This window comes from Streptomyces hypolithicus, assembly GCF_052934925.1.
Genome location: NZ_CM128811.1, coordinates 3,517,905 through 3,745,082, shown reverse-complemented (window position 1 = coordinate 3,745,082; position 227,178 = coordinate 3,517,905). Strand labels below are relative to the sequence as shown.

General features: G+C 70.9%; 191 protein-coding genes, 4 tRNA genes, 11 pseudogenes and 1 riboswitch (2 of these 207 running past the window's edge). Of the genes and pseudogenes, 88 read left to right on the top strand and 118 right to left on the bottom strand.

All coding sequences use genetic code 11. The features are described 5' to 3' along the window. Nucleotides 1-129: the final stretch of a coenzyme F420-0:L-glutamate ligase gene (locus ACU6WZ_RS17710; protein WP_447029017.1), read on the top strand. Its footprint begins 1,242 nt before the window's first position; the window shows 129 of its 1,371 coding nt (coding positions 1,243-1,371); the start codon falls outside the window, past its left edge; its stop codon occupies nucleotides 127-129. A gap of 155 nt (nucleotides 130-284) precedes the next feature. Here the strand turns inward: ACU6WZ_RS17710 and ACU6WZ_RS17705 are convergent, their stop codons facing one another. The 3 genes from ACU6WZ_RS17705 to ACU6WZ_RS17695 form a co-directional block, all read right to left on the bottom strand. Continuing rightward, nucleotides 285-1,331 carry a DNA-3-methyladenine glycosylase family protein gene (locus ACU6WZ_RS17705; RefSeq protein WP_447029016.1) on the bottom strand — a complete coding sequence of 349 codons (1,047 nt, stop codon included), beginning with the start codon at nucleotides 1,329-1,331 and terminating at the stop codon, nucleotides 285-287. A 140-nt stretch (nucleotides 1,332-1,471) separates the two neighbouring features. Continuing rightward, nucleotides 1,472-2,554 carry a mannose-1-phosphate guanylyltransferase gene (gene manB / locus ACU6WZ_RS17700; RefSeq protein WP_447029015.1) on the bottom strand — a complete coding sequence of 361 codons (1,083 nt, stop codon included), beginning with the start codon at nucleotides 2,552-2,554 and terminating at the stop codon, nucleotides 1,472-1,474. A 130-nt stretch (nucleotides 2,555-2,684) separates the two neighbouring features. Next, nucleotides 2,685-4,040: a peptidoglycan recognition protein family protein gene (locus tag ACU6WZ_RS17695; RefSeq protein ID WP_447029014.1), complete on the bottom strand. Its 1,356-nt coding sequence runs from the start codon at nucleotides 4,038-4,040 to the stop codon at nucleotides 2,685-2,687. A 140-nt stretch (nucleotides 4,041-4,180) separates the two neighbouring features. Here ACU6WZ_RS17695 and ACU6WZ_RS17690 point away from each other — a divergent pair, with 140 nt between their 5' ends. From ACU6WZ_RS17690 to ACU6WZ_RS17675, 4 genes are all read left to right on the top strand, one after another. Beyond that, nucleotides 4,181-4,951, top strand: a complete 771-nt coding sequence (locus ACU6WZ_RS17690) for a TIGR03089 family protein (RefSeq protein ID WP_447029013.1) — start codon at nucleotides 4,181-4,183, stop codon at nucleotides 4,949-4,951. A 153-nt stretch (nucleotides 4,952-5,104) separates the two neighbouring features. Beyond that, nucleotides 5,105-6,457, top strand: coding sequence for an LCP family protein (locus tag ACU6WZ_RS17685; RefSeq protein WP_447029012.1), 1,353 nt, complete (start codon nucleotides 5,105-5,107; stop codon nucleotides 6,455-6,457). A gap of 217 nt (nucleotides 6,458-6,674) precedes the next feature. Then, nucleotides 6,675-8,480: an LCP family protein gene (locus ACU6WZ_RS17680; RefSeq protein ID WP_447029011.1), complete on the top strand. Its 1,806-nt coding sequence runs from the start codon at nucleotides 6,675-6,677 to the stop codon at nucleotides 8,478-8,480. A gap of 50 nt (nucleotides 8,481-8,530) precedes the next feature. Next, complete coding sequence (locus ACU6WZ_RS17675; protein ID WP_447029010.1) at nucleotides 8,531-10,159, top strand: LCP family protein; 1,629 nt, start codon at nucleotides 8,531-8,533, stop codon at nucleotides 10,157-10,159. A 51-nt stretch (nucleotides 10,160-10,210) separates the two neighbouring features. Here ACU6WZ_RS17675 and ACU6WZ_RS17670 read toward each other — a convergent pair whose 3' ends face one another. Continuing rightward, the gene (locus ACU6WZ_RS17670; protein WP_447029009.1) at nucleotides 10,211-11,227 is read right to left on the bottom strand and encodes a glycosyltransferase family 2 protein; all 1,017 of its coding nucleotides are present in this window, start codon (nucleotides 11,225-11,227) and stop codon (nucleotides 10,211-10,213) included. 132 nt (nucleotides 11,228-11,359) lie between these two features. Here ACU6WZ_RS17670 and ACU6WZ_RS17665 point away from each other — a divergent pair, with 132 nt between their 5' ends. Next, complete coding sequence (locus ACU6WZ_RS17665) at nucleotides 11,360-12,913, top strand: LCP family protein (protein WP_447034101.1); 1,554 nt, start codon at nucleotides 11,360-11,362, stop codon at nucleotides 12,911-12,913. 54 nt (nucleotides 12,914-12,967) lie between these two features. Here the strand turns inward: ACU6WZ_RS17665 and ACU6WZ_RS17660 are convergent, their stop codons facing one another. Then, on the bottom strand, nucleotides 12,968-13,516 hold the full coding sequence (locus tag ACU6WZ_RS17660; protein WP_447029008.1) for an acyl-CoA thioesterase: 549 nt from the start codon (nucleotides 13,514-13,516) through the stop codon (nucleotides 12,968-12,970). Between the two features lie 107 nt (nucleotides 13,517-13,623). Between ACU6WZ_RS17660 and ACU6WZ_RS17655 the strand changes: the two genes are divergently transcribed. Together ACU6WZ_RS17655 and ACU6WZ_RS17650 are read left to right on the top strand one after the other, a co-directional pair. Continuing rightward, entirely contained in the window at nucleotides 13,624-14,913 is a 1,290-nt protein-coding gene (locus ACU6WZ_RS17655) for an LCP family protein (RefSeq protein WP_447029007.1), read from the top strand. A 111-nt stretch (nucleotides 14,914-15,024) separates the two neighbouring features. Beyond that, nucleotides 15,025-15,609: a TerD family protein gene (locus ACU6WZ_RS17650; RefSeq protein WP_447029006.1), complete on the top strand. Its 585-nt coding sequence runs from the start codon at nucleotides 15,025-15,027 to the stop codon at nucleotides 15,607-15,609. A 65-nt stretch (nucleotides 15,610-15,674) separates the two neighbouring features. On the opposite strand, the gene ACU6WZ_RS17645 is transcribed toward ACU6WZ_RS17650, so the two are convergent. Continuing rightward, entirely contained in the window at nucleotides 15,675-16,847 is a 1,173-nt protein-coding gene (locus tag ACU6WZ_RS17645) for an acyl-CoA dehydrogenase family protein (RefSeq protein ID WP_447029005.1), read from the bottom strand. A 202-nt stretch (nucleotides 16,848-17,049) separates the two neighbouring features. On the opposite strand from ACU6WZ_RS17645, the gene ACU6WZ_RS17640 reads away from it, so the two are divergent. Next, the gene (locus ACU6WZ_RS17640; protein WP_447029004.1) at nucleotides 17,050-18,393 is read left to right on the top strand and encodes a UDP-glucose dehydrogenase family protein; all 1,344 of its coding nucleotides are present in this window, start codon (nucleotides 17,050-17,052) and stop codon (nucleotides 18,391-18,393) included. 325 nt (nucleotides 18,394-18,718) lie between these two features. Here ACU6WZ_RS17640 and ACU6WZ_RS17635 read toward each other — a convergent pair whose 3' ends face one another. The 3 genes from ACU6WZ_RS17635 to ACU6WZ_RS17625 are packed head-to-tail and all read right to left on the bottom strand — an operon-like array spanning nucleotide 18,719 to nucleotide 21,566. Continuing rightward, nucleotides 18,719-19,915 carry a dipeptidase gene (locus tag ACU6WZ_RS17635; protein WP_447029003.1) on the bottom strand — a complete coding sequence of 399 codons (1,197 nt, stop codon included), beginning with the start codon at nucleotides 19,913-19,915 and terminating at the stop codon, nucleotides 18,719-18,721. Further along, on the bottom strand, nucleotides 19,912-20,451 hold the full coding sequence (gene purE / locus ACU6WZ_RS17630; protein ID WP_447029002.1) for a 5-(carboxyamino)imidazole ribonucleotide mutase: 540 nt from the start codon (nucleotides 20,449-20,451) through the stop codon (nucleotides 19,912-19,914). Before purE ends, ACU6WZ_RS17635 begins: the two co-directional genes overlap by 4 nt. Beyond that, nucleotides 20,448-21,566: a 5-(carboxyamino)imidazole ribonucleotide synthase gene (locus ACU6WZ_RS17625; RefSeq protein WP_447034099.1), complete on the bottom strand. Its 1,119-nt coding sequence runs from the start codon at nucleotides 21,564-21,566 to the stop codon at nucleotides 20,448-20,450. Before ACU6WZ_RS17625 ends, purE begins: the two co-directional genes overlap by 4 nt. 194 nt (nucleotides 21,567-21,760) lie before the next feature. Here ACU6WZ_RS17625 and ACU6WZ_RS17620 point away from each other — a divergent pair, with 194 nt between their 5' ends. Continuing rightward, nucleotides 21,761-22,267 (top strand): GtrA family protein, encoded by a 507-nt coding sequence (locus ACU6WZ_RS17620; protein WP_447029001.1) that lies wholly within the window; start codon nucleotides 21,761-21,763, stop codon nucleotides 22,265-22,267. Here ACU6WZ_RS17620 and ACU6WZ_RS17615 read toward each other — a convergent pair. Both ACU6WZ_RS17615 and ACU6WZ_RS17610 read right to left on the bottom strand, forming a co-directional pair. Next, nucleotides 22,260-23,525, bottom strand: a complete 1,266-nt coding sequence (locus ACU6WZ_RS17615) for a sensor histidine kinase (protein ID WP_447029000.1) — start codon at nucleotides 23,523-23,525, stop codon at nucleotides 22,260-22,262. The genes ACU6WZ_RS17620 and ACU6WZ_RS17615 overlap by 8 nt on opposite strands. Nucleotides 23,526-23,540: 15 nt before the next feature. After that, nucleotides 23,541-24,218, bottom strand: coding sequence for a response regulator transcription factor (locus ACU6WZ_RS17610; protein ID WP_447028999.1), 678 nt, complete (start codon nucleotides 24,216-24,218; stop codon nucleotides 23,541-23,543). Nucleotides 24,219-24,641: 423 nt separating this feature from the next. Between ACU6WZ_RS17610 and ACU6WZ_RS17605 the strand changes: the two genes are divergently transcribed. Next, nucleotides 24,642-26,138 carry a peptide MFS transporter gene (locus tag ACU6WZ_RS17605; RefSeq protein ID WP_447028998.1) on the top strand — a complete coding sequence of 499 codons (1,497 nt, stop codon included), beginning with the start codon at nucleotides 24,642-24,644 and terminating at the stop codon, nucleotides 26,136-26,138. A 9-nt stretch (nucleotides 26,139-26,147) separates the two neighbouring features. Here ACU6WZ_RS17605 and ACU6WZ_RS17600 read toward each other — a convergent pair. The 3 genes and pseudogenes from ACU6WZ_RS17600 to ACU6WZ_RS17590 form a co-directional block, all read right to left on the bottom strand. Beyond that, a pseudogene (locus ACU6WZ_RS17600) lies at nucleotides 26,148-26,399 on the bottom strand (type II toxin-antitoxin system HicA family toxin); the annotation flags it as partial. A gap of 56 nt (nucleotides 26,400-26,455) precedes the next feature. Then, nucleotides 26,456-26,671 (bottom strand): type II toxin-antitoxin system HicB family antitoxin, encoded by a 216-nt coding sequence (locus ACU6WZ_RS17595; RefSeq protein WP_447028997.1) that lies wholly within the window; start codon nucleotides 26,669-26,671, stop codon nucleotides 26,456-26,458. 116 nt (nucleotides 26,672-26,787) lie between these two features. Then, nucleotides 26,788-27,579, bottom strand: coding sequence for a 2-keto-4-pentenoate hydratase (locus ACU6WZ_RS17590; protein ID WP_447028996.1), 792 nt, complete (start codon nucleotides 27,577-27,579; stop codon nucleotides 26,788-26,790). Nucleotides 27,580-27,796: 217 nt separating this feature from the next. Between ACU6WZ_RS17590 and ACU6WZ_RS29290 the strand changes: the two genes are divergently transcribed. Then, nucleotides 27,797-28,357, top strand: coding sequence for an NsdA family TPR-like regulatory protein (locus ACU6WZ_RS29290; protein ID WP_514132731.1), 561 nt, complete (start codon nucleotides 27,797-27,799; stop codon nucleotides 28,355-28,357). A 226-nt stretch (nucleotides 28,358-28,583) separates the two neighbouring features. Here the strand turns inward: ACU6WZ_RS29290 and ACU6WZ_RS17580 are convergent, their stop codons facing one another. Together ACU6WZ_RS17580 and ACU6WZ_RS17575 are read right to left on the bottom strand one after the other, a co-directional pair. Beyond that, nucleotides 28,584-29,078 carry an ATP-binding protein gene (locus ACU6WZ_RS17580; RefSeq protein ID WP_447028994.1) on the bottom strand — a complete coding sequence of 165 codons (495 nt, stop codon included), beginning with the start codon at nucleotides 29,076-29,078 and terminating at the stop codon, nucleotides 28,584-28,586. Between the two features lie 196 nt (nucleotides 29,079-29,274). Then, nucleotides 29,275-29,643 carry an STAS domain-containing protein gene (locus tag ACU6WZ_RS17575; protein WP_447034098.1) on the bottom strand — a complete coding sequence of 123 codons (369 nt, stop codon included), beginning with the start codon at nucleotides 29,641-29,643 and terminating at the stop codon, nucleotides 29,275-29,277. A 251-nt stretch (nucleotides 29,644-29,894) separates the two neighbouring features. Here ACU6WZ_RS17575 and ACU6WZ_RS17570 point away from each other — a divergent pair, with 251 nt between their 5' ends. Continuing rightward, entirely contained in the window at nucleotides 29,895-30,830 is a 936-nt protein-coding gene (locus ACU6WZ_RS17570; RefSeq protein WP_447034096.1) for an RNA polymerase sigma factor SigF, read from the top strand. Nucleotides 30,831-30,928: 98 nt separating this feature from the next. On the opposite strand, the gene hutI is transcribed toward ACU6WZ_RS17570, so the two are convergent. From hutI to hutU, 4 genes are all read right to left on the bottom strand, one after another. Beyond that, complete coding sequence (hutI, locus tag ACU6WZ_RS17565) at nucleotides 30,929-32,113, bottom strand: imidazolonepropionase (RefSeq protein WP_447028993.1); 1,185 nt, start codon at nucleotides 32,111-32,113, stop codon at nucleotides 30,929-30,931. A gap of 214 nt (nucleotides 32,114-32,327) precedes the next feature. After that, nucleotides 32,328-33,662, bottom strand: a complete 1,335-nt coding sequence (locus tag ACU6WZ_RS17560; RefSeq protein WP_447028992.1) for a formimidoylglutamate deiminase — start codon at nucleotides 33,660-33,662, stop codon at nucleotides 32,328-32,330. Next, a complete protein-coding gene (locus ACU6WZ_RS17555; RefSeq protein WP_447028991.1) occupies nucleotides 33,653-34,927 on the bottom strand; it encodes an allantoate amidohydrolase in 1,275 nt (424 codons plus the stop codon). Before ACU6WZ_RS17555 ends, ACU6WZ_RS17560 begins: the two co-directional genes overlap by 10 nt. Then, complete coding sequence (hutU, locus tag ACU6WZ_RS17550; protein ID WP_447028990.1) at nucleotides 34,924-36,582, bottom strand: urocanate hydratase; 1,659 nt, start codon at nucleotides 36,580-36,582, stop codon at nucleotides 34,924-34,926. The genes ACU6WZ_RS17555 and hutU overlap by 4 nt, the downstream gene beginning before the upstream one ends. A gap of 115 nt (nucleotides 36,583-36,697) precedes the next feature. Between hutU and ACU6WZ_RS17545 the strand changes: the two genes are divergently transcribed. The 7 genes from ACU6WZ_RS17545 to ACU6WZ_RS17515 all read left to right on the top strand — a co-directional run bounded on the left by ACU6WZ_RS17545 (nucleotide 36,698) and on the right by ACU6WZ_RS17515 (nucleotide 42,317). Then, a complete protein-coding gene (locus tag ACU6WZ_RS17545) occupies nucleotides 36,698-38,041 on the top strand; it encodes a type III PLP-dependent enzyme domain-containing protein (RefSeq protein WP_447028989.1) in 1,344 nt (447 codons plus the stop codon). A 37-nt stretch (nucleotides 38,042-38,078) separates the two neighbouring features. Further along, nucleotides 38,079-38,552 carry an SRPBCC family protein gene (locus ACU6WZ_RS17540; protein WP_447028988.1) on the top strand — a complete coding sequence of 158 codons (474 nt, stop codon included), beginning with the start codon at nucleotides 38,079-38,081 and terminating at the stop codon, nucleotides 38,550-38,552. Nucleotides 38,553-38,692: 140 nt separating this feature from the next. Continuing rightward, nucleotides 38,693-40,057 carry an APC family permease gene (locus tag ACU6WZ_RS17535; protein ID WP_447028987.1) on the top strand — a complete coding sequence of 455 codons (1,365 nt, stop codon included), beginning with the start codon at nucleotides 38,693-38,695 and terminating at the stop codon, nucleotides 40,055-40,057. A gap of 140 nt (nucleotides 40,058-40,197) precedes the next feature. Further along, nucleotides 40,198-40,641, top strand: a complete 444-nt coding sequence (locus ACU6WZ_RS17530) for a hypothetical protein (RefSeq protein ID WP_447028986.1) — start codon at nucleotides 40,198-40,200, stop codon at nucleotides 40,639-40,641. Then, a complete protein-coding gene (locus ACU6WZ_RS17525) occupies nucleotides 40,638-41,399 on the top strand; it encodes a transcriptional regulator (protein ID WP_447028985.1) in 762 nt (253 codons plus the stop codon). The genes ACU6WZ_RS17530 and ACU6WZ_RS17525 overlap by 4 nt, the downstream gene beginning before the upstream one ends. A gap of 37 nt (nucleotides 41,400-41,436) precedes the next feature. After that, nucleotides 41,437-41,865 carry a roadblock/LC7 domain-containing protein gene (locus ACU6WZ_RS17520; protein ID WP_447028984.1) on the top strand — a complete coding sequence of 143 codons (429 nt, stop codon included), beginning with the start codon at nucleotides 41,437-41,439 and terminating at the stop codon, nucleotides 41,863-41,865. A 77-nt stretch (nucleotides 41,866-41,942) separates the two neighbouring features. Continuing rightward, a complete protein-coding gene (locus tag ACU6WZ_RS17515) occupies nucleotides 41,943-42,317 on the top strand; it encodes a hypothetical protein (protein ID WP_447028983.1) in 375 nt (124 codons plus the stop codon). Nucleotides 42,318-42,371: 54 nt separating this feature from the next. Here ACU6WZ_RS17515 and ACU6WZ_RS17510 read toward each other — a convergent pair whose 3' ends face one another. Both ACU6WZ_RS17510 and ACU6WZ_RS17505 read right to left on the bottom strand, forming a co-directional pair. After that, complete coding sequence (locus ACU6WZ_RS17510; RefSeq protein WP_447028982.1) at nucleotides 42,372-43,208, bottom strand: MurR/RpiR family transcriptional regulator; 837 nt, start codon at nucleotides 43,206-43,208, stop codon at nucleotides 42,372-42,374. A gap of 215 nt (nucleotides 43,209-43,423) precedes the next feature. Further along, entirely contained in the window at nucleotides 43,424-43,648 is a 225-nt protein-coding gene (locus ACU6WZ_RS17505) for a hypothetical protein (protein WP_447028981.1), read from the bottom strand. A gap of 26 nt (nucleotides 43,649-43,674) precedes the next feature. Between ACU6WZ_RS17505 and ACU6WZ_RS17500 the strand changes: the two genes are divergently transcribed. After that, a complete protein-coding gene (locus ACU6WZ_RS17500) occupies nucleotides 43,675-43,857 on the top strand; it encodes a hypothetical protein (RefSeq protein ID WP_447028980.1) in 183 nt (60 codons plus the stop codon). A gap of 20 nt (nucleotides 43,858-43,877) precedes the next feature. Here ACU6WZ_RS17500 and ACU6WZ_RS17495 read toward each other — a convergent pair. Then, a pseudogene (locus ACU6WZ_RS17495) lies at nucleotides 43,878-44,389 on the bottom strand (NF041680 family putative transposase); the annotation flags it as partial. 269 nt (nucleotides 44,390-44,658) lie between these two features. Here ACU6WZ_RS17495 and ACU6WZ_RS17490 point away from each other — a divergent pair. Then, a complete protein-coding gene (locus ACU6WZ_RS17490) occupies nucleotides 44,659-45,393 on the top strand; it encodes a dienelactone hydrolase family protein (protein ID WP_447028979.1) in 735 nt (244 codons plus the stop codon). 118 nt (nucleotides 45,394-45,511) lie between these two features. Here the strand turns inward: ACU6WZ_RS17490 and ACU6WZ_RS17485 are convergent, their stop codons facing one another. Beyond that, a complete protein-coding gene (locus ACU6WZ_RS17485) occupies nucleotides 45,512-45,745 on the bottom strand; it encodes a hypothetical protein (RefSeq protein ID WP_447028978.1) in 234 nt (77 codons plus the stop codon). 197 nt (nucleotides 45,746-45,942) lie between these two features. On the opposite strand from ACU6WZ_RS17485, the gene ACU6WZ_RS17480 reads away from it, so the two are divergent. Further along, on the top strand, nucleotides 45,943-46,359 hold the full coding sequence (locus ACU6WZ_RS17480) for a hypothetical protein (RefSeq protein ID WP_447028977.1): 417 nt from the start codon (nucleotides 45,943-45,945) through the stop codon (nucleotides 46,357-46,359). Nucleotides 46,360-47,019: 660 nt separating this feature from the next. Here ACU6WZ_RS17480 and ACU6WZ_RS17475 read toward each other — a convergent pair. Continuing rightward, nucleotides 47,020-47,556, bottom strand: a complete 537-nt coding sequence (locus ACU6WZ_RS17475; protein ID WP_447028976.1) for an ATP-binding protein — start codon at nucleotides 47,554-47,556, stop codon at nucleotides 47,020-47,022. 325 nt (nucleotides 47,557-47,881) lie between these two features. On the opposite strand from ACU6WZ_RS17475, the gene ACU6WZ_RS17470 reads away from it, so the two are divergent. The 3 genes and pseudogenes from ACU6WZ_RS17470 to ACU6WZ_RS17460 form a co-directional block, all read left to right on the top strand. Next, nucleotides 47,882-48,601 (top strand): IS5 family transposase, encoded by a 720-nt coding sequence (locus ACU6WZ_RS17470; protein ID WP_447028975.1) that lies wholly within the window; start codon nucleotides 47,882-47,884, stop codon nucleotides 48,599-48,601. 458 nt (nucleotides 48,602-49,059) lie between these two features. Next, nucleotides 49,060-50,841, top strand: coding sequence for a reverse transcriptase/maturase family protein (locus ACU6WZ_RS17465; protein WP_447028974.1), 1,782 nt, complete (start codon nucleotides 49,060-49,062; stop codon nucleotides 50,839-50,841). Nucleotides 50,842-50,948: 107 nt separating this feature from the next. Continuing rightward, nucleotides 50,949-51,140, top strand: a pseudogene (locus ACU6WZ_RS17460) (hypothetical protein); the annotation flags it as partial. A 329-nt stretch (nucleotides 51,141-51,469) separates the two neighbouring features. Here the strand turns inward: ACU6WZ_RS17460 and ACU6WZ_RS17455 are convergent. Continuing rightward, the gene (locus ACU6WZ_RS17455; protein ID WP_447028973.1) at nucleotides 51,470-52,867 is read right to left on the bottom strand and encodes a cystathionine beta-synthase; all 1,398 of its coding nucleotides are present in this window, start codon (nucleotides 52,865-52,867) and stop codon (nucleotides 51,470-51,472) included. A 166-nt stretch (nucleotides 52,868-53,033) separates the two neighbouring features. Here ACU6WZ_RS17455 and ACU6WZ_RS17450 point away from each other — a divergent pair, with 166 nt between their 5' ends. The 3 genes from ACU6WZ_RS17450 to ACU6WZ_RS17440 all read left to right on the top strand — a co-directional run bounded on the left by ACU6WZ_RS17450 (nucleotide 53,034) and on the right by ACU6WZ_RS17440 (nucleotide 56,743). After that, entirely contained in the window at nucleotides 53,034-54,035 is a 1,002-nt protein-coding gene (locus ACU6WZ_RS17450; RefSeq protein WP_447034095.1) for an SGNH/GDSL hydrolase family protein, read from the top strand. Nucleotides 54,036-54,352: 317 nt separating this feature from the next. After that, complete coding sequence (locus tag ACU6WZ_RS17445; RefSeq protein ID WP_447028972.1) at nucleotides 54,353-55,573, top strand: acetyl-CoA C-acetyltransferase; 1,221 nt, start codon at nucleotides 54,353-54,355, stop codon at nucleotides 55,571-55,573. A gap of 279 nt (nucleotides 55,574-55,852) precedes the next feature. Next, on the top strand, nucleotides 55,853-56,743 hold the full coding sequence (locus ACU6WZ_RS17440) for a hypothetical protein (RefSeq protein WP_447034093.1): 891 nt from the start codon (nucleotides 55,853-55,855) through the stop codon (nucleotides 56,741-56,743). 26 nt (nucleotides 56,744-56,769) lie between these two features. Here the strand turns inward: ACU6WZ_RS17440 and ACU6WZ_RS17435 are convergent, their stop codons facing one another. Then, nucleotides 56,770-57,105: a hypothetical protein gene (locus ACU6WZ_RS17435; protein ID WP_447028971.1), complete on the bottom strand. Its 336-nt coding sequence runs from the start codon at nucleotides 57,103-57,105 to the stop codon at nucleotides 56,770-56,772. Nucleotides 57,106-57,205: 100 nt separating this feature from the next. Between ACU6WZ_RS17435 and ACU6WZ_RS17430 the strand changes: the two genes are divergently transcribed. Continuing rightward, nucleotides 57,206-57,436 (top strand): DUF4287 domain-containing protein, encoded by a 231-nt coding sequence (locus ACU6WZ_RS17430; protein ID WP_447028970.1) that lies wholly within the window; start codon nucleotides 57,206-57,208, stop codon nucleotides 57,434-57,436. Nucleotides 57,437-57,567: 131 nt separating this feature from the next. Here the strand turns inward: ACU6WZ_RS17430 and ACU6WZ_RS17425 are convergent, their stop codons facing one another. Further along, nucleotides 57,568-58,437 carry a Bax inhibitor-1/YccA family protein gene (locus tag ACU6WZ_RS17425; protein WP_447028969.1) on the bottom strand — a complete coding sequence of 290 codons (870 nt, stop codon included), beginning with the start codon at nucleotides 58,435-58,437 and terminating at the stop codon, nucleotides 57,568-57,570. Between the two features lie 296 nt (nucleotides 58,438-58,733). On the opposite strand from ACU6WZ_RS17425, the gene ACU6WZ_RS17420 reads away from it, so the two are divergent. Then, entirely contained in the window at nucleotides 58,734-63,317 is a 4,584-nt protein-coding gene (locus ACU6WZ_RS17420; RefSeq protein WP_447028968.1) for a HAMP domain-containing protein, read from the top strand. 72 nt (nucleotides 63,318-63,389) lie between these two features. Then, nucleotides 63,390-65,825: a SpoIIE family protein phosphatase gene (locus ACU6WZ_RS17415; protein ID WP_447028967.1), complete on the top strand. Its 2,436-nt coding sequence runs from the start codon at nucleotides 63,390-63,392 to the stop codon at nucleotides 65,823-65,825. Nucleotides 65,826-65,888: 63 nt separating this feature from the next. Here the strand turns inward: ACU6WZ_RS17415 and ACU6WZ_RS17410 are convergent. Beyond that, nucleotides 65,889-65,973: transfer RNA gene (locus ACU6WZ_RS17410), tRNA-Leu, on the bottom strand. Between the two features lie 417 nt (nucleotides 65,974-66,390). Between ACU6WZ_RS17410 and ACU6WZ_RS17405 the strand changes: the two genes are divergently transcribed. Next, nucleotides 66,391-67,158 (top strand): ABC transporter ATP-binding protein, encoded by a 768-nt coding sequence (locus tag ACU6WZ_RS17405; protein ID WP_447028966.1) that lies wholly within the window; start codon nucleotides 66,391-66,393, stop codon nucleotides 67,156-67,158. 76 nt (nucleotides 67,159-67,234) lie between these two features. Beyond that, complete coding sequence (locus ACU6WZ_RS17400; RefSeq protein WP_447028965.1) at nucleotides 67,235-69,775, top strand: ABC transporter permease; 2,541 nt, start codon at nucleotides 67,235-67,237, stop codon at nucleotides 69,773-69,775. A 230-nt stretch (nucleotides 69,776-70,005) separates the two neighbouring features. Here ACU6WZ_RS17400 and ACU6WZ_RS17395 read toward each other — a convergent pair whose 3' ends face one another. After that, nucleotides 70,006-71,406: an NAD(P)/FAD-dependent oxidoreductase gene (locus tag ACU6WZ_RS17395; RefSeq protein WP_447028964.1), complete on the bottom strand. Its 1,401-nt coding sequence runs from the start codon at nucleotides 71,404-71,406 to the stop codon at nucleotides 70,006-70,008. A gap of 452 nt (nucleotides 71,407-71,858) precedes the next feature. Between ACU6WZ_RS17395 and ACU6WZ_RS17390 the strand changes: the two genes are divergently transcribed. Both ACU6WZ_RS17390 and ACU6WZ_RS17385 read left to right on the top strand, forming a co-directional pair. Next, nucleotides 71,859-72,131 carry a type II toxin-antitoxin system Phd/YefM family antitoxin gene (locus tag ACU6WZ_RS17390; protein WP_447028963.1) on the top strand — a complete coding sequence of 91 codons (273 nt, stop codon included), beginning with the start codon at nucleotides 71,859-71,861 and terminating at the stop codon, nucleotides 72,129-72,131. Next, a complete protein-coding gene (locus tag ACU6WZ_RS17385; RefSeq protein ID WP_447028962.1) occupies nucleotides 72,128-72,397 on the top strand; it encodes a type II toxin-antitoxin system RelE family toxin in 270 nt (89 codons plus the stop codon). Before ACU6WZ_RS17390 ends, ACU6WZ_RS17385 begins: the two co-directional genes overlap by 4 nt. Nucleotides 72,398-72,448: 51 nt before the next feature. Here ACU6WZ_RS17385 and ACU6WZ_RS17380 read toward each other — a convergent pair whose 3' ends face one another. From ACU6WZ_RS17380 to ACU6WZ_RS17340, 9 genes are all read right to left on the bottom strand, one after another. Next, the gene (locus ACU6WZ_RS17380; RefSeq protein WP_447028961.1) at nucleotides 72,449-73,441 is read right to left on the bottom strand and encodes a Ppx/GppA phosphatase family protein; all 993 of its coding nucleotides are present in this window, start codon (nucleotides 73,439-73,441) and stop codon (nucleotides 72,449-72,451) included. Beyond that, nucleotides 73,438-74,007 carry a DUF501 domain-containing protein gene (locus ACU6WZ_RS17375; RefSeq protein WP_447028960.1) on the bottom strand — a complete coding sequence of 190 codons (570 nt, stop codon included), beginning with the start codon at nucleotides 74,005-74,007 and terminating at the stop codon, nucleotides 73,438-73,440. The genes ACU6WZ_RS17380 and ACU6WZ_RS17375 overlap by 4 nt, the downstream gene beginning before the upstream one ends. 96 nt (nucleotides 74,008-74,103) lie before the next feature. Further along, entirely contained in the window at nucleotides 74,104-74,580 is a 477-nt protein-coding gene (locus ACU6WZ_RS17370) for an FtsB family cell division protein (RefSeq protein ID WP_447028959.1), read from the bottom strand. Between the two features lie 93 nt (nucleotides 74,581-74,673). Next, complete coding sequence (gene eno / locus ACU6WZ_RS17365; RefSeq protein WP_447028958.1) at nucleotides 74,674-75,960, bottom strand: phosphopyruvate hydratase; 1,287 nt, start codon at nucleotides 75,958-75,960, stop codon at nucleotides 74,674-74,676. A 279-nt stretch (nucleotides 75,961-76,239) separates the two neighbouring features. After that, on the bottom strand, nucleotides 76,240-76,980 hold the full coding sequence (locus ACU6WZ_RS17360) for a transglycosylase family protein (protein ID WP_447028957.1): 741 nt from the start codon (nucleotides 76,978-76,980) through the stop codon (nucleotides 76,240-76,242). Nucleotides 76,981-76,983: 3 nt separating this feature from the next. Beyond that, nucleotides 76,984-77,155, bottom strand: a riboswitch (cyclic di-AMP (ydaO/yuaA leader). Between the two features lie 267 nt (nucleotides 77,156-77,422). Continuing rightward, complete coding sequence (locus ACU6WZ_RS17355; protein WP_447028956.1) at nucleotides 77,423-78,403, bottom strand: transglycosylase family protein; 981 nt, start codon at nucleotides 78,401-78,403, stop codon at nucleotides 77,423-77,425. Between the two features lie 113 nt (nucleotides 78,404-78,516). Further along, nucleotides 78,517-79,782, bottom strand: a complete 1,266-nt coding sequence (locus ACU6WZ_RS17350; RefSeq protein ID WP_447028955.1) for a cytochrome P450 family protein — start codon at nucleotides 79,780-79,782, stop codon at nucleotides 78,517-78,519. Between the two features lie 93 nt (nucleotides 79,783-79,875). Beyond that, complete coding sequence (locus ACU6WZ_RS17345) at nucleotides 79,876-80,895, bottom strand: nucleoside triphosphate pyrophosphohydrolase (RefSeq protein WP_447028954.1); 1,020 nt, start codon at nucleotides 80,893-80,895, stop codon at nucleotides 79,876-79,878. A gap of 54 nt (nucleotides 80,896-80,949) precedes the next feature. After that, the gene (locus tag ACU6WZ_RS17340) at nucleotides 80,950-81,612 is read right to left on the bottom strand and encodes a SurA N-terminal domain-containing protein (protein WP_447028953.1); all 663 of its coding nucleotides are present in this window, start codon (nucleotides 81,610-81,612) and stop codon (nucleotides 80,950-80,952) included. 683 nt (nucleotides 81,613-82,295) lie between these two features. Between ACU6WZ_RS17340 and ACU6WZ_RS17335 the strand changes: the two genes are divergently transcribed. Continuing rightward, on the top strand, nucleotides 82,296-83,195 hold the full coding sequence (locus ACU6WZ_RS17335) for a class I SAM-dependent methyltransferase (protein WP_447028952.1): 900 nt from the start codon (nucleotides 82,296-82,298) through the stop codon (nucleotides 83,193-83,195). A gap of 3 nt (nucleotides 83,196-83,198) precedes the next feature. Here ACU6WZ_RS17335 and ACU6WZ_RS17330 read toward each other — a convergent pair whose 3' ends face one another. The 5 genes from ACU6WZ_RS17330 to mfd form a co-directional block, all read right to left on the bottom strand. Beyond that, a complete protein-coding gene (locus tag ACU6WZ_RS17330) occupies nucleotides 83,199-84,713 on the bottom strand; it encodes a serine/threonine-protein kinase (RefSeq protein ID WP_447028951.1) in 1,515 nt (504 codons plus the stop codon). Next, nucleotides 84,710-85,255, bottom strand: coding sequence for a hypothetical protein (locus tag ACU6WZ_RS17325; RefSeq protein ID WP_447028950.1), 546 nt, complete (start codon nucleotides 85,253-85,255; stop codon nucleotides 84,710-84,712). Before ACU6WZ_RS17325 ends, ACU6WZ_RS17330 begins: the two co-directional genes overlap by 4 nt. 119 nt (nucleotides 85,256-85,374) lie before the next feature. After that, nucleotides 85,375-87,477: an N-6 DNA methylase gene (locus ACU6WZ_RS17320; RefSeq protein WP_447028949.1), complete on the bottom strand. Its 2,103-nt coding sequence runs from the start codon at nucleotides 87,475-87,477 to the stop codon at nucleotides 85,375-85,377. Between the two features lie 221 nt (nucleotides 87,478-87,698). Beyond that, nucleotides 87,699-88,472 carry an HNH endonuclease family protein gene (locus tag ACU6WZ_RS17315; protein WP_447028948.1) on the bottom strand — a complete coding sequence of 258 codons (774 nt, stop codon included), beginning with the start codon at nucleotides 88,470-88,472 and terminating at the stop codon, nucleotides 87,699-87,701. A gap of 83 nt (nucleotides 88,473-88,555) precedes the next feature. Further along, nucleotides 88,556-92,086, bottom strand: a complete 3,531-nt coding sequence (gene mfd / locus ACU6WZ_RS17310; protein ID WP_447028947.1) for a transcription-repair coupling factor — start codon at nucleotides 92,084-92,086, stop codon at nucleotides 88,556-88,558. Nucleotides 92,087-92,232: 146 nt separating this feature from the next. Here mfd and ACU6WZ_RS17305 point away from each other — a divergent pair, with 146 nt between their 5' ends. Both ACU6WZ_RS17305 and ACU6WZ_RS17300 read left to right on the top strand, forming a co-directional pair. Continuing rightward, entirely contained in the window at nucleotides 92,233-92,487 is a 255-nt protein-coding gene (locus ACU6WZ_RS17305) for a type II toxin-antitoxin system Phd/YefM family antitoxin (protein ID WP_447028946.1), read from the top strand. After that, complete coding sequence (locus ACU6WZ_RS17300; protein WP_447028945.1) at nucleotides 92,484-92,735, top strand: type II toxin-antitoxin system RelE family toxin; 252 nt, start codon at nucleotides 92,484-92,486, stop codon at nucleotides 92,733-92,735. The genes ACU6WZ_RS17305 and ACU6WZ_RS17300 overlap by 4 nt, the downstream gene beginning before the upstream one ends. A 242-nt stretch (nucleotides 92,736-92,977) precedes the next feature. On the opposite strand, the gene ACU6WZ_RS17295 is transcribed toward ACU6WZ_RS17300, so the two are convergent. The 3 genes from ACU6WZ_RS17295 to ACU6WZ_RS17285 form a co-directional block, all read right to left on the bottom strand. After that, a complete protein-coding gene (locus ACU6WZ_RS17295) occupies nucleotides 92,978-95,551 on the bottom strand; it encodes an ABC transporter permease (protein WP_447028944.1) in 2,574 nt (857 codons plus the stop codon). Continuing rightward, a complete protein-coding gene (locus ACU6WZ_RS17290) occupies nucleotides 95,548-96,366 on the bottom strand; it encodes an ABC transporter ATP-binding protein (RefSeq protein WP_447028943.1) in 819 nt (272 codons plus the stop codon). Before ACU6WZ_RS17290 ends, ACU6WZ_RS17295 begins: the two co-directional genes overlap by 4 nt. 387 nt (nucleotides 96,367-96,753) lie before the next feature. Next, on the bottom strand, nucleotides 96,754-97,917 hold the full coding sequence (locus ACU6WZ_RS17285; RefSeq protein WP_185302568.1) for an IS701 family transposase: 1,164 nt from the start codon (nucleotides 97,915-97,917) through the stop codon (nucleotides 96,754-96,756). A gap of 223 nt (nucleotides 97,918-98,140) precedes the next feature. On the opposite strand from ACU6WZ_RS17285, the gene ACU6WZ_RS17280 reads away from it, so the two are divergent. Further along, the gene (locus tag ACU6WZ_RS17280; protein ID WP_447028942.1) at nucleotides 98,141-99,433 is read left to right on the top strand and encodes an IS4 family transposase; all 1,293 of its coding nucleotides are present in this window, start codon (nucleotides 98,141-98,143) and stop codon (nucleotides 99,431-99,433) included. A gap of 28 nt (nucleotides 99,434-99,461) precedes the next feature. Here the strand turns inward: ACU6WZ_RS17280 and ACU6WZ_RS17275 are convergent. Then, nucleotides 99,462-100,412: pseudogene (locus ACU6WZ_RS17275) on the bottom strand (ISAzo13 family transposase); the annotation flags it as partial. 79 nt (nucleotides 100,413-100,491) lie between these two features. Between ACU6WZ_RS17275 and ACU6WZ_RS17270 the strand changes: the two are divergent. Continuing rightward, the gene (locus ACU6WZ_RS17270; RefSeq protein WP_447028941.1) at nucleotides 100,492-101,100 is read left to right on the top strand and encodes a DUF4383 domain-containing protein; all 609 of its coding nucleotides are present in this window, start codon (nucleotides 100,492-100,494) and stop codon (nucleotides 101,098-101,100) included. 114 nt (nucleotides 101,101-101,214) lie between these two features. Here ACU6WZ_RS17270 and ACU6WZ_RS17265 read toward each other — a convergent pair whose 3' ends face one another. The 3 genes from ACU6WZ_RS17265 to ACU6WZ_RS17255 form a co-directional block, all read right to left on the bottom strand. Beyond that, complete coding sequence (locus tag ACU6WZ_RS17265) at nucleotides 101,215-101,727, bottom strand: SRPBCC family protein (protein WP_283519823.1); 513 nt, start codon at nucleotides 101,725-101,727, stop codon at nucleotides 101,215-101,217. Between the two features lie 148 nt (nucleotides 101,728-101,875). After that, entirely contained in the window at nucleotides 101,876-102,436 is a 561-nt protein-coding gene (locus tag ACU6WZ_RS17260) for a GNAT family N-acetyltransferase (protein ID WP_447028940.1), read from the bottom strand. 55 nt (nucleotides 102,437-102,491) lie between these two features. Next, nucleotides 102,492-103,124 (bottom strand): flavodoxin family protein, encoded by a 633-nt coding sequence (locus ACU6WZ_RS17255; protein WP_447028939.1) that lies wholly within the window; start codon nucleotides 103,122-103,124, stop codon nucleotides 102,492-102,494. Nucleotides 103,125-103,290: 166 nt separating this feature from the next. On the opposite strand from ACU6WZ_RS17255, the gene ACU6WZ_RS17250 reads away from it, so the two are divergent. Continuing rightward, the gene (locus ACU6WZ_RS17250; protein WP_447028938.1) at nucleotides 103,291-103,635 is read left to right on the top strand and encodes a MerR family transcriptional regulator; all 345 of its coding nucleotides are present in this window, start codon (nucleotides 103,291-103,293) and stop codon (nucleotides 103,633-103,635) included. 28 nt (nucleotides 103,636-103,663) lie between these two features. Here the strand turns inward: ACU6WZ_RS17250 and ACU6WZ_RS17245 are convergent. After that, nucleotides 103,664-103,933, bottom strand: a pseudogene (locus ACU6WZ_RS17245) (aldo/keto reductase); the annotation flags it as partial. Nucleotides 103,934-104,180: 247 nt separating this feature from the next. Next, nucleotides 104,181-105,530 (bottom strand): IS4 family transposase, encoded by a 1,350-nt coding sequence (locus ACU6WZ_RS17240; RefSeq protein ID WP_447028937.1) that lies wholly within the window; start codon nucleotides 105,528-105,530, stop codon nucleotides 104,181-104,183. Nucleotides 105,531-105,711: 181 nt separating this feature from the next. Here ACU6WZ_RS17240 and ACU6WZ_RS17235 point away from each other — a divergent pair, with 181 nt between their 5' ends. Further along, the gene (locus tag ACU6WZ_RS17235; RefSeq protein ID WP_514132730.1) at nucleotides 105,712-107,508 is read left to right on the top strand and encodes an MDR family MFS transporter; all 1,797 of its coding nucleotides are present in this window, start codon (nucleotides 105,712-105,714) and stop codon (nucleotides 107,506-107,508) included. Nucleotides 107,509-107,558: 50 nt separating this feature from the next. On the opposite strand, the gene ACU6WZ_RS17230 is transcribed toward ACU6WZ_RS17235, so the two are convergent. The 3 genes from ACU6WZ_RS17230 to ACU6WZ_RS17220 all read right to left on the bottom strand — a co-directional run bounded on the left by ACU6WZ_RS17230 (nucleotide 107,559) and on the right by ACU6WZ_RS17220 (nucleotide 112,208). Next, nucleotides 107,559-108,452 carry a cellulose-binding protein gene (locus ACU6WZ_RS17230; protein ID WP_447028936.1) on the bottom strand — a complete coding sequence of 298 codons (894 nt, stop codon included), beginning with the start codon at nucleotides 108,450-108,452 and terminating at the stop codon, nucleotides 107,559-107,561. Between the two features lie 215 nt (nucleotides 108,453-108,667). After that, the gene (locus ACU6WZ_RS17225) at nucleotides 108,668-111,223 is read right to left on the bottom strand and encodes an SUKH-4 family immunity protein (protein WP_447028935.1); all 2,556 of its coding nucleotides are present in this window, start codon (nucleotides 111,221-111,223) and stop codon (nucleotides 108,668-108,670) included. A gap of 7 nt (nucleotides 111,224-111,230) precedes the next feature. After that, entirely contained in the window at nucleotides 111,231-112,208 is a 978-nt protein-coding gene (locus tag ACU6WZ_RS17220; RefSeq protein ID WP_447028934.1) for an SMI1/KNR4 family protein, read from the bottom strand. A 240-nt stretch (nucleotides 112,209-112,448) separates the two neighbouring features. Between ACU6WZ_RS17220 and ACU6WZ_RS17215 the strand changes: the two genes are divergently transcribed. Both ACU6WZ_RS17215 and ACU6WZ_RS17210 read left to right on the top strand, forming a co-directional pair. Further along, on the top strand, nucleotides 112,449-113,018 hold the full coding sequence (locus ACU6WZ_RS17215) for a YwqJ-related putative deaminase (RefSeq protein ID WP_447028933.1): 570 nt from the start codon (nucleotides 112,449-112,451) through the stop codon (nucleotides 113,016-113,018). Nucleotides 113,019-113,028: 10 nt separating this feature from the next. Beyond that, nucleotides 113,029-113,598, top strand: coding sequence for an SUKH-3 domain-containing protein (locus ACU6WZ_RS17210; RefSeq protein ID WP_447028932.1), 570 nt, complete (start codon nucleotides 113,029-113,031; stop codon nucleotides 113,596-113,598). Between the two features lie 78 nt (nucleotides 113,599-113,676). Here the strand turns inward: ACU6WZ_RS17210 and ACU6WZ_RS17205 are convergent, their stop codons facing one another. Further along, a complete protein-coding gene (locus ACU6WZ_RS17205; RefSeq protein WP_447028931.1) occupies nucleotides 113,677-115,020 on the bottom strand; it encodes a sensor histidine kinase in 1,344 nt (447 codons plus the stop codon). A 154-nt stretch (nucleotides 115,021-115,174) separates the two neighbouring features. On the opposite strand from ACU6WZ_RS17205, the gene ACU6WZ_RS17200 reads away from it, so the two are divergent. From ACU6WZ_RS17200 to ACU6WZ_RS17175, 6 genes are all read left to right on the top strand, one after another. Then, a tRNA-Gln gene (locus ACU6WZ_RS17200) sits at nucleotides 115,175-115,246 on the top strand. 108 nt (nucleotides 115,247-115,354) lie between these two features. Next, nucleotides 115,355-116,803 (top strand): bifunctional UDP-N-acetylglucosamine diphosphorylase/glucosamine-1-phosphate N-acetyltransferase GlmU, encoded by a 1,449-nt coding sequence (gene glmU / locus ACU6WZ_RS17195; RefSeq protein ID WP_447028930.1) that lies wholly within the window; start codon nucleotides 115,355-115,357, stop codon nucleotides 116,801-116,803. 122 nt (nucleotides 116,804-116,925) lie between these two features. Then, nucleotides 116,926-117,903, top strand: a complete 978-nt coding sequence (locus tag ACU6WZ_RS17190; protein ID WP_447028929.1) for a ribose-phosphate diphosphokinase — start codon at nucleotides 116,926-116,928, stop codon at nucleotides 117,901-117,903. A gap of 214 nt (nucleotides 117,904-118,117) precedes the next feature. Next, the gene (locus tag ACU6WZ_RS17185) at nucleotides 118,118-118,705 is read left to right on the top strand and encodes a 50S ribosomal protein L25/general stress protein Ctc (RefSeq protein ID WP_447028928.1); all 588 of its coding nucleotides are present in this window, start codon (nucleotides 118,118-118,120) and stop codon (nucleotides 118,703-118,705) included. Nucleotides 118,706-118,806: 101 nt separating this feature from the next. Further along, a complete protein-coding gene (gene pth, locus ACU6WZ_RS17180) occupies nucleotides 118,807-119,415 on the top strand; it encodes an aminoacyl-tRNA hydrolase (RefSeq protein ID WP_447028927.1) in 609 nt (202 codons plus the stop codon). Between the two features lie 147 nt (nucleotides 119,416-119,562). After that, nucleotides 119,563-120,030, top strand: a complete 468-nt coding sequence (locus ACU6WZ_RS17175) for a hypothetical protein (RefSeq protein ID WP_447028926.1) — start codon at nucleotides 119,563-119,565, stop codon at nucleotides 120,028-120,030. A 179-nt stretch (nucleotides 120,031-120,209) separates the two neighbouring features. Here the strand turns inward: ACU6WZ_RS17175 and ppc are convergent, their stop codons facing one another. After that, nucleotides 120,210-122,939 (bottom strand): phosphoenolpyruvate carboxylase, encoded by a 2,730-nt coding sequence (gene ppc / locus ACU6WZ_RS17170; protein WP_447028925.1) that lies wholly within the window; start codon nucleotides 122,937-122,939, stop codon nucleotides 120,210-120,212. Between the two features lie 198 nt (nucleotides 122,940-123,137). Here ppc and ACU6WZ_RS17165 point away from each other — a divergent pair, with 198 nt between their 5' ends. From ACU6WZ_RS17165 to ACU6WZ_RS17150, 4 genes are all read left to right on the top strand, one after another. Beyond that, the gene (locus ACU6WZ_RS17165) at nucleotides 123,138-124,124 is read left to right on the top strand and encodes an acyl-CoA desaturase (protein ID WP_447028924.1); all 987 of its coding nucleotides are present in this window, start codon (nucleotides 123,138-123,140) and stop codon (nucleotides 124,122-124,124) included. Next, the gene (locus ACU6WZ_RS17160; RefSeq protein WP_447028923.1) at nucleotides 124,121-124,810 is read left to right on the top strand and encodes a TetR family transcriptional regulator; all 690 of its coding nucleotides are present in this window, start codon (nucleotides 124,121-124,123) and stop codon (nucleotides 124,808-124,810) included. Before ACU6WZ_RS17165 ends, ACU6WZ_RS17160 begins: the two co-directional genes overlap by 4 nt. A 139-nt stretch (nucleotides 124,811-124,949) precedes the next feature. After that, nucleotides 124,950-125,297, top strand: a complete 348-nt coding sequence (locus tag ACU6WZ_RS17155) for a hypothetical protein (protein WP_447028922.1) — start codon at nucleotides 124,950-124,952, stop codon at nucleotides 125,295-125,297. Continuing rightward, nucleotides 125,294-125,554, top strand: coding sequence for a hypothetical protein (locus ACU6WZ_RS17150; RefSeq protein ID WP_447028921.1), 261 nt, complete (start codon nucleotides 125,294-125,296; stop codon nucleotides 125,552-125,554). The genes ACU6WZ_RS17155 and ACU6WZ_RS17150 overlap by 4 nt, the downstream gene beginning before the upstream one ends. Nucleotides 125,555-125,599: 45 nt before the next feature. Here the strand turns inward: ACU6WZ_RS17150 and ACU6WZ_RS17145 are convergent, their stop codons facing one another. From ACU6WZ_RS17145 to ACU6WZ_RS17120, 6 genes and pseudogenes are all read right to left on the bottom strand, one after another. Beyond that, on the bottom strand, nucleotides 125,600-126,655 hold the full coding sequence (locus ACU6WZ_RS17145; RefSeq protein ID WP_447028920.1) for a serine hydrolase domain-containing protein: 1,056 nt from the start codon (nucleotides 126,653-126,655) through the stop codon (nucleotides 125,600-125,602). Further along, a pseudogene (locus ACU6WZ_RS17140) lies at nucleotides 126,652-127,601 on the bottom strand (DUF6895 family protein). Before ACU6WZ_RS17140 ends, ACU6WZ_RS17145 begins: the two are co-directional and overlap by 4 nt. After that, entirely contained in the window at nucleotides 127,598-128,584 is a 987-nt protein-coding gene (locus ACU6WZ_RS17135) for a DUF6895 family protein (protein WP_447028919.1), read from the bottom strand. The pseudogene ACU6WZ_RS17140 and the gene ACU6WZ_RS17135 overlap by 4 nt, the downstream one beginning before the upstream one ends. Continuing rightward, nucleotides 128,581-129,288, bottom strand: a complete 708-nt coding sequence (locus tag ACU6WZ_RS17130; protein WP_447028918.1) for a hypothetical protein — start codon at nucleotides 129,286-129,288, stop codon at nucleotides 128,581-128,583. The genes ACU6WZ_RS17135 and ACU6WZ_RS17130 overlap by 4 nt, the downstream gene beginning before the upstream one ends. A 10-nt stretch (nucleotides 129,289-129,298) precedes the next feature. Next, entirely contained in the window at nucleotides 129,299-129,484 is a 186-nt protein-coding gene (locus tag ACU6WZ_RS17125) for a hypothetical protein (protein WP_447028917.1), read from the bottom strand. Between the two features lie 526 nt (nucleotides 129,485-130,010). Continuing rightward, nucleotides 130,011-130,793: pseudogene (locus tag ACU6WZ_RS17120) on the bottom strand (trans-aconitate 2-methyltransferase); the annotation flags it as partial. Between the two features lie 103 nt (nucleotides 130,794-130,896). Between ACU6WZ_RS17120 and tamR the strand changes: the two are divergent. Further along, on the top strand, nucleotides 130,897-131,394 hold the full coding sequence (gene tamR, locus ACU6WZ_RS17115; RefSeq protein ID WP_447028916.1) for a MarR family transcriptional regulator TamR: 498 nt from the start codon (nucleotides 130,897-130,899) through the stop codon (nucleotides 131,392-131,394). 84 nt (nucleotides 131,395-131,478) lie between these two features. Here the strand turns inward: tamR and ACU6WZ_RS17110 are convergent, their stop codons facing one another. The 4 genes from ACU6WZ_RS17110 to galT all read right to left on the bottom strand — a co-directional run bounded on the left by ACU6WZ_RS17110 (nucleotide 131,479) and on the right by galT (nucleotide 135,930). Continuing rightward, nucleotides 131,479-132,300 (bottom strand): LuxR C-terminal-related transcriptional regulator, encoded by an 822-nt coding sequence (locus ACU6WZ_RS17110; protein WP_447028915.1) that lies wholly within the window; start codon nucleotides 132,298-132,300, stop codon nucleotides 131,479-131,481. Nucleotides 132,301-132,764: 464 nt separating this feature from the next. After that, entirely contained in the window at nucleotides 132,765-133,910 is a 1,146-nt protein-coding gene (gene galK, locus ACU6WZ_RS17105) for a galactokinase (RefSeq protein ID WP_447028914.1), read from the bottom strand. Beyond that, nucleotides 133,907-134,875, bottom strand: a complete 969-nt coding sequence (gene galE / locus ACU6WZ_RS17100; RefSeq protein ID WP_447028913.1) for a UDP-glucose 4-epimerase GalE — start codon at nucleotides 134,873-134,875, stop codon at nucleotides 133,907-133,909. Before galE ends, galK begins: the two co-directional genes overlap by 4 nt. After that, nucleotides 134,872-135,930, bottom strand: a complete 1,059-nt coding sequence (gene galT / locus ACU6WZ_RS17095) for a galactose-1-phosphate uridylyltransferase (RefSeq protein WP_447028912.1) — start codon at nucleotides 135,928-135,930, stop codon at nucleotides 134,872-134,874. Before galT ends, galE begins: the two co-directional genes overlap by 4 nt. Before the next feature lie 213 nt (nucleotides 135,931-136,143). Here galT and ACU6WZ_RS17090 point away from each other — a divergent pair. After that, nucleotides 136,144-136,398: pseudogene (locus tag ACU6WZ_RS17090) on the top strand (hypothetical protein); the annotation flags it as partial. Here ACU6WZ_RS17090 and ACU6WZ_RS17085 read toward each other — a convergent pair. The 10 genes from ACU6WZ_RS17085 to rsmI all read right to left on the bottom strand — a co-directional run bounded on the left by ACU6WZ_RS17085 (nucleotide 136,383) and on the right by rsmI (nucleotide 148,870). Continuing rightward, a complete protein-coding gene (locus ACU6WZ_RS17085; RefSeq protein WP_447028911.1) occupies nucleotides 136,383-137,108 on the bottom strand; it encodes a response regulator transcription factor in 726 nt (241 codons plus the stop codon). The pseudogene ACU6WZ_RS17090 and the gene ACU6WZ_RS17085 sit on opposite strands and share 16 nt — an antisense overlap. Nucleotides 137,109-137,372: 264 nt before the next feature. Then, nucleotides 137,373-139,166, bottom strand: coding sequence for an outer membrane protein assembly factor BamB family protein (locus tag ACU6WZ_RS17080; protein WP_447028910.1), 1,794 nt, complete (start codon nucleotides 139,164-139,166; stop codon nucleotides 137,373-137,375). 82 nt (nucleotides 139,167-139,248) lie between these two features. Next, on the bottom strand, nucleotides 139,249-141,093 hold the full coding sequence (locus tag ACU6WZ_RS17075) for an outer membrane protein assembly factor BamB family protein (RefSeq protein ID WP_447028909.1): 1,845 nt from the start codon (nucleotides 141,091-141,093) through the stop codon (nucleotides 139,249-139,251). Between the two features lie 239 nt (nucleotides 141,094-141,332). Then, nucleotides 141,333-143,132, bottom strand: coding sequence for an ABC-F family ATP-binding cassette domain-containing protein (locus ACU6WZ_RS17070; protein WP_447028908.1), 1,800 nt, complete (start codon nucleotides 143,130-143,132; stop codon nucleotides 141,333-141,335). A 111-nt stretch (nucleotides 143,133-143,243) separates the two neighbouring features. Then, complete coding sequence (locus ACU6WZ_RS17065) at nucleotides 143,244-144,152, bottom strand: 4-(cytidine 5'-diphospho)-2-C-methyl-D-erythritol kinase (RefSeq protein WP_447028907.1); 909 nt, start codon at nucleotides 144,150-144,152, stop codon at nucleotides 143,244-143,246. Continuing rightward, nucleotides 144,149-145,045, bottom strand: coding sequence for a 16S rRNA (adenine(1518)-N(6)/adenine(1519)-N(6))-dimethyltransferase RsmA (gene rsmA / locus ACU6WZ_RS17060; RefSeq protein ID WP_447034090.1), 897 nt, complete (start codon nucleotides 145,043-145,045; stop codon nucleotides 144,149-144,151). The genes ACU6WZ_RS17065 and rsmA overlap by 4 nt, the downstream gene beginning before the upstream one ends. 107 nt (nucleotides 145,046-145,152) lie before the next feature. Further along, a complete protein-coding gene (locus ACU6WZ_RS17055) occupies nucleotides 145,153-146,364 on the bottom strand; it encodes a resuscitation-promoting factor (protein WP_447028906.1) in 1,212 nt (403 codons plus the stop codon). Nucleotides 146,365-146,576: 212 nt separating this feature from the next. After that, complete coding sequence (locus ACU6WZ_RS17050; RefSeq protein ID WP_447028905.1) at nucleotides 146,577-147,446, bottom strand: TatD family hydrolase; 870 nt, start codon at nucleotides 147,444-147,446, stop codon at nucleotides 146,577-146,579. 33 nt (nucleotides 147,447-147,479) lie between these two features. Next, nucleotides 147,480-147,914: a hypothetical protein gene (locus tag ACU6WZ_RS17045; RefSeq protein ID WP_447028904.1), complete on the bottom strand. Its 435-nt coding sequence runs from the start codon at nucleotides 147,912-147,914 to the stop codon at nucleotides 147,480-147,482. Nucleotides 147,915-147,979: 65 nt separating this feature from the next. After that, nucleotides 147,980-148,870, bottom strand: a complete 891-nt coding sequence (gene rsmI / locus ACU6WZ_RS17040; RefSeq protein ID WP_447028903.1) for a 16S rRNA (cytidine(1402)-2'-O)-methyltransferase — start codon at nucleotides 148,868-148,870, stop codon at nucleotides 147,980-147,982. Nucleotides 148,871-148,931: 61 nt separating this feature from the next. Here rsmI and ACU6WZ_RS17035 point away from each other — a divergent pair, with 61 nt between their 5' ends. Both ACU6WZ_RS17035 and ACU6WZ_RS17030 read left to right on the top strand, forming a co-directional pair. Then, complete coding sequence (locus tag ACU6WZ_RS17035) at nucleotides 148,932-150,653, top strand: dolichyl-phosphate-mannose--protein mannosyltransferase (protein WP_447028902.1); 1,722 nt, start codon at nucleotides 148,932-148,934, stop codon at nucleotides 150,651-150,653. 156 nt (nucleotides 150,654-150,809) lie between these two features. Next, on the top strand, nucleotides 150,810-152,432 hold the full coding sequence (locus ACU6WZ_RS17030) for a penicillin-binding transpeptidase domain-containing protein (protein ID WP_447028901.1): 1,623 nt from the start codon (nucleotides 150,810-150,812) through the stop codon (nucleotides 152,430-152,432). A gap of 29 nt (nucleotides 152,433-152,461) precedes the next feature. Here the strand turns inward: ACU6WZ_RS17030 and ACU6WZ_RS17025 are convergent, their stop codons facing one another. From ACU6WZ_RS17025 to ACU6WZ_RS17010, 4 genes are all read right to left on the bottom strand, one after another. Then, nucleotides 152,462-153,619 (bottom strand): serine hydrolase domain-containing protein, encoded by a 1,158-nt coding sequence (locus ACU6WZ_RS17025; protein ID WP_447034088.1) that lies wholly within the window; start codon nucleotides 153,617-153,619, stop codon nucleotides 152,462-152,464. A 95-nt stretch (nucleotides 153,620-153,714) separates the two neighbouring features. Beyond that, complete coding sequence (locus ACU6WZ_RS17020; RefSeq protein WP_447028900.1) at nucleotides 153,715-154,533, bottom strand: energy-coupling factor ABC transporter ATP-binding protein; 819 nt, start codon at nucleotides 154,531-154,533, stop codon at nucleotides 153,715-153,717. Beyond that, nucleotides 154,521-155,282: a cobalt ECF transporter T component CbiQ gene (cbiQ, locus tag ACU6WZ_RS17015; protein ID WP_447028899.1), complete on the bottom strand. Its 762-nt coding sequence runs from the start codon at nucleotides 155,280-155,282 to the stop codon at nucleotides 154,521-154,523. The genes ACU6WZ_RS17020 and cbiQ overlap by 13 nt, the downstream gene beginning before the upstream one ends. Nucleotide 155,283: 1 nt before the next feature. Continuing rightward, nucleotides 155,284-156,366 (bottom strand): energy-coupling factor ABC transporter permease, encoded by a 1,083-nt coding sequence (locus ACU6WZ_RS17010; protein WP_447028898.1) that lies wholly within the window; start codon nucleotides 156,364-156,366, stop codon nucleotides 155,284-155,286. 154 nt (nucleotides 156,367-156,520) lie between these two features. Between ACU6WZ_RS17010 and ACU6WZ_RS17005 the strand changes: the two genes are divergently transcribed. Next, complete coding sequence (locus tag ACU6WZ_RS17005; protein ID WP_447028897.1) at nucleotides 156,521-156,958, top strand: SsgA family sporulation/cell division regulator; 438 nt, start codon at nucleotides 156,521-156,523, stop codon at nucleotides 156,956-156,958. Here the strand turns inward: ACU6WZ_RS17005 and ACU6WZ_RS17000 are convergent. After that, nucleotides 156,955-159,156, bottom strand: coding sequence for an MMPL family transporter (locus ACU6WZ_RS17000; protein WP_447028896.1), 2,202 nt, complete (start codon nucleotides 159,154-159,156; stop codon nucleotides 156,955-156,957). The two genes, ACU6WZ_RS17005 and ACU6WZ_RS17000, sit on opposite strands and share 4 nt — an antisense overlap. Before the next feature lie 125 nt (nucleotides 159,157-159,281). Further along, nucleotides 159,282-159,857: a TetR/AcrR family transcriptional regulator gene (locus ACU6WZ_RS16995; protein WP_447028895.1), complete on the bottom strand. Its 576-nt coding sequence runs from the start codon at nucleotides 159,855-159,857 to the stop codon at nucleotides 159,282-159,284. A 410-nt stretch (nucleotides 159,858-160,267) separates the two neighbouring features. On the opposite strand from ACU6WZ_RS16995, the gene ACU6WZ_RS16990 reads away from it, so the two are divergent. Beyond that, complete coding sequence (locus ACU6WZ_RS16990; protein WP_447034086.1) at nucleotides 160,268-163,636, top strand: S41 family peptidase; 3,369 nt, start codon at nucleotides 160,268-160,270, stop codon at nucleotides 163,634-163,636. A gap of 245 nt (nucleotides 163,637-163,881) precedes the next feature. Here the strand turns inward: ACU6WZ_RS16990 and ACU6WZ_RS16985 are convergent, their stop codons facing one another. The 4 genes from ACU6WZ_RS16985 to ACU6WZ_RS16970 all read right to left on the bottom strand — a co-directional run bounded on the left by ACU6WZ_RS16985 (nucleotide 163,882) and on the right by ACU6WZ_RS16970 (nucleotide 167,638). After that, the gene (locus ACU6WZ_RS16985) at nucleotides 163,882-164,085 is read right to left on the bottom strand and encodes a hypothetical protein (RefSeq protein ID WP_447028894.1); all 204 of its coding nucleotides are present in this window, start codon (nucleotides 164,083-164,085) and stop codon (nucleotides 163,882-163,884) included. Nucleotides 164,086-164,202: 117 nt separating this feature from the next. After that, a complete protein-coding gene (locus tag ACU6WZ_RS16980; protein WP_447028893.1) occupies nucleotides 164,203-165,138 on the bottom strand; it encodes an SDR family oxidoreductase in 936 nt (311 codons plus the stop codon). Further along, nucleotides 165,135-166,079 carry an alpha/beta fold hydrolase gene (locus tag ACU6WZ_RS16975; protein ID WP_447028892.1) on the bottom strand — a complete coding sequence of 315 codons (945 nt, stop codon included), beginning with the start codon at nucleotides 166,077-166,079 and terminating at the stop codon, nucleotides 165,135-165,137. The genes ACU6WZ_RS16980 and ACU6WZ_RS16975 overlap by 4 nt, the downstream gene beginning before the upstream one ends. After that, nucleotides 166,076-167,638 carry a flavin-containing monooxygenase gene (locus tag ACU6WZ_RS16970; RefSeq protein ID WP_447028891.1) on the bottom strand — a complete coding sequence of 521 codons (1,563 nt, stop codon included), beginning with the start codon at nucleotides 167,636-167,638 and terminating at the stop codon, nucleotides 166,076-166,078. Before ACU6WZ_RS16970 ends, ACU6WZ_RS16975 begins: the two co-directional genes overlap by 4 nt. Before the next feature lie 241 nt (nucleotides 167,639-167,879). On the opposite strand from ACU6WZ_RS16970, the gene ACU6WZ_RS16965 reads away from it, so the two are divergent. Further along, the gene (locus tag ACU6WZ_RS16965; RefSeq protein WP_447034085.1) at nucleotides 167,880-168,623 is read left to right on the top strand and encodes a MerR family transcriptional regulator; all 744 of its coding nucleotides are present in this window, start codon (nucleotides 167,880-167,882) and stop codon (nucleotides 168,621-168,623) included. A gap of 40 nt (nucleotides 168,624-168,663) precedes the next feature. Here the strand turns inward: ACU6WZ_RS16965 and ACU6WZ_RS16960 are convergent, their stop codons facing one another. Further along, on the bottom strand, nucleotides 168,664-169,461 hold the full coding sequence (locus ACU6WZ_RS16960; protein ID WP_447028890.1) for an exodeoxyribonuclease III: 798 nt from the start codon (nucleotides 169,459-169,461) through the stop codon (nucleotides 168,664-168,666). An 83-nt stretch (nucleotides 169,462-169,544) separates the two neighbouring features. Here ACU6WZ_RS16960 and ACU6WZ_RS16955 point away from each other — a divergent pair, with 83 nt between their 5' ends. Further along, complete coding sequence (locus ACU6WZ_RS16955; protein WP_447028889.1) at nucleotides 169,545-170,051, top strand: GNAT family N-acetyltransferase; 507 nt, start codon at nucleotides 169,545-169,547, stop codon at nucleotides 170,049-170,051. A 28-nt stretch (nucleotides 170,052-170,079) separates the two neighbouring features. Here ACU6WZ_RS16955 and ACU6WZ_RS16950 read toward each other — a convergent pair. The 8 genes and pseudogenes from ACU6WZ_RS16950 to galU form a co-directional block, all read right to left on the bottom strand. Next, nucleotides 170,080-170,262, bottom strand: a pseudogene (locus ACU6WZ_RS16950) (tryptophan synthase subunit alpha); the annotation flags it as partial. Nucleotides 170,263-170,448: 186 nt separating this feature from the next. Continuing rightward, nucleotides 170,449-170,522 (bottom strand) — tRNA-Ala (locus tag ACU6WZ_RS16945). A 71-nt stretch (nucleotides 170,523-170,593) separates the two neighbouring features. Further along, nucleotides 170,594-171,769, bottom strand: coding sequence for a divisome protein SepX/GlpR (gene sepX, locus ACU6WZ_RS16940; RefSeq protein ID WP_447028888.1), 1,176 nt, complete (start codon nucleotides 171,767-171,769; stop codon nucleotides 170,594-170,596). A gap of 176 nt (nucleotides 171,770-171,945) precedes the next feature. After that, the gene (locus ACU6WZ_RS16935) at nucleotides 171,946-172,569 is read right to left on the bottom strand and encodes a GNAT family N-acetyltransferase (RefSeq protein WP_447034083.1); all 624 of its coding nucleotides are present in this window, start codon (nucleotides 172,567-172,569) and stop codon (nucleotides 171,946-171,948) included. Next, entirely contained in the window at nucleotides 172,566-173,177 is a 612-nt protein-coding gene (locus tag ACU6WZ_RS16930) for a MogA/MoaB family molybdenum cofactor biosynthesis protein (RefSeq protein ID WP_447028887.1), read from the bottom strand. Before ACU6WZ_RS16930 ends, ACU6WZ_RS16935 begins: the two co-directional genes overlap by 4 nt. Next, on the bottom strand, nucleotides 173,174-173,653 hold the full coding sequence (moaC, locus tag ACU6WZ_RS16925) for a cyclic pyranopterin monophosphate synthase MoaC (protein WP_447028886.1): 480 nt from the start codon (nucleotides 173,651-173,653) through the stop codon (nucleotides 173,174-173,176). The genes ACU6WZ_RS16930 and moaC overlap by 4 nt, the downstream gene beginning before the upstream one ends. Nucleotides 173,654-173,723: 70 nt before the next feature. Next, the gene (gene glp / locus ACU6WZ_RS16920) at nucleotides 173,724-175,025 is read right to left on the bottom strand and encodes a molybdotransferase-like divisome protein Glp (RefSeq protein ID WP_447028885.1); all 1,302 of its coding nucleotides are present in this window, start codon (nucleotides 175,023-175,025) and stop codon (nucleotides 173,724-173,726) included. A 5-nt stretch (nucleotides 175,026-175,030) separates the two neighbouring features. Further along, nucleotides 175,031-175,930, bottom strand: a complete 900-nt coding sequence (gene galU, locus ACU6WZ_RS16915; protein WP_447028884.1) for a UTP--glucose-1-phosphate uridylyltransferase GalU — start codon at nucleotides 175,928-175,930, stop codon at nucleotides 175,031-175,033. Nucleotides 175,931-176,015: 85 nt separating this feature from the next. Here galU and ACU6WZ_RS16910 point away from each other — a divergent pair, with 85 nt between their 5' ends. Continuing rightward, nucleotides 176,016-176,618 (top strand): 5-formyltetrahydrofolate cyclo-ligase, encoded by a 603-nt coding sequence (locus tag ACU6WZ_RS16910; RefSeq protein ID WP_447028883.1) that lies wholly within the window; start codon nucleotides 176,016-176,018, stop codon nucleotides 176,616-176,618. Nucleotides 176,619-176,635: 17 nt separating this feature from the next. On the opposite strand, the gene ACU6WZ_RS16905 is transcribed toward ACU6WZ_RS16910, so the two are convergent. Further along, complete coding sequence (locus ACU6WZ_RS16905; protein WP_447028882.1) at nucleotides 176,636-179,437, bottom strand: penicillin acylase family protein; 2,802 nt, start codon at nucleotides 179,435-179,437, stop codon at nucleotides 176,636-176,638. A gap of 201 nt (nucleotides 179,438-179,638) precedes the next feature. Here ACU6WZ_RS16905 and ACU6WZ_RS16900 point away from each other — a divergent pair, with 201 nt between their 5' ends. The 6 genes from ACU6WZ_RS16900 (at nucleotide 179,639) to mscL (ending at nucleotide 185,529) form a co-directional block, all read left to right on the top strand. Next, nucleotides 179,639-181,144, top strand: coding sequence for a potassium/proton antiporter (locus tag ACU6WZ_RS16900; RefSeq protein WP_447034081.1), 1,506 nt, complete (start codon nucleotides 179,639-179,641; stop codon nucleotides 181,142-181,144). Between the two features lie 254 nt (nucleotides 181,145-181,398). Next, nucleotides 181,399-182,667 carry an MFS transporter gene (locus tag ACU6WZ_RS16895; protein WP_447028881.1) on the top strand — a complete coding sequence of 423 codons (1,269 nt, stop codon included), beginning with the start codon at nucleotides 181,399-181,401 and terminating at the stop codon, nucleotides 182,665-182,667. Nucleotides 182,668-182,925: 258 nt separating this feature from the next. Beyond that, nucleotides 182,926-183,267: an FmdB family zinc ribbon protein gene (locus ACU6WZ_RS16890; protein ID WP_447028880.1), complete on the top strand. Its 342-nt coding sequence runs from the start codon at nucleotides 182,926-182,928 to the stop codon at nucleotides 183,265-183,267. 89 nt (nucleotides 183,268-183,356) lie between these two features. Beyond that, a complete protein-coding gene (locus ACU6WZ_RS16885) occupies nucleotides 183,357-184,190 on the top strand; it encodes an S-methyl-5'-thioadenosine phosphorylase (RefSeq protein WP_447028879.1) in 834 nt (277 codons plus the stop codon). A 193-nt stretch (nucleotides 184,191-184,383) separates the two neighbouring features. After that, nucleotides 184,384-184,914, top strand: a complete 531-nt coding sequence (locus ACU6WZ_RS16880; RefSeq protein WP_447028878.1) for a hypothetical protein — start codon at nucleotides 184,384-184,386, stop codon at nucleotides 184,912-184,914. Between the two features lie 90 nt (nucleotides 184,915-185,004). Further along, nucleotides 185,005-185,529: a large conductance mechanosensitive channel protein MscL gene (gene mscL / locus ACU6WZ_RS16875; RefSeq protein WP_447028877.1), complete on the top strand. Its 525-nt coding sequence runs from the start codon at nucleotides 185,005-185,007 to the stop codon at nucleotides 185,527-185,529. A gap of 7 nt (nucleotides 185,530-185,536) precedes the next feature. Here the strand turns inward: mscL and ACU6WZ_RS16870 are convergent, their stop codons facing one another. After that, nucleotides 185,537-185,764 (bottom strand): hypothetical protein, encoded by a 228-nt coding sequence (locus tag ACU6WZ_RS16870; protein WP_447028876.1) that lies wholly within the window; start codon nucleotides 185,762-185,764, stop codon nucleotides 185,537-185,539. Between the two features lie 82 nt (nucleotides 185,765-185,846). Here ACU6WZ_RS16870 and ACU6WZ_RS16865 point away from each other — a divergent pair, with 82 nt between their 5' ends. Beyond that, the gene (locus ACU6WZ_RS16865; RefSeq protein WP_447028875.1) at nucleotides 185,847-186,944 is read left to right on the top strand and encodes a P1 family peptidase; all 1,098 of its coding nucleotides are present in this window, start codon (nucleotides 185,847-185,849) and stop codon (nucleotides 186,942-186,944) included. Between the two features lie 309 nt (nucleotides 186,945-187,253). Continuing rightward, nucleotides 187,254-187,994, top strand: a complete 741-nt coding sequence (locus ACU6WZ_RS16860; protein WP_447028874.1) for a DUF6227 family protein — start codon at nucleotides 187,254-187,256, stop codon at nucleotides 187,992-187,994. A 340-nt stretch (nucleotides 187,995-188,334) separates the two neighbouring features. On the opposite strand, the gene ACU6WZ_RS16855 is transcribed toward ACU6WZ_RS16860, so the two are convergent. Then, the gene (locus tag ACU6WZ_RS16855; RefSeq protein WP_447028873.1) at nucleotides 188,335-189,867 is read right to left on the bottom strand and encodes an MFS transporter; all 1,533 of its coding nucleotides are present in this window, start codon (nucleotides 189,865-189,867) and stop codon (nucleotides 188,335-188,337) included. A 63-nt stretch (nucleotides 189,868-189,930) separates the two neighbouring features. On the opposite strand from ACU6WZ_RS16855, the gene ACU6WZ_RS16850 reads away from it, so the two are divergent. Beyond that, nucleotides 189,931-190,911 carry a helix-turn-helix transcriptional regulator gene (locus ACU6WZ_RS16850; RefSeq protein WP_447028872.1) on the top strand — a complete coding sequence of 327 codons (981 nt, stop codon included), beginning with the start codon at nucleotides 189,931-189,933 and terminating at the stop codon, nucleotides 190,909-190,911. Nucleotides 190,912-191,026: 115 nt separating this feature from the next. Here ACU6WZ_RS16850 and ACU6WZ_RS16845 read toward each other — a convergent pair whose 3' ends face one another. The 3 genes from ACU6WZ_RS16845 to ACU6WZ_RS16835 form a co-directional block, all read right to left on the bottom strand. Beyond that, nucleotides 191,027-192,046: a sigma-70 family RNA polymerase sigma factor gene (locus ACU6WZ_RS16845; RefSeq protein ID WP_447028871.1), complete on the bottom strand. Its 1,020-nt coding sequence runs from the start codon at nucleotides 192,044-192,046 to the stop codon at nucleotides 191,027-191,029. Nucleotides 192,047-192,827: 781 nt separating this feature from the next. Further along, nucleotides 192,828-194,378 carry an MFS transporter gene (locus ACU6WZ_RS16840; protein WP_447028870.1) on the bottom strand — a complete coding sequence of 517 codons (1,551 nt, stop codon included), beginning with the start codon at nucleotides 194,376-194,378 and terminating at the stop codon, nucleotides 192,828-192,830. A gap of 65 nt (nucleotides 194,379-194,443) precedes the next feature. Continuing rightward, complete coding sequence (locus tag ACU6WZ_RS16835; RefSeq protein ID WP_447028869.1) at nucleotides 194,444-195,112, bottom strand: TetR/AcrR family transcriptional regulator; 669 nt, start codon at nucleotides 195,110-195,112, stop codon at nucleotides 194,444-194,446. Nucleotides 195,113-195,400: 288 nt separating this feature from the next. On the opposite strand from ACU6WZ_RS16835, the gene ACU6WZ_RS16830 reads away from it, so the two are divergent. Continuing rightward, complete coding sequence (locus tag ACU6WZ_RS16830) at nucleotides 195,401-196,741, top strand: M6 family metalloprotease domain-containing protein (RefSeq protein WP_447028868.1); 1,341 nt, start codon at nucleotides 195,401-195,403, stop codon at nucleotides 196,739-196,741. Here the strand turns inward: ACU6WZ_RS16830 and ACU6WZ_RS16825 are convergent. From ACU6WZ_RS16825 to ACU6WZ_RS16810, 4 genes and pseudogenes are all read right to left on the bottom strand, one after another. Further along, nucleotides 196,728-198,497 carry a class I adenylate-forming enzyme family protein gene (locus tag ACU6WZ_RS16825; RefSeq protein WP_447028867.1) on the bottom strand — a complete coding sequence of 590 codons (1,770 nt, stop codon included), beginning with the start codon at nucleotides 198,495-198,497 and terminating at the stop codon, nucleotides 196,728-196,730. The two genes, ACU6WZ_RS16830 and ACU6WZ_RS16825, sit on opposite strands and share 14 nt — an antisense overlap. Before the next feature lie 127 nt (nucleotides 198,498-198,624). Next, nucleotides 198,625-199,665: an IclR family transcriptional regulator domain-containing protein gene (locus ACU6WZ_RS16820; RefSeq protein WP_447028866.1), complete on the bottom strand. Its 1,041-nt coding sequence runs from the start codon at nucleotides 199,663-199,665 to the stop codon at nucleotides 198,625-198,627. Then, nucleotides 199,572-200,150 carry an IclR family transcriptional regulator domain-containing protein gene (locus ACU6WZ_RS16815; RefSeq protein WP_447034079.1) on the bottom strand — a complete coding sequence of 193 codons (579 nt, stop codon included), beginning with the start codon at nucleotides 200,148-200,150 and terminating at the stop codon, nucleotides 199,572-199,574. Before ACU6WZ_RS16815 ends, ACU6WZ_RS16820 begins: the two co-directional genes overlap by 94 nt. A 3-nt stretch (nucleotides 200,151-200,153) precedes the next feature. Then, a pseudogene (locus ACU6WZ_RS16810) lies at nucleotides 200,154-200,399 on the bottom strand (IS1380 family transposase); the annotation flags it as partial. Nucleotides 200,400-200,636: 237 nt separating this feature from the next. On the opposite strand from ACU6WZ_RS16810, the gene ACU6WZ_RS16805 reads away from it, so the two are divergent. The 3 genes from ACU6WZ_RS16805 (at nucleotide 200,637) to ACU6WZ_RS16795 (ending at nucleotide 202,088) form a co-directional block, all read left to right on the top strand. Further along, a tRNA-Arg gene (locus tag ACU6WZ_RS16805) sits at nucleotides 200,637-200,709 on the top strand. Between the two features lie 723 nt (nucleotides 200,710-201,432). Further along, on the top strand, nucleotides 201,433-201,657 hold the full coding sequence (locus ACU6WZ_RS16800; protein WP_447028865.1) for a ribbon-helix-helix protein, CopG family: 225 nt from the start codon (nucleotides 201,433-201,435) through the stop codon (nucleotides 201,655-201,657). Beyond that, nucleotides 201,654-202,088, top strand: a complete 435-nt coding sequence (locus ACU6WZ_RS16795) for a type II toxin-antitoxin system VapC family toxin (protein WP_447028864.1) — start codon at nucleotides 201,654-201,656, stop codon at nucleotides 202,086-202,088. Before ACU6WZ_RS16800 ends, ACU6WZ_RS16795 begins: the two co-directional genes overlap by 4 nt. Before the next feature lie 181 nt (nucleotides 202,089-202,269). On the opposite strand, the gene ACU6WZ_RS16790 is transcribed toward ACU6WZ_RS16795, so the two are convergent. From ACU6WZ_RS16790 to ACU6WZ_RS16755, 8 genes are all read right to left on the bottom strand, one after another. Next, the gene (locus tag ACU6WZ_RS16790; RefSeq protein ID WP_447034078.1) at nucleotides 202,270-202,620 is read right to left on the bottom strand and encodes a GH12 family glycosyl hydrolase domain-containing protein; all 351 of its coding nucleotides are present in this window, start codon (nucleotides 202,618-202,620) and stop codon (nucleotides 202,270-202,272) included. Then, nucleotides 202,566-203,339 (bottom strand): helix-turn-helix domain-containing protein, encoded by a 774-nt coding sequence (locus tag ACU6WZ_RS16785; protein WP_447028863.1) that lies wholly within the window; start codon nucleotides 203,337-203,339, stop codon nucleotides 202,566-202,568. Before ACU6WZ_RS16785 ends, ACU6WZ_RS16790 begins: the two co-directional genes overlap by 55 nt. Nucleotides 203,340-203,439: 100 nt before the next feature. After that, a complete protein-coding gene (locus ACU6WZ_RS16780) occupies nucleotides 203,440-204,075 on the bottom strand; it encodes an HAD family hydrolase (RefSeq protein ID WP_447028862.1) in 636 nt (211 codons plus the stop codon). An 84-nt stretch (nucleotides 204,076-204,159) separates the two neighbouring features. Next, nucleotides 204,160-204,447, bottom strand: coding sequence for a hypothetical protein (locus ACU6WZ_RS16775; protein ID WP_447028861.1), 288 nt, complete (start codon nucleotides 204,445-204,447; stop codon nucleotides 204,160-204,162). A gap of 745 nt (nucleotides 204,448-205,192) precedes the next feature. Continuing rightward, nucleotides 205,193-206,548, bottom strand: a complete 1,356-nt coding sequence (locus ACU6WZ_RS16770) for a hypothetical protein (protein ID WP_447028860.1) — start codon at nucleotides 206,546-206,548, stop codon at nucleotides 205,193-205,195. A 75-nt stretch (nucleotides 206,549-206,623) separates the two neighbouring features. Further along, nucleotides 206,624-208,039, bottom strand: coding sequence for a sensor histidine kinase (locus ACU6WZ_RS16765; RefSeq protein WP_447028859.1), 1,416 nt, complete (start codon nucleotides 208,037-208,039; stop codon nucleotides 206,624-206,626). A 31-nt stretch (nucleotides 208,040-208,070) separates the two neighbouring features. Beyond that, nucleotides 208,071-208,748 (bottom strand): response regulator transcription factor, encoded by a 678-nt coding sequence (locus ACU6WZ_RS16760; RefSeq protein WP_447028858.1) that lies wholly within the window; start codon nucleotides 208,746-208,748, stop codon nucleotides 208,071-208,073. Between the two features lie 114 nt (nucleotides 208,749-208,862). Then, nucleotides 208,863-209,834 carry an adhesin gene (locus tag ACU6WZ_RS16755; RefSeq protein WP_447028857.1) on the bottom strand — a complete coding sequence of 324 codons (972 nt, stop codon included), beginning with the start codon at nucleotides 209,832-209,834 and terminating at the stop codon, nucleotides 208,863-208,865. 221 nt (nucleotides 209,835-210,055) lie between these two features. Here ACU6WZ_RS16755 and ACU6WZ_RS16750 point away from each other — a divergent pair. Beyond that, a pseudogene (locus ACU6WZ_RS16750) lies at nucleotides 210,056-210,196 on the top strand (MerR family transcriptional regulator); the annotation flags it as partial. A 60-nt stretch (nucleotides 210,197-210,256) separates the two neighbouring features. Here the strand turns inward: ACU6WZ_RS16750 and ACU6WZ_RS16745 are convergent. Continuing rightward, complete coding sequence (locus ACU6WZ_RS16745) at nucleotides 210,257-210,595, bottom strand: trypco2 family protein (RefSeq protein ID WP_447028856.1); 339 nt, start codon at nucleotides 210,593-210,595, stop codon at nucleotides 210,257-210,259. A 165-nt stretch (nucleotides 210,596-210,760) separates the two neighbouring features. Here ACU6WZ_RS16745 and ACU6WZ_RS16740 point away from each other — a divergent pair, with 165 nt between their 5' ends. From ACU6WZ_RS16740 to ACU6WZ_RS16715, 6 genes are all read left to right on the top strand, one after another. Next, entirely contained in the window at nucleotides 210,761-212,473 is a 1,713-nt protein-coding gene (locus ACU6WZ_RS16740) for a S1 family peptidase (protein WP_447028855.1), read from the top strand. Further along, entirely contained in the window at nucleotides 212,470-214,884 is a 2,415-nt protein-coding gene (locus tag ACU6WZ_RS16735) for a serine/threonine-protein kinase (RefSeq protein WP_447028854.1), read from the top strand. Before ACU6WZ_RS16740 ends, ACU6WZ_RS16735 begins: the two co-directional genes overlap by 4 nt. Next, nucleotides 214,788-216,278, top strand: coding sequence for a vWA domain-containing protein (locus ACU6WZ_RS16730; RefSeq protein WP_447028853.1), 1,491 nt, complete (start codon nucleotides 214,788-214,790; stop codon nucleotides 216,276-216,278). The genes ACU6WZ_RS16735 and ACU6WZ_RS16730 overlap by 97 nt, the downstream gene beginning before the upstream one ends. Further along, complete coding sequence (locus ACU6WZ_RS16725; protein WP_447028852.1) at nucleotides 216,275-217,312, top strand: GlnX family signal transduction membrane protein; 1,038 nt, start codon at nucleotides 216,275-216,277, stop codon at nucleotides 217,310-217,312. The genes ACU6WZ_RS16730 and ACU6WZ_RS16725 overlap by 4 nt, the downstream gene beginning before the upstream one ends. Continuing rightward, nucleotides 217,309-218,628, top strand: a complete 1,320-nt coding sequence (locus ACU6WZ_RS16720) for an extracellular solute-binding protein (protein ID WP_447028851.1) — start codon at nucleotides 217,309-217,311, stop codon at nucleotides 218,626-218,628. Before ACU6WZ_RS16725 ends, ACU6WZ_RS16720 begins: the two co-directional genes overlap by 4 nt. 159 nt (nucleotides 218,629-218,787) lie before the next feature. Next, nucleotides 218,788-219,741 (top strand): IS481 family transposase, encoded by a 954-nt coding sequence (locus ACU6WZ_RS16715; RefSeq protein ID WP_447028850.1) that lies wholly within the window; start codon nucleotides 218,788-218,790, stop codon nucleotides 219,739-219,741. Nucleotides 219,742-220,061: 320 nt separating this feature from the next. Here ACU6WZ_RS16715 and ACU6WZ_RS16710 read toward each other — a convergent pair whose 3' ends face one another. Next, entirely contained in the window at nucleotides 220,062-220,898 is an 837-nt protein-coding gene (locus ACU6WZ_RS16710; RefSeq protein WP_447028849.1) for a hypothetical protein, read from the bottom strand. Nucleotides 220,899-221,083: 185 nt separating this feature from the next. Between ACU6WZ_RS16710 and ACU6WZ_RS16705 the strand changes: the two genes are divergently transcribed. Beyond that, complete coding sequence (locus ACU6WZ_RS16705) at nucleotides 221,084-221,269, top strand: hypothetical protein (protein WP_447028848.1); 186 nt, start codon at nucleotides 221,084-221,086, stop codon at nucleotides 221,267-221,269. A 45-nt stretch (nucleotides 221,270-221,314) separates the two neighbouring features. Here the strand turns inward: ACU6WZ_RS16705 and ACU6WZ_RS16700 are convergent, their stop codons facing one another. After that, a complete protein-coding gene (locus ACU6WZ_RS16700; protein WP_447028847.1) occupies nucleotides 221,315-222,658 on the bottom strand; it encodes an IS4 family transposase in 1,344 nt (447 codons plus the stop codon). A gap of 393 nt (nucleotides 222,659-223,051) precedes the next feature. On the opposite strand from ACU6WZ_RS16700, the gene ACU6WZ_RS16695 reads away from it, so the two are divergent. The 3 genes in view from ACU6WZ_RS16695 to ACU6WZ_RS16685 are tightly spaced (at most 6 nt apart) and all read left to right on the top strand, a layout consistent with a single transcriptional unit that may run on beyond the window. Further along, nucleotides 223,052-225,361 carry a cache domain-containing protein gene (locus ACU6WZ_RS16695; RefSeq protein WP_447028846.1) on the top strand — a complete coding sequence of 770 codons (2,310 nt, stop codon included), beginning with the start codon at nucleotides 223,052-223,054 and terminating at the stop codon, nucleotides 225,359-225,361. 6 nt (nucleotides 225,362-225,367) lie between these two features. Continuing rightward, nucleotides 225,368-227,089, top strand: coding sequence for a poly-gamma-glutamate synthase PgsB (gene pgsB / locus ACU6WZ_RS16690; protein ID WP_447028845.1), 1,722 nt, complete (start codon nucleotides 225,368-225,370; stop codon nucleotides 227,087-227,089). Further along, nucleotides 227,086-227,178 carry the 5' end (the start) of a poly-gamma-glutamate biosynthesis protein PgsC/CapC gene (locus tag ACU6WZ_RS16685; protein WP_447028844.1) on the top strand. Its footprint extends 390 nt past the window's final position, so 93 of the gene's 483 nt are visible here — the first part of the coding sequence; it begins with the start codon at nucleotides 227,086-227,088; the stop codon falls past the right edge of the window. The genes pgsB and ACU6WZ_RS16685 overlap by 4 nt, the downstream gene beginning before the upstream one ends.

The window sequence follows — 227,178 nt, the reverse complement described above, 5'->3', positions numbered from 1 at the left end:
GTGGTGCGGGATGTCCTGGGGCTACCGGAGGGCTGGGACCCGATGGGCGCGGTCGCGGTGGGCCATGCGGCGGCCCCGCCGAGGGAGCGGGCGGCTCGGGATTCCGCGGCGTTCATCGAGGTGCGCTGAGACCGGGGCTCCGCCCCGGACCCCGGTCCTCAAACGCCGGACGGGCTGAGGATGCCGGGGTGCCCCGGCGTCCAACCGCAGAGCAGCGCTTCGCTGCAGAGGCCGGGCGGGCTGAAGATGACCGGACGGTGTGGCGGGAAAGGTGGCGTCGGCGGTCAGATTCGGGCGATGTCGCGGGGGGTCATGCGGGGAGCCCTGCGGGGTGGGGTGTGGCCCGAGAGGAGGATGAGGCGGGCCGCTCGGTGGCGTTGGCCGACGTACGGGGCCAGGAGTTCCAGCATCGCCTCGTCGTCCGCGTTCCGGTTGCCCGCCAGGGCGTGGCCGACCGTGCCGGGCAGGTGGAGGTCGCCCACCGTTACCGCGTCGGGGTCACCGTTGCTGCGCTGCAGGGTCTCCGCCGCCGTCCATGGGCCGATGCCGGGGATCAGTTGCAGGCGGGCGGCGGCGTCTGTGGGAGCCATGGCCACCGCCTCCTCCAGCCGCCGGGCCACCCGGACCGCCCGCAGGATCGTCGCGGAACGTTTGCTGTCGACGCCCGCCTTGTGCCACTCCCAGGAGGGGATCATCGCCCAGGTACGCGGGGACGGCACGATGTGCAGGGGTACGGGAGCGGGCCCCGGCGCCGGTTCGCCGTACTGACGGAGCAGCAGGTGCCAGGCGCGGTAGGCCTCGACCGTCGTGACCTTCTGCTCCAGGATCGAGGGGATCAGCGACTCCAGGACCAGGCCGGTGCGGCCCAGCCGCAGGCCGGGGCGGCGGCGCCAGGCCTGGGCGACGACACGGTGGCGGGGAACGAAGGCGGAGGGGTCGTCGAACGCCCCGAGGAGGGCGGGCAGTCGGTCCAGCAGCCAGTCGGCCCCCTCCCCCCAGGCCGCCGCCTCCACCACCGCGGTACGTGCGACCACCCGCAGGGTGCCGGGACCTTCCGGGGTGAGGCAGGTCCGCCAGAAGGAGCCGTCGGGCGTGGCGCGGAACGTCGGGTCGCCGGGCCCGCGCCGCAGCGGTCCGAGAACCAGGGCGAGATCGAGAGGCCCCGGAGGCGTCCAGGTCCGGGTATGGGTACGGGTGGAGGCGGGGGCGGACGAGGGGGCGCGGGTGCGCGCGGGCTCTTCGCGCGGTGCCGGGACGGCCGCGGGGTTCGCCCCTGCGGCTCCGGGCACCGGGGTGCGCGGCGCTGGGCGGGGGGCGAAGCGGCCTGACACGGGCGGGGTCCTCGAATCCGGGGCGGGGGTTCGGGCGTACGGCTCGGGCGTACGGCTCGGCTCGAGGGTACGGCCGCACCGGAGCGGATGGCGAGGAGCCGGGCGGGAGCCCGGTCACGGGCGGGAGCCGCCGGGTGCACTCACTGGTCGGAGGAGAAGCGCACTGCCGCGTCCGGCAGCTCCGCCCCGCACCACACCCGTACGCCGTCCCGCAGCTCGTTGTCCGCGCCCACCACCGCGCCGTCGCCGACGACCACGCCGGACAGCACCGTACGGGCGCCGACCTGCGCGCCCTCGCCGATCAGCGAGTCGTTGATCATCGCGCCCGCACCGATCACCGCACCGGACAGGACGGCGCTGCCGTCTATGCGGGCGCCCTCGCCGACGACCGCGCCTTCGGCCACCACCGTGCCGCCGGTCAGCTTCGCGTCGGGGGCGACCCGCGCGCCCGGCAGGACCAGCCGGTCGCCGCAGCGGCCCGGCACCGCCGGGGACGGGGCGCGGCCGAGCACCAGGTCGGCGGAGCCGCGGACGAAGGCCTGCGGGGTGCCGAGGTCCAGCCAGTACGTCGAGTCGACCATGCCCTGGAGGTGCGCTCCGCGGGCGAGCAGGTCGGGGAAGGTCTCGCGCTCGACGGAGACCGGCCGGCCCGCCGGGATGGTGTCGATGACCGAGCGGCGGAAGACGTACGCCCCCGCGTTGATCTGGTCGGTGACGATCTCCTCGGGCGTCTGCGGCTTTTCGAGGAAGGCCGTGACGCGGCCCGTGGAGTCGGTCGGCACCAGGCCGAAGGCTCGGGGGTCCTCCACCCGGGTCAGGTGCAGCGAGACGTCCGCGCCCGACGACCGGTGGGTGGAGACGAGGGCCTCGATGTCGAGGCCGGTGAGTATGTCGCCGTTGAATATGAGCACCGGCTCGTCGGGCCCGGACCGGAGCCGCGAGGCGACGTTGCGGATCGCTCCGCCGGTGCCGAGCGGCTCGTCCTCGGTGACGTACTCCAGGTGCAGACCGAGCTCGGAGCCGTCGCCGAAGTACGGCTCGAAGACTTCGGCGAGGTATGACGTCGCGAGGACGACGTGTTCGACCCCGGCCGCCCGGGCGCGTGCCAGCTGGTGGGTGAGGAAGGGCACGCCCGCCGCGGGGACCATCGGCTTGGGCGTGTGCACGGTGAGGGGACGCAGCCTGGTGCCCTTGCCTCCGACCAGGAGGATCGCTTCAGTCACCTTGTCGTCTCTGCTTCCTGCTGGGGCCGGCCGGGTACGGGCAGGCCAGTGTATGCAGACCGTGCGATGCGGACGGTTCGCGCAGAGCGTTCCGTGCGTTCCGTGCGTTCCGTGCCTCCCGGTCGGCCCGTCAGCGGCCCTGGAGGCGGGCCGCGGTGTCGCGGGTGGTGCCGAGCTGGTTGTAGAGGCGTGCCCCCGGGCACTCGGTGGCGAACCCGTCCCGGTGCCCGGAGATGACGTTGAGCGTGACGTTGGCGCCCTTGCCGTAGCGGCCGCCGCCGCCGGACGTGAGGACCGTCTTGGCGCTCGGGTTGGCTCCGTGCAGCCCGAGCTTCCAGGCGGTGAGTTTGGCGACCGCGGTCACCGCGGCGGCGGGCGGACTGGTCGAGGAGAAGGTTCCGAGGACGGCGATGCCCGTGCTGTTGCTGTTGAAACCGAGAGTGTGCGCCCCCATGACGGGCTTCGCCACACCCCCGGCCCGTCCTTCGTAGATCCTTCCGCACTTGTCGATGGCGAAGTTGTAGCCGAAGTCGCGCCAGCCGCTGCTCTTGACGTGGTAGCGGTAAATACTGCGCAGGACGGAGGGCGCCTGCGAACAGGTGTAGTTGTTGCCGGTCGCGCTGTGGTGCACGAAGGCCGCCTTGACGCGCTTGGTGTAGACGAAGTTGCGTTCGCGGAGCCGCTCGTCGGCGCCCCAGCCCCTGCGCGTGACGATGCCGGGGCGCGGTCCGATGTACGGCTTCGCACCCAGGAAGTCCGTCTCGGCCTCCGTCTCTTCGCGGGTCAGCGCCGGGATCTCGGTGGCGCCGAGCGGGACCAGGTCGGCGTTGACCGCCGAAGTCGCCGCGTCCTCCGCGGTCATGACTCCGCCCCCGTTGCCCCGGGGCTCCTCGTCGGGGGCCTCCGCCCCGCCGGGCGGGGGTTCGTCGCCGGGGTCGACCAGTTCGAGGCGCAGGCCCGCGGGGAGGGGCCGGGGGCCGGCGGCGGCGCGGGGGGTGGCCTCCGGAAGGACCCGTACCTCCACCCCGTCGCTGGCGCCGACCCACAGCGGGGCTGTCGAGCCGCGGACGGTCGCCGCGTCGCGTTCGGCCGTCCCGGTGTCGGGTGCGTGCTGGTGGTTGTGGGTCTCGATGTCCTGCCACCCGGACCAGGCCGCCGTGTCCCTGCTCCGGGTACGGACCCGGACCGACCCGTGGAGCTCGGTGCCGGGGTCGTCCCAGACCACCCCGACCAGCGAGAACGGCCGGGCCTCGCGCTGTGCGAGGCCTTGGGCGGCGGCGCCGCCCGGCGCCCGGTCGGACCCGGGCGCGAGGGGGCCCAGTGGCAGCGACTGGGTGGAGCCGGGTGGAGCCGTACTGGTGGAGGCGGCGGACGCACCGGACACCCCTGAGGCAGTTGGGGCGGCGATGGCGGCAGAGGCGGCGGTGGGCAGGACCAGAGCGGCGGTGCACGCGACGCCGATCGCGGAAGCAAGGAATGCACGCATAGTGCAGATCTTGGTCATAGTCAGACAAATCTGTCCATCTGTGATGTGACGATGCGTCGGCCGAACCGGTGTACGCCCGCCCCGCCCACACCCCGGCCGGCCCTGCCCCCCGCGGGCGGGTGCGGCGTACCCTTGCGCGGGTGAACGCCACCGATCGCACCCCCGCCGACCTGCTGCGATCCGCGCTCGCCGCGGACCCGGCCCACCCCCTGGTCACCTTCTACGACGACGCCACCGGCGAACGCGTGGAACTGTCCGTCGCCACCTTCGCCAATTGGGTGGCCAAGACCGCCAATCTGCTCCAGGGCGACCTGGCCGCCGGCCCCGGCGACCGCCTCGCGCTGCTGCTGCCCGCGCACTGGCAGACCGCCGTATGGCTGATCGCCTGCTCCTCCGTCGGGGTGGTCGCCGACATCGGCGGCGACCCGGCCGACGCCGATCTGGTGGTCGCCGGGCCCGAACCCGACGTCCTCGAAGCGGCGCGCGCCTGCGGCGGAGAGCGCGTGGCGCTCGCCCTGCGCCCGCTGGGCGGTCGCTTCCCGCAGCCGCCCGCCGGGTTCATGGACTACGCCGTGGAGGTACCGGGGCAGGGCGACCGTTTCGCTCCGTATACCCCCGTCGACCCGGACGCGGTGGCGCTCGGCGTGGACGGCGGACAGCTCACCGCCGCGCAGCTGGTCGACCGGGCCCGGTCGGACGCCGACGCCCTGGGGCTCGGCTCCGGGGCGCGGCTGCTGTCGGGGCTGGCGTACGACACCTGGGAGGGGCTGTCCTCGGGACTGTTCGCGCCGCTGGCGGCGGGCGGGTCCGTGGTGCTGTGCCGAAACCTGGGCGGGCTCTCCGAGGACGGCCTGGCCCAGCGGATCGAGAGCGAACGGGTCACCAACACAGCGGTACGACAAGCGCGCTGAGGGCACCCGTCCGGCCCACCCGCTGACGAGTCCCCCGGCCCGCGGTACCGGCGGCGGTACATGATCGGGCGGTACGTACCGCACAACCCTGGGCGAGGTTCGGCCGTCTACCCCTGCGACCGGCGGCCCCGTGCGCCGCCGACTCCGCGAAGGATGGACGCAGACGTGACCGACAGCGCTGGCACGCCCTCCGGACCGGACACACCGGGCGGCGAGGACGCCAAGAACGCCAAGGCCGCAGGCGAGGAAACCCCGGCCGCCGACACCGCCGACACCGGCGGCAACAGCGACACCGACAGCACCGGCAGCACCGCCGCCACCGACGGCAAGGGCGCCACCGACGCCACAGACGAGGTGGCCGCAGCCGACCGTCGGCGGCGCTGGCTCCGCTGGACCGCTCTCGGCGCTTCCTTCGTCCTCCTCGTCGCGGCCGGCGTCGGCTGGTGGCTGTACAAGCGGCTCGACGGCAACATCACCACGGACACCACCGCCGCCGCCGAGCTGGAGGCGTACGAGAAGGAACGCCCCACCCCCATCGCGGTCGACGCCCAGAACATCCTGCTCATCGGGTCGGACACCCGCTCCGGCAAGGGCAACGCCAAGTACGGTCGGGACAAGGGCACTCAGCGCTCCGACACGACGATCCTGCTGCACCTGGCCGCGGACCGGAAGAGCGCGACGGCCGTCTCCCTCCCCCGCGACCTGATGGTGGACATCCCGAGCTGTCTGGGACGCGACGGCAAGCGCACGCGGAAGCAGTTCACGCAGTTCAACTCGGCGTACGAGCTGGGCGGTACGGCGTGCACGATCCGCACCGTCGAGGGGCTCACCGGCATCCGCCTAAACCACCACATGGTCGTCGACTTCGCGGGCTTCAAGGGAATGGTCGACGCGGTGAACGGCGTCGAGATCTGCCTGGAGGAGCCGGTCGACGACAAGCAGGCAAAGCTCAAACTGGACGCGGGCCTGCAGAAGCTCAACGGCGAGCAGGCACTGGGGTACGTACGGGCCCGCAAGTCCATCGGCGACGGCAGTGACACCGAACGCATGGAGCGCCAGCAGCAGTTCCTCGGCGCGCTGGTCAACAAGGTGCAGAGCAACGGCGTGCTGCTCAACCCCACCCGCCTCTACCCCGTGCTGGACGCGGCGACGAAGTCGCTGACCACCGACCCCGGCCTCGACTCGCTCAAGGACCTCTACAACCTGGTACGCGGGATGCGCAACGTACCCACCGATCAGGTGCAGTTTCTGACCGTGCCCCGTCAGCCGTACAGCGACGACCCGAATCGCGACGAGCTCGTCGAGCCGGCGGCGGGCAAGCTGTTCAAGCAGCTGCGGGAGGACGCGCCCGTCTCGGTCGTTCCCGCGGATTCCGCCGACAAGCAGAAACCCGATGGGAAGACCGACGGGAAGGCCGACGGGAAGCCGGACGACACCGGCCCGTCGAGTCCGACTCCGGCACCGACTTTCACCGGCAGCAACGCCGCTCCGGACAGGTGCGAGTAAAGCCCCGGCCAAGGGGGCGTTCCGGCGAGAAGGATTGGGGCGTATTGCCCAGTTGTATGGGGGGTGGAATTTGTCACGGATGTCGACCGCGCTGAACTGGGCGGATAGTGTGACGCGATCCGGTGCTTCCGGCCTCGAGGTCGCACTGCTGGGAAGAAGGACAGGGCGCCTGAGGGGAGAGCGCCTTGTGTGGCACCGACGGAGGACTCACGCAACCGTGGATGCGCAAAGCCGTAGGCGGGCGGACGAAATCGACCCCGCGGACCAGTGGGTACTCAACCCGGACACTGGCCATTACGAATTGCGACTGGACCATTCCTCCGTGCAATCACCCGTGGCCGAGCCCCCTGCCGCCACACCGAGAACAAGCACCCGCGGCGCCACCCGCCAGGGCACAACAGCCGCCCCCCGCCGCGATGTTCCCGGCCAGCGCAGCCGACGCTCCACGAACGCGTCCGGCGGGTCGGGCCGGTCGGGCGGATCGGGCCGTGCCGGTGGATCAGGCCGCGCCGGCGGATCGGGCGGAGCACGCGGCGGCGGGAGCGCCACGCAGGCCGGCCGCCGCAAGCGCAAGCCGCAGAAGTCCGGCAAGAAGAAGGCGCTGATCTGGACAGGCGGCGTCATGGCCTTCGCCCTCGTCAGCGGTTCGGTCGGCGCGTACTACCTCTACCAGCGCCTCAACGGCAACATCGACCAGATCGACGTGGGGGACGCGGGTGGCAAGGGCGGCGGGAAGGACGGGCCGCTCAACATCCTGATCATCGGCACCGACAAGCGTTCCGGCGAGGGCAACGAGTCCTACGGAGACAAGACCAACCTCACCGGGCATGCCGACACGACCTTCCTCTTCCACGTTTCCAAGGACCGCACCAACGCCACCGCGGTGAGCATCCCCCGCGACCTGGTCACCGACATCCCGGATTGCCCCACCAAGCAGCCCGACGGTTCGATGAAGATCATCCCAGGGACTCCCGGCAAGAAGTTCAACGAGAGCTTCGGCGTGGCGGGCCGCGACCCGGGCTGCACCATGCGCACGGTCAAGGCGATCACCGGCGAATCGATCCACCACTTCATGATGGCCGACTTCAACGCCATCAAGACGCTGACCACGGCGATCGGCGGGGTGGACGTCTGCCTGACGGAGCCCATCAAGGACGAGAAATACTCCAAACTCGACCTGCCGGCCGGTGACAACAACGTCCAGGGCGAGGAGGCGCTCGCCTTCGTACGCAACCGGCACGGCCTCGGCAACGAGAGCGACCTGGACCGGATCGGCCAGCAGCAGCAGTTCGTGGCGTCGATGATCCGCAAGATCAAGGAAGACACCCTGGGCAACCCGAAGAAGATGTTCTCCCTCGCGGAGGCGATGACGAACGCGCTCACGGTGGACAGCGAAATAGGCGGCATCCCCGAACTGACCGGCCTCGCCAAGGAACTCGGCCAGATCAACATCAAGAACATCAGCTTCCTGACGGTGCCGGTGATCGACAACCCCAATGAGACGGTCAAGGCCACGGTCGTCCTCGATCCCGTCAAGGCACCGAAGGTCTTCAGCGCGCTACAGAACGACGTCTCCTTCACCGACGTGAAGCAGAAGGAATCGGCCGCCAAGAAGAAGCAGGCCGCCCTCCTCAAGGGAGAGCGGGCCGAAGCCTCCGAGGTGCGGGTGGACGTCTACAACGGAAGCGACACCGTCGGCGCCGCCCAGATGACGCTCAGCTGGCTGCAGAATCAGCAGGGCGTGCTCAAGTCCTCGAACAAGAGCAACGCACCTGAGAAACTCGCCAGGACGACGTTGAAGTACGCTCCGAACCAGGCCGATCAGGCCCGCAAGCTTGCGGATCTCATGGGTCTGCCCGCTGCGGCGCTCAAGCCGGGCGGCGAGGACGCCGATGGGCTGGAGCCGATGGCCCTGACTCTGGGCGCGGACTTCAAGGGCGCGGGGGTGCCCATCGCCGGTCCGGTGAAGCCGCCCGAGGACGTCAAGAAGGTTGAAGCGGACAAACAGGTGTGCGCCAAATGAGGCCGGGTACCCGGCTCGTGCAGCACACCTGAACAACAGGGGGGCCAGGGGTGGGGCAGAGCGGCGTGCGCGAGGAGGGGACGCGGCAGGGCGTCCAGGAGACCTGCGATCGGAGCGGGCAGGACAGCGGTGGCGCCGACGGGCCGGGCCCGGATGCGCCCCCCGGCGACACCCCTGCGGGCAGACGCGGGAAGCGGCGAATACTGCGCTGGGGCGCCGCCGTACTGTCGCTGCTCATACTTGGCACGGCCGGCGCCGGATACCTCTACTACCAGCACCTGAACGACAACATCACCAGTGATCCGCTGAACCTCGGCAGACGGCAGATGCTCGACCACAAGGCGAACGCCGCCGGCCAGACCCCGCTCAATATCCTGCTGATCGGCTCCGACGCCCGTAACACCGACGAGAACAAGGCGCTCGGCGGCGCCAAGGAAACCTTCGACGGGCCTCCGCTGGCCGATGTGCAGATGCTGCTGCACGTTTCGGCGGACCGCAGCAACATGTCGGTGATCAGCATGCCGCGCGACACCATGCTGAAGCTCCCGGACTGCACAGACCCCGAGACCGGGGAAATGTACAAGGCCAAGGAACTCGGGCAGACCAACCAGTCGTTGAGCCGTGGCGGCCCCGGCTGCACGGTGGCGACCTGGTACGCGCTGACCGGCATCACCATCGACCACTTCATGATGGTCGACTTCGGCGGGGTCGTGGACATGGCCGATGCCATAGGCGGTGTGCCGGTGTGCGTCACCGACAGCGTCCACTCCCGCAACGACCAGGGCGAGGGCTCCGGGCTGAAGCTCAGGAAGGGCACCCACTCGATCAAGGGTGAGCAGGCCCTGCAATGGCTGCGCACCCGCTACGGCTTCATGGACGGCTCGGACCTCGGCCGTACGCGCGCCCAGCACATGTACATGAACTCGATGGTCCGTGAGCTGCGCAAGAGCACCAAGCTCACCGACCCGAACAAACTGCTGGCGCTCGCGGCGGCCGCGACGGGCGCCCTCGTCGTCGACGACGGCCTGAACACGGTGATGAAGCTCTACGATTTGGCCGAGGTGCTGAAGCAGGTCCCGACCGAGCGCATCACGATGACCACGATGCCCAACTTCTACTCCACGCGCTTCTCGGGCCGCGTGGAGCCGGAGCCCGAGGACGCGGAGCAGCTGTTCCGGATGGTGCGCGAGGACATACCGCTCGACGGGAAGGCGTCCAGCCGGAAGGCTCCCGCACAGTCCGGGGAATCCACCGATCCTGCGGCGCCGGACACCGAGATCGCGGTGACCGTCAGCAACGCCACCTACACACCAGAGTCGGGAACTGCCCCCGGGCGGGCCACCGAGATCAGCGGTGTGTTGTCCGAGGCGGGCTTCAACCGGGCCACGGCGGGCGCGCGGACCGACCCGCAGCGGCGGACGGTCGTGAACTACCCGAGCGCAGAGCTGGAGGGCGACGCGCAGGCCGTCGCCAAGTCCCTGGGCATCGCGTTCTCCTCGGTGAGGCAGTCGGCCGGGGCCACGGGCGTCGAGGTGGTCGTGGGCGCGGACTGGCGCAAGGGCGCGACGTACCCGAAGAAGGCCGCCGACAACAAGGCGCCCAAGTCGGCGAAACCCTTGAACGGCGCGGACAGCTCGGCGTGCATGAAGGTGCAGCCGGGCTTCACCTGGTCCGACTGACGTGTGGTCCGACTGACGTGCGCCGGGGCGCCCGTGGGGCGCCCCGGCGGGTCAGACGGTGGTCGGCCGCACGGCCGGGCGGCGGCTCGCGATGACCTTCTTCGCCAGCGCACGGGGGCTGGTCAGGAAGCCGAAGCCCCAGGACATGTGCATGGTCGCCAGCGCCAGCGGGATCTGCGCCCGTGCCTTCAGGGACAGGCCCTTGCCGGCCGGTATCGAGCCCGCCACTATCGCGGCCAGATAGCCGCCGGGGACGACGAAACCCCACGGCGTGAGGGCCGCACCCACCACGATCCCGGCGGCCATCGCGCAGACGGCGACCGGCGGCGCGAGGTAGCGCAGGTTGATCGAGCCGGAGTGGTAACGGGCGACGACGTGCCGCCAGCGGCCGTAGTCCTTGTACTGCTTGGCGAGCGCCTTCACCGACGGACGCGGCCGGTACTGGACGCGCAGCTCGGGCGAGAACCAGATCAGGCCGCCCGCCTCTCGGATGCGGAAGTTCAGCTCCCAGTCCTGGGCGCGGATGAACTCCTCGTTGTAGCCGCCCTGCGCTTGAAGGGCCTCGCGGCGGAAGACACCCAGGTAGACGGTCTCCGCGGCGGCGGCCTCGCCACCCGTGTGGAACGCCGCGTTACCGACGCCGATCTTCGAGGTCATCGCGGCCGCGACCGCGTCCTCCCAGGCGTTCTCGCCCTCGGCGTGCATGATGCCGCCGACGTTCTGCGCGCCGGTCTCCTCCAGGAGGCGTACGGCGGTCGCGATGTAGTTCGGCGACAGCATCCCGTGACCGTCGACGCGCACCACGACGGGGTGCCGGGAGGCCTTGATCGCGGCGTTGAGTGCCGCGGGAGTACGCCCGGTGGGGTTGGGGACGGTGCGGATACGAGGGTCCTCACGTACCAGCTCGGCGGCGATCTCCTCGGTCCGGTCCGAGGACGGGCCGATGGCGATCACCACCTCCATCTCGCCGTCGTACTCCTGCTCCAGGATGTGGCGAACCGAGTTGCGCAGATGCCGCTCCTCGTTGAGGACCGGCATGATCACGGAGACTGCGGGTGTGGCGTTCATCGGGGGTCACGTTACCGCGAATGGGGGACACGCTGGCGCGGCGGCCGGGTCGCTGACCGGGGCTGAAGATCGTATGGGATTACGTTGCTCACGGTCCCCCCACTTGCCCCCGCGGAGGTGTCCCACGTGCATATGTCGCCCCGCCAGCCTCGCTCGTCCCAGCCGTCCCAGCCGTCCCAGCCGTCCCACCCGTCCCAGCCGTCCCACCCGCCCCACGCGTCCAGACCGCAGCCGGGCCGCAGCGGGAGGAACGGGAGGAAGCAGGCCCGGCACCGACGGACACGGACGCGGGAGACGCCCGCGCGGGGATGGGCGATGCGCTTGGCGACCACGCTCTCGGTGCTGGTGCTGTGCGCCGGGGGGATCGGGCACGCCGTGGTGACCGGCATGGAGACGGGGATCGAGCGGGTCGACGCGTTCCGGGACATGAAGAACCGGCCCGAGGGCGGCCGCGGGACGAACATCCTGCTCGTCGGCACCGACCGCCGCAGCAAGATCACCGAGGTCGAGAAGGCGAAGTACCGACTGGGTGGCGCGCCCTGCAACTGCACCGACACGATCATGGTCGTGCACATCTCCGGGGACAAGGAGCGCGCGAGCATCGTGAGCCTGCCGCGCGACAGCTACGCCGAGGTGCCCGAGCACACCGACCAGTCCACGGGCGACCACCACAACGCGCACCCGGCGAAGATCAACGCGGCGTACACCGAGGGCGGACCCCAGCTCACCGTCCGTACCGTCGAGCACATGACCGGGGTGAAGATCGACCACTATCTGGAGGTCGACTTCACCAGCTTCATGAAGACCGTGGACGTGGTCGGCGGTGTCGACATCTGCACCGTACGCCCGCTCAAGGACAGCTACACCGGCCTCGACCTGCCCGTCGGCACCCACCATCTGAGCGGCGGCCAGGCCCTCCAGTACGTCCGCTCCCGGCACATCGACGGGGCCGCGGACTTCGGCCGCATGCAGCGCCAGCAGCGCTTCCTCGCCGCCTTCATCGACAAGGCGACCGCGAGCGGCGTGCTGCTGAACCCGGTGAGGCTGCGGGACGTGTCGTCCACGCTGCTCGGTTCGGTCCGCGCGGACGACGGTTTCGGTACGCAGGAGATGCTCGACCTGGGCCAGGCGATGCGCGGTTTCACACCGGCGTCGTCGGAGTTCACGTCCGTACCGCTCGGAGGGTTCCGCGCCGTCAAGGGCGTCGGCTCGACCGTGAAGTGGCACGAGACGAAGTCCAAGCAGCTCTTCGACTCGCTGCGCCAGGACCGGCCGCTCGCCCCGCACAGCCCGAAGAAGCCGAAGGCGGTGCCGGTGGACGTGGCGCCGCAGCAGATCCGCGTGCAGGTCTACAACGGGACGCGCACGCCCGGCCTCGGCAAGCGCCTCGACGCCGGCCTGCGCGCCACCGGCTTCAGCACCACCCGCTCCCCGCTCAACGGCCCGAAACTCGACGTGCGGCACACGCTGGTGACGTTCGACCCGCGCTGGGACCGCTCGGCGAAGTCGCTGCGGGCAGCGCTGCCGGGGTCCGAGCTGCGGGCGGCGAAGGGGCAGGGAGCGGTACTGAAGGTGACAGCGGGGGCGGACTTCGAGAAGGTGCGGGCGGTGCGGGCGGTGCGGGCGGACGATCCGTACCAGGGCGAGTCCGGGGCGGTCACCGGCGACCAGGTGGTCTGCCCGTAGGGCTCCCGCCCCTGCTTCTGCTCCTGCCCTGCCCCTGAATGCCCTTCCAGAGCGTCAGTCGTCCAGGCCCTCGGCTGCGCGCTTGTCCCGCAGCTCCTTGATCGCGCGGCGCCTCGCCAGCCGGTGCGTGCGCCGGATCTGGGCCTCCTGGTAGCGGCGCCGGTCGCGCTCCGTCTCCGGAACCACCGGCGGCACGCGGCGCGGCTTGCCGTCGGCGTCGACGGCGGCGAAGACGAGGTACGCGCTGCCGACCTGGGTGGCCGGGGTCGACTCGTTCCACCGCTCGGCGAGCACCCGTACGCCGACCTCCATGGAGGACCGGCCCGTCCAGTTGACCTGGGCCTTCACATGGACGAGATCGCCCACCCTGACCGGCTCCAGGAAGACCATCTCGTCCATGGAGGCCGTGACCGCGGGCCCGCCCGAGTGCCGGCCCGCGACGGCGCCCGCCGCGTCGTCCACCAGTTTCATGATCACGCCGCCGTGCACCGTGCCGAGGAGATTGGTGTCGCTGCCGGTCATGATGTGGCTGAGCGTGGTGCGGGATGCGGCGGTGGGCTTGCCCGGAATGTCTTCTTCCGAGCTCTGGGCCTGAACTGTCATACCGTCCACCTTATGCGGGGGCACTTTGCATCAGCTCTGCAACAGCCCTGCCCCGATTTCCCACCCACCCTGTAAGCCGCGCACCTGTTGGCTGCACACTGGTCCGCATGAACGACTGGCCCGACGGGTGGACCAACGACCGCGACCGGCACGGGCGCGGCAGCGACAGCGCGCAGCCCGAGGGCGCGCGCGTCATGCGGCATGTGCAGCGCGGCCAGGTCCCGCCCCCCGCCGCCCCTGTCCCCGCGCCCGCCCCGCCGCGCGGCCCGGCCGTACCGCCGCAGTCGCCGGGGTACGACGACGGGTACGGCCAGGGCGGCCACGGCGGTGACGGCTACAACACGGGCCAGGTCTACGGCGGCGGCTCGGCCCCGCCCGGCGGCGGCCGGCCGCCCCGGACACCGCGCGGCGGTGCGGCGCCGGACTGGAGACGCCGTATCAAGGTCGGATCGCTGACCCTGGTGTTCGTGCTGCTCGCCGTCTCCATAGGCACGTACTTCTGGGCGGACTCCAAACTCAAGCGCGAGGTCGACCTCGCGAAGGTCATCGACCGGCCGGAGGCGGGTGACGGCACGAACTACCTGATCGTGGGCTCCGACAGCCGCGCCGGCATGTCCTCCGACGACAAGAAGAGGCTGCGCACCGGGTCCGCCGGGGGCAAGCGCACCGACTCGATGATGATCCTGCACGACGGCTCGAACGGCCCGACGCTGATCTCGCTGCCCCGCGACTCCGAAGTGGAGATCCCGTCGTTCGTCGGCTCCGAGTCCGGCAAGACGTTCCCGGCCCAGGGCCGGCGCGTGAAGCTGAACGCGGCCTACGCCGAGGACGGCCCGGAGCTCCTGGTCCGTACCGTCGAGCACAACACGAAGCTGCACATCGACCACTACGTCGAGATCGGCTTCGCCGGCTTCGCCAACATCGTGGACGCCATCGGCGGCGTCGAGATGGACATCCCGAAGGCGTTCAAGGACAAGAAGTCCGGCGCCGACTTCCAGGCCGGCAAGCAGACCCTGAACGGCGAGCAGTCCCTGGCCTTCGTCCGCACCCGCTACGCCTTCGCGGGCAGCGACCTGGACCGTACGAAGAACCAGCAGAAGTTCCTGGCGGCCCTGGCGAGCCAGACGGCGACCCCCGGCACGGTCCTGAACCCGTTCAAGCTCTACCCGACGATGGGCGCCGGCCTGGACACGCTCGTCGTCGACAAGGACATGAGCGTGTGGTCGCTGGGCCGGATGTTCCTCGCGATGAAGGGCGTCACAGGCGGCGAGGGCACCTCGATGAACATGCCGGTCTCGGGCAGCAACGGCGGCAACCTGGTCTGGGACAAGGCGAAGGTCGCCCAGCTGGTCGAGCAGCTCAAGAACGACGAGAAGGTCACCGTCAAGGGTGACTAGGGGGTGCGGCGACACTGAATCGCGGGGCTTGGAGCGGGGCGACGGGAACACACGGCGCAGCCCAATCGTCCACACTTCAGAGGTCACAGCCGCACCACCAGAAGGACACACATGATCACGCTCAAGAAGGAAGACGGCCCGGCGGATCTGGGTGGGGTGACCCATCTGTCCATCGGGGTGTCCTGGGACGCGACGGTCGGGGCCAGCGGCGGCCTGATGGGCAAGCTCCGCCAGAAGGTCGGCACGGACCTCGACCTGATCGCCGTCGCCATGCAGGGCGCGGACCCCGTGCGGCTGGCCGGACTCGACTCCCTGGACCCGCTGGGCAATGGCTCGCTGGTGCACAGCGGCGACAACCAGACCGGGAAGGGTGACGGGGACGACGAGACGGTGACCGTGGAGTTCTCCCGGGTGCCGCCCAACATCACGTCCATCGTGTTCGTCGCCGCCGCGTACAAGAAGCGCAGCGCGTTCCAGAACGCCCGGAACATCAGCTTCAAGGTGTACGACGCGACGGGCGGTACCGCCCAGCAGGTCGCCGACATCTGGCCGAGCCTGCTCACCGACGACAACGGCTGCGCCGTGGCCAAGGCGATCCGGGATGGCGCGGGCTGGAAGCTCCAGGTGATCAACGAGGTCGGGAAGATCAAGCAGGGCGACGAGCGCGACCTGATGCGCTTCGCCGTCAGCAAGTAGCGCGGACAGCACCATGCCGGGTACGCCCCGAGGGCCGTACCCGGCATGGGCGTCTCGCAGGTCGGTTACGGCAGGTTGCGGGCCATGACGATCCGCTGGACCTGGTTCGTTCCCTCATAGATTTGTGTGATCTTCGCGTCGCGCATCATGCGCTCCACCGGGTAGTCGCGCGTGTAGCCGTAGCCGCCGAGGAGCTGGACCGCGTCCGTGGTGATCTCCATGGCGGCGTCGGAGGCGTAGCACTTGGCCGCGGCGCCGAAGAAGGTCAGGTCCTCGTGGGCACCGCCGGCGGAGACGCGCTCGGACCTGGCGGCGGCCGCGTACGTCAGCTGGCGAGCGGCCTCCAGCTTCATGGCCATGTCGGCGAGCATGAACTGGACGCCCTGGAACTCGGCGATCGCCTTGCCGAACTGCTTGCGCTCCTGGACGTACCCCTTGGCGTAGTCGAGCGCGCCCTGGGCGATGCCGAGCGCCTGGGCCGCGATCGTGATGCGGGTGTGGTCCAGGGTCTTCATCGCGGTGGCGAAGCCGGTGCCCTCCTCGCCGATCATGCGGTCGGCGGGGATGCGGACGTTGTCGAGGTAGACCTCGCGGGTCGGCGAGCCCTTGATGCCGAGCTTCTTCTCGGGCGCGCCGAATGAGACGCCCTCGTCGGACTTCTCGACGACGAAGGCGCTGATCCCCTTGGAGCGCTTCGTCGGGTCGGTGACCGCCATGACGGTGTAGTACTCGCTGACGCCCGCGTTGGTGATCCAGCGCTTCACACCGTTGAGGACCCAGAAGTCGCCGTCGCGGACGGCCTTGGTCTTCATGCCGGCGGCGTCCGAGCCGGCGTCCGGCTCGGAGAGGGCGTACGAGAACATGCCTTCGCCCTTGGCGAGCGGGGTCATGTACTTCTTCTTCAGCTCTTCGCTGCCGGACAGGATGACCGGCAGCGAACCGAGCTTGTTGACCGCGGGGATCAGCGAGGAGGAGGCGCAGACGCGGGCGACCTCTTCGATCACGATGACGGTCGCCAGGGCGTCGGCGCCCGCGCCGCCGTACGCCTCGGGGACGTGGATGGCCGCGAGGTCGGCGCCGACCAGGGCGTCCAGCGCCTCCTGCGGGAAGCGCGCCTCCTCGTCGACCGCTGCGGCGTGCGGCGCGATCTTCGCCTCGGCGAGCGAGCGCACCGCGTCCCGGAGCATGTCGTGCTCTTCGGACAGGCGGTACAGGTCGAAATCAGGCGAACCTGCCAAGGTCTCTCACTCCCCAAAGATGCTAACTACCGTTAAGTAACTCAATTTTAGTGGGCCGGGCGCACATAGGGATACGTGAGCTTGCCGACAAGGGCGTGCAGCGGGAAAGGTCCCCGCTCACGGGCGCGACTATGCTCGGTCGGCGAATGTCTGCCCGTACCTTCTGTCCGTACCTTCCGTCCGTACGTCCCTGGAGCTCCGCATGGCCCTCAAGATCACAGTGATCGGCACCGGATACCTCGGCGCCACCCACGCCGCGGCCATGGCTGAGCTGGGGTTCGAAGTCCTCGGCCTGGATGTCGTCCCCGAGAAGATCGACATGCTGTCGGCCGGCAAGGTCCCGATGTACGAGCCGGGGCTGGAGGATCTGCTGCGGCGGCACGTCGCCGGGATCGAGGGGTCGACCGGGCGGCTGCGCTTCACCACGTCGTGGGAGGAGATCGGGGCGTTCGGCGATGTGCACTTCGTGTGCGTCAACACCCCGCAGAAGCACGGCGAGTACGCGTGCGACATGAGTTACGTCGACTCCGCCTTCGCCTCGCTCGCACCGCGGCTGACCAGGCCCGCGCTCGTCGTCGGCAAGTCGACCGTCCCGGTCGGCAGCGCGGCCCGGCTCTCCGCGCTGCTCGCGGAGCTGGCGCCGGCGGGGACGGACGTGGAGCTCGCGTGGAACCCGGAGTTCCTGCGCGAGGGGTACGCCGTCCAGGACACCCTGCACCCCGACCGGATCGTGGTGGGCGTGGAGAGCGCCGGCGCGGAGAAGCTGCTGCGCGAGGTGTACGCCGGGCCGGTCGGGGAGGGGTCGCCGTTCGTCGTGACGGACTTCCCGACGGCGGAGCTGGTCAAGACCGCCGCGAACTCCTTCCTCGCCACGAAGATCTCCTTCATCAACGCCATGGCCGAGGTGTGCGAGGCGGCGGACGGTGACGTCGTGAAGCTGGCCGAGGCGATCGGCTACGACGAGCGGATCGGGAAGAAGTTCCTGCGGGCGGGGATCGGATTCGGCGGCGGGTGCCTGCCGAAGGACATCCGGGCGTTCATGGCGCGCGCCGGTGAACTGGGCGCGGACCAGGCGCTGACGTTCCTGCGCGAGGTCGACTCCATCAACATGCGCCGCCGGGGCCACATGGTCGAGCTGACGCGCGAGGCGCTGGGCGGTGGGGGCTTTCTGGGGAAGCGGGTCGCGGTGCTGGGTGCGACGTTCAAGCCGGACTCGGACGACGTACGGGACTCGCCGGCGCTCAACGTCGCCGGGCAGATCCACCTGCAGGGCGGCCAGGTCACGGTCTACGACCCCAAGGGCATCGAGAACGCGCGCCAGATCTTCCCCACGCTCGGATACGCCGACACGGCGCTGGAGGCGGTACGGGGCGCGGACGTCGTCCTGCACCTGACGGAGTGGCGAGAGTTCCGCGAGCTGGACCCGGCGGAACTGGGCGCGGTCGCCGCGCAGCGGCTGATCCTGGACGGGCGGAACGCGCTGGACGCGGAGGTGTGGCGCGGGGCGGGATGGACGTACCGGGCGATGGGGCGGCCGCGGGCATAGGGGCGGGTGCGGGCATAGGGGCGGGTGCGGGCATAGGGGCGGCCGCGGGCATAGGGGCGGCCGCGGGCATAGGGGCGGGTGCGGGCATAGGGGCGGGTGCGGGCGGATTCACGGCCCTGGCCGGCACCGCCGTGGTGTGGGGCGTGGCCCCGGCTGCCGGCGGGGGCGTGCCCTGCGGGGCCTTTCCCCGCCCCGCCCCTTCCCGAACTGGGGCCAGCCCCAGACCCCGGACGCCCTCCGGGCGTGTCCTCAGTCGCCGGACGGGCTGGATATTCCAGCCCGTCCGGCGACTGAGGACCGGGGTCCGGGGCGGAGCCCCGGTGCGCTAGGCGTCCAGCTCCGCCAGGGTCGCGTTCGACGGGACCCTGCAGGGGGTGAGGTCCGCCGCAACCGATTCCGCGTCCCGCAGCGCCCGCACCGCGTTGTGCCACGTCAGCTTCGCCACGTCCGCCGCGGACCACGACCGCCGCAGCAGCTCCGCGATCAGGTTCGGGTAGCAGGCCACGTCCTCCAGGCCGGCCGGGGTGAACGCCGTGCCGTCGTAGTCGCCGCCGATGCCGATGTGGTCGATGCCCGCGACCTCGCGCATGTGGTCGAGGTGGTCGGCGACCGTCGCCGCCGTCGCGACCGGGCGCGGGTTCGCGTCCTCGAAGGCGCGGTGGATTTTCATCGCCTCGGGCGTCGTCTCCAGGTGGTGGAGGCCGTGCGCGCGCATGTTGTCGTCGGCGCGCCGCGTCCAGTCGACCGCCTCGGGCAGCACGAACTTCGGCACGAACGTCGCCATCGCCACTCCCCCGTTGCCGGGCAGCAGCGCCAGTACGTCGTCCGGGATGTTGCGCGGGTGGTCGCAGACGGCTCGGGCCGAGGAGTGGGAGAAGATCACCGGCGCCACCGTGGTGGAGAGTGCCGCCCGCATCGTGGTGGCCGCCACATGGGAGAGGTCCACGAGCATGCCGACGCGGTTCATTTCCCGTACGACCTCGTGCCCGAAGGGCGACAGGCCGCCGACGCCCGGCTCGTCCGTCGCCGAATCCGCCCACGCGATGTTGTCGTTGTGGGTCAGGGTCATGTAGCGCACGCCGAGCGTGTGCAGCGCGCGCAGGGTGGCGAGGGAGTTGTTGATGGAGTGGCCGCCCTCGGCGCCCATGAGGGAGGCGATACGGCCCTCGGCCCGCGCCGCCTCCATGTCATCCGCCGTCAGCGCGCGAGCCAGGTCGTCCGGGTAGCGGGCGATGAGCTGGCCGACCACGTCGATCTGCTCCAGCGTCGCGCTGACCGCGTCCTCGCCGGCCATGTCGGAGCGTACGTACACCGACCAGAACTGCGCGCCGACGCCGCCCGCCCGCAGCCGCGGGATGTCGGTGTGCAGGTGCGCCTGCTGGTCGGTGGCGATGTCGCGGCGCGCGATGTCGTAGCGGACCTGTTCGCGCAGCGCCCACGGGAGGTCGTTGTGGCCGTCGACGACCGGGTGGGCCGCCAGCAGGTCGCGTGCCTGGGCCAGGAGGGCCTCGGGGGGCGTCATGTGCCGAAACCGAACGCGTCCGCGCCCTGCGTCTTCGCGCGCAGCCGCTTGCCCTTCTCCGTCGCCTGGTCGTTCAGCTCCTGCTGGAACTCCCGGATGCGGGAGCGCAGTTCGCTGTCGTGGGCGGCGAGGATACGGGCCGCCAGCAAGCCCGCGTTGCGTGCGCCCGCCACCGACACCGTGGCGACCGGCACGCCGGCCGGCATCTGCACGATGGACAGGAGCGAGTCCATGCCGTCGAGGTACTTCAGCGGCACCGGTACGCCGATGACCGGCAGCGGCGTCACCGAGGCGAGCATGCCGGGCAGGTGGGCCGCGCCGCCCGCGCCCGCGATGATCACCTTGAGGCCGCGGCCGTCCGCCTCCTCGCCGTACGCGATCATCTCGCGCGGCATCCGGTGCGCCGACACGACGTCGACCTCGTAGGGGATCGCGAACTCGTCGAGGGCCTTGGCCGCGGCCTCCATAACGGGCCAGTCGGAGTCGGAGCCCATCACGATGCCCACTACAGGGGCGGCCACAGGGGGGTTCGTCATTCGGTGATCGTTCCTCGCAGGTAGCCGGCGGCGTGACGGGCGCGCTCCAGCGCGTCGTCGAGGTCGTCGCCGTAGGTGTTGACGTGGCCGACCTTGCGGCCGGGCTTCACGTCCTTTCCGTACATGTGGATCTTCAGCTGCGGATCGCGTGCCATGCAGTGCAGGTACGCCGCGTACATGTCGGGGTAGTCGCCGCCGAGTACGTTCGCCATGACCGTCCACTTCGCGCGCGGGCGGGGGTCACCGAGCGGCAGGTCCAGGATCGCCCTGACGTGGTTGGCGAACTGCGAGGTGATCGCGCCGTCCTGCGTCCAGTGCCCGGAGTTGTGCGGGCGCATCGCGAGCTCGTTGATCAGGATGCGGCCGTCGGTCGTCTCGAAGAGCTCCACGGCGAGGTGGCCCACGACGCCGAGCTCCTTCGCGATGCGCAGCGCCAGCTCCTGTGCCTGGCCGGCCAGCTCGTCCGTGAGGCCGGGGGCGGGCGCGATCACGGTGTCGCACACGCCGTCGACCTGCTGCGACTCGACGACGGGGTAGGCGACGGCCTGGCCGTGCGGGGAGCGGACGATGTTCGCCGCCAGTTCGCGTACGAAGTCGACCTTCTCCTCGGCGAGGACCGGGACGCCGGCCCGGAAGGGCTCCTCGGCGTCCTTCTCGCCGCGTACGAACCAGACGCCCTTGCCGTCGTATCCGCCGCGCACGGTCTTGAGGATCACCGGGAAGCCGCCGGTCTCGGCTGCGAACGCCGCCGCGTCCGCCGGGTCGCTCACGATGCGGTGGCGCGGGCAGGGCGCTCCGATCTCCATGAGCTTCGCTCGCATCACGCCCTTGTCCTGGGCGTGCACCAGTGCGTCGGGCCCCGGGCGTACGGGGATGCCGTCCGCTTCCAGGGCCCGCAGGTGCTCGGTGGGGACGTGCTCGTGATCGAAGGTGATCACGTCGCAGCCGCGCGCGAAGGCGCGCAGCGTGTCCAGGTCGCGGTAGTCGCCGATGACGACGTCGCTGACGACCTGGGCCGCCGAGTCCTGAGGGGTGTCACTGAGGAGCTTGAATCTGATGCCGAGGGGGATGCCCGCCTCGTGGGTCATACGGGCGAGCTGACCGCCACCGACCATGCCGACTACGGGGAACGTCACACGTCCAGGGTATCCGCCGGGCGGTGCGCGGCTGTCCGCGTGCGGACCGTCACCGGCCCGCTACCCCTGGTGGGAGGGGGCGTCCGGGCGGGGGCGTGCACTGGTTAGCATGGCGGGGTCGAGACCGGGACGGTCGTCGGCGACATCGGACGGAACGGGGCTGAGCGATCACCATGAGTGGACGAGGCAGCAGTCCCCTGCACACGCGTCGTGTGCGCACGCGTCTTCAGCACATAGGGCGCGAGTTCGTGAAGTTCGGTGCGGTCGGCGGGGTGGGGCTCCTGGTCGACCTGGGTGTCTTCAATCTGCTGCGCCACCTCACGGACATCCCGGTGGTCCGGGCGAGCATCGTGGCCACGGTCGTCGCGATCGGCTGCAACTACCTGGGCTTTCGCTACTTCACCTACCGGGAGCGCGACAAGCGGCGCAGGACCCGGGAGCTCACGCTGTTCCTGCTGTTCAGCGTGATCGGCCTGGTGATCCAGAGCGGTGTGCTGTACGCGGCGACGTACGGCTTCGGCTGGGACAGTCCGCTGCAGAGCAACATCTTCAAGTTCATCGGCATCGGCATCGCGACCGTCTTCCGGTTCTGGTCGTACCGGACCTGGGTGTTCCAGAAGCTGCCGGCGCCGCCGGGTGCGGTGCGGGCGGCGGAGCCGCTGCCCGACCGGGTCACCTGACCGTCGGCCGGGGGTCGTTCTTGGGGTGGGCCACCCGGCTGAGGAAGAGCGCGAACACCGGCGGCTGCTGCTGGAGCATTTCGAGGCGCCCACCGTCCGCCTCGGCGAGGTCGCGCGCGACGGCCAGCCCGATTCCGGTCGAGTTGCGTCCGCTGATGGACCGCTCAAAGATCCGGGCGCCCAGCTCGGCGGGGACGCCGGGGCCCTCGTCGGTCACCTCGATGACGGCCTGGTTGCCGGTGACGCGGGTGCGCAGGGCGACCGTACCGCCGCCGTGCATCAGGGAGTTCTCGATCAGTGCGGCGAGCACCTGGGCGACCGCGCCGGGTGTGCCGACGGCGCGCATACCGTGCTTGCCGGACTGCACGATGGCCCGGCTGGCGCTGCGGTAGGCGGGGCGCCACTCCTCGATCTGCTGCTTGACGACCTCGTCGAGGTCGAAGGTGACGGCGGAGCCCGTGCGCGGGTCGCGGGCGTTGGTGAGCAGCCGCTGCACCACGTCGGTGAGCCGCTCGACCTGCGTCAGCGCGATGGATGCCTCTTCCTTGACGGTGTCCAGGTCGTCGGTGAGGGTGATCTCCTCCAGCCGCATGGACAGCGCAGTCAGCGGCGTACGGAGCTGGTGGGAGGCGTCGGCTGCGAGCCTGCGCTCGGCGGTGAGCATCCGGCCGATCCGCTCGGCGCTGGAGTCGAGCACGTCCGCGACGCGGTCCAGCTCGGGCACGCCATACCGCTTGTGGCGGGGGCGGGGGTCGCCCGAGCCGAGGCGTTCCGCGGTTTCGGCGAGGTCGGTGAGGGGGGAGGCGAGCCGGTTGGCCTGGCGTACGGCGAGCAGTACGGCGGCGACGACGGCGAGCAGCGCGACCGCACCGATGATCATCAGGCTGCGGCCGACCTCGCCGGTGACGGTGGAGCGGGACTGCTGGACGAGGACGGTCTCGCCTGACTCCCCGGTCGCGGTGCCCTCGATGACGCTGCCTTCGGGGCGCTCGCCGATCTCGACGGAGTCGCGTCCTGGCATGTCGATACGGGCGTACCGGTCGGCGTCGACCTGTTCGGCCAGGACATCGGGGTTGACCAGCTCGTCACCGAGGAGACGGCTCTCCACGGCGCTGACGAGGCGGACGGCTTCGGAGTCGACGCTTTCCTGGGCGCTGTTGCTGATGGTGCGGGTCTCGACGAGGACGAGGGAGACCCCGAAGACGGCGATGACGACGAGCACCACGGCGAGGGTGGAGTTGATCAGGCGGCGGCGCATGGCTGTGTGTGTACGTCAGCTCTTCTCGAAGCGGAAGCCGACGCCCCGCACGGTGGCGATGTAGCGGGGATTGGCGGCGTCGTCGCCCAGCTTCTTGCGCAGCCACGAGATGTGCATGTCGAGCGTCTTGGTCGACGACCACCAGGTGGTGTCCCAGACCTCGCGCATCAGCTGGTCGCGGGTGACGACCCGGCCGGCGTCCCGCACGAGGACCCGCAGCAGGTCGAACTCCTTGGCGGTGAGCTGGAGTTCCTCCTCGCCCATCCAGGCGCGGTGCGATTCGACGTCGATCCGTACACCGTGGGTGGCGGGTGCGGGGACGGACTCACTGGAGCCGCGGCGCAGGAGGGCGCGTACGCGGGCGAGGAGTTCGGCGAGGCGGAACGGCTTGGTGACGTAGTCGTCGGCGCCGGCGTCGAGGCCGACGACCGTGTCGACCTCGTCGGCGCGGGCGGTCAGCACCAGGATCGGAATGGCGTGGCCCCCGCCGCGCAGTCGGCGAGCGACTTCCAGGCCGTCCATGCCGGGCAGGCCGAGGTCGAGCACGACGAGGTCGATGCCGCCCTGGAGGCCGGCGTCGAGCGCGGCCGGGCCGTCCTCGCGCACCTCGACCTCGTAACCCTCCCTGCGCAGGGCGCGGGCCAGCGGCTCGGAGATGGATGCGTCGTCCTCGGCGAGCAGTACACGGGTCATGGGGTGATGGTAGTCCGCAGTGGGTAGGGGCCGGGGGTCGATCGCGCGGTGGTTGCCACGGCCTGCGGCTGTGGGATGCGATCCTGGTCTTGACCTTTGAACCAGCTCGCTGGTTCCATCCCGGCCTGTGATCCATCTCTCAAGCCCTTCCATATAGGGCGCTGTCGTGTCGTATGGTGGCGAGACATCTTTAAGCATGACTCCGGGTCCTTTGGCCGCCCATACCTGCCAAAGGTCTCTTTTCTGTGCCGGGTTGGTCCTGCCAGCCTGACCGGTGATGACCTATGGGCCGGGCCCTCGCGCGATGCCGCGCGAAGGGCGTGGATCCCGGTGCGGAGCACTCCGTGCCGGTGCCGACCTCCCCCCACCGGGCGCGTACCCCGCTCACGAGGCGAGCCGCGTCCCGAGCCAGCAAGGATCGACATGGCGTCCAGCCTGACCAAGGACACCCCCGGGGCCCCCTCGGGAGAGAAGACCTTCTTCGGCCACCCCCGCGGACTGGCCACTCTCTTCATGACCGAGATGTGGGAGCGCTTCAGCTTCTACGGCATGAAGGCGCTTCTCCCGCTCTACCTGGTCGCGCCCAACGGGCTGCACATGAACGTGGCCACCGCCACAGCGGTCTTCTCGATCTACATGGCGATGGTCTACCTGCTCGCCATGCCCGGCGGCTGGTTCGCCGACCGCTTCTGGGGCCCGCGCAAGACGGTCACCATCGGCGCGCTGGTGATCATGGCCGGCCACCTCACGCTCGCCATTCCCGGCGAGGGCGTCTTCTTCGCCGGCCTGGCCCTGGTGGCCATCGGTTCCGGTCTGCTGAAGGCCAACATCTCCACGATGGTCGGTCACCTCTACGACGGCCCGGCCGACCCGCGCCGTGACGGCGGCTTCACCATCTTCTACGTCGGCATCAACCTGGGCGCCTTCGCCGCGCCGCTGGCCATCGGCACCGTCGGCGAGACCGTCAACTGGCACCTGGGCTTCGCCCTGGCCGCGCTCGGCATGGCCCTGGGTCTGGCCCAGTTCCTGCTCGGCAGCCGCCACCTGAGCCGGCACAGCGACGTAGTCCCGGAGCCGCTGCCCAAGGCCGACCGCGCGCCGCTCCTCCGCAAGGCCATGATCTGGCTGATCGTCGCCGTCGTCTTCTACGGCGTCACGATCGCCACCGGCGTCTACACCCTGAACTGGGCGCTGGTCCCGATCACCCTGGCCGGCCTGATCATCCCCACCTGGGTACTGCTGCGCATCAAGCGCGACAAGTCCCTGGACCAGGTCGAGCAGTCCAGGATGAGCGCGTACATCTGGTTCTTCGTGGCCGCCGCCATCTTCTGGATGATCTACGACCAGGGCGCGTCCACGATGGCGCTGTTCGGCGAGTCCTCGACCGACACCACGTTCCTCGGCTTCGACTTCCCGGTCTCCTGGTACCAGTCGGTCAACCCGATCCTGATCATGGCGCTGGCCCCGGTCATCGCCTGGATGTGGCTGGCGCTCAACCGCCGCGGCAAGGAGCCGAGCACGGCCGTGAAGTTCGCGTCCGGTCTGGTCCTGATCGGTGTCTCGTTCTTCGTCTTCCTGATCCCGATCAGCATCGCCGGCCAGGGCGACGGCGCCAAGGCCGCCGCGTACTGGATGGTCGCGATCTACTTCTTCCAGACCCTTGGTGAGCTGTGCGTGTCCCCGGTGGGGCTGTCGGTCACCACGAAGATGGCGCCGGAGAAGTACGCCTCCCAGATGCTGGGCGTCTGGTTCCTGGCCGTCACCGCCGGCGACTGCTTCACCAGCCTCCTGTCCATCGCGGGCTTCGATCTCAACAAGAGCGGCATCGTCGCCGCCGAGGCCGCGCTCGCCTGCCTGGCGGGCGTCGCGATCTTCATGTACCGCAAGAAGGTCAAGGGGCTCATGGGCAGCGTCAACTGACCTGACACGTCACACAGCCGAAGGCCGGTCCCGGCATGCTCTCGCGTGCCGGGACCGGCCTTCCGCTTTCGACTCGATCGGCGGGCGACCGGGCGACTTGAGGAGCTGCTCAAGCTCCTCAACGGACCAGTCAGCCTGTCGCGGGATCGAGCGGAGAGTTCCTGGCGCGAGGGATGTGTGGAGCGGGACGAGTGCGGTGCGGCCGTCTGAATGCCGGTACTTCGCATGGCTGCCACGGGTAGTCACGTGAGCGAACCCGGCCCGTCCGAGAGCCTAGGAAACCGCGCTGCCGGACAGCCCGTGGGGAACAGCCGGGCTCATGCGACCCGTACCTCGATGGGTGCGGTGATCACGCTGGTGACCTCGGGGGCCGCTGCGTCCTCGAAGTAGAGCTCAAGTGCTTCTCGCAAGTTGTCCAAAGCCTCCTCGATGGTCTCGCCCTGGCTGGTGACCTCGACCTGGAGACAGCGGGCCACGTACCACTCACCCTCGTGCGTGATCGCCCCCGTGAGATGCAAAGCGTGCTGGGTCATACAGCGAGCCTGGCACGCTCGGCCATCACACCTGAATCCTGAGAGTCCCGGTCGGCTGCGACGAAGGATGCGGCATCAGCCCTGTCGGTGCGATACCGCCGCCCTCGGCCGCGGGGTCAGGCGACGCGGAGCTCCACCGGGGGCAGATGCGGCGAGTGAGCCCGCACTGTCGATGCCGCTTCCAGGGGGAGGCTGGCGTGCACCGCCCCGGCCAGGACCAGGTCCCCGGCCGCCAGGCCGGCACCGAAGTGAGCCAGCCGGTGCGCGAGCCAGACCAGCGCACGGAACGGGTCTCCGAGCACCGCCCGGCCTTCACCCGTAGCCACGGCCGCGCCGTCCACGCTCACCACCAGCGCCTCAGCGGCCAGGTCCACGTCCGGGTCGAACGGGACCATGGGGCCGGCGACGATCCGTGCGCAGGACGCGTTGTCCGCGATGCTGTCCGCCACGGTGATCTGCCAGCCGGTGAACCGGGTGTCGATCACTTCCAGGGCGAGGAACACTCCGGCCACGGCGCTCCTGGCGGCTTCCAGGTCAACGTCCGGGCCCGCCAGGTCGCCTCCGAGCCGGAAGGCGATCTCCGCCTCCACCCGCGGCTGCATGAGTTCGCTCCGGACCAGGCTGCTACCGCTGGGCAGCATCATGTTGTCCAGGAGAACACCAGAATCCGGCTCGTCGACCCCCGTCTGCTCCTGCATGGCCTTGGAAGTCACACCCGCCTTGTGGCCGATGACGCGGGCCCCGCCTGCGATCCGCCGCGCAACCGCCGCCGCCTGGACCCGGTAGGCGTCCTCAAGGGCCAGTCCGGGCCGGCGCCCGGTCAGTGAAGCCACCGGAACACGGTCGCGCTCTGCGGCCAGCAGGACCGTTGCCTCGTCGTTGATCCACTGAACTCGCCGCTCATCCAAGGAGATCCCTCCCAAGGGGCATCCGTGTGCTTATCGGAGAAGGGCGCAGGAGTAGATCCGGAGCGGGGCGCCCGCCCGCAGACCACGGGTCCGGGCCTCAGCTCTGCCGAGCGCCCAGGACGTCCTGGCCTGATGAAGAGTCAACCCGCGGCGCGCTTACGGCGGTACGGTGGCGGGCAGGCCAAGCGGTATATCGCGTATATACGGGCAGGTGCTCATGACCACGCGCACGCCGAACCAGCTACTCCGTGACCTCGTCGCCGAGTCCGGCCTCACCTACGAAGCCTTAGCCAAAGCCGTACGGGCGGTCGCCGCCGAATGCGGCGCCGCCTTGCAGACCAACAAGAGCGCTGTTGAGCACTGGATCGCCGGAGCGACGCCCAGGGGTGACACCGGCGGCTACCTTGCCGTCGCCCTGTCCCGGCGCCTGGGCCGACTCCTGAACCCCGCCGATCTCGGCCTCCCCGCCACCGCGGGAGAAGCGGACAATGACACCATCGGGCTGTCCCTCGGGGACGACCCGCTGGATGCGCTGCTGCCGATGTGGAGGTACGAATTGGACCGCCGCCGAGCGCTGGACGACGTTTACGAACAACGACGGCAGGGCGGTGGCGCTCGGAACCCGGCGCAGGGCGTAGTGCCGGTAGGTCACCCGCACCCAGGAGAGGGTCAGGGTGTGCGGGCCGGTCCACCCCAGTCCCGCGCACGCCACCACGGGCCCGTCGAAGAGGGTCGGGTTGGCCTGGACCGCCTTGTCCCACACACGGTCTCTTGCTGATTCGTCCTCGGGTGACAGCGGCGGCGCTTCAGCCTCCGTCAGGTGGAGCTGGTGCACGTCGAAGAGGTCAATACCCACGGGGGCAGCGTCTCGGTCACCGGCTCATCGTAGAGCCCGTTGCGATCCTGAAGCAGACTGCCTGGATCTCCTCCCAAGGCCCACCGCGAGTTCGCCGACGGCCTGGCCGCCACCAGCGCCCACACAGGGAGTGACGGCTCACCGCGCGTTACGCGGGGGCTGCGAGCTCCGCCCAGACCGTTTTGCCGGGGTTGCCCTCGTCGCGGCGTTCGACTCCCCAGTCGAGGCAGAGGCGTTGGACGATGAACATGCCGTGGCCGCCGGGGCGCCCGGCGCGGTGCGGGGTGCGGGGGGCCGGCTGGCCGGCGCCGCGGTCGATGACTTCGAGGCGCAGGACCTTGCCGTCGCACGTCACGCGCAGCTCTTCCGGCCCTTCGGCGTGCAGGCAGGCGTTGGTGACCAGCTCGGAGACGACCAGGAGTACGTCCTCGGCGGCTGCCCTGCGGTCGGCGGTCGACGCGGGGAGCCAGCCCCAGTCGTACAGCGCCTGGCGGGTGAAGTCGCGGGCCAGCGGCACGATGCCGCTGGCACTACCCAGCGCCAAGGAGCGCCCCTGGCCGGGGGCGGACCCGGCCGAGACCGAGCCGTGGCCCGCCGCCTCGGGGCCGAGGTCGCCCGACGGAGGCTGCCGGGTGGTGCTCATCAGCGCTTCACCTCACCGATTTGCCGAATCGTCGAATTCGTCACTGCAAGGACGACGGGGGCGGTCGGGCCCCCTGGGACTACAGGGTCAGAGCTCTCCTGCCCGGCCGAACGGTGAGAACACCCACCCTTTCGGTACGGACGTGTGACGCGGGCAACCAGCAGCCGGTCAAGAGGAGGCGCCGAGGGGGCGTACGTCACTCTTCCATGGCCGCTGTGAGCGACTCATGGACGGTGAAGACGGCGTCGGCTCCGGTGATCTCGAAGACTCTCGCCACCACGGGCTGCATTCCTGCCAGGTGAACGCCTCCACCGGCGGCCTCGGCCTTCAGCCGCGCGCCGAGCAGCACGTTGAGCCCGGTGGAGTCGCAGAAGGCCAGTTCCGAGCAGTCCACGACCAGACGCGCCCGTCCCGCCTGGAGAGCCTTCTCCAGCGGCTCACGCAGCAGCTCGGCGGTGTGGTGATCGAGCTCACCCGCCGGCGTGACAATCTCGCTCCGGCCCTCGGTCCGAACCGACACCCGGAGTCGACCCCGGTTCGCGCTGCCAACCGTCCCGCGCTCCATGCCCGTCTCGTCTCTCTTCGCAGTCGTCACTGTCCTTGACGTGCCAGAACACTACGCCTTCCGTGCGCCGATCGGTAGCCGAAGACCCGCCCAATAGCAGACGAATTGGACATACGGGACTTGCAACACGCTGCCCGGAGCGGGTAGGCCTAGTGGGGGCACAACCAACACGACCGGCTTTGGAGGCGCCGCACACCGCACGCAGAGGTATCGGCATCGGCAGCCATATGCCGAGAACGATGGAGGAGACCATGTCACCCCGGCTCGACGAACCGCGAACGCGCACCGCGCAGCAGGCCGCGCAGAAGACCGTGCAGCAGGCCGCGCAGCAGGCCGCGCCGTCGACAACCCCGCCCGAGCAGATCGAGACCGGACCCGAGGGCCTCGAAGGGCTCCCGGAGATCCCGCCGTACGACGAGGTGGGGGCGCTGGATGCCAGGGCCCTGTCCAAGACGCTCTTCGGGCGCCTCGAAACCCTCGAAGAGGGGACGCACGAGCACGCGTACGTACGCAACACACTCGTCGAACTGAACCTGGCTCTGGTCAAGTTCGCCGCCTCCCGGTTCCGCTCCCGCAGCGAACCCATGGAGGACATCATCCAGGTCGGCACGATCGGCCTGATCAAGGCCATCGACCGCTTCGAGCTCAGCAGAGGCGTCGAGTTCCCGACCTTCGCGATGCCGACCATCGTCGGCGAGGTCAAGCGCTTCTTCCGCGACACGTCGTGGTCGGTCCGCGTCCCGCGGCGCCTGCAGGAACTGCGCCTCGACCTTGCCAAGGCCGGTGACGAGCTCGCTCAGCAGCTCGACCGCGCCCCCACGGTGAGTGAGCTCGCCAAGCGCCTCGACCTCACCAAAGAAGAGGTCGTCGAGGGCATGGCCGCGAGCAACGCGTACACCGCGAGCTCGCTGGACGCCCAGCCCGAGGAGGACGACTCCGAGGGTTCGCTCACCGACCGGATCGGCTACGAGGACCACGGGCTCGAAGGCATCGAGTACGTCGAGTCCCTGAAGCCGCTGATCGCCGAACTCCCCTCCAGGGACCGGCAGATCCTGTCGCTGCGGTTCGTCGCCAACATGACGCAGTCGGAGATCGGCGAAGAGCTCGGCATCTCGCAGATGCACGTGTCGCGGCTGCTTTCGCGCACGCTGAACAAGCTGCGCAAGGGCCTGACGCTGGAGGAATAGCAGACCCAGGCTGCGAAGGCGCCGCGAAGGTGCTGTGAAGGTCGAGCGAGGGTCTGCCCCAGGCGCTATCCGGGGCAGGCCCTCCTCTCGCGTGTTCCCTACCCGGCGCGCCGCGTCGTACGCACTCCGCCTCGCCAGACCTCGGTGACGAGCGGGACACCGGGGCGGTAGGCCAGGTGGACGTGGCTCGGCGCGTCGAGGAGCGCCAGGTCGGCGCGGGCGCCGGGGACGATACGGCCGACGTCGCTGCGGCGCAGGGCGGCGGCGCCGCCCGCGGTGGCCGACCAGAGGGCCTCGTCGGGGGTCATGCCCATGTCGCGGACCGCGAGGGCGATGCAGAAGGGCATCGAACTGGTGAAGGACGAGCCCGGGTTGCAGTCGGTGGAGAGCGCGACGGTGGCGCCCGCGTCGAGCAGGCGGCGGGCGTCCGGCCAGGCGGCGCGGGTGGAGAACTCGGCGCCGGGGAGCAGGGTGGCGACGGTCGCGCTGTTGGCCAGGGCGTCGATGTCGGCGTCGGTGAGGTGCGTGCAGTGGTCGGCACTGGCCGCGTCGAGTTCGACGGCGAGCTGAACGCCGGGGCCGTGGCCGAGCTGGTTGGCGTGGACGCGGGGGTGCAGGCCCTTGGCCCGGCCGGCGGTGAGGATCGCGCGGGCCTGGTCGCCGTCGAAGGCGCCCTTCTCGCAGAACACGTCGATCCAACGGGCGTACGGGGCGCACGCGTCGAGCATCTCGCCGGTGACGAGTGCGACGTACGCCGCCGGGTCGTCCGCGTAGTCGGGCGAGACGATGTGCGCGCCCAGGTAGGTGACCTCGTCGGTGTGCTCGGCGGCGATGCGCAGGGCGCGGGCCTCGTCGGCGGTGGTCAGGCCATAACCGGACTTCGTTTCCTGGGTGGTGGTGCCCTGACGGAGGGCTTCGGCGAGGTACCTGGCGACATTGGCGCCGAGTTCGGCGTCGGTGGCGGCGCGGGTGGCGGCGACGGTGGTGCGGATGCCGCCGGCGGAGTAGGCACGGCCCGACATGCGGGCGTTGAACTCCTGGGTGCGGTCGCCGGCGAAGACGAGGTGGGAGTGGGAGTCGACGAAGCCGGGGATGACGGCGCGGTTCTGAGCGTCGTACGTGGAGTCGGCCTGGGGGGCGGCGGTGGCTTTGCCCGCCCAGGCGATGCGGTCGCCCTCGATCACGACGGCGGCGTCCTGGATCAGGCCGAGTCGGCCGCCCTGGCCTTGGGTGGGGTCGTTGGTGACGAGGGTGGCGATGTTGGTGACGAGGGTGGTGCGCACGGGGTCCTCTCCGAGGGGGTGGGGGTGCGGCGGACGCGGGTGCGGGGCGGGTGCCGCTGCGCGGGGCTGTTCCCCTACCCGCCCCTTCCCGAACCGGGGCTCCGCCCCGGACCCCGCTCCTCAAACGCCGGAGAGGCTGAGTAGTGCCGCGAGCGGCAAGGCCCGGGTCGGAGCCCGCGCGAGGCGGTCATAGGGAGTGCCTCTCAAACACGACCTAGCCGTGCACCGCCATGATCGCGGCGGTCAGTGCCCCGGCCACATCGGGGATGGACGTGTGTGCGCCGTCGCGCACGATGTGACGACCCGCCACGATCGTGTGGCGCACGTCCGCCGCCGACGCCGCGAACACCGCCGTCTCCGCGCCGAACCGCGGCAGCGCACCGGCCGTGCGGACTGAGTCCAGGGCGATCGTCGTCAGGTCGGCGAGCGCCCCGCGCTCGATCGTGCCGGCGTCGGGCCACCCCAGGGCCGCGTGCCCGTCCGCCGACGCGGCGCGGAGCAGGGCCGCCGCCGTCCAGTGACCGCGCGTACGGGAGCGGAGGCGTTCGTTCAGTTCCATCGCGCGGGCCTCCTCCAGCAGATCGATCACCGCGTGGCTGTCGCTGCCGAGGGAGAGCGTGGAGCCGGCTCGCTGGAGGCGGGTCGCCGGGCCGATGCCGTCGGCCAGGTCTCGCTCCGTCGTGGGGCACATGCAGGTGCCGGTGGACGTGCCGCCGAGGAGGGCGATGTCCTCGTCGGTGAGGTGGGTGCTGTGGACGCCCGTGGTGCGCGGCCCGAGTACCCCGTGGTCCGCGAGGAGCCCGGTGGGGGTGCGGCCGTGGGCGGCCAGGCACGCCTCGTTCTCGGCGGTCTGCTCCGAGAGGTGGACGTGCAGCGGCGCCTCCCGGGCCTGGGCCCAGGCCGCGACCGTCGCCAGCTCGCCGGCCGGGACGGCCCGTACCGAATGGATCGCCGCGCCGATCCGGGCGTGGTCGCTCTCCCCCAGCAGCGACGCCCGCTCCGCCCAGGCCTCGGCCGTGCCGTCCGAGAACCGCTGCTGGTGGCGGTTGGGCGGGGTGCCGAAGCCGGCGGAGAGGTACGCCGTGTCGAGGAGGGTGATGCGGATGCCCGCGTCCGCCGCGGCGGCGATGAGGGCCTCCCCCATGGCGTTGGGGTCGGCGTAGGCGGCGCCGCCCGGCGCGTGGTGGAGGTAGTGGAACTCGCCGACGGTCGTGATCCCGGCCAGGGCCATCTCGGCGTACACCGCGCGGGCCAGGTCGAAGTACGTGTCGGGGGTGAGGCGGGAGGCGACGCCGTACATCACCTCTCGCCAGGTCCAGAAGGTCCCGGAGCCGACCTGCACCGTGGAGCGCAGGGCCCGGTGGAAGGCGTGCGAGTGGGCGTTCGCCAGGCCCGGGAGGGTCAGACCACGCAGGACGGTGGCGCCGGGCGGCGGGGCCGGGACGTCCCGGCGGACGGCCGTGATCCGGCCGTCCGACACGTCCAGTGCGACACCCGGCTCGACAAAAGTGTCGAGCCAGGCGTGCTCCAGCCAGTAGGTCACGTGCACGCGAGCCCCTCCAGTACGTCGGCGAGTGCGATGACCCCCGCGACGCAGTCGTCCTCGGCCGCGTACTCGGCCGGGGAGTGCGAGACGCCCGTGGGGTTCCGTACGAACAGCATGGCGGTGGGAACCGAAGCGGACAAAATACCCGCGTCGTGTCCCGCGCCCGTGCCGAGGACCGGGATCTCGCCGTGGAGCAGCTTCGCGAGTTCGTCGCGCAGGGCGTGCTCGAACTCCACCACGGGGGTGAAGGACTCCCGGGTGACGCGCAGGTCGATGCCGGCGCGGTCTGCCTCCTCGCGCGCCGCCTCCTCGATGCCGGCGACGACGCGGTCCAGAGTGTCCTGGTCGGCGGCCCGGGAGTCGAGCCAGCCGCGGACCAGGGAGGGGATCGCGTTGACGCCGTTCGGCTCCACGGAGATCTTCCCGAAGGTGGCGACCGCCCCGGCGAGCTGCGCCTCGCGGCGGGCCGCGAGAACGGTTTCGGCGTACGTCAGCATCGGGTCGCGGCGGTCCGCGAGGCGGGTGGTGCCGGCGTGGTTGGCCTCGCCGTGGAAGTCGAACCGCCAGCGGCCGTGCGGCCAGATGGCGGACGCGATGCCGATGGGGTCGTCGGAGAGGTCGAGGGCGCGGCCCTGCTCCACGTGCAGTTCGATGAAGGCCCCGATACGGGACAGGCGCTCCGGGTCCGGGCCGATGGCGGCCGGGTCGTAGCCGGCCGACTCCATGGCCCGGGGCAGGGTGACGCCGTCCGCGTCGCGGAGGCGGTGGGCGGCCTCGGGGGTGAGCTGTCCGGCTGCCAGGCGGGAGCCGACGCAGGCCAGGCCGAAACGAGCTCCCTCCTCGTCGCCGAAGTTGGTGATGGCCAGCGGTTTGGTGAACTCCACTCCCCTGCGGCGGAGTTCATCGAGAGCGGCGAAGGACGACACGACGCCGAGCGGGCCGTCGAAGGCGCCGCCGTCGGGGACCGAGTCCAGGTGCGAGCCGGTGACGACGGCCCCGCCGGCCAGCGGGTCGCCGTGCCACGCCCACTGGTTGCCGTTGCGGTCGACCTCGTAGGTCAGGCCGCGCGATTCGGCCTGGGCCTTGAACCAGCTGCGGCAGTCGGCGTCGGCGGCCGTCCAGGCGTGGCGGCGGTAACCCCCCGAGTCGGGGTGGCGGCCGATGGGGCGCAGGTCCGCCCACATCTCGTGGAAGCTGGCGGACGTCGGGGCGCCGGGGGTGTGGGGAGCATGGCCCGGGTCGGGGCGGGGGCCGCCGTCGGGGGTCATTCGCTCTCCCGCATCGGGATACGTACGCCCTGGGACTCGGCCGTGTTCTCCGCGATGTCGTAGCCCGCGTCGACGTGCCGGATGACGCCCATGCCCGGGTCGTTCGTCAGTACGCGGCGGATCTTCTCGCCCGCGAGCTTCGTGCCGTCCGCCACCGAGACCTGGCCCGCGTGGATCGAGCGGCCCATACCGACGCCGCCGCCGTGGTGGATGGAGACCCAGGACGCGCCCGAGGCCACGTTGACCATGGCGTTGAGCAGCGGCCAGTCGGCGATCGCGTCGGAGCCGTCGAGCATGGCCTCCGTCTCGCGGTACGGGGAGGCGACCGAGCCGCAGTCGAGGTGGTCGCGGCCGATGGCGAGCGGCGCGGCGAGGGTGCCGTTCGCGACCATGTCGTTGAACAGGGCGCCCGCCTTGTCGCGCTCGCCCTGGCCGAGCCAGCAGATACGGGCCGGCAGGCCCTGGAAGTGGACGCGCTCGCCGGCCATCTTGATCCAGCGGTGCAGCGATTCGTTCTCGGGGAAGAGGTCGAGCAGCGCCTTGTCCGTCTTGTGGATGTCGGAGGCCTCGCCGGAGAGCGCCGCCCAGCGGAACGGGCCCTTGCCCTCGCAGAACAGCGGCCGGATGTAGGCGGGTACGAAGCCGGGGAAGTCGAAGGCGCGCCCGTAGCCCGCGAGCTGGGCCTCGCCGCGGATGGAGTTGCCGTAGTCGAAGACCTCGGCGCCGGCGTCCATGAAGCCGACCATCGCTTCGACGTGCCTGGCCATGGACTCGCGGGCGCGCAGCGTGAAGTCGGCCGGCTTCTCGGCCGCGTACGACGCCATGTCGTCGAAGTCGACGCCGATGGGCAGGTACGCGAGCGGGTCGTGCGCGCTGGTCTGGTCGGTCACGATGTCGATCGGCGCGCTCTCGGCGAGCATGCGGGGCAGCAGTTCGGCGGCGTTGCCGAGCAGGCCGATGGAGAGCGGCCTGCGGGCGTCGCGGGCCTCGACGGCGAGCTGGAGCGCGTGCTCCACGCTGTTGGCCTTCACGTCGAGATAGCGGTGCTCGATGCGGCGCTCGATGGCGCGCGGGTCGGCGTCGACGCAGATCGCCACACCGTCGTTCATGGTCACGGCGAGCGGCTGGGCGCCGCCCATGCCTCCGAGTCCGGCGGTGAGGGTGATCGTCCCGGCGAGGGTGCCGCCGAACCTCTTGGCGGCGACGGCGGCGAAGGTCTCGTACGTCCCCTGGAGGATGCCCTGGGTGCCGATGTAGATCCACGACCCGGCGGTCATCTGGCCGTACATGGTCAGGCCGAGCGCCTCCAGGCGGCGGAACTCCTCCCAGTTCGCCCAGTCGCCGACCAGATTGGAGTTGGCGATGAGCACGCGCGGCGCCCACTCGTGAGTCTGCATGACACCGACCGGCCGCCCGGACTGGACGAGCATCGTCTCGTCCTGCTTCAGCGTCTTCAGGGTGCGCACCATCGCGTCGAACGAGCGCCAGTCCCGCGCGGCCTTGCCCGTACCGCCATAGACGACGAGCTTGTCGGGGTGCTCGGCGACCTCGGGGTCGAGGTTGTTCTGAAGCATGCGCAGGGCGGCCTCCTGCTGCCATCCCAGGGCGCTCAGCTCCGTACCGCGCGGTGCCCGTACGGGGCGGGGTCCTGACATGGGGTGCCTCCTCGCGAGTGACCTTTGACTATTCACATCCTTGCCCGCTGAATAGAACTAGTCAATACGCCGGGCCGCCTGCGCGCCGCCCGGAGCGGATGGTTGGCTGGAAGACATGCCTTCGCAGACCAGCGCCCCCGACGCCCCCGAACGCCGCGACCTGGCCGTACGCGCCGCAGTCGAGCAGGCCGTCGTCGGCCCCGACACCCCGGTGGCCGGGCTGCTCGACCTCGCCGGCGTTCGCGCGTCCGCCGCCGCCCTGCGCGCCGCCTTCGACGCGGTCGTCCCGGCCGGCACCCCGGTCCTGCACGCCTTCGCCGTCAAGGCGACCCCGCTGGTCCCGGTTCTGCGACTGCTGTACGAGGCCGGGGGCATCGGCGCCGAGGTGGCGAGCCCCGGCGAGCTGGCCCTGGCCCGCGCCGCCGGCGTACCCCCGCAGCACACCGTCCTCGACTCCCCCGCCAAAACCACCGCCGAGCTGCGCGAAGCCCTCGCCCTGGGCATCGCGCTCAACGCCGACAACCCCCAGGAGCTGGCCCGCATCGACGCCCTGGTGGGGTCGGGGCCTGTCGCGTCCCCGGTCGGGCTGCGCCTCAATCCGCAGATCGGCGGCGGCTCCATCGGCGCGCTCTCCACCGCCACCGCCACCTCCAAGTTCGGGGTGGCGCTGCGCGATCCCGGCGTCCGCGCCTGGGTCGTCCGCAGCTGCCTCGACCGCCCGTGGCTGACCCGCCTGCACACCCATTCCGGTTCCCAGGGCCTCGCGCTCGACCTGATGGCCGAGGGGGTGACGGTGGCGTACGAACTCGCCGAGGAGATCAACGCGGCGGCCGGTCGCCACCAGATCGACACCGTCGACATCGGCGGCGGCCTGCCCGTCAACTTCGCCTCCGACGACGAAACACCGACGTACGCCGACTACGCCCGCCTCCTCAAGGAGAAGGTGCCCGGCCTGCTCGACGGGCGCTACGGCCTGGTCACCGAGTTCGGCCGCTCCCTGCTCGCCAAGCACGGCACGGTCCTCGCCCGCGTCGAGTACGCGAAGACCTCGGGGGCCCGCCCCATCGCCGTCACCCACGCCGGCGTCCAGATCGCCACCCGCACCGTGTACGACCCGCAGTCCTGGCCGCTGCGCATCGCCGCGTACGACGCCAAGGGCCTGCCCAAAGCCGGTCCCGACGTCGGCCAGGACGTGGCGGGCCCGGCCTGCTTCGCGGGCGACCTGCTGGCGCAGAACCGGCCGCTGCCGCTCCTGGAGCAGGGCGACTGGGTCGCGGCGCTGGACACCGGCGCGTACTACATGACCGCGCACTACGCCTACAACAGCCTCGCCAGGCCCGCCGTCCACGGCTGGACCACCGGGCCGGACGGCGTGCGTTTCAGGGCCGTAAGGACCGCGCAGACGGTCGAGGAGATCGTCACCGAATCGGGCGGAGCCCACCGGGACACGCTGCTGTGAGGGCGGGCCTGCCCGGCCGCCCTGCTTCCATGGGGCCATGGCACCCAGAAGCGTCGTCGTCCGCCGCAGGATCGAAGCAACCCCGGAGCTCGTCTGGCCGGCTCTCACCGATCTGCGGGAGATGCCGCACGTGCTGAGCGGCGTGTCGAAGGTCGAGGTGCTGGCCCCCGCCGACGGCAGGTTCGGCGTAGGCACCCGCTGGCGCGAGACGCGCCGGATGATGGGCACGCAGGCCACCGAGGAGATGCGGGTGACGGCCTGCGAGGCCCCGCTGCGGTACGTCGTCGAGGCGCAGTCGCGGGGCACGCACTACGTCTCGGAGTTCGTACTGGCCGCCGCCGGGCCCGCCGCCACCGACGTGACGATGACGTTCTCGGCCGCCCCGCCGGACAGCGGCGTGGGCGGGCTGCTGGCGAAGGTCTTCACAGGCGTCGGCGCGAAAGCGGTGGGTAAGGCGGTCGCCAAGGACCTGGCGGACGTGGCCGCGCACGTGGAGGCGCGACACGGCTGAACCGCTGAACCGCTGATCCACAGATCCGCAGATCCGCTGCTCCCCTGATCCGCGCGCCGGCCGCATCGGCACGGCGTCGGCGCGCATCACCCGCACGGCCCCGGGCAGAACCAAGCCAGTCAACCCCGGGGGAGGCTCCCTTGTCCGTATCCGACACCACGCCCGACGCGTCGCCACCACCCGTCGACGAGACACCGCTCAAGCGCGCTCTCGGCCCGAAACTGCTGATCCTCTTCGTGATCGGCGACATCCTGGGCACCGGCATCTACGCCACCACAGGAAAGGTGGCGGGGAAGGTCGGCGGCGCGTTGTGGCTGCCGTTCGCGATCGGTTTCGTCGTGGCGATACTGACGGCCGCTTCGTACGTCGAACTCGTCGGCAAGTATCCGAAGGCCGCCGGCGCCGCGCTCTACACCCAGAAGGCCTTCAAGGTCCCGTTCCTCACCTTCATCATCGCGTTCATGGTGATGTGCTCGGGCCTGTCGTCCGCGAGCGCCGCCGCGCGCGCCTTCAGCGGCGACTACCTGGCGGAGTTCACGGACGCCGTGCCGCCGACGCTCGTCGCGATCCTGTTCATCGTCGTCCTCGCCGCGCTCAATCTGCGCGGTGTCTCGGAGTCCGTGAAGACGAACGTCGTGCTGACGGTCGTCGAGCTGACCGGCCTCGCGATCATCCTCGCGATCGGTGCGTACGCCGTGTTCACGGGCGAGGAGGATCCCTCGCGGCTCGGCGAGTTCCAGGCGACCGGCACCGGTTACGCCCTGCTGACCAGCGTCCTCGGCGCCACCGCGCTCGGCTTCTTCGCCTTCGTCGGGTTCGAGGACTCGGTCAACATGGCCGAGGAGACGAAGGACCCGCAGCTCGCCTTCCCGAAAGCCATCTTCATCGGCGTCGCGGTCACCGGCACCATCTACGTGCTGGTCGCGCTGATCTCCTCGCTGCTCGTCGAGTACACGACGCTGGAGAAGTCCAGCGGCCCGCTCCTTGAGGTGGTGAAGGCGGGCGGCATCGACTTCCCGCCCAAACTCTTCGCCCTGATCGCGCTGTTCGCGGTGACCAACTCCGCGCTGATCAACATCATGATGGCCTCACGTCTGTGCTACGGCATGGCCAACGAACGCATCCTGCCCCGTGCCATGGGTCGCGTACTGGCCAAGCGGCGCACGCCCGTCGTGGGCATCGTCTTCGTGTCGCTGCTGGCGATCGGCCTGGTTTCGACGGGCGAGATCGAGGGCCTGGGCGACACGACGGCGTTCCTGCTGCTCTGCGTCTTCGCCGTGGTCAACATCGCGGTGCTGGTCCTGCGCAAGGACCGGGTCGAGCACCGCCACTTCCGTACGCCCACGGTCTTGCCGGTGCTCGGCGCGATCACCGCGCTGATCCTCGCCAGCCCGCTCGCGGAGCGGTCGGCTGACGTCTACATCCGAGCAGGCGTGCTACTTGCGATCGGAATCGGTCTTTGGGCGATCAATAAAGTAGTTATGAAGGCACAAAACGAAAGCTAGCTGTCATGTACCCCTGGAAAATGCCAGAAGGCAGTGCCAGGACTCCTCCCTTTACGTAATCTCCTCGTCACTGCCCGGGGCAGACACATCCCGCCCCGGGCAACAGACATCCGCGTACCGCGCCGGAAGGGGGGTTCCGCATGCCCGGAATCGACGAGTGCCTGCTCGCCGCGATGACCCTGCCCGGCGCTCTGGGGGCCGCCCTGGTCGACTGGACCAGCGGGCTCGCGCTCGGCACGGTGGGGGCGTCGCCGAACGGTGACCACGAGGCGACCGCGGCGGAGACCGCGGAGCTGGCGCGGATGGCGGCCGAGCAGCAGGCCTTCGCCGGTCCGGGGGCGGGCGTCGATTCCGGGGCCGGCTCCGGCTCCGGCTCCGAGCCCGGCTCCGCCCCAGCCCGCAAGGGACCGGCCGTAGAGGACGTGATCATCACCGCCCCCAGCGGCTACCACCTGCTGCGCTTCGTCGAGACGACCTTCGACAGCAGCGTCTTCCTGCACCTGTGGCTCGACCGCGAGGAAGGCAACCTGGCCCTCGCCCGGCTGCGCCTGGCGAGCCTCGCCGAACGGCTGGTCCTGGGATGAGCCCAGCCATATCCCCGATGCTCGTCCGCCTGGCGGCCGAGCGGGCCACCGGCGCCCTGCTGCGCGACCACGGCACGCTCTATCTCGTGGACGGGCAGGTCGTCCACGCCGAGTCCCCCGCGGCACCCGGCATCGACGTCCTGCTCACCTCCACCGGGCGGCTGCCCGCCGAGGAGTGGCAGGAGGCCGTCGACCGGGCGGGTCCCCAGGGCCGGGTGGGTCGCTTCCTCGTCGACAGCGGCCGCCTAGCCGACGGCGAACTGGAGCTCTGCCACCTGGGCGCGCTCTACGACGCCGCCTTCTTCGCCCTCGCCCCCGGCAGCGGCCCCACCAGGTTCCGCTACGGGGTGGCCCACTGGATCGGCCCCGTACGCCCCGTATCGGCCGCCGCCGTGGAGCGCGAGTCCCGGCGGCGCAGACACCTGCTGGACAGCCTCTGGCCGTACCCGGAGACCGACACCGCGCCCGTGGTACGCCGCAGGGCCGCGTCGGGGCAGCCGGTCACCGCCCGGCAGCGGGCCGTCCTCGACCTCGCGGACGGCGACCGTACGCCCGCGGACATCGCGCGGGCGCTGGGCCGGCCGGCGTTCCACACGCTGATGGACGTACGCAGGCTCGCGGCGGCGGGCACGGTCGCGACACCCCGCGAAGTGCCGCCGCCCACGCCGCCGGTGCCCGCCTGGGTCGCGCGGGTCGGCGACGACCCGGACACCGCCCTGTTGCGCCGGCTTCGCGATGCCCTGGAGGCAAGTCTGTGATTCCCCGGTCCATCCGCGCGGCCCCCAGCGCCGCGTCATGAGGCTGCGCGCCCTGATACAACGCGCCGAAAGGAGAAGGCTGATGGCGCCACAACCCGAAGTGCTCGACGAGTTGCGGCAGTTGAAGGCCCGGGTGCCGCAGCTGACCGGCGCCCTCGTGGCCAGCGTGGACGGCCTCGTACTGGCCCACGACACCCCGACCGTGGAGGCCGAGGGGATGGCCGCGCTCACCGCGGCGGCGCTCGGCGTCGCGATGCGGCTGACGGAGTCGGCCGGCGGGGGCGGCTTCCGTGAGCTGCTGGTCCGGGGCGACGGCGGTTATGTGGCGACGTACGCCGCGGGATCCTCCGCCGCGCTCACCCTCCTTGCCGAGCCACGCGTGAACGTGGGCCGGCTGCACCTGGAAGCGCGCAGGGCCGGCGCCCGCATCGGCGAACTGGTCGACGGCCCCCGGGAGAACGCGTGACCACACCGAAACGCACCACGGCAAGCAGATCCGCATCCAGCAGGAACACCACCGGACGAAAAGGAAGTGCGACGCTCATGGCCAACACCGAAACCGCGCTCAAGGAAGCGATGACCAGCATCGAGGGCACCCTCGGCGTCGCCCTCGTCGACTACACCAGCGGCATGGCCCTCGGCACCCTCGGCGGCGGCAAGGACCTCGACCTGGCGGTCGCGGCGGCGGGCAACACCGACGTGGTGCGCGCCAAGGTACGCACCATGGAACACCTCGGCCTCAAGGACGACATCGAGGACATCCTGATCACCCTCGGCGGCCAGTACCACCTGATCCGGCTCCTCAAGGGCCGGGGCACCAACGGCCTGTTCCTCTACCTCGCACTGGACAAGGCGCGGGCCAACCTCGCGATGGCCCGCCACCAGCTCAGGCGGATCGAGGCCGAACTCGAAGTGTGACGGCCGGTGCTCAGCCCGCTCCCCGCTCCCGGCAGTGGCGGTGCGCGGCGCGGCCTACTCGACGAACAGGCCGCGCGCCGCCGCCTTCGCGTCGAACTCCTCCAGCCGCGCCTGCGCGTCCGGCAGCCCGTCGCACATCGCCTCCAGCAGCACCCGCCCCAGCAGCATCGGCGCGCACGCCGTGTCGAAGGCGAGCCCGGTGCCGACGGCGGCCGGGATCAGCAGATCGCTGTGCCCGGCCACCGGCGCGAAGGCGGAGTCGGCGACCGTCACCACGGTCAGGCCCTGCTCCCGCGCGTACGCCAGCGTGTCCACGACCTCGCGCGGGTGCCGAGGCAGCGCGAAACACAGCAGCGCGCTCGCTCCCGCGCGGCGGGCCGCGTCGATCCGGTCGGCGAGCATCGTGCCGCCCTCGTCGAGCAGCCGTACGTCCGGATGCACCTTGGCTGCGAAGTACGCGAAGCCGCGCGCCTGCGAGGAGGCGGCACGCAGACCGAGCACCGGCAGCGGGCGGGAGGCGGCGAGCACCCGGCCCGCCTCCTCGACGGGACGCGGGTTCGCGAGCAGCTCGGCGAGGTGGCGGAGGTTCTCAATCTCGGCGTGCACGGCCTGCTGGTACTCGTTGAGCTCGCCCCCACCCCGCGAAGCCTCGGCGGGCACGGCCTCGCGCAGGTGCTTGCGCAGCGCCGGATAACCGTCGAAGCCCAGCGCGACGGCGAACCGCGTCACGGACGGCTGACTGACCCCGGCCAGCTCGGCAAGCTCCACACTCGACAGAAACGGCACGTCGGCGGCCCCCCGCACCATGCAGTGCGCGATCCGCCGCTGGGTCGGCGTGAGCCGGTGCCCGTCGAAGAGCTGCTGCAACCGCGCGGCCGGGCTCTCGCTCATGCCATTCCCCTCAGACGCACCTATTCACTCACCCACAATTCCGCATGACCATATGCAGCCAAGCCCCACCCGCACCACCCGGTACCGGCTGAGGGCCGTCGCACCCGGGCACCCTGCTCGGCGGCGCCCTTCCCTGGCTGCTCGGAGTCGGCCCCGACCTCGGCGCCGGGCTGAGCGAAGCCACCTCCGAGCTGGTGCTGCCCCCTTCCGTCCCGCTACTGCTGGGCGCAGCGGTCGAAATCGCCTTCGTGACGTACGTCTTGACCGCTCTGCCCGAGCCGCCCCGGCCGGCGGCCACCCTGCGCGACGTACTCCGAGCCATCCCGGTCACCGTCGGGGGCGGACTGCGTCTGGGTGGCCGCGACACGCTGGTCCGCCGGGTATTCCTCAGCGCAGGGGCCGCCGGCAGCGCCCTGGCCGCGATCGAACGCACTGCTCACGCCGGGACGTGCTGTGGCCCTCACCGGTGGCCGAGGACGCCTTCGCGCCCTGGATGGCCCAAGCCCAGCAATCCGCCCAGCACCTTCATGACAGGGCCGAAGACACCGAAGCCCTGCGACGGTGGGCCACGGCGACAATCAACGAGTGCCGGCAGCAACTCAAACTGAAGCTGGACACCGCGCCGGTCAACGACCTCTTGAGAGGCTGAGACTGACGCTTGTTCTTTATCTACCAAGATCTTCCAGGTCTGCCGATGGCCTTGCGGGTCTCGGGGCGTTTGAGGGTTTTGCCGACGTCGTAGCGGGGTGCCCGGTGTTCTTGGCGCCGGGTGGGCGTCCGGGGCCGGTGCCTGTGGGTTTGGGAACACGGGTCGGGCAGGCGAGGTGAGCTCGGATGTTCCTGAACCCCCGGCGGACCCGGGCCGGGGTGAGCCGGCCGGAGGTAGCGGGCTTCTCCCACGGGCGGCGGAGGTCCTCGGCGAGGGGACGGGCGAGCCGGAGCTGGGTGTGGGCGACGATCAGGAGCCAGGTCCAGCGGTCCGCGGCCTCGGGCGTGCGAAGTTTCGGGGTGGTCCAGCCGAGGGTCTGTTTCGCGAAGCGGAAGGTGTGCTCCAGATCGAAGCGGCGTAGAAACGCCTGCCAGCAACGGTCCACATCGCCCGGGGCGGCACCGGTCTTCGAAGACCACAACCACACCGGCGGAGCATCCCGTTCCTTCGACAGATGCTCGACCTTCAGCCGGGATCCGAGGTGCTGACCGAGATCATTCTCGCGAACAGCACTGTGGACTTGGGGGCTGGCATCGATCCTGTCCGGTGGGCTACGTTGTGCGGCGATGACTACCGGGACGGCATTGCGCCACACACGAATTGGTGACCCGGCGCTCCTCTGAGCGCCGTACGGGCCGGTGCTGGCCCGCTGTTGGATCGAGGATCTGGCGCTGCTGCGCGGGCTCCACCTCCTGTCGTGTTGATCACAGTTCGACACGTCAACCACGAACAGGAGAACTCATGCCCACCAAGACGCTGCACATTGCCACCGCGGACGGCCAGGCCGACGCTTTCGCCGCCTTCCCCGACGGTGGTGAGCGGCACCCAGGGGTGCTGATGTACGCGGACGGCTTCGGCATCCGGCCCGTGCTGCGGGAGATGGCCCGCGAACTGGCCGGGCACGGGTACTACGTGCTCGTCCCCAACCTCTTCTACCGGCACGGCCCGGCACCGGTGATCGAACTTCCCGAGCACATCGGAGAAGAGGTCCGGCCCGCGGTCTTCGCCCAGCTGATGCCCTTGATCGAGGCGCACACCGCCGAACGTGTCCTGAGCGACGCCGACGCCTACCTCAGGTTCCTCACCACGCAGCCCGAGGTCGGCGCCGGCCCGGTCGCGGTGACCGGCTACTGCATAGGCGCCCTCCTGGCGATGCGCACCGCCGCGGCCCACCCCGGCCAGGTGGCCGCCGTCGCCGGATTCCACGGCCCCGTGGGCGCCGACGGGCCCGGCAGCCTCGCCAAGCTAACCGCCCAGGTCCACCTCGGCCACGCCGAAGGCGACCTGACACCCGAGGCCCTCGGCGAGCTCAACCAGGCCCTGGACGCCGCGGGGGTCGTCTACACCTCCGAGATCTACCCCGGCACCATCCACGGCTTCACCATGTCCGACACCGACGCCTTCAACCCCGCCGCGCTGCAGCACCACTGGGACCGCCTGCTGTCCCTCCTCGACCGCACCCTGGCCAACAGCTGAGGCTCCGGCTCGGAAACCAAACCCGAGGTACATGGCTCCGGAGTCCTGCCGTGGCAACGGTCTCTCCTCCCTAAAGACGGAGTGGGGGGCCGGCCGCGAAGCGGCAAGCCCCCACTGGTCAGGCGTCGGTGTAGTCGGCGATGACGTCGAGCGTGGACTCGACAGAGTTGGGCTGGGTGTTCAGGTGCTTGATCCACCGGCCCCTGGGCTGAAGGGCAGCGTGCGGGGCAACTGTCCCGGTGATGAAACGGCGGATCTCGGTGAGCTTGCCGCGGATGATCGCGACCTCGTATGCCTGGAGCTCGGCGGGGTCGGGGCAGAACTTGTAGCCGTCTGGTCGCGTCCAGATCAATGGCGGCCAGCCGTGTTCGGTGATGACGTCCCGCAGGCAGGCCAGGCCTGAGCGGGTTTGATGGGGTGACAGTTCGCTGGATCTGACCGCTTACGTGGTCTGCGACTTGAGCCCGCCGTGCTGGGGTCCGCGCCAGAGCGGGAAAGGGGGGATAGCCCCACTGCCACGGCCGCGCCCGATCCGTAGCGTTGCCGGGTATGGAAGCCCGCGACGCTGAGCTGAAGAAGGAACTCGACGCCACCTTGCACGCCCGCAAGGAGCTGGGTGAGGACTACGAGTCCGCGCTCGTCGAATCGTTCCTGGAGAAGGTCGAGCAGCGGCTCGACGGTACGGTCGACCGCCGCGTACGGCGACAGCTGGCCGAGCGGCAGACGGCGGTCGCCAGGGGCGGCACCGCGGCGCCGCACAGTACGTCGCACTTCGGCGAACGGTTCGGGTTCGGCGCGGTCTCGCTGGTCCTCGCCATCCCGCTCTCGGCCATCGGCGCCGCCAACGCCGGCATCGCGGGCCTCGTCGTCGCCTGGCTCGGCATCGTGGGCGTCAACGCTGTGCACGCGGCGCGCGGCCGGCCGTGGCTGCGCAAGTCCCGCGAGCGGTCCGGCTGGGAGGACTAGCCATGCGGGCGGGTGCGGGGGCCGAGCCGGTGTACGTCCTGCTCGGAGAGCAGCAGCCGGGGTGCTGTGCGGCGCAGGCCCGCGAGGAGTGCGGAGGCGGTGCGGTGATGCGCGTGACCGGATCGCGGTTCTCCGCGACCCGGTCACGGTCGGCCGCGACGGGAGCGACTATCGCGCGGTTTCGCCCTCAGTCCCGGCCACGGCGCCGGTCCCGGCTTCTACTTCGGCGAAGACTTCCTCGGCGTCGGTGACCGTGATCGCCCGGTCGAACCAGTGGTCGAGAATGTCGAGGTCGGCACAGCCGGTGATCCGGTCCCAGACCCCCCCGGTGACGGGAATGCCGCGGCCCGCCAGCAGCCGCAGAATCGACTCCGCCCTGCTCTTGGCCTTGCCCTCGGCTTCGCCTTCGCCTTGCCCTCCAGGCAGGTCTCCTCGATGAGGGTGCCGCGGCCGGGGAAGTAGGTGCCTACGCCCATCAGGTTCCTCCAGATGTCTCTCGCCGGGGTTTCCCCCAGGCCGATCTCCAGCAGTTCCGAGTAGTACGCGACGGACTCAAGGTCCGCTGTTCCCAGGGCACGCGCCGGTCCCTCCGGCGCTCCGCGCGTCCGGCCCGAGGATCGCAGTCCCGCCCGGCCTGAAGGCCGGGATTCCCTGCGAGGATCAGGGATGCCCGGACGCTACGGTCGGCCGGAGGCCGGGGTCCGGCCCTCGGCGTACGACAACCCGACCGGGTGACCGTCGGGCGGCCCGGCCGGCGAGGGCGGACGCGGGCGGACGCGGGCACGGTACGAGGGCGATCTCCGCCCACACCGTCTTGCAGGGGGCAGGCGCCGGGATTACGCCCCAACGGTCCGTGAGCGCGTCGACCAGGAGGAGCCCGCGGCCGGACTCGTCGTCCGTACCCGGAGGCTGGGCAACTGGCATGCGGTCACCGCGCGTATCCGTGACTTCGATACGGAGCGTGTCCTCGGTCGCGGTGAGCGCCAGCCGGAAATCCCGGCCCGCCACGCGTCCATGACAGGCGGCGTTCGTGGCCAGCTCGGCGACGACCTGGGCGGCGTCCTCCATGGGCAGCCCCCAGGAACGGAGTTGCTCGGTCGCGAGCAGCCGGGCGAGCCGGGCGCCCCGGCGAGTGGAGGAGAGCTGGCCGGCGAACTGGCGCGTTCCGGCGCGAGGCTGGGTGATTTCTTGTTTCACATCACTCAGCGTGGCCGGATATGTCTACGCCGAATAGCGACGGTGCATGTACGGACGGTCACTGCCCAGCGGTGGTAGGGGCCTGTCCAGCCGGTACGGGCCAGGGAAAGGCCGTGGCGTACGCGTCGAAGGGCTGACCCGAAACACCGAGCCACCGCGCCGACAGCCTGAGAGGCTGTCGGGTGGCCGGTTGTGAGCGGGGCGTGACCGGTCACTCCGGTCGTCAGGCATGACGAAGGCCCCGGAATGATCACGCGGTGTGTATACGTGCGACAACTCCGGGGCCGTCAGCGGCTCATGCTATCCGTCCAGTCTCACCGATGCGATGTGGGCCATCGTCAAACCCCTGCTTCCTGTACCTGACCAGCGAAAAGGCGGTGGGATACGCAGGTACGGGGACCGGCTGGTGCTGGACTCGATCTTCTACGTGCTGCGGTCCGGCTGCCAGTGGCGGATGCTCCCGCACGACTTGATGCCCTGGGATGCCGCGCACCGCTGGTTCGCCAAGTGGCGTCGGGACGGCACCTGGGACCGCATCCACGACGAGCTCCGCCGCCAGGTCCGGATCGGGGCCGGGCGCGATCCCGAGCCGTCGGCCGCCGTGATCGACGCCCAGTCGATCAAGACCAGCGAGGGCGGCGAAGCCCGCGGGTTCGATGCGGGCAAGCGAACGACAGGGCGCAAGAGGCACGTGATCGTGGACACGATGGGCCTGCTGCTCGTCGTCGCGGTCACCTCCGCGTCCGTGCAGGACCGGGCGGGAGGCCGCATCGTCCTGGACCGCCTCGCGAAGGCGTTCCGCACCAACAGCCTGGTCTGGGCCGATGGCGGATACGCCAACTCCGTTGATTCCACACTGCTTTCATGGGCCCGGGACGCGTTGGGCATCGTGGTCGAGATCGTGAAGCGGACCGACGACGTCAAGGGCTTCAAGGTCCTGCCCCGCCGCTGGGTCGTAGAGCGAAGTTTGTGCGCCACGAGGCGCTCTGTTTGTATCCCCGGTTCAACCGGGAGGAACTCGGAAGGAGGTTTCTGGGCCGAATGACTTACCTGGATCCGAAAGGTGAAGGGGACAACAGCATGTCAGAAAACCAGTGACCGGGCTCAGTTGTCAGAGACGGTGTGCTGGGCGGCCCGCGCGATATGGCGAAGACTGGATTGTTTGAAGCCCAATCTCCAGAAGATGCAAGTTCCCATCCGCCGGAAAGACGGCTGAAACCGGCGCCGCGCTCTGCCCTGGGTTCGATACTTGCCCGGTGCACTTCCGGAGCACGGAGCGATGCCCAGCGAGGGCATTCAAGGAGATGAATGGGACGCCTAAGTCGCGCTAGAACGTACAGACAGAGACGAACGTGGGATCGCCTACGGGACGCGAGTCCTACGGCGACGGAGGCCCCGTAGTAGTCGCCGGAGTAACGACCGGCCAAGGAGGACGGGAAAGCCGTCCGCATTGGGCGAAGGGGGCCAGGTGATTCGGACACCGAGACTCGGGAGGTATGCGAAATGCAGAGCGCCGAAACGGTGCTGGGTGTCCTGCGTGAGCGCGGCCGGCGTGGCCTGCCGTGTGACGAACTGTATCGACAGATGTTCAACCCGCAGTTGTATCTACTGGCTTACGGGCGCATCTACGCCAACCACGGTGCGATGACACCCGGAGTCACGAAGGAAACAGTGGATGGCATGTCCCAGCGGAAGATCGGACGCATCACTGATGCAATGCGCCACGAGCGTTACCGATTCCGTCCAGTGCGACGCGTAAATATTCCCAAGAAGAATGGGAAAATGCGGCCACTGGGATTGCCGACGTGGTCGGACAAACTTGTCGGCGAAGTCGTACGCCTCCTGCTGGAAGCGTATTACGAGCCGACGTTCTCCGGCCACTCCCACGGGTTCCGGCCCCGGAAGGGATGCCACACTGCCTTGCGCGAGGTGGCTCACACCTGGACCGGAACCTCTTGGTTTGTCGAGGGTGATATCGCCGACTGCTTCGGAAGTCTGGACCATGAGGTCCTGCTCTCGATTCTTGGGGAGAAGATCCGAGACAACCGGTTCCTGCGGCTGGTGCGGAACATGCTGACGGCCGGATACGTAGAGGACTGGAGGTGGGGAGCCACGCTCTCCGGAGCACCGCAAGGCGGAGTGACCTCCCCGGTTCTGTCCAACATCTACCTGCACCAGTTGGACGAGTTCGTTGAGAGAGTTCTGGTTCCGGAACACACCCGAGGAGAGCGCCGGGCTCGTAACCCGCAATATCTCGCGGTGGCCAATCTGTTGGCGAAAGCACGCCGACGCGGTGATCGGGTCGAGGCCCGCCGACTGCGTCAGCAGATGCACAGCCTGCCAAGCGCCGATCCTGACGATTCGGCATTCAGGCGGCTGCGCTATGTGCGCTACGCAGACGACCACCTGCTCGGGTTCACCGGACCGAAGGCCGAGGCCGAGGAAATCAAACAGCGACTGGCGACGTTCCTGCGTGAAGAACTCAAGCTGGAACTCTCCCAGGAAAAGACGCTGATTACCCATGCCCGCACCCAGGCGGCACGGTTCCTCGGCTACGAGATCACAACCCAGCAGAACAGCAGCAAAATCACCCGCGGCCGCCGTGTGGTCAACGGACAGATTGCGCTACGTGTCCCGCTGGATGTGATCAAGGCCAAATGTTCCCCCTACCTTGCTCACGGAAAACCCGCGAAGCAACCGGCTCTGATGAACAGCGACGACCACGCAATTGTCGCTACCTTCGGAACCGTCTACCGGGGAATTGTCCAGTACTACCTGTTGGCCGGTGATGTATACCGACTGCATCGTCTGCAATGGGTCATGGAGACCTCCATGCTCAAAACCCTTGCTGGCAAGCACCGTTCAACGGTGTCGAAGATGGCAGCGAAACACAAGACCATCTTGGAGACACCGAACGGGCCGCGTGTTGCTTTCGAGGCCCGCATCGAACGAGAGAACAGGAAACCACTGGTTGCACGGTTCGGTGGCATTCCACTCCAACGTCAGCGGACGGCGGAACTCGCCGATCGTGAGCCGGTCCGAGTGGACTATCCGCAGAGGGAGCTCATCGCGAGACTTCTGGCGGATACGTGCGAGATCTGTGGAAGTAAGGGCAATGTGCAAGTGCACCATGTCCGAGCGCTCGCCGACCTCGCACATGCCGGATGGCAGCCCTCTGACTGGGCGCGCGTCATGCTTCAACGGCGTCGCAAAACGGTTGTGGCTTGCGACACTTGCCATGACCGAATCCATGCAGAACGGCCTGTCAAACCACTCACGCAGTAATCACTGGAGAGCCGGATGACAGGGAAACCGTCATGTCCGGTTCGGCGGGAGGCCGCGCGGAAAAGGACCCGTCTCGACGGGCACCTCGTTGCGCGGCCCACCCATCCGGCTGGCTGGTCCGAAACCGCCGGCTGGCCCGGGACTACGAACGACTGACCGCAACCTCCGAGGCCATGATCAAGGTGGCGATGATCCGCCTGATGCTCGTCCGCCTCGCCGGGCAGTCCTCCCGGTGGAGCCACGAACCCCACCGCAAGACCGCCCGAGCCAAGACCGCCGAGGACCTCATCGCAGCGTAATCAACCGGCCACCCGACAGCCTGAGCCCCTGCCCCGTTGATCCGGGGGCAGGGGCTCAGGCTGTCGGGGCCGCCTTGGAGCCGTCGAAAAGATTCCGCGAGGACCGCCGCACCCCCGGTTGCCCGGGGGGCGGGACGACGGCGGTCCTCGCGAGGGGCGCGGGCCGGGTCAGGACCGGCCTCGCGTCCAGGCGTCCATGGAGGTCCGGGAGCCGCTCCGGTTGTCCGTGACGCCGACAACAACCACAGTGGCGGACGCGTGTTAAGCCGGTGCTGCGTGAACGTGTCGCGCTCGTACCACTTTCGCGAAGGCGCGGCTTGGACCTCCCGTTACTGCGCCGGCTTCGCCAGGAAAGCCAGCAGGTCCTGACGGCTCACCACGCCCGTCGGCTTGCCCTCGACCAGCACGATGGCCGCGTCGTGCTGGCCCTTGCTGCCCAGCACCGCCATCAGGTCCTCGACCGGCTCCCCGGAGCCGACCTGCGGCAGCGGCGCGCTCATGTGCTTGTCCAGCGCGTCGCCGAGCTGGGCGCGCTGCGCGAACAGGGCGTCCAGCAGCTCGCGTTCGACGACCGAGCCGATGACTTCGGCGGCCATGACGTCCGGGTGGCCAGCGCCCGGCTTCACGATGGGCATCTGCGAGACGCCGTACTCGCGCAACACCTCGATGGCCTCGCCGACGGTCTCCTCCGGGTGCATGTGCACCAGGTGGGGGATGACGCCGCCTTCCTTGTACTTCAGTACGTCGGCGACCCGCGATGTCTTCTCGCCCTCGTCGAGGAAGCCGTACGAGGCCAGCCATTCGTCGTTGAAGATCTTCGAGAGGTAGCCCCGCCCGCTGTCCGGCAGCAGTACGACCACCACGTCGTCCGGGCCGAGCCGCTCCGCAACGCGCAGCGCGGCGACGACCGCCATGCCGCAGGAGCCGCCGACCAGCAGGCCCTCCTCCTTGGCGAGGCGGCGGGTCATCTGGAACGAGTCCTTGTCGGAGACGGCGACGATCTCGTCCGTGACGGTCGCGTCGTACGCCGAAGGCCAGAAGTCCTCACCGACGCCCTCGACGAGGTACGGCCGTCCCGAGCCGCCCGAGTACACCGAGCCCTCCGGGTCCGCGCCGATGATCTGCACCTTGCCGTCGCTGACCTCCTTGAGGTAGCGGCCGGTTCCGGAGATCGTGCCGCCCGTGCCCACGCCCGCGACGAAGTGGGTGATCTTCCCGTCCGTCTGCGTCCACAGCTCGGGGCCGGTGGTCTCGTAGTGCGAACGCGGGTTGTTCGGGTTGCTGTACTGGTCGGGCTTCCAGGCGCCCGGCGTCTCGGTGACCAGGCGGTCGGAGACGTTGTAGTACGAGTCGGGGTGCTCGGGGTCGACGGCCGTGGGGCAGACGACGACCTCGGCGCCGTACGCCCGCATCACATTGATCTTGTCCGTGGACACCTTGTCCGGGCAGACGAAGATGCACTTGTAGCCCTTCTGCTGCGCCACGATGGCCAGGCCGACTCCGGTGTTGCCGGACGTCGGCTCGACGATGGTGCCGCCGGGCTTGAGAGCGCCGCTCTCCTCCGCCGCCTCGATCATGCGCAGGGCGATCCGGTCCTTCACGGATCCGCCTGGGTTGAAGTATTCGACCTTGGCCAGGACTGTCGCCTGGATGCCGGCCGTCACGCTGCCCAGCCTCACAAGCGGGGTGTTGCCGACGAGGGTGATCATCGAGTCGTGAAATTGCACGGTGCGCTCCGGGGTCTCCGTGATGGTGCGACCCAGCGTAAAGGGCCCGGCGACGGTGCGTTCACCTCTGGGGGAGATTGAACAGAGCCCACTACCGGGCAGTAAGCACATGAGAAGGAGCGCCTGAGGCTTCGAGGAGGTGGCTGCGACTGTGTCGAGAGCAAGGGTGGCACGGCGGATCGCCGCGGGCGCGGCGTACGGAGGCGGTGGCATCGGCCTGGTCGGTGCGGCGACGGTGGGGATCTTCCTGGCCGAGGTGCAGCTGGCGAAGCGGTCGGTGGGCGGCGGGGGCGGGGCGCCGGTGCCGCCACCGGCGGACGGGCTGTACGGCATGCCGCTGGCGGGGCTTGCGATGGAGCCCCCGCTGCGGCTCGGCATGCTCGGCGATTCCACGGCGGCCGGGCAGGGCGTACGCCGGGCGGGGCAGACGCCCGGGGCGCTGCTCGCGTCGGGGCTGGCGGCGGTGGCGGAGCGGCCGGTGGCGCTGCGCAATGTGGCGCAGCCGGGGGCGCGGTCGGACGACCTGGAGCGGCAGGTCACCGCGCTGCTGGTGGACCGGGCGGGGCTGCCCGACGTATGCGTGATCATGATCGGTGCGAACGACGTGACGCACCGGATGCCGGCCACCCAGTCGGTGCGGTGCCTCGCTTCCGCGGTACGGCGCCTGCGGACGGCCGGGGCGGAGGTGGTGGTCGGGACCTGCCCCGACCTGGGCACGCTCGAACCGGTCTACCAGCCGCTGCGGTGGCTGGCCCGGCGGGTCTCGCGGCAGCTCGCGGCGGCGCAGACGATCGGCACGGTGGAGCAGGGCGGGCGCACGGTGTCGCTGGGCGACCTGCTGGGGCCGGAGTTCCTGGCGAACCCCAGGGAGCTGTTCGGGCCGGACAACTACCACCCGTCGGCGGAGGGGTACGCGACGGCGGCGATGGCGGTGCTGCCGACGCTGTGTGCGGCGCTGGGTCTGTGGCCGGAGTCGGACCGGCTGGACGCTTCGCGCGACGAGGGGATGCTGCCGGTCGCGAAGGCGGCGGCGGAGGCGGCGTCCGCGGCCGGCACGGAGGTGTCCGGGGCGCGGGCGCCGTGGGCCCTGCTCAAGCACCGTCGCCGGCGGCGGCTGCCGACGCCGGCGGAGGAGCCGGCGGTGCATCCGGAGGTGCGGCGGGCTTGAGGGGACCCGGGGGCTCCACCTGGGACCCCGGCCCGCCGCACGGATCCCCCGCCCGGGACCCCGACCCTTCGCCCCGGACCCCGGACCCCGATCGGCGTCTCGATCGCGGACCCCGGCCCTTCGCCCCGGACCCCGATCGCCGTCTCGATCGCCGGACGGGCTGGAGAATTCAGCCCCTCCGGCCGGCTGCGTGCGGGCCGGGTGGCTGAGCGGGCGCTTAGAAAAGAGGGGCGCATCACATCGCGTCCTGGGTGACCCCGGCCTTACGTACGGGTAACTTCCCAGTCAGCCCTGCCTCCCAGTCTCATGGAGCCGTCATGCCTGAAGCCGTGATCGTTTCCACCGCCCGCTCCCCCATCGGTCGCGCCTTCAAGGGCTCGCTCAAGGATCTGCGGCCCGACGACCTGACCGCCACCATCGTGCAGGCCGCCCTCGCCAAGGTTCCCGAGCTCGACCCCCGCGACATCGACGACCTGATGCTCGGCTGCGGTCTGCCCGGCGGGGAGCAGGGGCACAACCTGGGGCGCATCGTCGCCGTACAGATGGGGATGGACCACCTGCCGGGCTGCACCGTCACCCGGTACTGCTCCTCTTCCCTCCAGACCTCCCGCATGGCGCTGCACGCCATCAAGGCCGGTGAGGGCGACGTCTTCATCTCCGCCGGGGTCGAGATGGTCTCCCGCCAGGTCAAGGGCAGCTCGGACGGGATGCCCGACACGCACAACCCGCTGTTCGCGGACGCGGAGGCCCGTACCGCCGAAGTCGCTGCGAGCGAGGGCGCCGACTGGCACGACCCGCGTGCGGACGGGCTCGTCCCCGACGCGTACATCGCGATGGGGCAGACCGCCGAGAACCTGGCCCGCCTCAAGGGCATCAGCCGCGCCGAGATGGACGAGTTCGGCGTACGGTCGCAGAACCTCGCGGAGCAGGCCGTCAAGAACGGTTTCTGGGAGCGCGAGATCACCCCCGTGACGACCCCCGACGGGACCGTCGTGTCGCGGGACGACGGCCCCCGCGCCGGCGTCACCCTGGAGGGCGTGCAGGGCCTCAAGCCGGTCTTCCGCACCGACGGCCGCGTCACCGCCGGAAACTGCTGCGCGCTCAACGACGGCGCCGCCGCCCTCGTCATCATGAGCGACACCAAGGCGCGCGAGCTGGGCCTGACGCCGCTGGCGCGGATCGTGTCGACCGGTGTCTCCGGCCTGTCGCCCGAGATCATGGGGTACGGCCCGGTGGAGGCCAGCAAGCAGGCGCTCCAGCGCGCCGGGCTGAGCATCGGCGACATCGACCTCGCCGAGATCAACGAGGCCTTCGCCGCCCAGGTCATCCCGTCCTACCAGGACCTCGGCCTGGACCTGGACAAGCTGAACGTCAACGGTGGCGCCATCGCCGTCGGGCACCCCTTCGGCATGACCGGCGCGCGCATCACCGGCACGCTGATCAACAGCCTCCAGTTCCACGACAAGCAGTTCGGCCTGGAGACGATGTGCGTCGGCGGCGGCCAGGGCATGGCGATGGTCGTGGAGCGCCTGAGCTGACCCTGCGCGCTGACCCTGCGCGCTCCCCCGGCCACGCCCCGCTGCGAAGGGTCCGTGCGCCCCCGTCGCGCCCAGTTCGTGACCCAATCTCCCCCAGGATGTGATGTATCTCCTGGGGGAGAGCCATATCCGCAGGTCAGCGCCGGTTACCTACCCAACGCCGGGCCCAAAGACCTGTCCGGTTCGTGACGTAATGCACTGACAGATGGCGCAGGCTCAGGACAAGCTGATGTAGGAAGTCGGGGGATCGATGAAACCGGGAGTAAGTCAGTGAGCGCCATGTCTCTTGCCCTGTTGCTGACCACGGCCGTGGGCGCCGCTGCCCTGCACGCAGTCCACGGACTCCGCAAGCAGGTCACGGCCCTGCGTGCCGAGCTGACGGCAGCGGCCGCTACCGGCCGCCCCGGAGCCGCCGTCCCCCAGCAGACCCGTGCCGCCGACGCGGACGGGATACGGACCGCGGTGGCCGAAGCGCTCGCCGAGGAGCGGGAGCGCGAGCTGGCCGAGGCGCGCGCCTTCTGGGCGGCGCAGGAGGCCCGTGACGCGGCCGACGCCCCTTCGCTGCTGGGCGGCCTGCCCGGCCTGAGCGACGAGGGACCGGCGTTCTTCGTGCCGCGCCAGGCCGACTTCGCGGGCCTTGAGTCGTTCGATGCGTACGACGCGCTCGACGCGCTCGACAACGCCGAAGCGTTCGAGGGGGCCCTGGAGGGCCTGGACTCGCTCGATTCCGTCGGCCGCGGCGACTCACTCGGCTGCGCGGAGGAGTCGGCGCCGGCCGACATGTTCCCCGAGGACTCCCCCGAGCTGGCCGCCGCCCGTCGCCGCCACCCCTCGCACCCCGACTTCGTACCGGTGCAGACACCGGTCGTCACGGACCACGAGCGCACCGTGACCCGCCTCGAAGAGCTCGCGGCGTCCCGTACCGCGCTCACCGACGTGCGCCCGGGGCCGCTCGGCACCCTCGACGTGTACGTCTTCACCGACGGTACGACGCTGTGCATGACCCCCGGCCACCGCGAGACCGCCGAACGCCTCGCCGCGTCCCTGCGCGACGGCCTGGCACCGGTCCTGCTGGGCGGCTCGGGCATCTCGGGCGCGTACGCCCTGACGTTCGCCTGCGGCGAGGACAGCGTCTACATTCTCGCGGACCGCGTCATCGCGTCGGTCTGACCGTCGCGCCGCACCCCTGAAACGCGCTAGAGCTGCGCCCGCCCCGCGGCGGCGTTCACCAGACGCACGGCCTCGTCCCGCCCGGTCGCGGCGGACGGGGCCGCTTCCTGTGGGCCTGCGAGCGCGAGCGCCAAATCATGTCCCGCTACGCAGAGTTGATTGGCGACCACGAACACGCCCGCGTCCGGCATGACCCGCGGTTCGGCCCCTGGCTCCTCGACGCGCTGCGCGCGCAGGGCCAACTCCCTGGCCAGCGCGAGCCCTTCGGCGGCCGCGCCGCGTTGCAGGCGGCTCTGCGGGGCGGCGCGCAGCCGGTCGGCGAATCGGTCCACGGCGGCCGTAAGGGGCGTTGTATCGAGCACGCCGCGACCCTACGCGCCCTCCCGGCACTGTTGCCAACACGCGAACACTCAGGCACGGTGACGTGAAGGAGCACTCGCGCGAAGCGTCCGGAGGCGCCGAATGTCCCAAGTCTTCTCCGAAGAGACCCACCGAAATCTGCTCTCCCGCATCCCTCAATGCACCGGTCGTGAAATCTCCGACTGGCTCCGCGCCGTGGACGACGGGCCCGCCCTCTTCCGCTTCGACGAGAAGGTGAGCTGGCTCAGGACCGAACACAACCTCGCCTACGGGCACGCGAAGGCGATCATCCACGAGCACGACCTGAGGCGCGCCGCCCGGCGCCTGCTGTAGAGGAGGTGCCGCCCCGCCCGCAAGAGCGGGCCTGGCCACGCTCCCGACACGCGGAAGGGCCCGCCCGGCGGATGGCCGGACGGGCCCTTCGCCGCGTCAGCGCGCGGCTGCGCGACCAGGAGCCTAGGCCACTAGTCGTTCCCGCTGAGGATGGAGACCAGCCTCAGCATCTCGAGGTAGATCCACACCAGAGTCATGGTGAGGCCGAAGGCGGCCATCCAGGACTCCTCGCGCGGAGCGCCGTAGGCGACACCGTCCTCGACCTGCTTGAAGTCCAGGGCGAGGAAGAGCGAACCGAGCAGGACGCCGACGAGACCGAAGATGATGCCCATGGTGCCGCTGCGGAAGCCGAGGCCGTCCCCGCCGCCGAAGACCATGAACAGCAGGTTCACGGCGGTGAGCACCATGAAGCTGATCGCGGCGATCATCAGGTAGCGCGTGAAGCGCTGGGTGACGCGGATGATCCGGGTCTTGTACAGGAAGAGCATGGTGACGAAGACCGCCATCGTGCCCAGCACCGCCTGCATGGGGGCACCCGACGACACCTTGGTGTCCACGAAATTACTGAGGGCGCCGAGGAAGATGCCTTCGAAGGCCGCGTACGCCAGGATCAGCGCGGGGACGGGCTTCTGCTTGAAGGACTGGACCAGGGCGAGCACCAGGGCCACGAGAGCGGCGCCGATGGCCAGGCCGAGGCCGACGTTCATCACCCAGGCGACGGTGGCGCCGGCGACCACGAGGCCGAGCGTGATGCCCGTCCGCGCGACGACGTCGTCCATCGTCATCACATTGCCGCGTGCGGGCGCCTGCGGGGCGCCGTACTGCGTGTCCTGCTGGGCGTACGGGTTGGTCGCGTACGGGTTCGGGGCGCCCTGGGCGTACGGGTTGCCCTGCGTCGTACCGACGGCGGGGCCCCCGGCCTGCGGCGCCGCGTTGAAGCCCGCGGTGCCGTTGTCGCGGCTGAAGCCCCGTCGCGAGAAGACCGGGTTGCTGCTCCTCATCTCACTCCTCCATGGCCACCCTGCGCGGCCTTGCGTCAAGGGTAATGGGAAAGCAAAAGGAACACCCTAGTGCCAGGGGAGGATCTTTCCTCGACCTTGACGCCGACGGTACGCCAAGGACCGGCCCCGCGGCTCACGCTCGCGCGAGGGTTCCGGCTCGTGCTCAGGGTCACAATTCGCGCCTTCCCGGCGTGGCGCTCCCTGAGCTAACCTTTGTCGAATTTGCCGTAAGGCAATGGTTCAGGGTTTCAAGAGGCTTCGCGCCTCGGTTTCACTTGATCGGAACGAGGATGGACATGACCGGCACAAGCGTCGAGAACTCGCGCCCCGCCACGCGCGGCAGGGGTTCGCGAGGCGTCGGCAAGGTCGGCGAGCCGGAGCTGCGCCAGCTGCTGGCGGGGCTGACGGCGGTCCGTGACGGTGATTTCGGCACCCGGCTGCCGGACGAGGCCGACGGCCTGCTCGGAGAGATCGCCACCGTCTTCAACGGCATGGTCGACCAGCTCTCACTGTTCACCTCCGAGGTGACCCGGGTGGCCCGCGAAGTGGGTACGGAAGGGACGCTGGGCGGCCAGGCGGAGGTGCCCGGCGTATCCGGCACCTGGGCGGATCTCACCGACTCGGTGAACGCGATGGCGGGGAACCTCACCACCCAGGTCCGTGACATCGCCCAGGTGGCCACGGCCGTGGCCAAGGGCGACCTGTCGCAGCAGATCGACGTGGACGCGCGCGGCGAGATCCTGGAGCTGAAGAACACCGTCAACACGATGGTCGACCAGCTGTCGTCGTTCGCCGCCGAGGTCACCAGGGTGGCGCGCGAGGTCGGGAGCGAGGGCCGGCTCGGCGGCCAGGCGGAGGTGCCGGGCGTCGGCGGGGTATGGCGGGACCTGACCGACTCGGTCAACTTCATGGCCGGCAACCTCACCGACCAGGTGCGCAACATCGCCCAGGTCACCACCGCGGTCGCCAAGGGCGACCTCTCCCAGAAGATCACTGTGGACGCCCGCGGCGAGATCCTCGAACTCAAGAACACCATCAACACGATGGTCGACCAGCTCTCCTCCTTCGCCGACGAAGTCACCCGCATGGCGCGCGATGTGGGCACCGAGGGACGGCTGGGCGGTCAGGCCGACGTCAAGGGCGTCTCCGGTACCTGGCGGGACCTGACCGACTCGGTCAACTTCATGGCCGGCAACCTCACCGCGCAGGTCCGGTCGATCGCCCAGGTGGCCACCGCGGTCGCCAAGGGCGACCTCTCGCAGAAGATCACCGTGGACGCCCGCGGCGAGATCCTCGAACTCAAGAACACCATCAACACGATGGTCGACCAGCTCTCCTCCTTCGCCGACGAAGTCACCCGGGTGGCCCGGGAAGTCGGTACCGAGGGGCGGCTCGGCGGTCAGGCCGACGTCAAGGGCGTCTCCGGTACGTGGAAGGACCTCACCGAGTCCGTCAACGTCATGGGCGACAACCTCACGGCGCAGGTGCGCTCCATCGCCCAGGTCACCACCGCCGTGGCGCAGGGCGACCTCTCCCAGAAGATCCGGGTGGACGCGCGCGGGGAGATCCTGGAGCTGAAGGAGACCATCAACACGATGGTCGACCAGCTCTCCGCGTTCGCCGACGAGGTCACCCGCGTGGCCCGCGAAGTGGGCACCGAGGGCAACCTGGGAGGCCAGGCGACCGTACGCGGCGTCTCGGGCACCTGGAAGGACCTCACCGACAACGTGAACGTCATGGCCTCCAACCTGACGGGGCAGGTCCGGTCGATCGCCCAGGTGGCCACCGCCGTCGCCAAGGGCGACCTGTCGCAGAAGATCACCGTCGAGGCCGAGGGCGAAGTGGCCGCGCTCGCCGGCGTGATCAACACCATGGTCGACACCCTCTCCGCCTTCGCGGACGAGGTCACCCGCGTGGCCCGGGAAGTCGGTACGGAAGGGCGCCTCGGCGGCCAGGCCCGCGTCCCGAACGTCGCCGGCACGTGGAAGGACCTGACCGACAACGTCAACTCGATGGCGAACAACCTGACCGGGCAGGTCCGCAACATCGCCCAGGTCACCACGGCCGTCGCCAACGGTGATCTCTCCAAGAAGATCGACGTGGACGCCCGCGGGGAGATCCTCGAACTCAAGACCACCATCAACACGATGGTCGCCCAGCTCTCCTCGTTCGCCGCCGAGGTCACCCGCGTGGCCCGGGAGGTCGGCAGCGAGGGCCGGCTCGGGGGCCAGGCCGAGGTCGAAGGTGTCTCGGGCACCTGGAAGCGGCTCACGGAGAACGTCAATGAGCTGGCCGGCAACCTGACCCGGCAGGTCCGGGCGATCGCCGAGGTCACCAGCGCGGTGGCGGAGGGCGACCTGACCCGGTCCATCACGGTGGACGCGTCCGGCGAGGTCGCCGAGCTCAAGGACAACATCAACTCGATGGTGGAGTCCCTGCGTGAGACGACCAGGACCAACCAGGACCAGGACTGGCTGAAGTCGAACCTGGCCAAGATTTCCGGTCTGATGCAGGGCCATCGCGACCTGTCGGTGGTGGCCGAACTCATCATGGACGAGCTGACTCCTCTGGTGTCCGCCCAGTACGGCGCCTTCTACCTCACCGATGAAAGTGACCGGGGCACGGAGCTGCGGCCGATCGGCTTCTACGGCCGCCCCGCCGGCAGCGCGGAAGCCGCTCGTTTCCAGCTCGGCGAGTCACTGGTGGGCCAGGCCGCGCGCAGCCGCCGGACCATCGCCGCCGACGGGGTGCCGGGCGACTACGTCACGCTGTCCTCCGGGCTCGGCCAGAGCGCGCCGGGCAGTCTGATGGTGCTCCCCATCGTGGTCGAGGACCAGGTGCTCGGCGTCATCGAGCTGGCCTCGTTCACCAGCTTCACGCAGGTCCATCAGGACTTCCTCGGGCAGCTCATGGAAACGGTGGGCGTCAACGTCAACACCATCGTCGCCAACGCCCGTACCGACGAACTGCTCGGCGAGTCCCAGCGACTGGCCGCCGAACTCCAGGCCCGCTCGGAGGAACTCCAGGTCCAGCAGGAGGAGCTGCAGAAGTCGAACGCGGAACTGGAGGAGAAGGCCGCACTGCTGGCCTCCCAGAACCGCGACATCGAGACGAAGAACCTGGAGATCGAGCAGGCCAGGCAGGAGCTGGAGGACCGCGCCCAGCAGCTGTCCCTCGCCTCGAAGTACAAGTCGGAGTTCCTCGCCAACATGAGCCATGAGCTGCGCACGCCGCTCAACAGCCTGCTCATCCTCGCCCAGCTGCTGGCGCAGAACCCCAGCCGTAACCTCACACCGAAGCAGGTGGAGTACGCGGGGATCATCCACTCGGCCGGGTCCGACCTGCTTCAGCTGATCAACGACATCCTCGACCTGTCGAAGGTCGAAGCGGGCAAGATGGACATCAACCCGGAGAGGGTCTCGCTGCGCAGGCTCCTGGACTACGTCGAGGCCACGTTCCGGCCGATGACCACCCAGAAGAGCCTGGACTTCAGCATCAGCACGGCTCCCGGTGTGACCGTCGACCTGCTCACCGACGACTCACGGCTGCGCCAGGTGCTGCGCAACCTGCTGTCGAACGCCGTCAAGTTCACCGAACGCGGCAGTGTCGAGCTGCGGATCGAACCGGCGACCGAGAACGAGCTGCCCGAGACGGCGCGCAGGGCCGGGCCCGCGGTGGCCTTCCGCGTCAAGGACACCGGGATCGGCATCGCCAAGGAGCAGCTGGAATCCGTGTTCGGGGCCTTCCAGCAGGCGGACGGCACCACGAGCCGCAAGTACGGAGGCACCGGGCTCGGCCTGTCCATCAGCCGGGAGATCGCCTACTTGCTCGGCGGCTCCGTGACCGCCGAAAGCATCCCCGGCCAGGGCAGCACCTTCACCCTGTACCTGCCGGTGACGCGCCCCGGTTACGAGGAGTTCGCCGCGGACGCCCAGAGCGCGGAGCCCGGTGGAGCGCGGCTCGAGTCCGCCGAAACCGCCGCCCGCCGGGCACCGGCCGCGGTCCCGGCGCTGCCGCAGCAGAAGCGACGGCTGCTGGTGATCGAGGAGCGCAACCGGGGGCTGCTGTCCCTGGTCGCCGAGAGCGCGGTGGCCGACCTCGCCGGAAGCCGGGACCTGGCCGATCCGCGCGACGCCGTGGAGGTCGTCAACGCCGTCGGAGCGCGCGGCGCCGCCGCCGCTCTCGCAGCGGAGCCCTGCCACTGTGTCGTACTCGACCTGGACATGCCCGACGGTGAGGCGCTGAACTTCCTCGACGCCATGGACGGTGACGCGGGCCTGCACACGGTGCCCGTGCTGGCGCACAACAACCGGCGCATGAACCCGGCCGACGAGCAGGCACTGCAGGCCCGCGCCGACTCCAAACCGCTGGAACTGCTCTCCAGCCTGGACGAGCTGCGCGAACGCATCGCCCTGCACCTGTCCGCCGAGCAGCCGGGCGACGTACTGCCGCTGGTACGGCCGGAGGAAGCCAGACAGCCCGCTCCGCGGCGCCCCGACCTCGCGCTGGCGGGCCGTACGGTGCTGGTCGTCGACGACGACGCCCGTAACCTCTACGCCCTCAGCGGCATCCTGGAACTGCACGGCATCCACGTCCTGCACGCCGAGAACGGCCTGCGGAGCGTCGAGACGCTGGCCGCGCACCCCGAGATCGACCTGATCCTCATGGACGTGATGATGCCGGAGATGGACGGCTACACGGCCACGTCGGAGATCCGGCGCATGCAGGCCCACGCGGAGCTGCCCATCATCGCCGTCACAGCCAAGGCGATGCCGGGAGACCGGGAGAAGAGTCTCGACTCCGGAGCCAGCGACTACGTGGCCAAACCGGTGGACGCCGACGACCTCATGGCCCGCATCGGACGCTGGCTGAACGTGTGACCGGCAGCCGCCGCCACCGGCCTCGTCCAGCGCGTCCGCGCACCGCCCGTCCCGCGAAGGAGCAGCACCACCGTGCACAGCACTCAGCAGTCCGATGAGCCCGTGCCGCCCGTGCGGGGCGTGCGGGGCGACGGGCCGCTGAGCGCTGCCGCCAGGCAGGACGACCGCCCGACCGCGATCGGCCGGCTGGCCGCCACCGTGGAACGGCTGCGCCGGGAAGTCAGGGCGGCCCACGCCGCCGCCGACGGCCGCGCACTGATCGAGCTGGCCAAGGGGGTCCTGGTCGAGCGACTGCACTGCGGTCCCGCCGAGGCGGGCAGCCAGCTCGACCTGCTGGCCGAACAGACCGGCCTGTCCACCCTGGAGCTGGCGGCCGACATCATCAATCAGGCGGCCCAGGACCGCCTCGCCGAAGTGGCCGTGGGCTTCCTCGGCCACGCCGGAAGCCCCGGCGAGGAGGCGGGCGACCGGGCCACCCCTGCCGTCGCGGCGCGGCTGCGCACCGCCGAGAGCGGGGCGCTGGCCGCGGACGACACGCAGTCGGTGGCCGAATCCCTCCTGCAGCACGCACTCGCACCGCTGGGCGCGACCGGCGTCGCCATCTGGGCCGCGGGCCACGACGCCTCGCTCACTCTCGCGGGCAACGCCGGTTTCACCGCCGAGGAGGCCGCCCGCTGGCGCTACGTGCCGCCCGGCGTGGCGACCCTCGCCCGGCGCGCGCTGACCGAACGCCGAACGGTGTGGGTACGGGCGCTCTCCGAGGCCGGTGTTCCCTCCCTGGGCAGCCGGCAGCCGGTGGACGGCGGCCGGGCGGCGGTGCCCGCGGGCACCGGTGGCCGGATTCTGGGCGTACTGGAGATCAGCTGGCCGCACGCTCTCGCGCCCCAGCCCGCCCGTATCCAGCGCCAGATCGAAGCGCTGGCGGAACTCTGCGCCCACACCCTGGAAACCCGCCCGGCACAGAGCTTCGAGGCCGCTTTCGCCGCACCGGGGCAGGACGTCTCGGAACTGACCGACCTGGCTGAGGCGCTGCACGATCCGGCGCTGGTCCTGCTCCCGCACCTGGACGCCGACGGCAGCCTCACCGACTTCCGGATCCACCACACCAACCGGCACTTCAACGATCCGGCCGGCCGCCCGCACCATGCCATCAACGGCGCCTTGGTTCTGGAGGCGTACCCCATGGCGGCCGGCGACGGCGGTCTGTTCGAGAGAGTCGAGCGGGTCTACGCCACCGGTGAACCGTTTCGCACCGACCGCATGAAGCTGACCGCGCTGGTCGATCAGGTACCGCTCGCGGCTGTGGCCGACATCAGCATCAGCCGTCACGGAGGCAGCGTCCTGCTGCTGTGGCGGATGGAGGACGAGGCGGCCCGCCTCGCCAACCTCTTGCAGCACGCCCAGCGCCTCGGGCGGATCGGCGGGTTCGAGGAGAACACGGCGACCGCCGAAGTGACTTGGAACGGGCAGCTGTTCGCGCTGCACGGCCTTCCCCCCACCGCCGCCCCCATTCCCCTGGAGAAGCTGCCCGCGCACGCCCATCCCGACGACGCGGTCGCCATCGGACGTTTCCTGCGCTCGCTGTTCCACAACCGGCGCGCCGCTTCGACGGCCTTCCGGCTCCAGCGTCCCGACGGCATCACCCGGCAGGTCCGCGTCGTCGCCGAACCGGTGCTCGACGCCGACCAGCGGCTGCTCGCGGTCAGGGGTGCCTTCCAGGACATCTCCGCGCAGCACTGGACCGAGGTCGCGCTGGCCGCCACGCGCGACCAACTCGCGCACACCGTGGCGGAGTCGGCCGAGCACAACCGGCTGGCCCTGCAACTCCAGCACGCCATCATGCCGCCCGCACAAGCACCGCTCGACGCTCTGGGACTGCGGGTGGCCGTGCGCTACCGGCCGGCGGAGACCGATCATCTCGTCGGCGGGGACTGGTACGACGCCGTCGTCCTGCCCTCCAAGCAGATCCTGCTGTGCGTCGGAGACATCGCCGGCCACGGCATAGAAGCGGCCACCAGCATGATCGTGCTCCGCAACGCGCTGCGCGGCCTGGCTGTCACCGGCGCCGGGCCCGCGCAGCTGCTGACGTGGCTCAACTTCGTGACCCACCACCTCACCGAGCAGGTCACCGCCACCGCCGTCTGCGGCATCTACGACCCCGAGAGCCGCACCCTGCGCTGGGCCCGCGCGGGCCATCTGCCGCCCGTGCTGGTACGCGGCCGGAAAGCCACCCTGCTGCCCTCGATCGGCGGCATCCTTCTCGGCGCGGTCGCGGAGGCCGAGTACGAGGAGGGGGAAGTGCAGCTCACGGGGGAGGACACGCTGCTCATGTACACCGACGGGCTCGTCGAACGCAAGGACCACCCGCTGGAGGAGTCGCTGCGGAACCTCACCACCACCGCGGAGGCCGCCACCACGACCCTGGACCAGAGACTGGACCGCCTGCTCACCCACAGCAAGGCGGACACGGACGACGACACCTGCATCATCGGCGTCCAGGTGATGTAGGGCCGGCTCGGGTCACGTTCAGGGCACGCGCGGGCCGGCGGAACCCGCCGCCGTACCTGCCGCTGGTGCCCGGAGCCGGACTTGAACCGGCACGCCCCGAGGGGCAGCGAGGTTTAAGCTCGCCGTGTCTGCATTCCACCATCCGGGCAAGGTGCGCGGCTCCACAATTCGCGGGTCAGAGCCTATCTGGACGCCTCCCCCGAACAGCTGAACACTTGAGCGATGTTGTCTTATTTTATGGGCGCCTGAGGGTGCGTCAGGCCATGCGAGGGGCCGTCGGCACATGCCGGGCACCGTCGGCGGGCGTGGACGGCTGCTTACGAAAATGACGGAAACTCGACTGCCTGTGCACTGTCCGTGCACCTCCCCGGCCTCTTTGCCGGCCACCTTGGCCGCCGCCGTCGGGGCGTCTCAGGGGCGGCGTCATCCCCAAGGAGGACCCGCCGGACACCCCGGTGCGACTCAAGAGGGCCTCGTGAACGGGCACGAGGGCTGATCCCCGGGCCCGGATCGGAAGCGACGATGGTGGAGTCCGTATGAACGTCCCCGACAGGAGTGCCCTCTCGTGACCACCACCACCGCCCACCGCGCCACCGCGGTGGCAGCACGCGCCACGGAACTGTCCAAGGTCTACGGACAGGGGGAGACCCAGGTGGTCGCCCTGGACCGGGTCACCGTGGACTTCCGGCAGGGTGAGTTCACCGCGATCATGGGCCCGTCGGGCTCCGGCAAGTCGACGCTGATGCACTGCGTCGCGGGCCTCGACTCCTTCAGCTCCGGCTCCGTGCGGATCGGCGAGACCGAGCTGGGCACCCTCAAGGACAAGCAGCTCACCCAGCTGCGCCGGGACAAGATCGGTTTCATATTCCAGGCGTTCAACCTGCTGCCGACGCTCACCGCCGCCGAGAACATCACGCTGCCCATGGACATCGCGGGCCGCAAGCCCGACAAGGCGTGGCTGGACCAGGTCATCGCCATGGTCGGCCTGTCCGACCGGCTGCGCCACCGCCCCGCCGAGCTCTCCGGCGGCCAGCAGCAGCGGGTGGCCGTGGCCCGCGCCCTGGCGAGCCGGCCGGAGATCGTCTTCGGTGACGAGCCGACCGGAAACCTGGACTCCCGGTCGGGCGCCGAGGTGCTGGGCTTCCTGCGGAACTCGGTGCGCGAACTGGGGCAGACCGTTGTCATGGTGACCCACGACCCGGCGGCGGCGTCGTACGCGGACCGGGTGATCTTCCTCGCGGACGGCCGGATCGTCGACGAGATGACCGGCCCGACCGCGGACGGCGTGCTGGACCGCATGAAGGAGTTCGACTCCAAGGGCCGCACCAGCTGACCGGCCCATATCAGCCCGTATCAGCCGTACGTCACCCTTCCTCGGCCGAACCCCCACTCCAGGACTGACTCAGACCATGCTCCGTACCGCCCTGCGCAATGTGCTGGCGCACAAAGCCAGGCTGCTGATGACCGTGCTCGCCGTAATGCTCGGCGTGGCCTTCGTCTCCGGCACCCTGGTCTTCACCGACACCCTCTCTTCCGCCTACAGCAACCAGTCGGCGAAGAGCTACAAGAACGTCTCCGTGGCCGTCAACACCTACCCGGACGGCGAAGCCGCCGGCGACGGCGGTTCCAAGGAACAGGGCATCGATGCCCGGACCCTGGAGAAGATCCGGGGGCTTGACGGTGTCGCCTCCGCGACCGGCCGCGTGTCCGGTTTCGCCGGTGTCGCGGACCCCGACGGCAAGCTCATCGGCAACGGCTGGTCCAACACCGGTGCGAACTTCGAGCCCGGCAAGGACGGCAGGGACGCCGCGTACACCTTCACCGACGGCACGGGCCCGGCGAAGGCCGGCGAGATCGCCCTCGACCGGGCCACCGCCGACAAGGGTGAGTACGAGACCGGCGACACCGTGCGGGTCGCGACCAACGGGCCGGTGAAGGAGTACACCCTCTCCGGCGTCTTCACCACCGAGGACGGCCAGGTCAACGCCGGCGGCTCGCTGGTGCTCTTCGACACCCCCGTCGCCCAGCAGCTCTACCTGACGCCGGGCCGGTTCGTCGACGTCAACATCGCGGCCGCCCCGGGCACCTCCGAGCAGCGGCTGCTCGACGAGGTCCGGCCGCTGCTGCCCAAGGGCGCCGACGCGAAGACCGGCGAGCAGCTCGCCGACGAGCAGGCCGAGATGATCGAGCAGGGCATGAGCGCCCTCAACCAGGTGCTGCTGAGCTTCGCCGCGATAGCGCTCTTCGTCGGCATCTTCCTGATCTCCAACACCTTCACCATGCTGGTCGCCCAGCGCACCAAGGAACTGGCGCTGATGCGCGCCGTCGGCGCCTCCCGCCGTCAGGTCAAGCGCTCGGTGCTGCTCGAAGCCATGGTCGTCGGCGCGCTCGCGTCGGTGGTCGGATTCGCGCTGGGCCTGGGGCTCGCGACCGGGCTGCGCTCCGCGATGTCCATGTTCGGCGCGAAGATGCCGGCCGGTTCGCTGATCGTCTCGCCGACCGCCGCCGCCGCCGCGTTCGCGGTCGGCGTGCTGGTCACGATGCTCGCCGCCTGGCTGCCCGCACGGCGGGCCGCGAAGATCCCGCCGGTGGCGGCGATGAGCAGCGTGCACGCCGTGGCGACCACGAAGTCGCTGGTCGTACGGAACTCCATCGGCGGCGTCGTGACGCTGCTGGGCGCGGCGGGCATCCTCGGCGGCGCGGCCGTCGGCAAGGACGGCCGGATGCTGATCGGCGCCGGTGCGTTCTTCGCGCTGATCGGCGTCATTGTGCTGATCCCGCTGCTGTCGCGGCCGGTGATCGCCCTGGTACGCCCCCTGATCAGCAAGCTCTTCGGGGTGTCGGGCACGCTGGCCGGCCAGAACGCGGTGCGCAATCCGCGGCGTACCGGAGCCACCGCGTCCGCGCTGGCGATCGGCCTGACGCTGGTCACCGGCCTTTCGGTGCTCGGCGTGACCATGGGCCGGGCCGTGGACAGGATGACCACGGACAACGTCAAGGCCGACTACATGTTCTCGATGGCGGGCGGCGGCTCGCTGGACAAGTCGGCGCTCAGCGCGCTGGAGAAGGCGCCGGGCGTGTCCGCGGTCTCCCCACAGACCGCTGCCGACTTCCAGCTGGGCGGCGACTACTCCTCGGCGTCCGGGGTCACCCCCGGCGACATCGAGCGGGTCATCAACGTCGAGCGGGTCTCCGGTTCGCTGGACTCGCTCGCCGAGGGCCGGATCGCGGTCGACGAGGCGACCGCGAAGAGCCGCGGCTACAAGGTCGGCGACAGCGTCCCGGTGGAGTTCGCCGACGGCAAGAAGTCGAAGGTGACGGTCGGGGCGACGTACAAGGGCAACGAGTTCCTCTCGCCGGTCCTCATCGACCAGAAGACGGTGGTCGCGCACGAGGCCAAGCCGTACATCCGGGAGATCTGGGTGAAGACGGACGGCGGCGCGAGCGCGGCGAACGAGAAGGCGCTGGTGGACGCGCTGGGGCAGAACCCGGCGATCAGCGCGCTGGACCAGCAGGACATCCGCAACCAGTTCGGTGGCATGATCAACACGATGCTGAACATCATGTACGGCCTGCTGGGCATGGCCCTGCTGATCGCGGTGCTCGGTGTCATCAACACCCTGGCGATGTCCGTCTTCGAGCGCCAGCAGGAGATCGGCATGCTGCGGGCCATCGGCTTGGACCGGGGCAAGGTCAAGACGATGATCCGGCTGGAGGCGGTGGTCATCTCGCTCTTCGGCGCGGTGATCGGCGTCGGACTCGGCACGTTCCTCGGCTGGGCCATCGGGCAGACGGTCAAGGACCAGGTGCCGGGTTACGCCCTGGTCCTGCCGTGGGACCGGATCGGCCTCTTCCTGCTGCTGGCCGCGGTGGTGGGCGTACTGGCCGCGATGTGGCCGGCGCGCAGCGCGGCGAAGCTGAACATGCTGGCGGCGATCAAGGCGGAGTAACGGGGCGGCGGCATACGCACCCCCACGGCCCGGCCCCCACCGAACCACTCGGCGGGGGCCGGGCCTTCCGCTTAGTGCTTCGGTGGCCCGGCCCGCCGGCCTTCCGTGGCCTTCCGTACCGCGCTGCGGTACGCCGAAGGGGCCGCCCGCACCACGGATGGCGGGCGGCCCCTTCGGGCTGCGCTGTGCTTCCGGTTACCGCTTCACAGCGGCCCGCAGGGCGTCCCGTGTCAGGACGCCTTGGCCTTCTCGCCCTCGGCGGGAACGCTCGCGGACGCCTTGGCGGCCGCGAGCGGCGCCGGCTTGGCGGCCTCGTAGAACTCCTCGCGCGGAGTCTCCATGGCGCCGAGCGAGACGACCTCGCGCTTGAGGAACATCGCGAGCGTCCAGTCGGCGACGACGCGGATCTTGCGGTTCCAGGTGGGCACGGCCAGACCGTGGTAACCACGGTGCATGTACCAGGCGAGGCGGCCCTTGAGCTTGATCTTCACCTTGCCCATGACGATCATCGCGACGCCCTTGTGCAGACCGAGACCCGCGACCGCGCCCTTGTTGGCGTGGCTGTACTCCGACTGCGGGAAGCCGCGCATCCCGGAGATGACGTTGTCGCCGAGGACCTTGGCCTGGCGCAGCGCGTGCTGGGCGTTCGGCGGGCACCAGGCGTTCTCGACGCCGGCCTTGCGGGCGGCGGCGTCCGGCACCTGGGCGTTGTCGCCCGCGGCCCAGATGTAGTCCGAGCCCTGCACCTGGAGCGTCGTCTGCGTGTCCACGTGACCGCGCGGGCCGAGCGGCAGGCCGTAACGGGCGAGCGCCGGGTTCGGCTTCACGCCGGCCGTCCACACGATCGTGCTGGAGTCGACCGCGAGGCCGTTGTTCAGCACCACGTGGCCGTCCACGCAGGAGTCCATGCCGGTCTTGAGGTAGACCTCGATGCCCCGGCTCTCCAGGTGCTCGCGGCCCCACTTGCCGAGCTCGGGCCCGACCTCGGGGAGGATCTTGTCGGCCACGTCGACCAGCAGGAAGCGCATGTCCTCGCGCTTGACGCTGGAGTAGTACTTGGCCGCGTCGCGGGCCATGTCCTCGACCTCGCCGATGGTCTCGGCGCCGGCGAAGCCGCCACCCACGAAGACGAACGTGAGCGCCTTGCGGCGGACGTCCTCGTCGGTCGTGGAGTCGGCCTTGTCGAGCTGCTCAAGGACGTGGTTGCGCAGGCCGATGGCCTCCTCGACGCCCTTCATACCGATGCCCTGTTCGGCCAGGCCGGGGATCGGGAAGGTGCGGGAGACCGCGCCGAGCGCGACGACCAGGTAGTCGAAGGGCAGCTCGTACGCCTCGCCGACCAGCGGCGAGATCGTGGCGACCTTGCGGTCCTGATCGATGGTCGTGACCCGACCGGTGAGCACCTCGGCCTTGGGCAGGACGCGTCGCAGCGGTACGACGACGTGCCTCGGCGAGATGCTGCCGGCGGCGGCTTCGGGGAGGAAGGGCTGGTACGTCATGTACGAGCGCGGGTCGACGACCGTGACGGTCGCTTCCGCGTAACGCATCTTCTTGAGAATGCGTCGAGCTGCGTACAGGCCTACGTACCCACCGCCTACTACGAGGATCCTGGGACGCTCCGTGGTGCTCATGCCATCGAGTATCCACCCGTCCAGGGGGGTGGCTCGTGAGCCCCTTCACAAGCTCTTCGGCACCTTCTGCTACACTCCGCCGCCCACGTGATCGAGGTCATGACGTCGCGGGGGAACCACGGTGTGCGGCGGGACGTTGGAAACCCCTCGTGAGCTGCTGGCACAGGCGGTTTCGGGGGGTGTACCACTGGCCGGTCCGGCCCCGACGCAAGGCGCCGGGGCCGGTCCGAAATGGGAGCGCCTGAGGCGAGTTGGCCACCCTGAATGGCCCCGGACCCCCGGCAGAGCACCGATCGGCGGCCCAGCAGGCCCTATTCCTTGTGAAGAACTTCACGAAGTTCGTTCGCGGCGTCCGGGCGAGGGCTCGCCTCAGGCGATGCCGCCGAGGATCGCCTCCAAAGCGTCACTCACTTCCCCGAGCACGTGTACACAGCCGTGCGTACACTTCCCTTATGGCTGAGAGCACTGTGACTGTACGGGAAGCCCGCGCACACCTGGCGGACCACATCAATCGTGCCGAGGAGGGCACGCCTACGGTGATCACCCGCAACGGCCAGCCCGTCGCGGCCGTGGTGCCGATCGCGGACTTCGACGCGCTGGAGCAGGCAGCCGACGTGCTGCTGGCCCGAGAGGCGGAAGCGGTTTTGGCCCAGGGCGGCCCGACGGTGACTATGGCCGGGCTGCTGGCAGATTTGTTCGCCGAGCGCACCGAAGACGTAGCGTGAAGTACGCCTTCCGGTTCACCACAGCGGCACAGCGGCAGCTTCGAGCCATCGACCGGCCCGCCGCCATGCGCATCCTTGCCGCGCTGACCGCGCTCGGCGACGATCCGTACCGCGAGGACGCCGACACGAAGAAGCTCACCGGCCCATCGGGCCTCTATCGGCTCCGGGTCGGCAACTACCGGGTCGCCTACCAGGTCGAAGACGGCGAGCTCCTCATCCTCGTCGTCAAGGTGGGCGACCGGCGCGACGTCTGCCGCAACATCTGAGACCAGGCGGCCCGGAGCGCGCGGCTCCGGGCCGCCTCCACAGCCGGAGGGTCACTCCTCGTCGAGTGCGGCATGCCAAGCGATTCCGTCCAGAATGTCGTGCTCGCTCACCACGACTTCCCGGGCCCCGGTCCGCTCCATGATCTCCAGGAGTACGAGCCCGCCCGGCCCGATCACGTCCACCCGGCCTGGGTGCATCACGGGGATCGCGGCCCGCTCGGCATGCGTCGCCACCAGCAGGCCGCCGACGATCTCCTCGACCCGCTCGCGGGAGATCCGTGAGTGGTGGATCGCCGCCGAGTCGTACGCGTCGAGGCCCAGCGCGATCGCGGCCACGGTCGTCACCGAACCCGCCAGCCCGACCAGGGTGTGCGCCGCGCGCAGCGGCACCGTCTCCTCGGCCAGGTCGAGCGCGGCCCGGATGTCGGCCCGTATGGCGGCGATCTGGCCTGTCGTGGGCGGGTCGGAGACGACGCCGTCCCGCACCAGGTGGCGCTCGGTCATCCGTACACAGCCGATGTCGACGGAGCGGGAGGCGTGCACCCGGTCCTCGCCCACGACGAACTCGGTGGAGCCGCCGCCGATGTCCACGACGAGGTAGGGGCCCGTCAGGTCGTCGCGGCCCGACAGCTCCCGTGTGGCACCGGTGAAGGAGAGCTCGGCCTCCTGCTCGCCGGTGATCACCTCGGGCTGGACGCCCAGGATGCCGAGGACTCCGCGGACGAACTCGTCCCGGTTCTCGGCGTCGCGGGACGCAGAGGTGGCGACGAACCTGATCTTCTCGGCGCCGTGCGCCTTGATGACGTCGGCGTACTCCCGGCAGGCGGCGAAGGTACGTTCCAACGCCTCGGGGGCGAGGCGGCCGGTGCGGTCCACGCCCTGGCCGAGGCGGACGATCTGCATCCGCCGGTCGAGCTCGACGAGTTCGCCGGCGGCCGCTCCCTCGCCCGAGGCGCTGTCGGAGGCGCCGTCGGGCACCGTCGCGTCCGCGACGAGCAGCCGGATGGAGTTCGTACCGCAGTCGACGGCGGCGACGCGGGTCACTTGGCGTCCTCCTGAGCGGTCACGGTCTGGCCGGTCTGGCCGGCCCGGTCGGCGCACGGCGTCACGCACGCGCCCTTCGCCCACCACTCGGGCAGCAACGCGATCACCTCGTCACCGAACGGGTTCACGCCTGGACCGGCCACCAATGCGTGCCCGACCAGGACATGCAGGCACTTCACCCGGTCCGGCATGCCGCCCGCGCTGGGGAAGCCCTGGAGGACCTCGATCGCGTCGCGGCGCCCGATGTAGTCCTCGTGGGCGGCGCGGTAGGCGGCGGCCAGCTCCGGGTCCTCGGCGAGACGGTCCTGCATCTGCTTCATCAGGCCGGAGCCTTCGAGGGTGCCGATCGCGGAGGCGGCGCGCGGGCAGGTGAGGTAGTACAGCGTCGGGAACGGTGTGCCGTCCTCCAGCCGCGGGGCCGTCTCGACCACGTCCGGCTGCCCGCACGGGCAACGGTGCGCGATGGCGCGCAGCCCACGCGGCGGGCGGCCCAGCTGGAGCTTGAACGCGGCGATGTCCACCTCGGTGGGCTCGGTGCGCGGGGTGGTCGGGGGTGCGGCGTCCATGCGTGCGTACGTGCCTTCGTGTTCGTCGGGTGCGTCGGGTGCGTCGGGTGCGTCGGGTGCGTGGGGGCGGTGGGTGGCTGCGAACAGCGTGTGTGGCTACTGCTGCCTGCGGTCGGCCTGGTCCACGCCGTCCCACAGGTTGGTGTACCAGGGGCGGTCCGCGTCCCCCAGGTCGTCGCGGCGCCGCTCGCGGGCCTCGGGGTCGAAGACGATGAAGCCCGTCTCCCCCGGCCGCACCAGGTGCAGGTGCTCGCGGGCCAGCCGCTCGACGTACGCGTCGTCCTTGAGCCGGGCCTTCTCGTCACGGAGCTCTTCGACGCGCCGGCCGGCCTCCTGCATCCGCCGCTGCTCGTCGGCGATCTCGCCGCGCTGCGACACGTACTGCCGCATCGGGTAGGCAAGCGCCACGATCAGCGAGCACAGGACCAGGACGAGGAGCGCGGCCCGGCCGGTGAGCCGGGAGCGACGGGCCTGACGGCGGGTCTGGGAACGGTAGACGCGGGCGGCGGTCTGCTCGCCGAGCAGCCTGAGCCTGGTCGCTGTGGAGAACCGATCCCGGTCCTTCGCGGCCATGTCCCCGCCTCCCCTTCACGCGCATACGTCCCCGCACACGGTACGGGACCGAGTGCGGGGACGTACGTACGACTGGCTGTGGTGCGGGTGCCGTTAGGCCTTGAAGCGCGGGAACGCGCTGCGGCCCGCGTACACGGCCGCGTCGTCGAGGATCTCCTCGATGCGCAGCAGCTGGTTGTACTTGGCGACGCGCTCGGAGCGGGCCGGGGCGCCGGTCTTGATCTGGCCGCAGTTGGTGGCGACGGCGAGGTCGGCGATGGTGACGTCCTCGGTCTCGCCGGAGCGGTGCGACATCATGCACTTGAAGCCGTTGCGCTGGGCCAGCTCGACGGCGTCCAGGGTCTCGGTCAGCGAACCGATCTGGTTGACCTTGACGAGCAGCGAGTTGGCGGCGCCTTCCTCGATGCCGCGGGCCAGGCGCTCCGGGTTGGTGACGAAGAGGTCGTCGCCGACGATCTGGACCTTGCTGCCCAGCTTGTCGGTGAGGATCTTCCAGCCGGCCCAGTCGTCCTCGAAGAGCGGGTCCTCGATGGAGACGAGCGGGTACGCCGCCACGAGCTCCTCGTAGTACTCCGTCATCTCGGCGGCCGAGCGGGACTTGCCCTCGAACTCGTAGCTGCCGTCCTTGTAGAACTCGGACGCGGCGACGTCGAGCGCGAGCGCGATCTGCTCGCCCGGGACGTAACCGGCCTGCTTGATGGCCTCAAGGATGAGGTCGAGCGCGGCGCGGTTGGAGTCCAGGTTCGGGGCGAAGCCGCCCTCGTCGCCGAGGCCGGTGGACAGGCCCTTGGTCTTCAGGACGGACTTGAGGGTGTGGTAGACCTCCGTGCCCCAGCGCAGGGCCTCGGAGAACGACTCGGCGCCGATCGGCGCGATCATGAACTCCTGGATGTCGACGTTGGAGTCGGCGTGCGACCCACCGTTGAGGATGTTCATCATCGGCACGGGCAGCAGGTGCGCGTTCGGGCCACCCAGGTAGCGGAACAGCGGCAGGTCGCAGGCCTCGGAGGCGGCGTGCGCGACGGCCAGGGAGACGCCGAGGATGGCGTTGGCGCCAAGGGATGCCTTGTTCTCGGTGGCGTCCAGGTCGAACATCGCCTGGTCGATCAGGCGCTGCTCGGTGGCGTCGTAACCGACGAGCTCCGGGCCGATCTGCTCGATGACGGCGAGGACGGCCTTCTCGACACCCTTGCCGTGGTAGCGGCTGGGGTCACCGTCGCGAAGCTCAATGGCCTCGAACGCTCCGGTGGAGGCACCGGAGGGGACAGCAGCACGACCGGTGCTGCCGTCGTCGAGGCCGACCTCGACCTCGACCGTGGGGTTGCCTCGGGAGTCCAGGATTTCCCGGGCTACGACGACGTCGATGGACGGCACGAGCATCTCCTTCTGGGATGTGACGCTAGGGGTGCAGGGTCGCTTTGGCCTTGCGGCAAGAGCCTATCCGGCTTGCGGGCTGCGGCCTGCCGTTCGCTCGCCCGCTGGGACGGGAACGCGCCCGAATACCCGTAATAGGGGATGAACTCTTGGCGGCGCGGCACCGTGCCCGGTCCAAGGACTGGGCGGTAACGGCACCGGGGCGGTAACGCCGAAACCCCGGCCCGGCGCGTTCGGGGGGGAAGGCGCGCCGTGCCGGGGTGCTCGGGGTTCCGGGTCAGCCGATCAGCTGAGGTGCAGCTGCTGGCCCGGGTAGATGACATCGGCGTCGCTGACGATGTCCTTGTTCAGCTCGAAGACCTTCTCCCAGCCGCCCTTGACCTTCTCGGCCTTGGCGATCTTGCCGAGGGTGTCGCCGGACTTCACCTTGTACTCGCCGTCGCCCTTCTCGAAGCTCTTCGGCGCGGCGGGCTGAGCCGTCTCGGCCTTCGGCTGCGCCTTGGGCTGGGCCTCGGGCTGGGCCTCGGGCTCGGAACGGACCTCGCTGCGCGAGGCGGGCTGCTCGGTCTCGCGCGGGGCGGCGGGCTGCTGCTGCGCCGGCTGGGACTTCTGCTCGGAGGAGCCGGAGGTGTCGACACCCGGGTCGACACCGTCGTTGGTCAGGCCGCCTTCACCGGCGCAGGCCCAGGCGCCCGGGCCCTGCATGTCGAGAAGCTTCTCGGCGGTGGCGATCTGCTGCGACTTCGACGCCTTGTCGGCGGTCTGGGCGTACTGCGTGCCACCGGCCGCGGCCCAGCTGGAGGCCGAGAACTGCAGGCCACCGTAGTAGCCGTTGCCGGTGTTGATGGACCAGTTGCCGCCGGACTCGCACTGGGCGACGGCGTCCCAGGTCGAGACGGAGGCTGCGGAAGCGGTCGACGCACCCATCAGCGGGGCGACGACAGCGGCGCCGGTGACGCCGGCGAGCGCGGCGATTCGAGTGGCCTTGGACGGGCGACGGTGCTTGGCCTTGCCGGAAAACAGCATGCGACATCTCCTCACCGACGCCTACGAGGTGAGCTGTCGGGTTCGGGCCAATGAGTTGCCCGGCCGCGCGACCTAGCGCGCGGCTTAACCCCAAGCCGGTTCCGTTCCGTCTCTCGACGGGCCGGGCCCGGCACTTACCTGGGTCCCCCGCTCCTGCCTACGGCGCTTTACGCGTCGGTTCCCCCCGACCGACGGCAGGATTCGGCGTGACGGTCGACGGGGCCCGCGGTGGCGAGCGGTCAGACCGTAGACACAAGAGGTTCCGAAGTTCAAAGAAGGACATGGGGGGCCAACCACCCTTCCTTGCCCCCCTCCGACCCTCATCGACGCAGGTCAGAGGGGGCACAAACGGACCATCCGGGCCAGACACGCCAGTTGAGGCGAAGAGACCCTTGTCTCACTTGCCCCAACCGGGACATTACGGCCCGAAAAACCCCCGATTTCAGCCCAGATCGAGGCTCTGGCCAGGGATGATGAGGTCCGGATCGGACCCAAGGGCCTTGTCGTTGGCCTCGTAGAGCGCCGGCCACCCGCCGGGGACCTCGTGCGCGTCGGCGATGGCCCAGAGGTTGTCGCCGGCGCGGACGGTGTACGCGGCGTTCTCGACGCCCGGAGCGGCTCCGGTGCCGGAGCCGTCACGTGTCGAAGCGTCACCTCGCGAGGCATGGCGCCCCGATTCGCGCTTTTCGCCCGATTCGCCGATTACGTCGCCCGAGCCTTCCGGGGCCTCTTCACCCCGGTGCTTGCCCTTGGAGGAGGCGTCCTGGTCGGCCGGAGCCTCGGAGTCCTCAGCTTCGGCGGCGGGGGCGTCGTCGGACGCGGAGGGCTGGGCCGGTGGCGCGGAGCGGGCGGGCTCGGCGGGCTCTTCCGACGCGTCGCGCTTCGGGGGCTCGTCGCCGTTCTTCTCGGTGCTTTCGGTCCCGTCGGTGCTGTCGGTGCCGTCGCTCTTCTTGGTCTTGCCGTCGGCAGGGGCGTCCGGCGCCTCCGGGGCCCACGTCTCGCCGGGAGACGGGGTGGCGGCCGAGCCGCCTGCGGGGGCAGCCTTGTCACTGTCCGTCAGGCCGGTGATGAGCGCGCAGCTCGGCCACGCCTGCGGCCCCTGCGCGGCCAGTATCTTCTCGGCGATCTTGACCTGCTGCGAGCGGCTGGCGAGGTCGGCGCGCGGAGCGTAGGCCGTACCGCCGTAGCTCGACCAGGTCTCCTGCGAGATCTGGAGTCCGCCGTAGAAGCCGTTGTCGAGGTCGGCGCTCCACATGCCGCCGCTCTCACAATCGGCGACCCGGTCCCAGGTCGTGACCTCGGCAGCGTTCGCGCCGGTCGCGCCGAGCAGCGGAATGGCGATGGCCGATCCCGCGACTCCCGCCGCGACGACGAGGGCTGGGGCCTGACGGGGTCGGCGGTGTCTACCGTTCCCGGAGCGCATGCGGTGGCCTTTCGAGTGACGGCTGAGGTTGACGGTGAACGTAGCCGTACTCGAACGTCTGTCACAAGTCGATGGAGCAGAGATCACGTGAAGGTCTCAAATGTGACGCGTCGTCACTCGCTGTGGTGCGTGAACTCCACCGGCAGCGTGCGCAGTCCGCGCATGATGAGGCCCCCACGCCACCGCAAATCGTCCGGTTCCACCGCAAGCCGCAGATCCGGCAGACGCCGCAGCAGCGTCGCGATCGCCGTCTGCCCTTCCAGTCGGGCGAGGGGGGCGCCGAGGCAGTAGTGGATGCCGTGGCCGTACCCGAGGTGCGGGTTGTCGCGTCGTGAGAGGTCCAGCGTGTCCGGGTCGTCGAAGCGGTCGGGGTCGCGGTCGGCGGCGGCGAGTACGACGAGTACCGGGTCGCCGGCGGCGATGTCCTGCCCGCCGAGGGTGAGTGGCTCGGTGGCGTACCGCCACGTGGCGAGCTCCACCGGGCCGTCGTACCGCAGGAGTTCCTCGACCCCGGTGGCGAGGAGGCCGGTGTCGCCCGCGGAGAGGGCGCGCTGCAGACGGTCGCGTTCACGCGGGTTGCGCAGGAGGGCGTAGACCCCGTTGCCGATGAGGTTGACAGTCGTCTCGAACCCGGCGAAGAGAAGGATGAAGGCCATGGCGGCGGCCTCGTTCTCGGTCAGATGCTCGCCGTGGTCGCTGGCGCGGATCAGGCCCGAGATGAGGTCGTCGCCCGGGGCCTCGCGCTTGCGGTGGATGAGTTCGGCGAGGTAGTCGCGCATCTTCTTGACCGAGCGGGCGACACCGCCACGGGGACCGCTGCCCTGTCCCGGCTTCATGTGTCGCATCATCATTCCCGCCCAGTCGCGGAAGTCGTCCTGGTCCTCGCGGGGCACGCCGAGAAGGTCGCAGATCGCGTAGATGGGGAGTGGGAACGCGAAGTCGTGGATGAGGTCTGCGGTTCCCTTCTCCGCGAACGCGTCGATGAGCCGGTCGGTCAGCTCCTGCACGCGCGGCGCGAACGCGGCCACCGTGCGCGGCGTGAACGCCTTGGAGACCAGGCGCCGCAACCGGGTGTGGTCCGGCGGGTCGATGTTCAGCAGATGCGTCATCAGGTCGGCCTTACGCTCGCCCGGGATGCCCGTTCTGCCCTTGGCGTGCGCCGATCCGGCGTGGTGGGCCGGGTCCTTGGACAGCCGGAGGTCGGCGAGCGCCTGCCGGGCATCGGCGTACCGGGTCACCAGCCACGCGTCGACCCCGCTGGGGAGGGTGGTGCGGTGCACGGGGGCGTGCTCGCGCAACCAGGCGTACGCCGGATAGGGGTCGGTGGCGAACTCCCAGGTGAACAGGTCTGGAGCGGGGGGTACGGGCTGGTCCGGCATGCCCCCGACAGTAGCCGCCGCGCGTTTCTCAGGCCGCGTGAGTGCCTGTCCGGTGATCGAGGAGCGGGCCCCGGCGGCGGGGCGGGGCGCCGGTCACCGGGGCGTTGTCTCCGCCGCCGCTGCCGCCTCCGCCGTCAGGATCGCGTCGCGGTACGCGCGGGCCGCGGCGCGCAGGGCCGCCTCCGGGTCGACACCGGCCGCCTCCGCCCGTACCGCCAGGGCCAGGAGTTCGTAGCCGGCGCCTTCGCCCGTCGGGAGCGTGACGTCCAGGTCCGCGCTCCGTACGCGTGAGGACAGCTTCGCGGCGAGCGCGAGGCCGGGCTGGCCGAGGGGGACGCCGTCCGTGACCGAGTCGCGCTGCTTCTCGACCGCTTTCGTACGCAGCCAGTGCGCCTTGACCTCCTCCGGCGTCTCGGCCGTCTCGTCGCCGAAGACGTGCGGGTGGCGGTGAATGAGCTTGTCGACGATCGTGCCCGCCACGTCGTCGATGGAGAACGGGGCTTCGGCGTCCTCCTGCGCGATGCGCGCGTGGAAGACGACCTGGAGCAGTACGTCGCCGAGTTCCTCCCGTAGCTCGTCGCGGTCGCCGTCCTCGATCGCCTCGACGAGTTCGTACGCCTCCTCGATGCCGTACTTCGCGAGGCCCTTGTGGGTCTGCTGCGAGGACCACGGGCACGCGAGGCGAATGCGGTCCATGACCTGGATCAGGTCGAGCAGGCGGGCGCCCGGCAGGTCGTACGAGCCCGGGAGCAGCTCCAGGTCCGGCATCTGGACCCTGCCGGACCCGGCCAGCCGGGCGAGGCCGTCGGTCAGGGCCTGGTCGCCCGCACCGGAGCCGGCCTCACCCGCAGGGATGACGACGATGGTGCGGTCCCCCGCGCACGCGTCGACCAGCTGCTGCGCGGTCGGCGCCGCGTGCTCGACGGCGACGCCGGCCTCGCGCAGGTACGGCAGCTGCGGGTGCTCCGCGTCGGCGCACAGCACCAGGTCGGCGGTGCGCAGCGTCTGCCAGGCGGGCCAGGACAGCAGGCCGGGGGCCACGCGGTGGCTGGCGGTGAGGAGGACGATGCGGCCGGGGGTGGCGGGGGTGGGTGCGGGAGTTTCGCTGGTCACCCTTCGAAAGTACCCCGGCCGTCCGACAACCGGTCGGGCCGGGGCGGGGTGCGCCTACGCGCCCTCGGGGGCGGCCGGGGCCTCCGGGGTGTCCTCCTTGGTGACCTGGGTGATCCACGGGGCCTTGTAGTCGCCGAGCTGCATCTTCTGGTCGTCCCAGGTGCCGTAGCGCGGGTTGACGTCGATGTTCAGCGACTTGGACGCGGCGACGAACGCCTCATTCACCTTCTGCTGGCCCTCGGGTGAGTTCGTCGCCCCGATCGCGGCGGCGAGCTTGCCGACGAGCACGTCCCGGCGGAGCGCGGCGTCGATCTGGTCGGGGGCCACCCCGCGCTGCTGGAGGTACATCGCGGCGAGCTGCTTCTCGCCGCCCGCCTGCCGGGCCGCCTCCGCCCGCGCGGCCTGGACCTCCTTGCGGCTCGCCGTGGCGCCCGCGTCGTCGGCGGCGCGCTGCACGATCCGGTCGACGACGAGGTCGTACAGCTTGGCGCGGCCGAGCTGACCGGTCGCGCCGATCATCTGGGCCGCCTGCGGGGAGGCCTGCTGGGCCTCACGCACGTCCTCGACCTGCGCCTGGAGGGCGGAGACCTCGATACGGCCGCCGCCCACGACGGCCGCGGCTCCTGGATGTGCCTCGTTGCCGCACGCGGCGAGGAACGGCGCCGCGGCCAGCAGGGCGGCGGAGAGGGAGAACGCGGTGCGACGGCGGCGGTGCAAAGGGTGCCTCCCGGCGGTGATCGTGCGGTAATGGCTACGAAAGTGCGACGAACGACCTTGCGATGATGGATGTTACGGCCTGGTGCGCGATAGGGGGCGGATCAGCCCGCGGCGTCGGAAGCGGTGCATCGCAAGGCGGCGGAGCGTCCTCATAGCGGAGCTATCAGGGCGTTTCGCCAGCGCGGCGAGGTGCCGTAGCCGGCGTCGCGGGCCCGTCCCCTATCGCGCACCAGGCCGTTAGGCAGTCGGACTGGTCCGGGCCACTGATTCGCCCAACGATTCGTGCGGGTTCGGGGATGCGCGGTCTCTTGGGGGCGGTGGGGTCGGCGGCGGGCCGGAGGTTCGGGGTCGGTGCCGTGCCGGGGCGTCTCCTCGGGTGCCGAACGTTCGGCGGGGTTGCTCTGTGCGGCCACTCTGCGTTCGACACCCTGCGGGGAGCGCCCCGACACGTCCCCTCCCGGCACCTCGGGAAGCTGGGCGGGGTGCTCCGAAGCGCCGCCACTGTGTTCGAAACCCTGCGGGGAGCGCCCCGGCACCTCGGGGAGTTGGAAGTGTGCTCCGAAGCGGCGGGGCGGGAGCTGCATGAGGATTTCATCTGCCGCACATGTCGTCGTTGTCTGAGCGGCATGAGTTACCGCTTACGGTCGGCTACCCACAGGACCGAGGCCAGAGGCGAAATCCGCATGCCATCTCTGCTGCGCAACCGGCTGACGAGGTGGGCTCTGCGCCCCGTCGCCGCGCTCGTCGACCAGCGCATCTCACGTCACGCGCAAGGGCTGAGAAACGAGATCGAGGAACTCCGGCGTCGGCAGTACGGGCTCAGTCTGTTGCTCGATCGGACCGGGCGTGGTCAGCACCGGATGCCGACGCCGGAACAGATCGACGCGCTCGTGCGGCAGGTCGGGCATGTGACGGGCACCGATGACCACGCGCGCCGCAACGTGACCGTCGCCTATCGCAATGTGGTGGCGCTGGAGGCGCTCGGCGTCGGGCGGATGGCCGGCGGTACGTCCAATGTGTGCGGCAAGCTCGCGACCGTTCCGCTGCTGGCGCGGCCGGAGGGCACGGATCTCGACGTACTGGAGATCGGCACGCTGCACGGGCTGTTCGCGGCCGCGCTGATGCGGATGCTGCACCGCCGCGGTGTCGAGGCGGCGCTGACGATCGTCGATCCGCTGGCGGGCTCGCAGCTCCAGCCCGGCACCTCCGACCACGAGGAGCCGACGGGGACGCCGGTGCGCGAGGACGTCGTACGGGCGAACCTGGCGCTCGGTGGGCGACCGGGTGCCGAGGCGCGTATCCGGCAGGGGTTCTCGGGGGACCCGGAGGTGCGGGCCGAGGTCTCCGACCGTACGTACGGCGTGATCGTGGTCGACGGCGATCATTCGTTCGAGGGGGTGCTCGCCGACCTGGAGTGGGTGGAGTCGATCGCCGCGCCCGGCGGGGTCGTCGTGCTCGACGATTTCGGGGACAAGCGGTGGCCCGGTGTGAAGGACGCGCTGGACAAGCACCTGGCGCGCGGTGACAGCCGGCTGACGATGGTGGGGCGGGTCGCCACGTCCGCGTTCCTGCGCGCCCGCTGACCGTCAGGCGCCGCGCATGCGTTGGTGGCGGTCGAGGGCTCGGCGCACCTCGGTCGGCAGGGGGTGGTAGGGGCCGTACGCGCGCTCGGCGTCGTAGAGCAGGCCCTGCAACTGGGCGTGCGCGGCGCCGTGGTCGCCCATCGCGAGCAGCAGGTTCGCTGTGCGGTGGCGGATGTCGAAGGCATGGGCGGTGGCCTCGGTGGCGTACTGGTTCTCGTAGTACGGGAGCAGGGCGCGGTACTCGGCGAGCGCGGCGGCCGGCTCGCCGAGTTGCTCCAGGCACTGCGCCGCGTCGTACCGGAACTGCAGGGCCTGCGGGTCGGCCAGACCGGACTCGGCGGCCCGGTCGTCGGCGAGGCGGCGCAGCTCGGGCAGGGCGCGGCGGTACTGCCCGTCGTCGAGGAGCGTCGCCGCGTACTGCTTGCGCAGGATGCGGACGACCGGGGAGCGCTCGCCGTGCTGGGCGGCGGCGGCCGGGAGGATGCCGCCGAGGATGTCGACGGCCTGGGTGATGCGGCCCTCGCCGAGGAGCTGTTTGACCTCGTCGACGGCGCCCGCCACGTCCGGTTGCGCGTCGGTGGGGGTGGGCTGCGCTGTGGGTGGGGTCGTGGCGCGGTCGGGCCAGGGGGCGTGCGGGCGCAGGAAAGGGCGGGTCGGGTCGAGGGGGCCCGACGGCACACCGCGCGTGGGCAGCATCGGGGCCAGGGCTTCGTACACCTCCTGCGCCGAAGACGGGCGGTGCTGCGGGTCCTTGGCGAGCAGGCGCAGGACGAGCGCTTCGAGGGGTTCGGGGACGTCCTGGCGGAGCTGGCGGACGGGCAGTGGGGGCTCGTAGAGGTGGCGGTGGAGGACGCCGAGGACGGTCGATCCGGCGAACGGCACGTTGCCGCTGAGCAGTTCGTGCAGGAGGACGCCGAGGGCGTAGAGGTCGGTGTACGGGCCGACGGCGCCGCCCATCGCCTGCTCGGGGGCCATGTAGGCGGGGCTGCCGATGGGGGTCCCGGTGTGGGTGAGGCGGGTGGTGTCGGTGTCGAGCACCGAGGCGACGCCGAGGTCGAGGACGGTGATGGTGCCCTCGGGTCGCACCATGACGTTGCGGGGCTTGAGGTCGCGGTGGACGATCGGCACCGCGTGCACGGCGGACAGCACGGCGCACAGCTGGGCGGCCACGGACACCGCCCACGGCCAGGGATAGGGGTCGTGTTCGGCGAGGTGGTCGGCGAGGTCGGCGCCCTTGACGTACTGCATGACGAGGTACAGGTCGTCGTCGTCGCTGCCGGCGTCGTGGACCGTGACGAGGCCCGGGTGGTCGACCTGCGCGGTGACGCGGCACTCGCGCACGAAGCGGCGGCGCATGTCCTCAGCGGCGGTGGCCGCGGCCATCTTGTCGGGGCGGAGCAGCTTGACGGCGACGCGGCGGTCTAGGCGCTGGTCGTACGCCGTCCACACCTGGCCCATGCCGCCTTGGCCGATGACGGTGGACATTTCGTAACGCCCGGCGATGATGCGCCCGTTCACCTTGCCTGACCGTCCTGCTGGTCCTTGCGCAGGAGGTCACTGAGCTCGTCGAGTTCGGCGCGGACCTGGTCGATGCGATGGGGCGGCTGCTGGGGCTGGTGTTGGGGTTGCGGCACGGGGGTGGTGGCGTATGGGTTCGGGTAGCCGTACTGCGGTTGGTGGGTGGGCTGTTGGTTCTGCTGGACGTACGGGCCATAGGGGGTGCGGCCCGTCGCGGTGAGCTGCGCGTAGTACCTGATGTCGAAGACCAGGTAGTACCCCGCGCTGGACGCGCCGAGGAGCAGGACGAAGGCCATGGCGATGTCGGTCCGGACGTCGGTGTCCGGGAGTTCACCGACGACGGCGAAGGCCGCGATGACCACAGGGAGGCTCACCCACGCCGCCGCCCAGTCGAACCACCGCCCGCGCAGGATGGCGATCCGGAACAGCGGGAGGCACGACAGCAGTCCGCAGCTGAAGACGGAGCACAGGGCGAACAGCACCCGCATGGTGATGACGGCGCCGTCGTTGCGGACGGGCGGCGTGCTGCCGGAGCCGTGCATGGCTGCTCCTGAAGACCTGGTGGCGGTGTAGGTGAGGACGCTCGTACGGTATGTGCTTCGAGCGTATACACCGACACCGACAACGGCCCCCGGGTTGTACCCATCCGATGTGGTGCGCCTCACTCCGGTCGTACGGAGCCGTCCGTCAGGCCGTCGTACAGCCCCTGCACGAGCTGCTCGCCGAGCCGGCCCGCCAGCCGCAGGGCCTCCTCGAAGTCGGCCAGGGCGCGGAAGCGCTGACCGTACCGGCGCTGATCGGCGAGGGGCAGCCTGGGCAGCTGGAGGCGGCGCACGTCGAGCCGGGTGGAGGTGGTGGCGTAGCTGCTGGCCTGCCGGTTGTTGGCCGTGCCGCGCAGGAACCCGGCGAGGAACCAGGCGTCGACGGCGTCCGGGTCGGGGCGCAGTAGCTGAAGGCTGCGGCCCAGCGCGGCTCCCGCGGTGTCCCCGTCGACGACGCGGACCACCGAGCCACCACCGAGCACGGGAACGACGACATCACCCGCCTCGACGAGCACCGGGTCCTCCGTGGGGCCCCCAGGAAGGAAGCCCGAAGGGGCCGTTCCCGCGAGCACGTCCTGTTCGGTCAGGACTCGTTCACCGGAACCGGCTCCGGCGCCTCCCGAGCGCAGTACCAGGGCGCCTGCCCGGGCGAGTTCGCCGACGGTGGTGGTGTGCCGGCGGGGGGCCGCCGCGGGCTCCGCTGGGGAGGGTGTGAGTGCGACGGTCCGCGTGAGCGAGTCGGCCAGTCGCTGCCGTACGCCGTCGAGTTCGGCGGCGCCACCGCCGGCCGCGGGGGGTGGCAGGTGCCGTGCGGGGGCGAGGTCCACGTCGTCGTCGAGCAGCTCGATGACGGACACCGCCCGGCTCACACCGGGGCGTTCCTCGACCGTGCCGTGACGGTCGAAGGTCTGCCAGGTGTCGAGGACAGCGGTGTGCAGGGCCTGCCAGTCGAGTTTGTCGCGGCCCGCCGCGGAGAGGTCGCCCGTGTCGACGAGAAGCAGTTCGGGTGAGGGCTGCGCCCCTGCGGCGGGCTTGCGCAGCACCCACAGGTGGAGCGGGATGCCGTACGGGGGCGCCGCGCCGGCGGGCAGCGCGACCACCGCGCGCAGGGCGCCGCGGCGCAGCAGGTCGGCGCGGATGCGGCGGCCCGAGCGGCGGGACGCGGCGGCGGGCGGCATGAGCAGCACGGCGGTGCCGCCGTCGCGCAGGCGGGCCAGCGCGTGCTGGACCCAGGCGAGTTCGGATTCCGTACGGGCCGGGAAGCCGTACTCCCAGCGGTGGTCGTACGCCAGCTCGTCGTGGCCCCAGTTGCGTTCGTTGAACGGCGGGTGGCACAGCACGGCGTCGACGGCGAGACGGCCGAAGGCGTCGGCGCGCAGGGTGTCGCCGGCGCAGACGCGGACTTCGGGGGCCCCCGCTTGGGTGCCGCCGCCCTCGCCGTGCAGGGCGAGGCGCAGCGCGGTGAGGGCGGCCAGGCCGGGGTCGGTCTCCTGCCCGTGCAGGGCCCGCCCCTCGACTCGGCCTTCCGCCCGGGCCTTCGCCCGCCCGCCGCCGGCGCCGACTGTCTCCGCGACGGCGCGCAGCAGGGCGCCGGTGCCGCAGGCCGGGTCGAGGACGGTGCGGGGGTTGCCGGTGAGGGCGGCCATCAGGGCGGCGGGGCCGGGTGGGGTGAGCGGGTACTGGCGCGGGTTGGCGTCGAGATGGCGGCCGAGCAGGAACTCGTACGTCTGGTGGGCGCCGAGCTCGGCCGCGAGGTCGGCGGCGGAGCGCAGCAGGGGGACGGAGGGGGTCAGCTCGGGTGTGCCCGGGGTGTGAACGGCCCGGTGCGGGCCGAAGCGCGGGGTGAGGACTGCCTCCAGCGCGGGCGGCAGCATGAGGGCGAGCTTCTCGTCGGAGACCGCGGCCAACTGGAGCCAGGCCGTGGGTCGCTCGCGTACGAGCAGCAGGGCGCAGCCCGCGTGGATCAGGGCGTGGACGGGGCCCGCGGGGTGTCCGGCGAGCTGCTGCCAGACGCGTTCGCGCAGCGGGACCTCGGCGATCTTCCCCTGGCCGCGCAGCCACTCCTCGATTTCGGCTAGGGCGAAGGAGGGGCTGGTCTCGGTGCCTCCGACCGGCTTGGGGAAGCCGGTGTGCCTGCGGCGCCAGTTGCTGACGGCGGCGCGTCCGACGCCGGCGAGCCGGGCGATTCCGGCGGCGGTCACCTCTGTTGCCTTGTCCGACACCGGGCCGGCTCCCCTCGTACACCTGCGCCTGCTGTGGCCACCGAGCATACCCATGCATGCAAGAGAGACCCCTTCACAAGGTGAATCGTAACACCGACACTAATGCTGTTGACTCGGTTCACAGGCTCTCGCAGGGCAGGCTAGGGGTGCCCACCGCACCGACCAACCGACTTTCCGACGATCCGCCTGCCTGAACCACCAGCGGCTGAGTCACCAGCGGCTCAGCCGCCGCACTGATCCAGCATCGTCCGCTTGTCCGGCGCCGTCACAGCCAGTTCGTACTTGACGGCGACCTGGGCGAAACGCACCGCGTAGGCGCACCGGATCTGCTTGTTCGGCGGCAGCCACGACGCCGGCGCTGAATCCTGCTTAACCGAGTTGGTGCGGCCGTCGACGGGCAGCAGATTCAGCGCATCGTTCGCGAACTGCTCGCGCTTGCCCTCCGGCCAGCGCGAGGCGCCCATCTGCCAGGCGTACGACATCGGCACCATGTGGTCGATCTGCACCTCCATGGCGTCCTGCTTGCGCCACTCTATGGTCCGGCCCGTGTACGGGTCGTGCAGGGTCATAGCGACGACCACGCAGTCGGAGCCGGCTCGGAAGCGGAGGTTCTGACCATCACGACGAATGAGATCGTTGCGCGTGTCACACCCGTTCCGCGCCAGCGGCACTCCGTCGGCCGTGTCCATCCAGGCGTAGCCGAACTTGTCCCGGTCGTACCCGGTCCTGGGACCCCGGCCCTTCGTGGCAAGCTCCCCGATGAGCCCCCGCGCCTCGGCCCGGTCGGCGTCCGCTGCGACGGGCGCCAGGCCGGGCTTCGTTCCGTCCGGGTTCTGCAGCGGCCCGGCCGCCCGCCCGTCGGACGCGGCGGGCCCGGAGCCCGAAGCGGAACCACTGCCTTCGACTGCCTCGCACCCGGTGACCGCGAACGTCACCACGGCGAGCGCGACGCCGAGCGCCGTGGCGGGGCGGCCTGTTCTGAGCGTACGTATCAAGGCGGTCCGTCCTGGGAAGCGTATTGGCGACCAAAATGAGCGTTCCCCAGACTCCCACGAAGCACAACCATGGCCCAGCGCCGTCACGACCCCAGGATCGTCGTCAGGAACTCGCCCGTCCACGCCAGCAGTTCGCGGCCCACCACCGGCTTGCCGCCGATCGTGCCCGTGGTGGGGCGCGGGACCAGGATCTGGCGGGTGGCCGGCTTCATGACCGTACGCGGGTAGAGACGCTTGAGGCGCAGCTCCTGCGATTCGCGCAACTCCACCGGGCCAAACCGGACGTTGGGGCCCGCGAGCGTGATGTCCGCGACGCCGCAGGCGCGCGCCAGCATCCGCAGGCCGGCGACCAGCAGCAGGTTCTCCACCGGCTCGGGCAGCTTGCCGTAACGGTCGGTGAGCTCCTCGCGCACCGCCCTGATGTCGTCCTCGGAGTTCGCCGACGCGATCGCCCGGTACGCCTGCAGACGCAGCCGCTCACCCGGCGCGTAGTCGTGCGGAACGTGGGCGTCCACCGGGAGTTCGATCTTGACCTCCAGCGGCGGCTCCTCCTCGACCCCGCCGTCCACGGCCGCCCGGTAGTCCGCGACCGCCTCGCCGACCATCCGGATGTAGAGGTCGAAGCCCACACCCGCGATGTGGCCGGACTGTTCGCCGCCCAGCAGGTTGCCGGCGCCGCGGATTTCGAGGTCCTTCATTGCGACGTACATGCCCGCGCCCATCTCGGTGTGCTGGGCGATCGTCGCGAGCCGCTCGTGGGCGGTCTCGGTGAGCGGCTTCTCCGGCGGGTAGAGGAAGTAGGCGTAACCGCGGTCGCGGCCACGGCCCACCCGGCCGCGCAGCTGATGGAGCTGCGAGAGACCGAAGTTGTCGCCGCGCTCGACGATCAGGGTGTTGGCGTTGGAGATGTCGATGCCCGACTCGACGATCGTCGTGGACACCAGCACGTCGAACTTCCTCTCCCAGAAGTCGACCACCACCTGCTCCAGGGCGCCCTCCGACATCTGCCCGTGCGCCGTCGCGATGCGCGCCTCCGGGACGATCTCACGCAGTTTCGCCGCCGCCCGGTCGATCGACTCGACACGGTTGTGGATGTAGAAGACCTGGCCCTCGCGGAGCAGTTCGCGGCGGACGGCGGCGCCGATCTGCTTCTGCTCGTACGGGCCGACGAAGGTCAGCACCGGGTGGCGCTCCTCCGGCGGCGTGGTGATCGTCGACATCTCGCGGATGCCGGTAACGGCCATTTCGAGCGTACGGGGGATGGGGGTCGCGGACATCGTCAGGACATCGACGTTGGCGCGGAGCTTCTTCAGCTGCTCCTTGTGCTCCACGCCGAAGCGCTGCTCCTCGTCGACGATGACCAGGCCCAGGTCCTTGAACTTCGTCTCGGAGGAGAACAGCCGGTGGGTGCCGATGACGATGTCGACCGACCCCTCCCGCAGCCCTTCGAGGGTCGCCTTCGCCTCGGTGTCGCTCTGGAAGCGGCTGAGCGCCTTCACGACCACCGGGAACTGCGCGTACCGCTCGGAGAACGTCCCGAAGTGCTGCTGTACGAGCAGAGTCGTCGGCACCAGGACCGCGACCTGCTTGCCGTCCTGCACCGCCTTGAAGGCCGCGCGGACCGCGATCTCCGTCTTGCCGTAGCCGACGTCGCCGCAGACCAGGCGGTCCATGGGGATCGACTTCTCCATGTCCTCCTTCACCTCGGCGATGGTCGACAGCTGGTCGGGCGTCTCGACGTACGGGAAGGCGTCCTCCAGCTCGCGCTGCCACGGCGTGTCGGGGCCGAAGGTGTGGCCGGGGGCCGCCATGCGCGCCGAGTAGAGCTTGATCAGGTCGGCGGCGATCTCCTTGACCGCCTTCTTCGCGCGCGCCTTCGTCTTCGTCCAGTCGGCGCCGCCGAGCCGGTGCAGGGTCGGGGCCTCGCCGCCGACGTACTTGGTGACCTGTTCCAGCTGGTCGGTGGGGATGTAGAGGCGGTCGCCCGGCTGGCCGCGCTTGGCGGGGGCGTACTCGACGAGCAGGTACTCGCGGGTCGCGCCCTGGACGGTGCGCTGGATCATCTCGACGTACCGGCCGACGCCGTGCTGTTCGTGCACGATGAAGTCGCCGGCCTGGAGGGTGAGCGGGTCGACGGACTTGCGGCGGCGGGCCGGCATCCGGCCCAGCTCCTTGCTGGCGGTGCGCTGCCCGGTCAGGTCGGTCTCGGTGAGCACGGCCAGCCGGAGTCCGGGGTCGACGAAGCCGAAGTCGATCGAGCCGCAGGCGACATGGACGACGGACGGGGCGACGGTGGTCAGGTCCGGCTCCAGGCGGGCCGCGATGCCCTCACCGCCGAGGACCTCGACGGTACGGGCGGCCGGGCCGTGGCCCTCGGTGACGTAGACCGTGCGCCAGCCGTCCGCGAGCCAGCCCTTGGTGTCGGCCAGCGCCCGCGCGGTGTCGCCGCGGTACGCCTCCGGGGCGTGCATGCCGAGCTTGAGGGTGTCCGGCGACAGCTCCTCGTCCGCCGCGAACGGCGCCACCGACCACCACATCATGTCCAGCTCGCGGGCCCGTTCCCGGACCTCCGCGATGCCCCGCAGCGAGGCCGCGCCCACGTCGATCGGGGCTTCCCCGCCGCCCGCCGTGGCCGCCCAGGACGCCTGGAGGAACTCGTGCGATGTGGCCACCAGGTCCGCCGCCCTGGTCCGTACCCGCTCGGGGTCGCAGACCAGCGCCATGGACCCCTCGGGCAGTACGTCGATGAGCAGCTCCATCTCGTCCACGAGGACCGGAGCGAGGGACTCCATGCCCTCCACCGCGATGCCCTCGGCGAGCTTGCCGAGCAGCTCGCCCAGCTCCGGGTGGGCCTCGGCGAGGGCCGCCGCCCGCCGGCGCACCTCGTCGGTCAGCAGCAACTCGCGGCACGGCGGCGCCCACAGGCCGTGCTCGGCGACCTCCAGGGAACGCTGGTCGGCGACCTTGAAGTAACGGATCTCCTCGACGTCGTCGCCCCAGAACTCCACCCGCAGCGGGTGCTCCTCGGTCGGCGGGAACACGTCGAGGATCCCGCCGCGCACGGCGAACTCGCCACGCTTCTCCACCAGCTCGACCCGGGAGTACGCCGCTGCCGCCAGCGCCGCCGTGGTGTCGCCGAGATCCGCGCTCTGCCCGGTGCGCAGGGCCACGGGCTCCAGGTCGCCGAGGCCCTTGACCTGCGGCTGGAGCACCGACCGTACGGGCGCCACGAGGACGCTCACCGGGCCCGCGGACGGGTCGTCGGCGCGGGGGTGCGCCAGGCGGCGCAGGACCGCGAGGCGACGGCCCATGGTGTCGCTGCGGGGCGACAGCCGTTCGTGGGGCAGCGTCTCCCAGGACGGGTACTCCGCGATCCGGTCCTCCGGCAGCAGCGTCCGCAGCGCGGCGGCGAGGTCCTCGGCCTCGCGGCCGGTCGCGGTGACGGCCAGCACGGTACGGCCGGTCTCACGGGCCAGCGCGGCCACCGCGAAGGGGCGCGCGGCGGGCGGGCCGACCAGGTCGACGTGCATGCGGTTGCCGTCGGTGGCGGCCGTCACCGCTTCGGCGAGCGCGGGGTCTCGTACTACGGCATCCAGCAGACCGTGCAGGCTCATGAAGGGGTTCCATCCGGGTAACGAGGGGACAACGCGCAGGGCCCGACACGTCTCACGGGCCGGGGGCTCCCTAGCCTACGACCCGCCGCTGACAACGCCCCGCGATCCGCGCCCACACAACCGGCGTGAAGTGTACAGTTCGTTGCATGAATGACATGCTGCCCATCACCGAAGCCCGCGCCCGCTTCGGCTCGCTGGTCCGCCGGACGTCGCACGCCCGCGAGCGCATCATGATCACCGATCATGGTCAGCCTGCGGCCGTGCTGATAAACCCGCAGGAGTTGGCCGACCTGGAGGACGCTCTGGCTCTCGCGGAGTACCGCGCGGAACAGGCCGCTGGGACATTCGTCGGCGTCCCGCACGAAGAAGTCCGTGCCCGCCTGGGCCTGGGGCGTGAGTGAGCTACGAGGTCATCTGGCGGCTCGGGGCAACAGATGCCGCCACCCGCTATCTCAAGGACGATCCCGACGGCCTGCGGCAGGTCTTCGACGCGGTTGACCTGCTGGCCGACGACCCAAGGCCGACAGGCTCCGCCGCTTACGGATCGCCAGATCTGCGCCGTATGCACGTGGGCCGCTACCGCATCCTGTACGAGATCACAGAGTCCACCGTCACGATTGTGGTGATGAATGTTGGCCGGATCGTCTGAGAGCGGTGAACCGCCGGAAGCCGCCCCCACTGAGCCTGCCCCCAAGGGTGATCAGCCTCAGCCCAAGGTCCAGCGGACAGATCGTGGTTCGCTCCGAGGAAAGATCCATTTCGCCGACGACTTTGACGAAATGCCCGACGGCTGGGACGAAATCTTCGGCACGAACGAATGAAGAGCCCGGCCTCGAGGTGCTCGAAGAACACCGCGAGGCCAGGCCCGTCACCGCACCGCTCTCGCCGCCCCTACTCGGTGGCGATCGCGTTCAGTACGTTCATCCGCCCCGCCCGGAAGGCCGGGATCAGCGCCGCGAACAGCCCCACGAAGGCCGAACCCACGAAGACCGTGAGGATCGTCGTCCACGGGATCTCCAGCACGCCCAGCCCCTCCAGGGCAAGCAGCTTCTGCGCCGAGGTGCCCCAGCCCATGCCGAGCCCGAGGCCGAGCAGGGCGCCGAAGAGGGCGATGACCACCGACTCCAGGCGGATCATGCGGCGCAGCTGGCGGCGGGAGAGGCCGATGGCCCGCATCAGGCCGATCTCCCTGGTCCGCTCGACCACCGACAGGGCGAGGGTGTTCACCACACCGAGCACCGCGACGATGATGGCGAGCGCCAGCAGACCGTAGACGATGTTCAGCAGCTGGCCGACCTGGTCCTTCAGGTCCTGCTTGAAGTCGGTCTGGTTCTGCACCGTGTACGTCGGGTACGTGGCCAGCGCCTTCTTCAGACCGGCGTACGCGGCCGTCTCCTTGCCCTCCACCGCAGTCGCGAACATGATCGTGTTCAGCGGCATCCGGTCGGCCGGCAGGTACTGGGCGGCGGTCGTGATGTTGGTGTACATCGCGCCCTTGTCGACGTTCGTGTCGTCCGAGGTGATCGCCGCGATCCTCAGCTTGGCGCTCTCGCCGCCCGTGAAGGCGACCGTCATCTCGTCGCCGACCTTGATGGCGTGCCGCTCCGCGTAGTCGGTGCCCACCGACATGGCGTTCTTGCCGTACGCCGCTGACAGCTCACCGGCGACCGTCTCGCGCCGCAGGTCGTCGGCGTACGTCGGGTCGGCGGCGGCCAGCTCCTCGGTCTCCTTCCTGCCGTCGGGAGAGGTCAGCTCCGCTTTGATCATCTTGAAGCTGGTGACGTGGTCGATGTCGGGAGCCGCACGCAGCACCTTCTCGGCGGCGGGAACGATCGGCTGCTGCTGGTTGGCGGCCTGCACGATGAAGTCCGCGCCGACCGACTTGTCGAGCTCCTGGGTGGCCGACGCGACCATCGAGGACCCGACCACTGACAGGCAGGCGACCAGCGCGAGGCCGATCATCAGTGCCGCGCCGGTCGCCCCGGTACGCCTCGGGTTGCGCAGCGCGTTGCGCTCGGCCATCCGGCCGACGGGGCCGAACATCCGCAGTAGGACCACGCTGATCGCCCGCACCACACCGCCGGCGAGCAGCGGGCCGACGACGATGAAGCCGAGCAGGGTGAGGAGGACCCCGCCGCCGAGGAGCATCGAGCCTTCGCGCGCCTTGTCGGCCTGCGTCGTCAGATAGAGCAGCGCGCCGCCGGAGCCGGTGAGCACGAGGCCGAGTACGGTCCGCAGCCGGCCGGACCTGCCGTCCGAGGGGGTCCCGGACTCGCGCAGGGCGGCCATCGGGGAGACCGCGCCGGCCCGGCGGGCCGGCACGTACGCGGCGAAGACGGTGACGACGATGCCGAGCGCGAGCCCGATCGCCGGCGTCGTCCAGGCGACGGTCAGGTCGTCGGTGGACAGCTTCATGCCGGTGGCGCCCATGAGTTTCATCAGGCCGACGGCGAGGCCGACACCGGCGCCGACGCCCAGGATCGAGCCGACGATGCCCAGGAGCAGTGCCTCCACCAGTACGGACCGGTTGATCTGCTGCCGGCTGGAGCCGATGGCCCGCATCAGGCCGATCTCACGGGTGCGCTGGGTGACCAGCATCGAGAAGGTGTTGACGATGAGGAAGATGCCGACGAGGAAGGCGATTCCGGCGAAGCCGAGCATCGCGTACTTCATGACGTCGAGGAAGGATCCGACGTCCTCGCGGCCGGCGTCCGCAGACTCCTTGGCGGTCTGGAAGGTGTACGGACCGCTCAGGGCCGAGACATCGCGCTTCAACTGTTCGTCGCTGACGCCGTCTTCGGCGGTGACCGCGAGGTGTGTGAAGGTGTCCGGCCTGCCCACCAGCTTCTGCTGTGCGGTCGCGGTGTCGAAGTACACGACGGTGGCGCCCGGGTTGGTCACCTTGAAGGAGGCGATCCCGGAGATCTTGGCGTTGATGTCACCGGTGACGGCGATGGTGCGCAGGTCGTCGCCGAGCTTCAGGCCGTGCTTGTCGGCGGTGTCGGCGTCGATCATCACCTCGGTGGGGCCGCGCGGGGCGTGACCGGAGGTGATCTCCATCGACTTGAGGTCGCCCTGGGTCCAGCCGGCGGCGATGGTCGGGGCGCCGCTGGTGGAGCCCATGTTCTTGTCGGCGCTGTTGACGACGGTGACGGACAGGCTGATGACGGAGCCCTCGACGGACTTCACGCCGTCCGCCTGCTCCACCTGCTGGACGGCGGATGCGGGAAGGGACTCCGGGCGGCCGGTCGCCGGCATCTCGTCTTCGCCCTCGGCCGACTTCGGGGTGACGGTGAGATCGGCCGATGTGGAGGCGAAGAGCTTGTCGAAGGTGGTGTTCATGGTGTCGGTGAAGACGAGCGTGCCGCACACGAACGCCACCGACAGGAGGACGGCGACGGCGGAGAGCGCCATGCGCCCCTTGTGCGCGAGGAAGTTGCGCATCGAGTTTCTGACGACGGTCATGACGTCCGCCCGCGTGCGTCGAAGTCGGGGGTCTGGGGGCGTCCCCCAGAAAAACTCCGCATCCGGTCCAGGACGGTTTCGGCGGTCGGCTTGAGCATCTCGTCGACGATCTTCCCGTCCGCGAGATACAGCACCCGGTCCGCGTACGAGGCGGCGACCGGGTCGTGCGTGACCATCACCATGGTCTGCCCCAGCTCGTCGACGGACTTGCGCAGGAAGGTCAGCACCTCGGCGCCCGCCCGGGAGTCGAGGTTCCCGGTCGGCTCGTCACCGAAGATGATCTCGGGCTGCGCGGCAAGGGCACGCGCCACGGCAACCCGCTGCTGCTGGCCGCCGGACAACTGCGTCGGCCGGTGCTTCAGCCGGTCCGCGAGCCCGACCGTCTCCACCACCCGGTTCAGCCACGCCGCGTCGGGTTTGCGGCCCGCGATGTCCATCGGCAGCGTGATGTTCTCCAGGGCGTTGAGCGTGGGCAGCAGGTTGAACGCCTGGAAGATGAAGCCGATCCGGTCCCTGCGCAGCTGCGTGAGCTTCTTGTCCTTGAGCTTGGTGATCTCGGTTTCGTCGAGGTGGATCTCGCCCGAGGTCACCGTGTCGAGGCCGGCGAGGCAGTGCATCAGCGTGGACTTGCCGGACCCGGACGGGCCCATGATCGCGGTGAACTGCCCCCGGTTGATGTCCACATCGACGTGGTCGAGCGCGACGACCCGGGTCTCCCCCGCTCCGTACGCCTTGACGACCTGCCGCGCCCTCGCGGCAACGGCCGTACGCCCTCCAGTGCCCCTGTGCCTGGGAATGGTCATAGCCGTTGTCACGGTCGGTCTCCTATGTCTGGCACCAATGTCCGCCACCACGTAAGTGCGGCGAATCAGGTGATCGGTTCGAGTCTGGCGGCCGGAGACCCCCCGCACACTGGTGCGCGTCTCCGTATCGCCCTGGGGCTGGCCCCACCCCCGTGGAAGCCGGCCCGCTGTAGGACCAACGTAAGGAACGGGCCCCGCCCTTCACGTCCTCCACCGGGACGAACGCCCCCTGGCCAGAAGTAAGGACAAGCCCCTAATACTGCAACCGCATGTGTGGGTTTTGGCCTCGGCGTTGGTAGTGACAGCGGCGGGCTCGGGCCTGGCTGCGGCGTCGGAAGTGTGACCAGCGGAGACGGTGCTCGTTGTCGTGGCAGCGGGGCGTGATGACGACGTGCCCGATCATCCGGCGGATCTCCGGGACGCTGAGGGGTATGAGGTCTTGCTCGTCGTCTCGGCTGCCCCTTTTGTGGCTTCTGCGGCACGGGTGGCGGTCAGGTAGGCGAGGGCGGCCATCGCGAGGGTGATGTGCCGGTACCAGGCCCGGTAGAGACGAACTTGGTAGTGGTCCAGGCCGCATTCGCCCTTGGCGATCTGGAAGCATTCCTCCACCTGCCACCGTGCGCCAGCGGTTCTGACCAGGTCTTTCAGCCGGGAGGTGGCGGGGCCGTAGCAGACGTAGTAGGCGATCTCGGCGGGGTCGCTGATGCTGCGGCGGGCCAGGACCCAGTGCCCGAAGCCGTCCTGCCACTGCGGGCGGACAGCGATCCGGGCCCAGTCGTAGAACCGCTGACCGTGCGCGCCCGCTCCGGCGGAGATCCGCTTCCATCTCTGCCGGGGCACTGCGGTGATCAGGTCGCGCACCTCGGCGACCGCACCATCGGTGGTGGTCACGATGTCGTTGACCTTGGTGGCCAGTACATAGGCGACGTGCCGTTCCTCCAGCCAGGCCCGCATGTGTTTGACCTGGCCGTATGCCTCATCCGCAGTGACCCAGGCGAAGGGGACACGGGCGTCGATCACGCGTTGCAGCATCCACTTGAAATGCTCGATCTTCGTGGCGAAGGGCACCTCGTCACCGATCCCGGCCTGCCTGCACCGCTCGCGGTCATCGGTCCAGGAGGCGGGGACATACAGTTCCCGGTCGATCAGCGCCCGGCCTTTCACGGAGGCGTAGGCCAGGAACGTGCCGATCTGACAATTTTCCGTGCGGCCGGCCGTTCCGGAGTACTGCCGCTGGACACCGGCCGACTTGACGCCCTTCTTCAGGAAGCCGGTGTCGTCCCCGATCAGCACCGCGTCCTTGGCGCCGATCGTCTCGACGACGAAGTCACGCACGTCGTCACGGACGGCATTCTCGTCCCAGTCGGCGAAGTTCAGCAGCCGCTGGAAACCGTCGGGGCGACGCTGGCCAGCCTGCTCGGCCAGCGTCCACCCGTTTTTCTTCTCCAGCGGTGCGAGCAACGTACTCAGGTAGTCCAGCGCCCGCTCACGCGGCTCCGACCTGCCGAAACGGCCCGCAAAGCGAGCATGAAGATCGGCTATCCCCTCGGACCAGTTCTCGATCTGCGCGACCGTCAGCGATTCATCACACAGTCAGTCCAACGACCAAGACGGCGCCCTGTCACGCCACATGCGGTTGCAGTACTAAGGGGTCTCCACCCAATGCCGTTGCTTGTGACCTGCAGGTAGTTCGTCGTGACGTTGCGGTGGTGTGGTCGTTGGACTCGGTATGCATCCCTGGGTGGGGTTATCCGATCAGGTGCGGTTGGGGGCGGTGACCCGGTGGGTGACCCCGGAGCTCGTCGCGGAGACGCTGGCTGAGTGCGGGGTGAGGGACAAGAAGCCCGGCGCGTTGCCTGCCGGGTTCATGGTCTATTTCACCCTGGCTCCGGCGTTGTTCCAGCAGGACTCCTACGACGACGTGGCCGAGCATCTGGTGGGCGGCGTACCGGAGTTGAGCTGGAGTATCCCGAACAAGTCCTCGTTCGCCCGGGCCCGGCGGCGTCTGGGACCCAAGGTCCTGGAGGCCGTGTTCCGCAAGCTGGCCGGACCGCTGGCCCCCGCAGATCTGGAGGGCTCCTTCTACCAGGGAATGCGCCTGGCCGCGGTGGACGGCTTCGTGCTGGACGCCCCGGAGACCGAGGCGAACCGGCGACAGCTCGGCGGCATGAAGGATGCCCGCGGGCAGAACGCGGGATTTCCCCAGGTGCGGGTGGTGACACTGACCGAGACCGGCACCCATGCCCAGATCGACGCGGCGGTGGACGGGTTCTGCACCGGGGAGCCGGCGTTGGCGGTCAGGCTCGCCCCGTCGGCCGCCGGAATGCTGGTGATCATGGACAGGGGTTTCCCCGGGGTGGCCCTGTGGCGGGCCTATACCGACGCGGGGGCCCACCTGCTGATCCGTGCGCGCTCTGTCGTGGCCGCCCGGCCCATCGAACACCTCCCGGACGGGACCTACCTGGCGCGGATGAATCTGGCCGGGCAGAAACGGGCAGCACCGGGGCATGTCGTGGTGCGCGTGATCGAGTACCGCGTCGACGGCGGCGAGGTGATCCGACTGCTGACCGACCTGCTCGACCCCGAGCAGTATCCGGCAGCCGAACTCGCTGGCCTGTACCGGGAAAGATGGGAAGCAGAATCTTCATACCGGCAGGTCAAGACGTTCCAGTGCGGTCCGCAGCAGGTCCTGCGCTCCGCCGACCCGGACCTGGCGCGCCAGGAGGCGTGGGCCCACCTGGTCGTCCACCACTGCCTGACCCGGATCATCATGGAACTGGCCGACGGGGAGGGCCTCGACCCGGACCGCATCTCGTTCCTGAAGGTCCTCAAACACGTGCGCCGCAGCGTGACCGCCCGGACCGCCACCACGGCCAGGAAGACCAGAGCGTTCATGAACATGCTGGCGGCCAAGGTACGACGCAAACTCGACAGCGGCCCCCGGCGCCCACGCGTCGCCGACCGGCTGCTGAAACGACCGGACTCGAAGTACTCATACCGCACCAAAGGCCAGCTGCTCGGCCCCACCCACAGAGCACCGGCCCGAACCATCACCCTGCACCCAGCGATACTTCAGTAGCTCAAGCAACGGCATTGCCTGGGGAGTACGTGCCGGGCGGCAGGTGGCACACACTGATGTGCAGGCCGGTCTCGGTGGCCAGGGCGGCGAGGTTCGCTTTCCATGCCTTGGCCCGGGAACTGTTGGAGCCGCCGCCGTCGGCGGTGATCAACAGGCGGCGTGCGTTCGGGTAGGCGGCGCGGCCCTCCTCCTTCCACCAGCGGCGCAGGGCGGCCACCGCGAACGCGGCGGTGTCATGGTCGGTGCCCACCACTACGTAGCCGGTGTTGCGTCCGACGTCGTAGATGCCGTAGGGGATCGCGGTGCCGGCCGCCTGGGAGGGGAAGTCGTGATCGAGGACCTTCACGGGCCTGCCGGGCGGGGCCCATTCCCGCCCTCCTTGCGCGAGCAGCCCGATCTGTTCCTTCTTCTTCGTGTCCACACTGATCACGGGGTCGCCGGCGTCGAGGAACTGGCGCACCTTGTCGTTGAGGTGGTGGAACTGGGCATCGCGGTCCCGGTGACCGCTGCCGGCCAGGACCTTGGCGTTGCTCCGCAGGCTGAAACCCGCCTCCTTCAACAATGCGGCGATCACGTCCCGACCCGCCGCGCGTCCCTGGGCTGCGAGCTCGGTGGCCAAATGCCGCAGCGACTTCGTGGTCCAGGTCAACGGCCCTATCGGGTCACCTTGCGTGCTGTCCTCGACCAACGCCAGCAGTGCGGCTCGGAGCCCCGGGTCCTTCGCCGCCAGCGCGGGACGCCCCGCACCTCGCCGACGTACCCGGCCATCGGGCCCGGCATCGTCCTCCAACTCGACAAGGCCCCGACTGACGCACCCCGTGGAGACCCCCGCGGCCCTGGCGACAGCCGCGATCCCTCCATGTCCGAGTTGCCGCGCTTCCGCCGCATACAGCAGACGGCACTGCCGCTCGTTGAGATGCGGAGTCACCGCCTCGAACTTCGCCCGCAACGGACTGATCAACTCATCGAAACGGCCCATATCACATCAACGAACCCAACTCCCGGAAGCAACCCGTAAATTCGCGACGCCCCCTACTCCCTATCGCCGGAGGCCGAACATGGCTGCAAGCCATTCTCTACGGGCGCAGGTAGGACGCGGCCCGCGCGTTCATCTCGACGAACATCTCCCCGTTGATCATCACCTCAGCCGCGTCTACCGCTGGGGCGCCGGCCTGATGGGGTTGTTCTTGCTGGCCTTCGGGGTCCTTGGCCTGATCGACCGCATCGGCTTCTTCAGCACCGGAGGCGACACCGTCGCGGGACTGAACACCAACGGCGCCCTCAGCGTGCTGTCCGTCGTCATCGGAGGAGCGCTTCTCGCGGGCGCGTTCGTCGGGGGCAACACCGCGTCGACGGTGAACATGGTGCTCGGGTCGGCCTTCACCCTCAGCGGGTTTGCCAACCTCGCCCTGCTGGAGACGGATTACAACTTCCTGGCCTTCCGCATGCAGAACGTCCTGTTCAGCTTCGTACTCGGCCTACTGCTGATGACCTTCGGCATGTACGGCAGAGTCACTGGCAGCCTCCCGCACGACAACCCGTACTGGCTGGCGCGGCACACCGGACCGGATGACGCCGTCCATAACCGGAAGGCGCTGTCCGGCCCGACCGCCCCGGAGCAGCCGGCACGGTCGGGGAGTCCGCAGAGCGTGCGGCCCGGCCAGTGACCCTCCGCGGCGACTCGCGTCACCTGCCCGGGGAGCCGGGCAGGTGACGTACGCACGGGAGGGCCAACCGCCCGCCCTAGCCCGGCGCGGGCCGGGGCTCCGGAGGGCCCTGCCTCAGGGCGTTACGGCCGGAGCTTCGAGCGCCGCTTTGAGATTGCTCAGGGTTTTGCGGATGTTTCCGCCCTGGAAGTGGGCGAAGGTCTGTCCGCCCGTCGCGATCTTGTCGAAGGTGTTGGCCACGAAGTCGGGCCACGACCGCCGGTCGTCGGTCCAGGTCTCCGTCACCTTGACACCCTCGCCGGCCGGCTCGAACCGGTACTCCCAGGTGGCGATGGGGCCCCGCAGCCGCGGCTGCTTCAGACCGATGGCGTGGACCCGGAACCGGAACAGCTCGCCTTCGTCGGCCGCGGTCACCGTGCAGCGAGTGGTCCATCGGATGGATCCCCGCTTGTTGTGGCCGTCGAAGACCATGCCGACGTGCGCCGGACGCTGTTCACCGATCAGGGTGGCGCCGAGATTCTCCGGGCTCCAGCGGCCCATGAGATTCGGGCTGGAGACATGTTCGTAGACCCTTGAGGGGCCCGCCTGGATGATGATGCTGTCGGAAACAGTGAATGTGCGAGCCATGGAACTCCGATCCTCGGCCCATGACGTCCCCGGCCCACGCGACCCAGCGCCTACCCCTGCCGCCGGCCCCGGACGCTGCTCGACGTGCCGCCGGCCCGCGAGGCGCTGTCTGCTCCCGGGGCCGGGTGACCCACATCGCGTGAGGAACTCACGAGGCGGGTCTGCCCGCCCGCCAGTCCGGCGCGAGCACCGACCAGATCTCCTCGTCGTGCCGCTTCCCGCGGTACAGATAGCTCTCCCGCAGCACGCCGTCCTTCGTCATCCCGAGCCGTCGGGCCACGGCGATGCTGGGCTCGTTCGCCGACGAGACCCACCACTCCACGCGGTGGATGCCCCGCTCCTCGACGGCCCAGTCGATGATCACGCGAGCCGCCCGGGTCACCAGCCCTCTGCCCACCGCGACCGGCTCCAGCCAGCACCCCGCCTCCGCGGCGCCCTGCTCGACGTCCATCTTCCGGAAGAGGACCGCGCCGACCAGCCTGCCGTCCGCCCGGATGCCGTAGAGCCGCCCGGCGTCGGATGCGGCCTTCTCCGCGTACGCCTGGAGGAACGCGCCGCTCGACCCCAGGTCCGTCACGATGTCGGGGAGCGCGTTGTGCTGCCCGATGAACTCGCGGCCCCGATCCACGTGGGCGAGGAACTCCTCGGCCTGCCACGGTTCGAGCGGGCGCAGTTCGGCGCCGTCGTCGCCCAGGGATATCGCGTACAACTTCATCCTCCACGGTCGGGCCCAGCGCGCGTGGCGATCTTCTCACGCGTGTCGGCTACCGCTTTCCGTCCTCATCCTCCCGGGGAAAGCGGGCGAGCGGGGCCTCACTCTGAAAGAACGTCTTGGCGCGGATCGTCGCCCGCTCGTCGTCCCGCACCTGCCCCGGGCGGGAGCCGTTGCCCAACAGCACCCCGCCGAACCGCATCCGCAGATACGCCGCCGAGTGGCTGAGGGTGGTCACCAGCGCGTCGGCGACGACCTCGTCGCGGTCCGACATGACCGTCACTCCCCACAGGGTCCGGCCCGCCATGCGCTCCTTGAAGTCCAGGCCGGGCACCCCGAGCCAGCCCGACCAGTAGTCGAGGTAGCGCTTGGTCTGCGCGGACAGGGTGTACCAGTACAAGGGGGAGGCGATGACGATGTCGGTGGCCTCCAGGGTGGCCTGGCGCAGCGCTTCCTCGTTCTCCCCGACGGGCCAGGTGTCGGTCTCGTGGCGGCCGTCCTGGAAGTCGGGCAACGGCACTTGGCTCAGGTCCACCCAGCGCTGTGGGACTTCGGCGGGCAACTGCTGGGCGGCGGCGCGTGCAAGGGCCTCGGTGTTGCCTTCGGGGCGGGAGCTGCCGAGGACGAAGAGGAAGGAGCGGCCGGTCGCCGCCCCACCATTGTGTTCAACACCCTTGGTGGTCATGCTTCACTCCTGCGGTAAGAAATTGCGCGGGACGGGTTGAAGTGGACGAAACCCCGCATGTGACCGGACCCGGGGACACCCTGACCGGTCACGGAATGCCTGTCCACGGGGTGACGTTAAGGCTTCACATCAGTGGCAAGGTCAAGCTCGGACGGGGTGGGGTCGCATGCTGATCGGAGAGTTGTCCCGGCGTACCGGAGTCAGCGCGCGGTTGTTGCGCTACTACGAGGCTCAGGGACTGCTGGAGGCCAGGCGTGGCACGAACGGCTATCGCGACTACGACGAGGACGCGGTACTCGCCGTACGGCAGGTTCGTGCCCTGCTGCATGCGGGCCTATCGACCGAGGTGATCCGTTCGGTGCTGCCGTGCGCCCGGGGCGAGCAGCCGGAGTTCGACTGGTGCGCGGAGCTGCGGGACGTCCTGGACCGGGAGTTGGCCGTCACGGACGATCACATCGACACCCTCCGGCGCAACCGCAGCGCTCTCGCCGGCTACCTGGCGCAGCCCTGAGCCGCCGGATCCCGAACGGCCCCCGGTCTCATCCGGCGTCCAGCAGGGCCCGCTCCTGCGCGTCCAGCGTGAGTTCCGCGGCGGCCGCCGCGTCGCGGATCGTCGACGGCCGGCTCGAACCCGGAATGGGGATGGAGACGGGCGACCCGGCCAGGTGCCAGGCGAGAGCGATCCGCTGCGGCCCGACCCCGCGGCGTTCGGCGATCGCGTCGAACGCCTTGCCCAGGCTGCCGGTGTTTCCGATGCCGCCGAGCGGGCTCCAGGGCAGGAACGCCAGCCGCAGCTCCTCGCAGAGCCGCCGACGACACCGCTCAGCAGGGCGTACGGGATCCCTGAGCCCGTCTTCTCCGCCAGTACGGCTGCCTGCGTCACGGGCTCCGGCCCGGGCTGTGGAGGCTTGCGTACCGGAACCGGGCGTGTCAGAGGAGCCGGAAGCGCGAGGGAGCCCACGGGCTCGACTCGTCCGGCGGCGGCGAAGCCCCAGTCGAGGAGTGAGCGCGCGTTCTCGTACACCTCGTACCCCCCGCCCAATGCCGTTGCTTGAGCTACTGAAGTATCGCTGGGTGCAGGGTGATGGTTCGGGCCGGTGCTCTGTGGGTGGGGCCGAGCAGCTGGCCTTTGGTGCGGTATGAGTACTTCGAGTCCGGTCGTTTCAGCAGCCGGTCGGCGACGCGTGGGCGCCGGGGGCCGCTGTCGAGTTTGCGTCGTACCTTGGCCGCCAGCATGTTCATGAACGCTCTGGTCTTCCTGGCCGTGGTGGCGGTCCGGGCGGTCACGCTGCGGCGCACGTGTTTGAGGACCTTCAGGAACGAGATGCGGTCCGGGTCGAGGCCCTCCCCGTCGGCCAGTTCCATGATGATCCGGGTCAGGCAGTGGTGGACGACCAGGTGGGCCCACGCCTCCTGGCGCGCCAGGTCCGGGTCGGCGGAGCGCAGGACCTGCTGCGGACCGCGCTGGAACGTCTTGACCTGCCGGTATGAAGATTCTGCTTCCCATCTTTCCCGGTACAGGCCAGCGAGTTCGGCTGCCGGATACTGCTCGGGGTCGAGCAGGTCGGTCAGCAGTCGGATCACCTCGCCGCCGTCGACGCGGTACTCGATCACGCGCACCACGACATGCCCCGGTGCTGCCCGTTTCTGCCCGGCCAGATTCATCCGCGCCAGGTAGGTCCCGTCCGGGAGGTGTTCGATGGGCCGGGCGGCCACGACAGAGCGCGCACGGATCAGCAGGTGGGCCCCCGCGTCGGTATAGGCCCGCCACAGGGCCACCCCGGGGAAACCCCTGTCCATGATCACCAGCATTCCGGCGGCCGACGGGGCGAGCCTGACCGCCAACGCCGGCTCCCCGGTGCAGAACCCGTCCACCGCCGCGTCGATCTGGGCATGGGTGCCGGTCTCGGTCAGTGTCACCACCCGCACCTGGGGAAATCCCGCGTTCTGCCCGCGGGCATCCTTCATGCCGCCGAGCTGTCGCCGGTTCGCCTCGGTCTCCGGGGCGTCCAGCACGAAGCCGTCCACCGCGGCCAGGCGCATTCCCTGGTAGAAGGAGCCCTCCAGATCTGCGGGGGCCAGCGGTCCGGCCAGCTTGCGGAACACGGCCTCCAGGACCTTGGGTCCCAGACGCCGCCGGGCCCGGGCGAACGAGGACTTGTTCGGGATACTCCAGCTCAACTCCGGTACGCCGCCCACCAGATGCTCGGCCACGTCGTCGTAGGAGTCCTGCTGGAACAACGCCGGAGCCAGGGTGAAATAGACCATGAACCCGGCAGGCAACGCGCCGGGCTTCTTGTCCCTCACCCCGCACTCAGCCAGCGTCTCCGCGACGAGCTCCGGGGTCACCCACCGGGTCACCGCCCCCAACCGCACCTGATCGGATAACCCCACCCAGGGATGCATACCGAGTCCAACGACCACACCACCGCAACGTCACGACGAACTACCTGCAGGTCACAAGCAACGGCATTGGGTGGAGACCCGGAGGTGGACCCCCACTCGGGGCAGCCTGCCCCCTCCCCCTGCGTGACCTGCAAGTGAGAAGGTGTCGGGAACCAGATACGTGCACGGTGAAGGGATCTTGGTGAGCGGCGCGGGAAGAAGTGCGGGCAGCACGGCCACCGGCGTCGCAGCCGCTCCCGCGGCCCGGCGCGGCCGGGTCGTCGCCGCGCTCATGCTGGGCATGGCCCTGGCCGCCCTCGACGGCACGATCGTCGCCACCGCCGTACCGCAGATCGTCGGAGACCTCGGCGGATTCGCCGTCTTCTCCTGGCTCTTCGCCGGCTATCTGCTCGCCGTCACCGTCACCCTCCCCGTGTACGGGAAGCTCTCCGACACCTTCGGCCGCAAGCCCGTCCTGATCACCGGCATGGCCCTCTTCCTGCTCGGCTCCGTCCTGTGCGCCTGCGCGTGGAACATGGGCAGTCTGATCGCCTTCCGCATCGTCCAGGGGCTCGGCGGCGGCGCCATCCAGGGCACGGTGCAGACGATCGCCGCCGACCTCTACCCCCTGAAGCAGCGTCCGAAGATCCAGGCGCGGCTGTCGACCGTGTGGGCGGTGTCGGCCGTCGCCGGCCCGGCGGTCGGCGGGCTGCTCGCCGCGTACGCCGACTGGCGCTGGATCTTCCTCATCAACCTGCCGGTCGGCGCGCTCGCCCTCTGGCTCGTCGTCCGCCACCTGCACGAGCCGCACCGTACGCGGGACAGGTCAGCCCCCCGCCCCCGCGTCGACTGGGCCGGGGCGCTGGCCGTCTTCGCCTGCGGCGGTCTGTTGCTCTTCGCCCTCGTCCAGGGCGGCGTCGCCTGGCCCTGGCTCTCCGCGCCCTCGCTCGCCCTGTTCGGCGCGAGCGCGCTCCTCGCGGTGATCACCGTCGTCATCGAACGCCGCGCAGCCGAGCCGATCATCCCCGGCTGGGTGTGGCGCAGGCGCACCATCGCCTCCGTCAACCTCGCCCTGGGCGCGCTCGGCCTGCTCATGGTCGCGCCGACGGTGTTCCTCCCGACCTACGCCCAGGCCGTCCTCGGGCTCGGCCCGATCGCCGCCGGATTCGTCATGTCGGTCATGACGCTGAGCTGGCCGCTGTCGGCGGCGCTGAGCCAGCACGCGTACAACCGCATCGGCTTCCGGCTGACCGCGATCATCGGCATCGGCTGCGCGATGCTGATCCTGCTCGCCTTCCCGCTGCTGCCGTTCCCCGGGGCGCCCTGGCAGCCCGCCCTGATCATGCTGGCGCTCGGTGCGGCGCTCGGGCTGTTCCAACTACCGCTGATCGTCGGCGTCCAGTCGACCGTCGGCTACGCGGAGCGCGGCACGACGACGGCCTCCGTGCTCTTCTGCCGCCAGGTCGGCCAGAGCGTGGGCGCCGCGCTGTTCGGCGCGATCGCCAACGCGACCCTCGCGGCCCGGCTGGCCGACGCCCCCGAGGGGATACGGGACGGGCTCCCCAGCGACCTCGATTCCGTCTCGCACGCCCTGGGCGACCCCGGTTCGCTGACCGCCGAGGCCGCCGACTACCTGCGCCGGGCCGTGGACACCGCCGTCGACCACGTCTACGTGGGCGCGGCCGTCACGGCCGGCCTCGCCCTGCTGGTACTCGTCTTCCTCGCGCCCCGCCGCTTCCCCGTCATCACGGAACTCACGGAGGACGCCCCGCCCGTAACCGTCGAGGACACCCCCGACCGGACCGCGCCACGCCCCGCGCAGAAGCTGCCCATCACCTGCGAGGGCCCTGGCGACGAACACGTCTTCCGCCCCGTCTCCGACGAACCCACTGCGGCCCCCGCCGCCGCGAAGCCGCCTGGGACGCCCTCCCGCCGCGTCCAGCACAGCCCCATACAGCGCAGCCCCCATGGCGCGACCGCATCCGCTCAACCGGCGTGACCGCGTAGGCCCAGGTCTTGCGCCGCTTCGGCCGCCGCCCGACGGGCTGTTCAGCCCTCGGCAGGGGTGCGGCCGGTCAGAGTGGCGAGGCTGGTGCGGATGTGGTTCATGTGGGCCTGCATCTCCTCGCGCGCGTCGTCGTGCTCCCGCAGCAGCCGCTCCGTCTCCCGTACGACACGGCCCTCATGCACCCGCGCACGGGACAGCAGCTCGGCGGCCCCCGCCTCTGCCTCCTCCTGAAGTCCGCGGTCCGCCGCCTCCGTCTCGGCCAGTCCCCGCCTGGCGTCCGCGAGCAGCCCCTCGGCGTACGCCGCCAGCTCGGCGTTGCGGGCGTCCAGCTCCGCCTCGCGCTGCGCGATGTCCCGCTCGGCGCTCTCCCGGCGCTGGGCGTGCTCCTTCTCCTGGTCGGCGAGCGACTGCGCCGTACGCCGCCGCATGTCCTGCAGCGCCGCGACCGCGTCGCCCCGCCGCTCCTTCACGTCCTGGCGCGCCGCGATCCGCTCCTCGTCGGCGGTCCGCTGGGCGCCGAGGAGGACCCGCTGGGCGTCGGCCTCGACGTCCGCCCGAAGCGACCGGTCGTACTCGGCGGCCGCGTCCCGGGTCCCGGCGGCCTCAGCTGCGGCGGCGGCGCACAGCGCCCCGGCGGTGGCGTTCGCCGCGGCGGCCAGTTCGGCGGCCTCCTCCTCGACGACGGCGAGCAGGTGCTGGGCCCGAGGGCCGAGCGTGTCGTACGTCTGGGGCGAGAGCCCGGCCACCCGCTCGCGCAGCCGGGCCGCCTCGCCCTCCATCTCCTTGGCGAGGACGGTGAGTCGCGCGGCGCGCTCCCACGCGGCGTCACGGTCCTGGAAGAGCACGGCGGCGTACCGCTCCACCTGCCCGGGGCGATAGCCACGGCCCCGCACGACGACGAAGCCATGAGGTGACGGTGAAACCGATGCACTCATCCTTGAGCCCCTCTCCGAACGACAGACACACAACACCTACGCGATCCTGCGCAATCTTGACGGATCAGGGTCAAGTGCCCATAACGCGACACTCCACCCGACCGCTTCGGTCAAGGATGCGTCAATTGCCGCCAGAAGTCGGAATCATGTGGGGTGCGTACGGCGGAGGCGCCCGACCCGGCCAACGGGTCGAGCGCCTCCGACGCGGCCTCGGGTCAGAGCAGGCCGTCCCACATCTGCTCCAGCAGCACCGACCACCAGCTCTCCGGCGACGCGAGCGCCGCCGGGTCCAGCGACGCCAGCTGCGCCTGGAAGTCCACCGTCCAGCGGCCCGCCTGCTCGGGGGTGAGCCCGAAACGCAGCCGCCACATGCGGCCGAGCAGGGCCAGTGAGCGGGTGAACTCCGGCAGCCCCGTGTTCACGAACTGCGGCGGCGACGGCTGTCCGCCAGGAGCCGCCTCGACGGGCACGGCCACGATGTTCGCCGTGCCGTACTGCACACAGATCGCCCGGCCGAAGTCACTGCCCATCACGAGGTACGAGCCGGCGTCCGAAGCCGGCTGCACCCCGCGCTGCGCCGCGAGTTCCGCGAGCGTCGGCACCGGCTGCCCCGGCACCGCCTGCGCCCAGAAGAACGGCCCGAAGTCGACCGGCAGCCCCGCCCACACGAGCGTGTGGGCCACGATGTCCGGTACGCCCTGCCGCGAGACCGCCACCTGATCGAAGCGGAAGATGCCCTGAGGGCCGAACGCCCCCATCAGCTCGTGCGCCACGCCCTCGGGCGGAATCAGCGGTGCCTGCATCAACTGGCCGGGGCCGGGCAGCGGCGCCCGCACCGGCGCGGGCCGCGCCGGGCCGTCCGCGACCTGGTGCAACTCGCCCTGGTGGGTGAGCAGATGCTGCATGCCCTGCTGGCGGCCGGCGTGATCCTTGCCGTACGGCGCGACGCTCGTGATGCGCACCTGCGGCCACATCTCGCGGATCATGCGGGCGCAGTAGCCGCCAGGCAGGTCACAGGACTCCAGCTCCGTGTGGAGTTCGAGCACCTGCTGCGGCGGCACGTTCATGGCGCGCAGCTCGTGCAGGATCTGCCACTCCGGGTGCGGGGTGCCGGGCGCCGAGCGGCGAATGAGCTGCTGCTCGCTGCCGTCGTGGGCGCGGTAACGCAGCACGGCCTGATAGCCGGGGCCCACCGCCGGCAGACCGTTCGGCTGGGACTGGGACTGGGGCTGGGGCTGGGGCTGGGGCTGGGGCTGGGGCTGGGGCTGGGGCTGGGGCTGGGGCCGGTGGGGGGCGTGCGGCTGCGATTGGGGCTGCGCCATAGCGGCGGGCGGCATCGCGGGGGCGCCGGGCGGACCCGGCGGACCAGGCGGCTGCGGAGCCCCCGGCATGCCTCCGCCCTGGCTCGGGTCGGCGAACATCGTCGCCGCGTGATGCATGCCCCCACCGGGCGGGCCGGGAGGAGCCGGAGGCCCGGGCGGACTGGCCTGCCCCGGCTGCCCCGCCGGGCCCGGCTGTCCCGCAAGCCCAGGTGCGCCGGGCGGACCCGGAGGACCAGGCGGCTGCGGAGCCCCCGGCATGCCTCCGCCCTGGCTCGGGTCGGCGAACATCGTCGCCGCGTGATGCATGCCCCCACCGGGCGGGCCGGGAGGAGCCGGAGGCCCGGGCGAGGCGGGCGGGCCGGGCGGCTGCGCGCCGTCCGGGCCGAGGGACGACACGAGCTGCGTCGGTACGTACCCACCGGCCGGGGCACCGGGCGGCGGCATCGCGCCCGGCCGCGTACCCGGCGTACCGGGTACGCCGGGCGGAGGCGGTGGAGCCGAAGCGCCACCCCGCGCCCCGCGCGGCGGCAGGGCTGCCTTGCTCGTCGAGGCCTCCGCGATGTCCGCCGCGCCGGGCGGGGGCGTGTCCATCGCCGGGGCCACGGCCGTCGACGGCAGCCGGCTGCCGCCCGACATCAACGCCGTCCTGGCCTCGGGCTCCACGCCGGACTGCGGGGCATCGTCCTCGTCCGACCCGGACAGCGGCGGCGCGAACACGGTGGCCGGCAGCGGTACGGACGCGTCGTCGTCGGAACCGCTGGCCGGAGTGGTGTCGGTCCCGGCCCAGGGGGTGGCCCCGACCGGCGACTCGGGTACGCCGTCGGACGCGGTGGGCTCGTAGTCCCCCCGGTCCGCGTCCGTGCCCAGCCACGGGGTGCCACCCGTCCCGCGCTCGGCCTGCGAAGCGTTCTCGCTGCCACCGGCCGGCGGCCAGTCGCTCCCCATTGAGGACGGACCAGCGCCCGCCGAAGCGGAAGCCGTCCCGGAGGGGGAAACCGTCCCGTCCGACGCGCTCACACCGGCCGCGCCACCCGCCGAAGGCGAGCCCGGTGACCGGTGGTCCGGGATGCCCAGTCGATCCGCCGCGTTCTGCAGCCACTCCGGCGGCGTCAGCAGAAACGACGTCTGCTCCAGATCCGTACGCGCCCGAGCCGGGCCGGCGCCCGCCCCCGGGGACGGCTCCGGCGCCCCGTACTCCTCCTCGTACCGGCGGATCACCTCACCGACCGGCAGCCCCGGCCACAGCGTGGCCTCGCCGCTGTCGCGCGCGATGACAAGGCGCTGGCGCCCGCCGCCGCCCGAGGCCGCAGGGCCGCCCGCCGCGGCCTCCGCCCACGCCACGAAGCCGAGTCCGAACTCCCGCACCCGCACCTCACGGTGCGAAGGCGCGGGCACGTCCCCGTTCACCCACTCTTCCGCGCGCTCCTGCGCCTGCGCGAAGGTCACCATCGGACCGTCACCCCTCCACCGGGACGGCGTGCGCGAAGCCGCCGTCCACCATCAGGTTCGCCACGGTCTCCAGCTCCGGCGGATTGCCCGCCAGCCGCTGCAAGAACGCGTCGAAGTCGTCGCCGCACGGCAGCAGCAGCCGCTCCACGCGCTCGTGCACCGACAAGCCGTCCCGGTCGCGCGCGTCGTCGTACGCCACGAACCACACCGATCCGGCCCGATCGCCCCGCACCTTCACCGCCAGCAGGCCGCCCTGGACGAAAGCGACGCCCAAGTAGTCCTTCGTCAGGTGATCGCGCAGGCACTTGTTGACGTACACCAGGTCGTTGACCGCGGCCTCGTCCCGCACCGTGAAGAACGGCTGGTCGATGATCAGCCCCAGCTCGGCGTCGAGCGCCGCGCCCACCGGCGCGCAGCCGCCCGCCGCCTTGAGGAAGGAGCGGTACGGACCCGGGAGCCGGAAGCCCAGGTCCTCCTCGGCACCCAGCACCTGCTGCTCGGTCACCGACACGGAACCCTTCGGCAGCCCGAAGTGGGCCGGCCGGGTCTCCTGCAACGGGCGCGTGCCCCGCTTGTCGTGATCGACGGCGGCAGTCGCGAGCCCACCGTGATGCCGGAGCAACGCCTTGACCTCGACCGGAACCAGTTCCATGCGCCGGCTCCCAGGCACGTGGTGCCAGGTCCAGCCGTGCGGAGTCGCGACCGCGGGAATCGTGCCCCACAGCTCATGGCCGTCGGCGGCCAGCGCCGCGTTGGCGGACACGTAGTCAGTCAGCCGCAGCTCGTCGACGCCGAAGCCCTCCGGGGGCTCGGCGATCTCTGCGGCGGCACGCGCGTACGGCGCGAAAACCGGGAAGCCGTCCTCGTCCACACGCACACCCTGGGGGTGGCGGGAGGCCCGGACCGGGTCCGGGAAGTGCACGACCTGCCCGGCATAGGCCGCATTCGGTGGCGCGGCTTGCTGCCCGAGCCGACCTGTCGTCATGGCGGTTGCCCCCTGCTGCGTCCGGCTGGTTCCGGCACAGCCTATGCGGTGCCGCAGCAGCCAGTCCCGCCCCTGGCCTGTCGTGACGAACCGTCACTCCGCGCTCACCGCCCGACGACGCGCGGACACGATTCACCGCCCCAGCTTCCCCAGCAGTGGACACATTTGGCAGTCTGTCCCAGCAACGCGGGGGCGTGCACACCAGCGGTCACCGCCGCGGGCACGGAGGGAAGCACCACCATGCATACAACAGCACAGACAGACCGGACCGCTCAGCGAGCGACCACGACGAGAGCGGCGGCAGCCACGACCACCACGAGCGGAGACCCGCGCCTCAGCTGGAGCAGCACCGAGCCCCACCGGCCGCCCGAGCTCCACCACCGCCGCGACGGCATCCTGCCCACCGTCGCCGCCGCCCTCTCCGCGCGCGGCACCGCCACTCTCACCTGCACCGCCGGCCGAGGCGACCAGCCACCCCCACTGCACCCACTCGTCCAGGACTTCCTCGACACCCTCAGCACCGGCCAACGCGAACGCTTCACCGGCCGCTGCCCCGAAGCGATCCTGCTGTCCCGCCACATCACCGCCGTCGAAGGCGCACGCTCCAAACGCGCCTCCCGCAAACCGCTCACCCCCGGCGACGCCCGCCGCTCCCTCAAGCACGCCAAACTCACCGCCCGCCGCATCCGCGAGGACGGCGACCCGCTGCACGGCAGTTACGCCCCGCCCTGCCGCTCCTGTACGCCGATGCTCGCCCACTTCGGCGTACGCCCCGTAGACCCCACCGCGACCGCCGACGAGAAGGGCTGACCACCCGCCGATGCCGCCGATGCAAGGCCCCCATCCCAGCGCCCACAGCAACACCGCCAACACCGGCACCACCCGCTTCCCGGTGGCCGTGGACGTCGCCCTGCGCACCGCCGGCTGGCAGCCCGGGCGCTGGGACATAAGGCAGGCGGAACACTGGGCCGACACCCTGCGCGCCCACACCTCACCGGCCGGCCACCAGCACAGCGTCTTCCCGTCCGCCGTCGAGGCCTGGGCCGAATTCGGCGGCCTGCGCATCGCGGGACAGGGCCCCGGTCGCCAGATCTCCCCGACACCCGTGCGTTTCGACCCGCTCGACGGGCTGCACCATGCCCGCACGCTCGCCGACCTCGGCCGCGCGCTCGGCACCGAGGTCTGCCCCCTCGGCACGGAACTCGGCGCCGACACGGACGACGACGGCCACGCGCTGCTCGCGATCGACACCGAGGGCCGGGTCTACAGCATCGACCACACCGGCGACTGGTACCTCGGCCCCGACATCGACCACGCCCTCGCCACCCTGATCACCGGCACCCAGCCGACCCGCCTGCCACCGGCACAACCCGGCCCGGCGCCCGCCTAGGCAGCCGTCGCGGACAGCCGCGCCTGACCGACGGGACAGCCGCGCCCAACCGTCCCTGACCGTCGGGGACAGCCGCGCCTAGCCCGCGTGCCGGCGCGGCCGCGCCGGCAGTACCGCCGACACCCGGAACCCGCCCGCGTCCGTCCGCCCCGACACGAACGCGCCCCCCAGCACCGTCACCCGCTCCCGCATCCCCACCAGCCCGTTGCCCCCGCTCGGCAGCCCCGCGTCCGCCGCGGCCCCGTCCGAAGGACCGTTCTCCACCTGCATCGCGACCTCCGAGCCGCGATGCGCCAGCCGCACCCACGTCTTCGCGCCCGCCGCGTGCTTGTGCACGTTCGTCAGCGCCTCCTGCACCACGCGATACGCCGTCTGCTCGACCAGCGCCCCGCACTCCACCAGGTCACCCTCCACCGAGAACTCCACCACCATCCCCGCCTGCCGCGACTGCCCCACCAGCACCTCCAGGTCCGCCAGGCACGGCCCGCCCTCGGCCCCCGCCTCTGCCGCCGCGGCGGCAGCCGCCGCCGCACCCACAGCGGCCAGCGGAACCGACTGCGCCACCGGCGCCGTACGCTCCCCCAACTCCCCCGAACGCAGCACCCCCAGCATCTGCCGCAGCTCCGTCAACGCCTGGCGCCCCATGTCCCCCACCAGCGCCGCGTTCTTCACCGCCTTCGCCGGATCCTTCAGGGCCACCGCCTGCAGCGCCGCCGCATGCACCACCATCAGGCTCACCCGGTGCGCCACCACGTCGTGCATCTCACGCGCGATGCGCGTCCGCTCCTCCGTACGCGCCCACTCGGCCCGCTCCTCCGCCCGGTCCGCGAGCAGCGACAACTCCCGCTCCAGCGAATCCGCGCGCTCGCGCAGGCTCTCCATCAAGCGCCGGCGCGCCCCTATGTAGAGCCCGGACAGCACCGGCGGCCCGGTCAGCCCCAGCGACAGCACCAGCGACACAACCGGCACGTACCAGGGCCCCGGGTTGAAATCGCCGTCCGCCGCGTTCGCCACGTCCTGCTGCGTGCGCACGTACGTGACGATCAGCGTCCCGGTCAGCGACATCCCCGCCAGCACCGTGATGATCCGCCGCGGCACCTCGGACGCGGCCAGCGTGTAGAGGGACACGAGGCCCATCAGGAACGCCATCTCGGCCGGCGTCGCCGCGATCGACACCAGCACCACCGCGATCGGCCACCGCCGCCGCAGCACCAGCACGGACCCCACGACGAGCCCGAACACCACCCCCAGCGGCACCGGCAGCCCGGTCCTGTCCGCGAACCCCACACCCTCCAAGGCACACTCGAGCGCCGAAGCCAGCGCCAGTCCGACATCCAGGACGACGCTGCGTCGTCTCTCCCACCACCAGTGACCGCGGGTGGTCATGCCCGCGGCGTCCTGATCTGCCCCCGTTACGGTCATGCCATCCACCCTACGGGCGCCCGCCACCCAATATCCGGATACCCGGTGACCATGAAACCGGCCGGTAGCCCGTCGCACGGAGGGCCGGTGGTGCGGCATAGTGTTTGCAGCCAGGGCGACCAACCTGACTCAATGTCTGGTTCAGCCCCTACATTCCCCCGTGGTGTAATTGGCAGCACTGAGGCTTTTGGTGCCTTAAGTCCGGGTTCAAGTCCTGGCGGGGGAGCTTCCGGGTCCGGGTCCCGACCGCACAGGTCAGGACCCGCGCGCGTTTCGGTCATGAGGCCCCCCGGTATCCTGCGGGTGTCCACCACCCGAGCTGAAGGGCATCACCGTGAGCGCCTCCCGCCCTGCCGCCGTCGTCGTCCTCGCAGCGGGTGAGGGCACCCGCATGAAGTCGGCCACCCCGAAGGTTCTGCACGAGATCAGTGGGCGCTCGCTCGTCGGCCATGTCGTCGCCGCCTCCCGGGAGCTGGACCCCGAGCACCTGGTCGTGGTGGTCGGGCACGCCCGTGAGCAGGTCGCGGCGCACCTCGCCGAGACCGACGCCGAGGCGCGTACCGCCGTACAGGAGCAGCAGAAGGGCACCGGGCACGCGGTGCGCATGGGGCTGGAGCGGCTTGAGGGTGGCATTGAGGGGACCGTGATCGTCGTGTGCGGCGACACTCCGCTGCTGACCGGCGAGACGCTGGCCCGGCTCGCGGACACCCATGCCGGTGACGGCAACGCGTGCACCGTGCTGACCGCAGAGGTGCCGGACTCGACGGGGTACGGGCGGATCGTGCGGGACGAGGCGAGTGGCGCGGTCACCGCGATCGTCGAGCACAAGGACGCCAGTGAGGCGCAGCGGGCGATCCGGGAGATCAACTCTGGGGTGTTCGCCTTCGACGGGCAGCTGCTCGCGGACGCGCTGGGCAAGGTGCGCACGGACAACAGTCAGGGCGAGGAGTACCTGACGGACGTCCTGGGGATTCTGCGTGAGGCCGGTCACCGGGTGGGAGCGGCGGTGGCCGTGGACCACCGGGAGATCCTGGGGATCAACAACCGGGTGCAGCTGGCCGAGGCGCGCCGGCTGCTCAACGCGCGGCTGCTGGAGCGGGCGATGCTCGGTGGCGTGACGGTGGTCGACCCGGCGTCGACGTTCGTCGATGTGACGGTGACGTTCGGTCAGGACGCGGTGGTGCACCCGGGTACGCAGCTGCTCGGTGCGACGCACCTGGGCGAGGGCTGCGAGGTGGGCCCCAACTGCCGCCTGACGGACACCGTGGTGGGCCCCGGCGCCCGGGTGGACAACACGGTGGCGGAGCGCGCGGAGGTCGGCGCGGGGGCGACGGTCGGCCCGTACACGTATCTGCGGCCCGGTACGAGGCTCGGGGCGAAGGCCAAGGCCGGGGCGTACGTGGAGATGAAGAACGCCGTGGTGGGTGAGGGTACGAAGGTGCCGCACCTGTCGTATGTCGGGGACGCGACGATCGGTGAGTACACGAACATCGGCGCGGCGAGCGTCTTCGTGAACTACGACGGCGAGGCGAAGCACCACACGACGATCGGCTCCCACTGCCGCACCGGTTCGGACAACATGTTTGTGGCGCCTGTCACGGTCGGGGACGGTGCTTACACGGCGGCGGGGTCGGTCATCACCAAGGATGTGCCGGCGGGGTCGCTGGCCGTCGCCCGTGGGCAGCAAAGGAATATCGAAGGCTGGGTGGCGCGGAAGCGTCCGGGGAGTGCCGCCGCGCAGGCGGCACAGTCGGCGGCCGCGGTGGCCGACGGCGAGGACTGACCGGAAACCGGTGCGCTGTTCTCGGCGTACCGTGATAGGTGCACACAATTTCGGCTGGCTCGCTTGCGTTTCGACGCTGTGCGGGCGCAGCAGCAATGAATCACGTCCGAGGAGACAGTGCTGTGACCGGGATCAAGACGACCGGCGAGAAGAAGCTGATGCTCTTCTCCGGCCGCGCCCACCCCGAGCTGGCCGAGGAGGTCGCGCACCAGTTGGGTGTCGGCCTCGTGCCGACGAAGGCTTTCGACTTCGCCAATGGTGAGATCTATGTCCGCTACCAGGAGTCGGCGCGTGGCGCCGACTGCTTTTTGATCCAGAGCCACACGGCTCCGATCAATAAGTGGATCATGGAACAGTTGATCATGCTGGATGCTCTGAAGCGGGCTTCCGCGCGGAGCATCACCGTGGTCGTCCCGTCCTACGGGTACGCCCGTCAGGACAAGAAGCACCGTGGCCGGGAGCCGATTTCGGCCCGTCTGATCGCGGACCTGATGAAGACGGCGGGTGCGGACCGTATCGTCACGGTCGACCTGCACACCGACCAGATCCAGGGCTTCTTCGACGGCCCGGTCGACCATCTGTTCGCGCTGCCGGTCCTCGCGGACTACGTGGGTGCGAAGGTCAATCGCTCGAAGCTGACAATCGTCTCGCCGGACGCCGGCCGGGTGCGGGTCGCGGACCGCTGGTGCGACCGGCTGGACGCGCCGCTGGCGATCGTGCACAAGCGCCGCGACAAGCACGTCGCCAACCAGGTCACCGTCCACGAGGTCGTGGGTGACGTGAAGGGTCGTATCTGCGTCCTGGTCGACGACATGATCGACACCGGTGGCACGATCTGCGCCGCCGCGGACGCGCTGTTCGAGAACGGCGCGGAGGACGTCATAGTGACGGCGACGCACGGCATTCTGTCGGGCCCTGCCGCCGACCGCCTGAAGAACTCCAAGGTGAGCGAGTTCGTCTTCACGGACACGCTGCCGACGCCGGGCGAGCTGGAGCTCGACAAGATCACGGTGCTGTCGATCGCGCCGACGATCGCGCGGGCGCTGCGTGAGGTCTTCGAGGACGGGTCGGTCACGAGCCTCTTCGAGGAGCAGTCGTAGTACGCGCCGTCTAGCTGTACGCACCGTCTAGATGTAGCACCGCCTAGATCGATTTCTGGTACGGCCTTCCCGCCGGGTAGACTCCCCGAGTTGCTCGGCGAGGGAGGCCGTACTCATGCAGTACGGCGCATCCGTTATCGACGCGCTCTTCGTAGCAGGCCGTTTCGTGGCCGGGTGACCCATCCGTTTTTCGTCACCTGCGAGGAGTGCCGCCATGGCTGAGATCAAGATCGCCGCTGAAGTCCGTACCGAGTTCGGCAAGGGCGCTGCCCGTCAGACCCGTCGTGCCAACAAGGTCCCCGGCGTCATCTACGGCCACGGCGCCGAGCCCGTCCACGTCTCCCTGCCGGGCCACGCGCTCATGATGGCGCTCAAGACCAGCAACGCCCTGCTGAGCCTCGACGTCGACGGCAAGTCCGAGCTCGTCATCCCCAAGGCGATCCAGCGTGACGCCATCCGCCGCACCATCACCCACGTCGACCTGCTCGCGGTCAAGCGCGGCGAGAAGGTCACGGTCGAGGTCGCGGTGCACACCGAGGGCGAGCTGGCCCCGGGTGGCAACCTGCTGGAGAACGTGCTGAACACGCTGTCGGTCGAGACCGAGGCCACGCACATCCCCGAGTCGGTCACCGTCTCCATCGCGGGCCTTGAGGCCGGCGCCTCGATCCACGCCAAGGACATCACGCTGCCCGAGGGCACGACCCTGGTCACCGACCCGGACGCGATCGTCATCCAGGTCCTGACCCCGCAGGCCGAGGAGGCCCCGGCCGAGGGTGAAGAGGCCGAGGGCGCCGAGGCCTGAGCCTCGCTGCTTTGACCCGTCCAGCCGCCGTTCCGCGCCTCGCAGCGCGGGGCGGCGGCTGGCGTATGCGTATGGCGTACGGCGTATGAAGGAGAGAGCAGTTGACTGAAGCAGCCGAGCCGTCCGACCCGGCCGCTCCCTGGCTGATCGTGGGCCTGGGCAATCCGGGTCCCGGCTATGCGGCCAACCGGCACAACGTCGGCTTCATGGTGGCCGATCTCCTCGCGGAGCGCATGCGGGCGAAGTTCAAGGCGCACAAGGCCAGGGCCCAGGTCGTGGAGGGTCGCCTGGGTCCGCCGGGACCGGCCAACCGGCGTGTGGTGCTGGCCAAGCCGCAGTCGTACATGAACCTGTCCGGCGGGCCGGTCACGGCGCTGCGGGACTTCTACAAGGTGCCGGCGGCGAACATCGTGGCGGTCCATGACGAGCTGGACATCGACTACGGCACGTTCCGGGTGAAGCTGGGCGGCGGCGACAACGGCCACAACGGCCTGAAGTCGATGACGAAGTCGATGGGCCCCGACTACCACCGGGTGCGGTTCGGGATCGGCCGGCCGCCGGGTCGTATGCAGGTGGCCGACTTCGTGCTGAAGGATTTCTCGTCCACCGAGCGCAAGGAGCTGGACTACTTCGTGGACCGGGCGGCGGACGCGGTGGAGTGTCTGGTCACCGAGGGCCTGGAACGGGCGCAGAGCAACTACAACTCCTGAGCGGCTCCGGTCTTGAGCGGCTCCGGTCTTGAGCAGCTCCGGTCTTGAGCAGCTCCGGTCTTGAGCAGCTCCGGTCTTGAAAGAAGTGCCGACAATTCATGGCCAGAAGTTGACTGAGCGCGGTCGCATGGCCAAGGATCGCGCTCCATGGCCTCGAAGCGGACTCAAACGCTCCTGTACGTCCGGCGTGCGGCGATGGCCGGCACAGCCCTGCTGCTGCTCATCGCCGGTGTCCGCGTGTCCTGGGAGGCCGCCCAGCACGTCATGCTGACCAAGGGGCGCGCGCACGGCACGCTGGCGGTTGCCTCCTGCGACGCCGAGACGTGCACCGGGCCGTACACCCCCGGGGGCGGTACGCCCGCGCCCGCCCGCGTGACCATCGACAGGTCGGTCGCGGCGCAGAAGGGGTCGACGTTCCCGGTCGTGCTGAAGCCGGGCACCGCCGAGGCGGTACACGCCGGAGCCCCCGGCATCCTCCACGCCTGGGCCCCCCTGGGCGGCGCGCTGCTGCTGGCGGCGCTGGTGATCGCGGGCGGGCTGCGGATGACGCGGCTGGCGTGGGGGGCGGCGCTGGCGGGCGGGGCGCTGCTGGGGGCGGCGTTCCTGACGCTTTAGCGGGGGTGCGGGTGCGCTGGGCGGGTGCGGATGCGGGGTGCGCGGTTCCGCTGCGCGGGGCTTTCCCCGACCCGCCCCTTCCCGAACCGGGGCTTCGCCCCAGACCCCGGACGCCCTTCGGGCGTGTCCTCAAACGCCGGACAGGCTGAACCCGTCCGGCGTTCGGAGGCCGGTGCCCGTCAGCCCGTGTTCCGCAGGCCCGCCGCCACGCCGTTGACCGTGAGCAGCAGTGCCCGCGCCAGCAGCGGATCCGCCTCCTCGCCGCGCTCCGCCGCCGCCCGCTGGCGGGCCAGCAGGGAGACCTGGAGGTAGGAGATCGGGTCCAGGTAGGCGTCGCGGATCGCGAAGGTCTGCTGGAGCACCGGGTTGGACCCCAGCAGCTGCTCACCGCCGGTGATCCGCAGCACCTCCGCCACCGTCAGCTCGTGCTCCGCGCGGATCATCTCGAAGACGTGCTTCAGCTCGTCGGGGACGAGCGTGTCGACGTAGTGCCCGGCGATCCGCAGGTCCGTCTTCGCGAGCGTCATCTCGACGTTGGACAGGAAGTTGCGGAAGAAGTGCCAGCGCTCGTGCATCTCGTTCAGGACGCTGTCCGGACCCGCCTCGCGCAGCGCCTTCAGGCCGGACCCGACGCCGTACCAGCCCGGCACGATCTGCCGGGACTGCGTCCAGCCGAAGACCCACGGGATGGCGCGCAGGCCGTCCAGGCCCGCCCCGCTGTCGGGGCGGCGCGAGGGCCGCGAGCCGAGGTGCAGGTCGGCGAGCTGGTCCACGGGGGTCGCGGCGAAGAAGTACGCCGGCAGGTCCGGGTCCTCCACCAGCCGGCGGTACGCCGTGTGGGCGGCCTCGGACACGGTGTCCATCGCCGCGTCCCAGCCGGCCAGCGCCTCGTCGGACTGGCGGGGCGCGGTGTGCAGGGCGGACGCCTGCAGGGTCGCGGCGACCGTCAGCTCCAGGTTCTCCCTGGCCAGGGACGGCACGAGGTACTTGTCGGAGATGACCTCGCCCTGTTCTGTCACCTTGATCTCGCCTTCGAGCGTCCCCCACGGCTGGGCGAGGATCGCGTCGTGCGAGGGGCCGCCGCCGCGGCCGACGGTGCCGCCGCGGCCGTGGAAGAGCCGCAGGCGTACGCCGTAGCGGTGTGCGACGTCGCGCAGGCGGCGCTGCGCCCGGTGGATCTCCCACTGGCTGGTGGTGATGCCGCCGAACTTCGACGAGTCGGAGTAGCCGAGCATGACTTCCTGCACGTCGCCGCGGAGCGAGACCAGGCGCCGGTACGACGGATCGGCCAGCATCTCGTCGAGGATGACGTCGGCGGCGCGCAGCTCGTCGGTGGTCTCCAGCAGCGGCACGATGCCGATCTTCGCCCAGCCGGCGTGCAGGTCGACAAGCCCCGCCTCGCGGGCCAGTACGGCCGCGGCGAACACGTCGTCGGCGCCCTGGCACATGGAGATGATGTACGACTCGATGACCTCGGGCCCGAACCGCTCCAGCGCCTCGCGCACGGTCGTGAACACGCCGAGAGTCTTCTGCCCGGCGGCGTCCAACGGGGCCGGGGTGGGGGCGAGCGGCCGGCGTGAGCGCAGCTCCTTGGCGAGGAGCTTCTGCCGGTAGTCCCTCGGCATGTCGGCGTAGCGCCAGGACTCCTCGCCGAGCCGGTCGAAGAGCTGCCCCAGCGCGTGGTGGTGCGCGTCGGCGTGCTCGCGTACGTCCATGGTGGCGAGCTGGAGTCCGAACGCCGCCAGCGTGCGGATCGTACGGTCCATGCGGCCGTCGGCGAAGAGGCCGCCGCGGTGCTCGCGCAGGGAGGTCTGGATGATCGCGAGGTCGGCGATGAGCTGGCCGGTGCCGAGGTAGTCGCAGCCGGGACGGTGCGCGGTGCCTCGGGCGAGGCGCTCGCGGGTGTTGACGAGCTTCTGCCGGATGCAGGTGGCCTTGAGGCGGTACGGCTCCTCCGCGTTCAGCCGCTTGTAGCGCGGGCTGATGTCGGGGAGACGTTCCAGGTCGGCCTGGAGGGAGGTCAGCAGCTCTTCGGTGGCGCCGGTGTACCGGATGGAGTTCGAGAGCTGCCCGCGCAGCTGGTCGACGAGTTCCAGCGCGTCGGTGATGCCGTGCTCGTGCTGCAGGATCAGGACGTCCCAGGTGACGGCGGGCGTCACGTTCGGGTTGCCGTCGCGGTCGCCGCCGATCCAGGTGCCGAAGGTCAGGGGGCGGGTGCCGGGCGGGAGCTCGATGCCCACCCGCGCCAGTTCGGCCGCCAGGTCCTCCAGGACGTCGCCGACCGCGCCCGCGTGCAGTTCGTCGAGGTAGTAGATGGCGTTGCGGGCCTCGTCGGTGGGCTCCGGGCGTACGACGCGCAGCTCGTCCGTCTGCCAGATGAGGTCGATGGACTCGGCCAGACGGAGGTCGTGGCGGCGCCGGTCGGAGGCGATGACCGGGGTCTCCAGCAGTTCCGCGACGCGGCGGAGCTTGTTCAGTACGGACCGGCGCGCGGCCTCGGTCGGGTGGGCCGTGAAAACGGGCCTGACGTTGAGGTTCTTGACAGTGTCGCGCAGGTGGTCGGGGTCGGCGTCCTTCAGCCGGTCGGCCGTACGGGCCAGGAGCCCGCCCTCTTCCGCGCGCCTGGCGCGCATTTCGCGGCCGCGATGCACCTGCTCGGTGACGTTGGCAAGATGGAAGTACGTGGAGAAGGCGCGCACCAGCCGGGCGGCGGTCTCCAGGTCGGTGTCGCCGAGCAGTTCGGCGGCGGCCTCGCCGTCGGAGCGGGTCAGAGCACGCACTCGCTCGACAAGTTCGAGGAGTTCGGGCCCTTCCTGCCGTACGAGCGTCTCGCCCAGCAGGTCGCCGAGGCGGCGGATGTCGGCACGTAGCTCCGTGCTGGCGTTGGAGTTCTGGTCGGCACTGCTCACAGGTGCGGCTCCTTGCAGTGTTTGAGCACGTCTGGAGGTTTGTGGACCACGCTGTCCGACGACACCAGGATAGGCGGCGCGGTCGAACCCTCTCCCCGCGGCCTCTTGCCGCCGGGCGAAGCGCTGACATACTTACGATGCCGTAGGTTACGCAACCGTAGCCAAGGCTTCACGCACCCTCACCCCCTGGGGACCCTCATGCACCCGAGCCCCGACGTGCTCGAAGACGACGCCCCTCGCTCCGCGACCGACTCAGCGGCCCCTCTCGCCACGCGCGGCGGGGAGTCCAAGCGCACCATCGAGCAGCTCGCGCTCCTCCTCTTCATCACCGTGCCTTTCCTGGCCCTGCTGGCGGCCGTGCCGCTGGCCTGGGGCTGGGGGGTCAGCTGGCTCGATCTGGGCCTGATGGTCTTCATGTACTACCTCGGATGCCACGGCATCACGATCGGCTTCCACCGCTATTTCACGCACGGCTCCTTCAAGGCCAAGCGCCCGCTGCGGATCGCCCTGGCGGTCATGGGCTCGATGGCCGTGGAGGGTCCCCTGGTGCGCTGGGTGGCGGATCACCGCAAGCACCACAAGTTCTCGGACGCCGAGGGTGACCCCCACTCACCGTGGCGCTTCGGCGAGACCCTGCCGGCCCTGATGAAGGGCCTGTGGTGGGCGCACATCGCATGGATGTTCGACGAGGAGCAGACGTCGCAGGAGAAGTACGCCCCGGACCTGATCAAGGACCCGGCGCTCCGCCGCGTCTCGCGCGACTTCGTGTACTGGACGATCCTGTCCCTGGCCATTCCGCCGCTGGTCGGCGGCCTGGTCACGATGTCGTGGTGGGGCGCGTTCACGGCGTTCTTCTGGGGCTCGCTGGTCCGGGTGGCCCTCCTGCACCACGTCACCTGGTCGATCAACTCGATCTGCCACGCGGTGGGCAAGCGGCCCTTCAAGTCCCGCGACAAGTCGGGCAACGTCTGGTGGCTCGCGATCCTCTCGTGCGGCGAGTCGTGGCACAACCTGCACCACGCCGACCCCACGTCGGCGCGGCACGGTGTGATGAGGGGCCAGATCGACTCCAGTGCCCGGCTGATCCGGTGGTTCGAACAGGCAGGCTGGGCGTACGACGTGCGGTGGCCGAGCGCGGACCGTATCGACTCCCGACGCAAGAGTGCGCCCTCCGAAGCGGCATGATGGGTGATGTGGCGATCGACGGCAGCAGTACGAACAACGAGAAGAGCAGGCCCACTCCGAGCCGGCGCGCCCGCCGCGTCCGCATGACCGGCAAGGAACGCCGCGAACAGCTGCTGGACATCGGCCGCACCCTCTTCGCTGAGAAGGGGTTCGAGGGCACGTCCGTCGAGGAGATCGCCGCGAAGGCCGGTGTGTCCAAGCCGGTCGTGTACGAGCACTTCGGCGGCAAGGAGGGCCTGTACGCCGTGGTGGTCGACCGCGAGATGCGCCGGCTGCTGGACATGGTGAACAGCGCGCTGACGGCGGGCCACCCCCGTGAGCTGCTCGAACAGGCCGCCTTCGCTCTCCTGGACTACATCGAGAGGTACACGGACGGCTTCCGGATCCTGGTCAGGGACTCCCCCGTGGCCCAGTCGACGGGCAGCTTCGCGTCCCTCATCAGCGACATCGCCAGGCAGGTGGAGGACATCCTGGGCCTGGAGTTCAAGGCCCGCGGCTTCGACCCGAAGCTGGCTCCGCTGTACGCCCAGGCCCTCGTGGGCATGGTCGCGCTGACGGGCCAGTGGTGGCTGGACGTACGCAAGCCGAAGAAGGCGGAGGTGGCGGCGCACCTCGTCAACCTGTGCTGGCACGGCCTGGAGAACCTGGAGGCCAAGCCGCGCCTGATAGGCCACCGCAAGAACTGACGGGCCCCCGGCTCAGGCCGCCGGGGCCGTCCCGGACGCGGACCTCCCCGTGACGTTCGGACCCGTGACGTTCGGATATCGCACCGACGTCCCTGGCCGGTACGGTACTGGAGCCGAACCGCCTGCACCGGAGGTCCCCGTGAGCGCGCAGCCCGACGGCCCGTACGGGCCCCTGATCCCTATGCCCGAGCTCACGCCCGACTCGCTGCGGGCCGCGGTCGCCCGCATCGCGCCCAGTCGGATTCCGGCGCTCACCCAGCACCTGTTCGAGGCGACGACGAACGCACAGCAGACGCAGAGTCTCGCCCCGCTGCGGGCCTTCGTCCACTCCTGGGCCGTGTTCGTCTCGATCGAACGGCACCCTGCGCGCGCAGCTCGGCTGCGCGAGCTGGAGATGACCGTGGACGCGGGCGAACAAGACCCCGCTGAGGCGATCACCGAGATTCGACGGATCCGAAAAGCCGCGGAGTCAGAAGCAGGCCTGTGACGAACTGGACCTGGGACTACAACCCCAGCGCGGAGTACATCACCGACGGGCTGCCGCCCGGTGTTGTGGCGGAGATCGAGCGGCTCGCCACAGAACTCGCTGTGCTCGGGCACGACGCGGTGAAAGTCGGCAGGCCCATCGACCGGGAGGGCGGGCTCAGAGAGTTCGATCTGATGGGAGGGCGCGGCTTCATCAGCTTCCTCGCCGTGCCCCGCCACGAATGTGTCTACGTTTGCAACGTCACCTGGTACGGCTGAAGCCAGGGGCACGCACAGTCCAGCCGCCGGCTCTGCCGGGCCGGTTCAGGCCGCCGTGGGGTCGCCCGCGAGGGCGTACAGCAGGTCGTAGGCGGCGGGCACCAGGCCGCAGGTGCGGCCACGGCGGGTGGCGGCGGCCACGATGCCTGTCCCGGACGCCGGGTGGAAGCCGAGGAACGCCTGCTGACCGAAGGTCGCCCCGGCGTGGAAGAGCAGCGGCCCGCCAGGCGCCGGGTGGTGGTACCAGGTCAGGGTGTGGGTGTGCTGGTGGCGCAGCCCGCGCCGCAGCTGCGGGACCTGCACGTCGCGCAGCGGCAGGCTCAGGGGTGTGCGCTCGGGGGCGAGCAGCGCTTCGAGGTACGTGAGCAGGTCGCCGGGGGTGGAGCGTACGGCGCCGGCCGCGGCGAAGGCGCCCATGTCGGTGGCGGGGACGGGCGTCGTGCCGTTCGTGCGGTGCCCGGCCGCGGCGGCGGCGTCGCCGGGGACCGTGGTGGTAGCGGTCAGCCCGAGGGGGCGCAGCACGTGGCGGGTGAGGAGCGTGGGGTAGTCGGCTCCCCCGGCGCGGGCGAGTGCGGGGCCCAGCAGGGCGAGGCCGAAGTTCGAGTAGTGCCAGCGGATGCCGGGGTGGTGGCGGGGGCGGATGCGGGCGAAGGTGCGCAGCAGGCGCTCGGTGTCGTACTGGGCGTAGCCGTTGATGTTCGGGTGGAGCAGGGCGCCGGCGACGAGGTCGCCTGGGATGCGGGGCAGGCCCGCGGTGTGGGTGGCCAGGTGGCGCAGCGTGATGTGGTGCGCGGCGCGGTGGCGCAGGGCCAGGGGCGGCAGGTGGGCGGTCAGCGGGTCGTCGGGCGACAGGGCGCCGGATCTGGCCAGGGCGGCGAGCAGCAGGACGGTGAACGTCTTGCTGAGGGAGCCGAGTTCGTAGCGCAGCGCCTCGCGTGGCACGGCGGTGGGCGTGGGGGCGGTGCCGCCGCTGACGAGGGTGCGCTGTCCCCGGCGGGTGACCGCGAGCACGGCGTCGGGCGCGTCGATGGCGGCGAGCGCGAGCACGAGAGCGTCCGCCAGGGCGGGGGTGCGCGCGGGGGCAGGCGCGAGGGTGCTCATCGGGCGGCGGACAGGGAGCGTGAGGTGGCCATCGCGGAGGCGAACGCGGCGACCAGGGTGGGGTGGTGGACGAGGTCGAAGACGTCGGCGGCGTCGCCGTCGGGCATCGCGCCACGGACGGGCATCGCGCCGCTGTCGTGCTGCGCGGCGGCGTAGGACTCCCACATCTGGGCGTCGAGCGTGGGGCGGGGCAGGCACGCGTCGACGACGAGGAGTTCGCCGAGCAGGTCCCAGTGTTCGAGGCCGGCCCAGTCCTCCATCCAGGCGGGCAGGTACAGCGTGAGGTAGGAGGCGATGTGCGGGGGGAGCGCTCCGGTGCCTCGCCCCAGTTCGTGAGGTGAAAGACGGTGTGGGTGAGGTCGTACGCGATGTGGTACTGCACCGTCCATGGTTCCCCCGGCGTGCCCGGACTGCCCAGCCAGGTGCGGCTCAGGGCCCGGTCGAAGTCGTCGCTGGGGGCCAGGCCCATTTTGCGTTCGGCGTTGAGGACGCCGAGCCTGCGGTTAGGCGCCATCTCCAGCGTCGTCCAGCTCAGGGTGTGGCGGGCGGCGTCGACGGCCGACTCCAGGCCGGGGTGGCGGTGGCCCAGCTCGTGAAAGGGCGCGTACACCTCCAGCGGCACCGGGGAGAACGGTTCGTCGTGCTGGAGGGCGGCCAGTACGTTGCCGCCGTCGAGGAGTTCCCGCCAGGCGAAGTCCAGCAGCCGTCCGGCGCGGGCGTGCTGGCGTGAGCCGGCCACGCCCTCCCGGAACAGCACCCGCATGTTGATCGCCAACTCCCCGATGGGCTTGATCCGTTCGACGAGGGCAGCGCCGGTGGCCCGGTCCTCGTCGGTCAGCCGGAAGTACTCCCGGTGATCGTCGAGCCAGGTCAGGGCCCGGTCGCCGACGGCGTGCAGCAGCGCGGGAGCAGCGGGGGCGGGGGCGTACGCGGGTACGGATCTCATGTGACGGCCTCGCTTTCGCAGGGGGCGGCCCGCCACCCGGCGCCGGCGGCCTGCGCGTCGGCCGCGCGCTCGCTCTCGTCCAGGGCCCGGCGGGCCAGGGTGGCGGCGAAGGCGGTGACCAGGGTGGAGTGGCAGCAGGCCCGGAAGGCCCCGGAGGCGTCACCCGGCGGCGGTGGGCCGCCCGTCTCGGGCACGCTCCCGTCGGCCGCCTGTGCGCCGGCCAGCCGCTGCCAGGCGACCGGGTCGTACGGGGCGGAGGGAAGGCAGGCGGTCACCGCCAGCAACTCGCCTGCCAGGTCCCACAGTTGCTCGTCGAGCCAGTTCTCCAGCCAGGCGGGGAGCCAGAGCCGCAGGTAGCCTGCGAACGACGCGGGCAGTCGGTCACGCGCGCGCCCCCAGTCGGTGCGGTGGAAGACGTCGTGGGTCACTCCGTACGCCGCCTTGCGGTCGAGCGCCCAGGGCTCCCGTACGAGCCCCAGTCCGGTCAGCTCCAGCACCGCGTCCGGGTCGGCGTGCTGGGGCAGGCCGATGCGCCGCTCCGCGTTGAGCAGACCGAGCGTGCGGGTGTGGTCCTCGCGGGCCACCCGCCAGCCGCGCAGCCCCGTCGTGGCGGGCAGCAGTTCCTCCACCTCGGTGCTGCGCAGCCCGGCCTGCGCGAAGACCCCGTAGATCTCCACCGGATACGTCGCATGCGGCTCGCCGCGGATCAGCTCGGCGAACAGCGCCCCGTCACGGGTCTCGCTCCACGCGAAGGCGAACAGGCCCTCCGCCACGGCCCGGATGTCCGGACGGGGGTGCAACGCGCTGATCACGAGGGTGAGTTCGGCCAGTTCACCCAGGGGCTTGAGCGTCAGGTTGGGGTCGGCGTCCGTGGCCACGTCCGCGGGCAACCGGAACCGCGGGCGGGCCCTGTCGAGCCACCCCAGGCTGTCCGCGACCACCCGGTCCAGCAGCGCGCAGGCGTCGTCCCCGGCGCCGGTCACCGGCCCCGCCCGTAGAACTGCCGGGCAGCCGTGACGTGTACGGCGACCCGGGCGTCGCCGTCGCTCATCTGCCGTACGAACGCCAGCCCGGCGTCGAGCCCCAGAGTCGGCGGCACGTCGGGGAGCCTGGCCAGCCAGCGGCCGAGGCCGGCGGCCTGCAGCCAGTCCCGGCGGCGTACCGCCCGGACGAATCCGCGGGCCAGGTCGTCGGTGCGCGTGGCCAGTCCTTCGGCCAGCTCCGGCGCGAGGCCGGGGAGGGCGAGCGCGGCGAGCTGGGACACCCGGTGGGACAGCGCGGGCCAGGGGTCGGCGTTCACCCAGGCCGCACCGGCCTGCGGTGGGCGGGGCCAGTGGCTCGCGCCCGCCGAGCCCGGCAGGTAGGCGTGCGAGGCCTCGACCAGGCCGCGGTAACTCCACAGCGACACGTCCGAGGCGTCGGCGCCGGGCGGGTAGGCGGCAAGCGCCGCCCGTACCACCGCCTCGTCTTCGGCGCCACCGGGCGCCGCGCGGTGATCCAGCGCGTAAGGGGCGAGTGCGTCCGCGCCCAGGACGCGGATCGCGGCGAGTGCCAGGGCGTCGTCCTGCCGCAGAACCCGGGAGAGCACATAAGGATCGCCCTCGCCCCGCAGGGCAAGGGCGACACCGGCTGCGGCATCGGCGACAACCGCCTTGAGCGGGACCGATGCGTGCACCTGTTCAGCCAACGCGGGCCCCTTAGCGGGTGACCGTCTTGGGACGGGGCATCGGCGGCGAGATCAGCAGGAGCGCGGCAAGAAGCAGCGCGCCCGCGCACTCGCGGGTGTCGCGGAAAACGCCTTCGGGCTCCGGGGAGTCCAGCATTCCCTCGACGTCGGCGGCCAGGGCGGCCGCCCCGACCGGGGAAGTGCGGTCCGTAATCATGGAACCATCTCCTTATAACGGCCGGATAACCAGCGTCACACGGGCCCCAATTGGGTGCAAACGGAAAAAACGCCCATCGGTTGTTGCTTGACGACACAACAGCTCGTCACCTGATCGCACGTCAGGCACCGTGCCCCACCGGTTCCAGGAATTCCAGGCGGTTGCCGACCGGGTCGTCGGCATAGAAGCACGCGCGGCCCGGCAGGTTGTCGTCCCAGGTGACGGGGACGCCGCGCGCCTCCAGACGGGCGGCGTACGCGGCGATACCGGTCACGCGCAGACCGGGATGGGCTTTGCGTGCGGGGCGGAAGTTGTCCTCGATGCCCAGATGGAGCCGGACCTGGCCCGCCCCGAACCAGCAGCCGCCGCGGGCCGCCAACGCCGGGGGCTTCGGGACTTCCGCCAGGCCGAGCACGTCCGCGTAGAACGCGCGCAGGGCGGACTCCGAGCCTGGCGGGGCCGCGAGCTGGACGTGATCGATCGCGGTCGGCGTCAGCCGCCCCGGCTCCCCGGCAGCGCCCCCCGGTTTGCGGGCGACGGCGAAGATCCTGCGGAACGGGAACACCGTGCCGTGCGGCCCCGCCGGGTACGCCTCCCGCAGCGCGGCGGCGTACTCCGCGACGAAGGCTCCGCTCGCCTCCTCATCGTCGGCGAGAGCGGTCAGCACCGGGCGCAGTGCCGTGCCCTTGACCCAGTCCAGGACGGGGTCCTCACCGTGGAGGATCTGGAGGTACGTCGTCTCCCAGACGTCGGTCTCGCAGCCCAGCGCGACGAGGTGGTGGAGGTACGCCTCCGGGGCCAGGACGGCCGCTGTTCGGTCGCCCACCCCGCGCAGGAGCCCCCGCCAGCGCGCGGAGTCGCGGAGCGCGGCCAGGATCGTGTGGCTGGGGGCGCTGAAGTTGCCCGGCACCTGGAAGGCGAAGGTGCCGCTGGGAGTGAGGGCGTCCAGCAGGTACGGGAAGCGGTCCTCGTGGTCCGGGACCCAGTGGAGCAGCGCGTTCGAGACGATGAGGTCGTACGTGTGCGGGTCCGGCGCCCACGTCGACGCGTCGGCCTCGGCGAAGTCCATGAGCGGGCTCGCGAACCGCTGCGCCCGCTCCAGCATCTGTGGGGAGCTGTCGTACCCCGTGATCCTCGCGCTGGGCCAGCGGTCGGCCAGCAGGGCGGTGACGTTGCCGGCGCCGCAGCCGAGGTCGGCGATGCGGGCCGGTTCGGCGTCGACGCGGGCCAGTAGGTCGATGAAGGGCCGGGCGCGGTGGCCGGCGTGACGGAGGTACTGACTCGGGTCCCAGGTCGGTCGTACGCTCATGGCAGCAGCTTCACGGGCCGCGTACCTCGATGTCAAGAGTCTCAATATCGAGGTACTTGACACCAAGAGACTTCATGTCGACAGACCAACTACACTGGCCGCCATGGAGGACGAGGTCGACCGACTGGTCGCAGCATGGCGCCGTGAGCGCCCCGACCTCGACGTGGAACCACTCGAGGTGCTCAGCCGCGTCTCAAGGCTGGCCCGGCACCTCGACCGCGCCCGTCGCATCGCGTTCTCCGAGCATCAGCTGGAGCCGTGGGAGTTCGACGTACTGACGTCGCTGCGGCGCGCCGGCGACCCGTATCAGCTCTCGCCCGGTCAGCTGCTGACCCAGACCCTGGTCACCTCGGGCACCATGACCAACCGGATCGACCGGCTCGCCAAGAAGGGCCTCGTCGAGCGACTGCCCGACCCGAGCGACCGGCGCGGCGTGCTCGTGCGGCTCACCCCCGAGGGCCGGGACCGCGCCGACCAGGCGCTCGCCGGGCTGCTCGCACAGGAGCGGGCGATCCTCGCCGAGCTCTCGCGCATGCAGCGCGGGGAACTGGCCGCGCTGCTACGCCAGTTGACTGCCCCGTTCGACAACATCCCCGGCTAGGGGGTGTCCGGTGGATCAGGGTCGGGTAGGTCGCGGCGTCTGGTGCGGTGCATCGCAAGGCGCCGGAGCGCCCTGATAGCGGAGCTATTCGGGTGTTTCGGCAACGCCGCGAGGCGCCGTGCCAGACGCCGCGACCCCGGCGATGATCCGCCGGACAGGCCCAAGGGCCGGTCCGTGGTCCAGGTCGGCGGGGCCGACCCCCGCCCGGCGCGCGAGCGCGACCGCGGCCAGGGTGGAGTGCACGCCGAGCTTTCCCAGGACGTTCTGCATGTGCGTGCGGACAGTGTGCGGCGAGAGGAACAGCCGCTCGGCCACCGCCTTGCGGCCCAGCCCAGCCACCATGCACCGCAGCACCTCGCGCTCGCGCGGGGTGAGCGACTCGACCAGCCGCTCACTGTCGGTGCGGTGCTTGCGGGCCGCGGTCAGCTCGCGCAGTACGCCGGTCAGGAGCGCCGGCGGCAGGTGCGTCTCGTCGCGCAGTACGCCCCGGATCACGGCCAGCAGGCGTTGCAGCGAGCAGTCCTTGGCGACCCAGCCGGACGCCCCGGCCTGCAGGGCGAGCGCGGCGCGGCGCGGGTCGTCCTTCTCGGCGAGCACGACCGTTCGGACGGCCAGTTGGCCGGTGCGCACCCCCGCCACCAGGGAGATGCCGTCCACCAACCCCTCCTGGCCCGGCTCGGACAGGGGGACGGTGCGGGCCGCCACCGCCGTGGTGCCGAGGTCGGCGTCGACCAGCATGACGTCGAAGCTGCGGTCCTCCGCCGCCGCCCGCTCCAGGCAGCGCAGCGCCGCCGGTCCGCTGCCGGCCGCGGACACGTCCACGTCGGGCTCGGCCGCGAGCGCCGCGGCGAGCGACTCGGCGAAGATGCGGTGATCGTCCACCACCAGGACCCGGATGCGGACCACTGACACCCCCATGCTGCTGCGTAGTCCGGGGCGGCCTCGCCCCGGACCCCCGGGGAGGCGGGTCGTAGCGGGTACGGCGCCCGGAGCGGCGGGGTCGCCGCGCGATCGGGACGCACGGCCGCCGCCGTGTCCCGGGTTCCGCTCGCTGCCCAGCCCCTTGCCCGGACGACGCACCCGACCGCATCGCCCCCTGATCAAGCACCGGCCCCCACCGGCGCTCTGCTTCAGCGTACGGGCGGCGGCGGGGAGCGGAAGGTTATTCACAGAACTGATGGCGCCGCCCCCACTTCCCCCCGGACGCTCTCCGGGGAAAATCAGCCCGTCCGGCGATTGAGGACCGGGATCCAAAATCAGCCCGTCCGGCGATCGAGGACCGGGGTCCGGGGCGGAGCCCCGGAGGGGTAACGGGCGGTGCGTCAGACGGCGGTGTCGCCTCGCGGGACGGCATCGGGCAGCCCCCGGGGTTATGACAGGCGATGCGCTCCCCGGGACGGAACCGCCGGGAAGACGCGCGGCGCCGTCAGGCCGGCGGCAGCGAACGCCTTCACCAGCGCCTGCGTGACCGTGCCCAACAGCGACGCCTCCATCAGGACCACCGCCGAGCCTCCGAAACCTCCACCCGTCATCCGCGCCCCAAGCGCCCCGGCCGCGTTGGCCGATTCGACGACCAGGTCGAGTTCGTCGCAGGACACCCGCAGGTCGTCGCGCAGCGAGAAATGACCCTCCGTCAGGACCGGACCCACCTCGCTCACGGTGCCCGCGTCCAGGTGGGCGATCACCTGCTCGACGCGCTCGTTCTCCGTCACGACGTGCCGCACATAGCGCCGCACCCGCTCCTGCGGCAGTGACGCCAGCGCCGCCCCCAGCCCGGCGTACGGCACGTCCCGCAGCGTCGTCACGCCCAGGGCGCGCGCCCCCGCCTCGCAGCCCTCGCGGCGTTCCGCGTACGCCCCGTCGCCCAGCGCGTGCTTGACGCGGGTGTCGACCACCAGCAGTACGAGCCTGTGCGCGGCCAGATCGAACGGGACCTGGCGGCGTGTCAGATCCCGGGTGTCCAGGTGCAGCGCGTGCCCCTCGGTGCAGCAGGCCGACGCCGTCTGATCCATGATCCCGCACGGCACGCCGACGAACGCGTTCTCCGCCCGCTGCGCGACAACCGCGAGGTCCGCGTCGCTCAGCCCGAGCCCGAACAGGTCGTTCAGGGCCAGCGCCGTCACCACTTCGAGGGCGGCCGACGAGGAGAGGCCCGCGCCCGTCGGCACCGTCGACGTCAGGTGGATGTCCGCGCCCGTGACGGCGTGGCCCGCCTCCCGCAGCGCCCACACCACACCCGCCGGGTATGCCGCCCAGCCGCCGCCGGCCAGCGGCGTCAGCTCGTCGGCGCGCAGCTGTACGACGCCGCCGTCCATGTCGGCGGAGTGCAGCCGCAGTACGCCGTCGTTCCGGCGCCCCACCGCCGCGACCGCGGTGTGCGGCAGCGCGAGCGGCATCACGAAGCCGTCGTTGAAGTCGGTGTACTCACCGATCAGGTTGACCCTGCCGGGGGCCGCCCAGACGCCGTCCGGCTCGGCGCCGTACAGCTCGGTGAACGCCCGCGCTATGTCGGTCATCGTCCGGTGGCCCCTCTCTGGGCGAACGCCCACGCGTCCGCGACGATCCCCGCGAGGTCCGCGCGGGACGGCTTCCAGCCCAGCTTCTCGCGCGCCGCGTCGGCGGAGGCGACGAGGATCGCCGGGTCGCCGGCCCGGCGGGGTGCGGCGGTCTCGGGGACGGGGTGGCCGGTGACCTTGCGTACGGTCTCCACGACCTCGCGGACCGAGAAGCCGTTGCCGTTGCCGAGGTTGCAGATCAGGTGTTCGCCGGGCGTGGCCGCGTCCGCCGCGAGCAGGTGCGCCTCGGCGAGGTCGGCCACGTGGATGTAGTCGCGTACGCAGGTGCCGTCCGGGGTCGGGTAGTCGTCGCCGTACACCGAGATCGAATCGCGGCGGCCCTGCGCGACCTGGAGGACGAGCGGGATGAGGTGCGTCTCCGGGTCGTGCCGCTCGCCGTACGTGCCGTACGCACCGGCGACGTTGAAGTAGCGCAGCGAGACCGCGGCGAGGCCGTGGGCGGCGCACTCGCCGCTGATCATGTGGTCCACGGCGAGCTTGGACGCGCCGTACGGGTTGGTCGGCGCGGTGGCCGCGGCCTCGGTGATGGGTGTGACGACGGGCTCGCCGTAGGTCGCCGCCGTCGAGGAGAACACGAGGGTGCGCACCCCGGCGTCGCGCATCGCGGCGAGCATCGCCATCGTGCCGCCGACGTTGTTCGTCCAGTACTTCTCCGGGTCCACCACGGACTCGCCGACCTGCGAGAACGCGGCGAAGTGCAGAACGCCGTCGTACGAGGAGTCCAGCCATTCGGCGGCGTCCTGGATGCGGCCCTCGATGAACTCGGCGCCGGCCGGGACGCCCTCACGGAATCCGGTGGAGAGGTCGTCGAGGACGGTCACGCGGTGACCGGCCTCCAGCAGATGGGCGGCGACCACACTGCCGACGTACCCCGCACCGCCCGTGACCAGGAACTTTTGCTTCACTTGTTCGCTACCTCTCGCAGTCGTGCTGCCGCGGCCTCCGGCGGCACATCGTTGATGAACACATTCATGCCGGATTCGGAACCCGCGAGGAACTTCAGCTTGCCGGAAGTGCGGCGGATGGTGAAAAGCTCGAGGTGAAGGGCGAAATCTTCACCTGGATCGCCCATAGCTCCGATTTCGGCGAACGGCGCCTGGTGCCAGGCCGAGATGTAGGGGGTCGGCGGCTCACCCGGCCCGAAGATCTTGTCGAAGCGGCGCAGCAGCTCCAGGTAGAGGGCCGGGAACTCCGCGCGAGCCGCGTCGTCGAGCCCGCGCAGGTCCCGCACCCGGCGCTTGGGGTAGAGGTGCACCTCGTACGGCCAGTGTGCGGCGTACGGCACGAAGGCCACCCAGTGCTCGGCCTCCAGGACCACCCGGGTGCCCTCGGAGCGCTCGCGTGCGACGACGTCGTCGAAGAGGTTGCGCCCGGTCTTCGCCAGATGGTCGGCCGTCGAGCGCAGCATCAGGTCCGTGCGCGGGGTGACGAAGGGGTAGCCGTAGATCTGCCCGTGCGGGTGGCCGAGGGTGACGCCGATCTCGGCGCCCCGGTTCTCGAAACAGAACACCTGACGCACCTGCGGCAGCGCGGCGAGCTCCGCCGTCCTGTCGGTCCAGGCCTCCAGGACCAGGCCGGCCTGCTCCTCGGTGAGGTCGGCGAAGGACGCGTCGTGATCGGAGGTGAAGCAGACGACTTCGCAGCGTCCGGTGTCCCCGGCCAGCGAGGGGAAGCGGTTCTCGAAGACGGCCACGTCGTACTCGGCGGCCGGGATCTCACTGTGCCGGCCGTCGCGGGACGGGCAGAGCGGGCATTCGTCGGCCGGCGGGTGGTAGGTGCGGCCCTGGCGGTGCGAGGCGACGGCCACGTCGTCGCCGAGCAGCGGGTCGTGGCGGACCTGCGAGGTGGTGGCGATGGGGTCGAGGGGCCGCGGGTCGACGGCGTCGCGCACGGCGTCGTCGCGGGCGTCGTAGTAGAGCAGCTCACGACCGTCGGCGAGCCGGGTCGATGTCTTCTTCACACGCAGGCTCCTCAGTCACACCCACCAAACACAAGTAAACATAAACAACCATGAGCAAACACAAGCGTCAACACCTCCGCACGTAGTCGGCCACGCACCCGACCACGCAGCCGGGCGTGCGCCGGGCCTGCGCCGAGCACGCGCCGAGGCGCGCGCCGACCTCGCCTCTACCGCGGTGGCCTCCCACCCCCCGCATCACAATCAAACAGATAATTCGACATCCGGCGCATCGTCGGCGGCCTGTTCGTCGTGTACGGCGTGATCGTCACCCCCGCCGGAATCACCGTGTCCGAGGCGGACATGAAGAAGGCCCAGGACATCAACATCAACCTGTGGACGGGCCTGGCCATGCCGGCCCTCGGCCTCTTCTTGATCTGGCTGAAGCTGCGCCGGATGCCGCTTTGCCGGCCGAGCCCACGTATTAGCAGGGCCCCCCCGCACGGGGCCGGACGTCACGCCAGTGGGTCCGGCCCCGTCCGCGTATCCAGTGACCGCGTACCCGCTGGCCGCGTACCCAGTGCCGCCCGGTCCAGCAGGCCCGTGCGCGCGGCGAGCGCCGCCGCTTCCAGGCGGGAGCCGACGCCCAGCTTCATCAGGACGCGCTGAACGTGCGTACGCGCGGTGCTCGGCGCGATGTCCATGCCCGCCGCGATCACCCGGGTGTCCTCGCCGTCCGCGACCCGCATCAGCACCTCGACCTCGCGCGGCGTGAGCAACTCCAGCAGCCGCCGCCCCTCGTCGTCGGGCTGCGCCGCCGGGTTCAGCAGCTCCTCGAAGGCGCCCTGCAACATCTGCGGCGCCACCGCGGCCTCCCCCGCACGGGCCTGCACGATGGCCCGCTCGACGCCCTCGATGCGCTCGTCGTGGCGTACGTACCCCGACGCCCCGGCGGCGAAGGCCGCTGCGATGCCGCGCGGGCTCGGCACCGGGCCGAGCACCAGCACCGCCACCTGCGGACGCTCCCGCTTGACGTGCGCGATCGGGTCGAACACCCCTGGCCGGGCGGGCGTCGCCGTACCGAACAGGCACACCTCGGGCGCCCTGGCGACGACCAGTTCCGCCGCCCCCGAGGTCGGCGCGGCAGCCGCGAGCACGCGGTGGCCGCGCAGTTTGAGTGCCGAGGCGAGCGCCTCGGCGAGCAAGCGGTGGTCGTCGACCACCATGAGCCGCACGCCCATAGCGAAACCCCCATACCCGTGCCCCTGAGCTGGCCCCCCGGCCGTCCTGACCCGGCAAGCTACACGCTTGTTCGAGGTTGCGCGCCCCTTAGCGGGCAGAAGCCCCCCGGATTGCCGAATTCCTCGCGTTTCAGGACTACTTGCCGGTCGGCTGTGGCATGGGAACGGTCCGGCTATGGCATGGGAACGGCTGTGGCATGGCAACGGCTCCGGCAGTGGATCGGGTCCACTGCCGGAGCCGTTTCAGCGCGGCCGAGCAGCCGGTCAGCCGGCGCCGTAGCCGATCGCCAGGTAACGCTTGTAGCTCCCGGTCGAGTTGCTCATCAGCTCTGCGCCCATGAACAGGCGGCCACCGGCGTACCGGTACTCGGTGCCGTCCCGCGAGAAGCTGGTCGAAGCGTCGTTCAGCGAGCGCGTCGCCGCCAGCTCCAGCAGCACGGTCTGCTTCATGGAGCTGCCGTTGATGCTGACGACCTGAGCGCCCTTGTCGTACGGCGGCCACTTGTACGCGATGATGTCGCCGCCGTCCATGCGCAGCGGGTGCACCGTGTAGCGGTCACCGGCGTCGGCGCGGTCCGAGGTGAGCTTGCCCGTCGCGAGGTCGAAGGAGACGATCTCGTTGGTCCGCATGCTTCCGCCGCTGCCTTCGTGCTCCTCGGTCGGCACGTAGATCCTGCCGTTGCCGACGACGACCTTCGAGCAGCCCTCGGTGTCGCGGCACCTCGGCTCGTACTTGTCGGCGTCCACCGCGATCCTGGCCTTGAGCTTGCCGGTCTTCTCGTCGATCGAGAAGAAGTCGGTGACGCCACTGCCGTCACCGGCGGTGTCGCCGACATCGGCGGCGGCCACCAGCGGCTTGGTGGAGACGATGCTCGCCCGGTCCACGCCGCTCGGCATCCGGTACTTCGCGAGCGGGGTGCCGTCCTTCGGGTTCAGGTACTCGATGGACAGCTGGGGGCTGCTGGCGGAACCGCAGCTGCGTACCGTGGCGAGCGCCTCGCCACCGGCGTAACCGACGTCGCGGCACTGCTCGGTGTTGGTGTCCGGCTGCCAGCGGATCTTCCCGGTCTCGACGTCGAAGGCCGCGCCGCCGCTGAAACCGCCGGCCCCGACCGCGTCTCCGCCGATCGTGATCTCCTGGAAGGTGATCTTGTCGTCGCCCTCCTTGACCGACTTCTGCCAGAGCAGCTTGCCCGCGGAGAGGTCGATCACCCCGACCTCGGTGCAGGGCGCGTACTCCTTGCCCGCCGGCATCGGCCCCGCGAAGGCGATCGCGGTCTTGTTGTCCTTCGTGACGTGACGGGAGGCCGCGCAGACCTCACCGGGCAGCGCGATCTTCCAGAGCTCATCGCCGCCGTCGAAGTCGTGGGCGACGATCTCGGAAATGCCGCTCTTGACGTACGCCTTGTCGGTGATCCAGGAGCCCTTGACGCTGGCCACGCTCCCGGAGACCTTCGGAGCGGGCAGCTGGAACAGCGACTTGGCCTCGCCATCGGCCGGCTTTTCCTTGCCGGCGCCGTCGGGAGCGGGCTTCTCGTCGCCGCCGCCTCCGCCTCCGGTCGAGCCGGCGGAGGAGCCCTCGGTGCGATCATCCGTGCCGCCGTCACCTGACACGGCCCACACGCCGCCGGCGACGATCAGAGCGACCGCGACGACGGCGGCGATGACGATCACCGTCGTGGTGTTCATCTTCTTGGCGTTGTTGCCGCCAGGTCCCTGCGAACCCTGCGGGGGCATGCCCTGCCCGTAGGGGTAGGGCTGCTGGGGCCCGCCGTACGGGGGCTGCTGGCCGTACGGCGCTTGCTGCTGGCCGTACGAACCGGGCTGGCCGTACGGACCGGGCTGGCCGGGGTGCGCCGGGTAGCCGTAGCCGGGCTGCGCCGGGGGCGGGACCGGCGGCGTCTGCGGGGCTCCCGGCGGCCCCGGCGGCCGGCCCGGGTAGCCGTAACCGGGCTGCTGCGGGGCGGGCGGGGTCGGGGGCGCCAGCGGGTAGCCGTAGCCGCCTGGCTGGTCGGCGGGCGGCGGCTCGTTGGGCGGCTGGGACGGTGGCTGTGTCATGGAGTGCGTACCTCGGGAGAAGGGGAGTCGAAGACGTCGGAGCAGGCCCTGAACTCAGACCGGTCGGTCTCGGTCGCCACCGTCACTTGGCGAAGGCCATGATGGCCGCCTTCTCCTTCTCCTCCTCGTCGTTGGCGGCGCTGATGCGGTCGTTGACGAGGTAGAGCTGACCGCCCTCGTACGCGACCGTGGCGTTGAAGAAGTCGCGCTCGATCTCACCGGCCGCCGTCGAGTTCTGGAGCAGCGTCTTCGGCTTGCCGCCCGACGGCGCGATGGTGGCGAGCCGGCTTCCCTGTTCGTACGAGGCCGGGGTGTGCACCAGGACCTCGCCGCCCTCCATCCCGATCGGGGTGATGGTGCCCTCCTCGGCCGCCGTACGCCACTTCGGCTTGCCGGTGTCAAGGTTGAAGGCGACGACCTCGTTGGTGCGCTTCAGGCCGCTCGTCTTGTCGGCCGTGGCCATGTAGAAGGTGTTCTCGTCGGCGGCGACGCCGGTGCAGCCTTCGAGGTTCTTGCCGAAGACGATGAACGCCCCACCGCAGCGGGGCTGGAACTTGTCCTTGCCGCCGTCGATCTCCGCGCGCAGCTTGCCGCTGTCGGTCAGCGCCATCACGCCCCAGGTCTTCTTCTCACGGTGCTTCGCGGACACCACGAGCGGCGAGACGGAGTAGACCTTGTCGACCTCCCAGCCCTCGGCCAGCGGGTACGCCCACTTGACCTTGCCGGTGGCGGGGTCGTGCCCCTGGATCTGCTGGCGGACCTTGGAGGCCCCACCGGTGCTGCACGCCGCCGCCGAGATGAGCTTGGCGCCGCTGGTGAAGGCGTACGGCTGGCAGTTGCCGTCGAGCTTGCCCCACAGCTGCTTGCCGTCCTTCATGCTGAAGGCGGTGGAGTGGCCGGTGCGGCCGGCGGTGACGGTGTCGCCGCTGATGGCCAGCGTGATGTCGGTCAGGAAGTCGAAGGTGTTCTCCTTCTTGACCTCAGCCTTCCAGCCGGCCTTGCCGGTCTTGAGGTCGATCATCTGGAGCCGGCTGCACTTGGCCTTGTCGGTGGTGCCGTCCTTGACCCCGATGACGAACTTGCCGTCGTCGGCGGGCTTGCCGGCCGCGGAGCAGACCTCGGTGGAGAGCGGAAGGCTCCACTTCTCCTTGCCGTCCGCGGTGTTGTAGGCCGAGACCTTCTTGTACATCGCCTTGACGATGAGGCCGTCGGTGAACCACGGGCCGTAGACGCTGGAGCCGTTGCGCGGCAGGTCGACGTCGTTCTTCACCAGCCAGGCGACCCTCGAATCCCCCTTCTCACGGGCCCCGTTGAGGTCGTCACCGGCGTCGCGGCCGGGGGCCGGTTCGTTGCCGGAACTGTCGGACGGCAGGCCGGTCGGCTTCCCGTCCTGGCCCGGGCTGGGGTTCGCGACGGGCTTCTTGGGGTCGTCGTCACCGCCGCTCACGGCGAGGTAGACACCGCCGCCCACGACGAGCAGCGCGGCGAGGGCCGCGCCGATGATCACCGCGGGCTTGCCCTTGAAGGGCCCTCCGCCGCTACCGCCGGGGGCGGGGGCGCCGGGGTGGCCGCCGTAGGGACCGGGCTGCTGGCCGTACGGGCTCCCCTGGCCAGGCTGGCCGGGCTGGCCCGGGTATCCGTAGCCGGGCTGCTGGCCGTACGGTCCGGGCTGGCCGGGCTGGCCGGGCTGGCCGGGGTATCCGTAGCCGGGCTGCGGCGGCGCCTGGGGGTAGCCGTAACCAGGCTGCGCCGGAGGCTGCTGGGGCGGGTGGGACCCCGGCGGCGTGGGCGGGCCGGGCGGCGCCGGGGGCATCTGCGGCGGCTGGGCGGGTGGCTGGGGCTGCTGCGGTTTGGGCGGCTGGGGTTGCCGGGGGTCCTGGGGGGCTCCGAAGCCGCCCTGCGGCGGCTGGTTGGGCGGCTGAGACATCGGCGCTTACCTCGTCGCGAGACCGCCGCCCGTTCGGCCTCCCCCGCGATTCCGGCGGTGCAAATACCTCCGGAATGGAGTGAATCGGGCTTGAGTCCCGCAGATATACGTCAGTCGAGCGGGACTTCTTTGTACCACCCGTCGCCTCTCAGGCGAGGTCCCGGTCCGTCCCTGTTCCCAAGGGAGGACCGGCTTGTGACGCCCTCGTTATGCGCGCGTCCCACTCGTCGGCGCAATGATCACGCGTCCTCCGCGAGTTCCATCCAGCGCATTTCCAGCTCGTCGCGCGCGACCACGAGTTCCCGCAATTCGGCGTCGAGCAGAGCGACCTTCTCGAAGTCGGTTGCGTTTTCCGCGATTTGGGCGTGCAGTCGGGTCTCGTTGTCGGAGAGCTTGCCGAGCTGACGCTCGATCTTCTGCATTTCCTTCTGCGCGGCGCGGGCGTCGCCGGACGCCTTCTTCTTGACCGGGGCGCTGGGCGCGGGCGCCGGGGCCGCGGCCTCGATCATCTGCTGCCTGCGCTCCAGGTACTCGTCGAGGCCACGTGGCAGGTTGCGCAGCGTCCGGTCGCCGAGCAGCGCGTACACCTTGTCGGTCGTCCGCTCGATGAAGAACCGGTCGTGGGAGATGACGATCATCGATCCGGGCCAGCCGTCGAGCAGGTCCTCCAGCTGCGTCAGCGTCTCGATGTCGAGGTCGTTGGTCGGCTCGTCGAGGAACAACACGTTCGGCTCGTCCATCAGCAGGCGCAGGATCTGCAGCCGCCGCCGCTCGCCGCCGGACAGGTCACCGACCGGCGTCCACTGCTTCTCCTTGGTGAAGCCGAACTGCTCGCACAGCTGTCCGGCCGTCATCTCGCGGCCCTTGCCGAGGTCCACCCGGTCCCGTACGCGCTGAACGGCCTCCAGAACCCGCAGCTTCGGGTCCAGCTCACCGACCTCCTGCGAGAGGTACGCGAGCTTGACCGTCTTACCGACGACGACCTTGCCCGCGGCGGGCTGGGTGTCGCCCTGGGTGCGGGCGGCCTCCTCCAGGGCGCGGAGCAGCGAGGTCTTGCCGGCGCCGTTGACGCCGACGAGTCCGACGCGGTCGCCGGGGCCGAGGTGCCAGGTGAGGTGCGTGAGCAGCACCTTGGGACCGGCCTGGACCGTCACGTCCTCCATGTCGAAGACGGTCCTGCCGAGCCGGGCGTTGGCGAACTTCATCAGCTCGGAGGTGTCGCGCGGCGGCGGCACATCGGCGATCAGCTCGTTGGCCGCCTCGATGCGGTAGCGCGGCTTGGACGTACGGGCGGGGGCGCCGCGCCGCAGCCAGGCCAGCTCCTTGCGCATCAGGTTCTGCCGCTTGGACTCCTCGGTGGACGCGATGCGGTCGCGCTCGGCGCGGGCGAAGACGTAGTCGCTGTACCCGCCCTCGTACTCGTGCACCGAACCGCGCTGCACGTCCCACATCCGGGTGCAGACCTGGTCCAGGAACCACCGGTCGTGGGTGACGCAGACGAGCGCGGAGCGGCGCGCCCGGAGGTGCTTGGCGAGCCAGGCGATGCCTTCGACGTCGAGGTGGTTGGTCGGCTCGTCGAGGACGAGCAGGTCCTGCTCGGCGATGAGCAGCTGCGCGAGCGCGATGCGACGCCGCTCGCCACCGGAGAGTGGGCCGATCACGGTGTCCAGCCCGTGCTCGAAGCCGGGCAGCCCGAGCCCGCCGAAGAGCCCGGTCAGTACGTCACGGATCTTGGCGTTGCCGGCCCACTCGTGGTCGGCCATGTCGCCGATGATCTCGTGGCGTACGGTCGCGGTGGGGTCCAGCGAATCGTGCTGCGTGAGCACGCCCTGCCGCAGGCCGCCACTGTGCGTGATACGGCCGGAGTCGGCGTCCTCCAGCTTCGCGAGCATGCGGATCAGGGTCGTCTTGCCGTCTCCGTTGCGGCCGACGACACCGATCCGGTCGCCCTCCGATACGCCGAGGGACACGCCGTCGAGCAGGGCACGGGTGCCGTAGACCTTGCTGACGGCCTCGACGTTGACGAGGTTGACGGCCATTGCTGCGCGCTCCAGGGACGGGAAGGGGTAGACGCTCCAGCGTAGTCGCCCGCCGCGCGCCACCCGACCCCGGTGGCTGGGGACCGGCCGGGGCCGGGGCGCAGCCGGGGGTCAGCGCACCCGTACGGTCGCTCCCCGCGCCGGGGACCCGGCCACCCGCGCGGTCCGGCACGTGCCGGACGCCGTCAGGACCGCCGCCACCTCCCGCGCCGACTCCGCATCCTTCGTCAGGAACGCCGTCGTGGGGCCGGAGCCGGAGACCAGGCCGGCCAGCGCCCCCGCCTCAGTGCCCGCCGTCAGGGTGGCCGCCAGGGACGGGCGCAGGGACAGGGCCGCGGGCTGGAGGTCGTTCACGAGGGCGCCCGCCAGCGCCGTCGCGTCGCCCGTGCGCAGGGCGTCGAGGAGGGCCGGGGACGCCGCCGGGGCCGGGACCACGGTGCCGGCGGCGAGGCGGTCGAACTCGGCGTACACCGCCGGCGTCGACAGCCCCCCGTCCGCCACCGCGAACACCCAGTGGAACTCGCCGCCCACCGTCAGCGGCGTCAGATTCTCGCCCCGGCCCATGCCGAGCGCCGCCCCGCCCACCAGGCTGAACGGCACGTCGCTGCCCAGCTCGGCGCAGATGCCGAGGAGTTCGGGGAGCGGGGTGTCCGTACCCCACAGGGCGTCGCACGCCAGCAGCGCGCCCGCGCCGTCCGCGCTGCCGCCCGCCATGCCGCCCGCGACGGGGATGTCCTTGGCGATGTGGATGTGCACGTCGGGTGTCAGGCCGTGGCGTTCGGCCAGTGCGCTCGCCGCCCGGGCCGCCAGGTTCGACCCGTCGAGGGGGACCTGGCCGGCGTCGGGGCCCGAGCAGGTGATGCGCAGGGAGTCGGACGGGGTGACGGTGACCTCGTCGTACAGCCCGACCGCCAGGAAGACGTTGGCGAGGTCGTGGAAGCCGTCAGGGCGCGCCGCGCCCACCGCCAGCTGGACGTTGACCTTCGCGGGGACGCTGACGGTGATCGGGTTCGGCGTCACGCCCCGGCCCCCTTGTGCTCCGCGATACGTGCGAACTCCTCCACCGTCAGCGCCTCGCCCCGCGCCTGCGGCGAAACCCCTGCCGCCACCAGCGCCGCCTCCGCGGCCGGCGCCGATCCGGCCCAGCCGGACAGGGCCGCCCGCAGCGTCTTGCGGCGCTGTGCGAACGCCGCGTCGACCACGGCGAAGACCTCCGCCTTGGTGGCCGTGGTCTTCAGCGGTTCGGTGCGGCGCACCAGGGAGACGAGACCGGAGTCGACGTTCGGTGCGGGCCAGAAGACGTTCCGGCCGATCGACCCGGCGCGCTTGACCTCGGCGTACCAGCCGGCCTTCACGGACGGGACGCCGTACACCTTGTTGCCGGGGCGGGCGGCGAGCCGGTCGGCGACCTCCGCCTGGACCATGACGAGGGTGCGCTCGATGCTCGGGAAACGCTCCAGCATGGTGAGCAGCACGGGGACCGCGACGTTGTACGGAAGGTTCGCGACCAGCGCGGTCGGCGGCGGCCCCGGCAGCTCGGTGACCTGCATCGCGTCGCGGTGGACGAGGGAGAAACGGTCCGCCCGGGCCGGCATCCGCGCGGTGATCGTCGCGGGCAGGGCGGCCGCGAGTACGTCGTCGATCTCGACGGCGACCACGCTGTCGGCGGCCTCCAGGAGCGCGAGGGTCAGTGAGCCGAGTCCGGGGCCGACCTCGACGACCACGTCGTCGGGCCGCACACCGGCCGTCCGTACGATGCGGCGGACCGTGTTCGCGTCGATGACGAAGTTCTGACCGCGCTGCTTGGTCGGGCGTACGCCGAGCGCCGCCGCCAGTTCCCGGATGTCGGCGGGGCCGAGGAGGGAGTCGGACGCCGGCGCGGAGGGCGTCGGCGCCGAGTCGGACGCCGGCACGGGGCCGGGCTCGGCGCCGGGCTGGGGATCGGAAGGCTCAGTGGTGCTCACCGCTCAAGCGTAAAGGGCCCTTCGACCCGGCAGATCCCGCAGCCCCGGTGCCGCGATCAGCCGCGCAGCCGGCTTCCGCAGTGCGGCCACGGGCTCGCTCCGCGCTGGATGTACAGCTTCTTCGCCCGGTCGGTCTGCTCGGCGGCGCTCGCGTCCTGCGGCCGGCCGCTGCCGCCCAGCGACTGCCAGGTCTGGGTGTCGAACTGGTAGAGCCCGCCATAGGTCCCGCTGGGATCCACCGCGCCGGGGCGGCCGCCCGACTCGCACCGCGCGAGGGCGGCCCAGTCAAGTCCGTCGCGGCCGGCGGCGGCGACCGCGACCGGCTTCGCCTTCGTGCCGACCTTGACGCGCCGCGTGACCGGCTCCCGGGCGATCTCGTCGCCGATCTTTCGCGGCCTCTGCCGGACGCCGTTGACGGTCCGCACGGCATACGTGATCCGCCTCGCCCCGGGTGCGCCCGCCCGCTCGACCACCTCCGTGCCCCGGAACAGCGAAGGGTCCTCGGTCCGTTCGACGGCGAACGGGACGATCTCCTCGCGCACCTCCGTCGTGCCCTTGATCCGCATCACGGTGACCGTCTGGCCGTCGCGCGGGAAGCCGGCGGCCGGGACGGAGATGGTGTCCTGGCCATGCAGGGTGATGCCGGTCTCCTCCAGTGCCTCCCGTACGGTCGCGGCGTTCGTACGGATGGTGCGCTCGCGCCCGTCCGCCATGAAGGTCACGGTCCGCTCGGTGCGCACGTCCAGGGCGAGACCGGAGCGCCCGATCGTGCGGGAGCGCGAGGCCGAGAGGTACGCGCCGTCCGCGCGCACCCCGAGCTGGCGCAACGCGCCGTCGACGGTGCCGGCGGTGGTCCACACCTGGCGCCGCTTGCCGTCCAGGGTGAGCGTCACGGGACGGCCGTAGCGCACCACGACCTCGTCGCCGCCGGCCAGTGTGGCGCCGGGGGCGGGTGCGACGAGGTCGTGGGGGCCCACTTCGACGCCCTCGTCCGCCAGGAGTTCGCCGACGTCGTCGGCGAAGGTGTGCATGGTGCGGGGCACGCCGTCGACGCTGAGCTTGACCGCCTTGTCGTTGGCGACGAACGCCGAGGTGCCGCCCGCCAGGAACGCGACGACGAGCGCCTGCGGCAGCAGCCGGCGCAGCGACTCGGGGCGCTCGGCGCCCTTGCGCCGCCGGCCCGCCCGCCGGGTCCCCGCCCGGCGGCCGCCGGAACCCTGGCGGGGGACCACCGGCACCACCGACACCACCGGAACCACAGGCACCATTGGCGCCTGTGGAACCACCGGAACCGGCGGTTCCACAGGCTCGACGCGCTCATGGAGTTGACTGCCCTGCGAATTGCTCACGACGCTCCAGAAGTCCGGTCAGCCCCCATGACGCTGCGGGCCGGGACACTAGCGGAGCTGTCATCACTCTCCAAAGCCATACGAACACGGAGCGTCGCGGCGTTGTCCTCGCGTCACCCCGCGCGCCGGACTCAGTAGTCGAACGCCCGTGCCGTATTCGCCGCGAGCGCCGTCGCCAGGGCGTCCTCCTCCATGCCCCGCACCGCCGCCATCGCACGCACCGTGACCGGAATGAGATAGGGCGCGTTGGGCCGTCCGCGGTACGGCGCGGGGGTGAGGAACGGCGCGTCCGTCTCGACGAGCACCAGTTCCAGCGGCGCGACGGCGAGCGCGTCCCGCAGCGGCTGCGCGTTCTTGAAGGTCATGTTTCCGGCGAAGGACATGAAGTAGCCCGCCCGGCCGCAGATTTCGGCCATGGCGGCGTCACCGGAGTAGCAGTGGAAGACGGTGCGTTCCGGGGCGCCCTCCTCGTCGAGGACGCGCAGCACATCCGCGTGCGCCTCGCGATCGTGGATGACGAGCGCCTTGCCGTGCCGCTTGGCGATCTCGATGTGGGCGCGGAAGGACCGTTCCTGGGCGGCCATCCCCTCGGGTCCCGTACGGAAGTAGTCGAGGCCGGTCTCGCCGACGCCCCGTACGTGCGCCAGGGCGGCCAGCCGGTCGATTTCGGCGAGGGCTTCGTCCAGCGCCTCGTCCCCACCCGCGACCCGCGCGCCCTGCCGCGACCAGCCGTCCGGGTCACCGAGGACGATGCGGGGGGCCTCGTTGGGGTGCAGGGCCACGGTGGCGTGCACGTTCGGGTGCGCCGCCGCGGTTTCGGCGGCCCAGCGGGAGCCCGACACGTCGCAGCCCACCTGGACGACGGTGGTGACACCGACCGAGGCCGCCTTGGCCAGGGCCTCATCGACGGTGCCGTCCTGCATGTCCAGGTGGGTGTGCGAATCGGCGACCGCCACCCGCAGGGGCTCGGGCAACGGCGGTGGTGCGTCCTTGGGGCTCATGGTCACGATCGTACGAAAGCGGGCCCGCCCCGTTCACTTCCGGTGCTGGAAGGGGTGCAGCAGGTCCGAGAGATGCCGTTGGTGGTCCGCCGGTACGTTCCCGGGAACCTCACCCGCGACCTCGGGGGCCGTTCCCGTGACCGCCCCCGCACCGCCGTGGCTTCCCCCTGCCGCACCGACAGGCTCCTCGCCGGCCGCCGCCCGCAGGACCTCCTGGACCGAGGAGACCTGCCCCGCCCGCATGATCCGCACCACGTGTCCGCCGCAGTTCAGGCAGGTGGGGCGGGACAGCGGTGAGGGGATCCGTTCTCCGTCGGCCGTGTACGTGACGAATTCGCGGCCCATGCCGTCGATGTGGTGATGGATCTCGTACGACTGCTCCCAGCCGTGGCCGCACCTCATGCAGGCGAAGGAGTACGCCTCGTGAACGGTGGTCCCTGCGCCGGCGGTGCCCGCGATCTCGCTCATGGCAGCTCCTTGCCCGTGGGAAGCCCGTGGGAGAAGGCCCGGTGCGCGGTAAAGCGCTGTGCTTTTTACGATAGTCCTTCGGTGCCCCCGGAGCCCGTCCGTGCCGCGTTCTTCGCCGCGACGACCGCGTCGAACACCTCCCGCTTGGGCAGCCCCGCCTCGGCGGCGACCGCGGCGATGGCCTCCTTGCGCCGTTCCCCCGCCTCCTCGCGGACCTGGACCCTGCGCACCAGCTCCGCCGGGTCGAGGTCCGCGGGCCCGCTCTCGGGTGCGCCCTCGACGACGACGGTGATCTCTCCGCGTACGCCGTCGGCCGCCCACTCGGCGAGCTCCTTCAGCGGGCCGCGCCTGACCTCCTCGTACGTCTTCGTCAGCTCGCGGCACACGGCGGCCCTGCGCTCGTCCCCGAAAACCTCGGCCATCGCGGCGAGGGTGTCGTCGAGCCGGTGCGGGGCCTCGAAGAAGACCATCGTCCGCCGCTCCCCGGCGACGTCACGCAGTTTGCCCAGCCGCTCGCCCGCCTTGCGCGGCAGGAAGCCCTCGAAGCAGAACCGGTCGACGGGCAGTCCTGACAGGGCCAGCGCCGTCAGTACGGCCGACGGGCCCGGCACCGCGGTGACCCTGATGTCCTTCTCGACGGCCGCCGCGACCAGCCGGTAGCCGGGGTCGGACACCGACGGCATGCCCGCGTCGGTGACCAGCAGCACCCGGGCGCCGCCCGCCAGCGCTTCGACGAGTTCGGGCGTACGGGCGGCTTCGTTGCCCTCGAAGTACGACACGACACGCCCCGTCGTCTGCACGCCGAGCGCCTGGGTCAGGCGGCGCAGGCGCCGGGTGTCCTCGGCGGCCACGACATCGGCCGTGGCGAGTTCGGCGGCGAGGCGGGGCGGCGCGTCGGCGACATCGCCGATGGGGGTCCCCGCGAGTACGAGCGTTCCAGTCGTTCCAGTAGTCACAGGAACCATCCTCCCAGGGCGCGCACACCACACGCACAGATGTGTTCCCTACGATGGCGCGGTGACCAGTACCGCGTCAGAAGCCCAGCAGGGCCGCGCCCCCGGGGAAGGGCCGCCGCCGTGGCAGCAGCGGCTGCGGCGGTACGGCTACGCGCCGAGGCCCGTCACCGGCCTGCGCGAACGGCTGGTGCCGCCGTACAGCACGCCCGGCAGCCAGATCTTCCGCGTGCTCGGGGTGCCCCCCGTCCCCGCGCTGAACCTGGTGCGCTGGGCGGCGTGGGGCGGCCCCCTGCTGATCGCGCTGGTCGCCGGGGTGCTGCGCTTCTGGCACCTGGGCGAGCCCGACGCGGTGATATTCGACGAGACGTACTACGCGAAGGACGCCTGGGCGCTCATCCACCAGGGGTATGAGGGCCAGTGGCCCAAGGACATCGACAAGTCGGTACTCGACGACCCGTCACGGGTGGACGTACCGACCGATCCCGGGTACGTCGTGCACCCGCCGGTCGGCAAGTGGGTCATCGGCATCGGCATGCAGCTGTTCGGCTTCACGCCGTTCGGCTGGCGTTTCATGGTGTGCGTGCTCGGCACGCTGTCGGTGCTGATGCTGTGCCGGATCGGCCGCCGGCTCTTCCGGTCGACGTTCCTGGGATGCCTGGCGGGCGCGCTGCTCGCCGTGGACGGCCTGCACTTCGTGATGAGCCGCACGGCGCTGCTCGACATGGTGCTGATGTTCTTCGTCCTGGCCGCCTTCGGCTGCCTGCTGATCGACCGGGACCGGACACGCGGCCGGCTCGCGCAGGCGCTCCCGCACGACGACGAGGGCGTACTGCGGCCGGACGCCGACATCGCGGAGCGGCTGCGGCTCGGATGGCGGCCCTGGCGGATCGCGGCGGGCGTGTGCCTGGGGCTGGCGTTCGCCACCAAGTGGAACGGGCTCTACATCCTGGCGGCGTTCGGCCTGCTGACGGTCCTGTGGGACGTGGGCACACGGCGCACGGCGGGGGCTCGGCGCCCGTACACGGCGGTGCTGAGGTGCGACATCCTGCCGGCGTTCGTCTCGACGGTCGTTGTCACGTTCGCGACGTACGTCGTCTCCTGGACGGGCTGGATCGTCACCGGCAGGGGCTACTACCGGGACTGGGCGCAGGGCGCGGGCCGGGGCGGCGACTGGACGTGGCTGCCGGACTGGCTGCGCAGCCTGTGGCACTACGAGAGCGAGGTCTACAGCTTCCACGTCGACCTGACATCCGGCCACACCTACCAGTCGAACCCGTGGAGCTGGCTCGTCCTGGGCCGCCCGGTGTCGTACTTCTACGAGTCCCCGAAGCCCGGCAAGGAGGGCTGCCCGGCGAGCGAGACCACCGAGTGCGCCCAGGAGGTGCTGGCCCTCGGCACCCCGCTGCTGTGGTGGACGGCCTGCTTCGCGGTGCTGTACGTCCTGTGGCGCTGGGCGTTCCGGCGCGACTGGCGGGCGGGCGCGATCGCGTGCGGCATCGCGGCGGGCTGGGTGCCCTGGTTCTTCTACCAGGAGCGGACGATCTTCCTCTTCTACGCCGTCGTCTTCCTGCCGTTCCTGTGCCTGGCGGTGGCGATGATGATCGGTGCGATGCTCGGCCCACCGGGCTCGCACGAACGGCGGCGGGCGATCGGGGCGGTCGGCGGGGGCATTCTGGTCCTGCTGATCATCTGGAACTTCATCTACTTCTGGCCCATCTACACCGGCCAGACCATCCCCATAGACGAATGGCGCGACCGCATCTGGCTCGACACCTGGGTGTGAGCGCCGCGCGTGCCGGGCGGTGGCCGCCAGGGCTATCCCGGTCTTGTAACGGTCACCGCGGGTGTCAGAGCCGTCCCGTACAGTGCGGTACAGCGGTACAGCACTTCCTGAACCCGTTCAGTTCAGGGAGTACTCCTGGGGAGGGGACTGCACAGCATGCGCAGCGGAGCGAAGGTGACCATCGTTGGCGGGGTGTTCCTGGTCGCGGCCGGAGGCGTGAGTTACGGCGCGTACTCCGTAGTCAGCGGCGGGGACGACGGGGGCGCTGCAGACACCAGGTCCGTGGCCGCGGAGCGCAGGAGCGGGCCGCCGAGCGCGGAGGAGATCGCGCAGGCCTCGAAGGACTTCCTCGCCGCCTGGGCCAAGGGTGACGCCCGCGCGGCCGGTGAGCTGACCAACAACGCCGCCGCCGCGCAGCCCGCGTTGTTCGCGTACCGCGAGAAGGCACACATCAGCAAGGTGAAGCTGACGCCCGGCACGGCTGCCGGGGCGAAGGTGCCGTTCACCGCCGACGCCACGGTGACGTACCGGGGCAGGAGCAAGCCCTTCAGCTACGAGTCGGAGCTGACGGTCGTACGCGGGCTGACCTCGGGCAAGGCGCTGGTCGACTGGAAGTCGCCCATCGTGCACCCGGAGCTGAAGGACGGCGAGACGCTGAAGACGGGCCAGGCCTCCGCCCCGCCCATCCGGGCCGTCGACCGCGACGGCACGGAGCTGACCGCGGCGAAGCACCCGTCGCTGCGCCCCGTACTGGACCAGCTGCGGGAGAAGTACGGACAGCAGGCGGGCGGCGAGCCGGGCGTGGAGCTGGCCGTCGAGCGCGCCGGCGCACCCGCCCGCACGCTCCTCACCGTCACCAAGGGCAAGCCGGGCAGGTTGCCGACGACGCTGGACGCGGGGATGCAGGCGGCCGCCGAGAAGGCGGTGAAGCAGTACGGCGAATCGTCGGTCGCGGCGGTCAAGCCGAGCACGGGTGAGATCCTGGCGATCGCCAACAACCGCGCGGACGGCCACAACGCGGCGGTGCTCGGCACCCAGGCGCCCGGCTCCACCATGAAGATCGTGACGGCGGCGATGCTGCTGGAGAAGGGCCTGGTCGCCGCGAACCGTCCGGTCGAGTGCGAGAAGACCGTGCTGTACCAGGGCCGGACCTTCCACAACCTGGACCACTTCGAGATACCGAACGGCACCTTCGCCACCAGTTTCGCCCGCTCCTGCAACACCGCCTTCATCAAGCAGATCGACAACACGAAGGACGACGCGGCGCTGCCGAAGACTGCGCGCGAGGTGTTCGGCATCGGTCTCGACTGGCAGTCGGGGATCACCACGTACGACGGTTCGGTGCCGGAGGCCACCGGTGGCGAGGCGGCGGCGCAGTACATCGGGCAGGGCCCGATCCAGATGAACGCGCTCACCATGGCGTCCATCACCGCCACGGCCAAGGCGGGCGCGTTCAAGCAGCCGATCGTCGTGGGGCGTTCGCTGGACGAACGCCAGCTGGCCAACCCGACCCGTTCACTCTCCCCGGGCGTGCACAGCCAGTTGCTCGCCATGATGCGGCAGACGGCGGTCTCGGGCACGGGTGCGGCGGCGATGGCGTCGGTCGGCGGCGACAAGGGCGCCAAGACCGGTTCGGCGGAGGTCGACGGGCAGGGCGACTCCAACAGCTGGTTCGCCGGCTTCAGCGACGACGTGGCAGCCGCCGCGTCCGTGGAGTCCGGCGGCCACGGCGGCGACGCCGCGGGCCCGCTGGTGGCGGCGGTGCTCCGCGCGGGCTGACGGCCGGCAGAACAGTCCGGGTGGCCCGATCACACGGCCGAACGCACGGCCCTGACCAGTGCCTGGGCGCGCGGGTCGGCGGTGACGCCCTGCTGGAGCCCGTTGGTCACGTATCCGAAGGCGATCCCCGACTCCGGATCGGCGAAGCCGAGCGAGCCGCCCCGTCCCGGGTGGCCGAACGAGCCGGGGGCGAGCAGCGGGGCCGCGGAGCCGTGCAGCATGAAGCCGAGCCCGAAGCGGGTGTTGACGACCAGGACCCGGTCGGGGCCGGCGGATTCCTCGGTCCGGGCCAAGGTCAGCGTCGCCGGGGCGAACAGGCGGTGCCCGTCGACCTCGCCGATCATCGCGGCGTACACCCGCGCGAGGGCGCGGGCGGTGGATATGCCGCCCGATGCGGGGAGTTCGGCGGCACGGTAGGCGGGGTCGTTCTCGTCGGGCGGCGGGTCGATCGCGCCGAACGCGCGCCGGGTGAGCGAGCCGGGGTCCCGGTAGGCCTCGCTCACGCTCCGCTTGGGCCGCACGCGCAGCACGCCGCTGCCGGCGGGCGGCGCCTCGACGGGCCCGACCCGGCCCACCCGGTGGGCTTCGTCGGCGGGCAGCCCTATCCAGAAGTCGAGTCCGAGCGGCCGGGCGATCTCCTCGGCGACCCACCGTCCGATGGTGCGCCCGGTGACCCGCTTCACGAGTTCGCCGATCAGCCAGCTGTACGTCTGCGCGTGGTACCCGTGGTCGGTGCCGGGCTCCCAGACGGGGGCCTGCGCGGCGACGGCGCGCGGTCCCGACACCCCGTCGACGGCCTCGGTGGGAGTCAACGGCCGCTCGAACAGCGGCACACCGGCCCGGTGGGACAGCAGGTGGCGGACGAGGACACGCTCCTTGCCGTTCGCCTTGAAATCGGGCCAGTACGTGCCGACGGACGCGTCCAGGTCGATCTGCCCGCGCTGGTGCAGCAGCAACGGCACGGCGGCGGCGACGCCCTTGGTGGCCGACCGTACGACCTGGGCGGTGTCGACCGCCCACGGCTCGGCGCCGTCGACATCGCGGGTGCCGGCCCACAGGTCGACGACCTTGCGGCCGTGGCGGTAGACGGCCACGGCGGCGCCGTGTTCGCCGCGCTCCGTGAAGTTGCGTACGAATGCGGCCTCGACCGGCTCGAAGCCGGCCTCGACCGTGCCTTGCACGTCCACCCCTGCGCTCGTACTCATGCCCCCCATGGTGCACGGCCCTGCCGGGTGGGGCGGCGGGGGGTCTTTATCCCCCGGACGCCCTGCGGGCGTCGTCCTCAGACGCCGGACGGGCTTGTTCGTGCCGGGTCGAAGCCGAACGGCAGTTCCAGCCGGTGGGCCCGCATCAAGTCCTCGTCCACGAGCAGATCCCGCGTCCGCCCGTCCGCCACCAGCACGCCCCCACTCAGGATCACCGCCCGAGGACACAGCTCCAGCGCGTACGGCAGATCGTGCGTCACCATCAGCACAGTAATGTCCAACGCCCGCAGAATGTCCGCCAGTTCGCGCCGCGAGGCCGGGTCCAGGTTGGACGACGGCTCGTCCAGTACCAGGATCTCCGGCTCCATCACCAGCACGGTCGCCACCGCCACCCGCCGCCGCTGCCCGAAGGACAGGTGGTGCGGCGGCCGGTCGGCGTACGCCGCCATGCCGACCCGCTCCAGCGCCGCCATGACGCACGTCTCCAACCGCTCGCCCCGCACCCCCGCCGCCGCCGGCCCGAACGCCACGTCCTCGCGCACCGTCGGCATGAAGAGCTGGTCGTCGGGGTCCTGGAAGACGATGCCGACCCGGCGCCGGATCTCCGCGAGGTGCCGTTTGCCGACGGGCAGCCCGGCCACCGTCACCGAACCGGCGCCGGCCGTGAGAATGCCGTTCAGGTGCAGTACGAGCGTGGTCTTGCCGGCACCGTTCGGCCCGAGCAGCGCCACGCGCTCGCCGCGCGCCACGCTCAGGTCGACGCCGAAGAGGGCCTGGTGCCCGTCGGGGTAGGCGTACGCCAGCCCGGACACGTCCAGCGAGGGAACAAGGGGGTCAGAGGGGGCAGAGGGCTCAGGGGGAACACAGGGAACAGGCGTATCGGTCACAGCGACCATCCCAGCAGACACACGGCCAGCGCCGACACCGGGAGGGCCGCGGCGTACGACCACTGCCTCCGCGTCGCCGTCACCTCGTCGATCACCGGCATGGTGCCGGCGTACCCCCTGCTGATCATCGCCAGATGCACGCGTTCGCCTCTCTCGTACGAGCGGATGAACAGCGCACCCGCCGTCTTGCCCAGCGCCCCCCAGTGACGCACCCCCCGCGCCTCGAAGCCGCGCGAGCGGCGGGCGATGGACATCCGCCTCATCTCGTCGGTGATCACATCGCCGTACCGGATCATGAAGGAGGCGATCTGTACGAGCATCGGCGGGAGCTTCAGCCGCTGGAGCCCCAGCAGCAGGGACCGCAGCTCGGTGGTCGAGGCGAGCAGTACGGAGGCGGCGACCCCCAGCGTCCCCTTGGCCAGGACGTTCCAGGCACCCCACAGACCCGAGACGCTCAGCGACATGCCGAGCACCTCCACCCGCTCGCCCTCGGCCACGAACGGCATCAGCACGGCGAAGGCGACGAAGGGGACCTCGATCAGCATCCGCTTGAGCAGATAGCCCGCCGGGACGCGGGAGGCGTACGCGACTGCGCCGAGCAGGCCGGCGTACGCCGCGAACGCCCAGACCGCCTCGCGCGGTGTGGACACGACGACGAGCACGAAGCAGAAGACGGCGGCGAGTTTGCAGTGTGGCGGCAGGGCGTGGACGGCCGTGTGCCCGTGCCGGTAGAGCTTGTGGGCGTGGCCCGCGCCCACCTCAGACCGCTTCCATCGACTGCGCGTCCGCCGGTCCGGCGGTCTCGGCCTGCGTCTGGTCGCGCCGGCGCCGGACCGTCCAGAAGATGCCGGTGCCGACGACGACGGTCGTGCCGACGCCGATCACCCCGGCGAGACCCCCGGAGACGCGGCCGTCGCTGATGTTCTTGACGCCGTAGTCGGCGAGCGGGGAGCCGGCTGCGGCGTGGTCCTCGACGTTCTTGTCGAAGCCCTTGTCGGCCGCGACCTTCTCCAGCCCGTCGGGGCTGGCGGAAGCGTAGAACGAGACGAACCCGGCGATGACGAGGGCGGCGGCGAGCCCGCTGCCCCACACCCTGCGCGTCGAGCCGGTGGACCGGGCCGCGACCGGCTCCTGGGCCGGCCCGGTGGGCGCCGCGTCGACCAGCTCACCGCCGACCAGCAGCTTGAGCGGGGCGGCGAGCCCGCGCGCCCCGTGCACCAGGTCGGGCCGTACGGCGATGACGGCGCCGACGGTCAGGGCGGTGATCGCGGCCTCGCCGATGCCGATGAGGAAGTGAACACCGACCATCGCGGTCAGCACCTTGCCGATCGGCACCTGCGTGGTGCCGCCGACGGCGTAGAGCAGCGTGAAGGCGGCGGCCGAAGCCGGCACGGACACCAGGGCGGCGACGAACGCGGAGACGGTGACCGAGCGCCTCCCGCGGGGCAGGACCAGCACGAGGCCGCGGAAGAGTCCGTACGCGACGACGACGGTGACCATGCCCATGACGGTGATGTTCACGCCGAGCGCGGTGAGACCGCCGTCCGCGAAGAGGATGCCCTGCATCAGGAGCACGACGGCGATGCACAGCACCCCGGTGAACGGCCCCACCAGGATGGCGGCGAGCGCACCACCGAGCAGATGCCCGCTCGTACCGGCGGCGACGGGGAAGTTCAGCATCTGTACGGCGAAGATGAAAGCGGCGACGAGACCGGCCAGCGGGGCCGTCCGCTCGTCCAGTTCGCGCCGCGCTCCGCGCAGGCTGACGGCGACCGCGCCCACCGCGACGACACCCGCCGCGACCGAAACAGGTGTGTTGATGAATCCGTCGGGGACATGCATGGAGAGGCTCCGCTTCCTGCGGGGTGGGTAACCGTTCGATGATGCCCTTGTTGCGAAGAGGTCGCAAGAGCGCACGGGTCACAGCTGGACCGAGCCTCACGCCGGAAATGTGGGACATTAAATGACAAACAAGACAAACTTCAGGAGCCGCCCGATGTACGCCGTCATTGAGGACCACGCACGGGCCAGGCTCATCACCGACGCCGCCCTGACCCGCGCCGTCGCCGTCGCCCTGCGCTACGACCCGGCGGACGACCCGCCCGCCGTGCGGCTCGTCTTCCCGCCGGGCATCTCCCCGGACGGCACCGAGAACGAGTGGGTCTTCGCCCGCGCGGTTCTGGAGACCGGCATCCGAAGCCCCGTCGAGACCGCCGCCGGCGATGTGCGGGTCTGGCCGTGCGGCAGGGTGCAGACGGTACTGGAGCTGCACTCGCCGCAGGGCGTGGCCGTCCTCCAGTTCGACCGGGCCCCGCTGCTGCGCTTCCTGCGCCGTACCCACGCGGCCGAGGAGCCCATCCCCGAACGCGCCGAGGGCCCCTCCGGTCCGAAGACCAGAGGGGCCCCAGCAGTCAGTCCCAACACACCCAGCTAGGCCCGCACAAGCTCCCGCTCGTCCTCGGACGGGGCGTCACCCAGTGCCTTGCGCAGCTGCTCGCCCTCGACGTCGACGTTCGGCAGCGCCTTGTCCAGCCAGCGCGGCAGCCACCACGCGGCCTTGCCGAGCAGCGCCAGTACGGCCGGCACGATCGCCATCCGCACCACGAACGCGTCGAAGAACACCGCGATGGCTAGCCCGAACCCGATCATCTTGACCATGGCCTCGCTCGACCCGATGAAGCCCGCGAAGACGGCCATCATGATCACGGCTGCGGCCGTGACGACCCGGGCGCCGTGCCGGAAGCCGGTGACGATGGCCTGCCCCGGCCGCTCCCCGTGGACGTACGCCTCACGCATGCGCGTCACCAGGAAGACCTCGTAGTCCATGGCGAGACCGAAGACGACGCCCACCATGAAGATCGGCATCATCGACATCACGGGCCCGGTCTGCTCGACGCCGAACAGGGCGGCGAGCCAGCCCCATTGGAAGACCGCGACGACCGCGCCCAGCGCCGCCACCACGGACAGCAGGAACCCGAGCGCCGCCTTCAGCGGCACCAGCACCGACCGGAAGACGAGCATCAGCAGCAGGAACGCGAGCCCGACCACCAGAGCCAGGTAGGGCAGCAGCGCGTCGTTCATCTTCTGCGAGAAGTCGATGTTCATCGCCGTGGCGCCGGTGACCAGCACCTCGGCGCCCGTGTCGGACCGGAGTTCGGCCCGTCCGTCACGGATGGAACGGACCAGCTCCTCCGTCCCTTCGGAACTGGGCCGGTCCTTGGGCACCACGGTGATCAGCGAAGCGTCACCGGCCTTGTTGAACTGCCCCGGGACCGTCGCGGCGACGCCGTCCAACTTCCCGACTTTGGCCGCGACCTCACGGACCGCGCCCTTCGCGTCGTCCGCACCCTTGACGTCGACGACCAGCATCAACGGCCCGTTGGAGCCGGGCCCGAAGCCCTCGGAGACAAGGTCGTACGCCTTGCGCTGAGTGGTGCTGACCGGCTGCGAACCGTCGTCCGGCAGCCCCATCTCCAGCGACCCCGCGGGTACGGCGATGATGCCGAGCCCGACCACGGCGGTCACCAGCACGGCCACCGGCCGCCGCAGCACGAACCGGGCCCAGCGCGTCCCCATGTTCGGCTTGCCAGGACCCGCGTCGGCCGCCTGCCGACGCGCCTTGCGGCCCATGATCCGCTCCCCGGCGAACCCGAGCAGCGCGGGCACCAGGGTGAGAGCGATCAGAACGGCGATCACAACAGTGCCGGCGGCGGCGAAGCCCATCTTGCTGAGCATCGGAATGTTGACGACGGCCAGCCCGACGAGGGCGATCACCACCGTCAGCCCGGCGAAGACGACAGCGGACCCGGCGGTCCCGACGGCACGCCCCGCCGCGTCCTCGCGCTCACGCCCCTCGGCGAGTTCGGCGCGGTAGCGGGAGACGATGAACAGCGCGTAGTCGATGCCGACGGCGAGACCGATCATCATCGCCAGCGTCGAAGTGGTGGACCCCAGATCCAGCACGTTCGCCAGCGCGGCGATGGTCGAAACGCCGATCCCGACGCCCACGATCGCGGTCACGAGCGGCAGCCCCGCAGCGATCAGCGACCCGAAGGTGATCACCAGCACGACCGCGGCGACACCCACGCCGATGATCTCGCCGGCCCCGGTCTCGGGCACGGCCTGCAGCGCGTCACCGCCGATCTCGACGCTCAGCCCGCTCTCGCGCGCCTCGTCACCGGCCTCGGTGAGGGCCTCGCGCGTCTTGTCGGTCAGCTCCATCCCGCTGACCTTGTACGAGACCTGGGTGTACGCGATCCTGCCGTCCCGGCTGACGGCCTTGCCGGCGTACGGATCGACGACCGAGGCAACCTGGTCGGACCCGGACCTGAGCTCACCGACGACCTTCTCCACAGCACCGCGATGGTCCTCGTCGGTCATCCGCTCCCCCTCGGGAGCCTTGAACACGACACGGGCGGTGGCACCGTCCGCGGCGGCGCCCGGGAAGCGCTCGTCGAGCAGATCGAAAGCCTTCTGGGCCTCGGTCCCCGGTATGGAGAAGGAACTGGACGTAGCAGTGGAAGCCGAGGCGGCGCCGACGCCGGCGAGCACCAGCAGCGCCACCCAGGCGAGGGCGACGAAGGGGCGGCGGCGGAAGGCGAACCGGCCCAGCTTGTAAAGGAATGTGGCCACGAGGGCGTACTCCCGGTCAGGTCGTTGAAGACGTACAGGGCAGGGGTGACCAGCCCGACGACAAGAGCGGTGTGCGTCAGGTGGAGTCAGATCGCGGGCGGGGAGACCCACGAGGCACTACCGCATCAGGCCGCGCCCAAGGCGGGAAGCACCACGGCATCCACGTAGTCGGCGAGGTAGGCCCGGTCGGGCGACCGGTCCAGGATCAGCTGCCGGGCGACGAAGGCCCCGATCAGCATGTGCGGCACGTACCGCAGGGCAGGCGTGTCGGCGGGAATCTCCCCCCGCTCGACAGCCCGGCGCAGCAGCACATCAAGGCCCGTGAGCTCGGGCGCGATCAGCTGCTCACGCAGGGCCCGATGAAGATCAGGATTGCGATGCACGGCCTGCGCGAGCCCCCGCATCAAGGCGGAGTCCCGCTCCAGCCGGCAGTCGTCCGTCCGCTCCACCAGGGCATGAAAATCGCCCCGCAGCGACCCGGTGTCGACATCGCCGAGACTCACCGGCTTGTTGTGCCTGAGAGCCCTGGCGACCAGCTCCGGCTTGCTCCCCCACTGGCGGTAGAGGGTGGCCTTGCTGGATCGGGTACGGGCGGCGACGGCGTCCATGGTCAATGCGTCGTAGCCGACTTCGCCGAGGAGTGCGAGTACGGCCTCGTACAACTCCCCCGCGCGCTCCGGCGTGAGTCGCGTACGCACCATGCTCAACCTCCTTCAGTGAACGAAACGGTTTCGTACACCAGAAACTACGCCTTCGCACCACCGAAACGAAACCGTTTCGGTGGTGTTCTGCGCCACAAGTTGCCACCACCCCTGCCTCCGGAAAGCATTGGGGGGTGAGCGCCGCACCCGGGTCCGTCGGCCCGCACCCAGAAGACCCGACCCGCGCGCCCGGAGCACCCCCGCCCGGAGAACCCACCGCGTCGCGTGCCGAGGTGCCGGGAGGGGCCGCGTCGGGGCGCTCCCCGCAGGGTGTCGAACGCAAACACCCCGAACAAGGCGATCTACCCGAACGTTCGACACCCGAGGAGACGCCCCGGCGCGGCACCGACCCCAAGGCCCCCGCACACGCGCCCGCCTACCTCCGCTTCCCCCACCTCCACGGCGACCTCCTGTGCTTCGCAGCCGAGGACGACCTCTGGGTGGCCCCCCTCGTACCCCCCGGCCACCGCCCCGACCACGCCCGGCGCCTCACCGTGGACCGCACCAAGGTCGGCCACCCCCGCTTCTCCCCCGACGGCCAACACATCGCTTATACCACCTGGCGCAGCCTCGACCCCGAGATCCACCTGGCCCCGGTGGACGGCGGCCCCGCGCGCAGGCTCAGCCACTGGGGCTCCCCGGACACCCGGGTCTGCGGCTGGACCCCGCACGAGAACTCCCCCAACTCCCACGACATCGCGCCCCACATCCTGGCCGTCGCCTCCCACGGCCAGCCCTTCTCCCACTTCTCCTGGGCCTACACCCTGCCCACCGACGGCAGCCCCGGCGCCAAACTCCCCTGGGGCCCGGTCTCCGACATCGCGGTCGCGGACATCGACGGCGAGCGCCGTACGCTCCTGCTCACCGGCACGCCCCCGCACGAGCCCGCCGCGTGGAAGCGCTACCGCGGCGGCGCGACCGGCCGCCTGTGGCTGCACGGCAAGCGACTGCTGCCCGACATCGGCGGCCACCTGGACTGCCCGATGTTCGTGGGCGGACGTATCGCGTTCCTGTCCGACCACGAGGGCGTGGGCAACCTCTACTCCTGCCGGTACGACGGCACCGACCTGCGCCGCCACACCGACCACGACGCGTTCTACGCCCGGCACGCGTCCAGCGACGGCACACGTGTCGTCTACCAGTGCGCGGGCGACCTGTGGCTGGTCGACGACCTGTCCCCCGTCGCCGTCCCGCGCCGCCTCGACGTCCGCCTCGGCGGCCCCCGGGCCGGCCGCCGCAGGTATCAGGTGCCGGCCGCCAGCAACGTGGACGGCCTCTCCGTGGACACCACAGGCCGCGCGAGCGCCGTGGTGGTGCGCGGCAGCCTGTACTGGCTGACCCACCGCGACGGCCCGGCGCGCACGATCGCGGACAACCCGGGAGTACGGGCCCGCCTGCCGGAAATGCTCGGCAGCGGCGGCCAGGTCGCGTACGTCACAGACGCCGAGGGCGAGGACGCGATCGAGATCGGCTACCTCCCGCGGGCCAGCGGCGACCGCGCACCGCGCCGCCTTGCCTCCGGCGAGCTGGGCCGCGTACACGAGATGGTGCCGGACCCGGAGGGCGAACGGATCGCGATCGCCTCGCACGACGGCCGCCTGCTCCTGATCGACGCGACAGAAGCCACAGACCCACCAACCCCAGACCTCACCACAGACCCCTCGAACCCACCGAACCCACCGAACCCACACCACACCCCAGACCCACCCAACCCGCACCCCACCACCGTCACCGAACTGATCCGCTCCACCAACGGCCCCGTCCGCGACCTGGCGTTCTCCCCGGACGGCGCCTGGCTGACCTGGTCCCACCCCGGCATCGGCCGCTCACTGCGCCAGATCAAGATGGCGCGCATCGAGACCCGTCAGATCGTCGACGTCACCAACGGCCGCTTCGAGGACGAGAACCCGGTGTTCACGAGCGACGGCCGCTACCTCGCGTTCCTCTCCTGGCGCGGTTTCGACCCGGTGTACGACGTCCACACCGGCGACCTGTCGTTCCCCCTCGGGTGCCGCCCCTACCTGGTCCCGCTGTCCTCGGCGACCCCGTCCCCCTTCGCCCTGTCCCCCGACGGCCGCCCGGCGGCGGGCGGCCTGGACCCGTCGGACAGCCTGGCCGAGAGCGACGGCGACAGCGGCGGCGGTAGCGAGAGCTCGACGGTCCTGGTCGAAATAGAGGGCCTGCCCAACCGCGTGACCCCGTTCCCCGTCTCGGCGTCGAAGTACTCCGGCCTGCACGCGGTGAGCGGCGGCGGACTGGTCTGGCTGCGCTGGCCCATCTCGGGCGCGCTGGGGGAGACGTTCGCCAACCCGGCGGACATGTCGGGCCGCCCCACGCTCGAACACTTCAACATCACCAAGGCGCGCAAGTCCGAACTGGTCGACCACCTGGACTGGTTCGCGGTGAGCGGCGACGGCACGCGCCTGGTGGTGATGGACGAGGGCGAGCTGCGCGCCGTACCCGCGACCGAGTCGGGCGACAACGACAGCACGGTCTACCTCGACCTGCGCCGCATCCTGCACGAGGTCGACCCGGAGGCGGAGTGGCGCCAGGCGTACGCGGAGGCGGGCCGCATCATCCGGGCGTACTTCTGGGAGCCGCAGATGTGCGGCATCGACTGGGACGCGATCCTGGACCAGTACCGCCCGCTGCTCGACCGCGTCGCGTCCCCCGACGAGTTCGCGGACCTGCTCCGCGAGGTGCTGGGCGAGCTCGGCACCTCGCACGCGTACGTCTCCGCGGCGCGCCGCAACGAGGGCCCGCCGCACTACCAGCGGCCGATAGGCCTGCTCGGCGCGAACTTCGTCTGCCGGGACGGGGCATGGCTGGTGCGGCGGATCCTGCCGGGCGAGTCGTCGGACTCCAAGGCGCGCTCGCCGCTGGCCGGCACCGGCATCCGCGAGGGCGCGGTGCTCACCCACATCGACGGCCGCCCGGTGGACCCGGTGGCCGGCCCGTACCCGTTGCTCTCGGCGGCCGGCGGCACGACGGTGGAGCTGACGTTCCGGCCGGCGGAGGGCGAAGGCGGCCGGGCCCGCAGAGTCGCGATCGTCCCGCTGATCGACGAACGCCCGCTGCGCTACCAGGACTGGGTTGCCAAACGGCGGGAAGTCGTCCGGGAGCTGAGCGGCGGCCAGTGCGGCTATCTGCACATCCCCGATATGGGCGGCTCGGGCTGGGCCCAGTTCAACCGCGATCTGCGGATGGAGGTCTCCCGCCCGGCGCTGATCGTCGACGTACGCGGCAACGCGGGCGGCCACATCAGCGAACTGGTGGTGGAGAAGCTCACCCGCACCATCGTCGGCTGGGACCTGACCCGGGACGCGCAACCGGTCTCGTACGCCTCGAACGCTCCTCGGGGCCCGGTCGTCGCCCTCGCCGACGAAGCGACGTCATCCGATGGCGACATGATCACGGCGGCGTTCAAACTGCTGGGCCTCGGCCCGGTGGTGGGCCAGCGCACCTGGGGCGGAGTGGTCGGCATGACGGGCCGCCACACGCTGGGCGACGGCACGGTGATCACGGTGCCGATGAACGCGGCGTGGTTCGACGCGTACGGCTGGTCGGTCGAGAACCACGGCGTGGAGCCGGACATGGAGGTGTTGCGCACCCCCCTCGACTGGGCGGAGGGCCGCCACGCCCAACTCGACGACGCGGTCCAACTGGCCCTGGACCTCCTGTCGGCCCGCCCGGCGGCCACCCCTCCGACGTATGCGGACACCCCCGACAAGTCCCGCCCGAAACTGCCGCCGCGCGATCGGAGCCCGTCCGGCGACTGAGGTGGCCGAGGAACACGCCGACGGACTCCACGCACACCGAAGGGGTGCACCCGGACCGGATGCACCCCTTACGTCCTGGTGCGCGATAGGGGACGGGCCCGCGACGCCGGCTACGGCACCTCGCCGCGTTGGCGAAACTCCCTGATAGCTCCGCTATGAGGACGCTCCGCCGCCTTGCGATGCACCGCATCCGACGCCGCAGGCTGATCCGCCCCTATCGCGCACCAGGCCGTTAGCGCTACCTCTCAGGCCCGGTTCGGCTCCCGGCCGGTCACGCCCCGCTCGCCCTCCATGACGTCCCGGTCCGCGTCCCGGTCCATGTCACGGTCCCGCGCCGGCCGGCCGCGCTCCGACGCCTCGTCCCGGGGGTTGACCTTCGTCGGCTTCGCCGGCTTCGCCTGTTCGGCCATGTGGCGCGCCTTGTCCTTGAACTGGTCCGCAATGCCCATGAGATGCACTCCTGGAGGAACGTGAAGGATGTGGGTGAGGCCCCGGGGGGGCGCTGCCCCCTCGGGCCAGGACCAGCCTCACACGACCGGACATTCAGTGCATTTCGATCATCACCCTCATGCGCCCGCCCCGGTGCCGGCTCCCGTCGCCGCTCCCGTCCCCGCCGCCGCCGAGCCGGACGTACGCGCCTTCTCGTCCGCCTCGCCGCCCGCCCCGACGAGCCCCTTCCCGACCCCTGCCAGGCGCGGCGCGAAGCGCTTCATCTCGCGCTGGCCGACCACGCCGATGATCGCCGGCAGGTATCCCCGTACAGACTGCATCCCCCGCAGCCACCACTGCGCGTACACGTGGGAGGAACGGCGCTCGATCCCGGCGACGATCCGGTCCACGGCGGGGCCGAGCGGATACGTCCGGTTCGACGGCCAGGGGAGCCGGCCGCGAAGCTCGCGCATGGCCTCGTCCTCGTCCGCGCCCCGGACCATGTCCGTGTCGGTCCACGACAGATATCCGACGCCCACCCGCACCCCGCGATAGCCGACCTCGGCGCGCAGCGAGTGCGCGAACGCCTCGACGCCCGACTTCGACGCGCAGTACGCCGTCATCATCGGCGCCGGCGTGATCGCGGCCAGCGACGCGATCTGGAGGAAGTAACCGCGGCTCTCGATCAGTACGGGCAGGAACGCCCGCCCCGTCACCGCGCTGCCGATCAGATTCACCTCGATCACCCGCCGCCAGGACTCGGGATCGGAGTCCACGAACGGCCCGCCGGAGGCCACCCCCGCGTTGGCGACGACGATGTCGACCTTCCCGAAGCGCTCCTTGACCTCGCGCGCGACCCGCGCCATCGCCTCGTGGTCGGTGACATCGGCGTGCCACCAGTGCGCGTCCGCGTGCAGCCGCGCCGCCACCTGCTTCAGCTCGTCCGGCTCCAGGCCGACCAGCGCCACCTTCGCCCCGCGCGCCGACAGTTTGCGGGCCAGCAGCTCACCGACCCCGCGCGCGGCGCCCGTGACGACCGCGACCTGTCCCTCAAGGCTCTGCCTGCTGCTCATACGGCGTGCTCCTTCGCTTCGTTACAGCCCCCGAAGACGACGGGGACGACGTACGTACGCACCAGTTCGCGGAGTTTCGCGGTGACGGCCTCCGGCGCCTCGATCGGCGTCATGTGGCCCACGCCGGTCAGCTCGGTCAGCCCCAGCGACTGCGGCAGGGCGGCCACGACCGCCCGCGCGTGCACTGGCGGAGTCAGCCGGTCCGCGCTCCCCGCGACGACGGCCGTGGGTACGTCCAGCTCCCGCAGTCCGGTGGCGAGGTCGAGCTCCCCGAGCACATGCGACCAGGCCACGCGCGCCGCGCGCGGGCAGGCATGGACGATACGCGCGCACTCAGCCACCCGCTCGTCAGACGCCCCCGGCCCCATCGTCGCGTACTTGAGGATCTTCCTGGAGATCGGTGTGACCGGTCCGAGCGGCACACGCGCCCCGAGCACCGCGCGCGTGATCCGGGTGCGTATCCGACCGGCCCGCATCGGCAGGATGAGCGACTCGTCGACCAGCCGCGAGCTGCCCGTGCTGCACAGCAGTGCGGCGGCCGCGTGCGCACGGAACCCGGGCCGCCCGCCGGACGCCATGATCGTCATGCCGCCCATGGAGTGCCCGGCCACCACCGCCCGCTCACCGGGGCCGAGCGCGGCGGCGAGCACCGCTTCGAGGTCGTCGGCGAGCGCGTCCGTGCTGTAGCCGCGCGGCTCCGCGGCGGGGGAACGGCCGTGGCCGCGCTGGTCGTACAGCACGACCCGGTGCTCACCGGCGAGTTCGCGGACCTGCGCAGCCCAGAAGAGCGTCGAGCAGGTCCAGCCGTGGGCCAGGACGACCGCGGGTGCGCCGTCCGGCCCGTACACCTCGACGTGCAGCCGTGATCCGTCGGCGGAGACGGCGGTCAGCTCGCGGGACGGCACCAGCGTCTCGCCGGGCGCCTTCATCAACCGGCTCATGCGACGGCCTCCGTCACACCGGCACCGGCACCCGCACCCGCACCGCCCCCGCCGACGGCATCAGCCACCGCCCCGGCCTCGGCGTGCTCCCGGACCCGGATCACCTCGTACTCCGCGAGGTTCACCTCCCGGGTCGCCCGCCGGAACTCACTCGGCGTGCCCGGCCAGATGGTGGTGTTGCGCCCGTTCGCGTCCAGGTACCAGCTGTCGCAGCCGCCCGTGTTCCACACGGTCCGCTTCATCCGCTCCTGCACCCGCCGGTTCCACGCGTGCACACCCGAAGCGCGCGCCCCCAGCGCCACCTTCCCGCCCAGGACCCGCAACTGCCGCAGGTAGTCAGCCATGTAGTTCAGCTGTGACTCGATCATCAGGATCATCGAGCTGTTCCCGAGGCCCGTGTTGGGCCCGATGATCGACATCCAGTTGGGGAAGCCGGCCGCGGTCGCGCCGCGCAGCGACTCCATCCCGTCCTTCCACGCCTCGGCGAGTGTGATGCCGTCCGCGCCGACCACCCGTTCGGCGATCGGCAGGTCGGTGACGTGGAAGCCCGTACCGAAGATGATCGCGTCAACCTCGGCCTCGGTGCCGTCGGCCGCGACGACCGTCGATCCCCGCACCTCCCGGAGACCGGAGGCGACCACGTCGACGTTCTGCCTCGCGAGCGCCGGGTAGTACGCGCTCGACAGCAGGATGCGCTTGCAGCCGATCCGGTACGACGGTGTCAGCTTGGCCCGCAGCTCCGGGTCCTTGATCGCCTTGGCCATGTTGGCCTTGGCCAGCGACTCGATGGCCCCGAGCTGGTTGGGATGCTTGGTGAACGCGGTGACCTGCAGCTCCCGAATCCCGAACAGCAGCCCGCGCCGCGCCTTCCCGGTGATGGGCAGCTGCCGGTGGAGCCACCGCTCGGCCCCGCTGATCGCCCGGTCCACGCGGGGCATCACCCACGGCGGGGTGCGCTGGAAGAGCGTCAGTTTCGCCACGTCGGGCTGGATCGAGGGCACGATCTGGATCGCGGACGCCCCGGTCCCGATCATCGCGACCCGCTTGCCGCGCAGGTCGTAGTCGTGGTCCCACCGCGCCGAGTGGAAGACCTTGCCGGGGAACCCGGCGAGCCCGGGGACGTCCGGGACCTTCGGGTCCGAGAGAGGCCCGGTCGCCGACACCACCACGTCGGCGGTGATCACACCCCGCGAGGTCTCGATCTCCCAGCGCAGCTCGTCCGCGTCCCAGTGCATCAGCCGCACCTCGTGGTTCAGCCTGATGTGCGGCCGCAGCCCGAAGGCGTCGGTGACGTGCTCCAGGTACGCCCTGATGTGCCGCTGCCCCGAGAAGGTACGCGGCCAGTCGGGGTTGGGCGCGAAGGAGAACGAGTACAGATGGGACGGTACGTCGCACGCGCAGCCCGGGTAGCTGTTGTCCCGCCACGTGCCGCCGACCGAATCGGCGCGCTCCAGGACGACGAAGTCGCTGATCCCCTCGCGGCGCAGCCGGACCGCGGCCCCCAGGCCGCCGAATCCGGATCCGATCACCGCCACTCGTACGTGCTCGTGCTCGGCCATGCCGACGCCTCCCGCGATCCACAACCCCGCCAGCAATCACTGGCACGATTCGGAGAGTAGAACAGGTCCGTACTCATGGGTAGTGGGACGACCGGATCAGTTCACATCGCCGGGCACCGCCACGGCTGGCGCGGCCGCGACCGGCACGACCACAACTGACGCGACCACGACTGGCACGGCCGCCGTCGGCAGAACATAGGCTTCCCCCGTGACTGAGGGAGCAGCGCCGCGCGAGTACCGCATGGAGGAGCTGGCCAGGGAGGCCGGCATCACCGTGCGCACCCTGCGCTTCTACCGCGAGCGCAAACTGCTGCCCCCGCCGCGCCGCGAGGGCCGTATCGCCTGGTACGACGGCCACCACCTGGCCCGCCTGCGCACCATCGCCGCGCTGCTGGAGCGCGGACACACCCTGAACGGCATCGCGGACCTCGCCACGACCTTCGAGAGCGGCCGCGACGTGGGCGAACTGCTCGGCCTGGGCGAGGCCGGAGCCCCCGCCACCTGGTCCGAGGAGACCCCGGTCCGCCTCACCCCCGAGGCCCTCGCGGACCACTTCGCGGGCGAGGTCACCCCGGAGAACCTCGGCGCTGCGCTCGACCTCGGCTACCTCGCCACCGACGGCGACGAGATCGTCCACATCAGCCGCCGCCTGCTGGACGTGTCGGCGGCCCTGGTGCGCGAGGGAGTGCCCCTGGCCGCCGTGCTCCGGGCGGGCCGCGAGGTCCGGGAGCACACGACGGCGATGGCGGAGGTCTTCGCCGCCATGATCCGCTCGCACCTGGGGGAGGGCGAGCCGGGTGACGACACGGCGGGCGGCGCGGCGGTCGCCGCGGCGAGCGGCACTGCGGACAGCGCGGCGGACAGCGCGGCGGGCGCCACTCCCGCCGCATCGCTGGAACGCCTGCGCCCGCTCGCCAAGAGCGTCGTCGACGCCGAGCTGTCGATGGCCCTGGACCGCCTGATCAGGTCCGAGAAGGACACCTGAAGGCGACCTCGGCACCCCGGAGAGGCCCACCCCCAAGCGCCTAGCGTTCGAAGACCGCTGTGACCGGCGCATGGTCCGACCAGCGCAGGTCGTAGCTCGTCGCCCGCTCGACGTACGCCTTGACCGCCCGCCCGGCCAGCCCCGGAGTCGCCACCGCGTAGTCGATGCGCCAGCCCGAGTCGTTGCCGAAGGCCTTCCCCCGGTAGGACCACCAGGTGTACGGCCCGTCCTGCTCGGGGTGCAGCGCCCGCACCACGTCGACGTACGCCGCCTCCTCGAACACCCGGGTCAGCCAGGCGCGCTCCTCCGGCAGGAACCCGGAGGACTTGCGGTTCGCCTTCCAGTTCTTGAGGTCGGCCTCGTGGTGGGCGATGTTCCAGTCACCGCACACCAGCACCTCGCGACCGTCCGCCGCCGCGCGCTCCCTGAGTTCCTTCAGGTACGGCAGGAACGCGTCCATGAACCGCACCTTCTCGTCCTGCCGCTCGGTGCCGACCTCCCCCGAGGGCAGATACAGGCTGGCGACCGTGACGCCGGGCAGGTCCGCCTCGACGTACCTGCCGCTGCCGTCGAACTCCGCGCTACCGAACCCGACCCGCACCCGGTCCGGCGCCCGCCGCGTGTAGAGCGAGACGCCGGCCCGGCCCTTGGCGGCGGCGGGGGCGTGCACAACGTGCCAGCCCTCGGGGTCACGCACCTCCGCCGGGAGCTGCTGCGGCTCGGCCCGTACCTCCTGGAGGCAGACCACATCGGCGGAGGTTGTGGCCAGCCACGGCACGAAGCCCTTCTTGGCGGCGGCGCGCAGGCCATTGACATTCACGGAGGTCACAGTCAGCATCCGGGGCACAATACAGACATCGGGCAGCGCCCCACACGGCCGTGCCCCATACCGCACTCCCGCATAGAAGTACGATACTCCGCATGCATATCCACACACGCCCCTACGACCACCCCGACGCCCTCAAGCTCGAAGCCCAAGTGCAGCAGGAGTACCGGGAGCGCTACAACGGCGAGGGGGACACGACGCCGCTCGACCCCACCATGTTCGAGCCACCGGGCGGCCTCTACCTCCTCGTGTACGACGCCCAGGACCGCCCCGTCGCCACCGGCGGCTGGCGGGCCCAGGACACGAACGGCGAGGGGTACGCGGACGGCGACGCCGAGCTCAAGCGCATGTACGTCATCCCCGAGTGCCGGGGCCTCGGCCTGGCCCGCCGCGTCCTCGCCGCCCTGGAGGCCGACGCCGTCGCGGCCGGCCGCACCCGGATGGTCCTGGAGACCGGCACCGAGCAGCCGGAGGCCATCGCCCTCTACACGTCGAGCGGTTACGCCCCGACCGAAAAGTTCGGCCACTTCCGCGAGTACGAGGACAGCCGCTGCTTCGCCAAGCCGCTGACGGCAGCAGTCGCCCCATCGCGATCCGCGTGACGGACAGGACGCGTGTGCGTCCATGGCGTCAGCTCCTGCGGACGCCCCGGATCCCTTCCGCCAGCTCCCCCGCGAGGGCCCGCACGGCGGCCAGCCCGGCCGCCGGGTCCGGTGCGTCCAGCAGGAGCTTCACGAAGGCCGAGCCGACGATCACCCCGTCGGCGAAGCCGGCGACCTCCCTGGCCTGGACGGCGTTGGAGACCCCGAGCCCGGCACGTCTCCAGCACCCGAACCACCCCCCGAATCCTCCGCCGACGCCCTCCGAGCCACAACCCAAGGACCCGCCCGCGTTCGGAGACCTCGAACAGACCCCAGAAACGACGAAATCCCGCCCGATCAACAGATCGGACGGGAACTCGTCAACCGTTCCAGAACTAAATCAAGAACAGTCGTGCGGTGGACCTGTGGGGATTTGAACCCCAGACCCCCTCGATGCGAACGAGGTGCGCTACCAGACTGCGCCACAGGCCCTTGCAACGAGTGAAACTTTAGCATCTCGATCGGGGTGCTCGGAAATCGGTTCTCCGCAGGTCATTCGTCGGTCACTCGTTGGCCGCGCGCGGCCGGTCGCCCTCGTCGAACTGGTCGAAGAGCGGCGTGCGGCCGCGGCCCCGTTCGCGTTCCCGTTCGCGGCGGCCGGGGCTGACCCGCCGGTGCTGCTCCTGGTTCTCGGCGGGCGGGGGCTCGGGGGCGGGCGTGGGTTCGGCGGTGCTGGAGCGGGCCGAACTCCACGTGCCGGGGTCGCCGAAGTCGACGCTGCCGGTGGCACGCGGGGCGACCGGGGCGGTGACGTAGGTGGGCAGCGGGACCGGGACCGGGTCCCAGCTCTCGCCCCGGGCCGCTCCGCGCTCACGTTCGCGCTGCTGGTCCACCCACTCCGCGTGGTCCGTTTGCTCCACGAGCGCGCGCCGGCCCGCCTCCTGCGGGGAGACGGCGGGCGCGGGTTCGGGTTCGGGGCGTACGACGGGCTCCTCGCCGGGCTCGGCCGAAACCGCCCGGCGCCCCGGGTGTGGACGACGCTCGCGCAGCCGCTGCGCCGCGACCTCGGCCCTGCGGCGGTCCATGGTGAAGGCGAAACGCCGCCGCTCGGTGGTCCGCAGATGCACGATGTACGCGCTCAGCAGTACGGCGGGCACAGCCGGCGCCCACAGGAACCGGAGCCCGCTGACAGCGGCGACGATCGTGCCCATGGTGAAGGCGAGGAAGAGGATCATTGTGGTGCGCCGGCGGCGGGCGAGGACCTTGGAGCGCCGGGCGCGTTCGGCGGCGGCGCCCGCGGTGCGCGCGTTCCGTTCTTCGCGTACGCGCTCCCGGTCCGCCTCGCGGGTGCCATGCCGGGCGGTCTCGTCGCGCACGCCGTCGCGCGCGCCTTCCCGTACGCCGGTGCGCCCGGCGGCCGGGCGGTCGGGCCGGCGTTCGGTGTGGGTTCCGGCTTGCGTCGGGGGCACGGCGGAGTGCCGGACGTCGACGGTACCCATTCGGTCCGTGACGGCATCCGGTTCCACGTCGGGTTCCGCCTCGCCTTCGGCGCGGTCCCGCAGCTCCTTGGCGTACCGGCGCTCCATCGCCGCCCGTCCGGACAGCAGCCGGATGGCGGTGCTGAAGCGTTCCGTCGGACGGGCTTCGTTGAGCTCGTCTTGCCTGCGGAGCCACATCGGCACCAAGTAGGCGGCCCAGGCCCCGACGATGACTGCGTAAATGAGGCCGCTGCTGCTCACACCCCTCACCGTAGAGGGGTTCACGCAACCCCATCCGCCAATTGGGCCGGTGTGTCGCACGATCTGGCTGATAACTCGAACTTTTTTTGTGACTGATCGGATCAACAGGCTGCTTTACGGGTCCTTTTGCAGTCGACTCGCAGCTCTCAGCGATCAAATTCGAACATGAATTTGATTTATGGGATGTGCTGAGGTCGCGCCCGGTGCCAACGGGTCAGCAGTCCCTCGGGGATCTCCTCGGCCGTGAGGGCGAAGACCAGATGGTCGCGCCATCCTCCGTCGATGTGCAGATATCGGGGCCGGACCCCCTCCTCGCGGAAACCGAGTTTCTCCACGACTCTGCGGCTGGGCGCGTTCTCCGGGCGAATGCAGACCTCCATGCGGTGCAGCCCGACGGTACGGAAACAGTGGTCGACGGCGAGGGCGACAGCCGTGGGGACCACACCGCGGCCCGCCACCTCGCGGTCCACCCAGTAGCCGACGTGCCCCGAGCACATCGACCCCCAGGTGATCCCGGCAACCGTCAGCTGGCCCACCAGACGCCCCTGGTACTCAATGACGAAGGGCAGCATCCGCCCCGCGTGCGCCTCGGCGCGCAGATGGCGGACCATCTGACGGTACGTCGGCCGCTGGGCCACCGGCCCCGACGGCGCGGGCGGCGGGACGGTGGCCTCCCAGGGCCGCAGCCAGTCGCGGTTGCGCTGGTTGACCTCGCGCCACACACCGTGGTCGCGCAGCTTTATCGGGCGGAGGGCGACATCGCCGTCCGCCAGCTCGACGGGCCAGGACGCAGCGTTCAGCTCGTGCTCCCGGGTCCGGGCCCTGTGGGGTGGTCGCCGCCCCGCAGCTGGTCCACGGCATGCACCAGCAGGCGCCCCAGGACCGCGAGCCCGTCGCGTACGCCGCCGGTGGAGCCGGGGAGGTTCACGATCAGGGTGCGCCCGGCGACGCCGGCCAGGCCGCGGGAGAGCGCCGCGGTGGGGACCTTCGCCAGGCCCTCGGCGCGGATGGCCTCGGGGATGCCGGGCACCTCGTAGTCGAGGATCCGGCGGGTGGCGTCCGGGGTGCGGTCGGTCGGGGAGATGCCGGTGCCGCCGGTGGTCAGGATGACGTCGTACGCCGCTTCGACTCCGGCCCGCAGGGCCTGCTCCACGGGGTCGCCGTCCGGGACGACCTGTGGGCCTTCGACCGCGAAGCCCAGGGCGCGCAGGCCGTTGGCCAGGATCGGGCCGCCCTTGTCGGCGTAGACCCCGGCGGAGGCCCGGTTGGAGGCCGTGACGACCAGGGCGCGGCGCGGCGGATACGCCTGCGCCTGCGGCGGCTCGGGGGCCGATGCGGGAGCGGCGGCCGCCGGTTCGTGGCCGTGGCCGTGGCCGTAGACGTCACCGGCGCGGGGCGCGGGGCTCATGCCCGGCTCCAGTCGCCGGACTTGCCGCCCGTCTTCTCCTCGACCCGCACGTCGGTGATGACCGCGCCCTTGTCGACCGCCTTCACCATGTCGATCACGGTGAGCGCGGCGACCGTCACGGCGGTCAGGGCCTCCATCTCGACGCCGGTGCGGTCCGTGGTGCGGACCGTCGCGGCGATCTCGACGGCGTCGTCGGCGACCACCAGGTCCAGCTTCACGCCGGACAGGGCGAGCGGGTGGCAGAGCGGGATCAGGTCGGGGGTGCGCTTTGCACCCATGATTCCGGCGATACGGGCGGCGGCGAGGGCGTCCCCCTTGGGGACGCCCTCGCCGCGCAGCAGCTCGACGACGCGCGGCGCGACAAGGACGCGTCCGGTGGCGCGGGCGGTGCGCGCGGTGACGTCCTTGGCCGAGACGTCGACCATGCGGGCCGCGCCCGCCTCGTCGATGTGCGTGAGCCGTTGGTGCGTACTCATTGTGTGTGGCGCTCCGGGTCAGGGCGGGTGAGCGTGTGAGGGCAGACACGCTACCCGCACCCGGCCCCGGTCACCCGAGCAGGACCACGTCGACCTCGGTGCCGGGCTCGGCCTCGGTGGTGTCCTCCGGGACCGTGATCAGGGCGTTGGCGTGGGCGAGGGCCGCGATCAGGTGCGATCCGGTGCCGCCGACAGGGGTGACGGTGCCCGATTCCTCGTCGTACCTCCCCCGCAGGAACTGGCGCTTACCGGCCGGGGAGGTCAGGGGCCGGTCCGCGCTCAGCGTGGCGCGGACCCTGGGGCGGTGCACGTCGGCCAGGCCCATCAGGGCGCGGATGGCCGGGCGGACGAAGAGCTCGAAGGAGACGTACGACGAAACCGGGTTGCCGGGGAGGGCCAGCAGGGGGGTGTGGTCGGGGCCGATCGAGCCGAAGCCCTGGGGCTTGCCTGGCTGCATGGCCAGCTTGCGGAAGTCGATGCCGCTGCCCGGCTCGTCCTCGTCGCCGACGGACGACAGGGCCTCCTTGACCACGTCGTACGCGCCGACGCTGACCCCGCCGGTCGTGACGATCATGTCAGCGCGGATCAGCTGGTCCTCGATGGTGGCGCGCAGCGTCTCGGCGTCGTCGGTGACGGCCCCGACGCGGTAGGCGATGGCGCCGGCGTCGCGGGCGGCCGCGGTGAGGGCGAAGCTGTTGGAGTCGTAGATCTGGCCCGCGGCCAGCACTTCCCCGGGCTGGACCAGTTCGCTTCCGGTCGACAGGACGACGACGCGGGGGCGCGGCCTGACCTTGACGGTGGCGCGGCCGATGGCGGCGAGCAGGCCGATCTGGGGCGGGCCGACGACCGTACCCGCTTCCAGGGCGAGATCACCGGGCTGGACGTCGCTGCCGCGCGCGCGGACGTGGGCCCGCGCCTCGGCGGAACGGAAGACGCAGACTTCGCCGGACGCTCCCTCGGGTGCGTCCCGCGCCGAGCGCATGGTGGTCGCGGCGCCGCCGCCGCTGCCGCCGTCGGTCCACTCGACCGGGACGACGGCCTCGGCGCCGGGCGGCAGGGGGGCGCCCGTCATGATGCGGGCGGCCTGGCCGGGGCCGACCTTCAGCATCTCGCCGCTGCCCGCGGCGACGTCCCCGATCACCGTCAGGACGGCGGGGAACTCCTCGCTCGCTCCGGCCACATCAGTCGTACGGACGGCGTATCCGTCCATCGAGCTGTTGTCGAAGGGAGGGAGTGCGACCTGGACCGTGACGTCCTCGACGAGGACGCACCCCTGTGCGTCGGGGAGTTGCAGCTCGATGGGTTCGAGCGGCTTCACCGCGGCGAGGATGTCCTCAAGGTGCTCGTCCACCGACCAGATCGTGCTGCTCACGGCCTTTACATCTCCTCGGTCACATAACTGCGCAGCCAGGTCCGGAACTCCGGCCCCAGGTCTTCACGTTCGCATGCGAGTCTGACAATGGCACGCAGGTAGTCGCCCCGGTCACCGGTGTCATAGCGGCGGCCCTTGAAGACCACGCCGTGCACGGGGCCGCCGGCCTTCTCGTCGTCGGCCAGTTGCTGGAGGGCGTCGGTGAGCTGGATCTCGCCGCCGCGGCCGGGTTCGGTGGTGCGCAGTATGCCGAAGACGGCGGGGTCCAGTACATAACGCCCGATGATGGCGTAGTTGCTGGGGGCGTCCGCCGCGTCGGGCTTCTCGACCAGGCCCGTGACGCGTACGACGTCGGCCTCGGAGGTCGGCTCGACGGCCGCCGATCCGTACATGTGGATCTGTGCGGGGTCGACCTCCATGAGGGCGACGACGCTGCCGCCGTGCTGCTCCTGGATCTCGATCATCCGGGACAGCAGCGGGTCGCGCGGGTCGATCAGGTCGTCACCGAGCAGTACGGCGAAGGGCTGGTCGCCGACGTGCGGGGCGGCGCACAGGACGGCGTGGCCGAGGCCCTTGGGGTCGCCCTGGCGGACATAGTGCATGGTGGCGAGGTCGCTCGACTCCTGCACCCGGCGCAGGCGTTCGGCGTCGCCCTTGCGGCCGAGGGCCGACTCCAGCTCGTAGTTGCGGTCGAAGTGATCCTCCAGGGGGCGCTTGTTGCGGCCGGTCACCATGAGGACGTCGGAGAGGCCCGCGGTCACGGCCTCCTCGACCACGTACTGGATGGCGGGCTTGTCGACGACGGGCAGCATCTCCTTGGGAGTGGCCTTGGTCGCCGGCAGAAACCTGGTGCCGAGGCCGGCGGCGGGGATGACGGCCTTACTGATCCGGGGGGGCTGAGTCATGGTCAGACGATATCCGTAACGTATGTGCGGAAGGTTCGATTTCAGGCGATAAAATATTTTACGAGGCATTTGCGAGGCCACCGTGATGAATGAACAGCCTGACAAGACAGGGTTGCGAAAAGAACTCCTGGACATGAGATCCCGGTTGACCAGGAATGACGTCGAGAAGGCCGCCTCAGTTCTGGCCCGCAACGCACTGGTTCTGCCGGAGCTCGCCGACGCCCGGACCGTCGCTGCGTACGTGTCCATCGGGAGTGAACCGGGCACCCGCGCGCTGCTCGACGCGCTGCGCGCGCGGGGCGTACGCGTCCTGCTTCCCGTACTCCTCGCGGACAACGATCTGGACTGGGCCGTCTACGAGGGCCCGCAGTGCCTCGCGCCCGCCCGGCTCGGGCTTCTGGAGCCCGCGGGCACCCGGCTCGGGGTACAGGCGGTGCTGGAGGCGGACGCCGTACTGCTGCCGGGGCTCGCCGTCGACGGTCGCGGGGTGCGGCTCGGACGGGGCGGCGGCTCGTACGACCGGGTGCTGGCGCGGCTGGACGCGGCGGACGCGCATCCGCACCTGGTGGTGCTGCTGTACGACGACGAGGTGGTCGTACGGGTCCCCAGGGAACCGCACGACCACCTCGTGAGCGCCGTGGTGACGCCGGGCGGTGTCCGGCGCCTTGGCCTCGATCCACCGGCGTGACGTCTGTGGATCGAGGATTACGGTCTGAGCACCAGTTTGTCGGTGGTGGACTCCTCGACCGCCGCGTCACCGTACGACCAGTCGAGCAGCTCGCCCCTGGCCCACTTGTCGGTCTGGTCGGTGTAGTGCGCGCTGTACGCGTGGCCCGAGGCACCGGCGAGGTTGATCCACCGGGAACGGTCGAGGTTGCCGAGGTTGACGACCATGCGCATGGACGGCACCCAGACGACCTCGTAGCCGCCGGACGCGTTCCAGCCGGTGGCGTTGACCGTGGCCTCGCCGCCGCCCAGGTTCCACGGGCCCCGGTTGAGGAGCCACTGGACGGCGCCGGGGCCGCTGGTGCCCAGGGTCTGGTTCGTCAGCGTCAGCTGGTGCAGACGGCCCCAGCTCCAGGAGTCGACGTCCTTGCCCAGCTTGGCCGTCAGCTCCCAGCGGGCGTCCTTGAGGGCGCGGGCCAGCAGGTCGTCACGGGTTTCGGTCGCCGGGTCCAGGCGGGTGTTCGGCGCCTGCCACCATTCGCTCTTCTCGTCCTTGAGCATCCCCCGGACGACCTCGAACCAGCGGTCGCCGCCGTCCGGCTGCGCCGAGTCGCCGGCCCGCCGGCCGCACTCACGCACCCGCTGGCCGGGGTCGTCGACCGGCCCCGTGCCGTCGGCGGGGCGGACGCTCAGGCACTGTCCCTTGACCCGCAGTTCCTTCGGCAGCTTGTTGCCGAAGGCGAGCTTGAGGACGTTGCGCCACACCGCGTTGAAGTACGCGGCGGCCGCGGAGTCCGGATCCTGGGTGTAGTCCCAGCCCTCCAGGAGCTTCTGCGTCTCCCGGACGTTCGGGTCCGACACGTCGATCTTCAGCAGGTGGGGCGTGAGCAGCTTGGCGATCTCGCTGCTGTTGTCCATCTGCATGGTGCGCATGTCGTCGGTGGAGATCTTGCCGCCGTCGGCGATCTTCGACTCGATGAGGTCGGTGATGCGCTGGCTGCGGGCGCCGTAGCCCCAGTCCTCGGTGAGGAGGTAGGGGTACTTCTCCTTGTCGATCACGGCCTGGTTGGCGGTGACGATGTAGCCGCGCTTCGGGTTGTACTCGTACGGCAGCTCGGCCTGCGGGATGTAGCCCTTCCAGCGGTTGCGGGGGTCCCAGCCGGCGGTGGGCATTGCGCCGTCTCCGCCGGCGCTGCGCACCGGGATGCGGCCGGGCGCCTGGTACCCGATGTTGCCGGCCGTGTCGGCGTAGATGAGGTTCTGCGAGGGGACCTCGAAGTGGGCGGCGGCGGCCCGGAAGGACTTGAAGTCCGTGGCGCGGTTCAGCTCGAACACGGCGTCCATGGACTTGCCGGGCATCAGCGCGGTCCACTTCAGTGAGACCCCGTAGCCGTCACCGCGGTCGGGAGCGGCGTTGTCCACCGGCGCCTTCTCACCGACCGTCCCGAGTTCGCCGCTCCGGTCGGAGAGCAGCGGGCCGTTGCCCGTGGAGCGGACCGTGATCTTCTTCGACTCGCCGCCGGCGACCTTGATGGTCTCCTCGCGGGTGGTGAAGGTCTTCTCGCGGCCGTCGTAGAGGTAGCTCTCGCCGGTGACCTTCTCCAGGTGGAGGTCGGTGACGTCAGCGCCGAGGTTGGTGAAGCCCCAGGCGATGCTCTGGTTGTGGCCGATGACCACGCCGGGCATGCCGGAGAAGGTGTATCCGGCGGTGTCGTACTGGCAGGTGCTGGAGACCTTCCGGCAGTGCAGGCCCATCTGGTACCAGAGCGAGGGCAGCTGGGGCGCGAGGTGCGGATCGTTCGCGAGCAGTGGCTTCTTCGTCGTCGTGTACCGGCCGGCGACGACCCAGGAGTTGGAGCCGATGCCGCTGCCGTTGGGGCCGAAGAGGGCGGGGATCTCGTCGAGGGCGTCGGAGATGCCGGCGAGCTGGGACTGGATGCCCTGGGAGGCGCCGGCGGCGCTGTTGGCGGTGCCGGTGCCTGCTGATCCGGTGCCCGTACCGGTGCCTGCTGATCCGGTGCCGGTGCCCGCGCCCGTCCCCGTGCCGTCGTCCGTCTCAGTGGCCGAGGCGGACGGGTCGTACTTCTTCGTCGCCTTGTCGAGCGCGCCCTCCTGGACGACCGGCTTGTTGCGGTCGTACGGGTAGGCCGGGTACAGGTCCTTGATCTGCTCCGGGCTCAGCCGGCTCGTCATCAGCGAACGGTCGATCTCTTCCTGCATGTTGCCGCGCAGGTCCCAGGCCATCGCCTTGAGCCAGGCCACCGAGTCGACGGGCGTCCACTTCTCAGGCTTGTAGTCGTTGACGAAGCCCAGTGCGGCGTACTCGACGGAGATGTCCTTGCCGTCGCGGCCCTTCAGGTAGGAATTGACTCCGGCCGCGTACGCCTGGAGGTACTTCTTCGTCTCCGGGCTCAGCTTGGTGTCGTATTCCTTCTGCGCGACCTGACGCCAGCCGAGCGTGCGCAGGAACGCGTCGGTGTCCACCTGGTCGGCGCCGAACATCTCGGAGAGCCGGCCCGACGTCATGTGACGGCGGACGTCCATCTCGTAGAAGCGGTCCTGAGCCTGGACGAACCCCTGGGCGCGGAAGAGGTCTTCGTCGGTGTCCGCGTAGATCTGCGGAATGCCGTAACTGTCGCGTTTGACTTCGACCGGGTTGGTAAGGCCGTCGAGTTTGAGCGATCCCGTGGTCTGCGGGAAAGAGGCGCGGACCGTACTGATGCTCCAGTACGTGCCGTAGCCGACACCCGCGACGAGGGCCAACACCAGCACGATCACGAGCAGACGGGCGCGACGCCCCTTCTTCTTCTTGCCGGAAGAGGCGGTGGTGTTGGCGGGCATCGCTGTCCTTCGAGGGGCAGGGTGGTCCTGGAGTGCTGGAGCAACCATAGGCGCAGCGCTCTCGGGCCTTGGACGCGGTGTCTCCATCGGTGATCGTACGGGCGATCGAACGCGTCAAGGAAACGTAAAAGATTAGGTAAGGTAACGAAGTACCGGCCGCCGGAGGAACGATCCGGCAGGCGCGCGCGGAAGGAACGGCCACTGACTGTCCACGAGCTCAACGAACTCCTGCTCATCTGCTCGCTCGTTCTTCTCTTCGCCGTCGCGGCTGTGCGCATCTCCTCCCGGAGTGGGCTGCCAAGCCTGCTGCTCTATCTCGGGATCGGCGTTGTCATAGGCCAGGACGGCATCTTCGACGTCCAGTTCGACAACGCCGAGCTGACCCAGGTGATCGGCTATGCCGCACTGGTGGTGATCCTGGCCGAGGGCGGCCTGGGCACGAAGTGGAAAGAGATCAAACCCGCATTGCCCGCCGCGGCGGTCCTGTCGACCGTCGGCGTCGCGGTGAGCGTGGGCATCACGGCGGCCGGGGCGCACTATCTGGTCGGGCTGGACTGGCGGCAGGCACTGATCATCGGTGCGGTCGTCTCGTCGACGGACGCCGCCGCGGTCTTCTCCGTCCTGCGCAAGGTCCCGCTGCCCTCCCGCATCACCGGTGTGCTGGAAGCCGAGTCCGGCTTCAACGACGCCCCCGTGGTGATCCTGGTGGTCGCCTTCTCGACGGTCGGTCCGGTGGACAGCTGGTACGTCCTGATCGGCGAGATCGCCCTGGAACTGGCGATCGGCGCGGGCATCGGCCTCGCCATGGGCTGGCTCGGCGCGTTCGCGCTGCGCCGTGTGGCGCTGCCCGCGTCCGGCCTCTACCCGATCGCCGTGATGGCCATCGCTCTGTCGGCGTACGCCGCGGGAGCCATCGCGCACGGCAGTGGCTTCCTCGCCGTCTATCTCGCCGCGATGGTGCTGGGCAACTCCAAGCTGCCGCACTGGCCGGCCACCCGCGGGTTCGCCGACGGGCTCGGCTGGATCGCCCAGATCGGCATGTTCGTGCTGCTCGGCCTGCTGGTGACGCCGCACGAACTGGTGACCGACTTCTGGCCCGCCGTCGTCGTCGGGCTGGTACTCACCATGGTGGCGCGGCCCCTGGAGGTCATGGTCAGCCTGGCGCCGTTCCACATCCCGTGGCGCGAGCAGGCCCTGATGTCGTGGGCCGGGCTGCGCGGTGCCGTACCCATCATCCTGGCGACCATTCCGCTGGTGTCCGAAATCGAGGGCAGCGACCGCATCTTCAACATCGTCTTCGTGCTGGTCGTCGTCTACACGCTCGTCCAGGGGCCGACCCTGCCCTGGGTCGCGAAGCGGCTGCGGCTTGCCACCGATCCGTCGGAGGCCGCCGACCTGGGCATCGAGTCGGCGCCGCTGGAGCGGCTGCGCGGGCACCTGCTGTCGGTCGCCATCCCCGAGAAGTCGAGGATGCACGGGGTGGAGGTGGCCGAGCTGCGGCTGCCGCACGGGGCGGCGGTCACCCTCGTCGTACGGGACAAGACCAGCTTCGTGCCCCTGCCGACGACCGTGCTGCGGCGCGGTGACGAGCTGCTGGTGGTGGCCACCGATCCGGTACGCGACGCTGCCGAGCGGCGGCTGCGGGCCGTCGGGCAGGGAGGAAAGCTGGCCCAGTGGCTGGGAACCGGCGGCCCGAGTTCCATTTGATCGCAGGCGGTGTGACCCATTCCGCAGGTATTCACAGGCACTTCCGGAGCGATGCCCTGTAGCATGAAGGTCTATTGATCGACCAACTCTGTCTGAAGCAGAGCTGGCGCGACCGCACGGCGGCCGGCCCCCTCACAGTGGGTGCCCCGGTATCTACCGCCGGTTCTGCGCAAGAGGACAGCTCTCGGCTGCTCCCGCACGCACACACCCGCGTGCACAGGGGAGAGCCACCAGGCGGCAGAAAGGCAAGGACCGTGTCAGACACGGTCACCACTCCCCGCCCGGGTTATGGCCAACTGCTCCGCATCCCTGGAGCCTGGACGTACCTGTTGCCCGGCTTCCTGGCACGGCAGCCCTTCGCGATGCTGACGATCGGCATCGTGCTGCTCGTACAGCACACCACCGGTTCGTACGCGAGCGCCGGCGTCGTCGCGGCCGTCACCGGCGTTTCCATGGCACTGTTCGCGCCGCAGAGCGGAAAGCTGGCCGACCGTTTCGGCCAGAGCGCCGTGCTGATTCCCGGCGTACTGCTGCACACCACCTCGGTTGTCGCGCTGACTGCCCTGGCGCTCGCGGGCGCCCCGATGTGGGCACTGTTCGTCGCGGCCGTTCCCACCGGTGCCTCCGTTCCCCAGATCGGTCCGATGGTGCGGGCCCGCTGGGCGGCGAAGCTCGAGGGCTCGCCGCTGATGTCGACCGCAGCTGCCTTCGAGTCCGTGACGGACGAGTTCACCTTCGTCGTGGGTCCGGTGCTCGCGACCGCTCTGTGCACCGGCGTGCACCCCGCGGCGGGACTGATCGCCGAAGCCACGCTGACCCTGGTCGGCGGCCTGTTCTTCGCGCTGCAGCGGCGTACCCAGCCGCAGGCCGGTCTGCTGTCCGCGGCCGGCGGACCGCGCGTCTCCGCACTGTCCGTACCGGGCGTGCGGGTGCTCGCGGTGGCGTTCCTCGGCATCGGCGCGGTCTTCGGGGGCATGCAGGTCTCCCTGACCGCGTTCTCCGAGGAGATCGGCAACCCCGGTGTGAACGGACTGCTCTACGGAACGTTCGCGGCGGGCAACATGCTCGCCGGTATCGCCTGCGGCGCCATCGCCTGGAAGGTCGGCCCCCGCCGCCGGCTCCTGGCCGGATACGCCGCCCTGACCCTGGCCGCCTCCGGCCTGTGGGCGGTGCACTCCGTGCCGCTGCTCGCCGGGCTCGGCCTGCTGGTCGGCCTGTGCATCGCGCCCGCGATGATCACCGGCTACACGATGGTGGAGACCCTGGTGCCCGCATCGGCGCGTACCGAGGCCTTCACCTGGCTGACCGGCGCCGTCGCGCTCGGCCAGGCAGCGGCCGTCACGGTCGCGGGACAGCTCGTCGACTCGGGCGGCGCGAGCACCGGCTTCCTGGTGCCGCTGGCGGGCACCACGCTGGCCCTGGTCACGCTGGTGGCGCTGCGTTCGCGGCTGACATCGGCCCGCGTGACCCACGTGGTCACGCGCGGCACGGTCCACCGCGATCTTGTCGCGGTCAGCAATTGACGCACTCAGACACAGTCAGCCGTGGCCGCCGTCCGTTCCGTCTACACGTCTCGTCTTCTCCGCGCGGAATACGTCACTGTGCGTCTCCGCCGCAGGGTTGCGGCGGCTTCTCACTTGGGCCCATCGGGCCCTCGTCACGGCCGAGCCCTGACCGCTGCCCGCAGGCAGGTGACGAACGTTACTCCGGTCGCCCGCCCGCAAGAGCTAGTATGGACGTTTGTTAGCACTCAACGAGTGAGAGTGCCAGGAGGATGACAAGTGCCGACGTATCAGTACCAGTGCACCGAGTGCGGCGAAGGCCTAGAGGCGGTGCAGAAATTCACCGATGACGCACTGACCGTGTGCCCCGGTTGTGAGGGACGCCTGAAGAAGGTGTTCTCCGCGGTCGGCATCGTCTTCAAGGGTTCCGGGTTCTACCGGAACGACAGCCGCGGCTCCTCGTCGAGCAGCACGCCGGCTACGTCGTCCGCGACAGCCGGAGCGTCGTCCTCGCCCTCGGGCTCCGACTCGAAGCCGGCCGCCCCGTCGAAGAGCTCCAGCGGCTCCAGCGGCTCGTCGTCGAGCTCTTCCAGCTCTTCGAGCAGCACCTCGGCCGCCTAGGCCCACTGTTTTCCCGCAGTCGCAGCAGGACCTCGCCGTTTCCGACGGCGGGGTCTTCGGCGTTTTAGCGTCCCGATACTGTGACCGCCATGGCGAACGCAGAGATCGGTGTGATTGGCGGCTCGGGCTTCTACTCCTTCCTGGAGGACGTGACCGAGGTCGAAGTGGACACTCCGTACGGGAAGCCGAGCGACTCGCTCTTCCTCGGTGAGATCGCCGGACGGCGGGTCGCCTTCCTCCCCCGCCACGGGCGCGGCCACCACCTGCCGCCGCACCGCATCAACTACCGCGCCAACCTGTGGGCCCTGCGCTCGGTCGGCGCACGCCAGATCCTCGGACCGTGCGCGGTGGGCGGGCTCCGGGTCGAGTACGGGCCGGGCACGCTGCTCGTACCGGACCAGCTGGTGGACCGCACCAAGGCGCGCACGCAGACGTTCTACGACGGTGAGACACCGGTCGACGGGACGCTGCCCAACGTCGTTCACCTGACGTTCGCCGACCCCTACTGCCCCGAGGGGCGCAGGGCCGCGCTCACGGCGGCGCGCGGGCGGAAGTGGGAGCCCGTGGACGGCGGGACGCTGGTCGTCGTCGAGGGGCCTCGGTTCTCGACGAGGGCAGAGTCGCGGTGGCATGCGGCGGCGGGCTGGTCGGTGGTCGGCATGACCGGTCACCCCGAGGCGGTGCTCGCCCGGGAACTGGGGCTCTGCTATACGTCGTTGGCACTGGTCACGGACCTGGACGCCGGGGCGGAGACGGGCGAGGGCGTCTCGCACGAAGAGGTGCTCAAGGTGTTCGCCGCGAACGTGGACCGCCTGCGCGACGTGCTCTTCGACGCGGTGGCGGGGCTGCCGGCCGACGCGGCCCGCGACTGCCTGTGCGCCCACGCGCTCGACGGCCTCGACACCGGGATCACGCTTCCCTGACGGGTGAGCAGGTTGTCCACAACCCGCGGTCCGTCCACAGGCCGCGACGGGATCGGGACGGACCGTGGATCGTGAGGGGTGTTCAGCCGGGACCGAACGCCCGGACCTCCCACCTTTGGCGGTGATCGCCGTGTCTCTCCCTGCCCGCGTCTCCACACCTCCCCCGCCGGTGCCCGGCCCCCCACCCTGCCCCGTGCCCGAGTTCGCTCCGCTGCGGGTGCGCGGCGGCAAGCACCGGCTGCGGCGCGCGGTGCGCCGCAGGAAGCGGGCGATGGCGGCGGGGCTCGCGATGGGCGCGGCCGCGCTGGCCGCCTCGGGCGCCCGGGACTTGGGGCGTACGGGCGCGGCGCAGCCGGCGGCGGTCGCGGCGCCGCAGCGCGAACACCGGCCCGTGGAGCGGGTGGATCAGGTGGGCGGAGTGGACCGGGTGGACCTGGTGTCCGCTCCGGTACGTATCGCGGACGCGGCGACCGTGCGGTTGCTGCGCCGGGGCGACCGCGTCGATGTGATCGCGGCCCCGGGCACTCCTGCGGCGGGCGGCGGCGGATCACCGGAAGCCCGGGTCGTGGCTGCCGGCGTCCGGGTGGCCGACGTACCGCAGGCGCGGGGAGCGCTGGGAGACGGCGGCGGCGGCGCTCTGGTCGTGCTGTCCGTCCCGAGGAACATGGCCGCGGCGCTGGCCGGTGCGGGTGCGACGTCCCGGCTGGCGGTGACGCTGTGCTGACCATCGATTGGACAGGGGCGCCGGTTGCTGCCTTAGGTTTCGGAGGATTCGGTTCCACCCCCGGTACACGCGAAGAGAGGCTCATTTTTCGTGAGCGAGGAGAAAGAGGGCGTACTGGCAGGCTTCAAGGCCTTCCTGATGCGCGGCAATGTGATCGACCTGGCAGTCGCGGTGGTCATCGGCGCCGCGTTCACCGGCGTGGTGAACTCGATCGTCAAGGGCGTGATCAATCCGCTGGTCGGCGCGTTCGGCACGAAGGACCTGGAGAAGTACAGTTCCTGCCTCAAGCAGCCGTGCGAGACGAATGCGAACGGCGTGATGCAGGGCATCCCGATCATGTGGGGACTGGTCCTCAGCGCGACCCTGAGCTTTCTGATGACCGCAGCGGTCGTCTACTTCCTCATGGTGCTGCCGATGTCCAAGTACCTGGCCAGGCAGGCCGCGCGGAAGAAGGCGAAGGAGGCCACCGTCGAGATGATGGAGGTCACCGAGATCGAACTGCTGAAGGAGATCAGGGACGTGCTGGTCGCGCAGCGGGGCTCCGGGAGCGACGGTGGGCCGGGGCGCGACGGTGGGGCTGGGGCAGACGGTGGGCCGGGGCGCGGGGGCGTGTAGCCGCGGCTCAGATGTGGTGCGGCGGCTTCTCGTCGAGGAAACGGGCGAGGTCGGCCGCGCTGCCACCACCGCCGCCACCAGGCCGCTCACCCCACCCGCGGTCCGTGTCGTCCGCCGACTGCTCTTCCAGCGGATCGCCGAAGTCCAGCGCCGGTTTCGGCCTCGGCTTGCGCTCGGCCTGCCGCTCGGACGTCTGCTCCGGATCTCGCGGTCCGTGGGTGGGGGCGGTGCTCATGCTTCCAGGGTACGGCGGCCGGACAGGCGATGAACCAGATGACGAGTCGTTCCCGAGTCGTTCCCGTGATACGCACGGACGCATGGACTCACTGGGACAGCGTTCGACTCCGGCAGCCGACGCCCTGACCGACGTGACCGGGCTGCGGGTCGGGCACGCCCGCGTGGATAGTGGGCTGTCGCTGAGCGGCACCACGGTCGTACTGGCACCCGACGGCGGGGTGGTGGCCGCCGTGGACGTACGGGGCGGGGGCCCGGGCACCCGCGAGACGGACGCGCTGGATCCGCGCAACCTGGTGCAACGCGTGGACGCCGTCGTCCTGACGGGTGGCAGCGCGTACGGGCTCGATGCCGCCTCCGGGGTCATGGCCTGGCTGGAGGAACAGGGCCGCGGTTTCCGCGTCGGACCCGATCCGGCGCAGGTCGTGCCGGTGGTGCCGGCCGCCTGCCTCTTCGACCTGGGGCGCGGCGGCGACTGGCGGGGCAGGCCCGACGCGGCGACCGGTCGCGCCGCTGTCGAGGACGCGGCCCGCACGGCCGATGGGGCAGCCGTGGCGCAGGGCGGGGTCGGCGCCGGGACGGGCGCAGTAGTGGGCGCGCTGAAGGGCGGGGTCGGCACGGCCAGTACCATCCTCGCGTCGGGAGTCACCGTCGGCGCGCTCGTGGTTGTCAACGCCGCGGGGTCGGCGGTCGACCCGCTGACGGGCGTTCTGTACGGGAGCTGCTTCCAGGGGTACCTCGACTACCCGCCCCCGGCCGTGCACGAGGCGGCGATGCGCGCGATGGCCGAGGCGCGCGAAGAGACGGAGCGGCGTGCGGCGAGTTCCGCGCGCCCCCCGCTGAACACCACGCTCGCCGTCGTCGCCACGGACGCAGAACTCACCCGCGCGCAGGCCCAGAAGCTCGCCGGTAGCGCCCACGACGGCCTCGCCCGCGCCCTGCGCCCCGTACATCTACTGACCGACGGGGACACCGTCTTCGCCCTGTCCACGGGGACGCGGCCGCTGTTGACCAGCGCCCCCGAGCCCGCCTTCGCGGCCTACGCGGGTGCGAGCGCCCTGAATGAGGTGCTCGCGGCCGGTGCGGACACGTTGACCCGTGCCGTGGTGAAGGCCGTGCTGGCGGCCAAGGGGGTTGACGGGCCGGGCGGTGTTTTCCCGGCGTACCGGGACCTCTACTGACTTACGGCCTGGTGCGCGATAGGGGGCGGATCAGCCCGCGGCGTCGGATGCGGTGCATCGCAAGGCGGCGGAGCGTCCTCATAGCGGAGCTATTAGGGCGTTTCGCCAACGCGGCGAGGTGCCGTAGCCGGCGCCGCGGGCCCGTCCCCTATCGCGCACCAGGCCGTTAGGGGCGCGACGAGTTGCCAATGGGGGCGCGGGAACCTCACGTACGCCCCCTTCGTTTTCCTCAACCCGGCGACGTTGTCAGACCCAGGGGCTACGTTGAGCACTCACCACGTAACAAGCGGCGACGGCCTGGAGAGACCCTTGAGCGATCCGTACGAGACAACCGAGGAGCACCTCGAGGGACTCCTGGGGCGCGCACTCAACTCGTTCGACCTGCCCGACGCGACCGTGGAGCGGCTCGAGTCGGCGCTGGCGCACAACACTTCACTGCACTCTTCGCATCACACGGCGGGGCTGCACCGCGAGACGTTCAAGCACGCGTTCCTGCTTTCCGACGGAAGCACGCTCCTCCTGTGGGAACTCGCGTACAACGCGGGTCGCGACGCCGGCACGCGGCACGAGCTGTACGCGGAGGCCGCTGACGTGCGGCTGGCCGCGTCCCGGCTGGCGCGGCCGAGCAGTGGCGAGGACTCGTTCGAAGCCGACCTCGAAGCCGACCTGGAGGTGCTGGCGACGCTCATGGCGACGCGTCCCCTCGCCCTCCCGCGCGTCTTCGTTCCGGACAACTCCGCCGACCACGCCCGCCGGGTGCTCCGCCGCGCCGAGAACGCGGACCGCCCCGACGCCGACATCGCGCGGCGCCTGAGCGGCGCCACCGCCCACCAGATCACGCAGGCGTTCGGCCGGCAGTGCAGCGCCGACGGCCGGGACGCCGGAGTCACGCTGTATGAGCACGCGTTCCTGCTGCGCGACGGGAGCGAGCTCAGCCTCTGGGAGGTCGAGCACACGGCGACGCCGGACGGGCGCCACATGTGCGAGGTGTACGGGGCGGAGCACACCGCGCGCGAAGCGATGGAGCTTCGGGCGTCGCGGGTGCGGTGAGCGCGGGGGCGCGGGTCGGCGGGGGCGCGTGGGCGCGGCGGGGGCAGGTTGCGCTGGGTTGGGGGCGGGCATCGGGGCGCTGGGCTCTTGCGGTGCGGGCGCGTGTGCGGGGGCCTTGGGGTCGGTGCCGCGCCGGGGCGTCTCCTCGGGTGTCGAACGTTCGGGTAGATCGCCTTGTTCGGGGTGTTTGCGTTCGACACCCTGCGGGGAGCGCCCCGACGTGTCCCCTCCCGGCACCTCGGCACGCGACGCCGGGAGATTCGCGCAGCGTGGGTGCAGGTGAGCTTACGACTGCGGCGCCCGTGCCTGCGGGCACGGGCGCCGCACTGTGGACGCTGGCTCAGGGGGTGAGCACCGGCTCCTTGGTGAGCGGGTCGCCGGCCGCCGCCTCGCCCTCGATCCCGGCCTTCGGCCGCGCCGGAAGCGCGAACATCAGGCAGAAGATGACCACCAGCACCGCCGTGGACCACCACAGCGCGTTCTGGAACGCGTTCACGAAGGCCATGCCCACTTCGGTCGGCGCCAGCCGGTCGTCGATCACGCCGAAGAACACGACGGACACCAGGCCCAGACCCAGCGCATTGCCCGTCTGCGTCATCGTGTTGATCAGCCCGGACGCCGAACCCGCGTGCTCGCGCGGCACGTCGGACAGCACCGCGTCCGTCAGCGGCGCCACGATCAGGCCCATGCCGACGCCCATCACGGTGAGCGGCAGCGCCATCTGCCAGGCGTGGATGGCCGTGCCGTACCGGTCGGCCTCCCAGATGTAGAGCAGCAGTCCGCACGCCATCAGCAGCGCGCCGGCCTGCAGGACCTTGCGGCCGAAGCGCGGGACGAGCTGCTGCACGGAGATGCCTGCCGCGACCGAGACCGCGATGGAGAACGGGATGCCGGTGACGCCGGCGCGCAGCTCGCTCCAGCCGAGCCCGATCTGCATGTACAGCGTCCAGACCAGGAAGAAGATGCCCAGCGCCACACCGAACGTCAGCTGCACCGCGATGCCGGCGGCGAAGCTCTTGACCTTGAACAGGGAGAGTTCGACGAGGGGCGAGCCGTCCTTGCGCGCCTTGTAGCGCTCGTACACCACGAAAAGCGCGAAGACCGCCAGGCTGGCGACCATCGAGATGTGGCCCCACAGCGGCCAGTCGAGTTCCTCGCCGCGCGTCAGCGGGAAGATCAGCATCAGCAGGCCGAGCGTCGCGAGGGCGACGCCGATCAGGTCGAGGCGCAGCGCCTTGGGGGCCTTGGACTCACTGATGAAGCGGCTGCCGAGGATCAGGCCGGCGATGCCGACGGGCAGGTTGATGAGGAAGATCGGCCGCCATTGGAGACCGAAGAGGTTCCATTCGGTGAGCAGCGCGCCCAGCAGCGGACCGGAGACCGCGCCGAGGCCGACGACGGCGCCGAATAGCCCGAAGACCTTGCCCCGCTCGTGCGCGGGGAAGGTGGCGTGGACGATCGATAGGACCTGCGGCACCATCAGCGCGGCCATCGCGCCCTGCAGGATGCGGGAGGCGACGAGGATTTCCGGGTTCCCGGCGAAGCCGCAGAGCGCGGAGGCCAGTGTGAAGCCGCCGATACCGATCAGGAAGAGCCGCTTGCGGCCGTAGATGTCGCCCAGCCTGCCGCCTGTGATCAGCCCGGCAGCGAAAGCCAGGGCGTACCCCGCGGTGATCCACTGGATGGCGCTGAAGGTGGCACCCAGGTTCTGCCGGATGCTCGGGATCGCGATGTTGACGATCGTCACGTCGACCAGGTCCATGAAGGCCGCGGTCATGACGATGGTGAGCGCGAGCCACCGTCGGCGGTCGGGTGCACCGGCTCGGGGCCCGGCTTCCTCGGTCTGCTCGGACGGCAGGGGTGTTGAAGTCATAGGAACGACGCTAGACCCCATGTAGGACAGAACATGACCCAATTACCCGGCATCCTGGGAGGCATGACGACGGACACACCAGCCCGGCTGCTGCAGCTGCTGTCGCTGCTCCAGACGCCCCGCGAATGGCCCGGCAGCGAACTCGCGGAGCGTCTGCAAGTCAGTCGGCGCACCGTGCGCCGCGACATCGACCGGCTGCGCGAGCTGGGTTATCCCGTGCAGGCGACGATGGGCGCGGACGGTGGCTACCGGCTGGTGGCCGGCAAGGCCATGCCGCCTCTGGTGCTCGACGACGAGGAGGCCGTCGCCATCGCGGTGGGTCTGCGGGCGGGAGCGGGCCATGCGGTGGAGGGGATCGAGGAGGCCTCGGTACGGGCGCTGGCGAAACTGGAGCAGGTGCTGCCGTCCCGGCTGCGCCGCCAGGTGTCCGTGCTTCAGGCCGCCACCATCCCGCTGACCAGCGGTGACGGCGCGAGCATCGACCCTCGTACGCTCACGGTCATGGCGGGGGCGGCCACCGGGCAAGAGCGGTTGCGGTTCGCCTACCGGTCGGGGGACGGCTCCGCGTCCAAGCGGTTGGTCGAGCCTCACCGGTTGGTCAGCACGGGCCGACGCTGGTACCTCGTGGCATACGACATGGACCGGGAGGCCTGGCGGACCTTCCGGGTCGACCGGGTCAGCGAGCCTTTCCCCACCGGGGCACGCTTCACGCCCAGGGGTCTGCCGAGCGGGAACGCGGCGGAGTTCATCCGGCAGTCGCTGAACCGGTTCCAGTCGCAGTACCGGGTGGTGGCGACCTTCGAGGCGCCGGCCGAGTTCGTCGCGGCCCGGCTGTCGGACTCGCTCGGCACCCCTGAACCGGTCGCGGGCGAGCGCGGCAGGTGCCGGCTGGACGTGCTGTCCACCGACTCCATGGAGTGGGTGGGACTACGACTGGCCCTGGTGGACTGCGAGTTCTCGGTGTCCGAGCCGCCGGAACTCATCGGCTTCCTGGCCGACCTCGGCGGCCGGGTCACCCGCGCGAGCGCCCCTCGGGAGCCGTAGCGGACGCGGTGACGCGGGTGGGGTGGGGGTTACGGGGAGTGGGGGGAGCCCCGGCGCTGGGGGGGGGTGCGCCGGGGCTCGGCCCTCGGAAGACACGTACCTCGGATCGGGCCGGTTATGCGACCGCGTCGAAGCCCGTGTCGTGAGCCATGCGCTTGAGGTCCATCAGGGCGTGCTTCTCGATCTGCCGGATCCGCTCGCGCGTGAGTCCGTGCTGCTTGCCGACCTCGGTCAGGGTCCGCTCCCGGCCGTCCTCAATGCCGTACCGCATGCGGATGATCGAGGCCGTGCGCTCGTCGAGCCTGGCTATGAGGTCTTCGAGTTCCTCGCTGCGCAGCAGCGAGAGCACCGACTGCTCGGGCGACACCGCCGAGGTGTCCTCCAGCAGGTCACCGAACTGGGTCTCGCCCGCGTCGTCGACCGGCATGTTCAGCGACACCGGGTCGCGCGCCCAGTCCAGCACGTCGCTGACGCGCTCGGGCTTGGCGTCGAGCTCGGCGGCCACCTCGGCGTACTCCGGGTCGCGGCCGTGCTCGCGGTTGAACTCCCGCTGCACGCGCCGGATACGGCCGAGCTCCTCCACCAAATGGACGGGGAGCCGGATGGTGCGGGACTGGTCGGCGATGGACCGGGTGATCGCCTGCCGGATCCACCAGGTCGCGTACGTCGAGAACTTGAAGCCCTTCGCGTAGTCGAACTTCTCGACGGCGCGCACCAGGCCCGCGTTCCCCTCCTGGATCAGGTCCAGCAGGGGCAGGCCGCTGCGTGGGTAGCGGCGGGCTACGGCGACGACGAGGCGGAGGTTGGAGCGTATGAACAGGTCCTTGGCGCGCTCGCCGTCGGCGACCAGCGCCTCCAGCTCCTCACGGGTGGCGCCGCCTTCCCCGCCCTCACCCTCGGCGGCGTCCGACGTCACTGCCTTGTCCAGGATCTGCTGCGCGTACACCCCCGCTTCGATGGTCTGCGAGAGGTCGACTTCCTTGGCGGCGTCGAGCAGGGGCGTCCGTGCGATCTCGTCGAGATACATGCCGACGAGATCGCGGTCGGCGATCTCCCCGCCCACGGCGCGAACGCTGCGTACCCCGCCGGACCCGCTTACGGCGGTCTGACGACGGGCGACGGCACGGGTTGCCATGCGTGCTCCCTTGCGTAAGTAGGTCGCGATTGGTTGGCTGCCGGACTCCCTTCGGGTGCCCCGCCTCCGATGGAAACAACGACTGGAATCCGGACAGAATTCCCACGGCGCGTAATCTTTTCGTGATCTTGCAGTACCCTGTCGGCCGCCGAGGGGTGATCTATCGGCCAGCAGAAGCCGGAGTGCAGGTCGGGCGGCCACCGAAGCCGATCCCGGTGGCCTCACCGGCCTCTACAACCACTACGTGTGCGACACGGCGATCACCTTCGACCCGACCGTCTTCACCCCCGAGCAGCGCCCGCCCCTGGCTGCACTCCTACCCCGAAGACGGCCCGCACCGCCTTCTGGTTGCTCGGGATGTCCGTTCCGCCCGGATATCTGGGTTGCGCGACGAGCGGCCCCGAGCGCTCGTCGCGGCCCTGCGGGGCGAGGATCTGGTACGAGACGGGAGCCGGGGCCTACGTGAACTCCGTCCCTCTGGCTACGAGCGCAGGCCGACCCGGCGAGGGAGACACCGTGATTGATCAGGGATGGCTCGCCCACCCGCAAGAGGATGTGGAGCTGCCTCGGAGCGTACGCATGCGGCTCACCGGGGAAGGCGTTCGAAAAGATCACTGACTAACGACCTCCCCGCATGACGCCGGGAGCCCGCTCCGTATCGTGGCGGAGGTCGTAAGGCTGAGGCGCTCCGTCCGGCGCGGGCGCGTACCTGAACCGGACGCGCCCCTGCCCCGGCTCCGTGGAACGGAACCGGGGCAGGGGCGGCACCTACGACGTGGTGTCAGTGCGCGATGACGGGGATCTTCAGCGCGTCCTCGATCTCCGCACCGTCGCCGTCACCCGACCCCGTGACCGGCACAGTCGCGCTCGGCCGGCCCGTATTGATCAGCGTCAGGGCGATCGTCGCGGAGACGGCCAGGATGCCTACCGCCCACCAGATGGCGCTCGCGTACCCGTGCACCATCGCCTGCGCCTGGAGCAGCCGCGCGTCGGTTGCTCCGGTCGCGTTCGCGGTGAGGTACGCCGTGGTGGCGCTCGCCGCGATGGTGTTCAGCAGCGCCGTACCGATCGCGCCTCCCACCTGCTGCGAGGTGTTGACCATGGCCGAGGCCACTCCCGCGTCGCGCGGCTCGATGCCGTGCGTGGACAGCGACATGGCCGGCATGAACGCCGTACCCATGCCCAGACCCAGCAGCAGTTGCGCCGGCAGGATCAGTCCGGCGTACGACGAAGCGACCTCAAGCTGCGTCAGCAGCAGCATGCCGAGCGCCGCGACCAGGAAGCCGGGGCCCATCAGGAAGCGGGGGGCGACCCGCGTCATGAGGCGCGCGCCGATCTGGGTGGAGCCCGTGATCATGCCCGCGATCATCGGCAGGAAGGCGAAGCCGGTCTTGACCGGGGAGTAGCCCTTCACGATCTGGAGGTAGTACGTCAGGAAGAGGAACAGCCCGAACATCGCGATGACGGCCAGCCCCAGCGACATGTACACGCCGCCGCGGTTGCGCTCGGTCAGCACGCGCAGCGGCAGCAGCGGCGAGGTGACCTTCGACTCGACGACGACGAACGCGGCCAGCAGCACGGCCGACGCGACGAACAGGCCGATCGTGGCGCCCGACCCCCAGCCGTCCGTCTCGGCGCGCGTGAAGCCGTACACCAGCGAGACCAGACCCAGGGTGGACAGGACGACGCCGGGGATGTCGAGCGGCGAGCGGTTACGGGTGCCGACCGGCTCGCGGATCACGAAGTAGGCGCCCGCCGCCGCGACGATCGCGAAGGGGATGTTGACGAAGAACGTCCAGCGCCAGTCCAGGTATTCGGTGAGGAATCCGCCCAGGATCAGGCCGACCGCGCCACCGCCACCGGCGATCGCGCCGTAGATGCCGAAGGCCTTGGCCCGTTCGCGTACGTCGGTGAACATCACCGCGAGCAGCGACAGTGCGGCGGGCGCGAGCAGCGCGCCGAACGCGCCCTGGAGTGCGCGGGAGCCGAGCATCATGGCCTCGTTGGTGGCCGCGCCGCCGAGCGCGGAGGCCGCGGCGAAGCCGAGGAGGCCGACGACGAAGGTGCGCTTACGGCCCCACAGGTCGGCTATGCGGCCGCCGAAGAGCAGCAGACCGCCGAAGGCCAGGGCGTACGCCGTGATCACCCACTGGCGGTTGGCGTCGGAGATCCCGAGATCGGCCTGGGCGGACGGCAGGGCGATGTTCACGATCGTGGCGTCGAGGACCACCATCAGCTGGGCGAGGGCGATGAAGACGAGCGCTTTCCAGCGGCTGGGATCTGGGAGGAGGGCGGCGGCCGCGGCCGGCGGGGTGTCTGCTGTTTTGGGCATGGAGGGATCCACCTAAGGGCGCGAAGGGGTCAAGAAAGAGGGGCAAGAAGGTGTCTGGGCGTGCGTCAGGAGTCGCGGCGCAGGTCCTCCAAGGTCGCCGCGGAGCCGGAGAGCACCGAGCGCGCCGGGGCCTGGAGGCCGTCGAGGAAGAGCTGCAGGTGCCGGTGCACGAACTGATCGAAGTTCAGGCACCCGCTGCCCGGCAGCGGCCGGGTGAGCTGGGAGATGGCGACCATCAGGTCGCCGACGGCCACGTCGTCGCGGAGCTGTCCGGCCTGTCGTGCGCGCCGCATGAGGCCTTCGACGGCGTCTTCGAGGCGCTCGCGTTCGGCATGCAGCTCCGCGTGGTCCTTGTCGAAGCCGCCCGAGAGCATCGGGCACAGCGCGCCGATCCGCTCGTCGGCCGCGGCATGCACGAAGCGGCGCAGCGCGGCGAAGGGAGTCGCCTCTTCGGCGGTCGCCGCTTCCGCCTGGTCGGTGGTGCGGGACATGACGGAGACGACGACGTGGTGGATGAGTTCGGCGCGGTCCTGGAAGTGCCGGTAGAGGGTGGCGTTGCCGACGCCGGCGCGGCGGGCGATCTCGTCCATCGGCACCTCCGGGCCGAACTCGACGAACATCTCCCGCGCGGCCGCCACGATCCGCTCCCGGTTGCGCAGCGCGTCGGCCCGCGGGCGCGTGGGCTTGCGCAGGTCGGTCGCGGGCCCGGTGCGGGTGTCGGTGTCCGTGGCCACGGCGTTTCCTTTCGTACGTGAGGCACGTCGTGTGCGAGTTACGTCGTATGCGAATCGCGGATGCGCCTGAACCGGGGACCCTTTCCCCGCTTCGGTGAACACAGGCGTAAACGGGGAGACCCTCCCCGGTTATTTCCCGCCGTACCACATGTGACCCGGATCACACCTCGTGCGCGGAAAAGCCCACAATCGGGCCACCCAGCGAGCGCGCTGCCCCCCGCCGACCCAGGGTGAACGCACGAGAGCAGTCAGGGACGGCCGGCTGCCGCGGACCCCGAAGGCGAATCTATGCAGCGGACCCGCCCCCGGATACGCAGAACCCGCCCCACCCGCAGGACCGGCCGAATACACCGGACCCGCCAGATCCTCGGCGTCGCCGCCCTCACCGGCCTCGCCCTCGGCGCCGCCACCTCCGCGCAGTCCCCGCTCAGCCCGGGCGCCGGCGCGACAGCGGGCCCGGTCTCGGCCGCCGACCAGGTGGGATCGAAGGCCGACGACGCCGCCCTCGGGCCGTGCCGTATCGCCGGCACCATGGGCGTACAGATGTCGGAAGGCCTCCCGACGCCGCCCGGCTTCGCGCGCTCCACCGGCGAGGTCCGCGCCCTCACCCTCATGATCGACTTCTCGGACGCGCCCGGAAAGGGCCCGGCGCGCGACCGGTTCAAGGAGTTCTTCCCGCAGACCACCAAGTGGTTCGAGGCCAGCTCGTACGGGCGCATGCGCTACCGTCCCGTCGCGCCCTTCACCGGCTGGGTGCGGATGCCGCAGCCCTTCGCGGCGTACGGGATAGACCGCGGCTCACCGTATGAGCCGGGCTACCGCACGCTCGTCCAGGACATCATCGGCGCCACCGACGCCCGGGTGGACTTCGCCTCGTACGACCTGGTCAACGTCCTGGTCACCCCCAACGCCGGGCCCTCCGCGCTGGAGACCGTCCTGTCCGTCACCTTCTCCGGCAACGACGACGCGCCGCGCGCGGACGGCGTGCCGCTGTCCAACACGTCGTTCGTCTACAGCCGCCAGGACGACGGGTCGGGTTCGTACGCACAGACCGGCTACCGCGTGCTGCCGCACGAGAACAGCCATGTCTTCGGGCTGCCGGACCTCTACACCGTCGACGGCGGGGGGTCGGTCGGGCACTGGGACATCATGTCCGAGGACTGGGGGGCCAACAACGATCTGCTGGGCTGGCACAAGTGGAAGCTCGGCTGGCTCGACAACCCCCAGGTCCGCTGCGCCGCCGTGCCCGGCACCAGCGAGCACATACTGGCGCCGCTCGCCGCGACGGACGAGGGGCGGGCGAAGCTGATGTTCGTACCCCTGACGGAGAAGACGGGGTACGCCGTGGAGGTACGCACCCAGGCCGGCAACGACGAGGCCGTGTGCAAGCCCGGCGTCCTGATCTACCGGGTCGACGCCGACATCGACACGGGCCGCGGGCCGGTCACCGTCGCGGACAGCGAAGGCGACAGCGGGGGCTGCACGCGCCGGCCCAATGTGCACGCCGAGCTGTCGGACGCGCCGTTCGGGGCGGGCGAGACGTTCAAGGACCGGCAGTACGGGGTCCGGGTCTCGGTCATGGACGAGGACGCGGACGGGAACTTCCGTATCCGCGTCACCCGGGACTAACGGGGCCGGCCGGGCTCTGCGCCGCGTCTCCCACGCCTCCCGCGCCCCCAACGCCTCCGGAGTCCCCGACACCTCCCCCGTCTCCTCCGTCTTCCACGTCTCCCCGCAACTGCCGCTTGAGGATCTTCCCGGTGGCGTTGCGGGGCAGCGGTTTCTCGCCTGCGCGCACATAGGCGGGCACCTTGAACGCGGCGAGGTGCCTGCCCACGTGCGCCCGCAACTCGTCCGCGCGGGCCGTGGCGCCGGGCCTCAGCTGCACGACGGCCGCGACCTCTTCGCCGAGGACCGGGTGGGCGACGCCGAGGACCGCGGCGTCCAGCACGTCCGGGTGGTCGTGCAGCACGCTCTCGACCTCGGCGCAGTACACGTTCTCCCCACCGCGCACGACCATGTCCTTGATGCGGTCGACGATGCTGACCCGCCCGTCGCGGATCGTCGCGAGGTCACCGGTCCGAAACCACCCGCCTTCGCCGAAGGCCTCCGCCGATGCCCGGGGATCGTTCCAGTACCCCCGGAAGAGCGCCTGGCCGCGCAGCCACAGCTCGCCGGTCTCCCCCTCGGCGAGCGGCTGCCCCGCCGGCCCCGCGATCCGCACCTCGGTGGCGGGCGTGGGCCGCCCGACGCTCTCCGGGTACGTGCGGTACGCCGCCCCGTAGTTGGCCAGGACGCCACCGCTGGTCTCGGTCAGCCCGTAGCCGTTGCGCGGCTCGACGCCCTCGCCGTAACGGGCGGTGAGCTGCCCGACGAGGCGGGCGGGGGCGGCGGCGCCGCCGGTGTTGAGGTGGGTGAGACTCCCCAGCCCGTCGCTCGCCCCGTCCGCCTCGTCGAGCAGCTGGAGGGCGGTGGCCGGCACACCGGCGTAATACGTGACCTGGTGCTCGCGCATCAGCAGAAGCGCCCTCCCCGCGTCCCACTTCCTCATCAGCACGAGGGTGCCGCCGGCCGCCATGGCGGCGTACACCGAGGTGAAGGCGGCGACGTGGAAGAAGGGGAAGGTCATGAGCGTGACGGGGGCCGGCCCCTGCCCCGGTATCTGCCCGCGTGCGAGCGCGGAGAGCGCGGCGTGGAAGCGCGGGTTCATGGCGGCGCCGGCCTGCGCGAGCTGGGTGGCGACGGCGCCCTTGGGGCGCCCGGTGGTGCCGGACGTATAGATGACGGTGGCGTCGTCCTCGGGCCGTACCTCCACCTCGGGCGGCCCCGCGAGCGGATCGGCTCCGTACATCCCCTCGTACACCTCACCCCACTCCCCGGCGTCCCCGTCGACCACGATCACCCGGGGCGGATCCGGCTGCGCGGCGACCCACGGCTCGACCCGGGGCAGCCGCTCACCGTCGACCAGGAGCACCCGGGGCGCGCAGTCCTGGAGCGCGTACGTGAACTCCGCCTCGGTCCACCACGCATTGAGCGGTACGGCGACCAGCCCGGCCAACTGGGCTGCCCAGAAGGCCACTTGCCACTCCGGATGGTTACGCATGGCGATGACGGCCCGGTCCCCCCGCACCAGCCCGCACTCCTCGACGAACCGCCGGGCGAGGCGGCAGGCGGCGGCGAAGAACTCCGCGTAGCTGAGGCTGCCGCTCTCCGCGACCAGGAAGGGCCGGTCCCCGTAAGTCCACGTCACCTCGACGAACTCCCGCAACGTCCGCGGTCCACCGGCGTACAGCGGGCTGCCGTCCTCTGCCCGTACGACCTCGAAGGGCGCCCCGGGGGCGGTCAGCGCGGCTTCGGCGGCGCGGGACGGATCACTGTTCGGCACGGATGAAACCTCTCCAAGCGCTTGCTCAGGCCTTCGGACGCTATGCCCGCCGGGCCGCCCCGTCAAGGTCCATGCATCCCACACCTTTCTCCCGCCACGACGCCGCCGGACGGCCCAGCGGGACGGCTCAGGTCGCGACGATGTGCTGCCTCTCGCCCGCGACTGCCAGGTCTGCCTCGATCCGTGCGACCGCCGCGGTCAGCGGGGGCAGAACGGAGTCGAGGAACTGCTGCGGGGTGCCCCGGCCGGCGTGCTGGGAGACGTTGACGGCCGCGACGGTGCGTCCGAGGCGGTCCCGCAGTGGCATCGCGAGGGAGCGCAGGCCCTCCTCCAGCTCCTCGTCGACCAGGGCATAGCCGTCGTGCGCGACGGAGTCGAGCGCGGCCGACAGGGCGTCGGCCGTCGTCACGATGTGGCGGGTGAGCGGTTCGAACCGGATCCGCGCCAGGCGGGTCGCCCGTTCCCGCTCGGGCAGGCCGGCGAGGAGAACCCGGCCCATCGAGGTCGCGTAGGCGGCGAACCGGGTGCCGACGGTGATGTCCACTCTCATGATCCGGGCGGTGGGCACGCGCTCCACGTAGCGGATCTCGTCGCCGTCCAGGGCCGCGACGGATGCCGACTCGTGCACCCGCCCGGTGAGTTCCGCGAGGTGGGGGCGGACGATCTCGCCGAAGGACAGGCGGGACAAGCGGGCGTAGCCGACCTCGAGTACCCGCGGGAGCAGGGTGAAGGTGCGTCCGTCGGCGTGGACGTAGCCGAGGTACTGCAGGGTGATGAGGGAGCGGCGCGCGGTCGCACGCGGGAGGGCGGCGGCCTCGGCGACAGCGGTCAGACTCAAGCCGCCCCTGGCCCACCCGAGCGCGTGCAGGACCGCGAGTCCGCGGGCCAGCGACTGGAGGAACTCCGGGCCTGCTTCCGCCCCCGGACCGCTGACCAGCGCTTCGGGGCGGGGTGGCGTGCGCAGCGCCTCTTCCATGGCCGCCGCTGCCCGCCGCAGGCGCGGGAGAGCGTGCTCGCGCAACGATCGCGCACTGTGGCGGCTGGTGTGGCTGACCACGCTGAGAGCACAGACCGTCAGGCCCGCCGGATCGCGGACGGCGTGGGCGACAGCGACCAGCCCGGGTTCGATGAACTGGTCGTCGATCGACCAGCCGAGGCGGCCACCCACCTCGACGCGCGCGTCGAACTCCGCCTCGATTTGTCCCAGTTGAGGCGGCGCGAGGCGGGGCGGTACGGCGGGGAATTCGTGTCCAGCGGGTCTTCCCGGCGCCGGGTCAGCCATCGCTCGCGATCGGCGTCAGTCCACTCGGCGGCGAAGATCGCGCCGGGGGCGCATCGCTCCGCGGGCAGCAGATCGCCGATCCGGAAGGCGAGTGACATGGCGCGCCTGCGGGTCGCCTGGGTGATGAAGCGGACCCCGTCGCCGTCGGGTACGGCGATCGAGACGGACTCGTCCAGCTCGTCGGCGAGGGCGACCGCGGGTGGCTCCAGCGCGTCGGGCAGTCCGCAGGAGGCCAGGTAGGCGGCCGAGTACCTCGAGGAAGTACGCCACCATGGCGGCGCCCCGGGAGGCTCGTTACGTTGTGAGCGGCCGGCAGGCAGATGTGCGGCTTCGGACGTTGTTACTTCTGCGCCACGGGCTGCCGCCTTCAACCAGCGTGCCCTGCGACGGTGCCGTAGTTCCAGGTCAGCGGTGCGATCGCCGTTGGTGTTGGTGGCGAAGCAGGTGAGCCGATTGCCGTCGACGTTAGTGAAGCTCAACTGGGCGCCGGGAAGAGGCCGTTCCTTGTTGACGATCAGCCGCCTGCCCTTCGGCCGGCCAGCCAGCGGGCGCCCGGCGATCTCCGCGCCCCAGGCCCGGTCGGGGACCTGACCATCGGCGTCGATGGCCAGCGTCCAGGCCGGCGGCAGGGCGCTCCGCTATCGCCACCAGCAGGGCAAGCGCCGATCACCCCGGCACGCCACTCCTCGCATCCGCTACGCTGTCCCCGGTACCTCTCCTGGCCATACCCAGGAAGGGCTGGGGACGAGCATGACAGGCCCCGCCCCACCTGAGACCGGGGACGGGCACCACGGACGCGCGGTGAGCTTGGTCAGAGAATCCTCAGCGGATTTTCTACTCGGATTTGCACACGTCCCGCCTCCGTAGCTCAGGGGATAGAGCACCGCTCTCCTAAAGCGGGTGTCGCAGGTTCGAATCCTGCCGGGGGCACAGTGCATTAAGCCGCTGACCTGGGCTTCCTTCCCCAGGGAGGCGCTCTATTCGGCCTCGGACTTCTCGTCCGGGGCCGTTTGCGTGAGCGGACGGGAAGTTGCTCTCCCGAATACGGCCCACCGGATCAGCATCATCCGGCACGGACTCGTCGGCTCGCCGGGCTGGACGTCCGCCCCGAGCTGTCCTCAGAGGTGACACGCGCTCGCGGCACGCTCATACCGACAGCGTAGTACCCGGTGCTATCGGGTGCTACGCGGTAGCACTTAACCGACGGCTTGCACCGACAAGCCTTCGGTCGTAAACGCCGTGAGCGACCAGGGCAAGCCAGTGGTCACCTCACGGACAGCTCGACGGGTCCTCACCGGGTCCTCGGAAACGCTGAGCAGGACAACTACGACGAGCGAGCCGAGCGGGCCCGCCAAGTGGATGTCCCTCAAAGCACCGAGAACGAGCTTCGGCGGACCGACGGCAAGGAGACTCCCCACCCTCCGTGCCTCACGGCAGCGTGCTCAGGCCGGCGTCACCACAGGGGCTGAGTCGGCCGTCATGCGCAGAGCAGCGAAACGGGCGGGTACGGCGCCCAGTCGCGCCCGTAGGACTGCGTATTCGGACGCAGGAACGGCCGGAACGGCTGGTCAGGTTCCGACTGTATGAATACTTCGCCGCTCACCCACGGCTGACGCGAAAGACGCATGGTATCACTCTTGGTATCATGCATGCATGGCCTGGACGATGCGACTCCCTGAAGAAGAAGAAGCACAGCTCAACGAACGCGCCGCTACCGAGGGTCGGTCGAAGCAGGAGATCACCCGCGACGCAGTGCGCCTCTACCTCATGCGCAACCGCACCTGGGCCGAGCCCTTCCTCACCGACGAGGAGACCTTCGACTTCGGCGGACCCGTCACCAAGGACGACATCCGCCGGACCATGCGGCGCACCGCGTGATCGTCATCGCGGACACCTCTGGAATCCTCGCCCTGTTCAACCGATCCGACCCCGAACATCGCGGCGCCCGCAAGGCCGCCGACGAAGCGAGCCTGCTGGTCGTCAGCCCCCTGGCCCTCACCGAGGTCCATCACGTAGCCAGCGTCCGGGCCGGGCGGCAGGCTGCCGACAGCATTCTGCGCTCCCTCGTCGACCGTACGAAGGCGATGCGGGTTGCCCTGGCCGATACCACCCCCGACATCCTGACCACCGCTCTGACCGTGCGCGCCCGCTACCAGGATCTTGACCTCGATCTGGTAGATGCCGTGAACACCGTGCTGGCCGCCGAGTACGACACCGAGGCGGTCCTGACTCTGGACCGCCGCGACTTCCGTGCGCTGCGGCCGCTGAACGGACATGCCGCTTTCCGACTGCTGCCCGACGACCTGTAAACACCGCAGGGCAGGTCCCACGCCGCCACCCGGCGACGGAGCAGTGGCGCGGCCTGCCATGCGATGCGACGAACTCGCCAACGCCTACCAGGCCGCACCCATCTCGCCGTCATTCTCATCTGGCTCGACCGGCCAAGTGCCTGCGGCGCTCACGTCATCGTGGAGAAGACGGCGGGGGCCGTCAGCCGACGGTCGCAGAGTAGTTGTGGGTGTCGAGCTGGGCCCTGCCGGTGAAGACCTCGGTTCCGGCTTCGACTCCGCTGAGGTAGTCGGTCCTGGCGATGAGCCCACGACGGACGAGGGCTTGGAGGAAGCCGTCGAGGTTGAGGTCGGCCCTGGTGGTGTTGTTGACCCGGACGAAGGAGTAGACGTTCCAACCGATGTCGCCGACGTAGAGGTCCCAGGCGGCGCCTGCGATCCTCACTCGCTGCTTCTTGCTGCCGAGGGGGCCGGCTCCGCCGTCCTTGTTGAGCCAGATCATGACCTCGTGCTTGGGCTGGTCCTGCCAGTCCGTGTTCGCCTTGTCGTGCAGCCAGAGGTCATAGGCGACGTTGTAGACGCGGGGCGCCTTGTCGGTGGCCTGCTCGAGGGCACGGAGCCCCGCGGCGTGGGCCTCGGCCGCGAAGAACGTTTCTGTGCGGACATAGGCGACGGAGGCGGCGAGCAGCGGGTCTTCGGATTATGGGGCGGCCTAGCTGTACTGACCCGTGAGGTCGATGAGCCGGGCGGACAGGTCGTGGGCCCTGTACTTGTGGCGACGGCGTCGGCGGTGCGGTAGGTGGCGACGAAGAGCCGGGCGCATTCAGCCTGTTGTCCGGGCGCCGCAGCATGGAGGGCCCTGCCGAGTTCGGCGAGGAGCGCGGGGAGTTGGCGGGCGATGCGCACGTACTGGGCGCGGAGGCGCCAGTTGACTGCTTCCCGGACGGCGTTCTGCAGTTCGGTGAGGGGACGGGTGGGCCCGTCGTCCGGCATGTCGTAGGTGGCGATGGCCGCGGACAGGGTGGACATGACCTGGTGGACGCGGTCGTCGGGCCGGTCCTTGCCGGACAGGAGGCGGCTCGTGTCGATGTTGAGGGCGGCGGCGATGCTGTCGAGGATGGCGCCGGACACGCCGCGTTCGCCCCGCTCGATCTTACGGAGGGTGCCGAGTGCCATGCCGGCCAGGTCGGCGAGTCGCTGCTGGGTGAGGGAGGCGATCCGCCGCTCGTAGGCGATGCGCGCGCCTACCCCGTGGTACGTGATGCTGGGCATACGGGGCTCCATTCGGGAACCGTACCGTCGGATTCATACTGCGGGTACGCGAACGGCCCCACCCCGACACGCGCTTGGGGTGGGGCCGTTCGATGTGCGGCTACCGGAGATGGGGGAGTTCGGTGAGACTGTTGATACTCCAGTCGGCGGCCGCCTGGACGTCGGGGTCGTCAGCCCACAGGTGACCCCACGGCCCGCGGCGAAGGTGTGCGACCCGCAGGCCGGCCGCGCGCGCCGGGTAGACGTCGTTCTGCGGGTGGTCGCCGACGTACATGATGGAGTCCGGTGGGGCCTCGGCGAGTTCGATGACCCGCGTGAAGAAGGCTCCTTGCGGCTTGGCGACTTTCCATTCACCTGATGTGGCGATGACGTCGGCGGGCAGGTCAAGGTCGCGCAGCAACTCGGCGGCGCGCACGGTCTGGTTTCCGGCGATGAGGACACGCATGCCAGCGTCCTGGAGGGCGGCGAGGGCGGGGCGGACGTCGGGGTAGAGATCGCTCTCGTCGAGGTGTTCGCCGCGGCCGGCGGCTTCGCGGGCGAGGTATGCCTCGCGGACGTCTATGCCGGGCTTGATGAGGCGGAGTGCGTCTGCGTTGTCGCGGCCTTGGGCGACGACTGCTCCGACGAGCGCTGACACGGTGTGCCGGGGGACGCCGAGCCAGTCGGCCCAGGACCCCCAGTAGCGGTCGTCGCGGACGAGGGTTTCGCCGATGTCGAGGGCGATGGTGGTAATCATCGACCACCAGCGTAGGCGGCTCAAGGCCTGGCCGCTTGTCAGTGCTCCTGTTCCTTCGTGTGGGCGAGTCCGGATGTGGCCGCCTCAGGCCGGGGTGCGGTGCAGGCGGCATATGGGGTGAACGATGACGAGGGCGGTGGCGCAGCCGAGGCTGATGAGGGCTCCCACCAAAAGGAGTTGGTGGACACCGAAGAGCGCACTGGCCGGTCCGGCGATCGCCTGGCCGGACGGGACGGCCAGGATCGAGCCGGCGATCTCGTAGGCGGCCACCCGGTTGAGCCGGTCCTCGGGGATCTGAGTCTGTACGGCGGTGGCCCACAGAACGCCGATGCACAGCGACGACGAGCCCTCCTCCGAACTGCCACAACGCACCCCCTTCCTGGCCGTTCGGCGCGGCTCGGAAGAAATCGGTTTTGTGCGCGGGCACCCGCACGGAACCGGTGGCCGTCGAGAGTCCGTGGGACCGGTCGTCAGCACGTGCTGTCGAGCGGGACGCACTGCACCGGCGGCGCGTGTGGCGGGTCAGGTGCCTTGAGGGTCAGGGCCAGGACGTTCGACGAGCTGCTGACGGCCGCCCTGCGGGCCGTCACGACCTCGCGCCGGGCGCGCAACGGCTGCGTACGGCTGTCGGCACTTACCTCGACGGCTGCCTGCACGCCAGCGGCGTCAGGGCGATGCCGCTGCCGCCGAGGCGGCCATGATCGAGCTGGGGTAGGCGCGGGAGACCCCGGCGGCGCGCGCGGCGCTGTGGCGGATGGCCGGGATCCCGGAGGACTGACCGGCACCCTATTCAGGCGATGCTGGCGCGCTACGACACCTATCGACGCGACCCGGTCGCCGTCGCCGTCCAGGCCGCCCTCTGGCACAGCTTCGCGGCCCCGGACTTCGACCTCCGCCACCGCGCCACCGCCGTGCGAGCCCCGACGCTGCTCGCCTGGGGCGGCACGGCCGCCGCGATCCGGTGGCGGGCGTCGGGGACGCCAGCCGGGCGGCGGCCGCCGTGCCGGGCGCCGAACTGCCCTCTTCGACGCGGGCCACGCCCCCTTCGTCGCGGCGCCGGAGGCCTTCCTCGCGGTCGTACTCTCCCTTCTCGACCGGTGACCGGAGTCGTCGTGGGTCAGGACCGACCCGGGGCGAGCACGGCGAGGAGCTGGGGCGCCAACTCCTCAGCCGCAGAAGTGTCCTTGCGGTCGGCAGCGTCGCGCAGGTCGCGCAGCAGGCCGTCGACGCGGGCCACCTGTTCGCCTTGCGCGGTGTGCTTGACGCGGTCCCAGGTGAGTTCGAGGCCGGTGACGGTCCCCGCGACCGCGCCGCTGTCCGAGGCTGCGGCGTCCAGGGTCAACTGCCGGGTCCACAGGTCCATCCGTGCCGCTTCGACGGTGGCGATGGGTTCGTAGCGCAGGTGCAGATCGCGGTCGTTCTGCGCTACCCGGAGCACCGCCCCGCGCACCAGTTCCGCGTCGCGCGCCTTCACGGACTCCGTGAGCGCGTCGAGGTCGCGGTCCATCTGCCGGGTGAGTACGGACGACACACGGTCCGCCGTCCGGTACGCGTTCCACGCCTCCCGCACCTGGCGTACCTCGGCGGGGTCCGTGGTTCCGGTGTGTGCCGTGCGGACCGCGGCGGACAGCGCGTTCAGGGTGTCCGGCAGCCGGCCCGGTGTCGTGTCGGTGGGGACGGCGAGGGCGACCGCCTCCAGGTCGGCGCCCGGCTTGCCGGTGGAGAACTCCCCGTACCCGGGGGCGAAGACCTTGTCCTCGCGGGTGCCGTCCATGTGGAGCTCGTTCACCGTGATCGCGCCCTTCACCGGGCCGTACGGACCTTCGACCGTCTGGTTCACGGCCTTGACCGTGACCTCTTCGAAGACGACTTCCGGCACGTTCTCCGGACGGTAGACGTCTCCCGCCTTCGGCTCGGCCGGCATGATCATCGCTGCGGGACCGGTCTTTCCCGCGCGCCAGGTGCCGTCGGTGTCGGCGACGACGCCGTTCTTGCAGTTGAAGACGTCCTCGCCGAAGTACCAGACAGAACCGTCGTCGGCCTGCGCGAACCAGTCGAGCGCGACCTCCTTGATCCGCCCGTCGGAGAGGGCCATGTACTGGAGGGTGCGCACCTTCACCTTGTCGCCGTTCACGGTGATGGTCTTGGCGTCGGGCAGCAGGGTGAACTCGGTGCGGAACGGCTTGCCGTCGACCTGGCCGCCGTAGATCACCTGCTGGATCTCGGAACTCGGGTGCAGCGGGTTGGTAATGGCGGTGGGACGGGAGAAGACCGGCTTGCCACGGTCGACCCGGTCCTTCTCCGGGGCGAGCGGCAGGCACCTGCCGGTCTTCTTCCCGGTGGCGGCGTCCACGGTCCGCACACAGTCCGTGCCCGTCTTCGCTTCCCCGCCGGCCGCGCCGGCACCGGCACCGGCGGTGAGTGTCGCGGCCAGTACCACTCCCACGGCTGCTGACAGATTCGTCTTCCTCATGGCTGCCTCCTCTGTAGTGGTGGAAACGCTGCCACCGCGGCGCTGAAGGGACCCTGAACGAAACTGAACGCGCCTTCAGCGACAGGGGCGGGGCCAGGGACGGGGCCGGGGCCGGGGCCGGGGCCGGGGCCGGGGCCGGGGGAACGACACCTCGAACCGTGCCCCGCCGAGTGCGCCGTCCGAAACCCTGGCCGTGCCGCCGTGCGCCGCGACCAGCTCCGCGACGATGGCCAGGCCCAGCCCACTGCCGTCGGACCGCTCCGGTGTCCGGTCGGGACGCCCTTCGGGGGAGCGAGGCCGGGACCGGGCGTCGTCGAGGCGTACGAAACGTTCGAAGACGCGCTCGCGTTCGGCGGCCGGCACACCGGGGCCGTCATCCTCCACACCGAGCACGATCCGGCCGTCCGCCCACTGCTCCAGATCGAAGACCACCTGGGAGTGCGCGTGCCGGGCCGCGTTGTCGCCGAGATTACGGAGCACCCGCCGCAGACCCTGCGCGTCCCCGGGCAGCCGGGCCGCCGATACGCCGGCCGCGCCGATCCGGATGCCGACCGCCGTACGGCGCAGGCGTCGTACCTCGTCGAGCACCAGATCGTCGAGGTCGACCTCCCGCAGGTGCGGACGCAGTGCGCCCTCGTCGGCTCTGGCCAGCAGCAGCAGGTCGTCGACGAGCCGCTGGATCCGCAGATCCTCCGCCAGTACGGTCGCGGCGAGCGCCTCGGGAGTCGTCCGGCCAGGATGGGCGAGGGCCACCTCGGCGTGCTGGCGGATGGACGCCACCGGGGAGCGCAACTCGTGCGAGGCGTCCGAGACGAACCGCCGTTGCGCGGTCTGGGCCCGCTCAAGGCGGTCCAGCATGCGGTTCATGGTGGCGGCGAGACGGGCGATCTCGTCGCGCCCGCGCGGGAGTGGCACCCGGCGGTGCAGCTGCGCGGAGGAGATCGCCTCGACCTCCGACCGGATCGCGCCTACCGGGGCCAGCGCCCGGCCCACCGCCATCCAGGTGGCCCCGGCGGCCAGGACGAGGAGCAGGGGCAGCCCCACCAGGAGTAGCCGGGTGACGATCCGGGTCGACTCGGCGACGGCGATGAGCGCCCGCCCGACCAGCACCGTCTGCTGGTCGCCCGCACCGTCGGGCCCGCCCCCTCCGTCGGCGGTGACCGCCACCACCAGGAACTCGTCCTCGTCCAGCGGTGTGGTGACCCTGACCTCGGCGTCGGCGCCCGGGCGGGCCAGTGCCGGCAGCTCGTCGACATTGGCGCTGGCCGCGACCACGGCGCCCTGGGCGTCCAGCACCTGGATGAACTGCTCGTCCCGCTCCGCCACGGCCAGTGAGGGGACCCCGCGCCCCGAGTCGATGACGGCCGCCACCTCCTGGGCGCGAGCGCGGGCGGCCTGCCGTACGTCGTCGGTCAGCTCGGCCCGCAACAACACGACCAGGGCGACAGCCCCCGCCAGCAGCCCCAGGGCGACAACGAGAACCGCGGCCACGACCGACCGGAACCTGACCCCCGCCGGGAAGCTAACCCCCATCGGAGGCCAGCCGGTATCCGGACCCGCGTACCGTCTCGATCGCGGCACGTCCGAAGGGCCGGTCGAGCTTGTTGCGCAGATGACGGACGTAGACCTCGACGATGTTCGGGTCTCCCTCGAAGTCGTCGTCCCAGACATGCGCCAGGATCTCCCGCTTGGACACGGTCTCGCCGCGCCTGCGCAGCAGGAACTCAAGCAACGCGAGCTCGCGGGTGGTCAGTGGGACCCGTACCCCGCCCCGCGAAACTTCCTTCGCCGCCGGATCGAGCCGCAGGTCGCCGGCGGTGAGGGCGGCCGGCCGCGCCCGGGGATCGCGGCGCAGCAGCGCGCGGAGCCGGGCCAGCAGGACGGCGTACGAGAAGGGCTTGGTGAGGTAATCGTCAGCACCGGTATCGAGGCCCTCGACCTCGTCCCACTCGCCCTCCTTGGCGGTGAGCATCAGGATCGGCGTCCAGTTGCCCTCGCTGCGCAGGGTCGCGCAGACCCTGTAGCCGTTGAGGCCGGGCAGCATGATGTCGAGGACGATGGCATCGTAGGCGTTCTCGCGCGCCCGCCAGAGTCCGTCCGTCCCGTCGAGTGCGATATCGACGGCGAAACCGTCCGCCTCCAGGCCGCTGCGCAGTCCTTCGGTGAAACGCTCCTCGTCGTCGACGACCAGAACCCTCATGCGTCGATTGTGACCCGCGTCACCTGAACCGTAGCTGAATGCGGGCGGGTGTCGGCCGCGGGGCCGGGCCGCCACTCGTGCACGTGGCCGGGCACCCCTCAAGTGGCCTGCCCGTCAGGCGCGGCAGACGAGTTTCATCTGGGCTGCGGCGTGGTGGGCGCCGACCAGGTCTTCGTCGCCCCAGTCGCGGCCCCGGTTCAGGAGTTGCACCGCGAACTGGCCGCCCCGCTTGACCTCGTAGCTGCCCACCGAGACCAGGCTGCCACGGTGGACGGTCTGGCGGACGGCGAAGGCGGCGTACGACGAACGGGTGTCGTCGGGGTCGGCGAGTACGCGGTAGAAGGTGGGATTGCCGGCCACGTCGACGTCGCGATCGGCGCTCGGTACGAACACGGCCAGCGCGCACTCGTCGAAGCCGTTGCCCGGCCGCCACGACCAGGTCGCGGTGTTGGCGCCGTCCCGGTCCGGGGCGCCCGACATGGGGACGGCGGTGAAGCGGCCGTCGCAGCCGTCGCCCTCGTGGCCGCCGGACCCGACCGTGTACCAGCCCGCGTCGCCGTTCTCGAAGCGGCCGGACTCTGTGTACTGACCGGAGGACTGGCCGGAGGACTGGCCGGAAGACTCGCCGGAATCCCTGCCCGGCGAGCAGCCCGGACCGGCCCACTGGGTGAACGACGGGCTCCGGTCAGGCGGAGAATTCTTGGGCGGGACCGGCTTCGCCGGGGAGGGGTGGGAGGTCCGGGACGGGCGCGGGTCGGCAGTGGGGCTCCCGGTGACCGACGGGCTGTCGGGGACGGGAACGGCCGGCCCGGTCGGACCGATGCGTGTCGGTACTCCGCGGGCGAGGTCGTCGGCATTGCCCAGCGGGCCGCCCGGCCTCTCACCACTCCCCTCGTCGCCTCCGAACGCAAGCAGCGAGACCACTGCGACGAAGAGGGACAGGGCGACCGCGACTCCCGCCGCCAGCAGAAGTCTCCTCGGTCGCGAGAACGTGGAGAGGCGGCCGGCGACGGTCTCGCGCACGATCCAGGAACCGCAGGTCACCCTGGAGGCGCCGGCGTCGAGCCCGCAGTCGGGGCAGGCCATGCCGGGCAGCGCACCCCTTCGTCCGCCACCGCACCGTTCGCACACCATGAGACCTTCTCGCACCCGAACCAGGGGATCATCCTGAACAGTCGGCCAGTAGCCGGGCCCCAACTATGCATGAGCACGTCACCTTGAGACAGGGATAGCGCACGATTGACCTTGCCCCAGGGGCAAGGCACACAGTCACTCCTGTCGGGCCGATAACGGTCCGGCGACGGAGGATGGAACCATGGTTGACACGGCAGGGCCTGAGCGTGGCCGGGCCCTGCCGCGAGATCTAATTCGCCGACTGGGACGCCGCGTCGGCGACGGACGAGGCCTGTGACGTGGCGTTCCCCGTGAAGTCCCGTGAGGTCACGTGAGGCCCCCGTGAGGTCCCCCGTGCTGTAGCGGGTAGTCAGGGGGCAGGGAGGCAGAGGGAGTCAGGCGTCGTCGTCCAGGTCGGGGTGCGTCTCGCCGCCGACGTCCACCGGGCCGTCGCCGTCCCTGCCCCGGGGCTGGAGTTCGACGTTGATGCGGTGCGTCGTGTCGTCCGTGGCTGTCCTGCCGACATCCGCCGTCACCACGCCGATGCGCAGGCCGCCCTTGCCGCCCGTCTCGCGCCGGATCTGGACCGTGAACTCCAGGCTCACCTTCTCCACACGGAAACGCAGCCCGCTGTCCCTGCCCCGCCGCTGGGCCTCCTCCAGCTCCGCCCGCACCTGGCTGATCACCTCTGCCAGGCCCGGTGCCCGGTCCTGCGCGTCGTCGTACGCGTTCACCTTGCCCACATCCCCCCGCTGCCGCCGAGGCCCCATTGTCACCCACCGCGACTATGCTGGTACAGCATGGGGGCGCTACAAGGTGAGACCAGTTTAGGAGCCAACTTTCGTACGGACCAGGAGACTTGGCGCGTACGGCTGCGCAGTCCCGGTCCGCGTGGACAGGTGCTCGGGGCCGGTGTGCTGCTCGGCGACGGGATGGTGCTGACCTGCGCCCACGTCATCCGGATCGCCGGCAGCGACGACCACCAGCCCGTGGTGGTCGTCGAGTTCCCCGGCAACGGCGGGGGCGGCAAGGGCCAGGGCGGCGCCGGTCCCGGTGCGCTGGAGGCCCGCGTTCTGCCGGGCCACTGGGTTCCGCGCGCCGACGACCACAGCGGCGACCTCGCCCTCCTGCGGCTCGACGGGCCGCCGCCCGTCGCCTCACACACCACGCTGCACCGGCTCCCCACCATCTGGAACCGGCGGGTCCACTTCGCCGGGTACCCGTCCCGCATCACCGGCGGCAAGTGGGCCGAAGCGCTCATCAAGGGGCCCGGCGGCCCCGGCGACGAGTGGGTGCAGATCGACCCCGTGACCGAGGCCGACACCCTCATGCGGCGCTTCAGCGGCGCCGGCGTCGTCGACAACCGCACCGGCCGCGTCATCGGGATCGTCGTCAGCAAGCTGGACTCGGAGCGTGAGGGCGCCCACTACGTCCACGGTTACATGATCCCGACCGGCACCGTCGTCAAGCACCTCGACCTCGTCCGCGAGCGCTGCGTCAGCGGTCGGCCCCCCGTCCCCCCAGCGCTCCTCACCCCCGGCGTCGCCGTCGCCGTCGACGCCGGCGACGGCCCGGCCCGCCCTGCCCAGGACCTGGGCTTCGCGCGGTGGATCACCCGGTGGCTGGCGGGCGAGGACGACATGGCGGACGTGGAGATCGCGTTCGTACGGGACGAGGACCTGGCGGCGGCCCTCGCGCTGCGCACCACCCTCGCCCTGGCCGACCGCGAGCAGTCCCCCCGCACCTCCACCGCGGCCGCCGACCCCGGCCTCGCCCGCTCCGGCCTCGCCCACGTGGACGCGTATCCGACCGTCCCCCGCGCCGGCAGCCTCGACCTCGCAATCGATGTGAGCGGCCGGACCCCCGCCCAGGTCGCCGGGGAGATCGCCGAGGGCATGGGCCTCGACGGCCCCGGCCTGCTCCCCCTGCCCGCCCGGCTCGCCGCCGACGCCCTGCCGCTGACCACCGTCGTCCGTGGCGTGGACGAGAGCGCGGAGCCCGCGGAGACAGTCGAGTTGCTGCACGCGCTGGCGCGACGCGGCGGGCGGCTGCTGCTCGTGTTCCGGCGGCTGGATTCCCCCGCCCTGCGCCGTGCGTACGATCTCCTCCTCGAACCGGACCGCCCCCGGCGCTGGCTGGACCGCATCGGCCGCCGGATCACCGACCTCGCCCGTACGGAGGAAGCCGCCCGGGAGTTACGGCGCCGGGCCGCGTCCTGCGTCACTCCGCTGCCGCCCGTGCCCCGGTACGCCCCCGATCTCGCGCTGAAGGCGGCCCGCCTGGAGGCCGATCCGCAGCGGGGCGCGACCGCCTTCCTGGTCAAGCTGAGTTACGTCGAACGCAGCACGGAGGGCGCGCTGTTGCAGGCGAAGGCCGCCCATCGCGTCCTCGCCCTCCGACTCGCCCGCCACCAGGAGCTGCGCGGTCTGCTCGACGGTCACCAGGCGCGCCTGGCCGCCCACGGCATCACCGAGGCGGCGGCCGTGCTGCACCAGGAGGCGCAACGGATGCTCACGGGCGGGCCGTGCGAGCTGCCGGTGGCGGAGGCGGCCGTCGAGCGGTTCGTGACCGAGGCGCGGGTGGCCCTCGCCGCGCTGGGGGAGCCGCGGTGAGGGCGTGTCCGCACCCGGGGTGCGGGGGGCAGGTCACCGAGACGGGCTTCTGCGACCTCACCGGACTGCCCGTGGACGACGACGGAGCGCCCCCGAACGGGGCCAGGACAGGCGCGAACGGCGCAGGCGCGAACGGCCCCGGCGGCGCAGGCGCGAAGGGAGGCCTCACGGGCGCGAACGGGCAGAGCGGCGGCCCGCGCCCTCCGGCGGCCCAGTTCGTCCTCTCCCCCGCCGGTGACAACCTGATGGACCTGCCCCTCGTCGAGGTCCCCGACCCGGCCCTCCTCGCCCAGCCCGAAGCCGCCCAGCCGTCCTCGCACGTCATGCGGTGCGGCAACCCCGACTGCGCCGAGTTCATCGGCGTCGTCACCTCCGAGGGGCGCTGCAGCTGCGGGACGCCGTACGCGCTGCAACCCCAGCTGTCCGCCGACGACGTACTCGCCGACCAGTACCGCGTCGTCGGGCCCATCGCCCATGGCGGCCTGGGCTGGGTGTATCTGGCGGAGGACGCCCAGCTCCACGACCGCCCGGTCGCCCTCAAGGGCCTGCGTAACCCGCACAGTTCCCTGGCCCGCGAGGTCGCGCTGCGCGAGCGCCGGCATCTGACCGACCTCAACCACCAGGACATCATCCGCGTCATCAACTACGCGACGCACCGCCCCACCGGCACCGACTACATCGTCATGGAGTTCGCGGCCGGCATGGCGCTGCACCGGATCGCCGAGCGCATCGCGCGCGACGAGGAGCCGTTCGCGGGACCGCGCGTGCACGAGTTCATCGTCAGTTACGGCATCCGGATCCTCGACGCACTCGGCTATCTGCACACGCAGGAGCGCAAGGTGTACGGCGACATGAAGCCGGACAACGTCATGCACTGCGGCGACGGCATCAAGATCATCGACGTGGGCGGGGTACGGGAGTTCGGCGTTCCCGGACCGTACACCGGCCCCTACAAGGGCCCCGAGGTCGAGCAGGACGGCCGCGCGCACCCCCAGTCCGACCTCTACAGCGTCGGCGTGACCCTGCGCGAGCTCGCCGACGCCGCCCGCCACCGGGCGCCCGGGCTCGGTGCCGAGTCGCTGCACCGGGCGCTCGCCCGCGCCACCGCCGACGACCCGCGCCACCGGTACGCCACCGCAGCCGAGATGTCGCTCCAACTGCGCGGTGTCATCCGCGAGCTGCGCTCCCTGCGGCTGGGTACCGAGACCTTCGAGCCCTCCCGCCTGTTCGACCCGGCGTCGGCCGCGCTCGACGGCGGGCTGGGCCGGGCCCCCACGCTGGACAGCTGGGCGTACGGCACCCACCGCCTCCCCCTGAACGCCGCGCGGCCGTCCCCCGACGAGGTCGCGGCGGGCCTGCCCGTGCCCAGGACCGACCCCGACGACCCGCAGGCGGGCTCGCTCGCCCGGATCTCGTACGACGCACCGGGTCTGCTGCAACTGCTCGCGGACTGGACGCCGTCCGTCGAACTGCACCTGCTGCGCTGCCGCCTGCACCTCGACCTCGCCCGCAGACCCCGCCGGCGCGCCCACCACCACGAGCGGGCCCACGCCGAACTCGGCCTGGCCACCGCGCTCGTCGGCACCATGGCCCCGTACGACTGGCGGCTGCACTGGCACGCCGGGCTGCTGCACCTCGGTGACGACCGGATCGCCGAGGCCCGCACCGAGTTCGACCACGTCTACGACTCGCTGCCCGGTGAGTACGCCCCCAAGCTCGCCCTCGGCTACTGCCACGAACGGCTCGGCGCACCGGACCGGGCCCGCGACTACTACGAGGCCGTGTGGCTGCGCAATCACTCCATGGGCAGCGCCGCCTTCGGGCTAGCACGTTTCCATCTGGCCCGGGAGGAACGGGAGAAGGCCCTGGAAATCCTGGAGCACGTACCGAAGGACTCCCGGCACCGCACGGCCGCTCGGACCGCGATCGTCCGCATCCTGGCGGGCCGCAGGGCCCCGGCCGGGGCGCCGCCGCCCCTGGAGTCGGTCACCGCCGCGCTGGCCCGGGTCGTGCAGTTACACGAGGAGGAGGGGCTGACGGACCGGCACGCGGTGCTGCGCCTGGAATCGCACATCCGCGAAGTGGTACTGGACTGGGTCTGCGCTACGGACAACGGCGAGGACGCGCGGGTGCGGCGGCTGGCGGAGCTGCGCGAGCGGGTCCAGGACGAGCACCTCACCGAGAGCCGGCTGCGCAGACGCCTGGAGGAGGCGTACCGCGCGCTGTCCCAGCAGGCCGGTGACCTGCGGGCGCACGCGCTGCTCGACCTGGCCAACGGCATACGGCCCCTGCGATGGACCCACAAGGAGCACACATGGCCCGGCGCGGCACGGACGGCTCGCAAGCTCCAGCAGATGCGGGGCACGAGAATGGCACCGCCGACGGCCCGCCCGCCGTCCGCCTCGAACTGAGCCAGCAGCCCTACGTCTTCGTGGAGCGCGGCGCCGAGACCGGGACCCGTATGTGCGCCGTGGTGACGGTCACCGTCACCACGGGGGCCGGTGGTCCGGCGTCCGCCGGGTCCGCGAACGCCGAGATCCTGCTGCTCGACTGCTCCGCGTCCATGGGCTACCCGCGCGAGAAGCTGTGGGCGGCCCAGGAAGCGGCGACGGAAGCGGTACGGGCGCTGCCGGACGGCACGTACTTCGCGATCGTCGCGGGACGCCACACCGCGGAGCTCGTCTACCCGGAGGGGCCGGCCGGCTCCGGCAGGGACCTCGCCCGCGCCGACGCCACCACGCGCAAGGAGGCCGAGGACGCCGTCGCCCGCCTCGCCCCGAGCGGGGGCACCGCCATCGGCAGCTGGCTGGCCCTGGCCCGCGAGCTGTTCGCGGGACGCCCGGGGGGCACCGTCCGGCACGCGCTGCTGCTGAGCGATGGACGCAACGAGCACGAGCGGCGGGAGGAACTGGCAGCCGAACTCGGGCGTTGCTCAGGGCTGTTCACCTGCGACGCGCGCGGCATCGGCGAGGACTGGGACCCCGACGAGTTGCAGCTGATCGCCGACCGCCTCGACGGCAAGGCCGATGCGGTGCGCGACTTGGACGCGCTGCCCGGCGAGTTCCGCACCGTGACCGCCGAGTCCGCGGCCCGCAGCCTCACCGGTCTGCGGCTGCGCCTGACCCACCGCCCCGGCAGCGCCCCGCTCACCGTCCAGCAGGTCCACCCCACCCGCCGCGATCTGCTGCCGGGGCGCGTGGTGGCCGGGGAGCGCTGCCTGGAGTTCCGGACGCCGCCGTGGGGCGCGGAGACCCGCGAGTACCTGGTGTGCGTGGCCGCATCCCGTACCGGGCAGGAGCCCGTCGACCGGGCGCTGTGGCTGGCGGACCTCAAGGTGGTGCGCGAGCCGCAGCCCGGCAAGGACGGTGTGGCGGCGCCCCTGCTGCCGCCCGCGCGGCCCCTGTTGGTGCACTGGACCCGCCACCACGACCTCTACAGCACCTACGACCCCAAGGTCGCCCACTACGCGCACCACGACGCGCTCGTGCGCGGCCTCGAAGAGGGCAGGGCGGCGCAGCGCGCCGGGGACGTGCCGCGCGCGCGGGCGGCGTGGGGCGAGGCGGTGCGCCGGGCCCACGCGATGGGCAACGAAGCGATGCTGCAACGCCTCGGGGATGTCGTGCTGATCATCGACGCCGCGCGCGGAGAGGTGAAGATACGCACCGACATCCGGCCGCTCGACATCAACTCGGCGATGGTCCTGCGCGCTCACAGCACCATGCTGCCGCCGCACCGCAGCGCACCGGCACCGGGACCGGGAGTCGCACCTGCACCTGCACCGGAGCAGCCCCGGGACGCGCGGTGACGGCGTACGCACGCCGCTTCTGGCGCTCCGCCACCGGGGCCGACGGTGTCACCACCGTCCGCTACCTGCGCCGTCAGCTGCTGTGGCTGCTCACGCTCACCGCTGTGGGCGGCACGGCGCTCTTCGGCGCGTACGACGAGGTCCACAGCGACTCGGTGGCGATCCGCGACCGCACCGGGCCCGCCGTCGTCGAACTGGCCAGGGCCCAGGCCTCACTGCGCCAGGTCCACACCACGGCCCGCGACCACCTCCGCTACCGGGCAGGGCACGCGCAGTGGCCGGACGTCCTGGCGCGCGGGGAGGAGTACCGGACGCAGCTCACGCGGGCGAAGGGCAGCCTGGAGCGGGCTGCCGCCACCGGCGCCCTGGACCGCAAGGACCGCCAGACGCTGCGTATCGCGTCCGGGCTCGTCGACGGCTACGCGCTGCGCATCGACGGGGCGTGGACGCAGTCCGGCCGGGCGCGCCTGAGCCTCGCCAACCTCGCGTACGCGCAGACGATGATGTACGGCCCCGAGTCGGGCATACTCGACCGGATCGCCGCCGTCCAGGCCCGGCAGAACGCGGCCCTGGACCACCAGGAGGACTGGGGATACGCGCCGCTGCTGGCGTGGCCGGTGGCCGTCACGGCCTGCGTGCTGCTCGGCGCAGGGCTGGTGGGCACCCAGGTATTCCTGCGCCGGCGTTTCCGGCTGCGGCTGAGCATGCCGCTGGCGGCGGTGACGGTGCTGCTGGCCGCCGTTCCCGTGCTCGCCTTCGGGACGTGGCAGGCACACGACGGCCAGAGCCTGATGCGGGACGCGAGCGCGCTGCTGATCCCTGTCGACGGCACGCCGGCTCCGGAGGCGGCCATCGCCGACGCCGAGAAGGGCATGGACGAGGCAGCGCGGGCGGGAAACATCAGGGGGTGGGTCAGGGGCACGGTGTTCATTCCGCTCGGGACCGTACTGATGACGGGTGTCGTGCTCTGGACGCTCCAGTCGCACCTCGCCGAATACGCCGTTCCCCGGAACCGCACGGGAGGCCCCCGATGAACGCTCCGCACCACGTTCTCGGGAACGCTCCGCACCTGCGTGCTCTGTCGCGCGTGCTGCTGTGCGTCGCTCTGCTCGCCGCGATCGCGCTCACGTCGACGGCGTGCGCGGAGGAGCCCCGACCCGCCGTGAGCGTTCTCGGGCCGTGGACGGGCGACGAGGAGGAGAGCTTCGAAACGGTACTGGCCCAGTTCACCGGGGAGTACGGCATAGAGGTCGACTACCAGGGCACCACGTCGCTCCGCGAGACGCTGCTCGCCCAGGTGCAAGCCGGTTCACCGCCCGACATCGCCGTACTGAACAGCCTGGGCGACCTCACCGAGTACGCCCACGACGGGGTGCTCGCACCGCTTCCCGAGAACGTCCGGGAACGCTCCCCGCAGCCGTGGGCGCCCGAACTCACCGTGGACGGCCGCAAGAACACGTACTGGACCCCGGTGAAGATTGATCTCAAGAGCGTCGTGTGGCACTACCCGGACAACTCCGCGCGCAAGGGCGCGTGGTGCCTGGGCATGGGGTCGGGCGCGACGTCGGGGTGGCCGGGCAGCGACTGGATCGAGGACATCCTGCTCCAGAAGTCGGGCCCCGCGCTGTACGAGCAGTGGGCGACCGGCGAACTGCCGTGGAACAGCCGCGAGGTGCGGACGGCGTGGGAAACCTGGGGGCGGCTCCTGACGTCCGGGGGCCCGGCGCAGACCTCCGCCGCACTCGGCAACGGCTTCGAAGGCAGGGACGGCAAAGGCTTGATGGCACGGGGCGACGGCGGGGCTGGGGCTGGAAGCGAGGAGGCCGGCGACGGCGGGTGCGTACGCGAGCACCAGGGGAGCTTCATCCGGCGGCTGTACGGGAACGACGTCACGTTCACCGCGAGCGCGTCGGCCGTCGCGGGGCTGGCGAACAACCGGGGGGCGTACGAGGTGGCCGGCGACATGGCGGCGCTGTTCCGCGACACTGCGGGCGCCCGGTCGCTGCTCACGTTCCTCACTGGGGAGCAGGCGCGTGGCACCTGGGCGCGTGCGGTGCCGGAACGCAACCTGCCGTTCTTCCCGGCGTCCGTCGGGTCGTACGGCGACGCGTGGGCCAACCGCTCGGTCGACGAGGCGCTGACGCGGGCGCGCAGGCTGTGCGTCGACGCGTCGGACGTGATGCCGGCGGGGCTGCGCGGCGCGTTCTACCGGTCGGTGCTGGAGTTCCTGGCCGCGCCGGGGGACGGGGCGCTGCTGACGGGGCTGCTGCGGCAGCTGGACGACGAGACGCAGCGGCTGCGGGCGCGGGGAACGCCCCGGGTTCCTTCGGTGTGCGGGGCGCCGGGGTAGGGGGCGTCCCTCCGGGCCGGCGCCACGCCGCCACCCGGGCTAGGTGTTCTGTCCACGGAGGTTGGTGACAGTGATCACGGTCGGGTGATCTTGAACAAGTGAGGGCCTTCCGGGTTCGGTGTGGATTGCGACATCTCCACCGAACGACAGAAGGCCCTCATGCCCCACCGTAATGCACCCCTGACCGAGACCGGCCGCCTGCGGCTGGCCCGCTGCGTCGTGGACGACGGCTGGCCCCTGCGCCGGGCCGCCGAACGCTTCCAGGTCTCGCCCACGACGGCACAGCGGTGGGCCGCCCGCTACCGCGAGCTGGGCGAGGCCGGGATGAGCGACCGGTCCTCGCGCCCGCACCACAGCCCACGTCGCACGCCGACCCGCACCGAGCGGCGAATCATCAAGGTCCGCATCCTGCGCCGCTGGGGGCCGGCCCGCATCGCCTACCTCCTCGGGCTGAACCCGGCGACCGTCCACCGTGTCCTGACCCGCTACAAGCTGGCCCGCCTGGCCCACCTGGACCGTGCCACCGGCCGGGTGATCCGCCGCTACGAACACGACCACCCCGGTGACCTGGTGCACGTCGACATCAAAAAACTCGGCAACATCCCCGACGGCGGCGGCCACAAGGTCCTCGGCCGGCAAGCGGGCCGCAAGAACCGGGCCAAGGCCGGGATGAGCTTCCTGCACAACGCGGTCGACGACCACTCCCGCCTGGCCTACAGCGAGATCCTCACCGACGAGAAGAAGGAGACCGCCGTCGGATTCTGGCAACGGGCCCACGCCTACTTCGCCACCGCCGGCATCACCGTCCAGCGGGTCCTGACCGACAACGGCTCCTGCTACAAGTCACACCTGTGGCGCAACTCCCTCGCCGAGCAGGGCATTTCACACAAGCGCACCCGCCCCTACCGGCCCCAGACCAACGGCAAAGTGGAGCGGTTCAACCGGACCCTGCTGGACGAGTGGGCCTACGCGAAGGCATACCGGACCGAGACCGAGCGACGCGAGGCATACCCCGTCTGGCTGCACACCTACAATCACCACCGCGGACACACCGCGCTCAAGGGCCAACCACCCGCCAGCCGCGTCCCCAACCTCACGGGTCAGTACAGCTAGGGGGTGTCTGACAATTCCCCGCGGCGTCGCGACGCCCGGCAGGCACGCTCGCAGCGTTGCCGAAAAGCCCCAGTAGCTCCGCTACGAGGACTGTCCGGCGCCTTGCGATCGCACGCACCGGACGCCGCTCCTTGACCCACGGGGAATTGTCAGACACCCCCTAGCTTGAGATTTAACCTCCGGATTCGAACAGCTCCGACTAGCCCTTCCTGCCGCACGAGCAGGCTCCGCAGCACAGTCGGAAATCTAATTAAGTCGGGACAAACGGTGCGCATGCTGGTTCCGTGAAGCCGACTTGCGGTCGTGTTCGAGCGGCGAGGTCAAATCTCAAGCTGGCGCCACGCCGCCACCGTCGCGCCAAGGGCCTCCACCGCCGCCTCCGTCCGCGTCGGGTCGGCCCGTACCGTGCGGCTGAACTCCACGTGCAGGAACGGCACGTCCAGTTCGGCCGCCTCCCGGCCCTGCACGTTCGACCGCCCTTCCAGCACGCACCGCCGCACCCACGCGCGGCACACCTCGAAGTTCTCGTCCCGGAGCGCCTCCGTGAGCCGGCGTGCGGCCGTGCGGCCGTCCGTGCCGCGGCCGGTGGAGACGATCACGTCGTATTCGGGTTCGGTGCTGTCCGCGAAACCGTGCAGCTGGATCCCGGGCAGCCGACGCCGCGTGAGCTCGTCGCAGACCGCGTGGAAGACCGTGTCCCGGCGGTGGGCGACATCGGCCGCGTCGCCCCTGCCCGCCTCGCGGTGCGCCCCCGCGATGACCAGTACGCCCCCGGGCCACCCGGCCATGACTCCGGACCCGAAACGCTCGCTGTCCGCGTCGGCCACCGGATGCGGGACCTGCGCCGACCACCGCACAGGCTCTCCGAGTGCGACGTACACCCGTCCCCAGCCGCGCTCGGCCTCCGCCTCCCGGCGGCCCCCGGACTCGGCCACCTCCGCGTACTGGCGGCCGGTTGCCCCGTCGGTGAGGGTGCGTACGCCGAAATCGGCCTCGGCGAGTGCACGAGCGGCCTCGTCGCGGCGCCCCGCGACGAGCAGCCCCACCCCGTCGGCGATCGCACCGCGCTCCGCGCGCGTCGGCGGCCGGAAGTCGGCGTCCGCGACCACCTCGGTGACGAATCCGTTGATCCGGTCCTCCAGATCAACGCGATCCATGCCCTTATCGGATGATTCGGACGGTTTCGATGGATTATCCGAATTGCCGTTTTGTGACCGAGTGTTCATCGTGACAAACGCCACAACGAACGCCGCGACCAGCAGAAATGTCAAAATCATTAGCTTCGTGGTCGAGATCCGTCTCATAGGGCGGCGAAAATATCATCGTGACGAGACTTCCCCACTTGCCCGGCACAACCCGGGGTGCCCTACTTGCCCTGCCGGCAGCCATCAGGACCGGGTGCGGCCTCCCGGAGACGGGCGAGGAACGCGCTCGCTACCGGTTGGCGTTCGAGCGCACCCAGGACACGATGCTCAACCGTGGCGCCTCGAAGGGCGGTCTCAAGTCCCTCCAGGATCCGCCCGGCTGAGCCCCCGGCGCACTCCGTAGCTCAATGCCGGGAAGCTTGGCTTGATCATCTCGTGTGGCTGTCGGGCTCCGCGGTGGTCGGCGGGGTTGTGTCGAGTGGGATGATTTCGATCCCGTATCCGGTGATTTTTGTGCTGCGGCTGGCCGGCCCGGCGGGTTTCGAGGGGAAGATGGAGCTGGGGCGTTTCACGGTCCGGGGGCAGACCCGCAGGCGTCGCTCGGCCGATCGCAGGTTCGCCAGCAGCGACGTGGTCATCTCGGCGAGGTGGGTGCCGATCCGCGCCGTGGTGCGGATCACGGTGTCCCGGGCGACGGTCAGGGCGACAGTGAAGGAGAGCCGGTCGGCATCGAGCCCGTGGCCGGCGGCGGTGGAACTGATCGTGCGGCGGATCGCCTGGTGGGTGACGAGATACGCCCAGATCTCCTGGTTGACCAGCGCGGGTGTCTTCGATCTCAGGACGGCGCGTGCCCCGCGCTGAGTGATCTTCAAGTCCCGGAATTCGAGCTCGGATTCCCACCGCTGGGAATACAGTGCGGCCAGTTCACCGGCGGGGAAGGCCGCAGGGTCGAGCAAGGTGGTGATGAGCCGGTAGGGCTCATGGCGTCGTGACCCGTCGGCGGCCTCGATGACGACCACCATCTCGATCACCCGGATCCGTACCGACCGGGGCCGCCCCGCCAGGGCTTTCGTGATGTTCTTGTGCGCGTGCCGGGTCGCGAGCCAGGAGCCGTCGGGCAGGACCTCGTCGGGGACCAGCCGCACCGCCGCCGAGATCCGCCACAACAGATCCGCCCCGCCGGCGGCGGCATCGACCCACAGCAGCCAGCCCGGGAATCCCCGGTCGGCCAGGACCAGCATCCCGGGGCGCATCCGGTCCAGCAGGCGCCGTGTCAGGTCCTGCTCACAGACCCGGCGGATGTCGAACGCCACCCCGAGCAGCGCCCGGGTCCCGCACTCGATCAGCGCGACCAGGCGGACCTGGGGGAACGCGGCGATCCGCCGCTGATTGCGGGTCCGGCCGAACACCGCGTTCACCGCGGTGTCGGCGACCTCGAGAAACGTGCCGTCCACCGAGGCCAGCCGAAGCCCCCGCCAGAACACCCCCGGCATCGCGACCGTGCCGACCGGCCCGGCGATCCGCTCGAACAGTAACCGGAACGGCTCCGGGCCCAGCGTGACGCGGCGCTGCCGCAGCGCCGAGGAGGAGACCAGCTGGCCCCGCGCGGCCAGCCGCGCCGTCCCACCGGCCAGCTTCGACAGCACCGACCGGTAGCCGTCTCTCGGGAACAGCGTCAACGCGAGCACGAAGAACACACACGTCACCGCGCAGAGTTTGCCGTCACTACGCCGGTCCCCGCGGCCGGAAGCCGCCAGCACATCCGTGACCATCCGCCGTGTCACAACCTGGCGCAACACACCCAGCTGCCCCGTCTGTCCCGCGCTCGCACGCGACGACCCCTCTATGCCAGACTCCCCAGACAACGAAGCTCCTGTTCCGAACAAGTCGATCGTGGTAGATCGCTCGTTCTACAGGAGCTTCGCTGCATCCAGCGCCCGCACACGAGATGATCAAGCCAAGCTTCCCGGCATTGCTCCGTAGCTGCTCGCGACCGGTCGACTCGTCGGCACGTCAGACGTAATGCGCATCACATCGAGCGAATTCCGTACAACCATTCGTATGGTCTCGCGAGTCATGACGCACCGGTTGGACTGCACAGCGTCACGCCGGATCACAGCCCACCCCAATACCCGCTGTTGCCCAGAATCTGAAGGTGAACACTCATGGCCGCTTCGACCGCGACGCGGCGGCGCAAGGCCCGGCGCAGGGCCGACATGTCGCTCCTGGGCGGCATACGCCCGCCCATCGCGGTCCTGTCGGCGCTGCTGCTCTCCTTGGCGGGCATCACCGCCCTGGGCCTCGGCAAGGCCGACCAGGATCTCGTCCCGAAGGCCGTACTGAAGTCCCAGCAGCACTTCGCCGAGGACGGCGCCATCGCCCTGCGCGCCTCGGTCGACGAGAGCGTCACCGACCTCACCAGGACCGCGGGCCTCTTCAGCGCCTCGGACCCGGTGTCGCCCGACGCCGTACTCGACAAGATCGGCAACGTCTACCAGAAGTGGACCGGCACCGCCGTCCTGGAGATCAAGTCGGGCAAGCTGCTCGCCGCCCGCGGCGAGAACGTGCCCGTCACGGCGATCGACACCGCCAAGCTCCGTGACGAGGACGGGCTCAACCCGCGCATGGTGCGGCTGCAGAACGGCGAGACCCGGTTGCTCTCCTTCGCGTTGCTGTCCTGGGAGGGCCGCCCCCAGCAGCTGCTGATCGCGTCCAACAGCCTGCGCTTCCCCGGCATCGCGCTCGGCAAGTCCCGCGCCATCGCCGTCATCGACAGCGAGGGCCGCATCCTCAGCAGCGACGGCATCCCGGAGCCGGAACAGGTCCGCACCGATCTCCGGCGTGATGGGATCAAGCGCTCCAACAAGCAGCTGGCGTCGTTCGCGAAAATCGCCGCGGTCAAAGCCGAACAGCATCCGCTCAAGGCCAAGGAACCAGGTTCCGGCGGCTTCCTCGGCGTAAGCGGCAGCCTGCGCGGCGACACCTTCCGGGGCGACCGGGCCGTCGCCGGGTACGCGACGCTCGCCGGCCCCGAGGCCGGCGAGAGCACCGTCGCCACCAGCCTCGGCCTGACCGTCGTCGCCATGGTCGACGTCGGCGAGGACCCCACACGCTCCGTCGGTACGCTCTTCGGCCTGTTCGCCGCCGGCGCCCTCTTCGTCATCGGTGCCCTCGCGGTCGCTCTGCTCCTCGGTACGGTCCAGCGCCCCCTGATCCGGCTCTTCCTGGAAAGCCGCCGCCTGACCCGCGGCGACCTGACCCGGCCGGTGAACTCCCCGTCGCACGGCGAGGCGGCCCGGATCGGGGACGCCCTGGAGCGGGTACGCCGCCAGCTCCTCGGCGAGCCCGCCGCAGCGACCGCCGCCGCCAAGGGCTCGCGCAAGCGGGGCCGGTTCGGCAGCCGCGCGCTCATCGCGATCTGCGGAGTGCTGCTGCTGGCGTGGTCCGCCCCGATGCTGCTGCTGCTCAACCGGGCCGACTCCACCGTCGCCGTACCCGAGCAGATGGTCAGCGACCAGCGTGAACGTACCGAAACCCTCAGCGACCGGGTCCGGCGCGCGCTCAACGAGGGCCACGCCGACCTGGTGTCGGTGGCCTCCCTCATCGGAGACCGCACCTCGCCCGAGGACATGCGGAAGGTCCTGGAGCGCACCCGGACCGAGCACACGCGCTACGCGTCGCTGTACGTCGTCTCCGGCGACGGCCAGATCCTGACCAGCGCGGGCGAGGACCCGAAGCGGCCGTCCGGCGAGAAGCCCGACACGAAGCCCCTGGACGTGCTGGGCGACTCCGGCAAGGAACCGGCCGTCGCCGGGCAGGCCGAGATCCCCGGCCGTGACGGGGCGCGGGTCGTCGGTAAGTTCCGTATCGGCTTCATCAACTCCCTGCTCAAGCGGCCCGGCCTCGGCCAGATCCGGGTCGTCGACGAGAAGCGGCGGATCATCGGCAGCAACACCGGCTACCAGGCCTTCGACGAACTCCCCGGCGAGCGCCTCGACTCCTTCGTGGCCGGCGCGAACAAGAAGGTCCGGCCGAGCGCCCAGGCCCGCGGTGTCGTCTTCCGCGACGGCGACGGCGCCGAACTCGCGGCGGCCGCGCCGTTCACCGGTGGCGGCGCCGCCGAGTCCCTCGGCTGGACCGTCGTGAGCTGGCAGCCCGCGTCGGGTCTCGCCATCCCCGAGTACAACCTGCAGAACCGCACCGTCCTGGCCGGTCTGCTCGGCATCACCGCCGCGGTCGCCTGCCTGGGCTGGCTGCACATCGTCGTCGTACGCCCGCTGCGCGAACTCGCCCGGCAGGCGGAGGCGCTCGCCGACGGGGACCGGCGCACCGTGCTCTACCCGCGCCACCACGACGAGGTGGGCGCCGTCATCCGCAGCCTGGAACTGCTGCGACAGCAGCTCCAGGAACAGCGCAAGCGGGACGGCGCGCAGGCCCCGTCCCGCGCAGCCGCCACCACCGCCGGAAGGAACTGATCGGCCGTGCTTTTCCTCTACACCGTGCTGATGGTGGGCAGCGGCGTTCTGCTGATCGCCGGCGTCGTCGAACAGCGCCGCCACTTCGTCAACCTGAACCGGATACCCTCCCGGGTGCTGGTCAACGGCATCCGTGGCAAGAGCTCCATCACCCGGCTGTGCGCCGGCGCGCTGCGCGGCGGCGACCTGGTCACCGTCGCGAAGACCACCGGCACCGCGGCCCGGTTCATCCACCCGGACGCCACCGAGGAACCCGTCTACCGCAAGTTCGGGATCGCCAACGTGGTGGAGCAGATCGGCATCGTGCGGCGCGCGGCGTCGTACAACCCGGACGCTCTGGTCATCGAGTGTATGGCCGTCATGCCGGCGCTCCAGGAGATCAACCAGTCCAAGCTGATCCGGTCCACGATCGGCGTGCTGTGCAACGTCCGTGAGGACCACCTCGCGGAGATGGGCCCGACCCTCGACGACGTGGCGCGCTCGCTGTCGCGCTCCATGCCGGAGGGCGGCATCTGCGTCACGGCCGAGCAGGACCGCTTCGACATCCTCCAGGAGGAGGCGGACGCCCGGGACTGCAAGCTGATCTACGCCGACCCCGAGATCGTCTCCGACGAGGAGCTGCGCGGCTTCAGCTGGTTCACGTTCAAGGAGAACGTCGCGATCGCGCTGACCGTCGCCGAACTCCTCGGCGTGGAGCGCGAGACCGCCCTGCGGGGCATGTACGACGCGCCGCCGGACCCGGGTGTGCTCTCCGTCGAGCGGTACGCCACCCCCGATGGTAAGCGGCTGCGGTTCGCCAACGTCTTCGCGGCGAACGACCCCGAGTCGACGCTGATGAACATCAACCAGCTGCTGGACCTCGACGCCATCAGCAGGCCGCTGAACGTCGTCATCAACTGCCGTCCGGACCGTGTCGAGCGCAACGGCCAGATGGGCGCCATCATTCCGGACCTCCAGCCGGACAAGGTGTTCGTCATCGGGCACCCGGCGAAGAGCGCCATCGACGCGATCCCGGCCGAGTGGCGCGACCGGGCGGTCGACCTCGGCGGTGACAAGCGGGCGGCGGAGGACTTCATGGAGCAGCTGCTCGGTGAGCTGGGCCAGGACTCCTCGCTGGTCGCGATCGGCAACATCCACGGGCAGGGCGAAGTACTGCTGGAGCACCTCGCGGAGCTGCCGGCGGACGAGACGGCGGACGAGACGGCGGACGACGCGCCGGGCAACGCGACAGGCGCGCCGTCCGGCGCGGCAGCGGGCCGGACGGGCGCTGTGCCCGCCGACGAGGCGGCTGCCCCGTCCGCCCACGGGCCTTCGCGGCCCGTCGGCCGGCACGACGAGACGCTCGCCCTGCAGCAGTACACGCCCTACATCGACCCGTACCAGCCCTACCCGGAGGCGTACGAGGCCCGCTACCAGCAGCACCAGCAGCCGCCCGTGCCCGTGCCGCAGCAGTACGAGCACCAGCAGCAGCACCAGCAGTCGTACCCGCAGCAGGCCCAGCAGCACCAGCAGGCCCAGCAGCCGTACCCCCAGCAGCACCAGCAGTCCCACCCGCAGAACCAGCCCGTCCTGTACCAGTCCGGACCGCAGCAGCGCACCGGTGAGAACGCCCCGCCCCCCGAACGACGGCCAGAGCGACGGCCAGAGCGACGGCCCGAGCGCGGCATGTTCGAGCCGGCCCGGCCGGTGGACCCGGCCCAGCAGCAGAACCCAGGAGAACCACGTTGATCCCGTCCGTACTCACGCCCGAGATCGCCGCGATCGGCATCGCACTGGGCCTGATGTTCTCGCTGGTCTGCTACCTGACGACCAACCTC

Excerpts from the sequence above, each read along its gene's own strand:
- ACU6WZ_RS17695 (WP_447029014.1), bottom strand. The coding sequence starts at position 4,040 with ATGCGTGCATTCCTTGCTTCCGCGATCGGCGTCGCGTGCACCGCCGCT.
- ACU6WZ_RS17685 (WP_447029012.1), top strand. The coding sequence starts at position 5,105 with ATGGACGCAGACGTGACCGACAGCGCTGGCACGCCCTCCGGACCGGAC.
- ACU6WZ_RS17670 (WP_447029009.1), bottom strand. The coding sequence starts at position 11,227 with ATGAACGCCACACCCGCAGTCTCCGTGATCATGCCGGTCCTCAACGAG.
- ACU6WZ_RS17665 (WP_447034101.1), top strand. The coding sequence starts at position 11,360 with ATGTCGCCCCGCCAGCCTCGCTCGTCCCAGCCGTCCCAGCCGTCCCAG.
- ACU6WZ_RS17660 (WP_447029008.1), bottom strand. The coding sequence starts at position 13,516 with ATGACAGTTCAGGCCCAGAGCTCGGAAGAAGACATTCCGGGCAAGCCC.
- ACU6WZ_RS17655 (WP_447029007.1), top strand. The coding sequence starts at position 13,624 with ATGAACGACTGGCCCGACGGGTGGACCAACGACCGCGACCGGCACGGG.
- ACU6WZ_RS17650 (WP_447029006.1), top strand. The coding sequence starts at position 15,025 with ATGATCACGCTCAAGAAGGAAGACGGCCCGGCGGATCTGGGTGGGGTG.
- ACU6WZ_RS17640 (WP_447029004.1), top strand. The coding sequence starts at position 17,050 with ATGGCCCTCAAGATCACAGTGATCGGCACCGGATACCTCGGCGCCACC.
- ACU6WZ_RS17635 (WP_447029003.1), bottom strand. The coding sequence starts at position 19,915 with ATGACGCCCCCCGAGGCCCTCCTGGCCCAGGCACGCGACCTGCTGGCG.
- purE (WP_447029002.1), bottom strand. The coding sequence starts at position 20,451 with ATGACGAACCCCCCTGTGGCCGCCCCTGTAGTGGGCATCGTGATGGGC.
- ACU6WZ_RS17625 (WP_447034099.1), bottom strand. The coding sequence starts at position 21,566 with ATGGTCGGTGGCGGTCAGCTCGCCCGTATGACCCACGAGGCGGGCATC.
- ACU6WZ_RS17620 (WP_447029001.1), top strand. The coding sequence starts at position 21,761 with ATGAGTGGACGAGGCAGCAGTCCCCTGCACACGCGTCGTGTGCGCACG.
- ACU6WZ_RS17615 (WP_447029000.1), bottom strand. The coding sequence starts at position 23,525 with ATGCGCCGCCGCCTGATCAACTCCACCCTCGCCGTGGTGCTCGTCGTC.
- ACU6WZ_RS17610 (WP_447028999.1), bottom strand. The coding sequence starts at position 24,218 with ATGACCCGTGTACTGCTCGCCGAGGACGACGCATCCATCTCCGAGCCG.
- ACU6WZ_RS17605 (WP_447028998.1), top strand. The coding sequence starts at position 24,642 with ATGGCGTCCAGCCTGACCAAGGACACCCCCGGGGCCCCCTCGGGAGAG.
- ACU6WZ_RS17595 (WP_447028997.1), bottom strand. The coding sequence starts at position 26,671 with ATGACCCAGCACGCTTTGCATCTCACGGGGGCGATCACGCACGAGGGT.
- ACU6WZ_RS29290 (WP_514132731.1), top strand. The coding sequence starts at position 27,797 with ATGACCACGCGCACGCCGAACCAGCTACTCCGTGACCTCGTCGCCGAG.
- ACU6WZ_RS17580 (WP_447028994.1), bottom strand. The coding sequence starts at position 29,078 with ATGAGCACCACCCGGCAGCCTCCGTCGGGCGACCTCGGCCCCGAGGCG.
- ACU6WZ_RS17575 (WP_447034098.1), bottom strand. The coding sequence starts at position 29,643 with ATGGAGCGCGGGACGGTTGGCAGCGCGAACCGGGGTCGACTCCGGGTG.
- ACU6WZ_RS17570 (WP_447034096.1), top strand. The coding sequence starts at position 29,895 with ATGTCACCCCGGCTCGACGAACCGCGAACGCGCACCGCGCAGCAGGCC.
- ACU6WZ_RS17555 (WP_447028991.1), bottom strand. The coding sequence starts at position 34,927 with ATGACCCCCGACGGCGGCCCCCGCCCCGACCCGGGCCATGCTCCCCAC.
- hutU (WP_447028990.1), bottom strand. The coding sequence starts at position 36,582 with ATGTCAGGACCCCGCCCCGTACGGGCACCGCGCGGTACGGAGCTGAGC.
- ACU6WZ_RS17545 (WP_447028989.1), top strand. The coding sequence starts at position 36,698 with ATGCCTTCGCAGACCAGCGCCCCCGACGCCCCCGAACGCCGCGACCTG.
- ACU6WZ_RS17540 (WP_447028988.1), top strand. The coding sequence starts at position 38,079 with ATGGCACCCAGAAGCGTCGTCGTCCGCCGCAGGATCGAAGCAACCCCG.
- ACU6WZ_RS17530 (WP_447028986.1), top strand. The coding sequence starts at position 40,198 with ATGCCCGGAATCGACGAGTGCCTGCTCGCCGCGATGACCCTGCCCGGC.
- ACU6WZ_RS17525 (WP_447028985.1), top strand. The coding sequence starts at position 40,638 with ATGAGCCCAGCCATATCCCCGATGCTCGTCCGCCTGGCGGCCGAGCGG.
- ACU6WZ_RS17520 (WP_447028984.1), top strand. The coding sequence starts at position 41,437 with ATGAGGCTGCGCGCCCTGATACAACGCGCCGAAAGGAGAAGGCTGATG.
- ACU6WZ_RS17515 (WP_447028983.1), top strand. The coding sequence starts at position 41,943 with ATGGCCAACACCGAAACCGCGCTCAAGGAAGCGATGACCAGCATCGAG.
- ACU6WZ_RS17510 (WP_447028982.1), bottom strand. The coding sequence starts at position 43,208 with ATGAGCGAGAGCCCGGCCGCGCGGTTGCAGCAGCTCTTCGACGGGCAC.
- ACU6WZ_RS17490 (WP_447028979.1), top strand. The coding sequence starts at position 44,659 with ATGCCCACCAAGACGCTGCACATTGCCACCGCGGACGGCCAGGCCGAC.
- ACU6WZ_RS17480 (WP_447028977.1), top strand. The coding sequence starts at position 45,943 with ATGGAAGCCCGCGACGCTGAGCTGAAGAAGGAACTCGACGCCACCTTG.
- ACU6WZ_RS17470 (WP_447028975.1), top strand. The coding sequence starts at position 47,882 with ATGTGGGCCATCGTCAAACCCCTGCTTCCTGTACCTGACCAGCGAAAA.
- ACU6WZ_RS17465 (WP_447028974.1), top strand. The coding sequence starts at position 49,060 with ATGCAGAGCGCCGAAACGGTGCTGGGTGTCCTGCGTGAGCGCGGCCGG.
- ACU6WZ_RS17445 (WP_447028972.1), top strand. The coding sequence starts at position 54,353 with ATGCCTGAAGCCGTGATCGTTTCCACCGCCCGCTCCCCCATCGGTCGC.
- ACU6WZ_RS17440 (WP_447034093.1), top strand. The coding sequence starts at position 55,853 with ATGTCTCTTGCCCTGTTGCTGACCACGGCCGTGGGCGCCGCTGCCCTG.
- ACU6WZ_RS17430 (WP_447028970.1), top strand. The coding sequence starts at position 57,206 with ATGTCCCAAGTCTTCTCCGAAGAGACCCACCGAAATCTGCTCTCCCGC.
- ACU6WZ_RS17425 (WP_447028969.1), bottom strand. The coding sequence starts at position 58,437 with ATGAGGAGCAGCAACCCGGTCTTCTCGCGACGGGGCTTCAGCCGCGAC.
- ACU6WZ_RS17420 (WP_447028968.1), top strand. The coding sequence starts at position 58,734 with ATGACCGGCACAAGCGTCGAGAACTCGCGCCCCGCCACGCGCGGCAGG.
- ACU6WZ_RS17400 (WP_447028965.1), top strand. The coding sequence starts at position 67,235 with ATGCTCCGTACCGCCCTGCGCAATGTGCTGGCGCACAAAGCCAGGCTG.
- ACU6WZ_RS17395 (WP_447028964.1), bottom strand. The coding sequence starts at position 71,406 with ATGAGCACCACGGAGCGTCCCAGGATCCTCGTAGTAGGCGGTGGGTAC.
- ACU6WZ_RS17390 (WP_447028963.1), top strand. The coding sequence starts at position 71,859 with ATGGCTGAGAGCACTGTGACTGTACGGGAAGCCCGCGCACACCTGGCG.
- ACU6WZ_RS17375 (WP_447028960.1), bottom strand. The coding sequence starts at position 74,007 with ATGGACGCCGCACCCCCGACCACCCCGCGCACCGAGCCCACCGAGGTG.
- ACU6WZ_RS17370 (WP_447028959.1), bottom strand. The coding sequence starts at position 74,580 with ATGGCCGCGAAGGACCGGGATCGGTTCTCCACAGCGACCAGGCTCAGG.
- eno (WP_447028958.1), bottom strand. The coding sequence starts at position 75,960 with ATGCTCGTGCCGTCCATCGACGTCGTCGTAGCCCGGGAAATCCTGGAC.
- ACU6WZ_RS17360 (WP_447028957.1), bottom strand. The coding sequence starts at position 76,980 with ATGCTGTTTTCCGGCAAGGCCAAGCACCGTCGCCCGTCCAAGGCCACT.
- ACU6WZ_RS17355 (WP_447028956.1), bottom strand. The coding sequence starts at position 78,403 with ATGCGCTCCGGGAACGGTAGACACCGCCGACCCCGTCAGGCCCCAGCC.
- ACU6WZ_RS17350 (WP_447028955.1), bottom strand. The coding sequence starts at position 79,782 with ATGCCGGACCAGCCCGTACCCCCCGCTCCAGACCTGTTCACCTGGGAG.
- ACU6WZ_RS17335 (WP_447028952.1), top strand. The coding sequence starts at position 82,296 with ATGCCATCTCTGCTGCGCAACCGGCTGACGAGGTGGGCTCTGCGCCCC.
- ACU6WZ_RS17325 (WP_447028950.1), bottom strand. The coding sequence starts at position 85,255 with ATGCACGGCTCCGGCAGCACGCCGCCCGTCCGCAACGACGGCGCCGTC.
- mfd (WP_447028947.1), bottom strand. The coding sequence starts at position 92,086 with ATGAGCCTGCACGGTCTGCTGGATGCCGTAGTACGAGACCCCGCGCTC.
- ACU6WZ_RS17305 (WP_447028946.1), top strand. The coding sequence starts at position 92,233 with ATGAATGACATGCTGCCCATCACCGAAGCCCGCGCCCGCTTCGGCTCG.
- ACU6WZ_RS17295 (WP_447028944.1), bottom strand. The coding sequence starts at position 95,551 with ATGACCGTCGTCAGAAACTCGATGCGCAACTTCCTCGCGCACAAGGGG.
- ACU6WZ_RS17270 (WP_447028941.1), top strand. The coding sequence starts at position 100,492 with ATGGCTGCAAGCCATTCTCTACGGGCGCAGGTAGGACGCGGCCCGCGC.
- ACU6WZ_RS17265 (WP_283519823.1), bottom strand. The coding sequence starts at position 101,727 with ATGGCTCGCACATTCACTGTTTCCGACAGCATCATCATCCAGGCGGGC.
- ACU6WZ_RS17255 (WP_447028939.1), bottom strand. The coding sequence starts at position 103,124 with ATGACCACCAAGGGTGTTGAACACAATGGTGGGGCGGCGACCGGCCGC.
- ACU6WZ_RS17250 (WP_447028938.1), top strand. The coding sequence starts at position 103,291 with ATGCTGATCGGAGAGTTGTCCCGGCGTACCGGAGTCAGCGCGCGGTTG.
- ACU6WZ_RS17240 (WP_447028937.1), bottom strand. The coding sequence starts at position 105,530 with ATGCATCCCTGGGTGGGGTTATCCGATCAGGTGCGGTTGGGGGCGGTG.
- ACU6WZ_RS17230 (WP_447028936.1), bottom strand. The coding sequence starts at position 108,452 with ATGAGTGCATCGGTTTCACCGTCACCTCATGGCTTCGTCGTCGTGCGG.
- ACU6WZ_RS17225 (WP_447028935.1), bottom strand. The coding sequence starts at position 111,223 with ATGGTGACCTTCGCGCAGGCGCAGGAGCGCGCGGAAGAGTGGGTGAAC.
- ACU6WZ_RS17220 (WP_447028934.1), bottom strand. The coding sequence starts at position 112,208 with ATGACGACAGGTCGGCTCGGGCAGCAAGCCGCGCCACCGAATGCGGCC.
- ACU6WZ_RS17215 (WP_447028933.1), top strand. The coding sequence starts at position 112,449 with ATGCATACAACAGCACAGACAGACCGGACCGCTCAGCGAGCGACCACG.
- ACU6WZ_RS17210 (WP_447028932.1), top strand. The coding sequence starts at position 113,029 with ATGCCGCCGATGCAAGGCCCCCATCCCAGCGCCCACAGCAACACCGCC.
- ACU6WZ_RS17205 (WP_447028931.1), bottom strand. The coding sequence starts at position 115,020 with ATGACCGTAACGGGGGCAGATCAGGACGCCGCGGGCATGACCACCCGC.
- ACU6WZ_RS17185 (WP_447028928.1), top strand. The coding sequence starts at position 118,118 with ATGGCTGAGATCAAGATCGCCGCTGAAGTCCGTACCGAGTTCGGCAAG.
- ACU6WZ_RS17175 (WP_447028926.1), top strand. The coding sequence starts at position 119,563 with ATGGCCTCGAAGCGGACTCAAACGCTCCTGTACGTCCGGCGTGCGGCG.
- ACU6WZ_RS17165 (WP_447028924.1), top strand. The coding sequence starts at position 123,138 with ATGCACCCGAGCCCCGACGTGCTCGAAGACGACGCCCCTCGCTCCGCG.
- ACU6WZ_RS17160 (WP_447028923.1), top strand. The coding sequence starts at position 124,121 with ATGATGGGTGATGTGGCGATCGACGGCAGCAGTACGAACAACGAGAAG.
- ACU6WZ_RS17145 (WP_447028920.1), bottom strand. The coding sequence starts at position 126,655 with ATGAGCACCCTCGCGCCTGCCCCCGCGCGCACCCCCGCCCTGGCGGAC.
- ACU6WZ_RS17125 (WP_447028917.1), bottom strand. The coding sequence starts at position 129,484 with ATGATTACGGACCGCACTTCCCCGGTCGGGGCGGCCGCCCTGGCCGCC.
- tamR (WP_447028916.1), top strand. The coding sequence starts at position 130,897 with ATGGAGGACGAGGTCGACCGACTGGTCGCAGCATGGCGCCGTGAGCGC.
- galK (WP_447028914.1), bottom strand. The coding sequence starts at position 133,910 with ATGACCGACATAGCGCGGGCGTTCACCGAGCTGTACGGCGCCGAGCCG.
- ACU6WZ_RS17085 (WP_447028911.1), bottom strand. The coding sequence starts at position 137,108 with ATGGGCGTGCGGCTCATGGTGGTCGACGACCACCGCTTGCTCGCCGAG.
- ACU6WZ_RS17080 (WP_447028910.1), bottom strand. The coding sequence starts at position 139,166 with ATGACACAGCCACCGTCCCAGCCGCCCAACGAGCCGCCGCCCGCCGAC.
- ACU6WZ_RS17075 (WP_447028909.1), bottom strand. The coding sequence starts at position 141,093 with ATGTCTCAGCCGCCCAACCAGCCGCCGCAGGGCGGCTTCGGAGCCCCC.
- ACU6WZ_RS17070 (WP_447028908.1), bottom strand. The coding sequence starts at position 143,132 with ATGGCCGTCAACCTCGTCAACGTCGAGGCCGTCAGCAAGGTCTACGGC.
- ACU6WZ_RS17055 (WP_447028906.1), bottom strand. The coding sequence starts at position 146,364 with ATGGTGCCTGTGGTTCCGGTGGTGTCGGTGGTGCCGGTGGTCCCCCGC.
- ACU6WZ_RS17050 (WP_447028905.1), bottom strand. The coding sequence starts at position 147,446 with ATGAGCCCCAAGGACGCACCACCGCCGTTGCCCGAGCCCCTGCGGGTG.
- ACU6WZ_RS17045 (WP_447028904.1), bottom strand. The coding sequence starts at position 147,914 with ATGAGCGAGATCGCGGGCACCGCCGGCGCAGGGACCACCGTTCACGAG.
- ACU6WZ_RS17030 (WP_447028901.1), top strand. The coding sequence starts at position 150,810 with ATGCGCAGCGGAGCGAAGGTGACCATCGTTGGCGGGGTGTTCCTGGTC.
- ACU6WZ_RS17020 (WP_447028900.1), bottom strand. The coding sequence starts at position 154,533 with ATGGTCGCTGTGACCGATACGCCTGTTCCCTGTGTTCCCCCTGAGCCC.
- ACU6WZ_RS17010 (WP_447028898.1), bottom strand. The coding sequence starts at position 156,366 with ATGCATGTCCCCGACGGATTCATCAACACACCTGTTTCGGTCGCGGCG.
- ACU6WZ_RS17005 (WP_447028897.1), top strand. The coding sequence starts at position 156,521 with ATGTACGCCGTCATTGAGGACCACGCACGGGCCAGGCTCATCACCGAC.
- ACU6WZ_RS16995 (WP_447028895.1), bottom strand. The coding sequence starts at position 159,857 with ATGGTGCGTACGCGACTCACGCCGGAGCGCGCGGGGGAGTTGTACGAG.
- ACU6WZ_RS16985 (WP_447028894.1), bottom strand. The coding sequence starts at position 164,085 with ATGGGCATTGCGGACCAGTTCAAGGACAAGGCGCGCCACATGGCCGAA.
- ACU6WZ_RS16980 (WP_447028893.1), bottom strand. The coding sequence starts at position 165,138 with ATGAGCAGCAGGCAGAGCCTTGAGGGACAGGTCGCGGTCGTCACGGGC.
- ACU6WZ_RS16975 (WP_447028892.1), bottom strand. The coding sequence starts at position 166,079 with ATGAGCCGGTTGATGAAGGCGCCCGGCGAGACGCTGGTGCCGTCCCGC.
- ACU6WZ_RS16970 (WP_447028891.1), bottom strand. The coding sequence starts at position 167,638 with ATGGCCGAGCACGAGCACGTACGAGTGGCGGTGATCGGATCCGGATTC.
- ACU6WZ_RS16965 (WP_447034085.1), top strand. The coding sequence starts at position 167,880 with ATGGAGGAGCTGGCCAGGGAGGCCGGCATCACCGTGCGCACCCTGCGC.
- ACU6WZ_RS16960 (WP_447028890.1), bottom strand. The coding sequence starts at position 169,461 with ATGCTGACTGTGACCTCCGTGAATGTCAATGGCCTGCGCGCCGCCGCC.
- ACU6WZ_RS16955 (WP_447028889.1), top strand. The coding sequence starts at position 169,545 with ATGCATATCCACACACGCCCCTACGACCACCCCGACGCCCTCAAGCTC.
- ACU6WZ_RS16930 (WP_447028887.1), bottom strand. The coding sequence starts at position 173,177 with ATGAGCCCCGCGCCCCGCGCCGGTGACGTCTACGGCCACGGCCACGGC.
- moaC (WP_447028886.1), bottom strand. The coding sequence starts at position 173,653 with ATGAGTACGCACCAACGGCTCACGCACATCGACGAGGCGGGCGCGGCC.
- galU (WP_447028884.1), bottom strand. The coding sequence starts at position 175,930 with ATGACTCAGCCCCCCCGGATCAGTAAGGCCGTCATCCCCGCCGCCGGC.
- ACU6WZ_RS16910 (WP_447028883.1), top strand. The coding sequence starts at position 176,016 with ATGAATGAACAGCCTGACAAGACAGGGTTGCGAAAAGAACTCCTGGAC.
- ACU6WZ_RS16905 (WP_447028882.1), bottom strand. The coding sequence starts at position 179,437 with ATGCCCGCCAACACCACCGCCTCTTCCGGCAAGAAGAAGAAGGGGCGT.
- ACU6WZ_RS16885 (WP_447028879.1), top strand. The coding sequence starts at position 183,357 with ATGGCGAACGCAGAGATCGGTGTGATTGGCGGCTCGGGCTTCTACTCC.
- ACU6WZ_RS16870 (WP_447028876.1), bottom strand. The coding sequence starts at position 185,764 with ATGAGCACCGCCCCCACCCACGGACCGCGAGATCCGGAGCAGACGTCC.
- ACU6WZ_RS16865 (WP_447028875.1), top strand. The coding sequence starts at position 185,847 with ATGGACTCACTGGGACAGCGTTCGACTCCGGCAGCCGACGCCCTGACC.
- ACU6WZ_RS16855 (WP_447028873.1), bottom strand. The coding sequence starts at position 189,867 with ATGACTTCAACACCCCTGCCGTCCGAGCAGACCGAGGAAGCCGGGCCC.
- ACU6WZ_RS16850 (WP_447028872.1), top strand. The coding sequence starts at position 189,931 with ATGACGACGGACACACCAGCCCGGCTGCTGCAGCTGCTGTCGCTGCTC.
- ACU6WZ_RS16845 (WP_447028871.1), bottom strand. The coding sequence starts at position 192,046 with ATGGCAACCCGTGCCGTCGCCCGTCGTCAGACCGCCGTAAGCGGGTCC.
- ACU6WZ_RS16840 (WP_447028870.1), bottom strand. The coding sequence starts at position 194,378 with ATGCCCAAAACAGCAGACACCCCGCCGGCCGCGGCCGCCGCCCTCCTC.
- ACU6WZ_RS16830 (WP_447028868.1), top strand. The coding sequence starts at position 195,401 with ATGCAGCGGACCCGCCCCCGGATACGCAGAACCCGCCCCACCCGCAGG.
- ACU6WZ_RS16800 (WP_447028865.1), top strand. The coding sequence starts at position 201,433 with ATGGCCTGGACGATGCGACTCCCTGAAGAAGAAGAAGCACAGCTCAAC.
- ACU6WZ_RS16785 (WP_447028863.1), bottom strand. The coding sequence starts at position 203,339 with ATGCCCAGCATCACGTACCACGGGGTAGGCGCGCGCATCGCCTACGAG.
- ACU6WZ_RS16780 (WP_447028862.1), bottom strand. The coding sequence starts at position 204,075 with ATGATTACCACCATCGCCCTCGACATCGGCGAAACCCTCGTCCGCGAC.
- ACU6WZ_RS16770 (WP_447028860.1), bottom strand. The coding sequence starts at position 206,548 with ATGAGGAAGACGAATCTGTCAGCAGCCGTGGGAGTGGTACTGGCCGCG.
- ACU6WZ_RS16760 (WP_447028858.1), bottom strand. The coding sequence starts at position 208,748 with ATGAGGGTTCTGGTCGTCGACGACGAGGAGCGTTTCACCGAAGGACTG.
- ACU6WZ_RS16755 (WP_447028857.1), bottom strand. The coding sequence starts at position 209,834 with ATGGCCTGCCCCGACTGCGGGCTCGACGCCGGCGCCTCCAGGGTGACC.
- ACU6WZ_RS16730 (WP_447028853.1), top strand. The coding sequence starts at position 214,788 with ATGGCCCGGCGCGGCACGGACGGCTCGCAAGCTCCAGCAGATGCGGGG.
- ACU6WZ_RS16720 (WP_447028851.1), top strand. The coding sequence starts at position 217,309 with ATGAACGCTCCGCACCACGTTCTCGGGAACGCTCCGCACCTGCGTGCT.
- ACU6WZ_RS16715 (WP_447028850.1), top strand. The coding sequence starts at position 218,788 with ATGCCCCACCGTAATGCACCCCTGACCGAGACCGGCCGCCTGCGGCTG.
- ACU6WZ_RS16710 (WP_447028849.1), bottom strand. The coding sequence starts at position 220,898 with ATGGATCGCGTTGATCTGGAGGACCGGATCAACGGATTCGTCACCGAG.
- ACU6WZ_RS16700 (WP_447028847.1), bottom strand. The coding sequence starts at position 222,658 with ATGGTCACGGATGTGCTGGCGGCTTCCGGCCGCGGGGACCGGCGTAGT.
- ACU6WZ_RS16695 (WP_447028846.1), top strand. The coding sequence starts at position 223,052 with ATGGCCGCTTCGACCGCGACGCGGCGGCGCAAGGCCCGGCGCAGGGCC.